This window comes from Vibrio sinus (genome assembly GCF_023634645.1).
In the GTDB taxonomy this organism is placed as follows: Bacteria; Pseudomonadota; Gammaproteobacteria; order Enterobacterales; family Vibrionaceae; genus Vibrio; species Vibrio sinus.
Map to the genome: position 1 here is coordinate 1 of NZ_JAMKMR010000002.1, position 230,686 is coordinate 230,686.

Below are 230,686 nucleotides of genomic sequence, written 5' to 3' on the forward strand. Positions count from 1 at the left end.
GCTGTAACTTGAATCTTTTTCAGTTGCGATGCTCATGTGCGACTGCACACTGCGCTTCTCACTGAAAAATCTTCGGCGCTACAGAAACAAATTCCTAATCAAAGCAGTTTGAATGTAAGACTTTGATGAAAAAATTTGTGGAGAGATGGCTGAGTGGTTGAAAGCACCGGTCTTGAAAACCGGCATACGTTAATAGCGTATCTAGGGTTCAAATCCCTATCTCTCCGCCACTATTAGAAAAAGCCGCTGTGTTTACAGCGGCTTTTTTGCATTTTCCTTATCTACTTTTTCTAGGTGCAAAGCACTTTATCGTTGCCGATTAATATCTCCGCCTGGCTAGATTTCCATTGCCCGTTCAAAAGACACCACTTGCTTAAGCGGCGATACTCACCACCTCTTTAATGAGGGCGGCTAACTCATCCCATCTTTTTTGGTTAATTAGATCACTCGGTACCATCCAGCTGCCACCACAGGCAACAACGGAGTCTGCGGCAAGATATTGCTTCACATTAGAGGGGGCAATGCCACCTGTTGGCATAAACTTAACTGGATAGACAGAGATGAGTGCTTTTAGCATAGCAATCCCACCTGAGGCCTCTGCAGGGAAAAACTTGAGGGTTTTTAGGCCCATTTCCATTGCTTGCTCAACTAAGCTTGGGTTATTCACACCGGGAACGATCTTTATATTATGTTGCTGGCAGTATTTAACGGTTGTGGGGTTAAAACCTGGGCTGACGATGAAATCAGCTCCCGCATTAACCGCTGCATCGACTTGTTTGGCGTTGAGTACCGTTCCCGCGCCAATCAGCATATCAGGGTATGCCTTTCTCATATTGGCAATGGCTTGTGCTGCTTGTTTAGTTCGGAAAGTTATTTCAGCGCACGGCAATCCATTTTCAATGAGAAGTTGTGCAAGTTTTACCGCGTTCGCTGCATCTTCGATTGCAATCACAGGGACAACTTTAATCTGCTGTAATTGCTGTTCTAGGCTGTTCATATTTATTCCTAAAGTCTCAGTCGCAATATTGCGTAGGATGAGGCATGTCTAGTTGCAATATTATGGCTATTGCTTCTATTTCATATCAAGGGGTATTTAGGTACTTTTCCCGTATCTGGCTAGGTCAGATAGTTGTAAGGGCGGGATAATAAAGCGTAAGGGAGGGCAAAATAGGTGAGAGAATCAATAGACAGAAAAAAAAACTCATGCCCAGTTAGCTGTGGGCATGAGAGTTCATACGATGATTAGAGGCGGGTTAGCCACGAGAGGCGGCTTTATCTCTTAGCTGCTGCTTCTCTTGCTCAGACAAGAAAGCAATCTCTAGACCATTGATTTGCGCCTGCTTGATTTGTTCTTGGCTTAGTCCAGCTTGAATTGCGGCGACTTGGTATTCATGCGGCAGCTCAATGCCTTCTACCGCAGGGTCGTCCGTGTTAAGGCTTGCTAGGATGCCATGGTTTAGGAACTGCTTAATTGGGTGGTTAGCAATATCAGCAACAGTACTGGTTTGGAAGTTAGAGGTAATGCAAGACTCGATACCAATACGGTTTTCTGCTAGGTAGTCCATCAACTTAGGATCATGAATCGCATTGGTACCATGGCCGATTCGAGTGGCTCCTAACTCTTGCATTGCAAACCAGATGCTTTCCGGACCGTCCGCTTCACCGGCGTGTATGGTGATGTTTAGACCAGAATCACGTACCTGTTTGAAATGCTGGGTAAATAAATTACCTGGTTGGCCAAGTTCATCGCCAGCCAGATCAACAGCGGCAATATGGTCTTTTTGCGACAAAATAGCGTCGAGTTCAATTTGGCAAGCTTCTTGGCCAAAGGTGCGGCTCATAATACCAATCAGATTCGCTTTCACGCCGAAGTCTTTTACACCAGCTTGAACACCATCGATCACTGCTTCAACTACGCCTTGTACTGGAAGCTTGTGCTTCATCGCCATGTAGTAAGGAGAAAACCTTAACTCTGCGTAATCAATTTGTGCATTTAGCGCGTCTTCTACGTTTTCATAGGCGACACGTCGGCATGCATCCAGATCACCTAATACCGCAACGCCCCAGTCTAGCTTAGACAGAAAGGCGACTAATGATGGCTCGGTTTCAACGATCTGAACATGTGGGGTTAGACCTGCAACATCATAGGCTGGAAGAGGGACAGAAAACTTCTGGCCTAATTCAATAATCGTTTGCGTACGAATGTTGCCATCAAGGTGGCGGTGGATATCAGTAAGAGGGAGTGATTTGGTTATCATAGTCAGTTTCCGGTTTCCCATTTTGAGATAGTATAAGAACCTATAACAAGACTGTCAGTAACGAATCTGGTTTGAGCGTGGTTAATTGCTGCACCTGGATAGATAGTAACCAATTCTGTTGACTCGCGGATAAGCTTTACCGCCTTGCTAGGATAAAGGCGGTAACGTTTATTAGTAGAGCTCTTTTAATTTACGAGTGAGGGTGTTGCGTCCCCAACCAAGTACCTTCGCGGCGTCTTGTTTATGGCCATTGGTGTGATTTAGGGCTGCTTCTAACAGGATTCGTTCAAACTCTGGTAGTGCATAAGACAGAAGGTCCGTTTCGCCTGAAGTTAATGCGTGTGTTGCCCAACTGGATAATTGGTCTTGCCAACTCATTTCCGCAGATAAAGAGTGCGAGTGTTTATCTTCAAGCAGTTCAGCAGGAAGGTCTCGAGGCAATATTTCGCTGCCGCTGGCCATCACGGTGAGCCAGCGGCATATGTTCTCTAACTGCCTCACGTTGCCGGGCCAATCAAGTCGGTTAAGGATTTCTACTGTAGTGGGATGTAGCGTTTTGATATCCACTCCCAGCTCATCTGCGGCGGAGGCCAAAAAGTGCAGGGTTAACTTTTCAATATCTTGTTTTCTTTCACGCAGCGCAGGTATTTGAACTCGAATGACATTCAAACGATGGAACAGATCTTCACGAAAATCACCTTGCTGAACCAGCTTTTCCAAGTCTTGGTGGGTGGCGGCAACGATTCTGACGTCGACCTTAATTGCTGAGTGGCCGCCGACACGGTAAAACTGACCATCAGATAACACTCTTAGCAAGCGAGTTTGAATATCTAATGGCATATCACCGATCTCATCTAGGAAAAGGGTACCACCGTTGGCTTGCTCAAAGCGGCCCTGGCGTATGCTATTGGCGCCGGTAAATGCCCCTTTCTCGTGACCAAATAATTCTGACTCAATCAAATCCTTGGGAATGGCGGCCATGTTTAAAGCAATAAAGGGCTGATTCGCTCTCGGACTATGGCGATGCAGAGCTTGGGCAACCAGTTCTTTACCAGTACCTGATTCTCCGTTAATCAATACGGAGATGGAAGAGCGTGACAATCGGCCAATAGCACGAAACACCTCTTGCATTGCCGGGGCTTCACCAATGATTTCTGGTGTATCTTGCGGAATATTATCATCAATGGATTGTCCGCGACGCTGTTCAAAACTATGGGATATCGCCCGCTCCACCAGTGCCAGTGTTTCGTCCACATCAAAAGGTTTAGGCAAATATTCGAATGCCCCTTTTTGATAGGCGTTGACTGCGGCATCGAGATCTGAGTGGGCTGTCATGATGATGACGGGCAGCTCTGGAGAGCGTTGCTGGATTTGTTTGAGTAGCTCGATGCCATCAATGCCTGGCATGCGAATGTCCGACACTAGGACATCTGGAGACTCTCGCTCTAAGGCGAGCAAGACACTTTCAGCGTCAGAAAATGTTTCGCATTTTATGTTGGCTGAGGAGAGGGTTTTTTCCATTACCCATCGGATAGAACTGTCGTCATCCACAACCCATACATATCCTTTACTCATAACTTTGGTTCCTTAGTGCTAACCTGTTAGACATGACTTAAATTGGCAGGTAAATGGTGAAGGTTGTCCTTCCCGGCCAACTTTCCACATCGATCTTACCTTTGTGTTGGTCAATCAAGTTTTGTGATATTGACAGCCCTAGGCCAGTGCCCCCTTCTCTACCGCTGACCATGGGGTAGAACAGGGTGTCTTGCAAATCAGTTGGTATACCAGGGCCGTTATCGATGATTTCTATTCTGGCGGCTAATTTATGTCGATGACCGTGAATATTCGCTTGATGCACTGTTCTGGTGCGTATGGTGATTTTGCCGTGCGACTGGGTCGAGAGAATTTGCCCGGCATTACTGATGATGTTAAGCAGCGCTTGCTCAATCTGATCCGTATCCATAACAATATCCGGTAGGCTCGGGTCGTAATCACGTTCAATCACCACTTTATTGCCCAACTCGAGCTCTATCAATTGACGTATTTTTTCTAGTATCAGGTGCAGGTTTTCTTGTTTTCGCACCCCTGGACGCTGCGGGCCCAATAAACGATCCACTAACCCTCGCAGTCGGTCGGCTTGTTCGATGATAATTTGCGTGTATTCAGTCAGGCTTTGATCTGGCAGCATGCGTTGCAATAACTGTGCTGCACCGCGTAATCCGCCAAGTGGATTTTTAATCTCATGAGCAAGGCCTCTTACCAGCAATTTGGCGGCTTGTTGTTGGGCATGTTGATTGAGCTCTTGGCTTAGGCGACGTTGCTGGCCAATCTTTCTCATTTCAACTAGCAACAGAACCTGCTTATTCCAACTCATAGGACTGACGGTGACTTCTAACATCAAAGGCTTACCATCGACAACAAAAGTGACGTCACTGTCCGTGATACTTTGCCCGCTTTGTAAGGGTTGAGATAGTAGGGCCAAATCCATCGAGGCATGTTGAATCAAGTTAGATAAAGGTTGATCCACAATTCGTTTGGCACTTTGCGCAAACAGCTGTTCAGCGGCCGGGTTGGCGTAGCGCACTTCTAAAGATTCATTGAGCAGCAGCATGGCGGTGACGACGTTATTTAGAATCGTACCATGTATATCGTCTTTCACTTGCTCGCCCTCTGATTGATTCAAAATGATCCATTGCACCAATTTGGTGCTTTAGTGTTTGCCAGTATGACGCATTTGCCTAGATAACCCAATGTGTTTTGCGGGTTTTAGCCGATGATGGCTCAGTTTTATCAGCAAAACGAATGATGCACCGTTATGGTTAGAATTAATGCAAAATCCTTGCCCATTTAGTGGGTAAAAATGATCTTAACCTTAATAAATTCAAATTGTTATGGATAAATGAGCTGAATGAGTGCAATTAAAAAGCCCACCGTACTTGGCGGGCTTGTTTATCGGCTGGTAGAGTGGCAAATTAAACCGAGTAATATAGCTCGAACTCTACTGGGTGAGTCGTCATATTGACGCGCTCAACATCTTGATTTTTTAGCTCAATGTAGGAGTCGATGAAGTCATCTGAGAATACGCCACCAGCGGTTAAGAATTCACGATCAGCATCCAATGACTCTAATGCTTCTTTTAGGGAATACGCGACCGTTGGGATTTCTGCAGCTTCTTCCGCAGGTAGATCGTATAGGTCTTTATCCATGGCATCACCTGGGTGAAGTTTGTTCTTAATGCCATCAAGGCCCGCCATCAGCATAGCAGCAAAGCATAGATATGGGTTTGCCGATGGGTCACCAAAGCGCACTTCGATGCGGCGTGCTTTAGGGCTTGGAACGACAGGAATACGAATAGACGCCGAGCGGTTACGCGCGGAGTAAGCCAACATAACAGGAGCTTCAAAGCCAGGAACTAGACGCTTATAGGAGTTAGTCGCTGCGTTGGCAAACGCGTTGATAGCGCGAGCGTGCTTGATGATACCACCGATGTAGAATAGCGCCGTTTCAGATAGGCCGCCGTACTTATCACCTGAGAACAAGTTAACACCGTCTTTCGCTAATGATTGGTGTACGTGCATACCGCTACCGTTATCGCCCACAAGCGGTTTAGGCATGAAGGTGGCTGTCTTACCAAATGCGTGAGCAACATTGTGCACTACATACTTATAGATTTGCAGTTCATCTGCTTTGTTGGTCAAGGTGTTAAAGCGAGTGGCAATCTCGTTTTGGCCAGCGGTCGCGACTTCGTGGTGGTGCGCTTCAACGACAAGCCCCATTTCTTCCATAATCAAGCACATTGCGGAGCGGATATCTTGCGAAGAATCCACAGGAGCAACTGGGAAATAACCGCCTTTCACACCAGGGCGGTGGCCCTTGTTCCCTTCTTCAAAGTCCGCGCCTGAGTTCCATGTTGCCTCAACATCGTCAACTTTGTAGAAAGAGCCGGACATGTCAGTGGAAAACTTCACATCATCAAATAGGAAGAATTCAGGCTCAGGACCTATCAATACAGAGTCGGCTACGCCTGTTGAACGCATGTAATCTTCGGCACGTTTAGCGATAGAGCGAGGGTCGCGGTCATAGCCTTGCATGGTCGATGGCTCTAGGATGTCGCAGCGTACGTTGAGAGTGGCATCTTCGGTAAATGGGTCCAGTACAGCGGTAGAGGCATCAGGCATCATCACCATGTCTGATTCGTTGATGCCTTTCCAGCCAGCAACAGAAGAACCATCGAACATCTTACCTTCTTCGAAGAAGTCTGCATCGATTTGATGAGCAGGAATGGAGATATGCTGCTCTTTACCTTTTGTATCTGTGAATCGTAGATCTACAAACTTAACTTCGTTCTCTTGGATAAGCGATAGAACATTTTCTACTGACATCTTGGATAACCTCCAGTGTTGTTAAAGCGGTTTAAGCTAGAATAAAGAAATCTAGCATTGATTAATGGTTGAATGAGTTAATCGATGCTGGTTCCAACGTTAGCTAAAACTGTGCCAAAAAATATAACTATAATATTCAATGGGTTATGATGTTCGCATTCACTTGGTGCGAAAAAATGCACCAATATGGCTCTATCTTTGAACCAAAGTGGTGCAACGAAAAATTTAATTGCACCAAGGTGAATAGCAGAGAGTATAATATTCAGCCTTTCTTTCGATTTGATGTCAATATACTTGGCAGCATATAGAGACTTGGTTTGAATTCTGTAGACTCGGACCGATAGACGATGCAATGTAGAGTGTGAGTTCACATATTTCTGGGTTTTTCGTCAAAATCTGGTACATTATGGCCGTTTTTTTAATCAAGAAGTCATCTTGCACTGATAATCAGTAGTAAAGACTACTTCTTCTATAAAGTGAATCGAAATCCATGGCCACTCCACAGATTGATAAGTTAAGAAATATCGCGATCATTGCTCACGTTGACCACGGTAAAACTACCTTGGTTGATAAGCTGCTACAGCAGTCAGGCACTCTAGAGTCACGCGGTGAAGCTGAAGAGCGAGTCATGGACTCGAACGACATCGAAAAAGAACGCGGCATTACTATTTTGGCGAAAAACACCGCCATCAATTGGAATGATTATCGCATTAACATCGTAGATACTCCGGGACACGCGGACTTCGGCGGTGAGGTTGAGCGCATCATGTCCATGGTGGACTCGGTACTATTGATCGTGGATGCGGTTGACGGCCCGATGCCACAAACCCGTTTTGTTACTCAGAAAGCCTTTGCTCACGGACTAAAACCTATTGTTGTTATCAATAAGATTGACCGCCCTGGCGCTCGCCCTGATTGGGTAATGGACCAAGTGTTCGATTTGTTTGATAACCTAGGTGCTTCTGATGACCAACTTGACTTCCAAGTTGTGTACGCTTCTGCACTGAATGGTTGGGCAAGCCTTGAAGAAGGTGAAGTGGGCGAAGATATGGAGCCATTGTTCCAAGCCGTTGTCGATACTGTTGAGCCACCAAAAGTTGATGTTGAAGGCTCACTGCAAATGCAAGTTTCTCAGCTAGATTACAGCTCTTACGTCGGTGTTATCGGTGTTGCTCGTGTAACTCGCGGTACCGTTGCTCCAAACCAGCAAGTCACGATTGTGAGTGCGGACGGTAGCAAGCGTAATGGTAAAGTTGGCACCGTATTGGGTTATTTAGGCCTTGAGCGTCATGAAGTTCAGCAGGCGAATGCGGGTGATATCGTTGCGATCACAGGTCTAGGTGAGCTAAAAATCTCTGACACTATTTGTGACCAAAATAATGTAGAGGCGATGACGCCACTGTCTGTCGATGAGCCTACCGTAACCATGACGTTCCAAGTCAACACTTCTCCGTTTGCAGGTAAAGAAGGTAAGTACGTTACGTCACGTAATATCCTTGAGCGTCTGGAAAAAGAGCTGGTGCACAACGTAGCACTTCGTGTTGAGCAAACTGACGATCCAGATAAATTCCGTGTATCGGGCCGTGGTGAGCTTCACCTTTCTATCCTGATTGAAAATATGCGTCGTGAAGGCTTCGAGCTAGCGGTATCGCGTCCAGAGGTCATCATCAAAGAAGAAGATGGTCAGCTAATGGAACCATACGAAACCGTGACCATTGATGTAGTCGAAGAGCATCAGGGCGGTATCATGGAAAACATCGGCCTACGTAAAGGTGAACTAACGGATATGGCACCAGACGGTAAAGGCCGCGTTCGTATGGACTTTATGATGCCTTCACGTGGATTGATTGGTTTCCAAACTGAGTTTATGACGCTAACCTCTGGTTCTGGCCTGCTTTATCATACGTTTGATCACTATGGGCCACACAAAGGCGGCGAGATCGGCCAGCGTATCAATGGTGTATTGATATCAAATGCAACCGGTAAAGCGCTGACTTACGCCTTGTTTAACCTGCAAGAGCGCGGCCGTTTGTTTACTGAGCACGCTGATGAAGTGTATGAAGGGCAAGTTATTGGTATTCATAACCGCTCGAACGATTTAACGGTCAACTGTTTGAAAGGCAAACAGCTTACTAACGTACGTGCATCAGGTACAGATGATGCTCAAGTACTCACGCCTGCAATCAAGTACACCTTGGAGCAAGCGCTTGAGTTTATCGATGACGATGAATTGGTAGAAGTAACGCCTGAAAACATCCGTATTCGTAAGAAACATCTTACAGAAAACGATCGTAAACGCGCAGGTCGCTCAGCAAAATAACCCCATTTTGTGGATAAGCTTAGCCCCTAGACTAGCAATAGTTTAGGGGCTTTTTAGTAAGGTCAAAATGCTCTAGCCTTTTGAAGCAGAGCTTGCTTTGACTTGTAAGTTATTTGCGGTCTGCTCAACGGGGCAATTATGCACATCAAAGCGATCAATACTCTGCCCAGCACCGACTAAAATGACTCGAACTAGTGGATCGGCCATTAGTTCTTGTAAATATTCAGGGTCGTCGGGTGTATGGAATAAAAATATCGGGATGTTGGAAAATTGCTCTTGAATGCGGGTGGTGTACTTGGGGTTGTCAGGGTTTACCCTGTGTGTTGCTCGGCTGGCGACAACCGTAATATCGGAAAAGTAATAGGCGATTTTGTACAAGTTGACCAAATATTCAGATAGTGGATTGCTGGCAGGTAGCAAATCTAACGCAAGGATGGTTTTAAAGCCCGCCTGAGTGTAAACGCTGAGCATCAATGGGTTCGATCCCTCGATATAAAGTTTGTCCTTGATGCCGGGGATTTTGTCGGCAATGACTTGCAGGCGTTTGATGGAATCTTGCGTTTGTTCATCACTGATTCGGCCAAGGTTTTTGTAATCTAACCACCAGTAATATTGGTTACCGAAATGGGATAAAAGCTGCTCTAAGGTTAGCGCGTTGGGATCTTTTATTGAGCCATCTGGGTTGCGTATGATGTCATTGTGAGTGACATAAAAAGTTTCACTGCCAGGGTCATAAAAGAAATCCACTTCTGCTCCGGTCGCCCCAGCGTCAAACGCTCGTTGAAAGCTGGCAATGGTATTTTCTTCACTACGTGTGGGGTACAACCCCCTTGCAGACCAAATCTTGTGGCATTCATTGTAAGCGTTGGTGTGCGCCATGGTATCAAGTTGCTTCTCCACATAGCGATTCAATCCGTATATCGATACGGCTACAACGACGACAATGCCGAGGATAAGTTTCTTCATTCCATGACCTTTTTATTAGCGATATCCAAACAAGCTGTGAAGAAATATATCGAGAAAAAGTAAACCGCTGCTTATTTTTGCTAAGAAACAAGAGTGCAATCAAAATTGCAAGCTAAGTAATTGAGTTTGGCTCACATTCAAGGCACGCTGTGCAAGTGAACATGGCAAGTTGGCGTATCGCAATCACGCTCAGGTTTTTATTGTGGCAAAACTTGGTATCAATATTGGATAGCTGATATTCATGTATACCCAAATTATTTCAAGATGCAGGATTCAGAGCGATGTGAGGGGCCCAATTTAAGGAAAAGGTCTGCCGGAATGGTCATCCATTTCAAAGACCTTTGACGCGAAAGTGGGCCTCTCACACCGCTCCCAAAGGGCGAGTAGATAAGGCTTCACTGCGTCGTTAGGGAGGTTCAACGTAGAATGACTATGTCTCACCTCCCTGCCTAGCATTGAAGCCTTATCTCTATCGCTGAAACTCGCATCTCGAAGTAATTTGGGTATAGATATAAATTTGACATTTTAATTCAAGGGACTGAAATGAACACATTTAAAAAGAGGCTTGGCGTACTTTACCCAGTCTTCATGGCCGCACTGGTGATTTTAATCATCTTTAGCTTTTCTCGATTGAGCTTGGCGATCTGGATGTATGATCGACTGCCAAGCTTAGACGATTGGCTGACGGTGCTGGCTCGTGGGATACGAATCGATATCTCCTCAATCAGCTATTTGCTCATCCTGCCTGCACTTTTGACCACGCTATTGTCGTTTAACAATATCGTGGGAAAAATTTGGAACTGGTTACTTAGGGTTTGGATTGTGGCAGGGCTGTGGCTGGTGGTGTATATGGAAGTCGCAACTCCGCCGTTTATTTTGCAATATGATCTCAGGCCAAATCGCAATTTTATTGAGTATCTTATTTATCCAAAGGAAGTGTTTAGCATGCTTTGGACAGGCTACAAGTTGGAGCTGTTTATTTCACTTGTCGCCACAGTCCTCACCATCTACCTAGGTTGGCGCTGGACACGTTCATGGGTAAGCCATATGCATTATCAGAAATGGTACTGGCGGCCTATTTTAGCGGTGTTGGTGGTGGCACTTGGCGTGATGGGCGCGCGTTCAACGCTTGGCCATCGGCCACTTAATCCTGCTTTAGTGGCTTTTTCCAGCGATCCTATGGTCAACGATCTCATTCTTAACTCTTCCTATTCAATGATATTTGCCGCCAAGCAGATGAAAGCCGAGAAAAGTGCTTTTGATGTGTATCCGGTCATGCCAGCAGAGGAAGTGATTGAAGTAGTCAGAAACTCAATGAATGTGGCAGAGAAGAATTTTCCGTCCAGTGATTTGCCTACTTTGACCTATCATCAATCGCCAGTCAAAAATCACGGCAAGAATATTGTGATTATCCTGATGGAGAGCCATGGTGCTCGCTATGTCAAAAGTCTTGGTGGCATTGATACCTCACCTAACTTAGACCGGCTAATGGAAGATGGTTGGGCATTTACCAACATGTATTCAACCGGTACGCGTTCGGTACGCGGTATTGAGGCGGTGATCACCGGCTTTACGCCAACGCCTTCTCGCGCTGTGGTCAAGCTTGGCAAAAGCCAAACCGACTTTTTTACTATCGCCGATTTATTACGAAGTGAAGGTTATGTGACTCAGTTTATTTATGGCGGTGAAAGTCATTTCGACAATATGAAGAGCTTCTTTTTGGGCAACGGCTTTACCGACATAAAAGACCTACCTACGTTTGACTCGCCGAAATTTGTTGGCTCGTGGGGAGCGTCCGATGAAGATTTGTATGACAAAGCCGATCAAGAATTCACCAAACTCAATCAGATGGGTAAGCCCTTTTTTAGCTTAGTCTTTACTTCTTCTAATCACACGCCTTACGAATACCCTGAAGGCACCATTGAGCATTACAATTCACCGAAAAACACCTTAGAAAACGCGGTGAAATACGCTGACTATGCGGTGGGCAAGTTTATCGATAAGGCGAAAAAGTCCTCTTATTGGGACAACACGATATTCTTGGTGATTGCCGACCATGACTCGCGAGCAACTGGCTCCTTGCCCGTGCCGGTGGGCCATTTCCATATTCCGGCGGTTATTTTGGGCGAATCGGTTTCCCCACAGAAAGATGATAGGCTGGTGAGCCAAATTGATGTCGCGCCCACACTGCTGTCTCTTGCAGGTATTAGCGGTTATACGCCTATGATTGGCCACGATCTGACCAAGCCCGTGCCATTGGATAAGCAGCGCGCACTGATGCAACGAGATCGCAATTTTGGTTGGTTAAATGCCAACAATGAGTTGGTGGTGATTCGGCCAGAAAAAGGGCCAGCCACTTACCTTTACGACCCAAGTAGTGATTCGCTACAAGAGGAGAGTGTTGACCCTGACATAGTTAGCCAAGCCAAGGCCCATGCTTTATGGGGCTCTTTGGCGTATGAACAAGATTATCACCGCGCGCTGGATAACTATCAATCTCAGCCTTAAGCTCACAAGCGATAAAAGGAAGATAGAAAACTAAACCCTTCTATCTTCCTTTTTTGTTTTCGGTGGTCTGGGTATAAACTTAGCAAAAAGCATGCACAGGGATCTTCGATTGAAACTAGAGCAACTTGCCATTGAACTAAAAGGTTTTCTCCGCCACCTTATTCGTCGAATTCATCACGATAGAGTGAATGTCAGTGCTGGCTACCTAGCCTACATTTCCTTACTGTCTATTGTCCCTTTGTTAACGGTCTTGTTGTCAGTGCTGTCTTCTATTGCCGCGTTTTCCAACGTTGGTGAAGTCATTCAAGATTTTATCATTACTAACTTTGTCCCAACCGCTGGTGAGGTAGTGCGCCAAGCTTTGTCTGAGTTTGTTGCCAATACGGGCAAGATGACGGCGGTAGGAAGTGGCATTTTATTTTTGGCCGCGATTGCTCTTATTGCCAACATCGATAAGAACTTAAACTTTATCTGGCGAGTAAAGAACAAACGTCGCGCTGTGTATTCGTTTTCTATGTATTGGATGGTACTCACGCTTGGCCCGATATTAGCGGGTACGAGTATCGCCATGTCCTCCTACGTGGTGTCACTGAAAATTTTGGACTATGACACGATAAGCGGGGTGTATAACCTAATTCTCAAGTGGCTTCCTTTTTTGCTGTCATTTTTTGCGTTTGTTGGATTGTATATACTAGTGCCAAACATCAAGGTGCGAATGTCGCATGCTATGACAGGCGCGCTAACCGCGGCGATTTTGTTTGAGCTGAGTAAGAAGTTGTTTGCATTGTATATTACTCATTTTCCTTCCTATCAGCTGATATACGGGGCGTTGGCTGCGATTCCTATCTTATTTATCTGGGTATATTTGAGCTGGTTGATTGTGTTGATCGGTGCAGAAGTGACGGCAACCTTGGGCGAACATCAAAGCTGGAGCTTAAAGGCTAACATGATAGACTCAGCGTCAAGCCTAGAAAACCGGTTGGAAGGAAAATCAATTGATAGCCCTGATTCAAAGAGTGAGTGAAGCTGCGGTCAGAGTAGACGGAGAAATCATTGGCGAGATAGACAAAGGTCTACTTGTGCTACTCGGAGTAGAAAAAGATGATAATCAAGCCAAAGCAAAGCGTTTAATGGAGCGTGTCTCTACTTATCGTGTCTTCGAAGATGACGACGGCAAAATGAATTTAAACGTCAAGCAGGTGGAGGGTAAGCTTTTAGTGGTCTCTCAATTCACCTTACCAGCTGATACCAAAAAAGGCACACGGGCCGGGTTTTCTCGCGGAGCGAATCCAGAGTTGGCAGAGCGATTATACGACGACTTTTGCGCGCAATGTGAAACCGTGATTGAGACTCAGCGCGGCCAGTTCTCTGCGGACATGAAAGTGTCTTTAGTCAATGACGGTCCAGTGACGTTTTGGTTACAAGTATAATCACAATAGTAGCAAGCATCTTTTCGAAGACTTTTGCGCCGTTGGACTACAGAATTTGAGAAAGAGTGATGTTTAAACTTATTACGCCAAAAACCGACAATCAGTTGAACAAGTATTATCACTTTCGCTGGCAAATGCTGCGTGAGCCATGGCAAATGCCGTTAGGCTCAGAGCGAGATGAGTACGATATGATGAGTCATCATCGCATGATAGTGGATGGCCGTGGTAAACCCATTGCGATTGGTCGTCTGTATATTACTCCCGACCACGAAGGGCAAATCCGTTTTATGGCGGTCAAGAATGGTCGGCAAGGCAAGGGGATGGGCTCGTTAGTGCTGGTAGCGCTGGAGTCGCTCGCGCGTCAGGAAGGGGCAAAGCGCTTGGTATGTAACGCGCGAGAAGACGCCATACAGTTTTATCAAAAAAACGGCTTTGAAGCTCGTGGTGAGGTTAATGACCAGAGAGGCCCTGTTCGCCATCAACAAATGGTGAAACATTTGGACCCGATGGCGGATGTGTTGAGAAAGCCTGAATGGTGCAGCGAGCTGCAGCAGCGCTGGGAAAAGCAAATACCGATCAGTGATAAAATGGGCATCAAAATCAATCAATACAATGGTTATCAGTTTGAATGCTCGGCTCAGCTTAACCCTAATTTGAACCCTCACAATACCATGTTTGCTGGCTCGGCCTTTACCTTAGCCACCTTAACGGGCTGGGGCATGACTTGGCTGCTGATGAAAGAAAGAAATCTCTCAGGCGATATTGTCTTGGCCGACAGTCAAATCCGTTATCGGTTGCCTGTTGAACACTCTCCCGTTGCGTCGACCTCGTTAGATGGCATTAGCGGTGATTTAGATAGACTCGCTTCCAGACGTAAAGCCCGGGTGGTGATTCACGTGACTATTTTTAGTGGCGATACCCCAGCGGTTGATTTTGTTGGCACGTATATGATTTTGCCCAACGATAACCCGGTTTAACCTGGCCAAATTAGAGCTACATCCAGTAGCTCTAAGATTTTCCTTTGCTTTTACACGTCTTTGTCGATTCGATATCACCTGTCACAAGATTCAGTTGATTGTCCTCGCACTTTTGCACGATAGAAAGGTTTGCTTTTGCTCGATTTGGCGCGGTTAAATCAATATCTACATCCAGTTTGCCTTGAATACCCGGTCCGGTGATGTCTTTGCTGGTGAGAGTGATTCGGCCTCGATCCGATTTGGCGACTACATTATCAATTTCCAATGGCAATACCAAGCTGCGCGTTTGTCCATCGACTTGATGGTGCTGAGAGAGCGTGGCATGGCGCAGGTTAGCCGTTGCATCGCCCGAAAAAGAATAGTTAAACAAGGATTGGCTTTTGGCCATGCCATGCAAGTTTGCTGCGAGCTCCAAGGTGCCATCTAGCTCAAACGGCAAACTTGGCCACTGTTCGTGTTGGCCAATCGGTACGCCATCAGCGTTGACACTGAGCGCCCATGGTTCTGCGCTAGAGCCAATATCCCAATTGCCCGTGGCCGAGATATAACCATTTTTGAGTGGAATCAGCAGCCGGTCTAACGACCAATTACCTTGTTTAGCATGAGTTTGAACAATGGCCTGTGAAGCGATGAGATCGCCATAACTGGCACTACTGGCACTGGCTTGAAATTGTCCATCCCATAGCCCCCAGCGGCCATCTTTCACTAACTCCATATTGGTTCCTTCAAAGCTAAGGCCTGAAAGTTGCCAAAATGGTCGGTCGGTGAGTTGTATAAATTGGCTGTTTTCCACATCCATTTGCTGGATGACCAGTTTATCGAGAGGCGGAATAGCAGAGCTTAGCCAAGACAAATCGGTACTGGCATCGGTTGACCATTTAATGCCACTGGCATGCAGCAGAGAAAAGTTGGCGGAATTGGGCGTGAAATCAGCGCTTGCCTTGATGCGGCCTTGCTCGAAATCGGTATCGAATTCTGCCAAGTTAATTTTATTCGGTGAGAAGTAAAATTGAGCGCTCGGCTGAACAAATTGCAGGTTTTTATAATCGATGCTGTCTGCATTAAAGGAGAGGTAGCCTTTGGGCTGTTGCCAAAGTGAGCGGTCAGTGAGTAAGTCTTCGGCGGACGCATCAAGATTGTTAAACGTCCAGTCGCCATATTGGATAACACTGTTGAGAATATCTAGGCTATTGATGTGATGGATGTGCGCCGCCAATTGGCGTAGCACTTGTTTCAGCTTGTCAGTTTCTTCATCTTGGCTGAGGTTGAGTTTGCTGATGGTTAAATTAACCAGTGACCAACCTTGGGCGTATTGCTCGGCTTGGCCAGATACGGATGCGCCATGCCAAGTAAATGAAGCGCCATAGATGGTGCTATCTTTGGCATTGTAATCCGCATTGACTAATACCTTATCGAGTGCTTGGCCTTGGTAATAGATTTGGTCGGCAGAGAGTTGTATTTTGCCATAAGGTAGCACAGAGCCTGGGTGCCAAACTGGCTTATCAATTTGCAAGTCCAGATCCCGAGCGACAAACTCTTTGGCTGAAAAGTCTAAGTTGTGGAAGGCAATCTGATACAAAAAGAAGTGTTTGCTAAACGAGAATTCTGGCATGGTGCCTTGCAAGCTTAGTCCATCCACCAACACGCTATCTAACACAATTTTGCCGTTATGGATAAGATCGGGGTTGAGCCAAACGGTGACTTTAGGGATATAGGCTTTGCCTTTGCTTAATTTGGTTGTGACACCCGAAAGTTCGAATTTCCATGGTGATTGGTAAACCACTGTTTGTGCGGTCACATTTTGGCTAACCGTGTAGTAGAGGAAGGTGTTGACGATGGGGGTAGCGAGCTTGGTGTACAGTAAGCCATAGAGGATAGCTACAAGCAACAAAAGTAGACATACCAACGCAATAACGATTTTAGCTAACTTTCCCATTCAACCCGATACCAAACTGTTCTTCGAATGGTTATAGCTTGAAACAAATCGACCCGACTGGCAATAAAAAGCCCCTAAATTTAGGGGCTTGGATCTTAGTAATCAGATTTGTTGAAAACTTAACCTAACTGAGGCCCTGCGGCGACGAGAGATTGGCCTTCTTCGTTATCTGTGTATTGAGCGAAGTTATTAATAAAGCGTGAGGCAAGATCTTGCGCTTTTTCATTCCATTGCTCAGCATCGGCGTAGGTATCGCGTGGGTCTAGAATGGCTGGGTCCACGCCATGTAAGTCCGTTGGTACTTGCAAATTAAAGATAGGGATATCTTTGGTTGGTGCATGATCGATTGAGCCATCTAAGATGGCATCAATGATACCGCGAGTATCTTTGATGGAAATACGTTTGCCCGTACCGTTCCAACCTGTGTTGACTAGGTAAGCTTCTGCGCCAGCCGCTTCCATTCTTTTCACCAGAACTTCTGCGTATTGCGTTGGGTGCAGTGACAAAAACGCAGCGCCAAACGCGGCCGAGAAAGTTGGAGTTGGTTCGGTAATGCCACGCTCAGTACCCGCTAACTTGGCGGTAAAGCCAGATAGGAAGTGGTACTTAGTTTGCTCAGGGGTCAATTTAGAGACAGGTGGCAGCACACCAAATGCATCTGCGGTTAAGAAAATAACTTTTTTCGCATGACCAGCTTTAGACACCGGCTTGACGATGTTATCGATGTGATACAGCGGGTAAGAAACGCGAGTGTTCTCGGTTTTCGAACCATCATCGAAGTCAATCTTGCCATCCTCTGCCACGGTGACATTTTCTAGCAGCGCATCGCGGCGAATCGCATTGTAAATATCCGGCTCAGCTTCTTTAGATAGGCGAATGGTTTTGGCGTAGCAGCCGCCTTCAAAGTTGAAGATGCCGTCATCGTCCCAGCCGTGCTCATCGTCACCAATCAATTCACGTTTTGGATCGGTGGATAATGTGGTTTTACCTGTGCCAGATAGGCCAAAGAAAATAGCCACATCGCCTTTTTCTCCAATATTGGCCGAGCAGTGCATGGAAGCGATGCCTTTCAGTGGTAGCAGGTAGTTCATCACAGAGAACATACCTTTTTTCATTTCGCCGCCATACCAAGTGCCACCAATAATTTGCGTGCGCTCAGTCAAGTTAAAGGCGATGAAGTTTTCTGAATTCAGACCTTGGGCTTGCCAGTTAGGGTTAGTGGTTTTCGCACCGTTCATCACCACAAAGTCAGGCTCAAAAGTGGCTAATTCTTGCTCAGTTGGACGGATAAACATGTTCTTAACAAAGTGAGCTTGCCATGCCACCTCAGTAATGATTCGCACACTTAGGCGAGAATCTGGGTTAGCGCCACAGTAGCCATCGATAACAAACAAACGTTTATTCGACAGTTGAGTGGTGACCAGCGACTTTAAATCATTCCATACATCAGGGGAGATGGGTTTGTTATCATTTTTACCCTGATCGGACCACCATAGGGTGTCGCGAGTGGTGTCATCTTTTACGATGTACTTATCTTTTGGCGAGCGGCCAGTAAAGATGCCCGTATCAACGGAAACAGCACCTAACTCAGTTACGATGCCTCTCTCGTAACCTTGTAAGTCAGAGCGAGTTTCTTCGGCAAACAGCTGTTCATAGCTTGGATTTCGAAGAACCTCAGTCACGCCGACTATTCCGTGTCTCGTTAAATCAATGGTTGCAGCCTGCGTATGTTCCATAACGGTCATAGGTGCTCCTTTCTATGGATATATTGTAGGGTTTGATAAGATTCTTATTATATTTTTTCACTATGCTATCAACGAGACAGATGGAAAACAGCGAGCCAGTTCATACATGGCGCTTGATTTCTGCAGTGCCCGTCTTGCACTGGAGCCCTTAGTGTATCCCTTAGATGGCGCTTGGCGCTAGCATAAAACAACTTATTTATAAAGAAAAATTAACAAGTCATTTTCTTACACATAATGCCAGCTGATACCCGGCATTGATCACAAAAAGGCCAGATGTTCACTGACCTTTTGATAACTTAATTACAAGTTTTGTTTTTGATGAGAATTAATGCAGCGTATTCTTGCCACTGGAGGCGTTGGCGAATAGATCAGCCACGTCGGCTGGGGTAAAGGTGTAGCTGGTTCCGCAATAATCACAGTGCAGGGAAATTTCGCCTTCGCTGGCCAAAATATCATCGACTTCTGCTTTATCAATGGTCAGAATGGCAGATGCACTGCGCTCTCTGGAGCAGCCACATTTAAACTCCACAGCTTGCGGTTCGAACAACTGAACCTTTTCTTGATTATACAGGCGGTAGAGTAGCTCATTGGCTTCTAACGTGAATAGCTCAGTGTCTTTGATGGTTTCGGTGAGCTTTTCAAGGTGGTCGAAATCATTTTCTGAGCCAGAGCCGTCGGGCATCACTTGCAGGAGCATTCCAGCGGCATGAGAGACACCTTCAGATTCGCCAGTGCGAATCCATAAACGCGTCTTAAGCTGCTCTGAGCGCTCAAAATAGGCTTCAATAATTTGCGCCAAGTTATCGCCTTCCAAACCAACCACACCTTGATAACGTTCGCCTTGCTTAGGTTCGATAGTAATGACTAAGTGACCTTTGCCTAGCATATCATGCAAGCTGGCGTCTGCGGCGATATCGCCTTCCCAACGAGCGATTCCTCGCACTTGTTGTTCGTTGTTGCCGTTAATCACCACTAAAGAGACAGGCCCGTCGCCTTGCAGCTGAAGGGTAATCGAACCTTCGAACTTTATTGTAGCGGTGAGAAGGGTAGTGGCGACTAGCAGCTCACCGAGTAACGTTTCTAACGGTGCTGGATAGTCTTTGTTCGACAACATTTTCTGATACGCTTCATCTAGTTGTACCAGCTCGCCACGTACGGACAAATCTTCAAAAAGGTAGCGATTTAACACATTGTTTACCATTGGAATGACTCCAGCTTATTGATGTTTAAATTTGATGATGTCTCGACGCTGTTTTTTGTCGGGACGTTTTTCTGGGCTCGGATTGTGCGCATTGAGTTTGCGTTGCAGTGCGTTATCTTCGCGCTTTCTTAAGCTTTCTTCAGTTTCGCTGTACAAAGTTTGCGCTATAGGCGCACCACGCCGCTGATCAGAAATTTGTTCGATTACGATCACTTTTTCGTCATGTCCTTGGCGTAGGGTGATCACCGCACCCAGTTCAACTATCTTACTAGGCTTACTGCGTTGGCCATTGTAGTGAACTTTGCCGCCGTCGACCATGCTGCGGGCGATGGAGCGTGTTTTGTAGAACCGTGCGGCCCACAGCCATTTGTCAAGACGAACTGACTCCGAGTGTGTTTTCATAGACGCAAACTTACTTTCTTATTAGAGAATGTTGTTAATAACCAGTTGTAACAATGGTGTTTGGGTACGCAATTTTCAAGGTGGGATACAAATATTCACCCAAGTTTGATGCATAAGGGTTGCGCTATGCTATATTTGAGCGCTATTGCCAGAAGTTAGGCGCAAATTAACCACTTTTTAGAATATTGTTAAGGGACATTAGTGAGGCGCATTGATTTAAATTTACTATCTAAGCCAGACTTTTGGTTGAACTATTTTAATGAAAACAGTTTTGAATTGCAGCAAAAGCTAAGCGTAATTATCACCGCTTGGCTGCTGGTGGTTTCTGCTTGGACCTTGGGCGATCTGGTCTGGATGGTTGGTGGCAATACATCACAAGTGGCCCAGTGGACGCCACCCATGGTGGACAGAAATGCCGCGGCGCACAAGTCGCTGGATGTGAGCAAACTTGAGCAGAGTCACCTGTTTGGCGTGTATAAGAAAAAAGACACGCCTGTGGTCGCTCAAGTGGTACAAAACGCACCCAAAACCACACTGAACTTGATTTTGGTCGGCACAGTTGCAAGCTCTGAGCCAAATCAAGGCGTGGCCGTGATTGCTAATCAAGGCCAACAAGCGACATACGGCATTAATGATGTGATTAAAGGCACGCGTGCAAAATTGAAAGCGGTGCTTATCGATCGCGTTATCATTGATAACAATGGCCGTGACGAAACCTTGATGCTGCAAGGAGTGAAATATTCTCGTCTTTCAGAAGTCAGCGCTAAACCTATTTTTCCTGTCGAGGACAGCAATATGCCCGCAGTGAAAAGGCAGGCATTGATAGCAAAAATTCTCGAGCAGCCAAGAACGCTTCTTCAGTACGTCAGATTTTCTCCAGTGAAAAGAGATGGTCAGTCGGTTGGATTTCGGATTTCACCGGGAGCCAGTCCGGAACTCTTTACCTCTTTAGGACTCAAAAGTGGCGATATCGCGACGGAGATAAATGGATTGGATCTCACAGATCCGGCGAATCTAGACAAGGTTTTTCAAGGAATTGTTCAAGATCATAAGCTAAACATAACGATAGAACGAGACGGGCAGCAACGTGATGTCAATATTAATATGTAAGCCTGTGCGGTTTCACGCAGGTAGAGGAGTTGAAAGTGAAGCATTGGCTTAACAAGGGTACGTGGCTGTTGATACTCAGCTTATTGGGCATGCCAACGATGGCATTGGCTAATGAGTTTAGTGTTAACTTCAAAGGAACTGATATTCAAGAGTTCATCGATACCGTTGGGCGTAATTTAGGTAAAACCATGATCATCGACCCGTCCGTGCGCGGTAAAATCGATGTCAGAAGCTATGACCCATTAAATGAAAAACAATATTATAGTCTATTCCTCAATGTGTTAGAGACGTATGGCTTTGCTGCCGTCAAAATGCCTGATGGCGTAATTAAAGTCATTCGTGCCAAGGACGCTAAAACCGCGCCAGTACCGGTGCTTTCGGGCAGTGATAAGGCCAAATACAGTGATGAAGTTATCACTCGCGTAGTGGCGGTGCACAATGTCTCGGTGCGTGAACTTTCACCCATCTTGCGTCAGCTGATCAATAACGCAGGCTCTGGCAACGTGGTCCATTATGATCCATCCAACATCATTCTGATCACTGGCCGCGCCGATACGGTTAACAAGCTGGTCGAAATTGTGCGCAAAATCGATCAGGTCGGGGATAAAAACGTGCAAGTGGTGGAGCTGAAAAACGCCAATGCCTCCGATGTGGTCCGCACTATAGATTCGCTGCTTAAATCCAATAATCCACAAAATACCCCAACCAATATGCAGCCAAAACTGGTGGCCGATGACAGAACCAACTCGATTCTGATCTCAGGCAGCCCAGAAGTGCGTGCCCGTTTGATTACTTTAATACACCAACTCGACATCAACATGGTGTCGAAAGGCAAAAGCCAAGTGGTGTACCTAAAATACGCCAAAGCCGAAGATGTCGCCAAAGTGCTGCAAGGGGTGGCGAAAACCTTAGAAGCGGAGAAAGCGGCCAAAGGCACAGGCAAGTCCTCGGCGGCCGATGTGTCTATTGAACCATCCAAATCGGTTAACGCACTAGTGATTACCGCGCCGCCCGATATCATGAAATCGCTGAAAAGCATCATTAAACAGCTCGATATTCGCCGTGCTCAGGTGTTGATTGAAGCGCTGATTGTGGAAATGAGTGAAGCGCAAGGGATTAAACTTGGCGTGCAATGGGGCTCGCTAGAAAGTGGCTCTGTGATCCAATATAGCAATACTGGTGTGCCTATTGGTAATGTAATGACTGGTTTGGAGGATGCTAAAGATCAGACGTCAACGGAGTACTACACCAATAGTGCTGGTAACCAAGAGCCTTATACTGTTACGTCATCAGGGTCTTACGACAATTTATCCAAGGCATTAAGCGGGGTAAATGGTGCGGCAGTCAGTTTGATTATGGGAGATTGGACGGCCTTAATCAGTGCTATTTCTACTGACTCGAATGCCAATATTCTTTCCTCGCCAAGCATTATGGTGCTGGACAACAGTGAAGCTGACTTTATTGTTGGTGAAGAAGTGCCTGTGGTGACTGGCTCAACAGCGGGTTCCAATAACTCCAACCCATTCCAAACCGTAAGTCGTAAAGAAGTCGGTATTAAGCTTAAAGTGACACCGCAAATTAACGAAGGTAACGCGGTAAAACTGACCATTCAGCAAGAAGTGTCCAATGTGCTGCCTGCTGATGGTGCGGTGGATGTACGTTTTGCCAAACGTGAGCTTAACACCACGGTGATGGTTAACGATGGCCAAATGCTGGTATTAGGCGGTTTGATTGATGAGCGTGCAGTAGAGAGTAAATCCAAGGTGCCAATTTTGGGTGATATCCCAATTATTGGCGCGCTGTTTAGATCCACTTCAACCAGCACGGAAAAGAAAAACCTAATGGTGTTTATTAAACCAACCATTATCCGCACGGGCGTGGCCGCAGATGGCGTGACTGAGCGTAAATACAACTACATTCGCGCCGAGCAGCTGTACAAAGCCGATGAAGGTTTGGATTTGGTTAAAGATTCCAATATTCCGGTATTGCCTAAATTTGGTAATGATGCTCATTACCCACCCGAACTACAAAATATAATCAAACAAGTGGATAAAACAGGTAAGAAATAATGGATGAAGCATCCAATATTACCGTGCAGCGGCGGCTGCCATTTAGTTTCGCTAATCGATTCAAAATGGTGTTCGCCCAAGCTGAACAAGAGCAAGCCATTTTGTATTTTGTGGCGCCGATTTCAATCCCGGCCTTGGTGGAAGTCAAACGCGTGATGCAGACCGAGTTTTGTTTGCAAGAGCTTAATGCCGAAGCGTTTGATAGTAAGCTGACCCAAGTCTACCAGCGCGACTCTTCCGAAGCGCGCCAATTGATGGAAGACATAGGTGCCGATAGTGATGATTTTTTCTCGTTGGCAGAAGAGCTGCCGCAAGATGAAGACTTACTCGAAGCCGAAGATGACGCGCCGATCATCAAGCTGATTAACGCCATGCTGGGTGAGGCCATTAAAGAGGGCGCGTCAGATATTCATATCGAAACGTTCGAGAAATCTTTGTCGATTCGATTCCGCATCGATGGCGTGCTACGCGACGTGCTAGCGCCAAGTCGCAAGTTGGCTCCTTTGTTGGTATCGCGGGTGAAAGTCATGGCGAAACTTGATATCGCTGAGAAACGCGTGCCACAAGATGGCCGCATTTCGCTGCGTATCGGTGGACGTGCGGTGGATGTGCGTGTATCCACCATGCCATCGTCGCACGGCGAGCGCGTGGTGATGCGTCTACTGGATAAAAATGCCACTCGCTTGGATTTGCACAGTCTTGGTATGACGGCCAATAACCATGATAACTTCCGCAAGCTTATCCAACGCCCGCACGGCATTATTTTGGTCACCGGTCCTACGGGTTCAGGTAAATCAACCACCTTATATGCGGGTCTAACGGAAATTAACAGCAATGAGCGCAATATCCTCACTGTGGAAGACCCCATTGAGTTTGATATCGATGGTATCGGCCAGACTCAGGTAAATCCTAAAGTGGACATGACCTTTGCCCGCGGCTTACGTGCCATATTACGTCAGGACCCTGATGTGGTGATGGTTGGGGAAATTCGTGACTTAGAAACCGCGCAAATTGCAGTGCAGGCTTCATTAACCGGTCACTTGGTGATGTCAACCTTGCACACCAATACGGCTGTCGGCGCTATCACGCGTTTGCGCGATATGGGCATTGAACCTTTTTTGATTTCGTCATCCTTGCTAGGCGTGTTAGCGCAGAGACTGGTACGAACCTTATGCCAAGAGTGCATGCAGCCATTTGAAGCGGACAAAGAGCAGAAAAAACTGTTCGAGCTGGAAGAAAGTGAGCCGCTGACTTTGTATCGCGCTGTCGGTTGTGAGAAGTGCAATCAAAAAGGTTATCGCGGCCGAACCGGTATCCACGAATTGCTTTTGGTGGACAGTAAAGTTCAAGAGCTTATTCACAGCGAAGCAGGTGAACAAGAGATTGAACAAACCGTTCGCACTATGACGCCAAGCATCCGCTCGGATGGCTTAGAGAAAGTAAAACGAGGTATTACTTCTTTAGAAGAAGTGATGCGTGTGACTAAGGAATCCTAATGGCGGCATTCGAGTACAAAGCGCTAGATGCCAATGGCAAGCGCAAGAAAGGGGTGATCGAAGGGGACAATGCTAGGCAGGTTCGTACTCGCCTTAAAGAGCAAGGCTTGGTGCCTGTCGAAGTGTCTGAAACTCGCGCGTCAAAATCGCCAAGTGGCGCTTCATCATCGTCAAGCCTTAGCTTTAAGCGCGGCATTGGCACCACAGACTTAGCCTTGTTAACTAGGCAGCTATCCACCTTAGTGCAATCTGGTATGCCATTAGAGGAGTGTTTAAAAGCCGTATCAGAGCAATCTGAGAAGCCACGCATTCGCAGCATGCTGATGGCGGTGCGCTCCAAAGTCACCGAAGGCTACACGCTGGCGGACAGCATGGCCGATTACCCACACATTTTCGATGAGCTGTTTCGCTCTATGGTGGCGGCGGGCGAGAAATCCGGTCACCTTGATGCGGTACTTGAGCGACTGGCCGATTATGCGGAAAGTCGCCAGAAGCTGCGCTCAACCATACAGCAAGCGCTCATCTATCCAGTGGTATTGGTGGTGTTTGCTGTCGGTATTGTGGCCTTTTTGTTAGCGAACGTTGTGCCGAAAATCGTTGATCCCATTATACAAATGGGGCAAGCTCTGCCTGAATCTACCCAGTTTTTATTAGCGGCGAGTAAATTTGTTCAGCATTGGGGTATTCACCTCTTCATTGCCATTCTGGTGGTGATTTACCTGATCAAATGGCTACTGAGTAAGCCCAGTATTCGTTTGAAATGGGATAAAAAAGTGGTGTCGATGCCTTTAGTCGGAAAAATATCCAAGGGCCTGAATACCTCGCGCTTTGCTCGAACTTTGTCCATTTGTACCTCCAGTGCGATTCCCATTTTAGATGGCATGCATGTCGCGATGGATGTGATGTCAAACCAATACATTAAACAGCAAGTCGGTATCGCGATGGAAAGCGTGCGTGAAGGGGCCAGCTTAAGAAAGTCGTTAGATCAAACTAAGCTGTTCCCACCAATGATGCTACACATGATTGCCAGTGGTGAACAAAGTGGTGAGCTTGAGAGTATGCTGACTCGCGCGGCGGACAACCAAGACTCTAACTTTGAATCCACGGTCAATATTGCGCTAGGGATTTTTACCCCAGCGTTGATTGCTCTGATGGCAGGAATGGTGCTGTTTATTGTTATGGCAACCTTAATGCCAATGCTCGAAATGAATAATTTGATGGGTCGATAGTCTAGCGACTCGTTGGTCAAAATATCGGAGAACGTATGAAAATAAGAAAAAATAAACAATCAGGCTTTACCTTACTCGAGCTGATGGTTGTGATTGTTATATTAGGTTTGTTGGCGAGTGTGGTTGTACCGAACTTACTGGGCAACAAGGAAAAAGCGGATCAGCAAAAAGCGGTTACCGACGTGGTGGCATTAGAAAATGCGCTGGATATGTATAAGCTCGACAATGGCGTGTATCCAACCACAGATCAAGGCCTAGAAGCCTTGGTGAAAAAGCCAAGTAGCGATCCTGAACCGCGTAACTACCGTGATGGCGGTTATATCAAGCGTCTACCAGATGACCCATGGGGCCGTCCTTATCATTACCAAAACCCAGGTGAACATGGCGCTGTTGACGTGTTCTCTCTAGGCGCAGATGGTCAAGAAGGTGGCACTGGCGCTAACTCCGATATCGGTAACTGGAATATTCAGAAGTTCCAATAACTTGAGAGGGTGGCGCAAGCCACCCCAATTTCACTATGCAGTCACACCGTGGTTTCACCCTCATCGAAGTTCTTTTGGTTGTTTTGCTAGTAGCAATTACGGCGGTTGCAGTGATTTCTACCTTGCCGACCAATAAAAAGGACTTTGCCAAAAAATCGGCGCAACTTTTGTATCAGCGCTTACAGCTTCTTAATGAAGAAGCTATTTTGAATGGCCAGGACTATGGCATCAGAGTCAATGAGACCAAATCTCGTTACACCATTATGACGCTCGGCGAAAAAGGCTGGCAAGTGAAGAAGCTGGAAAATATGTCAGCGCAAACGCAGCTACCCAGTGACTTGTCATTGCACTTTGAGCTAGGCGGTGGTGTCTGGAAAGATAACGATCGGCTATTTAAGCCCGGAAGCTTGTTTGATGACAGCAAGTTTGATGACTCAGATGATAAGGAAAAAAAACAAGAGCCGCCGCAAATATTCATTCTTTCTAGTGGTGAAGTGACGCCTTTTTCACTCACCCTGTATCCGGCCAACTCTTCCATTTCGGAAAATGGTTGGACGGTATTAACCAAAGCCAATGGTCAAATTCTTCTCCGCCAGCCGGGAGAGACCGATGAGAAATAAAACCCGCGGCATGACGCTGTTAGAGGTGTTAGTCGCGCTGGCTATCTTTGCCACTGCGGCGATTGCCATCATTAGAATGGTGACACAACACATCAATACGTTAAGTTACCTGCAAGAAAAAACCTTCGCTTCAATGGTGGTGGACAATCAGATGGCGCTACAAATGCTGAAGCCAAAAAGTTTGGCAGAGCGTTCAGGGACAGAAAAAATGGCCGGGCACACTTGGTATTGGAAAGTGACCCCCATTGCCACCACGGACAATTTGTTGAAAGCGTTCGACGTGAGCGTCGCAACCAGTAAAACCTCCAGTCCGATAGTGACGGTAAGAAGTTATGTCCCGAACAATACCACGCAATAAAGCCAGTCGAGGCTTCACGCTCATTGAGGTGCTAGTGGCCATCGCCATTTTTGCCAGCCTCAGCATTGCCGCTTATCAAGTTGTTAACCAGGTACAAAGAAGTAATGCAGTGTCACTTAGCCAAGTTGATCGGCTGAAAGCATTGCAACGTGCCTTGGTGTTTATGGATAACGACTTTCGACAAATTGCCCAGCGGCATTTTCGTACCAATGGCAGCGACCCTAGCTCGGAATACATTATGTATCAAGATTACCTGCTAGATTCCGACGGCAAGGGGGTGATGTTCACCCATTATGGCTTTTTTAATCCGATGCAACAATTTCCGCGTGGCGAAGTGACCAAGGTGGGCTATCGCGTTAAAAACAAGGTGCTGCAAAGGGTGTGGTGGCGCTATCCCGATACTCCTGCGGGAGACAAAGGCGAAGTGACGCCTTTGCTAACCGGAGTCGATGCCTTTTCGCTGCGCTTTTACAATGGTTCGGAGTGGAGCGATGAATGGGAAGAGGCAAACAAATTGCCAAAGGCGATTGAAGTGGATCTGACCTTGCAAGATTTTGGCAAGCTCAAACGTATCTATCTTGTTGCCAGTAACGATAACGATTCGTCTAGCTCAAGCGATAGTGGGGGTAACAATGATACCTAAACCATCGTTGGCCACAAAAAACCGTATGCGACGACGCCGACAGCGCGGTGTGGCACTGATTATTATATTAATGCTGGTGGCCATCATGGCAGCGATTGCGGCGTCCATGTCAGAGCGATTATTTACGCAATTCAAACGCTCGGGTAACCAGATCAACCATCAGCAGGCCTATTGGTATGCTATCGGTGTTGAGGCATTGGCCGAAAAAGCGATAGAAGAAAGTTATAAGCAGTCTGAAAATGATAGCAATAAAACCGTTAATCTATCTCAGCCGTGGGCCTACGGTGGTAAGGAGATGAGCTTGGATTTAGATTACGGTAAAATGAAAGGTAAGATCGTCGACAAACAAGCCTGCTTTAATATTAATGCTTTGTCAGGGGTTGCGCCGACCTCCAATTCTCCCAATGGACCTTATCTGGTTCGCTTTTTCCAAAACCTATTAGAAAGTGTCGGAGTGGAGAGTTACAAGGCGGAAGTGATCGCCAATTCGACTTGGTCGTATGTCAGTGCAAATCAAGCGGTGCGTGCGATGACAGGAATTTCTGACAGTCATTACGAATCACTTAAACCATCGTATTTACCACCAAATGGTATGATGGCCGACAGCAGTGAGCTGCGTGCGGTCAATGAAATGACGGGCAAGATTATGCTCGAGATACAGCCGTTTATCTGCGCCTTGCCGACCACGGAGTGGAAAATGAATGTGAATACTCTCAAGCCGAATCAAGCGAACTTGTTGGCGGCTTTGTTTTACCCTAATTTAAGTGTATCTAATGCCAAACAAATTATTGCTGATCGTCCAGAGAAGGGTTGGGAGACAGTGAGTGCCTTTATGTCTTCTTCATCGGTGTTGACCGGGCTTAGCGATACGGCGCGTTCGGATGCGGAAAAGTACCTCACCGTGGACAGTGCCTACTTTGGGTTGGATGCACAAATTTTCGTTGGAGATTCGAGAGTAAGAATTCGAAGCTTATTGTTTAGTAAAGATAGAAAAACTGCGACGGTGATACGCCGCCGCTTTGGAGGAATCAGTGAGCGAGTGCTTGATCGTTCGTCTGAGTAGTCAAACAACGTCGGCGATACCTTGGTTGGTATGGTCGAACACTCAACAGCAAGTTGTTGAGTCTGGTGAATTGGCCACCTGGGAAAACATATCAGAAATACAACAAATCGCCGATCAGCGTCAGGTCGTTATCTTGCTTGCGGCGAACGATGTGATTTTGTCGGAAGTGGAGATTCCCGCCGGTGCGTCTCGTCAATTGGACGGTTTAATACCCTACTTGTTAGAAGATGATGTTGCGCAGGATGTCGATGAGCTGCATTTTTCTGTGCTGGATAAAAAAGGCCAGCAAGCGGTCGTGTGTGGTGTCAATCGCGCTTGGCTCGATGATGTGCTTGAGCAGCTGCGACGCATGGGCGTTGAAGTAAAACGTGTTCTGCCTGAAATACTGGCTTTGCCATCTAGCGATGAATTGACAGGGGCGTACTTTCAAGGGCAATGGCTAGTTAAAAAAGGCGATTATCTCGGTTTGGCCGTCGATCCTGATTGGTTGGAAGTGCTGAAAGACTCTGACTGGGTAAAAGAAGACGACAGATACCTTTCTCTTACTGCCTACTCTTCATTGCCAGACATGGACTATGCCTCAGAGCAAGAATGGTGTGAGCAAGAGAATGACTCGATTTGGAATTTGTTGGCAAGTCAGGCCAGTCAAAGCTCTATTACCTTGCTCACCGGAGCATTCAAGCCAAAATCGGCGTTATTAAGGCATTGGAAGGTTTGGCAGAAATCCGCTATTTCAGCGGCGGTGCTGATTGTTATCGTCACCGGGTACAACTTATTAAAGGTCAACGAATACGAAAATCAAGCCGCAGCGTATCGCGCGGAAAGTGAACGTATTTTTCATCAGATTTTCCCTAATAAGCGTCGTATACCGACCATGAGTTATTTGAAGCGCCTGATGGAAGATGAAGTTCAGCGCCTATCAGGAGCCGATAACCAAGCGTCTATGTTGGCTTGGTTAAATAAACTGCCAGAAACCGTAGAGTCTGTGCCCGGTATGGAGCTGCAAAGTATCAAATACGATTCCTCACGGGGTGAGCTGAGAATTGAAGCCAGCAGCAAAGATTTCCAAAGCTTTGAAAAAGCGCGTATCGAGCTGCAAAAGCAGTTTAAAGTGCAGGAAGGCCAGCTAGGTCGTGATGGCGATGTGGTTAGCGGTACGTTCTTACTCACCAAAAAGGGAGGCTAACGTAAAATGGAAAAGTTATTAGAGCCAGCTAAAGCTTGGTGGAGCTCCATTTCTCAGCGAGAGCAGCGCTTGGTGATCGTCTGCTCGGTGGTGTTTGCGGTCTACCTTATCTACAGCGCCATTTTGCAGCCTTTGTCTGATGCTTCGCAAACGGCTCATATGCGCATTAGCAGTGACCGCGAGTTGCTGACTTGGGTAAAAGAGAAAGCCGATCAAATCACCGAACTTAGGGCACAAAGTGGGGTGGCGACCTCGAGTCAGACCCTAAACCAAATCATCTCGTCTTCTACACGTCGTTTTAATATCGAGCTTATTCGGGTACAACCGAATGGCGATATGTTGCAGGTATGGACTCAACCATTGCCATTTAAGCAGTTTGTTAGCTGGTTAGATTATTTGTCAGAAAAACAAGGGGTCAACGTGGCATTTATGGATGTGGCTAAGACAGATACTCCTGGTGTGATACAAATCAATCGACTGCAGTTTAAGCGAGGTTAATTTGGAGCGTTTTAAATCGATTCTTAGCAGTAAAACGGTGTGGATTGCCTTGTTGGTATTGGTGTTCATCATTAGCTTGATCGCCCATGTGCCTGCGTCATTGGTGGTGAAATATCTGCCCTTACCCCCACAGCTCTCCGTATCAGGTGTCAGTGGCACGGTGTGGACAGGCAGCGCGTCCAATGTGCGCTGGCAGCGCACGCCTTTAGGGGAAGTCGATTGGCAGATTCACTTGGCTCCTTTATTTCTGGCCAACCTCGAAGCGCAAGTGCGCTTTGGACGCGGCAGTGACTTAGGTCTAAGAGGAAAAGGGACCATGGGCTATCGTTTCAGCGGCCCTTATGCGAAAAATGTCATTGCCTCCATGCCAGCTGAAAAAGTGCTACGGTACGTGAATCCAAACCTACCGGTCACTTTAGGCGGACAAATGGAGCTGTCATTAAGGCATGTCGATTTTGCGGATACGCAAACGGAAAAAGATATCGGCACCTTGGCGTGGAATGACAGTTATCTTGGCTCGCCCATTGGTAGCTTAAAGCTTGGCCCTGTCATGGCGGATCTGCAATTTAGCAAAGGTCAGTGGTCGTTAACTGGCAAGCAAAACAATGCTCAAATGAGCAGTGAGTTTTCTGGGCAGTTTAGCGAGCGCAGTGGATATGACGTGCAGGGTTGGTTTAAACCAGGAGCAGAGTTTCCTACTGATTTGGTCAAACAATTGCAGTGGTTGGGGAGACCTGATAATCAGGGTCGTTTCCATTTCAATCAAGCCGGAAGAATCTAGTTTACTGATAAGCTCAATATAATTTTACTCGATAATAAGGGGCTAACCCAATGGGTTAGTCCTTTACTTTTAATCCTTTACTTTTAGTACTTGATCCCAAGGTAAGCCTTCATCACCAATCACTATAAAGTTCGGGTTTTCAAAACTCTCCCTCTCATTGTAAGAAAGAGGCTCAAGCTGAGTGCTGAGTATCCGGCCGCCAGCTTCTTCGACAATGCACTGCGTAGCGGCGGTATCCCACTCGCCTGTCGGGCCTATACGCAAGTAACAATCCACCGCGCCTTCTGCCACTAGACACGCTTTGAGTGCGGCTGAGCCAAGTGGTACCAAGTCATAATCCCATGAAGTGCTCATTCGGCTGGTAATGCGATTAATGTCTTGTCGGCGACTAATGGCAATAGAAATCGAAGAAGTGCTTTCTTCATGTGTTAACGTGTTGATGCGGATGCTGTTATCTATATCTGGGATCTTCCAGGCCCCTTTTCCTTTATGAGCGTAGTATGTCACGCCAGACACAGGCCCATAGACCACGCCCATGATTGGGTGGTTGTTTTCCACTAACGCGATGATGGTGGCAAAATCACCACTACGGGCAATAAACTCTTGGGTGCCGTCTAGTGGGTCAACTAGCCAGTATCTATCCCATTGGCAGCGCTCTTCATAGCCGATATCGGCTGCTTCTTCGGACAATATTGGAATATCTGGTGTCAGCTCGGCAAGTTGTTTACTGATCAGCTTATGCGCGGCAATATCGGCGCTGGTCACGGGCGTTTGGTCGCTTTTGGTGTAGGCTTGGTACTGTTTATTTTCGTAAATGTCGAGAATCAGTTGGCCAGCCGAGCGCGCGATTTCGATAATCGAAGGCAAGAGATGGGACAAATCCGATGTGGCAGGCATATGGGCTCCTAACGCCTAAATTTATGATAATTTAAGATGCTTAAGCGTAAGCATTAATGCGGTGATCGAGCGTGCTTCACAAAAATCGAGATGTGATAATAATTCTTCTGCTTGTGATAAAGGCCAGCGTACGACGTCTAACGGCTCAGGCTCATCACCTTCTAATGTCTCTGAGTATAGATCCTGTGCGACAAAAAGAGTCATTTTACTGGAAAAATATGATGGGGCGACCACGACCTCTTTGAGAGCCATGAGTCTCTTGGCGCCAAAACCAATCTCTTCTTTTAGTTCACGATTGGCGGCCTGCTCTGCCGTTTCACCTAAATCAACCAAGCCTTTTGGAAATCCCAACTCATAATCTTCTGTTCCTGCGGCATACTCTCTGATCAACAACAATTCACCTTTATCAGTGACAGGCACCATCATGACACCGCTGCGACCGCTGGGTTTGAGCCGTTCGTAGGTTCTTTCAACACCGTTGCTGAAGCGTAAATCGAGAGACTCAATAGTAAACAATCTTGATTGGGCGACAGACTTTTTGCATAAAATTACAGGTGGAGTTCGTTTACTCACAGTACTCTCTCCTTAGCTGAATCAGTGAGTATAACTATATGAGAAAACGGGTGTGATTGAAAAGCAATAGATGGGGTGTTTATTGCCTTGAAGATAAAATTAAAGCCAGAGTGTGTTTGCTCTGGCTTCGATTGTTCACCGATTAAGTGTCGCTGCAGTTGCTACAACGGCCTCAATAAAAGGTTAGTAGTAAGAGTGCTCACCACGGTCGTGTTCGGTTGCATCGCGCACGGCAGACAGTTCACCTTCAAACATGTCAAGTAGCTGCTTTTCAATGCCTTCTTTTAAGGTCACATCTACCATTGAACAGCCATTACAACCGCCACCAAATGCGACGATGGCCACGCCATCTTCGGTGACTTCAACGACATTGACATGGCCTCCATGGCTGGCAAGTTGAGGGTTGACTTGAGTTTGAATCACGTATTCAACACGCTCGATCAATGGTGCGTCATCAGCCACCTTGCGCATTTTTGCGTTTGGTGCTTTTAAGGTAAGTTGAGAGCCCATTTTGTCGCTGACGTAGTCAATCTCGGCATCTTCTAAGAATGGTAAGCTTAGTTCGTCAACATACGCAGAAAAACCAGCAAACTTTAGCTCAGTATCAGAGCCTTCAACCGCTTCGACTGGGCAGTAAGATACGCCACATTCTGCACTTTGAGTTCCCGGATTAACCACAAACACACGAATATTAGTGCCTTCAGGTTGTTGCTCTAAAAGGTTCACAAAATGGCTTTGCGCAGCTTCAGTAATGGTAATAGAATCGGACACAATGAATACCTGACTAATTTTGTAAGTTATTAGCGCCTATTCTACTCTTGTCGTGCGAGAGATCTAGTTTTTTAGTCCGTTTGGTCTGATGTTCGGCAAATACAGTATACATCTACCTGCCTTACATTCTGTTTTATAAGTAGTTTCACTAATTGGTTTACGGTCTCACCTGTTGTGACGACATCATCCACGATGGCAATGTGCTTTCCTTTTGGAGGGTGATTAAGGCGAAAAGCCTGCTGAACGTTGCGCTTTCTTTGTGTCTTACTGAGCCTTTGTTGTTTGGAGGTGGGTTTAACCCGGGTAAACAATTTTCTCTCTAGTGGCACGTCAAGCAAGGAGCTTAACTGTCTCGCCAATAACTCACTTTGATTGAACCCTCTAACTAATTGCCTTCGCCAGTGCAGCGGCACGTAAGTGATGGTGTCTGGTCGATGGTCAATTCTCGTTGCGAGTAGTTGAGCGAGGCTGGATGCGTGCCAAAACTGTTTGCCATGTTTTAGTTTGTGTAGGTATACCGACAGTGGAGGCCGATATTCACTCAAGCAGTACAGTTGATGCCAAAGCGGAGGGTTGGAAAGGCATGTGCCACAATGCGCCATTGGGGTTTGGGTCGTTAGCCCGCAGCGAGCACATTGACAGCGCTCAACTAGCCTTTGATAGCAAATCTGGCACCAGCAAGTTTGGGTTAGATTGGGTATATTCAGTCGGCATAAGCTGCACTGTGTAGGAAGAGTGAGGTGCATGCATTCTCGTAGCCATTGATATAACATAGCGCAAATTTGAAGACACTGAATGTATTTCGTCAGTATGACGAATTCAAGTTCAGGTAGGGGATGGAAATAGTGGTAGAGAGTGTGAGCGCGCAATCAAGTTTGCATTGGCAATCTATGGGCGAAGGTAAAGATATTGTTTTGCTACATGGCTGGGGCATGAATGGTGCAGTGTGGCAACAAACCGCAGATCAGCTCAGTCAGTCGTTTCGTGTACATGTGGTCGATTTGCCAGGTTATGGACACAGTCAAGCCCTTACTGCTTTAGATTTGGATTCTATTAGCAAGTTGCTGCTTAATCAAGCACCAGCCAAAGCCATTTGGCTCGGTTGGTCATTAGGTGGTCTTATTGCCTCTCATGTTGCGATTCATCATGCGTCGCGAGTAGAAAAGCTGATTACCGTTGCAAGCTCACCTAAGTTTTCTGCGCAGAAGCCATGGCGAGGTATCGCGCCTAAGGTGTTGCAAGATTTCACTCAGCAATTGCTGGACAATTTCTCTGTCACTGTTGAGCGGTTTATGGCACTGCAAGCCATGGGTAGCCCAACTGCTAAATTGGACTTAAAGCAGCTTAAGAAAGCGGTGCTTTCGCGTCCAGAGCCTGATGAAAAAGTGTTGTTGTCGGGCTTAGGTTTACTTGCTGATGTGGATCAAAGAGAGCAACTAAAAAGCCTAACCGTACCAATGCTCAGGCTATATGGCCGCTTGGATGGACTGGTTCCGGTTAAAGTGGCTCATGATATGGATGAGTTACTGCCGAGCACCCAACAGCATATTTTTAGTCAATCCTCCCATGCACCATTTATGACTGAACTAGAAGAGTTCTGTGAGTGTGTGCAGCGCTTTGCGTTGTAGAAAGGGGGGGGCAACTTACAAAACCACTCGCCAAACAATGACTCAAGCTTTTCTCAATATTGCCGATAAAGGCTTAACCTGATGGTGATTTAGCGCAAATGCACTATTGGGCTGTGGGCGATGCTGAGGAGGTTTCAGTTATGATCGTATCACCAGCGAACGTTGGTGTGCCACTTATCGCCCCATCAGTAAACGTGCAGACGGAACAGGTTGCGCATGACAATAAGTCACGTGAACCAATAGTGCCGACGGTTGAATTGGTCAAGACCAATGCTGAAAGAAAAGTCAAAGGTGATGATAAGCAGCGAAATCGCCCATCATGGGACCCTTCAGAGCATCCAAGTTATGAAATGGAGAATCCCCCAGATGAAGATGCGAGCGCTGAAGATGAAGAGAGTCGAGATCATCTCGAAAAACTGTTCAGCTTGCTGTCGCTTGAGACATATAGTCAGCATCAAGGGAAGGGCTATACGATGCGATTTAGGCTGCCAAAGCGCGTGATTGATGCAGCGATAACAGAAGGGCGAATGGCTTGTCGGCGCACGGTGATCAAATATCACTACGGGCAAGCGGTTGTACCTAACACACCTTCTGACGTAATAGCAGTGTTATAACGCTTGCGTTGTAATCATTGCACCAGCCAATACCCACTTACCTAGGTAAGTGGGTATTTCTTTTTACATTAGCTATTTTTTGCTTTAGCAAACGCTTGTGCAAAGGCACCACCCATTGCGCTGTTTTGTGGCGCGTCGGCTTTTTTGCGCTGATGGTTAGATGAGCGTTGGTTTGATGCACGCGGCGCATTGCCTTGTCCTGGCTGATCGTCTAGTCGCATGGATAGGCCAATACGCTTACGTTTGATATCCACTTCCATGACTTTGACTTTGACGATATCACCAGCCTTAACCACTTCTCGTGGATCGGAGACAAACTTGTTGGTCAGGGCGGAAATATGCACCAGCCCGTCTTGGTGGACGCCAATATCAACAAATGCGCCAAAATTGGCCACATTGGAGACCACACCTTCTAGCACCATGCCAGGTTCTAGGTCGGAGATTTCATTGACTCCATCAGCAAAGGTTGCGGTCTGAAATTCTGGACGTGGATCTCGGCCGGGTTTATCCAACTCTTTGATGATGTCTCTGACGGTCGGTAAACCGAAGTTCTCATCGATATAATCAGAAGGGTGCAGCTTTTGTAGAAAATCACTATTGCCAACGAGCTCTTTGACGGCTTTGTGATTTTTCTCAGCGATATTTTTCACTAAGGAATAGGCCTCAGGGTGAACCGCTGAGCTGTCTAATGGGTTTTTGGCATTTAATATGCGCAGAAATCCCGCACATTGCTCGAAGGCTTTTGGCCCAAGGCGTGCGACTTTTTTTAAAGTGGTGCGTGACTCGAAGCGGCCATTCTCATTTCGATAATCGACGATATTATTAGCGATAGTGCTGCTAAGCCCTGCCACTCTTGCCAGTAGAGCGGGAGAGGCGGTATTCACATCCACACCAACAGCGTTAACGCAGTCTTCTACTACGGCATCAAGTTGCTTCGATAGCAAAGACTGACTGACATCATGTTGATATTGGCCGACACCGATGGATCTCGGGTCGATTTTGACAAGCTCTGCTAGTGGATCTTGTAGTCGCCTTGCAATGGACACAGCGCCGCGCAGAGACACGTCCATGTTGGGGAATTCTTTAGCGGCTAGCTCAGACGCTGAGTAGACAGACGCCCCCGCTTCGCTGACCATGATCTTCTGCACGTTTAACTTGCCGCGCTTAATGATCTCTGCCACAAAAGCGTCGGTTTCCCGTGACGCCGTACCATTGCCAATTGCAACGAGATCAACCTGGTATTTTTTGATCAGCCCTTCAACGACATGCGCCGATTTCTCGTATTGGTTTTGCGGTGGATGCGGATAAATGGTTTCTGTGGTCAGTACCTTTCCTGTGGCATCGACGACGGCGATCTTTGAGCCAGTTCTTAAGCCAGGATCTAAGCCAAGTGTTGCGCGCGGTCCAGCAGGCGCTGCCATCAATAAATCTTTCAAGTTGGTGGCAAAGACGTTAATTGCTTCAATTTCGGCGCGCTCTTTCAGTGTGCTCATGAGTTCAGTTTCCATGTGCATGGAGAGTTTGACTTTCCATGCCCAGCTAACCACTTGCTTGCGCCAAGGATCGGCAGGTGCTTGGCTTAAATGAATGCCATAGTGCTGATAAATGAGGCTTTCACAAAATGATTCTTTCGCGGCGGCTGGTTGGTCTGGATCCGCATTCATGGATAAAGTGAGCACACCTTCATTACGGCCACGCAGCATAGCAAGTGCGCGGTGGGAAGGCACTTTGCTTAATGGCTCGTCATGTTCGAAATAATCTTTGAACTTCTCTCCGCTTGATTGCTGACCGTCTACCACCCGCGAAGAGAGCAACGCGTTTTTATTCAGGTGTTGGCGCAGTTTGCCAAGTAGCTCGGCATCTTCAGCGATACGTTCCATAATGATGGCCCGAGCGCCATCCAGCGCTTGTTTGCTATCTTGAATTCCTTTATCTGCATTGAGATAGTTTGGCGCTTCGTGTTCCGGTTCGGTTTGCGGTTGTAACCACAAGGTATCGGCTAATGGCTCTAAGCCCGCTTCAATGGCGATTTGCCCTTTGGTTCTTCTTTTCGGTTTGAACGGCAGATACAAGTCTTCTAGGCGAGTTTTGGTATCGGCCTTAGCCAGTTGCTGTGCCAGTTCATCAGTGAGTTTTCCTTGCTCGCTTATCGACTTTAGGATGGTTTCCCTACGGTCATTTAACTCACGCAAGTAAGTCAGGCGGCTGTCCAAAGTACGTAATTGGGTATCATCCAATCCCCCAGTCACCTCTTTACGATAGCGTGCAATAAATGGCACCGTATTTCCGTCGTCAATTAAGGTGACGGCGGCTGAAACTTGGTCTAGACGAACTTGGAGTTCGTTGGCAATTAATTGGCAGATTGCTTGGCTCATCCGGTGAATCTCTTTAGATATTTATGTTTGAATATACCCAAATTACTTCGAGATGCGAGTTTCAGCGAGATAGATAAGGCTTCAATGCTAGGCAGAGATGTGAGGCATAGTCATTCTACGCCGAATATCTCTAACGACGCAGTGAGGCCTTATCTGCTCGCCCTGAATCCTGCATCTTGAAGTAGTTTGGGTATAAAGTTGGGGTGACATAGCGATTTTGCAATTGTTTGATGCTTGAAATGTCAATGTTGCGATGAAAATCGCCACTATATAGCAAGAATTCCTCGCAAAAGGTTAACAAACTGGATATTCGATATGTTAGTTTGAATGCAGGTAAAGCCGTAATGTAATTAATATGGAAGTGACGAATGAAGAAAAAGGTGCTTTTGTTTATTGCTCTTATTTCCAGTATGAGCGCTAGTATGAGTTACGCGCTTGAACAGTACTCGGTAAGAAACCCCGCATACTCTCTAGATGATAAATTAGTTCTTGGCCAAGAAGAGCAGGTGTATTTTTCTTCGGTAAAAGGTCTGGAGAAGGTGCCGTTTATCGCCAAAATTGACACGGGCGCCGATTCAACCTCAATCAATGCGACAGATATTGAAATTCGAACCCACAATCGCAAACTTAGCCATTTAAAAGATGGGGTGCTTCTAGCGGCCATTGTCAATGTCTCTAAACGCCATACTGAATTGTGGTTGGAGAAGAAAAGTAACCAGACGTTGGTGGCGTTTAATCTGGTCAATCCTTATAGCGGTAAAACGTTTCGTGTGGAAAGGCCGCTCATTAAAGTCTCTCAGATAAAAAGCCGTAGTAGCAATGAGCCAATATTACGTCCGCTGGTGAGTATGCCAATTAGCATTGCGGGAAAAACGTTTGATACCGTAGTGAATCTCACCGACAGAAGCCACTTTTCTGCTCAGGTATTGATTGGCAGAACACTGCTAAAGCACAAGGCTTGGGTATTTGGCGGATATAGATATTTACAAGAGCAGCCAAACGCTATTCTTGCTGGCCGAAAAGAACGTATTTCGATTGGTGATGTGATGCTTAATGCTGAAGTGTCAATGAAATACAACTTTAGCCGCTTAACAGCAGATAAGATTCAAGTTAGCCCAAACCATAAGCAGGTTACTTTTGAATTAGCTGGCAAGAACCATTCCCGCCAATCTTTCAGTTTACCTGTTGCTCGCATGCTTAAAGTCAGTGGTGATATGAAGCCATTGGTCTATCTTCCTGTGGAGCTTAACAGTACGCACAGGCAATATTGGCTGGCTTATCTCACGCACTCTGGCAAAGGTAAAAGTAAGATGAGGATAGGCCGTGATGTTATCAGTCAGCATTTGATGATCGAAGCGGATAAAGAGTACTTGTTTAAACACCCGTTGACTATCTATAGCCAGAGGAAACCCCATGACCAAGAGTTACTTATCTCACCACAAGAAAGGCTGCAGCTCGACGGCAACATGGTGCAGACCACAGTTTCAACCAGAATAAGCACACCCATTCTGCGTGTGAGCTCGCTCTCCGTTTCGGATAACAAGCAGACAGCTGATTACATCATGGCTGTGGACGGTGACAAGGTTATCGAGCGTGAAGGGAAAGTGAAGCGCTGGGTGAAAATTGGCCGCTCTCGTTATCCAGTGGTGCAAGGCAAGGTGACGATTTTAGGTCATCAAAGACCGATAGAATTTGCGTTGAAGGAGCTGGGTAGTGATGAGAAGACGCCTTACCTAACTCTAGGGCGAAAACTAGGGAAAACCGAGTTACTTATCAACCCTAGGGTGGATTACTTGCTCACTGAACATCCTTTATTTCGCGCCGGGCATATTGAAAAGGTTCAAGTGGAAGGCATGACCTTTTCTGCCAAGCTGGACACTGGTGCCGATGTTAGCTCAATCAGCGCCGAAAATATTAAGTTGTACAAGGAAGACGCTAAGCAGATGGTCAGATTTTTATATCGTGATAAGCAAGGCAATAAAAAGGAAATATCTTTGCCAGTGGTGAAAATGATGCATATCAAAGCGAAAAAAGGTGAAAAAGCCAATGCTCGGCCTGTGGTACGGCTGCCAGTGCAATTGGGTAAGCTTAAGGAAACCATCGAGGTCAATTTGCAAGATCGCTCTCGGTTTGATTACAGCATGATATTAGGGCAAAACTTTCTTAAGTATGGCGTGTTAGTGGGTAGTGATAAAAACTATTTACTTGGCAAATAAAGTGTATAGATAGCGACTAGGAGATGTATTGAAAACCAAACTGATCACACGTGAAGGGTACAATAAACTTAAAAAAGAGCATGATTATTTGTGGCACGAGCGGCGTCCAGAGGTGACCAAGATTGTCACCTGGGCTGCCGGTCTTGGCGATCGCTCTGAGAACGCCGATTATACCTTCAATAAACGATTATTAAGGCAGATTGACAGACGGGTGCGGTTTTTGCGCAAGCTGTTGCCAGAGGTGACCATTGTTGATTACTCTCCCCAGCAAGAAGGCAAGGTGTTTTTTGGCGCGTGGGTAGAAATTGAAAACGATGCGGGTGAGGTGAAAAAATTTCGCATCGTTGGGCCTGAAGAAATCTACGGTGACGATGTGAAAGACTACATTTCTATCGATTCGCCTATGGCGCGAGCCTTGCTCAAAAAACAAGTTGATGATGAGTTTATTGTTAAAACCCCTGATGGTGACAAAGAGTGGTTTGTGAATAGCATCGAATATGAAAAGCTAGTGCAGAGCAAGTAAATCGGATTTGTTTTTGTGAACGCTTGCATTGCGGTAAGCAACAGTGGTGGCACTTGAAGTCATTGAAGAAATAACGTTTTTAGTCAAGTAATGGGCGAGAGCAAATTGCAACCTGGTTTGCTATTAGATACAAAGAAATATACGTTAACAATTCTTTGTCGCTCTGTTAGCAAAAAGGATGTTACATTTTTCCTGGCTCGTTATTAGCTAAGTCGAGCTTGATTGAAGTGGGTAGGGTCAAAAGATGCAAGAAAACTACAAAATTTTAGTGGTCGATGATGACGCACGATTACGTTCTTTACTAGAGCGTTATTTAACTGAACAAGGTTTTCAGGTGCGTGGCGTGGCCAATAGTGAACAGATGGATCGATTGCTAACCCGTGAAAATTTTCATTTGATGGTTCTCGATCTGATGCTGCCTGGTGAAGATGGCTTGTCCATTTGTCGCCGTCTGCGTAACGCAAACAACATGCTGCCAATTTTGATGTTGACAGCAAAAGGTGATGAGGTAGATCGTATCGTTGGCCTTGAAGTGGGTGCAGACGATTATTTGCCAAAACCGTTTAATCCAAGAGAACTGCTGGCTCGAATCAAGGCCGTTCTACGTCGTCAAATAATCGAAGCGCCGGGAGCGCCGAGTACCGAGGAATCGGTGGTTGAGTTTGGCGATTTTCGTTTAAACTTGGGCACGCGCGAAATGTTTCGTGGTGAAGAGCCTATGCCGATCACATCCGGTGAGTTTGCCGTCCTTAAAACACTGGTCACCAACGCCAGAGAGCCTATGTCTCGTGACAAGCTGATGAACATGGCGCGTGGTCGTGAGTACTCGGCAATGGAGCGCTCCATTGACGTGCAAATTTCTCGATTACGGCGCATGCTGGAGGTTGACCCAAGCAAGCCTCGTTATATCCAGACGGTTTGGGGGCTGGGCTACGTATTCGTTCCTGACGGAAAAGACGTATAATTCGCTCTGTCTAAAAGCACTGACCACTAAGTCGGTGCTTTTTTCATTTTTACCTATTTAATCTTGGATCAACCCAATGCGTATCCGCAGCTCTTTCACTCAATCAATCATTATCTTTTTCACTCTATTGATCGCAAGCCAAGTTTATTCTTATTACGCGGTATTCAACTATGCGTTGATGCCCAGCTTGCAGCAATTCAATAAAATTCTTGGTCACGAAATTAGCTTGATGCTCGAAGAAGCCAACCGTAAGGACTCGTTGAGTGTCAACGACCCCAATCGCCATCGAGTATTAGAACAACTTGGAGTGACCATCCACTCGAGCAAAAACCCTGTAGTTGAATCGGAGTACAATCAGGCGGTGCCAATTGAACTTATGAGTGAAGATATGAGTCACGAGCTTGGCGTGAAAACTGAAGTGCGTATGACAGTTGATAGTCACAGCTATGTGCTCTGGATGAAAATCGACTCTTTACCGAATTCTTTGCTGCGTATTCCGTTAACTGAGCTAAGAGAAGGTGACTTTGCACCGTTATTTCGCAATAGCTTATTTGTTGCAATTTTGATTGTCGCTGGCGGCTGGCTGTTTGTTCGTCTGCAAAACCGGCCTTTAACTGCACTAGAGAAGGCGGCGAAAGAGGTGGGGCGCGGGGAAATTCCGCCGCCACTGGATGAAAAAGGCCCGTCAGAAATTCGAGCGGTGACTCGCGCCTTTAACCAGATGTCGCAGGGCATACAAGCGCTAGAAGAAGACAGAGCGTTGCTCATGGCGGGCATCAGTCATGATTTACGTACTCCACTAACTCGTATTCGATTAGCGACCGAGATGATGTCACCAGAAGAAAGCTATCTGGCAGACGGCATTATTAGTGACACAGAAGAATGTAACGAGATCATCAATCAATTTATGGACTACTTGAAGCCAGTCAACAAGCAGTCGTTTGAAGCGGTAGATTTAAACACCATCACTCAAGATGTTGCGAATGCGGAAAGTTCCAAAGAGGTCGACATTGATTTGCAATTGGGTGAGAACATGCTGGATGCATTTGGTAGCCCAATTGCGCTGAAAAGGTCTATCACAAACCTTGTGGTGAACGCGATACGATATGGTAACGGCTGGTTAAAAATTAGCACAGGCATGACCGCTGACAAGTCTCTGGTTTGGGTTTGCGTTGAAGATAACGGTCCTGGTATCGAGCAAGATCAGATTGCTAAACTCTTTGAACCTTTTACCCGTGGCGATACGGCGCGAGGCAGCGAAGGCACTGGGCTTGGCTTAGCCATTGTCAAAAGAATTGTAAGCCAGCACCACGGCTCTGTGGTGATCAGCAATCGTAGTGAAGGTGGCTTAAGAGCTCAAATCAGCTTTCCTACGGTTAAAGCGAAGTAGTTTGATCCGGAGAATGTTGTCTCTTCTCCAAATCAAGTTTAGAGACGTTAAACTTTTTTCAATGGCTGCTCGTGCCATTATATAAAAACACACATCTTAGAATTGCATCTTGACCCCTTAAATTGACGATTTTAAGGGGTTTTAATTTGTTGAATTCGTTAGAGTTATTTTGTTGGTAAACAAGGAGGCTTCGGTGCTAGGCTACTGAAAACTGAGGAGTTGCCATGAACCAAGTTGACGCTATATTTGACCAGCAAGATTTTTCCACACAAGACTTACAAGGCGCATCGTTCTTGCGTTGCCAGTTTATCAATTGCAGCTTTGAGCGCGCGGATTTACGCGATGCCTGCTTTGACGATTGCCGTTTTATCGAAGCTACAGACGTAATTGGTTGCAGTTTTCGCAATGCAAAACTAAAAGACGCTCGCTTTAGCAACTGTATGCTGGCGATGTGCCAATTTAATCGAGCGGAATGCTTTGGTATCGAGCTGCGCCAGTGCGACTTAAAAGGCGCAGATTTTCAGCTGGCCAATTTTGCCAACTACATTACCGCGAAGTCCTATTTTTGCTCGGCTTTCATTACCGGGTGCAACCTTAGCTACTGCAACTTAGAAAATGTGTTATTAGAAAAGTGCGATCTGTTTGAAAATCGTTGGCGAGGTGCCAATTTATCTGGCGCCAGTTTGAATGGCTCCGATTTATCACGTGGTGAGTTTGCTGCTGAGCAGTGGGGAAGCTTTAGCTTAGAGCATGCAGACTTAACCCATGTGGAGCTTGAAGGTTTGGATATCCGCCGAGTTTCTCTTTATGGGGTTAAAATTTGTGATTGGCAGCAAGCCCAGCTGCTAGAGCCATTTGGGCTGGTGGTGCTCTAAACAAGCTTCGTACAGCTAGGCGTTGGAGTACAGGTCTTTGTTTCCCAGCCAACGCTCAATAATGGCAGCTGAGTTGCTGGGGTATTGCCGATGCAAATGATTGGCGATGCGCTGTACTTCGGCAACCAAATGCTGATCGCGGATCAGGTCGGCGATTTTAAACTCAGCCATGCCCGTTTGTTTGGTGCCCAACACTTCTCCTGGTCCGCGTATTTCTAAATCCCGTTGTGCAATCACAAAACCGTCATTGCTTTCTCTTAACACGCCGAGCCTTTTTTGCGCGGTTTTTGATAAAGGAGAGTGGTACAAAAGCACACAGTGGCTGGCGACGCTGCCACGACCAACTCGCCCCCTTAGCTGGTGCAATTGCGCCAGCCCGAGGCGCTCTGGGTTTTCGATGATCATCAAGCTTGCATTGGGCACATCTACTCCCACTTCAATTACCGTCGTGGCCACCAACAGGCTTAGTTCGTTACGTTTGAATGCGTCCATGACTGCTTGCTTTTCGGCGGGTTTCATTCTGCCATGAACTAAGCCAATCTTAAGCTCTGGAAGTCTAGTGGAAAGCTCTTCTGCCGTGTCAGCAGCGGCTTGTGCTTCAAGTACTTCAGATTCATCGATGAGTGTGCATACCCAGTACGCCTGTTTATTTTCATTCAAGCAGGCATGTTTGACTCTTTCGATAATATCGCCGCGCTTGGTATCAGGTATGGCAACGGTTTGTATGGGTGAGCGGCCGGGCGGCAGCTCATCGATGATCGATGTTTCCAAGTCAGCATAAGCGGTCATCGCAAGAGTTCTAGGGATGGGCGTGGCTGTCATGATAAGTTGATGTGGATAGTGCCCTTGTTTGGCCCCTTTCTCTCTAAGTTCCAAGCGCTGATGTACCCCAAAGCGGTGTTGCTCATCGATAATAACCAAGGCTAAATTGTTAAAGTGCACATTTTCTTGAAAAAGGGCGTGAGTACCGACGACCATTTTCGCCGTACCTAGAGCAATGGCTTCGAGCTGATCCTGTTTTTCTTTTTTCTTCTGCTTGCCTGCTACCCATGCTACTTCTATCTCTAGTGGTTTAAGCCAATGTGCAAAGTTAAGTGCGTGCTGCTCGGCGAGAATTTCGGTGGGTGCCATCAGCGCCACCTGATAGCCTTGCTCAATCGCTGTCAATGCTGCGAGTGCCGCTACTAATGTTTTACCTGAGCCGACGTCGCCTTGTACCAGTCTCATCATTGGAAAAGGTTTCGCTAAATCCTGTTCAACTTCATTGACAACACGATTCTGTGCATTGGTTGGCGAAAAAGGTAGTTGGGCAAGTAACTGATTTTTTAGTTTGTTTGATGGTGGCAGCTCTATGGCAGAGTCCTGCTGCCCTTTACTTCTTACCGCCAACATAGATAAGTTCTGTGCGATTAACTCTTCTAAAATGAGACGGATCTGCGCTGGGTGTTTTCCGAGTTCGAATGCATCGAGATCGATACTAGGGTCGGGGCGGTGAATAATACGTAACGCATCGGACAGTGTTAGCTGGTTGGGATAAAGACCTTCAGGAAATAGCTCTTGTACCGCAGATTTATCAAGCAAATCCAGTGCCTGATCGGTCAGTGAGCGTAAGGTGAGCTGACGAAGACCATCGGTGGTTGGATAGACAGGAGTGAGGTTTTGCTCGAGTTGCAGCTTTTGTTTCGGTTGATAAAACTTGTAGTCGGGGTGAACAATTTCAAGGCCATTCATACCGCGCTTTACCTCACCATATGCATGGATCTGCCGGTCTGGAGAAAAATTATTCTTCATCGCCGCGGTAAAGTTAAAAAAACGCAGAGTTATAGTACCGTTGCCGTCACTGATTTTAACGGTGAGCATTTTTTTTCGGCCGAATATGGTATCGCTACTCATTACTTTGCCTTGCACCGATGCCCATAGCCCAGGGTGAAGTTTGGCTATGGGGTAAATACGGGTGCGATCTTCGTACCTGGAAGGTAGGTGGAACAGTAGGTCTTGCACATTATGCAGTTCTAGCCGAGCCAGCTTTTCAGCAATTTTAGCCCCAACGCCAGATAATGATGATAATGGAATGGCAGAAAGTAGCTGACTCATGGCTGGACTCAAAATGTAAAACACAGCAAATAGTTAATCACTAGGCTGTGTATTTGTACAGGAAATTTGTCCTGACTCTGCTACTTGCTTTGCATTTTTTGCCACCATTCGCTGTCAGCTACGACTTGGCCATGTTCATCAAGTGGCGGATAAGGGAGGCTTTTGCTTTTGGCGACTCTTGCGAGTACCGGGTGCCCACGCTCGAATAGAATACGATGAATGGTTTCTTTGCCAAGGGCACTTGTTTGTCTTTGATACATGCCCTTGGCTTGGCGCTGTCTTTGCGCTTCAAACAAAATAATAGCGCTGGCGACAGAGACATTGAGCGATTGCACCATGCCTGCCATGGGTATAATGATGTCTTGGTCGGCAAGCTCTATGGCGTTTGCAGAGGTGCCGAATTTTTCACCGCCGAGGATAATGGCGGTTGGCTGAGTGTAGTCTATCTCACGAAAATCTACCGCTGTATCAGACAAGTGGGTCACCAGTATCTGCATGCCCTCAGACTTAAGCTTGGTAACAGCGGCCTGGATGCTATCGTGAGTGTCCACTTCAACCCAATTTCTTGCTCCGGCAGAGGTATGGCCAAGCATTCGCATCTTATCTGTTGGCCACACGGCATGAACCTTGTGCAGCCCTGCAGCGTCGGCGGTTCGAACGACTGCAGACACATTGTTTGGTTTATGCACTTCTTCCAAACAAAGGGTGAGATCTGGCTGGCGGGCGGCAAGTACTTGTTGTATTCGTTGGTATCTTTCTAAATTCATGACTTAGTAAATTTTGGGCTACCGAATGGTAGCCCGTTGAGGTTAGTTTTTTCGGCGACGCACACGTAATGCATGTGGCATGACGCGAATTTTTTTCATAATTCCAGCCAAGTGCACCCGATCTTTGGTCGTGATCAACACCGTGATGGTATACAGTCGGCCATCTTTTTCTTCGGTCGAGATGCCATGAATGTTAGAGCCGGTGTTGGCAATAACATTGGTCAGCTCTGCCAACGCACCTTGGTGATTCTGCATGTCGACTTTGAGTTCTGAAATAAACTCTTGCTCGTAATCATCAGACCACTCGACGGCCATGTACTTGTCTGGCTCTTTCTGATAACCACGAACGTTTGGACAAGTTTCACGGTGCACCACAAGGCCACGTCCAGGAGAAACGTGAGCGATGATATGATCATCTGGAATCGGGTGGCAGCAATTAGCGAAGGTAAGCAAGATGCCTTCCGCGCCGCGAATAGGCAGTTTCTTCTTCGGTTTACCATCATTGCTTGATACGTCAGTCAGTTCGTCACTATCACCCAATAAGCGGCGTGCAATGACGATACTCATCAGCTCGCCCAAACCTATGGACGCAAGCAAATCTTCTTCGCTGTCGACTTTCAAATCTGCCAATACGTTTTGTACGTTTCCTTCATCAATGTCAGATAAAGACAGCTCGCCAAGCGCATGATTGAGAAGACGCCGTCCTAACGTGACAGATTCTTCCCGGCGCATGGTTTTCAGTACTTGACGAATTTTTGTACGTGCTCGAGAAGTCACCACATAGTTTAGCCATGCCGCGTTTGGCCTCGCCCCTGGCGCACTGATAATTTCGATGGTTTGACCGTTTTTCAGTGCTTTACTGAGTGGGTAAGGATTTCTATCGACACGAGCACCAACGCAGGTGTTGCCGACATCGGTGTGAACGGCGTAGGCAAAGTCAACCGCTGTTGCACCAACGGGTAGCTCGACAATGCGGCCTTTAGGGGTGAATACGTAGATCTCGTCAGGGAATAAATCTGATTTAACGTGTTCAATGAACTCAAATGAGTTGCCGGCACTTTGTTGTAGCTCAAGCAGGCTTTGCATCCAGCGCTGGGCTTTAACTTGCGCGGTTGTGCCTGTGCTATCACCGTTGCCTTTGTAAGACCAATGCGCCGCTACCCCTTTATCCGCCATTTGATCCATGTCTTCGGTTCTGATTTGAACCTCAACAGGCACCCCGTGTGGGCCGACCATTGACGTATGCAAAGACTGATAGCCGTTTGCCTTGGGGACAGCGATGTAATCTTTCATTCGCCCAGGGCGCGGTTTATACAGGCTGTGCACTTGACCAAGGACGCGGTAGCATGTGTCGATATCTTCAACCACTACACGAAATGCGTAAATATCCATAATGGTATGAAAACGCTGCTCTTTGGTTTTCATCTTGTTATAGATGGAATAGAGGTTTTTCTCTCGACCGACGACTCGAGCTTTCAAGCCTACATCTTTCAGGCGACCTTCTATTTCGCTGTGGATGCGCTGAATCATTTCTTTACGGTTGCCGCGAGCGGCGCGAACCACTTCTTTCAGCACTCGATAACGATTCGGATATAGTGCTTCAAAGCCCAGCTCTTCAAGCTCTACTTTGATGTTGTGGATACCAAGGCGGTGCGCAAGGGGTGAATAAATTTCCAACGTTTCACGCGCGATGCGACGTTTTTTATCTGGTCTGAGTACACCCAGCGTACGCATATTATGAGTACGGTCTGCCAGCTTGATTAAAATAACGCGGATGTCTTGCACCATGGCAAGCACCATCTTGCGAAAGTTCTCTGCTTGGGCTTCTTTTCGATCGCGAAACTTAAGCTTATCAAGTTTAGATACGCCATCGACCAGCTCAGCGACGGTATTGCCAAATTTGACGACCAACTCTTCTTTGGTGACGTCACAATCTTCAATCACATCATGCAATAATGCAGCTTGAAGTGTTTCGATATCTAGACGCATTTCTGCGAGGATGCGAGCGACAGCGACAGGGTGAATGATATAAGGTTCGCCGCTGGTGCGGGTTTGCCCTTCATGGGCGTCTCTTGCTACCACATAAGATTGACGCAGAGCCTCAATTTGAGGCTCTGCTAAGTATTCTTGGGCAACGTCTTTGAGACTATCAAATAGATACAAATTACATACCCGGGAGGTTATCGAACTTGAAATTAACGGTTGTGTACGATGCTACTTACCGCGGCTAGTTCAGCAGCTTCTTGCTCTTGCTGCTCTTGACGCTCACGCGCATCAAGGACTTCTTTAGTAATTAAACCTTCTTCGATTTCGCGCAATGCGATAACCGTTGCTTTATCATTCTCTTCAGGCACCAGGGAATCTTTACCACCAGTTTGCATTTGACGAGCGCGGCGTGCCGCAATGAGAACAAGGTCGAAACGGTTGCCAATTTTTTCAACAGCGTCTTGTACAGTTACGCGTGCCATGAGAACTCCAAATTGTTTACTTAATTTTTAAATGACGAGAAAGTATACAGTCTTACTCACATATATTCTATACCCAAAGTGCCAGAAGATGTAGCTAGCTTGGATATGGTGATGGTTTAATCAGACAGTAACGCTTTGAGCATACCGTTATATTTAGCAGCTTGTTTATCTTGCTTCAATCTTTCTGAGCGGATTATGGCCTTAAAGTCCATTAAAGCCGCATCAAAATCATCGTTCACGATAACATAGTCGTATTCGTCATAGTGCGAAATTTCTGCTTTGGCTTCTGCCATGCGTTTTGCGATGACGGCTTCACTATCTTGCCCACGAGCGTTGAGTCTGCGCTCTAACTCCCCATTGGATGGTGGTAGTATAAAGACGCTGCGCGACAAGGGCATTTTCTCGCGTATCTGACGAGCGCCTTGCCAATCAATATCTAGAAAAACATCGATCCCTTTTTCCAAGTTTTCTTCAATCCAAACACGAGATGTGCCGTAGTAATTGCCAAAAACTTCGGCGTATTCAAGGAACTCATCTTTTTCAATTAGCGCTTCAAACTTTTCTTTAGGCACAAAATGATAATGGACACCATCTTGTTCACCAGGTCGCATGCCACGTGTAGTATGAGATACAGACACTTTCATTGCATAAGTTGGGTTCGTCTCTAGCATGGCAGAAATCAGGCTCGATTTACCTGCGCCGCTAGGGGCTGAAACAATATATAGAGTACCTTTGCCCATAAGTTTGGTTCCACGCTCGTTGGGGTTATGTTTTTGAGATTGATGGCTCAGTATTAAAGATAGCACCGACCTTGATTTGAGTGTTAAATCAGGTCAGGAAAATGGAGGCGAAGGGTAGCATATAGCCTGTGGTCGCCTCAAGTGAAAAGCTGAGTTAATGCATCGAAGTATTCCAGTATTTAGTCACTGTTACGTACTTGCTGGTATCTAAGATAGCTGAACTATAGAGACTGTATTTTCTATAGTTAGAAGTTTAGGACCGTTTAGAAGTGATGATGGGTTGGTCGATTTTTAAACAAATAATATCAAAACCACGCAGTTTATAGTATAGTAACCGCCGATTTAGGTTATTGTATTTAATAGAGTATGAAAATATTTGTAATTAGTTTAATTGATAGCACGGAGCGTCGCGACTCAATATGTAAACAATTTGTGGATAAAGGAGCTGAGTTCACTTTTTTCGATGCTGTAGATGGGCGAGCAGATTCACATCATCCACTTTTTGACAAGTACAATTATTTGAAAAGGCTATGGTTTACTTCAGGGAAGATGCCATCAAAAGGTGAAGTGGGGTGCTATGCTAGCCATTATTTACTGTGGAAAAAGTGTATCGAGCTGAACGAGCCAATTATTATCTTGGAAGATGATATTTCACTCTGCCAGTCATTTTCGACATCTATTGATAAAGTGGAGAAGTTTACTTCAAAGTACGGCTTTCTCCGACTAGAGGCAGAAGCGATGCCCAAGAGGGGGGAGTCACACATTGTCGAGTCAGGCCTCGACTACGATATTCGTTTTATTTCCGATAATACTCGTGGTGCTATTGCTTATTCGATCTCTCCTATCGCCGCCCGTAAGTTGGTGCAAAAATCTCAATCGTGGAGTGTGCCAGTGGATACCTACATGGGAGCTTATTATAAGCACGGTGTTCCTTCCTATCTTCTATCCCCTTCATTGGCCTATCACCCAGGAAGCTTTAGCACAATTGTGCAAGCAGGGCCGGAAATTAAAACGCCGTTGTACAGAAAGCCGACTCGGGAAATCTACACCATCTACAAGCGTTTGGTTCATCGAGTGGCAACGAAAAGATACATTAAAGAAAATATAGTTTAACGGTAGAATCTTTAAGTGAATCTGACGCACAGGGAAACCTGAGAATATGAGAATGCAGTTAATGCCAAAAAAGCTCCACCTTGTAGGATTAGGAGCTTGCGGTGACATTTGATTTATACCAAGCTTTGTAAAAACATTATTCGATATTCTGTATCTGCTCACGCATCTGCTCTATCAAAACTTTGAGCTCAACGCCAGAGGCGGTCACATCGGTGCTGATGGATTTGGATGCCAGTGTGTTGGACTCGCGGTTAAACTCTTGCATCATGAAATCTAATCGGCGGCCTACCGAGCCACCTTTTTGCAAAATGTTGGTGGTTTCTTTTACGTGAGAATCCAGGCGGTCGAGCTCTTCTGCCACGTCAGATTTTTGCGCTAGGATGATGAGTTCTTGCTCCACTCTCGAGCTGTCTAGTTCAATTTTTGCTTCTTCAAACTTGCTGATTAGGCGCTCACGCTGCCAACTGATGATTTCTGGCATTCTCGCGCGCACTTTGACTACTTCTGAGCTGATGGCTTCTAGGCGCTGTTCAATAAGCGACTTCATGTTGTCACCTTCCCGGCCCCGAGCTTCAATGAACTCGCTGAGCGCTTCATCAAAAGCAGCTAAAAGATCTTGCTTGACTGCGTCCATGTCTTGCTCGGGCGTTTCCATGACGCCAGGCCACTGCATGACTTGAAATGGATTAATACGACTTTCTTCACCAGTCAGCTGCATGATTTGGTTTGCAGCATAAACCACTTGTTTAGCCATGGAGTCGTTAATCGTTAACTCTCCTTGAGCGGCTGGATTGGCTTCGAAACGTAAATTGCATTCAACTTTGCCGCGAGCAAGGCGTTTTCTAAAACGATCGCGAAGTACAGGCTCTAGGCTTCGCAGTTGTTCAGGCATCCGGAAATAGGTTTCTAGGTAGCGCTGATTTACTGAGCGAATTTCCCATACGGCGGAACCCCAGTCATTCTTGACTTCTTTACGTGCGTAGGCCGTCATGCTGTAGATCATTGAGTTGTCCTTGCTTGCGGAATATAAAATGATGAGCGCTATAGTAGCATACATCTGGTCAGAGTTTATCTCTAGATTGGTAGTCTAGGCACTTAGCTGGAATTCCTATATAATGCTGCCCCAATTCTGTTGATCAACCCAATGGTCGGCAATGTCCACAAAAGCATAAGGAAAGTCTCTATGCGCCCAAATGATCGCGCTGCGGACCAGGTTCGCCCTATTAAGATTACTCGCAATTACACAGCCTATGCTGAAGGCTCGGTATTGGTTGAGTTTGGTAATACTAAGGTTCTATGCAACGCCACGGTGGAAGAAAATGTCCCTCGTTGGTTAAAAGGTCAGGGTAAAGGTTGGGTGACCGCAGAGTATGGCATGTTGCCTCGCGCGACTCACTCACGCACTCGTCGTGAAGCGGCAAGTGGTAAACAAGGTGGCCGCACGATGGAAATTCAACGTTTGATCGCCAGAAGCCTACGCGCCGTGGTGGATTTGCAGGCGATGGGTGAAATAATGATCACAGTTGATTGTGACGTCATTCAAGCCGATGGCGGTACTCGTACAGCGGCTATTTCAGGCGCCAGCGTGGCAATGGCAGATGCATTCGATTACCTTGTAGACAAAGGTAAGTTAAAGAACAACCCAATGAAGAGTCATGTTGCCGCGGTATCGGTAGGTATCCTTGGTGCGGATATTTTATGTGATTTAGAATACGTGGAAGACTCTTCTGCTGATACGGACATGAATGTTGTCATGACAGAAGATGGCAAGATGATCGAAATTCAAGGCACAGCAGAAGGCGAACCTTTTAGTCAGGAAGAGCTGCTGTCGTTATTAGAATCGGCCAAGGTCGGCATTGCGAATATTGTTGAAGCGCAAAAGCTGGCAAGGGCCAGCAAGTAAATTGGTTAGATAGCTCCGATATTCGGGGCTATTTTTTTATTTGGCGAGTAGAGCGAGTATAGAGAGAGGAACATGAAAGCATATCAACGTGAATTTATTGAGTTTGCACTTGAAAAAGAAGTTTTAAAGTTTGGTGAGTTTACTTTAAAGTCTGGCCGTAAGAGCCCTTACTTCTTCAATGCTGGATTGTTTAATACCGGTAAAGATCTTGCTCGTCTTGGGCGCTTCTACGCAGCGGCACTCATGGAATCTGGTATTAAGTACGATGTGTTATTTGGTCCAGCATATAAGGGGATACCTATTGCTACCACAACAGCCGTCGCACTAGCGGATCAGCATAATATTGATACACCGTACTGTTTTAATCGTAAAGAAGCGAAAGATCATGGAGAAGGTGGCAACTTGGTTGGGAGCCCGCTTGAAGGTCGTATCATGTTGGTTGATGATGTGATCACCGCGGGTACGGCGATCCGTGAGTCGATGGAAATTATCAAAGCTTGCAATGCGGGTTTAGCTGGCGTGTTAGTTGCTATTGATCGTCAAGAGAAAGGCAAAGGTGAGTTGTCTGCCATTCAGGAAGTCGAACGAGACTTTAGTTGCCCCGTGGTTTCCATTGTTAGCTTAGGTGATTTGATTACGTATTTGGAAGAGCAAGGGGATAACCAGCAGCAGCTTGAAGCGGTAAAAGCGTACCGTCAGCAATACGGTGTGTAGCCATTCAAGTTAAGTCAGGTTAAGTCAGGTTAAGAAAACGCCCAACACTTCCTCAATTGAATAAAGCTAAATTGAGGGAGTGTTACGTTTGAACCGTTGATATTAAACGTCTTCGTCGTCTAATTGGTCACCGCGGTGAGAGTTGTCATAGATTTCACGACCATCACGCCGCGTTTTGAGTAACGCTAAGTTCCACATGTAGTTTTCTGGATGGGGAGTAACCAATCGCTCAATCGCATCGTTCATAGCCCTGGCATCGAGCTCTTCATCACCAGTAGGAAAGCCTTCTAGAGCCGGTAATATATGTACTTCGTATTTGCTGGTTTTGTCATTATAGGTGGGCAGTACTGGCACGACTTTCGCCTTTGACAGCCTAGCCATTTTACCAAAGCCTTTAAGGGTGGCTTTTTCAGTACCAAAGAATGGCACGAACACGGAATTTTGTGGGCCAAAGTCTTCGTCTGGAAGCCAATAACCAATATAACCATCTTTAATCGAGCGGACAAAAGGTTTGACGCCAGCGTCCCGAGCAAAGATACGCCCACCATATTGCATTCGCTGCACCTGCATCAGCCAGTCTCCAATTGGGTCACGCTGCGGTTTCATGATGGTGGTGACTTTATATCCTTTAGCCGCTAGCATCACGGCGGGGTAGTCAACCGCCCAAGCATGGGGTGCTAAAATGATCACATTTTCACCTGCGTCGAGTAGCGGCAGCAAGTTTTCTTCGCCTATCATCACCCCACGTTGTTGGTTGTGTTTTGTTGAACGCACTAAAAACTCAGAGTAGCCCAGCATGTATTGAGCCGCTTTGACGAACGTCTTTTCTAAAATTTCTTGACGCTCTTGTTTGGTTTTGTCAGGAAAGCAATACTTTAGATTGGTTCTGGCACGTCTTACCACTCGGCCATTTTTTTTCAGGATCAGTTTAGATAGTTGCCCTGCCATGGCGTCACGCAACCTAGCGGGCATAAAGGCCAAAAGTGCGGCAAAAAATATTCCAACCCAAGTCCCCCAATATTTAGGATGTAAAAAGCTCCACTGGAAAGTAGGGTTGTGTAAGTGTTTGTCTACACTGTTTTTATCCGTGCTCATTAGCAGCAATACCTATTGATAAATTCTTATAGATGGTCGGTGACCGTTACAGATAGCGAGAGTTTGTTTTCGACTTATCTGGTAGCGACTTATATCGCTTATGTAACCAAAGCCACTGCTCGGGTGCGCGGAGTATAATCTCTTCAACAAATTTGTTCATGTAGGCTGCTGCCGCTGTTGGGTCTTTTTTCGGGTAATCGGGCTCGATATTCTTGTTGGCAATGAGTTCGTATTTGCCTTCACTATTTCGAAAACCTGATCCGGGCACAATGGTACATTTGCTTGTGTACGCAAGAATGCTTGTTCCGGTTGTGGTACAGGTTTCGTCAACCGAAAAAAATGGTACAAACACCGACCTATGGTGTCCATAGTCCTGATCAGGCAGATAAAAGAACAGTTCACCTTGCTTTAACACCTTAATCATTCTCTTCATATCGGTGCGATAAATCAGCTTATTGTTATTTCTTGACCGACCGCGATACTGGATAAACTCATAGGCTGGGTTGCTATGTGGGCGATATGCACCATAGCCTGGCATGCCCAATACAGCCAAAGAGCGAGCGGTGATCTCGAGGTTTAAGGCATGAACGGCGCAAAAGAGTATCCCTTTGTTTTCGCTTCTTAAGCGGCGCAGCTCAGCGGTGTCTTTCTCAATAACGCGCCGCTTGAAGCGCCAAGTGGGCCAAAACCAAGCGATGCCTGTCTCAATGAGCGCCATGCCAGTATTTTTGAGATTCTCTTGGACAAATTGATCCACTTCTCCAGCGGTTTTCTCGGGAAAGGAAAGTTCGACATTTCTTTTAGCGATCGCCACTCTTTTTTTGCCGAGGATATTCACCAGACCGCCAATTGAGCGACCTAAACGAAGTAACATAGAGTAGGGCAGAATATTGACTAACGCGGCCAACAACCCAAATCCAAACCACACACCCCAATATTTAGGATGCAGCAGAGAAAGGGAAAAGGCAGGTTTTCCCACGTAATTGTCATTCATAATAATTACAGTATTTGAGCGCTAAGGAGAGCCCAATATTCTTTAAAATTTTCAGTTGGTTGATACTTAAAATCAGAGCGAACAAAGCGATTCAAACTGCCCTCAACTTGGCCAAGCAATTGGGCCGCTAAGATAGATTCATCGACAGGAAATGCTTTGCCTTCTCTAATCTTCCGCTCACGTAGGATTTGTCGCAGAGAAGTTTCTATACGCTCATAGAGTTGGTTAATTCTATCGCGTAATCGCTCATTTTCAAACATCAAAGCGTGTCCGGATAAAATGCGTGTAAGGCCAGGGTTACGTTCTGAAAAAGCCAAGATGAGTTGAAGAACCAGTTGCAGTCGATTTAAGGTGTCTTTTTCTTCATCTAAAATCAAGTTGATACGTGACATGAGAGATTCTTCGATAAATTCGATCAGGCCTTCGAACATGCGCGCTTTGCTGGGGAAGTGGCGATACAGTGCGGCCTCAGATACTCCGACTTGCTTGGCAAGCTTTGCTGTTGTTATGCGAGATGCGCCCTCGTTTGATTCGAGCATCTCCGCTAACGCTTGAAGAATTTCTTCGCGACGATTCGACTTTCTGGTCCCAACCATTAATGTACCTTTTATAACCCCAATCTGTTGAAATACTTGTGTGAACGTAGTGCTAGCTAAAGCTTAATCCCTGTTTGGATAGTTCGGTAGCACTGAATTGTTAATGCTAGACGTAGATGCAAAGTCGATCGCTAGCTATTTGAGACGCTTAACCTTTCGTGGACGTTAAGCATGATGGAATGAGCCAGTACTTTTTTGGAGCTTAAAGGCAAGCACTTTTCTCCATTTTTCCAATACAAGGTGATGGCATTATCATTGCTGTTAAAGCCCTGACCTTCGATGGAAACATCGTTTGCACAAATCATATCTAGGTTTTTCTTTGCTAATTTATTTTTTGCGTATTTCGCGACATCTTGAGTTTCAGCGGCAAAGCCCACGGTAAATGGCCTGTTAGCCGTTAAAGCGGCGACAGAGGCAATGATGTCTGGGTTTTTTGTCATGGCGATGGAGATGTCATCGTTATCGTCGGTTTTTTTGATTTTATTTTCTGCGATAGAAACGGGACGATAATCAGCAACCGCCGCGCAGCCAATAAAGACATCATGCTTATCGGCAACATTCATTACCTGAGTATGCATTTCTTGGGCACTGCTGACTTCCACTCGTTGAACTGAGTGAGGGGATTGCAAATTCACTGGGCCACTAATTAAGGTGACCGACGCACCAAGTTGAGCCGCGGCTTCTGCTAAGGCGAAGCCCATCTTTCCCGAACTATGATTTGAGATATAACGTACCGGATCGATGGCTTCACGGGTTGGGCCTGCGGTGATAAGCACGGATTTGCCTGACAATGGTTTTGGCTGGAAATATGCCTCGCACTGTTCGACAAGCTGCATTGGTTCAAGCATGCGGCCTGGACCTATGTCTCCACACGCTTGCTCACCGGACGCAGGCCCCCAAATCAGCATACCTCGCCGAGCCAAGGTATCGACATTTTCTTGAGTAGCGATGTTTTTGTACATTTGTTGGTTCATGGCAGGAGAAAGCGCGATGGGTGAATCAGTCGCCAGAACGAGCGTGGTTAATAGGTCATTTCCCATCCCTGCGGCAATACGAGCTATTAGATCAGCGGTAGCAGGAGCGAGCAACACTAGATCAGCCCATTTAGCGAGCTCTATATGCCCCATTGACGCTTCAGCAGCAGGGTCTAATAGGCTATCAGAGACGGGACGACCAGATACAGCTTGCATGGTCAGTGGTGTGATGAACTCTTTTGCCGCTTCGGTCATCACCACTTGTACTTTTGCGCCTCGTTCCATTAAGCGGCGAGTCAGATCTGCGCATTTATAAGCTGCGATACCGCCACTGATACCTAAGAGGATTTTCTTTCCTGCTAATGTTTGCATGTTCATTTTATCCTTCAATCTTATGCTCGCTAAGATAGCAGATACGCCTTGTGCTGCCTAGGGTCTTCAGGTGTTTTGCTGCTGAAATGTTACTTAGCTTTTACGCTAAGATCCGCACAGATTACCATTTGTTATCGACAAGGCTTTTACTCTTTTTAGTCTAGCTGTTCGTGAATATGCATTTCTCGTAAGTCAGTAGATTTTTAGGCACTTATTATATGCCGAATCAAGTCAATCAAGAATTTCGCTATGAATTGGATGAGGTATAAATTAGGGAAAATATGAGCTTGAAACGTCTTCCAAAGGGCAGTTTGCCAAGAGAAAAGCTTTTGAATCAAGGGGCGCATTCGCTGAGTGATGCAGAGCTTTTGGCTATTTTTCTTCGAACAGGGACAGGTGCGATGAATGTATTGGAACTGTCCGATCACTTACTGCGTGAGTTTGGCTCCCTCGCCGCCTTATTGTCAGCGAGCGAGCAAGAATTTTGCGCTCATCATGGTTTGGGTCAGGCTAAGTATGTACAGGTGCTCGCCATTTTGGAAATGTCAAAACGATATCTGGCAGAATCTATGCAAAAAGGGAATGCTTTAACCAGTCCGGAGCAGACGAAGCAGTACCTATCTGTACTATTGAGAAAAAACTCTCGTGAGTCGTTTCACGTTTTGTTCTTAGACAATCAACATCGTGTGATTAGTGATGAAGTTTTATTTCAAGGCACGTTGGACAGTGCGGCAATTTACCCAAGAGAAGTGGTAAAACGATCGCTAGAGCAAAATGCCGCGGCGGTGATCTTTGCTCATAATCACCCTTCAGGTATTGCTGAGCCTAGTGATGCGGATAAACGAATTACCCGACGACTCATTGATGCGCTTAGCTTGGTCGAGATTCGAGTACTTGACCATTTTGTGGTTGGGGACCCTGATGTGGTTTCTTTTGCTGAGCGTGGATTGATTTAACGCACATTTTATCTTGTTAGTTGAGCAAAATCTGATATTATCGGCCGACAAAATTTGAACCTAAATCAGCTCTGCTTAAAAAAGATCACGAAAACCTGTAAAAAGGATCTGTTCGGGTCTTGAGCAATGCATGTCAAGTTAGTATAATGCGCGACCTTTGATAGCCTTGTATGGACTTTCCATAACGGTTTTTAACCTCAAGCTTCTTTTTATTATGAGAGGGAGGTTCGGCCACCAAGGTTGATATCGAGCTGAAACGATTTGGAGAAGACATTCATGTCCCGAGTATGCCAAGTAACTGGTAAGCGTCCAGTAACGGGTAACAACCGTTCACACGCACGAAATGCTACTAAGCGTCGTTTTCTGCCGAACCTACAAACTCATCGTTTCTGGGTAGAGAGCGAAAAACGTTTTGTTAAACTACGTCTAACTGCTAAAGGCATGCGTATCATCGACAAGAAAGGCATCGATGCTGTTCTTGCTGATATCCGTGCACGCGGCGAAAACGTTTAAGAGGAATTAAGCAATGGCTAAAGGCATTCGTGAGAAAATCCGTCTAGTATCTTCTGCTGGTACTGGTCACTTCTACACAACTGACAAGAACAAGCGCAACATGCCAGGCAAGTTCGAGATCAAGAAATACGATCCAGTTGTACGTAAGCACGTTATGTACAAAGAAGCAAAAATCAAGTAATTCTGATTCGCTTCTGTTCAATAATGTGAAAACCCAACTTCTAAAGTTGGGTTTTTTATTGCCTAAAATTCGTAGCGAATGTGCTAACCTCAACGATTAGATGCTTTGCTAAATGCTATGGTTACGGATAACCGCTATGAAATATAATCGTCGCCGCTGGAACAACATCTTAATCTTTTCCATCATTGCGTTTATTCTATTGTTGAATTTACCCACTATCATCAAAAGCTACTTGATTGACGATGAGCAGCCGAATCAAAGTTATTTGCTTAATCCAAATAAAACGCTGCAGTCTATCCAGTACATCAGTTGGACATTAGAAAAGAACCAAGATCAGTGGTTGTTAAGCCCTAAAGCTTCCATTAGCGAAGGTGAGCTATTAGCACGCTGGAAGGGACTGTTGGGAACGGATGTTGATGAGCAAACCTTTACTACCTTGCAACCTAAATTAGGCTCTCCAGAGAGTATTGAAGTCTGGTATGTGGATCAGGAAGAGCCGCAAAGGATCACGTTTTACAAAACCTCGCAGTTTTTGCTATTGAAGAATTGGCAAAACCGGTGGATAGCGATAACCGTTAATCCTAGTTACCTATTACTATAATGGCCTAGGCTATATACTGTTCCTCTTTCATCAAGCTGTAGATATTCATTTCATTATGCCTGAATTACCTGAAGTGGAAGTTAGCCGGATGGGCATCACGCCCTATCTTGTTGGCTATGTTATTCAATCTATTACTTTTCGTACGCCTAAACTTCGCTGGGATATTCCAGACGAGCTGAAACGGCTACAAGGACAGAAAATCATTGGCGTATCACGCCGAGCTAAATATCTGCTGATAGAAACGGACATCGGAAGTGCGATGGTTCATTTAGGCATGTCTGGCTCATTGAGAGTACTTGACTCTAACCACCCAGTGGCGAAACACGATCATGTTGATGTGCTGCTCGATAATGGTAAGGTACTGCGCTATAACGATCCTAGGCGCTTTGGAGCATGGCTATGGTGTGAGAAAGGGGATGAGCACGAGTTGCTGGCGAATATAGGTCCAGAGCCTCTCACAGGCGTATTCAACCCAGACTATATGTTGCAGAAAGCGATAGGAAAGCGCGTAGCGATTAAACAATTTATTATGGATAACAAAATTGTGGTTGGTGTTGGGAATATCTATGCCAACGAGTCCCTCTTTTCAGCCGGTATATCACCTCTTCGTCCGGCAGGAAAACTGAACTACACCGAATGGGTTCGCTTGGTCTCGGAGATAAAGCAAGTACTGAAGACCGCGATTGAGCAAGGTGGCACGACGCTGAAGGACTTTGCTCAAGCCGATGGAAAGCCAGGGTATTTCGCTCAAGAATTGAAAATATATGGCAAGGCCAAGCAACCGTGCCCTCAATGTGGCGAGATAATACAAGAGCAGAAAATTGGCCAAAGAAATACCTTCTTCTGCTCCAATTGCCAAATTTAGCCTAGACTTTTGCTTTCTCTTTTAGGGCGGTGGCGATCACTTCCGGCACAAAACCATCCACATCGCCGCCGTGGATGGCGACTTCGCGTACAATGGTGGAGGAAAGGAAAGCATGCTCTTCGGCAGGCGTGAGGAATACACTTTCTAATCCTGGCATCAACCTGCGATACATATTGGTTAAGCCAAACTCATACTCAAAGTCGACCGTAGTACGTAGGCCGCGAATGAGGACATTGGCTTTTTCATCTCGCGCAAAGTCAACCAATAGACCTGAGAAGCCTTTTGACGAGACGTTGTCTAGGTGATCAGTCACTCGTTGGGCAAACTTGACCCGCTCTTCAAGCGTGAACATGGTGTTTTTGCTGGGACTTGCCGCGACAGCGATGATTACCTCATCGAACATTTCCGCGCTACGCTCAATCAGATCTAGGTGCCCATTGGTAAGTGGGTCAAATGTGCCTGGATAAATCACCCTGGAGATTCTTTTTTTGCTCACATTCTAGTACTCGATAAGGTTATCTCCTTCAATAGTATCAAAAAGCTTCGAATTTACCTATCTAACTGGGTATGATTAGCGCATATTCTCCACCAAGCGTGTTTAGGTAGGCAAAGTGAAAAAGTTATTGGTAATCCGGAACGATAAAATTGGCGACTTTATGCTGGCGTGGCCAAGCTTCGCCATGCTCAAGCAGTCTTTACCTGATTGGCAAGTCACAGCTCTCGTGCCTAATTACACCGCTGATTTAGCTAAGCTATGTCCTTGGATAGATGAAGTCATAGTGGACTGCGGGAAAGAATCGGAAAAAAAAGCACAAAAAGCACTAGTTGAACAACTAAAGTCCAAACAGTTTGATGCGTCAATCAACTTATTCTCGACCACTTATAATGCCAAATTGGTTTGGAAAGCGAACATTCCCTATCGCCTTGCCCCTGCAACGAAAATCGCGCAGATTTTTTACAATAAAAGAGTTAAGCAAAAGCGCTCTCAGTCTGCAAAGCCCGAGTTTGAATATAACCTTGATTTGGTTCGTTCATTCTTGACCGATATCGGCCAAGTTACAATCGAACCTCATGCGCCGTATTTGTCGTTTTCTTCTCAACAATTGCAAGCACAAAGAAGTAAGCTTGCTGCCAATTTAGGCCTGAATGAGCTTAAACCTTGGTGCTTTGTTCATGCGGGTAGCGGAGGATCAGCTAATAATTTATCTTTGCACCAATATTGCCAGCTGATTTCGGGGCTCGAAGGGGAGCACGAAGTGGTATTGACGGCCGGTCCTGGCGAAGAAGAAAAGGCGGTGGAACTGAGAGCATTGCTGGCTGAATCTGGCAAGAAAGCCAAGGTATACAGTAAAAATGATGGCTTAGTAGATTTTGCCACATCCATTGCTTGCGCCAACCTGTTTATTGCAGGCTCCACTGGGCCGCTCCATATCGCAGCCGCAGCGGATGTTCCTACTGTTGGTTTCTTCCCTTCTAAACGCTCTGCAACCCCTCTTAGATGGAAGCCGATTAACTCTGAGGGTCGACATATTGCTTTTTGTCCTCCTAAAGCGGAAGATAAGCAAAGCCAGGAAGATATGTCGCGAGTGGATTTATCGTTGGCCATTAAAACTATTAATGACTATAACTTCGGCAGTAATGGATTTCCAACTTAGCAATATGCTCTTTTAGTGAGAACTTTTTCTCAGCACGTTGGTAGGCCTTACTAGAGACAGTTTTAGCTAACGCCGGTCTTTCATAAAACTTAGCAATTGAATCTGCAATCTCTTTGGGCTCCAGTGGGTTACAAAGAAGCGCTGCATCTGAAAGAACCTCGGGCAGAGCTCCAGTATTTGCTGCAACGATAGGCTTTTGTGCGGACATGGCTTCAATGGCAGTCAAGCCAAAGGCTTCATTGTAATAGGGTAAGCAAACAGAGTCTGCCGCAGATAGGACATTTAGTACATCCTTACGATAGCCAGTGAAGTGTACTACATTTTGTAGCCCAAGTTCTTCGACACGTTTTTTTAGTCTACTAACGAATTCCTCTTCAGAACCTAGATCTTTAGTTAGTCCGCCAATGATTAAAAGCTCAACATCTGACCTTTGCTTGCGCATAACAGCGATAGCTTCGAGTAGTTCCATTTGCCCTTTACCTTGACATATTCTGCCTAAGCAACCGACAACGTAGCTGGTTTTATTAATTCCTAACTCATCACGAACTTTTTCTGGGTTGTGTGATGCCAATTCTTGTGGATTGGGTATGTACGTGCCGAGCCAAAGTTTTTCTATTTTTTCCGGCACAATTGGCAAGGCTTTGAGGTTGCGTTGATAGGTTTCGTTACTGATAGAAAGAACTTGGTCGACATGGGAGTATGACCAACGATGAAAAAGGCTCTTTTTGGGGCGTTTTGCTCCCATGTGCTCGGTGAAATATATTTTAAAACTTTTGAGGCTATCGAGAATGGCCGCGATTAATATATCTCCTGATTTATGGCAGTGAATGATTTCGACATTCTTCTCTTTTAGCCATATTAGTAGCGATGGAATTTTTGTCAGAAGGAGTGACTTTTTGCTAGAGACGGAGAACGTTTCGAGGCCACTTTCTTCCATTGCCCCTTCGACCCAAGAGTCTGATAAGCATAGACCGTACACCTTATAACCTAACGATAAGAACTCTTTTCCAACCTTAGCAGGGTAAGCTTCTAAACCTCCGGCGCCCTTAGATAGGCATATATGCAATATTGATGGTTGTTTGCTCACGATAAGTTCCATTTTTGTGATTAGTAACAACAGCATAATAGAGCCAATTTTTCATGTATGCCAATAGATTGACTCAAAGCTTATAGCTAGTTATCGTTTTTCACTATTTCTTACCCATAGATCTGCATATTTTACAAACGTGGAGTGTGCCGATAATAGTGAAAGAAGAAATCCTTGCTTGCCATCTAGAAAGCCTACCTTTAACACATACATTTTTAAAAAGCAGCCTAGGGCATGAAGAATGCCTTGGCTAATACTGCTGGATTTACCGCGTTCTTCACCTTGTTCAGCCCAGGCTTTTGCGTAGCCTGCTGATTTAACTAAGTAGTGATGGACGTCATTGTATGTGTAATGGATTGCGTCACCAGTTAGGCTCTCAATCTGCATTGACGAAGACACTTCAACTTTTTCATGTACAAGGGAGTCATTGTACTGAGTGAGCTTGGTGGGGTAGAGGCGAATTACTTTATCAGGGTACCAGCCACAATGACGAATATAGCGGCCAAAAACCCAACTTAAGCGAGGAAACTGATAGACCGTATTTAGTTTGTTGCTGGCTACCGCAAATAGTATACTCTGTTTGAGTTCTGGCGTGACTCGTTCATCGGCATCAAGCCAAAGAATATAATCAGATTGAACGTAAGTTTGTGCTAAACGGCGTTGTGGCCCAAATCCGGGCCAATTTTCGTTAACGTAAAATTTGTCGGTATAGTTACGCGCAATTTCTTCGGTCTCGTCAGTACTTCCTGAGTCAAGAATAACGATTTCATCTACCCAGCCTTTGACCGTATCCAAACAGGCTTTTAAGTGTAGTGCTTCGTTTTTTGCAATGATGGCGACGGCTAAAGTAGGTTTAGTCACTCGGTATCCTTAAGCATGTGTGAAGAGGGAGTCAAACTAATGATGCATTGTATAGCAGCCTGAAACTACTTCAAATCAAAGTCATCAACTACTTTGTTGAACATGTCGATTACTTGTTTAGATTCGATTAGATTCATGGCAGTCTTATCTTTTACCCGAGTTCGCCAACTCACTTCCGATGGCGATTTTCCTGTCTCTGCTTTTAAGGCTTCTTCGTATACAGAAACTACATAATCAAGGTACCTATATGGCCCTGTACGCTCTGGGTTGTGGTGGGCATATAATCCTATCACAGGTGTATTCATTGCATTGGCTATGTGGACAGGTCCTGTGTCTGGTGCCACCAGAATATCAGCTGCATCGAGTAGTGCTAGTATTTCTGAGAGGCTGCTTTTTCCAACTAAATTGATGACTGGGAAAGAAATTAGGTCTTCTATTTCCTTGGATAAACTAACCTCTATTTGAGCAGGACTACCAGCCAAAACGATATTCCAGCCCAATTTGTGCACATGTGTGAGAAGGTCTGCATAACCTTTTGCATGCCAGTTTTTATATGCTTTACTAGCCGCAGGCACTACGACAAGGTTTCGCTTCGCTTTATATGTATGTTTTAACGCCCAATTTTTGTTTTCGTTTGAATATGTGATGGACCAGTTTGGCGTGATATCTTTGACGCCTAGAGTTTCAGCAAAAGCAAGTAAACCGTCAAGCACATGCATTTTCTGGGGAGAGGGGACCTTTATATTGGTAAATAGATGCTGAAAGTCTTGGCTACGTGCAGAGTCAAAACCTAGTTTGTATTTTGCTTTAATACCGATAGCTGCGATACTCGCTCGAAATGCATATTGCATATGTAAAAGTGCATCAAACCGTTCGTCGTCTAGCTGCTTCCAGAGCTTCGTATATCCTTTCCAACCTTCTTTTTTATCGAAAACAATGACTCGAACACCGCTTATATTTTCTAACAATCTGGCCTCAAGCTTTCCGGTAACCCATGTGATCATAGTGTCGGGCCACTGCTTTTGAATACATTGCACCGCTGCAACGGTATTGCAGACATCACCGATGGCTGATAAGCGAAGAACACAAATCGATTTTGGAGGAGAGGTAAACAGAGCCATTTTCCCAGATATTCTTATGATTGAGTTTGGATTATGAAGTTTGTTGGGATAGATGTAAAATGCCTTTTTCTTTGGCGAATGATTGTAGCTCTTAGACGATGAAAGAACTTTCTACCCCGAAACAAATGATTTGGTATGACGAATCTTTATTAGCTGAAGACCCTGTTCTTAGCTTTGACCCTGATTTTTGGCGTTCTGCGAATAAAGTAATAGGAAGTGCAAAGGGAAGAGGGGTGACATGGTTTGTAAAAACTACGAATGGTGAAGCAGCGCTTCGTCACTATCGTCGTGGCGGGTTGTTTGGGAAACTTATCAAAGATACTTATTGGTTTTCTGGGTGGAAGAAAACACGTAGCTATCAGGAGTTTCTATTGCTTAACCATTTGAACAAAGCTGGTGTCAATGTTCCTAGGCCAGTAGCTGCTAGAGCAACAAGAAGTCTACTTGGTTATCGTGCCGATATATTGAGTGAAAAAGTTCCTAACGCTCGAGATTTGGTTGCCATTTTAAAAGAAACGGCTCTGCCACCTGAAACATATAATAAAATTGGCCAAGAAATTCGTAAGATGCATGATGCTCAAGTCAATCACACTGATCTTAATATCCATAACATTCTGATTGATGATCGTGAGAAAGTTTGGATTATCGATTTTGACAAATGCTATTCGCAAAACGCTGAACAATGGAAGCGCAGTAATTTAGATAGGCTAAAGCGCTCGTTTGCCAAAGAGTTAAACAAGCGCAGTGTGCATTGGTGTGAAGATGACTGGCAGGCTTTGTTAACAGGCTACAGACGTTCGTAATATATCTTGGATTTTATCCAGTTTCTCAGCCCTTTGTGAAAAAATCGTATTAGGTAGCCACTGTACCATTTTAGCTTAAAGCTTAATGGCGTAGTTGAGCCTATTTTAAATTCCTTCTCGTACAGCCACTTCCAGCGCATAAATGTGTAGTAGTAGTAAGGGAAGTCACAGTAGCCTAATTGCAATCGTTCTGGAACCTGCAAGCCGATTTGCTTGCCATCAGTAATGATGATGTTATTTAGTAAATGGTTGTAAGACTCTTCAACATTCTCTGCATTTCCTAATTCATCGGTAACAACCAGCTTTTTTTTCTTATTTATAAAGCTAACCCACAACTCTTGCTCAACATGTGTTAGGCGCTTTGGAAAGTTTCTGTGCTGGATTTTTCCTTTATATTGAGGGTTGTATATATAGTCAGGGAAGAGTGGAATATCCCATAAGTTAACTAAATCTTCTGTCTCGCCAAAATGGAAAAAGTCTGAAAAAAAGTAAGGGATCTTGCGCCCTTTCTCTACCTCTTTGGCAAAAAAATTGGTCGATACAATTCGATTGTTAAATAAAGAATATTGTTTGTTTCGTTCTGGAAAGGCTGTAAAAAAATCGACAAATGCTCTACTAGTGATGTAGTTGTCGGTTCGCATTTTTACAGCATACTTGGTTGTAACGGATTTTAAACCTTGTGCTGTTGACAATACTTGGCGATTAACATTGGTTGTCCTTGCGTTCCCTTTTTTGTCATAGGCCATGATTGTCGGGCCAGGGTCTCTATTTTCAAGTAAAGCATCAACATGTAAGTGGTCAACCTTCTGATTTTCCCATGTAGAAAGAATAATGAAGCTACCAGGAAATAAGTTGCGTATATTTTTAATGGATAGCTCAGTAACGTCTTCAACTACAGGGCCTTGGAGTACGAAGGTAATATCGTTATTTTTCATTTCATTTCGCTGCGTGAGATTTTGAAGAGAAAAGACGGAGTAGGCGGCTTTCTAGCTCTCGGTACTGGCGGTAAATTCGTTTTATATCTAGTGGCTTCCCTGTTAAGCCAGCAAGGTACTTCCAGTCTTCTAAATCGTATTCTAGGGAAATATTACCGCGTTTATAAAAACGCTCAGTAACGTCGAGCCCCAGCATACTCGGTTCGCAAACAATGAGATTGTTTGCAATAAACTTGCGCCAAAAGTCTTTTCCGAGCCCCGCATCGTCATTAGATTTGCTGTTGATGTGCAGTTCCTTATCCGTTAATCGAGAAAGCCAATGTAAGAATAGGAATTGTTCGGTAGCAGGGTGTCGAGACTTGTATCCTGGCTTTTTATGGAAATGTAGCTCTGGAATTGGCTGTTGAGGCCAAATCTTCAGTAAATCGGCAGTTTCTCCAAAATCGAATAAGTCACTCTTATGAAAGTATACTGGTAGTCCAGCATGGGATGAAATAAAAAACGCACTACTAGTAATGACTCTATTGTTCAAATAGCAAAATGAACCATCGCGTTTTGTAGCACTATATTGCTCGTACAGATCAACAAACTGGCGGCTGGCGATAAGGTTATCAGTGCGTACCTTTGCTGCATATTTAGTGGTGACTGCCAATAAGCCTTGGTGCGAACTCAATAACTGGCGATTGTTGTTCAGTGTCTGTTTTTCACCATCATTGAAGACATCGTTGGAACCCGGATCATCTAACAGCAAGGTATGGTCAACATTTAACTGGGAGGTATCTTGTCCTTTCCAAGTTGACAATATAATTGTTGATTTAGGGAACAACTGGCGTATTGAGGCGATACTTTTTTGTGTAATTCCTTCACCTTGCTCCCTGCCTTTGAATGAGCTAACTGGTCCCTGGATGACAAAAGAGATGTCATTATCATCGATCTTCATCTGTGCTCTACTTTTTCAAGAAATCGTCGTACTCGCTTGGGACACCACAAAAAATGACGTCATCATTTTCAATCAGGTGGTAGTGAATATCTAAACCCTGCTGGATGAGAAAGTTATACAGCGGAGCGATATAAAGCTCGCCTTTTTCCCACTCACTGCTTGGTTTTGCTAGATAATCTGCGTACGCATCTTGGTAGTGTTGGGCTGAAGCAAAATGGTATAAGCCCGTACTACATAAGTTCGAAATTGGTCTTTTCTCCGCAGTTTGAATCACCTTGGTTGACATGCTTGACTTAGGTTTAGCAAAAGACCAGTTATCGCCCCCGCCTTTAAATACTTCTAGGTATCCAGCTCCGTGCTTGGCGACGTCAGGAAAGCGAAAGTTGGGCCGAAACGTATCAATATTGAAGACTGTAATGTCACCTTGATGATTGACCCCCTGATTTGCTAAGTAGTCTAAACCTAGCGCAACAGTCTCCGCTTGACCGCGAGTTTCATTCTCTAGCGGTGCAATGTGGTACTCGCTGATACCCAGTTTCATGGCTTGCTTGGCTACAAACTCAGGAGTATCAAAATCTTTTCTAACAATAAATAGAAATGGCTTGCTTTTGAAGTAATGCTCGAAGCTTCCCACAGAGTGTTCAAATAGGGTTTTACCATGCGCTTCAAGCATGTATTTTGGTTGGGTGTAGCCAGCTTTAAAAAAGCGAGAGCTTAAGCCTGCCATAGGGATAATAATCATTGTGCTAACCTTTGTAATATGCGGTGCAGTCTAAATGCATTTGCAAATAGGGCATCTTGTCTCGCCGGGCAGTCTGCGTGCAGTGGTAACATTGAAAGGAACAACTGTATTTGCATGGCATACAAGTGTCGGCTTTCTAATCCAAAATGTTTCTCAATTAACTCAATAAATGCTTGTTGAGTGTCTTTATGATCATTGTCTTCATCGATTGTGAGGCGAATGTTATGCCCATTAACGTCAACATCGCAATAGCCGGCGATTATCCAGTCATAAAGACCTAAAATAGAATGACTGAGTTTCGCAATGTCGTATCGAATATCGCCATATAAGGTAGGCTTGCCATCTGGGAGCATACCACGAGGGTCTATGGTTTTTATTTTGCTGGCTCTAAAATCATATAAAATATTGCTAAAACAGAAATCACCGTGCAGTACGCTCAGTTTACTTTCACCATTAGGTAAGTGATTTTCACTATCTCTTAATATACGTTCTAGGCTGATAGCTTGATGCCCATTGAATGACCACTGTTCTGTTAAGCGAATACCTTTGCTTTTACAGTATTCACTTATACGCTGCTTTGTTTTTACGCCAAACAATATATCGAGGGTATTAGCAGTTTGTACTTCTTGTGGCCGCTCTTTAAAGCAATCGGAGAGAAACTCAATACAGCTGGTCAATATTTGTTGCCAACTGTGGCTAGGTAGCTTGGAGAAAACATACAATTCGTTGAGAGCTGTAAGATGTAAGTACTCAAGTCGGTACGATATCTTCCCACCTTGGCTCTCTGTGCCTAAGTATTGTGGGATATAGCCCCTAAGAGAGAAAGGCAACCGTTCAAACCAGTTTGCTTCCGCCGCGATTTTTTTATCTTTTACACTCGACTTTTCAATGAATTTAGCGTTGATACTCAGCTCATTGAAAGCTCTTTGCGTTGTAAAATCAGCTTTCGAATGGTAATACGTATTGACATGGCCGAAGTCTAACCAACCTTCAGACTCTATTGGGGTTAACCCTATGCTTTGGTTGTATTTGTTTAAGCCTTCAATGAATTGCCACTCACTTTGAGTAATGCTCTTTATCAGCTCTCTAGGCTGACTAAATTTAAAATAACCATCGATAATTCGGTTCGACTCTGTCGCTCTCATCGGCGTATCGTCATTCAACCATTGATCGCTGTCATTGGTCAATATTGCCCAATTATAGCTGTCGCTACTTGAGGAGACGCTGACGATGTCATCTCCAGTAGGTAGTCGTTGGTATAGGGTATCGCCATAAAGGACATGTAAAGGTTTATTTAAAGCGTGTCCACTTAAATTGATCGCTGCTACTAAGGAAGCACCTAGACTTAATCCGTCTGGAGTTTGAATTACTTTGATTTTGTTTTCATCTAGCCAAGCTTGATCAAGTGGGCTCACTTGATAGGACTCTGGAATGGATAGGTAAACTTGCACGCCGGAAGGTGCTAGACATGTTTGGTGCTTAAAAAGTCGGCGGTTTCCAAGCGGCAAAAAGCTGGGTGGAAGTTTACCAAACTCTGATTCGAGTTCTTGCCCAACATAAGCTGCAGACATGATCAGGAACATGTTTTTTCCTTATCAATTAACCGGTTAATTTCGTCGAGTGTTAAATCAACAAATTCTGATGGCCGAATTGCACGGTCGTCAATGTAAAAGCCTTCATGCCCACACCAAGGCTTACCGACGAGTATTTCATCATATGGAACCGAGTGTTTATCAAGCCACTCAGTGATTATAGGTAGAGTATGAATATTAATCTTACCGACATTACCTTGATAGGTACGCATATTTCTCGCTGTTGCTATAACAATCTCAAAGCCTTGCTGTTTGTAGCTCCGTAGTTGCTCTATAACGTCTAGTCTTGGCAATACGGTTTTGTAATCCGAGGTGTTTGCTTGGGTAATAGTGCCGTCAAGGTCAACGATTAGTCTTTTCATATTAATGGAGTTGTAATTGATTGATTGTTGCTTCGATAGCTCCTGCACTATTCTTAACAACCGCTATAGCTTGTTTGCTACCTTCCGCCATGATATTGGAATTGTTTAGCAGATAGCAAATTTTGTTACATAGCTCTTCATCGTCATGAATAACACTGCAGGCGTTAACTGCAACTAGGGAGTTGGTGATATCTTTGAAATTATAATAACTTGGTCCCGTTATACACGGCTTTCCAAGCGCAGCCGGCTCTAATAAATTATGTCCACCTACTTTTTTCCCGATTAAGCTGCCGCCCATAAAACATATGTCCGCTGCACCTAGTAACACAAGCATCTCTCCCATGGTATTGCCGATATATACGTTTGTTGAGGATGTGATTGGTTGCTGACTCGTACGATTGACAACTTCAAATTTGTCTCGAGCTAAACTTTCTACAGCTTGGAAGCGTTCAGGGTGTCTAGGGACGAGTATCAGTAATGCGTCGGGGAAAACCTCTAGTGCCCTTTTGTGTGCCGATAACACTATTTCATCCTCTCCCTTGTGAGTGCTCGCTGCAATCCAGACTGGCCGAGTAGAGCCGATCCGTTTTCTTAGTACCAGTCCATTTTGTATGATTTGTTTCGAGATATTGATATCAAATTTTATTGAGCCAGTGACAGCAAGCTTTTTTTGAGGGACTCCTAGACGACTAAAATTATCGGCATCTTTTTGATGTTGGCAGAGGATTTTGGAGATATTTCGGCTGACTTGACGAAATATGGGTAAGACTTTCTTATATCCACGGTAAGATTTATCTGATAGTCGCGCGTTAAGGACCGTTATTGGAATTTTCGCTTTGCAGACAGTGTGAAGTGTGTTTGGCCAAAGCTCTGTTTCGACTATCAATAGCTGACTTGGCTTGTGGCAGCGAATAAACTTTTTAACCGCAAAAGAAAAGTCAATTGGCATATAGCGATGTTCTACAAGTCCTTTTAACTTATCTGCCTGCGCAGCTCCGGTAGGGGTTGTGGTAGTGAGTAAAATCGGGACTTTAGGGTACTTGTTTTTCAAGGTCTTTATCAATGGGCTTACGGCAATGGTCTCACCAACCGATACGGCGTGGATCCAAATAGGTTGCTTTGTCGTAGTAAGAGCCGGTGATATTCCAAAATGCTCTTTCCAGCGAGCTCCTATATTCGGCTTATTTGCTGTTTTGCGAAATAAGCCATATAGAAAAAATGGGGCTATGAATGAAAGTAAGACCGTATAGAAAAAACGTATGATCATTTCTTCTTTACGAGTTCGTTCGGGTTGGCATGTATCCATTTGCCACGGGGTTTGTCAATATACTGAAAGTATTCGTTTGTAAATGTGCCTTGGATGCAAACAAATTTACGATCTCGTGAATTTACGTCACCTCTGTCAATAAGAAGGTCATGTAACACGGTTGGCCCGGTAGAGTGATAAACACCCATTGATGGCTCGTAGTTGTTAACGTTATAAACAACCTGTTCGATGGCTTTTTCAAGGTCCTGATTGCCTGGCGCTGAGGCGATAAAATAATTGGTAAAGCGAGTATTCTTGTCTATTTTGATGAATAAAGAGTCATGGTCGTTGCCAAGAAGTTTGTCTAGGCTCCAAACTACTGTGGCATCAATATCCATATAGATGCCGCCCTCTTGATTGAGGACAACTAGGCGCCACAAATCTGCTTGGGCTGCCCCATTGGTTAACATTGAATAAGCTTCATAAACCTCTTGAGATGCATTGCTTTTGAGGTATTCGCCCCGAGCCTCGGTGCTGACATAACGATAGTCGCAACCTAAAGTAAGGAGCCTATTTAATAGATAGTTAAGATAAACGGGTAACGATACTCTGTTTGTAAAGTTAGTTTGCCAAATGGTGCGAGGAATACGGCGGGAGTTACGTAATCTTACTTTCGCTGGAGAAAAGGCAGGGATCGTAAAGCGCTTTTTGGGGAACAACCAATGAAATGGGTAAGACAATACTTTACCGACATTACCCGTTAGTCGTATCAAACGATTCGCGATTAGGATTGGAAAATTATTCATTCGTTCAGTGCTCGTTTACTTACTTGCTCACGTGGGCAAGCTTTATCTGACAAAGCTTGTAATATACTTTGTAAAATCTGATCGCTTGTCGGCACTTTGCCGTCAGCATTCATGGTAACGTAGTGTTTCTCGTAAAGGGGAGTATATCTAAAAGGAACCTTAGAGTAAAAAAAACCAACGGTTGGAGTGTGTGTGGCGATTGCTATATTTCGTATGCTTGTATCAGGAGACACTACCAATTTAGCTTTTGCAATATACTCAGTTAGCTCATTTAATGGTAAGCACGGCTGAACCTTTACTTTATTGTCATTAACTAATTCTTGTAAAAATTCGCCTTTTTCATGGTCACATTTACCTTCTAGAAAAACATGCCTGTACTGAGGTAGCGTTTCCACCCCCATTTTCATCAATTGAAGCATTGTATCTTTAGGCAGTAATTTTCTACGCTGAGAGGCGCCATTAAAATAAAGTATATAGGGAGAGTTATAATCGCATAGCTCTCGGTTGTCTGGCAGACCGAATTGTAATGGATAACTTGGGAAATGACCGAACACTTTCAGCATATCCAACATGCATTCAACTTCGGGTTGAAAATCCGAGCGAAATACAGCTAGATTATAAAGTGTTCCACATAAATAACGCTTATAAGGAAACCCAACTTTCAGTTTTGCTTTGGTAAGCGCTGTCATCCAGTAAGAGCGATTGGTTCCTGCCAGGTCAAAAATAATGTCTTGTTCTTCAAGCTGTCGAAAATCAGCAAGCTTTGCAAAGAGACTCATTTTTTTTGAATCTTCTCGGCCGGCCATGACGACAGCGTTATCGGCGAGATCAGAAGGCATGCCATATTGATAATTGGACACGCCCACTAAGGTAATTTGTGCATTTGGAAAAAATTTTCTGGCTTCAATTAAGAAAGGTCTTGTAATGACTTGGTCACCTAGCGCAGCATGCCTAATGATAGCAATATTTTTTATTTCGCTAGGCTGAAATTGATTGTTTATATAGTGTCGAGCTTTTTTTGATGCATATGCACCTTTTTCAAACCAAAGATAGCGCATTGTCTATTCCGTTAAACTTAATGAAACTGCGTCGCCCCAAGTTATAACACTATGTTTTTCTTTCAAAACAATTCACAGCGTCAATAACTTTTGCTGGTGGAAGCTTATTTAAGCAATTAAGGTGCCCTAGTGGACACTCTCTTTTAAAACAAGGGCGACATTCTTCGCTAGTATGCACAATTTGTAGTTTATGTGTAAGTGGTGGCGTATAGTTTGGTGAGCTTGAACCATATATAGCCACAACATTGCAGCCGACTGCCGCCGATATATGCATCAGACCGGAGTCATTACTTACTACTGTTTTACAAACAGAAAGTAAATCCAGCGCTTCAGTTAATTTGGTTCTGCCAGCTAAGTTTACACAGAAAGGTTTTAACGATTCAGGCAGAGCATCACGAATGAGCTGTCCCACTCCGCGATCATTTTCGGAGCCAAATATCCAAACCTGTTTACCATCTTCTAATAGCTTTTGAGCAACTTGTGCATAGTGTTTGTCAGGCCATCGTTTGGCTGGGCCGAACTCAGCCCCTGGGCATATTCCAACTGCTTCCTTATTTAAAGAAAGTCCTAGATTGGTGAGCGTGCGCTGTTTGTTTTCTTCGTCGACAACTAAGTTGGGTTTTGCGCATTGTTCAAGCTTCACTTTTTCCCGCATACTTTCTGTCGGGTATGCCAAGGCAACGTATCGCTCGACCATGTATTGAAAGATGCGCTTGTCTTTTCTTAAATCATTCAGCAAGCCATACCTAAACTCTCCTTTCCAACCAGTACGTTTGGGGATGCGAGCAAAGAAAGGAATAAGAGCAGACTTCGCTGAATTAGGTAAAATATAGGCATGAGTGAACTTATATCTCTTTAGCTGTTTGCCAATATTGAGCCGCTTACCAACATTAAACTCTCCGTGAGTAAGAGGCATTTCAAGACTCTCATCCACCTCGGGCATCCTATCTAATATAGGTTTTGCCCATTTTGGCGCTAGCACGGTAATGCTAGCTTTCGGATGCAACTTTTTTAACTCAGAATATAAGCTTTGCGACATTACCATATCGCCAACCCATGAGGGAGCAATAACTAAAATATTCATAATTGATCTTAATTTTGGAGCTTAGGTAGTATTTTGTTGTTACAGCCATACTTCTCTACTCTAGTAATAGCTAGAGCGATTGATAGAATAAACCCATAGAATGAGCTAATGACGTTGGCAGAAAGAGGGACTTCGGTAATCCCGAAAATAATCCAGCCCATTACGAAGATCACACCAATATAGGAGGCCATACTCTTGGTTTTGTTATATTGTGAGAAAAAAATCATCGCAGGTATAAACAGCATGCCTATAAAGCCAATTACTCCAAGTATACCGTTGCTAGCTAGCATCTCGAAATATTGATTGTGGGCATGCCCTCGTTGAACTGTAGTCACCCATTTACCGACTTGACCCTCATCATATAATTGTTTATTGAGCTTGTCTCTTTGAGAATAGGTTAGCCCGAATAAAGGGCTGCGTTTGAAAGCCTCTATGGAAGCTTTCCAAAGCTCTAATCTTCCTCCGGTGGAAGCTGCCGCGTTTAGATTTCCCTGAGAAATATCTTTTAGTTCAGAAACAGTGAACTGGTATCGTTTTTGTAAATCAGGGGATGTATATACAAGGCTAATAGTAATTGCTAAAAATAGTAGCGCTACCCCTATAGTTCTCAAAGCATTGAGTTCTCTTGCTCTCAGCAAGGCTATTGTAAGTAGGAGGAGTGGTATTGCAAAGATAGCTCCTCTTGTTAGAGTTAACGTGCAAGCTATACATGATGCTAAAAATGCCAATACTAGCAACTTTCTATAGTTTTTATCTTTAGATAAGCACAATGCTAGAAAAGCTAGCGAGCAGGATAGATATCCAAAATTAATACTAAATAAAAAACCATTAACTCTCTCTTCTCCGAGAAAATAGAATTGATAAAGAGCTATAGCTAATGCACCCATTGAACCAACAATAACTCCAACTCTTAAAAAATCCATAATCTTATCGATAGATTTTCGATTGAGTATGTTTATCATCATAAAGTAAATGGGTATACATAGTATAATTCTACTTCCACCTTTTAGGTACCTTAAGTTTCCTAAATCTAGGATAGTATTAGGGATGTTGACTAGGAAATATATAGATAGAACACATAAACAAAGATAGTCAAATTTATTTAATGGAGCTAGAGCCTTTCGATAACTAAATAGAAAATAGAAGGAGAAAAGTATAGTTAGAACGATCACGCCAACACTAAAGTTTTTCGTGATCAAAAGTAAACTGGGAACTAAAAAAATAGCTATTGAAACTAGTTTTACTGGAAGTGGCTCACGTTTTATACCCATGTAATGATGTCCAATTAATAAGGTTAACAATAATATGAAGTGGCTAATATTCTAGTTAGAAAAGGGTTAATACGTTAAGGTTTCTTCCCAATAAATTGAAGATTTCACAACCTTAGCTGGATTTCCTGCGGCAATAGAATTAATAGGTACGCTTTTAGTTACAGTTGAATTGATTCCTATGATTGAATTATCACCTATAGTTACCCCCTTTAGAATGGTCGTATTGTCTGCTAACCAAACATGGTTACCGATATTTATATCTTTTGCATAGTTAATCCTTTTTGAGTTCTCCAGGATATCATGCCCATCGCTAGTCATTATTTTGACGTTTCTAGAAAACATCGTTGACTTTCCGATGGTTAATTTAGTAGAGTTTTCTCTACATGATAAGTAACAATGCTCTCCTATGACGCAACCCTCACCTATTATTAAGGTGCAGTTGTTACCGATGAGTTCTATACTAACCCTTTTTAGGTTTGCGCCCTTTGCGATTACAAGAAGATTATCCTTTCCTGCAATGTATATATTACAATACCGGATTCTTGTGCTCGGGTGTATGTTGAGCTTATTTTGAGGCTGAATTTTTATTTTATTTCTTATTTTATTTATAATTGAAAATCCTGACATGCTTGAGTCTACACCCCACTATTGTTATTGTATTTTTTATATAGATAATTACCGCGAACTTTTCGCCAAAGGCCAAAGGTAGTGGTTTTGGGAAAAATTCCAATACGCCTTATTTGCAGGAGATCTTTGTGTAGTAAAAGTGGACCAGAGTTTGTCGCTACAGCAAATTTGTATCCTGCTTGGAGAACTATAGATTTGGTCTCTTCACAGAGGCTGCCATATGGATAAGCAAATGATGTAAGAGGCTTTTCAATAATTGTCTCAAGGTTGTACTTATTTATAAAAATTTCCTTCTTTTGTTCTTCAACACTTAACGTGTTTAAATGCGGGTGTGAGATAGTATGTCCACCTATTTCTACTAAGCCAGAGTTTGATAATTCCTTTAGCTCTTCATGGGTCATTAATGGTACTTTTCTTTCTCTACTTTCTGGTACGTCAACATCCCACTTATTGTATTGCTCGCCACTTACCGCATAAATGACAGCCTTAAAACTATACTTCTTGAGTAATGGGAAAAGGAGTTCGTAATTATCCTTATACCCATCATCTACAGTTATAATGATGTATTTTTTACCATACTCTAGTCGGTCGATGAGGCGCTTATTTGAGAAGTCGTCAAATGTAAGAGTCTCAAAATTCATTTTTTTTAATAACTTCAAATGTTTTTCAAGCATGTCTACATGCAAGTAAGTTCCGTGCACTCCTTTTTCGTTATCATTTTTTATAAAACGGTGATACATAATTATAGGTATCTCACGTTTAAGTTTCTCTATATATATCGTTTGGTATATGTCTTCAATGTGATCAGCAACAGTTTTTAGGTTGTAGCTTTGAGCGATTTTTTCTGTCACAGCATCTGAGCAATAACTTGATTTGAGGGCCTTCTCTACTTCATCCTTTATTAACTGGAAATCAATGTCCAAATCTCTAGGGCCAATATCACCGAAGTTACTTGCCATGGCCTCTAAAACGTTGTGTTCTGTGACTGCCCCAATTACTCTCGATTCTCCTACTGCAAGCGTCGGTCTACCACAAAGTATTGATTCCATTGCGACGCGGCCAGCGCCAATCACTAAGTCTGACTGCTCCATGATAGCTGGAATTTCTTTAGAGTAACCAATGAACTCAACTTTAGGTTGAAAGCGATTAAAACGCTTTTCTATCGCTGAACCGGTAACAACTCGAATTTGGTATTTGTCAACATCTAGGCATTCTTTGAGTAGTCTATAGCAAAGCTCACCTTTTGGTCCTGTTAGTCGTCCGATAATACAGATTACAGGTTTACTATTTTTTGGAGCTTGACTACGAGTGAATCTACAGGTATCAATCCCGTTACGACTGATCGTAAGAAGCTTTTCCGGAATACCGAGTTCGGTAATAAGTTGTTCCTTGATGGCCTCACATACTGGGAGTGCTTTGTCCCCCATAGCATGAAAGCGTTTGCTAGATGAGTGTACTGGCTGACGCCCGTGAACGGTCGTAACCATAGGAGTGCGAGTAAGCTTACAAGCTAAATGACAACTCCAGCTGGAAGCTCTGGAATGGGCATGGACGATTTGTATTTTATACTTTTTTATTATATAAACGAGAAATCCAACATGCCAAAGTCTGCGAGGGATACTGCGCTTATTAAACTTAAGCCTATAAAAAGGCCCTTTATGAGGTTTAGTTAGTGTATCTGATACATAGTGTACATTATGACCACGATCAGATAACTCATTTCCTAATGTAGTCGCGTATACTTCAGCACCAGTGATTTCGAGCTGGGAAAGCGCCATCAAGATGTTCATTTGCTTACTCTGGCTGTTAAATAGAAATTATTGTTAAAGGGCTAGTATATTATTTGTTTATAATTTTCATGTATTCAGCGACACCCTGGGAGACCGTTCTAAATATATGATTGCATCCAGCTGCACGAAGTTTTGACAAGTCTGCTTGTGTAAACTCTTGATAAGCACCTTTTAATTGTTCTGGAAACGGAATCGTTTCAATATCACCTCTGCCAAAATGTTTAATGATTGCCATGGCAACTTCCTTAAATGATTCAGCGACTCCCGTACCAAGATTGAAAATACCTGAAACGTCATTTTCCAAAAACCAAAGATTGACAGCAGTAACATCACTAACGTAAACGAAGTCACGTTTAAAGTTTTCGCTACCTTTAAATAGCTTTGGGTTTTCGCCGGCATTCATCTGATTATGTAAGTGAAAAGCAACGGACGCCATTGACCCCTTGTGCTCTTCTCTAGGACCGTAAACATTGAAATAGCGAAAACCAGTTATTTGCGAAAGCTTCTCATTTCTTTGTTCAGCATCGCTCCATATACGGCGAACGTAATTGTCGAAAAGCTGCTTTGAATAGCCGTAGACATTTAGTGCACCTTCATATTGCTTTTCTTCTATAAAGGTTTTGGTTTCACCGTAAGTCGCGGCTGATGAGGCATAAAGAAAAGGAATTTCTCGATCTAGGCAGTAGTGCAAAAGTTCTTTTGAATACTCATAATTGTTGAGCATCATATATTTTCCATCCCACTCGGTAGTGGCTGAACACGCACCTTGGTGAAAGATGGCATCAATAGGGCCCAAATCATCTCCAGCCATAACTTGGGAGAGAAAGTCGTCGCGATCCATATAATCAGCTATGTCTAAGTCCACGATGTTGTGAAATTTTCTGCCATTTTGCAAATTATCTACAACAAGAATATCACTGATACCTTTTTCATTAAGTGCCTTAACTATGTTACTGCCAATCATGCCTGCGCCGCCAGTTACAATTATCATGCTATGCCTCTGTACTATTCACACTTTAGCGATTATACCATTTCTTGCGTTTTAAAATATAGGCAATTATTGTGTGCAGTAAGCCCCCCGTTTCCCTAGACACTTAATGGTTATATAATTCAACCAACTATGAGGTGTTGTTATGAGAGGGAAACGCTACATAGAAGAATTCAAAACCCAAGCCGCAGAGCAAATCACTAAGCACACTTATACACTGAACTTAACCGCTGAGCGCCTGGGAGTGAGCTAGAAGTCGCTTTGTAACTGGGCTAAAAGGTATGACAAGCTAGCAGAGCAGCGGTAGCAAGAGGATGATCAAAACGCTGAGATTAAGCAGTTGAAAGTCTGAGTTAAAGCGACTGACTATGGACGGGATGCTGCGGTGAACACTTGAATCTACAGTCGTGTACATTGGTAGGCGAGTCAAAGAGAAGTACACGTTCATAAGTGAGTGACTTCAGTGATACCCTTTAATGTTGATGTGCTAACCCATTGAAATACAATGGAGTTGGTTCTATGCTTGGCAGTGAAAGCCACCGATTTTCTGCGCTACAGAAGACCAATACTTGTTCTGAAAAATTAAGCAGTTTTGGCTCGAGAGTGGATGTGTTTATGGTTACCGAAATATCACTATCGAGCTTCGAAGTGATGGTGAGCCTTGCGGGAAGAAGCGAGTTTATCGTTTGATGCAGCAAGCCAATATAAGGCAGTTCCAGGCTAAAAACGTCACCCAGGGTTTGGTCGAGGGAAGCCCCATATCGTTGCTCCATACGTCCTAAACAGAGGGTTTAATATTGATAAGCCAGACCTAGTTTGGGTAACTGATTTCATCTACATCCGCACACATGACGGATGACTGCATTTGACCGTTGCCATCGACGCTCTGTTGATGGTGACTTGGCTCCGAAGGCCCAAAGTCAAGGTTCTGATCCACTCCGATAGTTATAATATCTCTACTTGGTTTCATGATGGCAATTATTCATCAATGGTTCATTCTTAAAACATGGCACCAACAATGTACTGGGCTTCCTAACCCTAATTCCGATCGACCACCTGTGTGTCATTCCTTGGCTCTGTCGGTTGTCTGGGCTCATTGCTTGGTACGGTGTGACCTCGCTAGTATTTGTGACTCAAGAAGGGGCTGGTGATTATCTCATTACTGTCATGTCCAAGTATTTGGTTCGGTACTCCTACGCGTCACTACCGGCTATAACACGGTTTGCGTACTCTAAAAAACTCCAACCAAGGCAAGTAACGACGATCCAGTCTGATGCGGCGAATATTGAATTGATTTACGAAGTCGACGAGCAATGGTCGTTTGTCGGAAATAAAAAGAATCAACGCTGGTTATGTTACGCATGGAAAGCAAGGTTTAAACGCATTGTCGCCCATGCATTCGGAAAGCGGAACCGCCAAGCTTTCAAGCGCCTCCAAAGCTTGCTGGCTCCCTTTACTATCAACTCTGTACGGATAACTTCAGTGTTTATTCGTCAAACTTACCACGCGAAAAATACATGGTGGGCAAACGCTACACACAAAGACGATATGTTAGGCGCTGAAAATGCGGCGCATGCTGCTTTTAGGAAACTATACACTTAGAAGTGCGTTCAGGGTGTTTGATATACCTCTAACGACAGGCAAAGCTTCCTGAAAGAGCACAATATGAAAATCTACAAGACTCGTGACGAAGGACGTTTAGAAACACTCAATTGCATGGAGTGTTTCTACTACCATGAAAGAAAATATGGTATTAATGGAGACCACGGCAAGCAAGTATGAAAGACAGTGTTTTAATAGGCTTGAGAGATCATAGAGCAGACGTCATACAGATTAGCTGGTACGTACGCTCGGTTGATAAGGCTTAGCTCGGCGAATATATGGTAACATGCAAACAGGTCTATATACAAAGTACAATTAGCTCCCTAAACTAAGAGATTTCTATTAACTTTGATGACTGTAGAAGGCTTACATTATACTGTTACATGTGGTTGGCTTTCTGAGAGCATGAAAAATGGAGGAAGTGTGATTCGTGTCCTAGATGTACTACTAGCTTTGTTAGCTTTACTTTGTCTATGGCCTGTATTTTTGATTATTTATATTTTAGGTTTATTAGATACGGGAGCGCCAATTTTTCGTCAGGAGAGAGTAGGGAAAAACTTGACACCATTTACTTTAGTGAAGTTTAGGACCATGCCTAAGTCAACGAAGTCAGTAGCGACTCATTTGGTCGAGGCTCATTCAGTTACTAAAGTTGGCCGCGTTTTACGAAAAACTAAATTGGATGAATTACCTCAATTGATTAATGTCATAAAAGGAGACATGAGTTTAGTAGGTCCCCGCCCAAATTTGTTTAATCAAGAAGAGTTAATTAAAGAGAGAAAAGCTAAGGGGATTTATAGTGTGCCGCCAGGTATTACTGGGTTGGCTCAAATTCAAAAGATAGATATGTCCAGACCTAAGCTACTTACTCAAGTTGACAAGGAGATGGTCGATAACTTAACAATAATGACCTACTTTAAAATTATATGGCATACTATTTGCGGTAAGGGCTCGGGAGATACAGTGAAATGAGGTTCTTATTTTGAAGGTTGCGAATATGTGCTTGAATGAGTATTTAAGATGGTAAAACTAAATTTTATTTGGAACCTCTCAAGGTTGAAGAAGCGAATCTTGGGTTTAGTAATTGATACTATTTTTATTGTTGTATCTTTTTATGGTGCATATTGGGTGCGCATAGGGACTATCACTAACTTTTCAAATCCATATAATCATTATATAGTAGTGATAACTCTATTTATAACTTTGGTCGTTTTTTCTAAACTTGGTTTATATAGGGCAATCTTAAGGTATCTCACCTTCCACGCACTTGCTGTGATAAGCTTAGGCACTGTTGTTTCTGCATTTTCTATTTCCGTTCTAGCATTCTATTTTGATTCTTCTTTACCTCGTTCAGTACCTATAATTTATGGTTCTTTTTTATGTATATTGTGTGGAGGTTCTCGCCTGACTGTTAGGGCGCTAGTATCGGAAGCCAACAGTAAATCTCGTAGACGAGTACTGATATATGGAGTAGGGGCTGCTGGTCGCCAACTGGCCTTGGCATTAAAAAACTCTGATTCACATAAAGTGATAGGATTTATAGATGATGATAAAACCCTTGAAAATAACGTAGTAATGGGGCTGCTTGTTAGTCCGGTTGAACTGGTATCAAAATTAACTGAGAAATACAAAGTAGAGCAAATATTATTGGCTGTCCCTAGCGCTAATCGTTCGAGGAGAAGGCAAATATTAGACTCTTTAGTACACTTGCCTGTAGAGGTGCTTACAATTCCTGACATGAAAGATATTGTATCAGGTAAAGCTAAAATAGATGAATTTCAAGATGTTGAAATTGCAGATCTTCTGGGACGAGACTGTGTAGAGCCTGAGCAATGTCTAATGCAGAAAAATATAAAAGGCAAAGTTGTAATGGTTACTGGTGCAGGTGGCTCGATTGGAGCTGAATTATGTCGACAAATAATAAAATCACAACCCAGAACATTGATACTTTTTGAGTTGTCAGAGTTTGCTCTCTATAAGGTTGATAGAGAGTTATCTTCTAAATTGGCATCAGATCCGAGCTTAGCTGTTGAACTAGTACCATTGCTGGGTTCTGTGCAAGGTTTTCAACGACTTTCTACAACAATGAAAAGCTTCAAGGTGCAAACAGTGTACCATGCAGCTGCATATAAACATGTTCCTCTTGTTGAGTTTAATGTTGTCGAAGGTGTTCGAAATAATGTTTTTGGCACATACAGTGCGGCTAAAGCAGCTTTAGAAGCACAAGTAGAATCATTTGTTCTTATTTCTACAGACAAAGCAGTAAGGCCAACAAATGTTATGGGGACAACAAAGCGTGTTGCTGAGCTTGGGCTCCAAGCACTGGCATCTGGAAAACATTCTGTGCAAAATAGTACTCGCTTTTCTATGGTACGCTTTGGCAATGTATTGGGTTCTTCCGGCTCAGTCATTCCTCTATTTAAACAACAGATAGAAAATGGTGGTCCTATCACGGTTACTCACCCTGATATCATTCGTTATTTCATGACGATCACTGAAGCGGCTCAATTAGTTATTCAGGCAGGTGCTATGGCTAAAGGAGGAGATGTGTTTGTATTGGATATGGGTGAACCAGTTAAAATAACTGACTTGGCTGTAAATCTTGTTCAACTGTCTGGCTTAGAGGTAAAAAACGAAGAGAACCCCTATGGAGATATTGAAATAAAATATTCTGGTTTACGGCCAGGAGAGAAACTGTACGAAGAATTATTGATTGGTAAGAATGTTTCGATTACAGATCACCCTCGAATTATGACTGCAAAAGAAAGGTTTTTGCCTTTTGAAGAGTTTGAAGAGTTACTAGAAAAACTAGATAAGGCATGCTGTTGCTACGATCAAGATCTAATTCGTGACCTATTACTTAGCGCACCAACAGACTTCGCTCCTAGTGATAAAATCGGTGATTTAGTATGGAATCAGCTTCAAGGTTCGTCACCGATAAAAAATAAGGTTATTCACTAATCATATTGTAAGGTTGATTGATTTTTAGAACAAGCAGCCTCACAAAATCTGCTTCAAAACCCGATCAGCCTTAACCCGAGTCACCTTGCGAATCAACTTCTGCACCTCAGATGGATAATTTTCCACCTTCTCTAGCTGCTTATAAGTACAGATAAGCTGAGTATGCTGCAAAATGTTCTCGGCTTCTTTTTCAAACTGTTCGGTTAAATGATTGTTGTGATCCTGGATAAACAATGCGTTTTCCAGATCTAACTTCCAAGCTCTAGGATTTAAGTTATTACCTGTTATGAGCATATAGTGTTTATCTACCCAAGTTCCCTTCAAGTGAAAGCTGTTTTCCTCGTGTTTCCAAAGGTGAATCGACAGCTGCCTACTAGCAATCTTATCCTCATTGGCTTTCGCAAACTGTCTTAGATTCATCTCATACATGTATGGCAGGCCACCAATAGTTTTAAAACTCTCGGTCGGTGGGATGTAAAAATCATTTGCCGTTTTATCGCCTACCACGATATCGACTTTAACGCCACGCTTTAAGGCTTTCTTGACTTCTTTAGCAACGCTACGCGGGAAGTTGAAGTAAGGTGTGCAGATGAAAATCTCTTCTTTTGCTTGGCTGATTAGGTGATTGATACCTTGATTGAGTTTGTTGCGTTTTTTGCCAACTCCGATCATAGGCGTCACGGCAACCTGATTGCTAGCTACTCTTTGATGAGAAAACTGATATGCAGATTTAGAAAGGGTTGCCCTAAACTGACGAATATCATTTTTGATTTCTTTCGTCTTTGGCTTGTGTGGACAGTTGAGGTTGTTGACTGCAGGATGACTTATCATCACTTGATTAATGAAGTTCACCATGCTGTCTGCGAGCTCTGGGTGATGAATGATATGGTAGCGATCAAAACGATATTTATCTTTAAAATTCAGATAGATGTTGTTTAAGCTTGCACCTGTATATATCACATTATCATCGATGATTGAGCCTTTTAGGTGAAGGACACCAAATACTTCTCGGCCGCGAACAGGAATGCCATAAACTGGCACCTGATGTTCATATTTTTCCGCAAACTCCTTGTACATGCAGGCGTTGGTCTTCTTGGCTTCAACGCCAATTAGGCCGCGCTGCGCACGGTGCCAGTCAACGCAGGCTGAGATATCAAGCTGTGGATTTTTCTGTTTCGCTAGGTAAAGTTCAGATAAAATCTCTCGTCCAGCTTCATCATCTTCTAAGTATAGTGCTACGAGGTAAATTCGTTTGCTTGCTTCTCGGATCGACTTGATCAAACGTTCTCTATAATCTTTGGCGGCATAGAGTGTTTCAAAATTCTCAGGATCGACAGCAAGAGTAGGAAGCTGAGCGAATAAATTCCTATTGGTCATCATGTGGGAAGGTTTACCTCGAAAAATGTGTATTGGCACCTAGATAGTCTAAAGACCTTGGGCAGCAAGCCAAGAATCATATCAAAGTTAACTAGATAAGTAATCGAAACACACTAAGATTCTGACACTTTATCTATATATTGCATTGGGATGAGAGCTTTGCCGCAGTTAATATATCGATGAAATAGCTGACCTAAAGGAGTGGGAAGCTGGTGTGCTTCAAGCGCTTGAAACCCGTGATCAGAGTAAAATGACTCAAGGTGAGGATAGGCAAAGCAGTAATCTTTATCCGTTAGTTCATTGTACTGGCAGGCGTTCATCAATTGATGAGCGTAGCCGGAGCGTCGATGTTCGGGCACCACTAGCATGCCAGTCAGCAAGCGATATGGGTCGATGGAACGTAGCCGAACTAAAGAGACAATCTCGTTATTTAAATAGCCCACGACAATCGTTTCATTCCTCTTGGCTTTCGCTGATGGATAGTATGCTTTGTATAATTTAGTGATTATGGGAAGTTTTATAGGATCTAATACTTCGACTCTTAGAGTACTCATTCTCAGCTACAGGCATTTTGATGTAGAATGTGTGCAGTTTAGATGACAGATGAGCGACCATGCAAATTCACTCAAATGCCGACCTTCGGCCCTATCATACTTTTTCAGTTGCGCAGCTCAGCCGATTCCTTATTGAAGTTAATGGCATTGAAGAGCTTAAAGAGGCCTATAGCAGGCAAGATTGGGCGGACTTGCCCAAACTGCTACTAGGCAAGGGCAGTAACGTACTATTTGTTGAACCCTTTGAAGGTGTTGCGATAGTCAATCAACTGCAAGGTATTGAACTCAAAGAAACGGAATCAGCGTGGCAGTTACATATTGCTGCTGGAGAAGATTGGCCGTCATTGGTTAAGTGGAGTGTTGAGCGTCAATTACCTGGTTTAGAGAACCTAGCCATGATTCCTGGTTGTGTAGGTAGTGCTCCTATTCAAAATATTGGTGCCTACGGCGTTGAGTTTTGTGATGTGTGTGAGTATGTCGATTATCTCTGTTTAGACAGTTTCGAGGTCAAAAGATTAACCAAGGATGAGTGCCAATTTGGTTACCGAGACTCAATATTTAAACATGACTTATATCAAAAAGCGGTGATTGTTGCGGTTGGCATTCGTCTAGCAAAAGATTGGAGCGCGGAAACAAGCTATGGACCGTTGCGAGAGCTCGACGACGGCCAAATTACAGCGAATGATGTGTATCAACGGGTTTGTGAAGTTCGCTCAAGTAAATTACCTGATCCAAACCAAGTAGGTAATGCTGGCAGCTTTTTTAAAAACCCTGTCGTTTCGGCGTTGAAATTTGAGCAACTAGAGCAAATTTTTCCCAATATCGTAGCTTATCCAGTATCTGATGGAATGAAATTAGCCGCTGGGTGGCTTATCGATCAATGTGGATTGAAAGGCTTTGCGATAGGTGGGGCACAAGTGCATGAGAAGCAGGCTCTGGTTATCATCAATAAACATGAGGCTAGCTCAGAGGATATAGTCAATCTTGCGGCCGCAGTAAGGCAGACTGTGCTCGATAAGTTTGATGTAGAGCTAGAGCATGAGGTCAGGTTCATTGCCCATAACGGTGAAACCACACTCAAGACCATTTTGGAAAAATCACAATGAGAAATCAACCACACGCCATCAAGCTAGCACTGCTTGGCACGCTTTCTAAAGGTGGCTTTCATTCTGGTGAAGAACTTGGAGCGTCATTGGGAGTGTCTCGCGCGGCAATTAGCAAGCATATCAAAGGTATCCAAGAGTGGGGCGTTGATGTGCATCGCGTGCAAGGCAAAGGTTACCAACTCGCTCAGCCTATGCAGCTGTTGGACGAAAACACTCTAAAGCACACAATTGATACGAAGTTTGCGCTTGTTCCTGTGATTGAATCAACCAATCAATACATATTGGATAACAGTAGTGAACTGGAATCAGGTTTTGTCTGTTTGGCTGAGTATCAGTCCAAGGGGCGAGGCCGGCGTGGACGGCAATGGATTTCACCTTTTGGTTCTAATTTATATTTATCCATGTATTGGCAATTAGATGCCGGTATGGCAGCGGCTATGGGGTTAAGCTTGGTTGTGGGTGTTGCTCTCGCTGAATCGCTGGAGCAATTAGGCGTGCCAGGCGTGAAGCTAAAATGGCCAAATGATTTGTATCATGACGACAAAAAGCTTGCCGGGATATTGGTTGAAATGTCAGGGCAAGCAGGCGCTGCGGCAAATCTTGTTATAGGGGTTGGATTGAACCTGTCGATGGCTGAGACAGTAGATGGTATTTCACAACCCTGGACTAGCTTAAGCAACATCACTGCTAAACCTGTCGATAGAAACCAGCTCGCTGCTTTACTGGTTAAAACACTAAATACAACGCTCCAAGACTATGAATCTTTTGGCATGGGTGAATTCGTGGCGCGTTGGAATCGCTTAGATAATTACCTAGGCAGAAAAGTGAAGTTGCTGATTGGCAACAAATCAGTCGAGGGCGTTGCGCGAGGTATCGATAAGCAAGGGGCAGTGCTGCTAGAAACTGAGCAAGGCACGCAAAGCTTTATTGGCGGCGAAATTTCACTGCGAAACAACGAATGACTTATCGCTATCGCCTTATTTAGCTAGGATCACGAGTCCTTTTGTTCACTAGTCTCAAGCGGAGCGGCGAAAGGAATGACGATGGCCGTGTCACGGGTGTCGTCCGCGTCGCCGATCAGTACTCCTTGGAAGCGACAAATTTGCTGAGACAGCTCTCTCATTAACACCACGTTGGTATGCGTGGGGTTTTTGCATCGGCTTACCACCAGATCAATGTGACTTTGCTGAGCTCTTAGTCTGCTTTGCATAGAAAGTGAAGCAGAGAGAATCATTTCTTCACACATCTCTTTTTTAAACGAATTGAATGCCTTTGGATCTTGTTTTGCAAGCTCCATCATCTCATCAAATGAAGGCAGGACTTGGCTATTGCTTGAAACGCCCATACTAACTCCTTCCTACTGAGTCATCTTGCCATCCCTCACATCGTAGAACTTAATATTAAATCTATCAATTAAAGGAATACTTCTGACTTTATAAAAAGTCTGGGGAAAGGAGAACGTAAAAATGTAGCGATAGGAGGTTATTCTCAAATGTGAGAATGTTATTATGAGGCTTGTTTTATATTGTAGGTGCAGCGCCGTTGCCCCTGAATGATGTGCTCACTGCGAGTGATAAGGGTTTCACTACCTAGAAGTTTTTGGAAAATGTTAAGCTCTGATTGGCACAATCTAGGGCATCGATTTGCCGCATGGCATATCGGGCAGTGATTTTCTATCAATTGAAAGCCTTGCTCGGTCACATTAAGCTCAGCCATATAGCCTTCTTGTTCACGAAGTTGCACAAGTTTATCGAGTTTATCTTCCAATGAATGGCTCGACTCTAGCGCTTGTTTGTATTGAATAAACGTCTGGAGCTCTCTTTCTTCAACAACTTTTTGTAGGCCATCATGACCAAACACTTGTTCAATGGCGTCAATCATTTGAATCGTGAGCTCACCATGTTTATCGCTGAACTGAGCGTGACCTTTTGCGGTTAAAGACCAATGCCGAGTTGGACGGCCCACTTTAGCTTTGATATCGTGGAACTCTAAAATTCCTTCATTTTCTAAGCCTTGTAGGTGTTGTCTAGCCCCCATGGTGGTCATGCCTAGCGCTTCAGATAATTGCTTCGCTGTTACGGCACCGTTGGTTTTAATGGTTTGTAGAATACGGTCAACTGCTTTCATTTCTGCCAATTCATCACTGTCCAGCTTTGAAGCTTGGTCTATCTTACTGAAACACGCATCTCGAGGTTTCTTGAATGTAAATATTATGTCGGATACCACATATAAAGCAAAGCCCTAACGCCTATATTGCCACTGTTTTCCTCTCCTCTACGCAGCCAAATGATAAAATCGCTTCGTTGGCATAATTTTCGTTATACAAATCACAAATTTTTTTCAACGTCCCCTTGGGATCGACAAAAACATCCCCCACATATGTTTCACAAGCCGCTGTATCGAGGTTGTCTTGGTACGAAAGCATTTAATTAAACTACATGGAAATTTTCAGGAGAGACGACAGATGAACATTCGTCCATTACATGATCGTGTTATTGTTGAGCGCCAAGAAGTTGAGTCTAAATCAGCAGGTGGCATCGTTTTGACTGGTTCTGCTGCAGAAAAGTCAACTCGCGGTACTGTTCTAGCTGTGGGTAACGGCCGCATCCTAGAAAACGGTGAAGTTCAATCATTGGATGTAAAAGTTGGCGATACAGTGATTTTCTCTGAAGGTTACGCGACTAAAACAGAAAAAATCGACGGCAAAGAAGTTCTAATCATGTCTGAAAACGACATTATGGCGATCGTTGAGTAATTTTTTGCTCTGATTCTAAAACGATATATTAAAACCGAATTAAGAAAGGAAATAAAAGATGGCTGCTAAAGACGTACTATTTGGTAACGACGCACGAGTTAAAATGCTGGAAGGTGTTAACGTTCTAGCTGACGCAGTAAAAGTAACACTTGGCCCTAAAGGTCGTAACGTAGTACTAGACAAATCATTTGGCGCACCAACTATCACTAAAGATGGTGTTTCTGTTGCACGTGAAATCGAACTTGAAGACAAGTTCCAAAACATGGGTGCACAGATGGTTAAAGAAGTTGCGTCTCAAGCGAACGATGCAGCTGGTGACGGTACAACTACAGCAACAGTACTAGCGCAGTCTATTGTAAATGAAGGCCTAAAAGCGGTTGCTGCAGGCATGAACCCAATGGATCTTAAGCGCGGTATCGATAAAGCGGTTGCTGCTGCTGTTGAAGAGCTAAAAGGCCTTTCTGTTGATTGTGCTGACTCTAAAGCTATCGCTCAAGTTGGTACTATCTCTGCAAACTCTGATGAGAGCGTAGGTAACATCATTGCAGAAGCTATGGAAAAAGTAGGTCGTGATGGTGTTATCACTGTTGAAGAAGGTCAAGCACTACAAGACGAGCTAGACGTTGTTGAAGGTATGCAGTTCGACCGCGGTTACCTATCTCCTTACTTCATCAACAACCAAGACGCTGGTTCTGTTGATCTAGAAAACCCATTCATCCTTCTTATCGACAAGAAAGTATCAAACATCCGTGAGCTACTTCCAACTCTAGAAGCTGTTGCAAAAGCCTCTCGCCCACTACTTATCATCGCTGAAGATGTTGAAGGTGAAGCACTAGCAACTCTAGTTGTGAACAACATGCGCGGTATCGTGAAGGTTGCAGCTGTTAAAGCGCCTGGTTTCGGCGATCGTCGTAAAGCTATGCTACAAGACATCGCGGTTCTAACGGCTGGTACAGTTATCTCTGAAGAAATCGGTCTTGAGCTTGAAAAAGTAACCCTAGAAGATCTAGGTCAAGCTAAGCGCGTTAACATCACTAAAGAAAACACAACTATCATCGATGGCATCGGTGAAGAAGCGGCTATCCAAGGTCGTGTTTCTCAAATCCGTCAACAAGCTGAAGAAGCGACTTCAGACTACGACAAAGAGAAACTACAAGAGCGTGTTGCGAAACTTGCTGGCGGCGTTGCAGTAATCAAAGTTGGCGCTGCAACTGAAGTTGAAATGAAAGAGAAGAAAGATCGCGTAGAAGACGCACTTCACGCAACTCGCGCTGCAGTTGAAGAAGGTGTGGTTGCTGGTGGTGGTGTTGCACTTATCCGCGCAGCTTCTAAGCTAACTTCTCTTGAAGGTGACAACGAAGAGCAAAACGTTGGTATCCGTGTTGCACTACGTGCAATGGAAGCGCCAATTCGTCAAATCACTAGCAATGCTGGTGACGAAGAGTCTGTGGTTGCTAACAACGTTCGCGGCGGTGAAGGTAGCTATGGCTACAACGCTGCAACTGGTGAATACGGCGACATGATCGCAATGGGTATCCTAGATCCAACTAAAGTAACTCGTTCTGCACTTCAGTTCGCAGCTTCTATCGCAGGTCTTATGATCACAACAGAAGCCATGGTTACTGACCTACCACAAAAAGATGCACCTGCAATGCCTGATATGGGTGGCATGGGCGGAATGGGTGGCATGGGCGGAATGATGTAGTGCGACAAGCGTCGTACTGACCGTTCTCTAGCAAATGCGCTAGAGTGAGTGGAAATGTTTTGAACATAACCACTCAAGCTGTTCTTGCGAGGATTTGATAACAGCGCTCTTACCCATAGAGTTCCTCGCTCACTACCTATACCTACCGCGGGAAACCGCGTACTAAAAGAGAGGTGCCAACGCCGTTGGTCCTCTCTATTCTAATTGGATGCGAAAGCATTTCCATTCCTAATAGACATGGCTTCTTAATTGAGGACAGGCGGATATCGCTCGTTTTTAGACAAGAAGAATGTTTCTTACGGTCAGCACGACCAAAGCTTGTATTTGTATTGTTTTACGATTCACCAGCAGTGTGAACTGATAAAACCGACTTTGTAGCGAGTTGTAGCCTAGGGATAGTGCGAGTTTGGTAACGAACTGGTGCGAAGCTTCCTGACAATGTACCCCCTGAAAAGGTGCAATTTCTGTGTAAGCAGAATTGTGGATTCCGATAAAGATGATCGGATGAGGGGCTAGGCTTGGTTATAGGGTTAACATACGTGAACTGTTGATAAACAACGTCAGCCGCACTGAGCGAAATATCTTTGATACGCTCTAACCAAAAGGTACGTGGACAGGTTCTTCCTTTTACATCTGGGAAGACGCTACTGATGTGCCACCGTTGAATAGACAGAACCTAACTAACTAGTTGTACAAATACAGGAACTTGGTAAGCCCAATCATCCGCCATATGGCAGGCAACCCGTGAGGGAAGCTGTTGGATGAGTGGGTAAAGGAACGATGGAAAAAGCGAATGCTCAACTGTAATGGTTGGGATAGAGGTTCAGAATTTGCCTTAACTCGAAAGAGTGCAGACTTCCATTAGGTCTTTAATCGTAATACGGCTTGTAAAGCCAAACAGGATGACTAACGAAGCACGCTTCGTTAGTCATAACGGTCTCCCTAAGGGTGAAGATACTTTCCCCTTAGGGGAATTATATCTTTATTTCCTTGGGGCGACATTTTACCTTGAGGAAAGCAAGATGAGTACGACTTCATGTCTACCTGCATTCTCACACTCGAACGATAGCTGGCATACCATCGATTGGAAGCAGTGCAGTCAAAGAGTGAAGAAGCTACAAGTGCGAATTGCGAAAGCAACGCAAAACAAAAACTGGCGACAAGTCAAGAAACTACAACGAATGCTTGTGCGCTCTTTCTTTGCCAGAGCACTAGCGGTTCGAAAAGTAACAGAGAACCGCGGAAAGAAAACACCGGGTGTCGACAAGGAAACTTGGAATACACCAACTTTAAAATGGCAGGCAATAGGCACATTGACAAGGAAAGGCTACAAGCCCAAACCTTTGCGTAGAGTGTTTATTCCCAAAGCTAATGGCAAAACGCGTCCGCTTGGGATGACTATGAGAGATAGAGCTATGCAAGCCTTATATTTGCTTGCTCTGGAACCTGTGTCGGAGACCACAGCAGACCGTAATAGCTATGGCTTTCGCCCCCACCGTTCTAGCGCTGATGCTATCGAACAATGTTTCGTTAACCTCAGTCGAAAGAGCAGCGCCCAGTGGGTGTTAGAGGGGGACATTAAAGGGTGTTTTGATTTCATTAGTCACGAATGGTTAATAGCTAACATCCCTATGGATAAAGTGATCCTAACCAAGTGGCTGAAAGCTGGATTTGTGGAATCAGGAGCTTGGAATCCTACAGAAGCAGGTACACCACAAGGCGGTATTATTTCGCCTGTGCTTGCTAATATGGCTTTGGATGGACTGGAACCAGTGCTGGAATCCCATTTTGGGAAGAAGAACACGAAAGCCAGTTATAAAACCAAGGTCAACTATGTGCGTTATGCCGATGACTTCATCATTACTGGTATCTCGAAAGAGTTATTAGTCGACGAAGTACTACCATTGGTGGAAGCCTTTATGGCGGAGCGAGGGCTGTCTCTTTCCAAAGAGAAGACACTCATTACACACATTGAAAAGGGTTTCGATTTTCTGGGACAGAATGTACGGAAATATAACGGTAAGATGTTAATCAAACCGTCGAAGAAAAACATAAAAACATTCTTGGACAACATACGAGATTATCTTAATAGCCACAAAACGGCTCCAGCTTCGGCCGTAATTGCCAAGCTGAACCCGATGATTCTAGGATGGTGCAACTACCATCGTTGGGTATGTGCTAGTGAGACATTCAAGTATGTGGATTACCGGATCTGGAAAATGCTCTGGCGTTGGTGCCGACGCATCCATGCCAATCGCCGTAAACGCTGGATTAAAGAGAAATACTTTAAATCAGTGGGAGATAGGAATTGGGTATTCAGTGCACCAAAGCGAAAGGGAGAAGATGGATACCACCGTCTGCTTTACGCAGCCAGGGTGAAAATCGACAGGCACGTGAAGATTTGAGCATTAGCGAATTGTTACCTGCCTGAAGATGAGCAATATTTTGAGCGTCTGAAGATGCAAAGGCTGAAAAAGTCTTTGTCGGGTAACATGAAGCTTTGGAGGATTGTTGAAAGGCAAGGCTACAAATGTGCGGTCTGTGAACAACCGTTTTATTCTGAGGATGAATGGGATATACACCATATCGTCCGAAGAGTTGATGGAGGTTCCGACCAAAGTTCCAATCTGATGATGTTACATATCAATTGCCACAATATGATTCATTCAAATGGTTGCGTATAGAGTTGTAACCATTTACTATGTGAATGTTAACTCTATCCCATTAGGGAGATTTTAAGAAGGAGGGCGTACTTTTGGCCGAATTTTTGAATATCCCCGATTTGCGTCTGTGCTGGTGCGCTCAGGTATCGGTTAGAAGGGGATAAAGTTAGGAGCTAGCGGGAAGAGATACCCATATACATATCTTACTAAGGATGGTATATGGCCTCTGCTGACAGGCACCACTGACAGTCAGACTGTAATGGACGAAGAGTAGACCGATAGAAACCTGAATTGGGTATAGACAAGCCCTTCTCAGTAGAACTGCAAATCTCAGACTCCGCTCCATCTAATTTGTAAGGTTGCTGGTTCTTATGTAAATAAGAGCTTATAAAGGCTTGAGCCGTATGCGGGGAAACTCGCACGTACGGTTCTTAGGGGAGGGATAAACAGTAATGTTTGTTCCTTACCCGCCATCATCCCCTTATCACTCTTTCAGTGAATAAAAACGGAGGCTTGTTAGTCTCCGTTTTTTTATCTGTTAAACCGATAGAAACCAATGCTATCTTGATGAGACGATAGCAAGTCAGGTGAGTTATGCATATACAGAATCTCCACTATTCAAAGGCCACTTCCGTACTCAAAATCAAGGAATGGAAACTCGATCCTAACCAGCATTGGGCGATCTTTACCGCACAGAGTCATAGCGCTTCTTTACTGTGCCAAATCTTAACTGGGCAGATTCAGCCAAATTCTGGACAGGTGGTAGGGCTGCCTAGCTCTGTGGCTTGTGTTTCTTTGTCTATGCAACAGGAATTGTTGGATGAAGAGTTGGCCAAAGAAGACACAGATTTTTTAGACCGCATTGATTATGGCACGCCTGTTGAAACTCTGATTGAAAATTCGGCCGGGAATAAAGAAGATGTCGATAAGTTGATCTCGTTGACCGATCTGGACCACCTCAGGCATTCAGGCTTTAGAAAACTGTCTACGGGGGAAACGCGCCGGCTTATGCTAGCCATGGCACTGGCGAAAAAGCCCACACTGCTTATTCTCGATGAACCATATTCTGGGATGGACACGGCCCACCGCCAGCAGCTCACTGAACTACTGGATAAACTCTCGAGCGACATTCAGCTTATTGTGGTGAGTTCTCGAGAAGATGAGTTGCCGCAATGTATTAGCCATATTGCCTTGTTTGATCATCAATCAATGACAGAGTGTTTGACTAAAGAACAATGGGCAGCACACCCGCTGAAGAGTCAGATTAAAGCGCTGTCTGAGCAAAAGGCTCAAGTCATGCTGGACTTAATTGAGTCCCAACCAGCAATAAGTGATAGTCATGATGTGTTGCTTGAGATGAATGAGGTTGAAGTCAGTTATGTTGATAAGCACATATTCGGTGGCTTAAATTGGCAGATTAAGGCCGGTGAACATTGGCAAATTAAAGGCCCGAATGGTTGTGGAAAGAGCACGTTACTTGGCTTAATCACGGGCGATCATCCGCAAAGTTACAGTAATGATATTACTGTCTTGGGTATGAAGCGGGGCGGCGGTGAGAGTATCTGGGATATCAAACGCCAGATAGGCATCGTTTCCTCTGCACTGCATTTGCAATACCGCGTTAGCTGTAATGCTCTGGATGTTTTGCTATCGGGGTTGTTTGATTCGATTGGCCTGTACGATCAGCCCAGTAAACACCAACTCCAGCTGGCCTACCAATGGTTAGATGTACTAGAAATGAAGGCACTGGAAAAAATCAGTTTTCGTTCATTAGACTATGGCCAACAAAGGTTATTGTTAATTGGTCGAGCACTGATCAAGCAGCCAGCGCTACTGATTTTAGATGAGCCTTATCAAGGCTTAGATTATCTCAGCAGAAAGTTGGTGTATTGCGTGCTAGATAAGATTGCCAAGGCGAATTTGAGTCAGATATTGTATGTGACTCATTATGAAGACGAAGCACTTTCAGCTATTCACAATTTTGTCGAGTTCGAAGCAGGTCAAGCGGGTTATGTGCCAATGGTTAAGCGAAGAAATGGTTAAACGACAAACTCGCTGATAGAAAAAGAGCCGCTGCTGGCGGCTCTAAAGTTTGTCATCCAATAGGTTACATTGGAGTCAGTACGATTTCTACACGGCGGTTTTCTGCGCGGCCTTTAGAAGTACTGTTGCTGGCAATTGGGTTTGCTTCTCCCATGCCTTTTTCATTCAGGCGAGCATATTTAGTGCCATGAGAAAGGAAGTAGCCGCCAACGGCATTGGCACGTTTGTCTGACAACAATTTGTTGTAGCTGGCCGAGCCCGTATTGTCGGTGTAACCAAGAATATTGATGCGCGTTTTGTCGTATTCTTTAACAACCAATACCACGCTGCTTAGCACCTTGTCTGCGCCTGGTTTAAGCGTGCTGCTGTTGGTTGCAAAAGTGATAGCGTTTGGCATGTTTAAGGTGATGTTGTTGCCGCTTCTGGTCACGCTAACACCAGAGCCTTGCAGTTGCTGTCTCAATTTGGCTTCTTGTACATCCATATAGTAGCCGATGCCACCACCAACTGCTGCGCCACCAAGAGCACCTATCAGTGCCCCTTTACCTTTGTCGTTACTGGTCGCAGCACCAAGCACCGCGCCGCCAATGGCACCGATTGCAGATCCCTTCGCGACAGAGGAAGTTTGCTGCTCGCCTGTATACGGGTTGATAGTGGTACAACCGGATAGAACGATGGCACCTGCTATCGACAATGAGGCCAGCTTTTTACTAAATTTCATAAGATTATATTCTCGCAGTTCGCTTAATCCGTACCCGTTGATAGGCAGGGTGTTATAAAAAATCTGCGCAGGATTATAGCGTATTTGATGAACAGTGTTCAAAAGAGGGGAGTGTAAAGTGTTTGTCAAAGATGTCAGCATTGGAGCGCTGATTGGCTCCAATGCTGCAGTTTTCGCCTTCTGTTGGAAATAACAGAATATCGTGTTGATTATAAAATAAGTTTTCTGATTTCTGGGTCTTTTCTGTCTAGGTAGTGTGTAGATTTGATGCGTCGGATGGTTCGGCAATGACCTCGTATTAACAAGGTTTCTGTTGTGGCCATACTGCCGCTGCGAGTGATGCCCTCTAGCAAATCACCTTTGGTAATGCCAGTGGCAGAAAAGATGACATTATCGCTGCGAGCCATATCTTCCAATCGCAGTATGGTGTTAGCTTCAACGCCCATTTCTTGGCAGCGCTTAACCTCTTCTGCGCCAAACTTGCGATTTTCTTCACTATCGCCTTTGACCAGATGGCGCGGCAGTAAGCGTGCTTGCATGTCGCCATTGAGTGCTCGAATTACCGCAGCAGACACTACCCCTTCAGGCGCTCCGCCCACACAATACATCACATCGACCTCACTGTCGGGCATACAGGTTAAAATGGAAGCCGCGACATCGCCATCTGGCACTGCGAAGACTTTTACGCCCAAGGAGTGCATTTGGGCAATCACCTTATCATGACGTGGTTTTGCCAGCGTGATAACCACCAGATCTTGCATTGGCTTACCTAGCGCCTTAGCGATGTTTTGTAGATTGTCTTGGATAGGTTTGTTTAAGTCGATGCAACCTTTGGCCCCAGGCCCCACGACAAGCTTTTCCATGTACATATCGGGGGCTTTCAAGAAGCTGCCGTGTTCGCCCGCGGCCAGTACGGATAAAGCATTAGATTGCCCCATTGCTGTCATTCTCGTCCCTTCAATTGGGTCGACCGCAATATCGACACTATCGCCACCTAAACCGAGCTTTTCGCCGATATATAGCATGGGAGCCTCGTCTATTTCTCCTTCGCCAATAACAATTTCGCCGTTGATTTCGGCTTGGTTGAGTAAATTGCGCATGGCTTCTACCGCTGCGCCATCGGCGGCATTTTTGTCACCTCGTCCGAGCCATTTGTACCCAGCAAGTGCAGCGCCTTCGGTTACTCGTGAAAACGCCATCGCCAAATCACGTTTCATGCAAACTCCAAATCAATCTATGGGAAATATTGTTGGCGCGATAGTAGCACAAAGCAAATCAGGGGTTGAGATTCATTGTTATTGGTTAATGGCAATGCTTTGTGCAGTTTAAGTGTTTTTTTTGCGCGAATAGTGGAAAAATCGAAGATAGATGGTGTTTCTGTGGCACTAGCTGAGTAGAATGGAAAAATAGGAAATAATCTCGACCGATTAATATACAAGGTAGGCAAAGATGTCTTTTGAAGTACTTGAACAACTAGAAGCAAAAATTCAAACTGCAGTCGATACCATCGCACTGTTACAGATGGAAGTCGAAGAGCTTAAAGGGCAAAAAGAACAATTGGCAAATGAAGCCTACGAACTAAAAGAAAGTCGTGAGGAGCTTGAGCGCAGAGCTGAGCAAATGCAACAAGAACACAGTGCTTGGCAAGAGCGTATTCGTAGCCTTTTGGGTAAAATGGAAGAAGTTGAGTAATTTACTCACTTTGGATAGCGCAATAAAAAACGCCAACATGATTGGCGTTTTTTCATCTTAGCCTGCAATTTCCTATTATGCCTGAGGTCTAACACCCAGTGTGTGGCATAAGGCGTAAGTCATTTCAGCGCGATTTAGAGTGTAGAAGTGGAAATCTTTTACCCCTTCACGGCTGAGAACCCGAACCATGTCGATGGCTTGGCTAGCGCCGACAAGCTGCCTAGTCGTTGGGTCGTCCTCTAGCCCCTCAAATTGCTTCGCCATCCATCCAGGTACCTTCACGTTGTTTTGAGCCGCAAACCTTGAAGCCTGCTGAAAGTTAGACACAGGTAGAATGCCAGGGACAATCTCCACTTCGATCCCTGCCGCGACGCAGCGGTCACGAAATCTTAAATAGCTTTCTACATCAAAGAAAAATTGCGTGATAGCTCTATTGGCACCTGCTTCGACTTTACGTTTTAAATTCAATAAGTCGGACTGAGCACTTTTTGCTTCTGGGTGAACTTCAGGAAAAGCCGCAACCGAGATATCGAAATCATGCTGATTTTTTAATAGCTTGACCAGATCAGAGGCGTACATTTCAGGTTTGCCGCTTCCTGGTGGAATGTCGCCGCGCAGAGCCACTATATTCTTGATACCGTTTTGCCAGTAGTCATCTGCAATTTGTACCAGCTCTTCTCTAGTAGCATCAATGCAAGTGAGATGAGGTGCCGCCACAAGCCCTGTTTGATCTTTGATTTCTTTGATGATGGAGTGGGTGCGATCGCGTTCACCAGAATTAGCGCCATAGGTAACTGAAACAAACTTAGGCTGAAGTGTTTTCAGGCGATGCACTGAGCTCCACAGTGTTTGTTCCATTTTTTCAGAGCTGGGAGGAAAGAACTCAAATGAGACATTGATATTGTCAGAAAGCTCGGCGATGTTTTGGTTTAAAGCATCAATATGGCTAGCGTGTGTGTATCCCATGTTATTCTCCCCGCGGCCTATCTCACCACTAATTTAAACTTTATTTACGTTTAGACGTCTATATGTCCATAGGATGGATTGAATACGATTTGCTGTCAATACAACGAACATGAAATTTATTCATGTTGATACCCAAGTATCTTCAAGATGATCTGACTTCATTTATCAGCATAAAGGAGTTCAGTTGTAATTGTTGTGAAAAGCGGCTGGGAAAGGGTTATTGGGATGGGCATGGCCAGTATTTATCTGGCCATGCTGGAGTGAGAAGCGGTGACTAAATAAGACTAGCCAGACGGTTAAGGTCGGATTGAATGGCACCTGCAGTCACATCTCGTCCGGCGCCAGGGCCTCGAATGACCAGAGGGTTATCTTTGTACCACTTGCTTTCAATGGCGAAGATATTGTCACAAGGCAGCAGGTTTGCCAGTGCATGTTCTTTGTACAATGCTTCTACGCCAACAGTGGCGCTGCCGTCTTTGTCTAATCGGGCAACGTAACGCAATACTTTGCCTTGTTGTTGGGCTTTCTCTAGCCGCTCTTGCAAAATCTCGCTGAGCAACTGGCCTTTGTCTAAGAATTCATCCAAGGTCAAGGATTGCAGCTCTTCTGGTACTAGCGACTCTACTTTGACTTGTTCTGGCTCCAATGTGAGGCCAGCTTCTCGCGCCAAAATGACCAGCTTACGCATTACGTCTGAGCCATCGAGATCGGCTCTCGGATCTGGCTCGGTAAGTCCTTGCTGCCATGCTAGATCAACTAATTCCGCAAAAGGGACTGAGCCATCAAATTGCTGAAATAACCAAGACAGTGTGCCAGAGAATATACCGGACAAGGCTGTTATATCGTCGCCACTTTCAGTGAGATCTCGCACCGTGTAGTTGATGGGTAAGCCAGCGCCTACCGTTGCGTTGTATAACCAATGGCGGTTAATTTTGGCAAATGCACATTGAACCTGTTGGTAGTAATCCCCGGAAGCCGAGCCTGCCACTTTATTTGCCGAGATAAGGTGCATACCTTGCTTGGCAATATCAAGATATCGGTTGGCAAGCTCTGCACTGGCGGTTACATCGAGCACCACTGCATCATCATAGCCTTGGATGGCACCCAATCTCTTTATCCATTCTTTTCCTTCATAAGCTGTTGCTTCGTCGTCAAATTTGTCTATTACCGACTTGGCGTCAATGCCAGACTCATCAAACCAATAGGTTTGGCTGCTGACGACGGCAACAAGCTCAAAGTTCATGCCTTGCCTTCTTTCTAACTCTTCTTTCTGGCTTTCAAACAAAGACAACCAGCTAGCGCCAATATTGCCTTTTCCGCACAGGGCAATCGCTACCCGTTTCTGTGCTTGGAATAGGCGACTATGAATAGCTTGAATAAGTGGTGTGGTATCTGTCTTTCTTAACACGGCTACTAGGCTCAAAGCAGACGGAGTTTCGGTGATGAATTCCACCGGAGCATCTTTTAGCTGTTGATAGAAGGAGTAGCAATGGTTCGGGTTTTTGGTGACTCCGGCCCCCACTGCGGCCACTAATGAATAGCCTTCTTTGAGCTTAATTTCGCCGTCAATAGCAGAGTCTTGTATATAGTTTAGGGCACCATTGGCAATTTCAGTGGTGTAGGCCAGTTTTAAGCAATGCTTATCCGGTTGAGATTCAAAGGTAAGAGGCTCAAGCTGTGCTTGCTTTAATCCATTCAGTACATTTTGCTGCAAGCGCTCAAAGTCATGACCAGAGCCGAAATCAATATGGATCAGTAATACGTCATCAAGAGAGGTGACAATCTTGGCGCCGCGTCCAGAGGCCAGTACTCGTTCGATGTGTGTCGAGCCTGATTCTGGCTCGTAGCTGCAGCGTAGATGCAGGTCCATACAACTTTGTGCGACGGGCTGAAGTGTTCGGCTATGTAAAACAGGTGCTGCGAGCCGTGCCAATTCACTGGTTTCATCAAGCCTAAGTAGAGGCAGTAGGCAAGTGTCTGCAACGACTCTGGGATCGGCACTATAAACACCAGCCACATCGCTCCATATGGTGACTCGGTCGACTTCGGCGAGCGCGCCAATCACGGTTGCTGAATAGTCCGAGCCATTTCGGCCAAGTAATACGGTTTGTCCGGACTCATCCTGCGCCATAAATCCAGTGATAACGATACGCTGGGTGGTGTTTTGGGCCAGTAACTCTTTGAGTAATGGATAGGAGGTGCCGCGATTGACTTCAGGCTGGGTGCCAGCTTCGGCACGTAAAAATGCGCGAGAGTCCTGTGCTGTCGCTGGCAAATCATGTTGGCAGAGCAAGGTGGCGAGTAAGCGAGAAGACCAGAGTTCGCCGTGTCCTAGCACAATGGCTTTCTTGCTTTCTAATAGAGGAGACTGGAGCTCACTCAAGGTGCTGAATTCATCGTCAAGTTGAGCAATCAGCTGCTGTTTGGCCTCTCCATCGATTAGCTGCTCTACCAGCTCAGTTTGAAATTGGCGAATAGATTGCAGTGTTTCGTGTGCGATTCGGCCATCTTTGTCGAGGGCATTTAAAAATTCAATCAGTCGGTTAGTGGTTTTTCCGGCAGCCGAGACGACGACAAGGTCATTGTCGCCTGAGTACTGGCCAAGTATTTTGACTACTCTTTGGTAGCATTCAGCATTGGCTAGACTGCTACCACCAAATTTATGCAGTTGACGAGACAGAGTCATTTAAGGCATCTCCTGTTATTTTGCCAATTCGCTTGCTTTGTTGAGTGCTTGATCTAAATCTTGTATCAAGTCTTGTGCATCTTCTAGTCCAACGGATAGGCGTAAAAGCTGGTGGGAAACCCCTGCTTCTTTTAGCGCTTCTTCACCCATCGCTCGATGTGTCATTGTTGCCGGGTGGCAGATCAGGCTTTCAACCCCACCGAGTGACTCTGCTAATGAGAATAATTGAAGCTCGCTGACAAAGTGTTTAAGTTGCTCATAGTTGCCATTGAATTCAAAACTAAGCATAGAGCCAAAGCCAGATTGCTGCTTTTTCGCAATCTCGTGGCCCGGGTGCTCGGGAAGGCTTGGATGATATAAGGTGCCTATCAATGGTTGAGATTGAAGGTACTGCAGTATGGTGTGTGAGCTTTCCTCATGAACTCGCATCCTAGCTTGCAGAGTACGAATGCCACGCAGTGTCATATAGCTGTCAAAGGGTGTCCCGGTTGCACCAATACAGTTTCCCCACCATGCGAGTTCTTCTGCGTGCTGCTCAGACTTAGTTATGACGACACCACCAATAACATCGGAGTGACCATTAATAAACTTTGTTGTGGAGTGAATAACAAAATCTGCGCCAAGCTCTAGAGGCTTTTGGTATACAGGTGTCAAAAAGGTGTTATCTACCGCAACGAGGGCACCGACTTGCTTGGCCTGCTCGCACAATTGCGCAATATCAATGACGCGAACAAGAGGATTAGATGGCGTTTCAATGAGGACAAGTTTTGGTTTGAGAGCCATGGCTGAGGCAAGTGCTTGTGGGTCGGATTGATCGACAAACTGTACTTTGAAATCACCTTTTTGCGCTCGGGTGTTAAACAATCGATATGTGCCACCATAGCAGTCGTGAGGGGCAATAATGAGGTCACTCGGTGAAAGGAATGTGGATACCCATAAATTGAGCGCAGAGGTACCACAATTGGTGACGACGGCTCCCTTACCAGACTCAAGCTTATACAGGGCTTTTTCTAGTAAGCCGCGATTTGGGTTCCCAGAGCGAGTGTAGTCGTATTGGGGGACATCACCAAATGCAGGAAAGCCATAATTCGTGGAAAGGTAAATGGGGGGAACCACCGCATGGTGCTGTGAATCAGACTCGATACCTGTACGTACCGCGATAGTGGCTGGTTTACGGGCGCTCATAATCAGTTTCCTTTCTCGATGATCATTTAGACAGTTTCTGGGCTTTTGTTGCACACTTTACTTGTCAAAATATGAGACGTCAACACTTCTAGACGTCTATATGTCTTTGCTTATGGCCTTAAATGTAGCTAAAATCCACAATAAAATTGACGTTACAACGAACATGAAAGGTGCGCAATGGCAGATTGGAATGGTGAATACATAAGCCCATACGCTGAACACGGAAAAAAAAGCGAACAAGTAAAAAAGATAACGGTCTCTATTCCGTTGAAAGTGTTGAAGGTTTTGACTGATGAGCGTACCAGACGCCAAATTAGCAATCTACGCCATGCGACAAATAGTGAATTGTTGTGTGAGGCATTTTTACATGCTTACACAGGCCAGCCGTTACCGACTGATGAAGATTTGCGTAAAGATCGCCCAGATGATATCCCAACAGAAGCCAAAGCGATAATGACGGAAATGGGGATTGAGTTTGAGTCTTATGATGAAGAGTAAGATTTGTTAGCTTCTTAACGACTTTTTACAAAATAAAACTAAGCCAATGAAAAAACGCTGAACTGAGTGTCAGCGTTTTTTTGTTTGGAACTAACTTTCCATATACCCCTTTGGCATGTCTATGCGAGCCACACCTGAATCAATCGCCGCTTTTGCCACGGCTTTGGCGACACGGGGTAGAAGTCGATAGTCCATGGGTTTAGGAATAAAATAGTCTTTGCCAAATGTTAGCGCTTTTACTCCAGCGGCTTTGAGTATGTCTTGTGGTACTTTTTCTTTGGCCAGCTGCCTTATTGCTTCCACCGCAGCAAGCTTCATTTCATCGTTTATCTCACTGGCTCGAACGTCTAAAGCCCCACGGAAAATAAAGGGGAAACAGAGTACGTTATTGACTTGGTTTGGATAATCACTTCGCCCTGTACCCATGACGAGATCTTGCCTTGTTTGGTGAGCAAGCTCAGGTTTAATTTCTGGATCGGGGTTGGAGCAGGCGAACACAATCGGTTTGTCAGCCATTAATTGTAGCGCTTCGGCTGAGAGTAAGTTGGGACCTGAGACACCGAGAAAGACGTCAGCACCTTCAATCACCTCTTCCAAGGTTCGTTTATCCGTATTGTTAGCAAATAGCTGTTTGTATTCGTTTAAATTGTCACGACGAGTATGAATGACGCCTTTGCGGTCTAACATGTATATTTTTTCCCGCATCGCACCGCATTTAATCAATAACTCCATGCATGCAATCGCCGCTGCGCCTGCACCTAAACAAACAATGGTCGAATTTTGCAATTGTTTGCCTTGCAGCTCGATGGCATTCAACATGCCTGCCGCGGTCACAATAGCAGTGCCATGTTGATCGTCATGGAAAACGGGCACATCACAACGTTCAATAAGACGCCTCTCGATTTCGAAACAATCTGGTGCTTTGATGTCTTCAAGGTTAATCCCACCGAAGGTATCGGATATATTGGCTACCGTATCTACAAATTCGTCAATCGTTCGGTGTTTCACCTCGATATCTATTGAGTCGATACCAGCAAAGCGTTTGAACAGTAAGGATTTCCCTTCCATAACTGGCTTAGAGGCCATAGGACCTAGGTTTCCCAGCCCTAGAATTGCGGTGCCATTTGATACCACCGCTACCAAATTGCCCTTTGCTGTGTACTTATAAACATTGTCCGTGTTTTGCGCAATTTCACGCACTGGCTCTGCAACACCTGGGCTATAGGCAAGGGACAGATCTTCGACGGTTTCTGCTGGAGTAGTGAGGGTAATTTCAATTTTCCCTGGGGTAGGGTTGGCATGGTAATCCAGCGCTTTTTTTCGTAGTTTGGACTCTGGAGCGCTTTTCTTGGTTGGTTTTTCTTCAGACATTGGCGTTACTTTTTATTGTAGTGAATGGGGCGCCGATTTTTCTGGCGCGAGGTGTCCTAATAGAGAGTGTAACCGACAAACGCTATTTCGAAAGTAAGGAGAATATGAGTTTGTTACTCAGTGATCTAAATAGCATTTTATGCCCCATCACTTTATAAGCACACCCAATAGGTGAGTATGGAACGCTATAAGGAGGATGAGCTATTTAATGTTCTGGCATTGGAGCTGATTGTGTTTGCGAAAAGTACTCGGGCTTACGCCAAACTTCTTTTTAAACCCTCGACTTAAACTGACTTCTGAACCAAAGCCTAACATGATAGCGATATCACGCACTCGGTCTGTTGTATGAATTAAGCGCTGAGCGGCTTCGTTCAGTCTGAGGTTTCGAACATAACTCGCCACGCTGTCGCCGGTTTCTCGTTTGAACATACGCTGCAGTTGCCATCGGGACCAGCCGCTGAAATTGGCAATGTCTTCCAGCGTTAGAGGGGTATGCAGGTTTTGGTGAATATACAGCAAAACCTGTTGGATTCGATTGCAAGCTACATTGGGAATTAGCGCTTCGGCGTCTAACGATTGTGGCTTTTTTGAGACACTGGCCATGATGCTTACGACGCATTTTTAGCGGTATGATTGCGGCTACTTTCTGGAATGGGTTTGGCAGTAATCAGATAGGCGACCAACAGGATGATGAAAGAAAGCAATAGGCTGATTAACACCGGAATCTGCGCCGAAATACTTGCGGTAAACGCTAACAGAGAAGCAAATCCATAGCCCAAGGTATGAAACATAGAAATATAACCGGAAACAACGCCAGGAGAGCCACTAGATGTCGAGGTTGCTTTGGCCGTGTATGCGGGCACTAATAATGCAGAGCCACAAGAACACAGGATAATTGCAGCGCCAAATAACCAAATATTGCCAAACAGATACAATATGTAGCCGACAACTAAACAAATGGCTCCCAACCTGTACATGGATGACATATCCAACCTTTTCTTTTTGATCAGTGTGACTTGGCTTAAAAACGTTGCTAGGGCACCAAATGACAATAGTATCCCGATAGTGTTACTTACTTTTTCTATCGGCCAAGCCGTAATTGCAGTGATCATCGGAGTAAAGCTGTATTGGATTAACGCAACGGTGACACAAAGGCTAAAGGCGGTAAACAAGAAGGGCAGAATCGATTTAGGTGGTAGCCAGCCTAGGTGGTTTGCTTTGTTGCTCGCAACGGAGTGTTGAGATTGAGGCTTAGGTAAAAAGAGTACCGCAATCAATGCGAGCGTTGGAAAAATGGCCATAATGGCAATTGGCGCAAACGGGCTCATTTTCAGTAAACCGATAGCCAAAAGCGGGCCAATCAATCGCCCTGAGCTTAAGCCGACACTCACCCCGGCAATGGCTTTAACGCGCTTTTGTTCGCGCTCTTCTGCATCGAGGTCTTTACTGCCTGATGATTGAGCGAGAAGTATCGCCCAATGTTGCGCGGCTGGTACCATCCCGGATACTGTCAGCCCATATATGATCCTAGCAATAACGAGACCTGTTAATAGAATCAGGGTATGTTGCGTATGCGTGGCGCTCAGTTTTGTGAATAAGAAAATGAGAAAAAAGCTGACCGCCATCCCTATCAGCGCTTGAGAGACGACGATCTTGGGTCCGTGCTTATCACTAAATCTACCCCAGAATGGCGCGGATGGTAGGAATAAAAAGCTCCCTATCGCAATCACGATTGACCAAGTGGGTAATTGAAATGCTGAGATATTGACTAGGTAGGGTAAAGAGACGAGCAATCCGTTCTGGCCAACACCCATAAGCGATGCGACGAAACTGATAACAAATGACTTTAATTGAATAGAATCTCGAGATTTTTTCAAAATTACCGCCTCACTGTACAATCGCGACACATACTAACAAACAATAATGATTATGAAAACCATTATCATTTATGATTCTGTATGCTACATTACTGAGCTATTTAAAACATCAAGTGAAGCAACGCATATAAATCATGTTTGTCTTATGTAATGCATCTTTTCAGGTCGATGGTGAGCAAATTTTGCATCCGACGACTTTAGAGTTTCAAGTGGGAAGAATAACCACACTGCTTGGCCACAACGGCAGTGGCAAATCTACTTTGCTGAAGTTATTGAGTCGAGAATATGAGCCGAGTAATGGCGAAGTATCAATGGACTTGCAAAATATCCGTCATTTATCCAACAAAGAATTTGCCAAGTTTGTCGCCTATTTACCCCAGCAGCCAATCATCCCAGAAGGTGTGACGGTTCGTGAGCTAGTTTTATTTGGTCGCTATCCATGGAAAGGCATGTTTGGTCGCTACAAAACTGAGGACTTTGAGTTAGTTGATCGCTCCATAGAGCAAGTCGGTCTTTCTCATATGAGTGGACATTTCGTGTCAACGTTGTCGGGAGGAGAGCGACAAAGAGCTTGGGTTGCTATGTTACTTGCCCAGCAGAGCCAGTGCATACTGCTTGATGAACCCACCTCAGCATTAGATATTGCTCACCAATATGAGCTATTACAGCTCATAAAAGATTTAAATAGTGAGAGCGGACTGACGGTTATCATGGTGTTGCATGATATCAATATGGCCTCAAAGTTTAGCGACCACTTGATTGCGCTTCATTCGGGAAAAGTTATTGCTCAAGGTAAACCCAAAGCGTTGATGAATCCGACCACACTCGAACATATTTATGGCATTAAACTATCTATGTTTAATCATCCTAATGCTGATATTCCTGTCAGCTACGTACCTTAATGCATTTTACGAGGATTTGTTGTGCATAAGATAATCGTCGCTCTTATCTGTCTATTTTCTTTTTCCTCCACTTTTGCCAACGAGATAGAAACGACTACGTTGACTTCTCCGCCCAAAAGAGTGGTTGTATTGGATTGGGCGTTAGCGGAAACCCTAGTCAGTATTGGCGTTAAGCCCGTGGGTGTCGCAGATGCAAAAGGGTACCGGCAGTGGGTTGAAATCCCGAAGTTACCTCAAAGCGTCGTTGATGTAGGCTCGAGGACAGAACCAAACTTAGAGCTGATTGCTCAACTTAAGCCTGATCTTATCATCGCAAGTAATCATCTATCACTTGTCTACCAACAGCTGAGTAAGATTGCACCGACGAAGATCTATACCATTTATGACAATAATAAAAGCCCTTACCTCAATGCTAAGCGGATCACTTTGGCACTCGGAAAGTTATTCCATAGAAGCAAACAGGCCAATTCTGTTGTCAGTGAGACAGAGCAAGTGCTTAAGGATGATAAACGTGTAATTCAGGAGAAGGGTAAAAATAACAAGCCTGTGTTGTTTGTGAGATTTATCAACGACAATACGGTTCGAATTCATGGCAAGGGTGCGCTGATTAACTCCGTTGCGTCTGCCATGGGGTTAACCAATGTCTGGACCAAACCGACTAACTTGTGGGGCTTTACCACAGTTGGTGTACCTGTTTTAGCGCAATACCAAGATGCCAATATTGTTATTCTCGGTCCATTGAGTTCCCAACAAAAGACGTTTTTGCAGCACTCGGCGCTATGGAATGCCATGAAGTTTGTGAAACAAGACTCGGTCTACACGTTACCGGCGATATGGACATTTGGTGGATTAATTGATGTACAGCGCTTTAGTCAAAATATAACCAAGGCATTCACGCATTTATGATTTCTTCTGCTCAAGCGTACCCCAAGAAAACGTCAAATAATGTGGCTAAATATGCTTTTTGTGCTTTGCTGGCCGCTGCTGTCTTTTGGCTTATCGAACAGACGGTTCCCTACGGTAAGGGAATAGCGTTAGTTTGGGATACGATATTTCACTTTAATGCCTCTAACTACCAAGAAATCGTGGTTTACTTTACCTATTTGCCACGATTGGCTATCGCCTTACTGGTTGGGTTTGCTTTGGCGCTATCCGGCGCGGTGATGCAATTGGTTCTGCGTAACCCTATTGCTTCACCGACAACATTAGGTGTGGCAGCGGGAGCGGAATTTGGTATGGCCGTTGCCATGTTGTGGATGTCGGCAGGAGCGGTGTACGTCCAGTTTATGTTTGCCTTTGCTGGTGGAGCGGTTGCAACCTTAGTGGTCTTTCTCTTGTCGGCAAAAAGTGGTTACTCGCCGATTAACATGATATTGGCGGGCATGGTCACCAGTTTATTTTTAGGCGCTTTAAATACCATGTTACTGATTACCTTTGATCAGAAACTGTCAGGTTTATTTGTCTGGGGCTCGGGCAGCTTAAATCAAACAGACTGGAGTGGTGTGCAAGCGTTGTTGCCTACCTGTATTGTTCTTAGCATGCTACTTATCCTTATGTCTAGAGTGATGTCGACCTTAAAGCTAGGTGATGGTATCGCGTCAGGTGTCGGGGTGAACACCAAAATCATAAGAGTGGCAACCTTGACTATAGCCATTTTGCTCACCTCGGTCGTGGTCAGTAAGGTCGGTATCATTGGGTTTATTGGTATAGTAGCGCCAAATTTAGTACGTATGTCGGGGGTTAGGCATACTAATAAGTTGCTTTTCTATAGTGGGATAGTAGGTGCAATATTATTATTGATTGCCGATTTACTGGTGCAATCTATTGCGGGTATTTGGCCTGATATGATCCCAACCGGTGCGATGACTGCGATGATTGGCGCTCCGTTTTTGCTGTTTATTTTGAAAAGAAGGCAACTGTTACCAGAAATTAAAGTTAAACCTAGTATAAGCCTGCTACCCCCTCGGCGTTCATTTGTTAATGTTGTATTGGTGCTACTGGCTATTTTGGTTGTGTCTTTGCTCTTGGCATTAATGCTAGGAAAGGGACAATCTGGCTGGGACTGGATGACTTCCGATGCCATTCTCAACCTTAGGTGGCCGAGGGTTGTGGGTTCCATGCTTGCTGGGATTGGCTTGGCTATTGCTGGTGCGATTATTCAAAGAATCATTGCAAACCCTATGGCAAGCCCAGAGATACTAGGCATTAGCTCAGGCGCTGCTTTGTCATTGGTATTAGGCTCTTTGATGGGAATAACGATAAATAGGCACGAGCAGCTGTTAAGTGGCACATTAGGCGCTGTGGCCGTGACGGCGTTTATATTGTTAATATCTAGAAAAAATCGCTTTTCTCCGCTACAAATGCTGCTCACTGGGGTGGCACTGAGTGCCGGGCTTGATGCTTTGCTACGCATTGTGCTCGCGTCGGGGCAAGAAAAAAACCAATCACTTCTTACTTGGATGTCGGGTTCAACGTACCTTATCACGCCATCAGAGGTCACTTTGTTAGCTGGTACCGTGGCTTTGCTAGGGCTTATCGCTGTTAGCCTCCATCGAACTTTGGATGTGTTTAGTTTAGGTTATTGGTCAGCGGGCAGTTTAGGCGTCAATGGTCAGAGGTTTTCGATGCTTCTGCTGTTGATCGTAGCGCTATTAACCACGGTGTGCACCATTGTTATTGGTCCTTTGAGTTTTGTTGGATTGCTTGCACCACATTTGGCGCGTAGTTTGGGGCAATATAAAGCTAGAGATCAACTGATAACCGCGGCGATGATAGGCGCCATTGTGATGGTTGTGGCGGATTGGTTAGGTCGCACGCTCTGGTATCCGTGGCAATTCCCAGCAGGCTTACTTGCTTCACTGGTAGGGGGCGCTTACTTCTTATATCGTTTGTCAGTGAATCGATAAGCTTATAGGCGAATAAGCCATGCCAGACGGCATGGCTTTTGTGTAGTTAGTATTTAACTTGATAGTTCAAAGTGAAGGTACGTCCTCGACCTTTATAGTCATAAGCGGCGGCAGAGTATTGGCTTGAATATAGGATCTGCGCTCGTTGTCCCCAAACCGTAGTGTATTCTTTGTTGAATAGGTTCTGGATACCAAACCCAAGACTTCCCACTGGCAACTGGTATCCTCCTAACAAGTCGAATGTGGTGTAACCATTGAGTTCATTACCATTATCATCTTTATAGTCATACATGGTTTGGCTTTGAAGTTTTAGCATTAGATCTTTGTTGTACCAGCTCACCCAAGAGCTACTGTTTGAGGCACTGGCGGTGTCTGCACTCATATTTACCCAAGAACCATTCGATTTTTCTTTGGATACTACATAATTCCCCGAAACACCGACTTGTACGTTATCGAGCAGCCAATAAGAGAGCTTAGACTCCAGCCCATAAATCTGGATCGGGTCTTCAACAGAGACAATGTTGAGGGTATTTTTGTCGTATTTTACCGACTTATCTGAGTAAGAATAATAGAGCGATGATTGGAAGCTGGTGCTGTCGGTATCGGTTCGATAGCCAACTTCGTAACTGTTGGTTTTAATGCCAGATAACTTTGAACTGTTCACATTAATACTGCTATCAAGATCCCAATGGTTGCCATTGAGCGTGTAATTACCTTGGCCGTAGTATTTTGCGGGATCGGGGAGATCGAAGCCTTGTGAGAAATTGGCCCACACTTGAGAAGAAGGTGTGAGCTTGTAAATGGTACCAATATTGAACAGCCCTATCCAATAATCGGTGTTACCACCTGGCACGGCATCTGCGGAAGTACCGTTTCCTTCTGCAATTTGTTTTTGTGTGGCGTACGAAACGAAGTCATCGATTTTATTGTACATGTATTGGAAGCGGTAGCCGCCTTGTACTAACCACTTGTCCGTGATCTTGTATTCGGTCTGAAGAAACGCGGCGATAGAGCTCACATCTACTCCAGGGTATCGACCCACATTGGCGTAGGTTTTATTGATCATGTTGCCAGAGTTATCTGCAATCGTTGGGTCAAATAGATCTGAGTTACTGGTAAATTGATCTAAATACGAATCCAGCCCATAAACGAAATTCCATTTATTGATGGTTTTCGACAAAACCCCTTTTAATGCGTAAACATTGGTAATTTGTTGCGAAGCGGCTTGATAGTAAGGGGAGAAAGTTTGATTTTCTCGTCGGAACGAGGCTTGGCCGATGAACTGCTGTCCTCCCCAAACAAATGGGTCGCTGTAGACCGCGTTGAGCATGATGCGCTCAGTACCTTGCTGCCTATCCGATTCAAAGCCATCTCGCACATCGACGAAATTGCCATTGACGATATATAGGCCATAGGGTGAGTCTTGCTGGCTATCGTAATACTGTGCTAAGAAATCTACATTTCTCGAATCATCGAGATTGAATGTGAAATGTGATTGCAGATCTATGGTCTGATTAAATTGGTTTGAGCCTTGGGTGATATCAGGAGTAACGATGGTGCCATCGGCATCGTAGAAGCCTTGTGTCTTTGTGTATACCACGGAGGTGCGGTTCAATACTTTGTCATTACCCCCGGAAATGGACTGAGCAACTTTATAGTCAAAATCATTACTGGCATTGAACCCCGATGTGGTGCTGGCGTAACTTTCCAGTTGTAATTTGGGGCTGTCTGCTTTTTTGGTGATAATGTTGATAACGCCACCCGTGGCCCCTGCGCCATAAATGGATGTGGCGCCAGATAACACCTCAATCCCCTGAATATTGAAAGGATCGATGGAATCTAGTTGGCGGCTAATCGGCCGTGAAGATTGCATTGATACGCCGTCGATCATGACTAACATGCTTCGCCCACGCAAGTTCTGGCCATAATTGGAGCGGCCACCTGTGGCGACATCTAAGCCAGGTATCGAGGCCGATAGTATATCGGCCAGGCTTTTGCCTGCTCGGTATTGCTGGGTAATTTGCTCATTGTCAATATACAGAACCGAGGCAGGGATATCACTGATCGCGCGAGGGGTCATGCTGGACACGACAACCATAGTATCTTGTGGTGAGTTGTTTTCTTGGGCGAAAACACTTGTGCTGCTGAAAGTGACAATTGACGAAATGGCCATTGCCAGTAATGAAAGGGAATGATTCTTCCCATGACTGCGTATCATCTGCTTTACTCTTAAATATCTTGGAAATGTTAGTCTTAATAGTTTTGATAATAATTATTATTCAGTTGCTATATGTCCTTAAATTTTGCTCCTTTTATAACTATTAAACGTTTGAATGAGCCCTTTCTTACCAATGGGGAAGGGCTGAATTAACTTACCTTGATGCAGAGGTCGCCGAGCGGTATGCGGCTAAATGGCATCAACGATGATGCCGCATTAGGCGACCACGAGTTGGTTGATATCTTGATGAGAGACCCAGTCAATCATGCCTTCTCCAGCACCTATGTCATAGATGTCTTGCTTCGCCAGTGCATTGATGATTTTTGCGCTGCGCCAAGCCATCAAGCTTAATTGAGGCTCAGCGATACCATGACTGTGCATACCTGCATTGACAGCAAAAATCTTGTTGGTTTGATTGTGCTCCCACTGGAGTTCGAAATTGGATGAAAGTTGGTATCGCCCTTGTGTGTCGAGCTCAAGTTGAGGAATGATGTTTTTTAGACAAGTCGGTGATGGGGCATCGAACCCTGTTGCGAGTATTACGATATCCGCTTGATGGAATTCACACTGACCGCTTAATGCATTGGTGGCTTTGACTGAAAACGTATTATGTATTTGAGTAAGGTCATCCATGGTGCGGTGTGGTAGTAGGCGTACCCACTTATTTTCTTTTAATACGTCGAAGCGGTGATACAGCTCGCGATAAATCTCTAGTAAGCATGCTTGGGTGATGCCGTCTGATGTAAGCTTTTGCGCGGCGACCTCAATACTTTTTACTTTGGGGTTTAAATTGATGAAGGATTCTACATAGTCAGGGGTGAAGAATTCGTTGGTAAACGCGGCTTCATCTAGGGGTTGATAGTTTGGCCGTCTTGATAACCAGTCCAATGAGGCCACCTTTCCCCATTTTTCACGCATGACATTGAGGAATATATCCGCACCACTTTGACCGCCGCCGATAATCATGACTCGTTTGTTGGAAAAATCCCTCTCGTGCAAGCCAATTTCAGCCGCGTGGAATACTTTATTGCCGATATGTTTTTTGGCGCACTCAGGGATCGCGGGGACTTTTCCGGTTCCGATGCATAAGTTTTTGGCTTTGAATTCGCCTTGTGTTGTTTGTAAAGAAAAGAGGTTATCTTCAAAAGTAATTTCTTCTACTTTACAAGAAAACTTTACATTGGTGAGCTGTTTGGCAGCCCAAGACAAATAGTCTGAGAATTCATGGCGGCTGATGCAATTTAGTTCAGCGGATAAAAAGCGATAAAACTTTTTGTTTTTTACCAGATAGTTTAAAAATGAGTACTTGTTGTTAGGATCGACACCTGTGCACAAATCTTTTAAAAACATGGTTTGCATATTGGTGTTATCAAGCAGCAAACCAGGGTGCCAAGAAAAACAATCACGGCTTTCAAAAAATGTGCTGGTGAGCTGGTTTTGTGGCTCGAGCAGTGCTGCAATACTTAAGTTAAACGGTCCAACTCCAACTCCAGCAAAATCTAAGACATGTTGTGAGTGTATACTTTTCATTTTTGCGTTCCTTTAGTTTGCAGCAAGTTCAGTGTTTGAGTGGTCGGCTTTTGCCAATTGGGGCTGTGCAATATGTAATGGGTTTTCTATCAGGTGGTCGAGATCAGGTAGCATTCTTGAGCTGCTGTTGTCGGTGCTATGGCTGAACTTGGCTAAATTTAACCCGATACGTAAGATCTTGTGTTTGAATAGGTCTAAACGTTGAAAGCGCTCTGATAACTCTGGATGCTGTCCCATATAGTGTTTGATTCTGTCGCCAAGAATTCGGTAAAACGCTATTTCCGGTAGACCTAGCTGTTCTACTAGTGGTGATATAAACCTCAGCACCGTGACAAAATGGCCGGTTTGCAAATCGTGAATGATCAACTCTTCTGGCAGTCTAACCGTTGCGGCTTTCACTCTTTCGGGCAAAGTGTTTAGCTCGCAGAGATCTCGTTCAACTAACCGCATATCCCCTTGAAAATCTTTCAATAAAATTCTCTGTGGTATGGAATCTTGAAGAATTAAGGTGACATTTTGACCATGTGCGATGAGTGATACCCCATACTTACAAAGCAGGTGGTAGTAGGGGATGACAACAGCATCAAATAACCGCTCGAGCCAAGCTGTTATATCCAGTCCAGAGTCTTGCACATATTGGCCGATGAGTGGCTTGCCGCTCGCATCTGACTCCATGAGTGCAGCCATCAGTATGGCTTGCTCTTGGCTTTGCAGTTTTGTCTGCATGGACTCGCGCCATATTACGCCCAACAACTCATGGTATCGATAAGGTGCACCGTCGAGTTCATGATAGTCGACTTGACATAAGTGGGCTGAAGCGGGCTCTTGCAGTACTTCAGCTCTAGCTGCCACAAGTACGTCGTCATTTTCAAAAGTGGTATTAATCCAGTGGGAAGCTTCTGGTCCTGCCAAAATGTATCGCTCTGGGATCCCTCGATAACATGAAGTGTTCATGATGGTAAGTGGCAGCTTGATGTCGTAGCTTTCAGGGCGGGTGATATTTGAGAGAGTACGTATAGAGAGTTGTGGTAAGAAATAATCTCCCAATGGCCCACAATAAATGAGCTGGTTTTCTGCTATTTCTCTCGCGAACAGCAGCGAGATCTTTTTCTGCCATTGCCAAGGGTGTACAGGCAGTATGGTATAGGTGCTTGTAGATTCTCCCAGATTGGATAGCGCGTTCTCGATAGAGGTAAACTCTTCCTGGCTCAATGCGGACAACACGAGCTCGTTCCAGCTTAAGTCCGCTTGGACAGCCTTATTGATTTGCTTGTTGCTTACTGCTAGCCAATGCAACTGAAAAGGCGTGTTTGACTCGGGGGCGTATTGTTGGATGTCATCGATCCCCCAGCCTCGTCTGCCTTTATTGAAAACAAACTTTGGGTGTCCATCGAAATAACTTTGCTGCAACAAGCAGTCCATATTGGCAAGAGAAGACACGCTGATGCTTTGCTTTCGTTTGGCAAGAATATCATCTGAAACAAGCGTAGCGTTTAAGTCCTCAAAGTGCTCAGCCAGCGCGGTATGCGTCATGTTGAGCTGCTTTTGCGCATCTAACATAAACTGCGTGGCGTGAATATTGGTTTGTTGTAAGCTTTGCAACCTATTGATGGAACTCGGGTCAATCACGACTTGACCCCATATGTTCTTTTTGCCTTGGAAACGGTATACGACATCATTCTCGAAAGTGAGTTGATAACCTTGAGATGTCTCATCCAATACGAAGGCTTGTTCATATGCAAGTTCACTAATTAGCTTGGCGACAAGCTTTCTATTGGCTGACTGCCAATTGGTATTGATTGATAGTTGATCCATCACCATTGCTCCGTAAAAAATGCGTGGCGCTCTAGAGAGACAAAAGCAGAGCGTTTGTGCGGGAAGTTAAATTCAAAATGCTTCTTGTAGCCGACCTCTTCGATACGCGTAAAAAGTCGGACGTTGTCGTATCTAGGCTCTAAGACAATTTTTTCCGTACGCATATCGTCCAAAAACAGGTAATGACTAATGGCTTTCATCCAGCTTTGGAAATACTTTGCTCCTCTGAAATTCTCTTCTCCTACAAGTAAGTGAATGCCTCTGTCATAGGGTTTTGCATCATAATAGGCACTTAACCTATCCTCTGCTGTCCAGTACGCTTCAACATAGCCAAAAGGCTGGCCATCAAATTCCCCAATCAGTGGTAATGTATGGCTGTCGTTCATGCGCTCATCAATAAAGTCTGCCAGCTTTTCTTCGCTCCAAGCTTGCTCCCAAAACTCGGCTACCCTTGGGTTATTCATCCATTGAGTAAACTTTTGTAAGTCTCTTTGCTTGTCAATCAGCCGAAACGACACGTCATGGTTACAATTGCAATCGAACCTTTTGTATACCACCGCTTCTGGCTTAGGTGGGCGCAGAGGGTGTAGCCGGTACGATGGATTACTTTGCACTAGCACTAGCGGGTATTGAGAGGAGCTTGTATGCTGATGCCAGTGATCGCTGAGTTGATAGAAAGCCGATTTGTATAGCTTGTTCTCCCCATCCAGTGGTAGCTTGGACTGGACAAACCTGGCGACCGATGAGTCATCAAGCTCGAATTGCAGGTATTGAATTGAACTTTCGGTGTCAAAACACTCGCTCACAACGTTGAATAGAAGGTTTAGAGCCTCTTTATCGGTGTTTCTTTGCGCATTTTCAGAAGACTTGACAATAACCTTGTGCTGCTCGCCTATCGCGAAGATTTCAAAGTTATGCATAACTTTCCTCCACGGCATTCAATATTGGGTTGTTCAAGTCGAAATAGATGACGGCCGGATCGGGAATCGAGTTCTCATTGAAATTTTGAATGTAACAAAAGAAATTACCTTTGCAGCACAGAGCGCTACTGTCCAAGACATAGTCTAAGCATTTCGAATCACAAACTCCTTGTTGACGCAGTTTTTCTAGCTGTGTGCGCAGGATGACCATGAACTGGGATTCTTCCATACCTAAGTCAGCTGCGACCGAGCCAATAACGCTAAAGGTGGAGTTGATAATCAAGTAATAGGCAAAGTAGCGTTTGACTTTATCCAGATCCCAGTAGTTTTCAGTATGCTGTTTCGCTTCTCTAAACATGTCTGTATAACGCTCAAACGCTAAGTCTGTGTAGCCAGTACCTTGACAGTCTCGATAGTAGCTACCGACAGGAAAGCCTTCCTCCATGCGCAAAATGATATTTTGCTGATGGGCAAGCAGAACAATGCCGTGGTCAGCTTGCAATTTGAATAAAGGCAGCACGACATGGCGACAATAGGCGTTAAACCACTTTTGAGCGGCATCTATGGGCGAGATGTGGTTTATTTGGGCGTAATGGCGAATTCTAGATGCTAATAGGCTAGGGCCTGAGTATGGGTTTTGCTGTGTCAGCGTTGCTAAAACAACGGCTTCTTCTTCTGGGGAATGGACAAGAGGATTTTCTCTAAATACGACTAAAGTTTCATCGATAACCTGGCCTTGTTGGTTTATTATGCCAACATATGCAGGCTCTTGTATAACATTGAAGTCGCCGTCTTTTTTTTCAGTACTCAGTATCTGCTTGCTCGTAAACAGCTCATTGAGCTGAATACCACGTTGGACCTCTTTTAAGGATAGATTGCGAACAGAGTTAGTTAATTTTACGCTGAGAGAAAACTTCAGCATATAAGGGCTGCTGGGGCAGTATAAAGCGCGAGTTGATGAGGTGGGATACCAGCTTTCGCCTAGTTCTCCTAGCTCTTGTATCTGGCCACTTTTTAAATAGCTTTTAATGTCATCCATTTCACAGATAACTCGCCATTGCCAAGGATGCATTGGAGCAAGAATATGGTCATGCTGGTTGGCAAGTGGCGTATTCTGAACGGATTCACGTAGCTTGGAGTCACTCTCTAACAGCTCAGTGATGCGTTTATCTATCGACATATTATTTGATGAGCCTGTAGCAGCAATGTCCTTGTGAATGGCTATCCAATACAGCTGAAAGCGCCCGCCCAGCTCGGGCGTATATCGTTTAGCATCTTGTGGGGAAAACTGCTCACGGCTTTTCGGTGCGGGATGAAATGAGTGTCCGACCAATAGCCCTTGCTCTGCTTGCTTAAAATTGAGCTTACTGTTGAACAACTTCTGACCATATGGGCTCTCGCTCGCCGCAATCATAGTATTTTGATGGCTTTCTAATACTCTTGAACTGAAGATGTGTTTATGACTCTCACTTAAAAAGCCAACTAACGATGGTTCATCAAGAACCTTCTCAAGCAAAGTAGCAAAACTGATCGATTTTTTAATAGAACCGCTAATTAGACTAGGGGTAGCGTATTTATGTAACCCAACACTGGATAGATGAGTTAGAGGGATGCGAATTTCATCTCCCCCAGTCAGTGGAATGCAGTAATAATACTTATTTTCTAAATTTTCTAACTTGATGCTGTCACACTCGCGCGCTAAAGCATTTAGAAAACAAGCTGTTGCAACGTCATATTTCACAGTTTGATCTAAGCGGTTCATTTTCCATTTTCTCACTCGACTTAATGATAATCGAGATGATAATTATTATCATTACCAATATCAAGATGTTTATATCGTATAATATAATGATTTTTAATTGATCGAACTTTGGTTGGCAGATTCTTTTTTGGTCGTTAAGCCATATCAACGTGTTCTAGCGAAATCGCTCTGAATCCTGCATTTTGTGGTGAGGCATTTGAGTTACTGGATTTAGTTGCTTGAGGTGATTCTTGACTGCTTGCAGGCTCTTGGGCAGTCGTTACATAATTTTCGGCCGTGGCATTTATATACTAAACAGCAGCTTGTCCTGACTAAGCTGAGTGACTTTGATTGCTCGTCATATTTAAGGCTGTGGATCAGCCTAATGGGCAAGTTGCAGGCGTTTAACCATAGTCGAGCCTGCTTGAACAAATATTTTTTAGGCAGTTCAGGGGCAAGCTGGCTGAGCTTAATCAGGCAACCGAGTATTGCGTCGGCAAATAGGTGCGCGGTAAATCCTGGGCGAATACGCACCCAAGCATTCATTTCACTGCGGTAATAATCAAAAAGTTGGCAAAGCTCTTTGCTTGCTTGGACAATCAGCTCTTCACGGTTTCCTTTTGCATAGCTATGGGATTGAAACTGATAGCCACTGACAAATCTTTCTTGAACATGTTGAACAATAGACGTTAAGTTCGGTAATCCTTGGCAAGCATAGATGGATATAAACGCAATATAGACAGGTTGCCAGCAAAGTAGTGTCCAAGTTCGAGTAAGCCAGTAGGCACTGCCTGCTTCAGGGTGGCTTTGTTTCAAGCTCTCGTACAGTTGGCGTATGGTTTCTGCGCTTGGGCGTTCGATGTAAATGATTTGACTATTGTCACTGCTATCTGACAGCGGTTTGAGCTGACCTGCTAGATATGGGGTTATTTGTTTAGAGTGCTCAAAGAGGCGTTGAAAGAACGGTTGGCCACCCATGTTACTATCGGTATCTTTATCGGCATGTTTCACTGTTGAGACAGATTAAATAACTTTGCACGTTATTGCAAATAGTTATCATTACTGTTTTTTGTGAGAAATCTGAAGGCAGTAAGGCAGGAGACTTGGCTACGGTGCTACCAGTTATCAGTAACCAGAAACTAAAAAGGGCGCTGACGCGCCCTTTCAAAATCTTTGCAGAGTAAAAATTACTTCTTGCTAGATAGTGCACCGAAACGCTTGTTGAAGCGATCAACACGACCACCAGTGTCAACGATACGTTGCTTACCAGTGTAGAATGGGTGGCACTTGTCACATACGTCTAGGTGGATAGAATCTTTACCTAGAGTAGAGTTGAACTCAAAAGAGTTGCCGCAAGAACAAGTTGCTTTTACTGCTTTGTATTCTGGGTGGATACCAGTTTTCATGGGATAACCTCAATTTAGGCCGTGTCGCTATCCGATTCTAAGCCGGACACCACACGCAGTTAGTAATATGTGTCAGTATCATGAGTGTGAGAAGGCTCACAGCTCAATCACTAAGGCGCAGTATGGTAATGAATTCGTGGCTGAGAATCAACCAATTTAGCTGAATTTTTCTGCATTAGAGCGGTGTATTCTATACTCTTTGCTGTGAATGCTCGCCAAGATCTTTTAGACTGAACCCCTACTTTTGTCTCGCTCAATAGCCAATATGTTACCAACTATCGCTCGTGTTGCTTTGCCTGTCCCACTCGATAAATATTTTGATTACACAATAAGCAATGAAGGCATTCCCGTCGTGGGTGGACGTGTGGTTGTGCCATTTGGTCGACAATTTTTAGTTGGTATTGTCATTGAGCTGACGGATAACACCGAGGTAGAGCAGCAATATTTAAAAGCCATTTCGCAAGTGCTAGACCAGTCTCCGGTATGGCCGAAAAAGTTATATGAACTCTTGAGCTGGTGTAGCCAGTATTATCTTCATCCATTAGGCGATACCTTCAATAATGCTTTGCCTGGCGCGCTGAGAAAAAAGCGTGCAGCACAACTTGCTACGCTCAAACAGTGGCGTTTGACAGAGCTCGGGCGAGAACAATTGATGCTGCCTTTTGGCCGAGCTGTGAAGCAAGCAAAGGTCATGAAGATGTTGGAATCTGGCCCCATAGAACATCAGACTTTCGTCGATGCTGAAATCGGCGCCAGTGTATTAAAAGCCTTGCAAGATAAAGGCTGGATAGTGTCTCAAGACATCAAATCCAATGCTAAGCCGTGGCCACAGTCGGTTGAATCGGATCAAGAAAAGCCGGTGCTAAATCAAGAGCAAGCTATTGCAATTGCAACGGTCAATAGCGCTCAGGGCTTTGGCTGCTATCTATTGGATGGCGTTACAGGCTCTGGTAAAACAGAAGTTTATCTCAATCTGATTACACCTGTGTTGAACAAGGGCCAGCAAGCACTAGTCCTAGTGCCGGAAATTGGCTTAACGCCACAAACGATTCAACGCTTTGCAAGTCGGTTTAATGTCCCAATAGCGGTAATACATTCTGGGCTGAATGAATCTGAAAGACTCAATGCTTGGATAGCGGCCCGCGACAAGTCGGCAGGAATTGTTATTGGTACGCGCTCGGCGATATTTACCCCATTTCATCACTTGGGCATTGTTATCGTCGATGAGGAGCATGATGGTTCGTACAAGCAACAAGATACGTTGCGCTATCACGCTAGAGATGTCGCTATTATGCGAGCTCATAAGGAAAATATTCCCATTGTGCTTGGCTCGGCAACCCCAGCGCTAGAAACATTGCAAAATGCGTTATCTGGTAAATATCATCATCTGCAACTGACCCACAGAGCGGGCAATGTCTCCTCGACAAGCAATCAAGTCTTAGATATCAAAGGACTCTACCTTGAAAGTGGATTATCTGCTCCTTTGATTGCAGAGATGAGGCGGCATTTGGAAAAGGGCAATCAAGTGCTGCTTTTTCTTAACCGGCGCGGCTTTTCTCCGGCGTTGATGTGTCATGAGTGTGGCTGGCTGGCAGAATGTTCACGTTGCGATCGCTATTACACTTATTATCAAAACAGTCGTGAAATGTGTTGCCACCATTGTGGATCTCGCAAACCTGTCGTTCATCAATGCCAAAGCTGTGGCTCTTCTCACGTGGTCACCGTGGGGGTAGGAACCGAACAACTTGAATCTCAGCTGTCCTTATTGTTTCCAGAATATAAAGCCATACGTATTGATAGAGACAGCACGCGTAAAAAAGGTCAATTGGAATCGGCGCTAGAGTCGATACACAAAGGGGAGCAGCAAATTCTCATCGGTACGCAAATGCTGGCCAAAGGCCATCATTTTCCTAATGTCACTCTAGTGGCGTTACTCGATGTTGATGGTGCATTATACAGCAGCGATTTTCGGGCCTCGGAGCGTTTTGCTCAGTTGTATACTCAAGTGGCTGGTAGGGCTGGCAGAGCGAGTAAACCTGGCGAAGTCTTGTTACAAACCCACCATCCCGAGCATACTTTGCTGCAAGGCTTACTCCATGGCCATTATGGGCAGTTTGCTACCAATGTACTGAATGAGCGGAAAATGGCCATGCTACCCCCGTTTGCGCAGTTATCATTGATTCGCTCAGAAGCCAACAACAGCGAGCTTGCTGAACGTTTTCTGCGTCAGGTCCGATTGACCATAGAGTCTCATCCGTTGTTTGACAATACTTGTCAGGTTCTCGGGCCCACCCCATCTCCCATCACTAAACGGGCAGGCAAGTCACGTTGGCAAATGATGTTGCAAACCGCTGAACGAGGCTTAATGCAGAAAATACTGCAAAGTGCCAAACCAGTTATCCAAACCTTACCAGAGTCAAAGAAAGTCCGTTGGAGCATTGATAGAGATCCGCAGGACTTGAGTTAGTAAGGTCATCTAGACAAGTCACTTCAAGCCTCACCTACTTGCTTTGAATTCAGCATCTTGAAGTACTGTGGGTATAACCTTTTTATCTTGATACTTGGCAAAGTAATATCTCGATAAATGTAAAATGTTTATAAATTGTTAATCTTTGGTTTTATTCTCTTTTTGTTGTAATTAGGTGCATATCGTTATTATTCGAAATAGTGTGATGTGAATCTCGAAAAAAATGTAATAATTGATATTTTTGTCGTAACATTCTGCTTGGAAAAGAATAGAATAGGGTCTGATAAATGAGCTTAACGATAAAATAAAAATAGCTCACAAACGTTTGGTTATGGCTATATATGAGTGCGAAGCTTCGCATTCATCGATTATATGAGGGCTACAAGTATGGCGACAATGAAGGATGTTGCTCAGCTCGCAGGTGTTTCCACAGCGACCGTATCAAGGGCGCTGATGAACCCCGAGAAAGTATCCACGTCAACAAGAAAGCGCGTAGAAGACGCCGTGTTAGAATCTGGTTATTCCCCTAACTCTTTAGCGCGAAATTTACGTCGTAATGAATCTAAAACAATTGTCGCAATTGTTCCTGATATATGTGATCCCTATTATTCAGATATTATTCGCGGTATTGAAGAGGCGGCAGTAGAGCATGGCTACACGGTGTTATTGGGTGACAGCTGTCAACAAAAGCGCCGAGAAACGACCGCTATGTCTAACCTGTCTTTTGCCAAGCAAGCGGATGGTATCTTATTGCTTGGTGCAGATAATCCATTTGATGTCAGCAAAGCGGAGCAAAAAAATCTCCCGCCTTTGGTGATGGCTTGTGAATTCGCACCAGAGTTAGAATTGCCGACGGTGCATATCGATAACTTAACCGCCGCGTTTGAAGCCGTCAATTATCTCACCCAAATGGGCCACAAGCGCATCGCCCAGATCTCAGGCCCTGAGGCTGCGGCCATTTTTAAGTTCCGCTCGCAAGGCTACCAACAAGCTCTACGACGAGCAGGTATCACGATGCGGCCAAACTATACCGTGTACTCTGACTATGCGTTTGAAGCGGGCGCAGTGGCTGCTCGCAAACTGTTGTCTTTGGCAGAACCACCTACCGCCATATTCTGTCACTGTGACATTATGGCCATTGGGGCCATTCAAGAGGTGAAAAGGTTAGGGCTGCGTGTACCACAAGACCTGTCCATTGTCGGTTTTGACGATATCCAATTCTCTCAGTATTGCGATCCTCCTTTAACCACCATTGCTCAGCCAAGATACGAAATTGGCCGTCAAGCCATGTTAATGATTTTAGAGCTGCTTAGAGGAAAAGATGTCAGAGCGGGCTCACGTCTGCTAGAGACACGGCTGGTGGTAAGAAACAGTGTCGCACCTCCGCGTGTTTGCTGATTTTGGTGTCTATTTAGCGCATGAGCGGTCACTCGCTGTCAGTTTATGGGGTGGTAAATTATTGTCTATTTAAACAATAATTGTTCTGTAAACACCTCATAAACTGTTTTACCATGTGTACAAAGAATGAAAGATGTAAATTTTAAGACGTTGTGGCAAGCAAAGATTATGTAAGGCGCGGAAGCGGACAAAGCAAGAAAAAAGGCAAGAAAGCCGCACCTCGTCGCAAACCGTGGCGAAGTGGGATTATTGCTGTTGTGTTAGTCGGTGGGTTTGGTTATGGGTTGTATAAACTGAATCAAGACCCAGAGCCGCCGAAACAAACCGTCGAGCAAAATACTCATGTCACCCCTAGCGTCACTAAGCCAGTAGAAAACCTGCCCCCACCGCCGCAAGAAAAGTGGCATTATGTCGACACTTTGCCCAACCGGGAAATAGAGGTCAAAGCCAAGCCGTTAGTTGAATCTAAGATCCCATACGTAATGCAATGTGGTGCTTACAAAACCAAGCATCAGGCGGAGTCGCGCAAAGTGCAAATAGCGTTTCAGGGGCTAACCAGCAAGATAGTGAAAAAAGAAGGCAGCTCTTGGTATCGTGTTGTGTTGGGCCCGTATAAAACCAAGCGTGACGCGGAAAAAGATAAGCATATGCTTCAGCGAGTTAAAATTCAGCCTTGTGCTATTTGGAAAGAAACTCAGCAGTAACATTCAGCAGGCAGCGATTCATTTTCTGAGGCGCTTTCTTTACATTCCTATCCCTTGATTTTGTTTATTGTGACCCTCATATAGCTTCTAACATTGACTTATTTTCAAATAAAGAGGCCATACTCGTGACTACCATTGTATCTGTACGTCGAAATAATAAAGTTGTCATCGCGGGTGATGGACAAGTTTCCCTAGGCAATACCGTTATGAAAGGCAATGCGCGTAAAGTACGCCGCTTGTATAGCGACAAAGTCATTGCTGGGTTTGCTGGAGGCACGGCCGATGCGTTTACCCTTTTCGAACGCTTGGAAAGCAAGCTGCAAATGCACCAGGGCCACTTAACTAAAGCCGCGGTTGAGCTTGCGAAAGATTGGCGAAGTGATCGAGCTCTGCGTAGACTTGAAGCAATGTTAGTGGTCGCAGATGAAAGTGCATCCTTCATCATTACTGGTAATGGTGACGTTGTGCAGCCTGAAAATGATCTGATTGCGATTGGATCTGGCGGTAACTTCGCTCAAGCGGCCGCCACTGCGCTACTTGATAACACAGAATTGAGCGCACGTGAGATCGCAGAGAAGTCACTCAAAATAGCGGGTGATATCTGTGTGTTTACTAATCATCATCATACGGTAGAAGAACTAGAAATACCTGCAGAGTAACTAAGCAATAACCCGTGTTATTGATGAGCGCATTAATAAGAATTTAAGGAATTACCTATGTCTGAAATGACCCCTCGTGAAATTGTTCATGAATTGAATCGCCACATTATTGGCCAAGATAACGCGAAACGCTCGGTAGCCATTGCTTTACGTAATCGCTGGAGAAGAATGCAGCTTGAAGAAAGCTTGCGAGTGGAAGTGACGCCAAAAAACATTCTGATGATTGGTCCAACAGGGGTAGGTAAAACCGAAATCGCTCGTCGATTAGCCAAGCTTGCTAATGCCCCTTTCATTAAGGTTGAAGCGACGAAATTTACCGAAGTAGGTTACGTTGGTAAAGAAGTCGAAACCATCATCCGTGATTTGACGGATGTGGCGGTCAAAATGACCCATCAGCAAGCCATGGAGAAGGTCAAGTTCCGAGCTGAAGAACAGGCCGAAGAGAGAATATTAGACGCATTGCTGCCTCCAGCTCGTGATGGTTGGGGTGAAGATGAGAAAAAAGAAGAAAGCACCAATACACGCCAAGTATTTCGCAAGAAGCTGCGTGAAGGTAAATTAGACGACAAGGAAATTGAAGTCGATATTGCCACACCACAAATGGGTGTAGAAATCATGGCGCCTCCAGGTATGGAAGAGATGACCAATCAGCTTCAAGGCATGTTCCAAAACCTTGCTGGTGACACTAAGAAAAAGCGCAAGCTGAAAATCAAAGATGCGTTTAAAGCGCTGACTGAAGAAGAAGCGGCGAAATTAGTTAACCAAGAAGAGCTGAAAGAAAATGCGATTTACAACGTCGAAAATAACGGCATTGTATTTATCGATGAAATCGACAAAATTTGTAAGCGTGGTGAGTCTTCAGGTCCAGACGTATCTCGTGAAGGGGTACAAAGAGACTTGCTGCCTCTTATTGAAGGTAGCACAGTATCGACCAAACACGGTATGGTGAAAACTGACCATATCCTGTTTGTGGCATCAGGTGCATTCCAAGTAGCAACGCCTTCAGATTTGATACCTGAGTTGCAAGGCCGTCTGCCCATTCGTGTTGAACTTGAAGCGCTGTCTAGTGATGATTTCAAGCGAATTTTGACTGAGCCTAAAGCGTCACTGACTGAGCAATACGTTGCTTTAATGAAAACGGAAGATGTAGACATTGAGTTTAGTGATGATGGCATTAGCCAAATTGCCGAAGCTGCTTGGCAAGTCAATGAGTCAACAGAAAACATCGGTGCTCGCCGTCTGCATACTGTGATGGAGCGTCTAATGGATGAAATTTCATTTGAAGCGACCGATAAAGCAGGCAGTAAGCTGGTGATTGATGCAAACTATGTAAAACAAAAACTTGGCGAATTTGTTGAAGATGAAGATTTAAGCCGCTTTATTCTTTAATGTTCAAAATGATACACAAGGCCCACTTTAGGTGGGCTTTTTGCGTATTGTGCCACTATACAAAATGAAGATGTTGGAAATATGACACGGTTAAATTGGAAACCAAGTGCGACCAAGGCTGCTTTGCAAAAGCGTGCGAAAGTCATTACACAAATCAGGCAGTTTTTTCAGCAAAGAGATGTGCTAGAGGTAGATACGCCTGCGATGAGTCACGCCACTGTGACTGATATTCACCTACATACCTTTTCCACCGAGTTTGTTGGTCCTGGTTATGCGGATGGTCGTAAGCTGTATCTAATGACCAGCCCTGAATTTCACATGAAGCGCTTGCTTGCCGCAGGTAGCGGTTGTATCTATCAGATCTGTAAATCTTTTCGCAATGAAGAAAATGGTCGCTTCCACAACCCAGAATTTACCATGCTAGAGTGGTATCGAGTGGGGTTTGATCATCACGATTTGATGGATGAAATGGATGAGCTGTTCCAATTGGTGCTTGGCTGCCATCAAGCGCACAGGATGACTTATCAGCAAGCTTTCTTAAACATACTTAATGTGTGTCCATTGGAAGCCCCTTTAGAGCAGTTAAAGCAAGTGGCTCGCGCTCTTGGTTTGGATGATATTGCAAACACTGAAGATGACCGAGATACACTCTTGCAATTGCTGTTTTCAGTTGGGATAGAGCCAAAAATTGGCCAGCAGGATCCTGTGTTTGTCTATGATTTTCCTGCATCACAAGCCGCGCTTGCGAAAATTAACCAACAAGATCCACGTGTTGCCGATCGATTTGAGGCTTATTTTAAAGGGATTGAGTTAGCCAATGGTTTCCATGAGTTAGATAACCCTGTCGAGCAGCGCAGACGGTTTGAGTCCGACAATCACACGCGGCGAAATATGGGATTAGCGCCACAGCCAATCGATGAACATCTTTTAGCCGCATTAGAACAAGGTTTGCCACAATGTGCCGGGGTTGCGGTTGGCGTAGACCGATTAATCATGCTGGCAACAGATGCGCAGCACATCGATGAAGTCACGGCTTTTCCTTTTCCTAGGGCTTAATATACAGAGCATACACTCAAGTATGCTCGTACTGGCCCCATTTTGAACCTACGCTTCCCCGACAGTGCTTTTTGACATATGTAATGAATTAAAGTTTTATAGAAAGTGATTTTTATAACTGCAAGATATAAAGAAAAAAGTTGCTGTTTTTATCTGACTAAAAGAAAGACTTGGTGTTTTTTCGATTTTAAATTGAAATATTCTCCATCAATTCCTTTCGGTTATTTTATATGTCGAAAACATCATTCATTAAAGTGAGATTTGAAGGTTACTATTTTCAATAGCAAACATATTAGCTATTGGAATAATTGTGTCTGATTTAACCCCTGCCATTATTGTTATTTTTATATTCTTAGCCACTATCGCAGGGCTGATTAAGTTTCAACGCTACCCTGGTCGGGTATTTGGCGTGGCGTTACTTACCTTATATATATTAAATATTGTTTCGACACATCAAGTTTTAAATAGTTTTGCCAATCAAGGGCTCCTGACACTGATACTGTTAATGATTTGCTCGTTAGCGCTGGAGAAAACGAGGTTATTAAGAGTGATTACCTCGTATGTGATTAAGAATAATTATCAGTCGACTTGGCTAAGGTTATTTGGCTTAACAGTTATATCTTCTGCCTTTTTAAATAACACGGCAGTAGTTTCTACTATGTTATCACCGATCAGAAATAATCGCTTTCATTCGTCGAGTCGACTATTAATTCCTTTGTCCTATGCGGCCATATTTGGTGGCACGTTAACCCTAGTGGGGACTTCAACTAACCTGATCGTCAACAGCATGTTATTAGGACGAGGTGGGCAGCCATTAGGCTTTTTTGAGTTTACGCCGATTGGTCTGTGTGTCGTTGTCGTTTGTGGTGCGGTGCTGTTCTTTGCGTCCAAGCTTTTGCCAGTAAAGGATAACGGGGCACCGAGAGGCTCCAAGTATTTTATTGACGCCAAAGTCTCAGCGACGTCGTCTTTAGTCGGAAAAAGCATTGAGTCAAATGGGCTGAGAAATCTGGAGTCATTATTTTTGGTTGAAATCCTGCGTAGAGGACGGCTCATTTCTCCCGTTTCACCCAATGAAGAGATCGAAGCCAACGATAGATTGATGTTTACTGGCGATATTAAGAAAGTCACGGTACTCAGTCAGTTTGATGGTCTAGATTTGTACGCACATAAAAATGGCCTGCCTATCAATAATCTTCGTGAGGTAGTGGTTAAACCGGAAAGTATTCTTATCGGCAAGAGCTTAAAGCAAGCGGGATTTCGGGCCTTGTTTGATGCGGCGGTCGTGGCAATGAGAAGGGATGGCGAGGTGATATCAGGCAAGCTGGGCGAGTTAACGCTTAATGCCGGTGATTACCTCGTTTTGGCGGTTGGGGCTGATTTTAAAGGTCGGCACAACATTGGTAAAAACTTCTATCTAATAAGTGGCTTAGAAGTCGATAAGGCATTAAATCCAATACAAGAAAAAATCGCCATAATCGGTTTCTTTCTAGCTATTGTTTTATCAGCATTCTCTGTATTACCCCTATTTAAAGGGATGTTGTTGCTTTTAGGTGCTTTATTGTTATCTGGAAGCCTAAACTCGAATGAAATAATGCAGCGCTTACCAAAACAGATTTGGTTAATTATTTCATCGGCATTGATATTGTCACATGCATTAATCAGTAGTGGTGCATTAGGCTATTTACGAGATGTTATTCAATCGAATAATCATATCCTTACTCCATTCTTTGGCTTGGTCATTATTTATTGTTTGACTTGGCTTCTGACGGAGCTTGTGACGAATAATGCCGCAGCCGCACTGATATTCCCGCTTGCCTTTGGAATGGCAACCGCCCTTTCTGTCAATGCTCATGCGTATATCTTGGCGGTAGCATTTGGCGCAAGTGCCAGTTTTATCAGCCCTTATGGATATCAAACCAATTTGATGGTGTTTAACGCGGGCAAATATCAACTGAGTGACTTTGTCAAAGTGGGTGTGCCAATCAGCATTGCTTATGGTGTCACAGTCATTAGCGCCATTTACTTTTTTGTCGGCTTATAGGAAACAACAGTAGGATAAATGATGAATATTGCTCCTAAAAAATTGACTCACTTAAAACAGCTTGAAGCTGAGTCCATTCATATTATGCGTGAGGTAGCCGCTGAGTTCGACAATCCAGTGATGCTGTATTCTGTCGGTAAGGACTCTTCCGTCATGCTACACCTAGCTAAAAAGGCCTTTGCTCCAGGAGTGCCTCCTTTTCCTTTGATGCATGTTGATACTACATGGAAGTTTAAAGAGATGATCGCGTTTCGTGATTACATGGCAGACAAACTGGGTATGAAGTTGATTGTTCATCAAAACCCAGAGGGGTTAGCGATGAATATCAGCCCATTTGTGCATGGAAGTTCAAGGCATACCGATATCATGAAAACGCAAGGACTAAAGCAAGCGCTGGACAAGTACGGGTTTGACGCTGCTTTTGGTGGTGCTCGCCGCGACGAAGAAAAATCTCGTGCGAAAGAAAGGGTGTACTCATTTCGTGACGAACATCATCGCTGGGACCCAAAAAACCAAAGGCCTGAGCTATGGAACGTGTACAACGGCAAAGTGCATCAAGGCGAGAGTATTCGAGTCTTCCCATTATCTAATTGGACTGAATTGGATATCTGGCAATACATTTACCTAGAAAACATTGAAATTCCCGAGCTGTATTTATCCAAACAGCGGCCTGTTGTTGAGCGTGATGGTATGTTGATCATGGTGGATGATGAACGTATGGAGCTTAAAGAGGGCGAAAAAATTGAACAGAAAATGGTGCGCTTTAGAACGCTAGGCTGCTATCCGTTAACGGGAGCCGTCGAGTCTCAAGCGACCACCTTGCCAGAAGTGATTCAAGAGATGCTGTTGACCACAACCTCGGAGCGTCAAGGGCGAGCCATTGACCACGATAGTGCAGGTTCGATGGAGAAGAAAAAACGCGAAGGGTATTTCTAGATTATGTCGGTTTATGTGAAAAAAAACCATGACGCGGTGAGTGAGGATATTGTTTGGCACAATGTGTCTGTAAGTCATCTCGAGCGCGCGGATGTCAATCAACAAAAGCCAGTGATACTTTGGTTTACTGGGCTCAGTGGCTCGGGAAAGTCGACGATTGCTAACGCGGTGGAAGCGCTTTTGTTTCAAAGAGGCAAACGAAGCTATTTGCTCGATGGCGATAATATTCGCCATGGATTGAATAAAGATCTTGGCTTTAGTGATCAAGACCGAGAAGAAAACATTCGCCGAATTGGTGAAGTAGCCAAATTGTTTGTTGATTCGGGAATAATTGTCTTGACCGCGTTTATTTCTCCTTTTATCTCAGATCGACTCAAGGTTAGGCAGCTCGTTGAGTCTGAACAGTTTTTAGAAGTCTTTATTGATACTCCGTTGTCCGTGTGTGAGCAGCGCGATCCTAAAGGGTTGTATAAAAAAGCCAGAGCAGGGGAGATTTCGCATTTCACTGGCATCGATTCAGAATATCAAGCGCCGCAGAATCCTGAGATCCATATTAAGACGCAAGATTTGACGATAGAAGCGTGTGCGACAGAAGTGGTTGAGCAGCTGCTTGAGCGTGGCCTCTTGAGTGGTAAGGGTTAACGGATGCATTACGATGTATTTAATGGCGATGCCGATGGCATTATTGCTTTGCTGCAGCTTAGGCTCGCTGAGCCCAAGCAGAGTAAGTTGATCACAGGTGTTAAACGAGACATCCAATTATTGCGGCGCGTTGAGAGTCAAACCGACGTGACGTCAGTGACGGTACTGGATGTGTCCATGGATAAAAACCTGATACCACTGCACGCAATTTTGCAGCGAAATATTCCAGTTTTCTATTGTGATCATCATAGAGCTAATGAAATACCGGAATCGGATAAACTAAGTGCCAAGATCAACACTGATGCTGAAGTGTGCACCAGTTTGCTTGTAAATGATCAATTGCAAGGTCGTTATTTCGATTGGGCGATGGTAGGTGCTTATGGAGACAATTTATTCTCAACCGCCAATAAGCTCGCCGCGAAGCAAGGGATTTCCGAACAACAGCGACTTTTTTTGCAACAGTTGGGGACACTCATCAACTATAACGGCTATGGCTCCTCAATCGACGACTTACATATCCCCCCTGCAGAGCTATTTGCCAAGCTGATAAATTATGCCTCCCCTTATGAGTTAAAAGACGACAAACAGTCGCCTTATTATCGATTAAAGCAGGCCTATGAAGCCGATCAGCAGCGGCTCGACAATATTTCTCCTCTATTTGAATCAACCCGGATTCGAGCTTTTGAACTTCCAGATGCCGCTTGGTCAAGACGCGTCAATGGAGTATTTAGCAATCAGTTAGCCAATCAGAGTCCAAGCCATGCTCATGCCGTGTTGGTCATCAACCCAAGCGGTCAGAGCTATACAGTCAGTGTTAGAGCGCCTTTGAATCATCGCGTGGGTGCCGATGATGTTTGTTGTCAGTTTGCAACAGGGGGCGGACGAAAAGCGGCCGCTGGCATTAATGCGCTGCCTGTAGAAGAAAAGACTGCGTTTTTACACGCACTGGAAAGTTATTATCACTAAGTTTAATGGCGTGCAGAAAGTCGTAACTATTTTTGCATGTCGCACAGAAGATACAAGGAACTCATATGTCACATTCATCAGAGTTAATTGCTAAAGATATCGAAGCTTATCTAAAGGTCCATGAGAATAAGGATTTGCTGCGCTTTCTTACATGCGGAAATGTTGATGACGGTAAATCAACATTGATTGGACGTTTATTGTACGACAGCAAACTGATATACGAAGATCAGATGGCTGCGATAGAAAAAGATTCGCAAAAGTTCAATACCACGGATGAAGAGTTTGATTTGGCTTTGCTGGTGGACGGCTTGCAATCCGAACGCGAGCAAGGCATTACCATTGATGTGGCGTATCGCTATTTTTCAACGGACAAACGTAAGTTTATTATCGCGGACACACCTGGGCATGAGCAGTATACACGTAACATGGTGACGGGCGCTTCCACGTGTGACTTGGCAATTGTGATGGTGGATGCTCGGCATGGTATCCAAACCCAGACGCGACGTCATAGTTTCATCTGTAGTTTGCTTGGCATCAAGCACATCATCGTAGCCATCAACAAGATGGACCTAATGGATTATGACCAATCGGTGTATCGTAAAATCAAAGCGGATTACCGAGACATGGCGAAGGGATTCAATATTGATGATATCCGCTTCGTCCCTATCTCTGCGCTTAAGGGCGACAATGTGGTGACGCCAAGCGATAAGATGGATTGGTACCCTGGTGCGACTTTAATGAAGTTGCTTGAAACGGTGAAGGTGAATCAGGACAGAGATCTTGAGCACATGAGATTCCCGGTGCAGTATGTCAATCGACCCAACCTCAACTTCAGAGGCTTTTCTGGCACCTTGGCATCTGGTGTGGTGAAAGTGGGTGACAATATTACTGCCTTGCCTTCGGGCAAACAGTCTAAAGTGAAAAGCATATTTACCTATGATGGTGAGTTAGATAGTGCTCATCCTGGACAGGCGATTACACTGACGCTGAGCGATGAAATTGACGTATCCCGCGGTGATATGCTGGTCCATACCGGCCGTGAGCCGAAGACCACTCAGCTCTTTAATGCACACACGGTGTGGATGGGTGAATCGGCGATGCGTACCCATCAAGAGTATATTTTCAAGTTTGCGTCAAAAAGTTGTCTTGGCCGTTACTCAGAAATCGTGCACAAGGTTGATGTCAATACGTTAGAGCAAAGTGACGAAGGCAGTGATAACTTAGCGCTTAATGAAATAGCATTAGCATCCGTACAGCTCACCGATGAAGTGCCTCTCGATAGCTATCAAGACTTGCCACAAACCGGAGCGTTTATTGTTATCGATCGAAATAGCAATGTAACGGTGGGTGCTGGCATGGTGACGGCGTTGCTAGATTGTGAAAACACGTCAGTGCGAGTATATTCCCAGCAGGAAAAAGATCTGAATAGCTACATTAGAAAGCATTTCCCTGAATGGGGCTGCAAGGAAGTGTAGCTGTAGAGCATAAGTAAAGGTACAAAGTTGAAAGTTATAGAGCTACGTGAATACAAATTAAAGCCCGGTAAAACTGAGCAATGGCTGTGCTGGATGGAAGAAGAAATTCTTCCACTGCAACGATCAAAAGGGATGAAGATCATTAGCACCTACATACATAAAGGGGACGATGGTGCCGATTATTTCATCTGGCTCAGAGAGTTTGATGATGAAGCATCTCGCCAGGCCATTAGTGCTGAGACTTATGATGAAGCCTGGATACGAGACTTCCGTCCCAAAGTCTTTCAGCATATCGAGCAAGATGCCGTGCGAGTGAGACTGTTGAATCCTGTTCAACTTTAAACAGGTAAATTTGTTCCTTTCAGCTCTGTTGTTGCTGTGTGCAAAGCAGAGCTGTTATCTTTGACATGTTATGATTCTTATCGCCTCGCTTCTTATCTCTATCCTCGCTATACTCCTAGTCTGAAAATTACCCCAAAATCTAGCTAGAGCAGAGAAAATGCAAGAATATATTGAATTCTTTCAACAAAATATGTTGCTATCCGTTGTTTGGATATTCATTTTTGTCACCCTTATCGTCACTATTTTTAAGTCATCGACAGCGGCGTTTAAAACGATCACTGCATCGCAGGCCACCTTTTTAATCAACAAGGAAAATGGCGTCGTGGTGGATATTCGCTCAAAAGATGAGTTCAAATCTGGCCATATTACGGATGCACTTCATATTCTGCCTTCAGAAATTAAAGAAGGGCAAGTTGCCAGCCTTGAAAAGCGTAAATCTGACCCAATCATCGTAGTATGCAAAACTGGTCAAACCGCTCGTGAAAGCGCGAATTTACTCGCCAAGTCAGGGTTTGAGAAGGTCAATGTACTGAAGAATGGCTTGATATCTTGGAACGAGGCAAATCTTCCTCTGGTCCGTGGTAAAAAGTAACTATTTCTATTGTCCAAATACAATTGATGGATAAAAATTAAGGATCCAAAAAATGGCTGAAGCAGCACCAGAACAAGAAGCGCAAAATTTCGCAATCCAACGCATCTTTTTAAAAGACGTCTCTTTTGAAGCGCCAAACTCTCCAGTAATGTTCCAAAAAGATTGGAACCCAGACGTTAAGCTAGATTTAGATACGCAAAGCCGTGAGTTGGGTGAAGGTGTGTATGAAGTCATCCTTCGTTTGACTGTTGTCGTGAAAAATGAAGAAGAAACGGCGTTTCTTTGTGAAGTGCAGCAAGGTGGTATTTTCACAGCCGAGCAAATGGAAGCAGGCCAGCTGGCTCACTGTCTAGGCGCGTTCTGCCCGAATATTCTGTTCCCTTATGCACGTGAAACTATCTCAAGCCTTGTGGTTAAAGGTACTTTCCCGCAGCTAAATCTCGCTCCAGTTAACTTTGATGCCTTGTTCATGAATTACCTTCAGCAACAAGCGCAAGAAGAAGGCAGTGATCAAGTCGGCGCTTAATCTTTTTTAAAGGTTAAAACTGCTATAGAAAATGCACTTGGCATCGAGCTAACTATCGGTGACAAGTGCATTTTTTTGTTTACAATGGAAAAATCAATTGACCCGATTAGGCAGAAGTATGACAAATACACCGCTCAATAATGCATATGGAAAAGATGTATCTATGGTTGTTCTAGGAGCTGGTTCTTATGGGACCGCTTTAGCGATTTCTCTCGCTCGAAATGGAGCGAATGTGGTGCTGTGGGGGCACAACCCGGAGCATATGCAGCGATTGGAGTCAGACAGAGCCAACCACGCTTTCCTGCCGAACGTTGAGTTTCCCAATAGCTTGATCATTGAAACTGACTTGAAAGTCGCGGTTCAGTCGAGCCGAGATGTACTTGTCGTCGTACCCAGTCATGTGTTTGCTGATGTATTAAAGAATATCGCCCCTTTTTTGCTGCCACAGTCACGTATTTGTTGGGCTACTAAAGGTCTGGAACCTGAAACAGGCCGTTTGTTAAAAGATGTGGCCAAGGACGTGCTGGGTGAAAAATACGCCTTAGCGGTTATTTCAGGGCCTACCTTTGCTAAAGAACTGGCCGTTGGTATGCCAACTGCCATATCGGTGTCTTCACCTGACTCTGAGTTTGTCGCCGATCTACAAGAAAAAATACATTGCAGCAAAACCTTTCGAGTTTATGCCAATGAAGATTTTGTCGGTGTTCAGCTTGGCGGTGCGGTGAAAAATGTGATTGCTATTGGTGCAGGCATTTCCGATGGTATTGGATTTGGTGCCAATGCTCGCACCGCTTTGATTACCCGTGGTTTGGCGGAAATGACACGCTTAGGTCTGGCGTTAGGTGCAGCGCCCGATACCTTTATGGGGATGGCTGGATTAGGCGATTTGGTTTTAACCTGTACCGATAACCAATCTCGCAATCGTCGCTTTGGTTTGGCTCTTGGTCAAGGTAAGGATGTCGATACAGCGCAAGAGGAAATAGGTCAGGTGGTTGAAGGATATCGCAATACCAAAGAGGTATGGCTGCTGGCGAATCGAGTCGGTGTCGAGATGCCAATAGTTGACCAAATCTATCAAGTATTGTATCTAAGTAAGAATGCCCGAGTGGCTGCACAGGATTTACTGGCGCGAGATAAAAAAGCAGAAAGTTAATACATAGGTTGCCAAGCGCATAATTGTCGATTTGCAACCTAATCATCTGGGACAGAGTTACATGAAACAATGTGAAAAACAGCAGGTATGGCAAGCCATCGTCCGTGAGGCGAGAGAGTTGTCGGAGCAAGAGCCAATGCTCGCGAGTTTTTATCACGCGACGATCATAAAACATGAAGGCCTAACTTGCGCGGTCAGCTATATTTTAGCCAATAAGCTCAATACTGCCTCGATGCCTGCGATGGCAATACGTGAAGTGATTGAAGAAGCCTTTAACTCTGATCCTGAGATTGCCTCGGCAATGGCTTGCGATATCTGCGCAACGGTAAATCGTGACCCGGCAGTTGCCATGTATTCCACACCAATCCTCTATCTCAAAGGCTACCATGCATTGCAAGGTTACCGTGTGGCTAATTGGTTATGGAAACAAGGACGCAAGGCGCTGGCGAGTTATTTGCAGAATCAAATCTCAGTTGCCTGTCAGGTTGATATCCATCCGGCAGCACAAATAGGTAAAGGCATCATGCTTGACCATGCGACGGGTATTGTTATTGGTGAAACCGCGGTGGTAGAAGATGATGTCTCTATCTTACAAGATGTCACATTAGGCGGCACGGGCAATGACTGTGGCGACAGACACCCGAAAGTACGTGAAGGCGTGATGATAGGGGCAGGGGCTAAAATATTAGGCAATATTGAAGTTGGTATGGGAGCGAAGATAGGATCCGGCTCCGTTGTATTGCAAGCGGTTCCTCCGCACACCACAGTGGCGGGTATTCCTGCCAAAGTCGTTGGTAAACCTAAGACCGATAAACCGTCATTGGATATGGACCAACAATTTAACGGTAAGTCGCAAATCTTCTCCGATGGTGGGGGTATCTAGAGCTAGCCTCTATTATTCGCGATTCGTATTAAAAACGAATATAAAAAAACCTGCTCCAGAAGTGTTTTGGAGCAGGTTGTTTTTAAGCATTAAGCGATAGCGTCAAGCTCAGTTAAGACTTCTTCCGCCCACTGTATCCAAGCTTGGCGAACTAAAAGATTACGACGCAGTGTCAATCTTTCTAAACGTTGCTGTTTGTCCAACGAACTAGGCGTTGAATAGTACGCTGCTTCGATTTCTTGATAGTGCGCGACGAGTTTGTATGATTCTTCTACTAAGTCAGCTAGCTGAGCTCGGTATGGGCCAGAAGCCTGTACGGAGCACGCCATCAGTTTTGCAGAAAATTCATCGCGAATCGTTGGGTGAGCAGTTGGTTGATCGAACCACTCTCCTAATGCACTACGACCCAAATCCGTAATAGAGTAGACTTTACGATCGGGCTTTCCCTCTTGAGGCTCAAGTACACAAGTAACCAAATTGTTCTGAGCCATTTTATTTAGCTCACGATAAACCTGCTGGTGACTGGCTTTCCAAAAATAACCAATACTGGCAGAAAATTCTTTAGTGATATCGTATCCGGTCGCATCGCGCGTACTTAAAACTGTTAAGATTACGTGTGGTAATGACATGTTTTCAATCCAAATGCTCAATAAACAAAAAAATCTTGTTTGAACAGCTGTCATGCTTCTATAGGCATTTATTCATCAGTAAGTTCAAACAAAACCAAACAAAAACTACGTTGGCAATGTCTCCTTACTTAAGCCGTATTATCACCTAGATCGATAGTGAAGTATCGAATACTACTGCGAAATGTTGATTTATTTATGCTCGCAGAGGAGCAGTAGTATATCTAAATAATAAGCATAAAGTAGAATAGATGGGCGCTTTGTCGTAAAAAACTGATAAAATAATCAATAAAGTGTTTTACTGGTGTTTTATTCTGGTTTTTTGCTTATTGACTGCGTGTTTTTAGTTGAAAATATCACAAAAGCTTTAGCCGATGTATTAATCTGAAAAATGAGTCTTGTGAAATAATTGGCTAACTGGTTGGTTAAATAGAATTTTCTATCTAACCAACTCAGTTTTTGTAGATTATCCTGTGTTTCTCATACCGGCAGCGATGCCCGCAATGGTGACCATTAAGGCTTCTTCGAGCTCCGCTGAAGGGTTCTCGCTTTGGCGAGTTCGGTATAGCAGCTCCGCTTGTAGCATGTTTAGTGGTTCAACATAGACGCCTCTTAAACGGATCGACTCAAGCCCCCATGGGTCGCTTTGCATTAAGTTTTCGTTGTTTTCGACATTCAACACTGTCTTGATGTCTTTCGCCAGCTGATCCCTGAGCCTATCACCCAGTGGTCGCAACGATGGCTCGACCAACCTTTGATCATAGTAGTGTGAGATATCGCTATTGCATTTGTAGTACACCATTTCTAGCATGCCTAGGCGAGTCGAGAAGAATGGCCATTGTCGGCACATATCTTCTAACAGAGTCTGGTTTCCTTGATCGACAGCGCACTGAATGGCCTCTCCAGCACCTAACCAAGCGGGTAATACCAACCGGTTTTGGCTCCAAGAGAATATCCAAGGGATGGCGCGAAGACTTTCTACACCGCCATTGGGGTTTCGTTTAGCAGGTCTTGAGCCGAGTGGCAATTTGCCTAGCTCTAATTCCGGTGTCGCTTGGCGGAAGTAAGGAACAAAGTCTGGCTCTCCACGCACTATGTCTCGGTAGGCTTGGCAAGAGACGTCAGACAACACGTCCATCAAGTCTCGCCATTCTTGTTTTGGCTCTGGAGGCGGCAATAGGTTTGCTTCCAATATCGCACTGGCGTATAAGTTGAAGCTATTGACCGCAACTTCAGGTAAGCCAAGCTTAAAGCGAATCATTTCGCCTTGCTCGGTCACACGTAGGCCATTTCTAAGACTTTTTGGCGGCTGAGACAGAAGAGCAGCATGTGCTGGAGCGCCACCTCGGCCGACGGTTCCTCCGCGGCCATGGAAAAGCGTTAACTTGATGTCTTCTTGTTCTCCTAGTTCAACCAAGGCTTCCATTGCTCGATATTGCGCCCATCCAGCAGCCATAACACCTGCATCTTTGGCCGAGTCAGAATAACCAATCATGACCATCTGATGGTTTTGGATAAAGCCGCGATACAAATCGATATCCATCAGCTGCTTCATCACAGACTCGGCGTTGTTGAGATCGTCTAGGGTTTCAAAAAGCGGGCAAACGTCCATGCGATAGGGGCAACCGACTTCTTGCAATATCAAATGAACCGCGAGCACATCGGATGCGGTACGTGCCATCGAAATAACATAGGCACCAAAGGCTTCTTTTGGCTGAGAAGCAATAATTCGGCAGGTGTCGAGCACTTCTTGTACTGGTTCGGAGGGCTGCCAATCTAATGGTAATAGTGGCCTTTTGGAGCTCAGCTCGTTGGTCAAAAAGGCGAGTTTGTCTTGTTCGCTCCACTGGTCATAGTCGCCGATACCAAGGTGGCGAGTCAGTTCAGAAATGACATCAGAGTGGCGAGTACTTTCTTGGCGAACATCCAAACGAACCAAGTGTACGCCAAAGGCTTTAATGCGGCGTAAGGTATCCAGTAAGGAACCATCGGCAATCACACCCATGCCACATTCGCGTAGCGATTGATAGCACGCATACAATGGTGCCCAAAGTTGGTCAATGTTTCTCAGTGGTGCCTTGACAGTGAGCTGTTGGCCATGGATTTTAGCAGAGAGAATCTCAATGGTTTCGGTTAATAGAGCACGAATTCCTTTTAGCACGGCTCTGTATGGTTCGTGTTCGTTCTCTCCAGCCAGCTCTCTGACTGCATCATTGCACTTGGTCATAGAGAGCTCACTAATAAGCTCATTGATGTCATTTAAATACAGATCGGCGGCTTTCCAGCGAGATAAGAGCAGAGCTTCACGAGTGATGGTATGGGTTACAAACGGGTTGCCATCACGATCGCCTGCCATCCATGAAGAGAAATGAACCGGACGAGCATCAATAGGTAGTCCTTCTCCAAGGTAATCATCAAGGCGTTCATCCAGATCACGGAGAAAATCAGGCACCGCCTGCCAAAGTGAATTTTCTACTACCGCAAATCCCCACTTGGCTTCATCGAGCGGTGTAGGGCGCTGTTTGCGAATCACATCTGAGTGCCAGCTTTGCGCAATGAGCTGCTCTAATCGACGTTCGGTTTTGTTGCGTTCTTTTTGCGAAAGATCGTTGAGTTCAAGTTTGGATAAGCACTCATTAATTTTGATCAACTTATTGATCATGGTGCGGCGGGTGATTTCAGTTGGATGAGCGGTGAGGACAATTTCGATGTCTAAGTCTTTAATCGCTTGTGCGGTATCCAATTTACTGATTTCTTCCTCTTTCAGCTTACTGAGTAAAGCGCTGATGGAGTTACTTTCAGATACCTGATCTTCACAATGCCGAGAGATGGTGTGGTACTGCTCGGCCATATTGGTAAGATTAAGAAATTGGTTAAATGCTCGTGCTACCGGGGTGAGTTGGTTGTCTGGAAGGCTTTTTATTTCTTCAATGAGACTGTCGTGGTCAGCTTGGCTGCCAGCTCGGGCAGATTTGGACAGTTTCCGGATGGTTTCTACTTTCTCTAAAATAGCATCGCCATGCGCTTCTTGGATTGTGTTACCAAGTAAACGCCCGAGCATACTGACGTTACTTTTAAGTGCAGAGTACTTCTCGTTCATTCTTGTCCTGCCTTTGTAAATTAATTACATCAAAATTCCCTCAATAGGGAAACAATCTAGCTAAATTTTACCCAAAGAGTCAAACAGTGAGCCGAGGCTGGTAAAGAAAAGCGCAAATATGCCCTGGTTTGGTGAGCCAATGCACAAAAATAAAAGTCTTTTGAAAATTTACTACACCTCGTCAGTGATGAAGCCTTATATCTCCAATACTCACGAGGTGAAAGGGAAGGTCTAGAAACAATACTTGTAAATCGCTTTAGACAAGATATCTAACGTTGGTTGTATAAATTTGAAATCTAAGAATTCGTCGGGTTGATGCGCTTGATCGATGGAACCTGGGCCAAGCACCAATGTTGGACAAAGTTGTTGTAAGAAAGGGGCTTCCGTACAGTAATTGACGGTTTCACATGGCGTTTCACAGATTGACTCCATTTCGCCAATAAATGGATGACTCTGCTCGCATTCGAACCCCGGAACAGGCTCATGCAACGGCTCGATACTAATTCTGCCAGGCCATTTTTGCTCAACCTCGTGCAAACAACGACGCAGCATGTTGTCTAATCCATCCATACTAATGCCTGGTAATGGACGGACATCGTAATGAAGCTCACAGCAACCACATATGCGATTTGCGCTGTCTCCCCCATGAATATGGCCGAGGTTAAGGGTAGGGGTTGGGATGGCAAATCCAGGGTGGTGATACTGTTTGATCAGATCATCCCGTAAATTTTTCAGGGCAAATAGGACCTCGTGCATGATCTCAATCGCATTGACGCCCAGCGCCGGATCAGAAGAGTGGCCAGATTTACCCGTCACCCTGATTGCGTTAGCCACATGGCCTTTATGAGCTCGGATTGGCACCAAACTGGTTGGTTCACCTATGATGCAGTAGTCCGGCTTGAATGGTGCACTGTGCGTAAAATCTCTCGCGCCCAGCATGGTCGTTTCTTCATCGCAGGTCGCTAAGATGTAAAGGGGTTTACTTTGTTTACTCCAATCAATGCCCTGAATGGCGTCTAGGATAAAGGCGAAATAGCCCTTCATATCGGCGGTACCAAGACCATAGAAACGCTGGTTATCTTCTGTTAGCGCATGTGGTTCGTAATTCCAGCGTCCTTGATCGAAAGGTACGGTATCACTGTGGCCTGCAAGTAACAATCCCCCTTTCCCACTGCCTTTTTTAGCAATCAGATTATATTTCCCTGGTTTGACTTGATTTACTTGCACATCAAAGCCAATATCACTCAACCAACCTTCTAGTTTTTCAATAACTTGCAAGTTTCCTTCATCCCAGGATGGGTCCGTTGAGCTAATTGATGAGGTGGAAATTAAGCCACGGTAGATTTCTTTAAAACTGGGTAATTGCATTTTATCTCCACTTCTACTGTTGACAGATTTTCATTTAGACGTTAAAAACATATTAAATCAAAATTAATGAATAAAAATACAATATATTTACTTATTAATTGAATTAATAATCATTGATTGTTGTGTTCAAAGACACTTAAAAACGGACAGTTTGAGATGCTAAAAACCGTAATTATAGGCGCAAGTGGTTATACGGGCTGTGAGCTTGCTTTTATGGTCCAAAAACACCCTGAGCTCACGCTAGCAGGTTTATATGTTTCAGCCAATAGCATAGATGCAGGAAAGCCGATCTCTGCTCTACATGGCAAGCTACTGGGTATGGTGGATATGCCATTGCAGCCTCTATTGAACCTGGAAGAAGTTGCCAGCAACGCCGACCTTGTATTCCTCGCAACGGCGCATGAAGTGAGCCATGATCTTGCGCCTGCTTTTCTAGCAAAAGGGTGTCAGGTTTTTGATCTATCGGGTGCTTTTCGTGTGAAAGCAGATCAGTTTTATCCTCAATATTATGGTTTTGAGCATCAAGGTGAGGATTGGCTAGATAAAGCGGCATATGGGTTGGCTGAGTGGAACAAGGCTGCTATCAAACAATCACAGCTCATTGCAGTGGCTGGCTGCTATCCAACGGCTGCGCAGCTGGCAATTAAGCCATTATTAGACAAAGGGTTGCTGGACACATCCCAATGGCCAGTGATTAACGCGACAAGTGGTGTTTCAGGCGCTGGAATTAAAGCAACCAATAACAACAGCTTTTGCCAAGTCAGCTTAAAGCCATATGGCGTTTTTTCTCACCGCCACCAACCAGAGATAGCTCATCACCTTGGTTGTGATGTCATCTTTACTCCACACCTTGGTAACTTTAAGCGTGGCATTTTGGCTACCACCACGATAAAGCTGAATCAAGGGGTAACGGATTCTCAGGTTGCCGCAGCGTTTCACTCTGCCTACGCTGATGAAGATTGTGTTCGTTTAACAGGCAGTATGATGCCAAGTATCCAAGACGTTGAAAATACGCCATTTTGCAATATTGGCTGGCAAGTCAGTGGGCAGCATATCATCGTGGTTTCCGCCATTGATAACCTGCTTAAAGGCGCATCAAGTCAGGCAATGCAATGTGTAAATATCCATTATGGTTTTTCTGAAATGACCGCCTTGATATAGACATTAAGGCAAGGAAATAGTGATGACTGACAACGAAAATAAACCGCTCGTGATTAAGTTAGGCGGAGCAGCTTTGTCCTGCCCGGAAACGTTAAGCCAAGTGTTTAATGCCATATCCCTTTATCAGCAGCAGAAAGAGCGACGAATTGTCATCGTGCACGGTGGTGGATATTTGGTGGATGAGCTGCTCAGTGAGTTACACATCGAAAGCGTTAAGAAAAAGGGGTTGCGCGTTACCCCTTACCAACACATCAATGTGGTGTCTGGCGCTTTAGCGGGCACAGCCAACAAGATCCTACAAGGTAGTGCCATCCAAGCGGGACTCAATGCGGTCGGACTGTGTTTGGCTGATGGAGGCTTGTGTCAAGTGTCAGAGCTGGATCCTGAACTTGGCGCAGTAGGTAAAGCGTCACCAGGAAGCTCAGCATTATTGCAAGCCATATTAGAGGCTGGTGCGTTGCCGATCATTAGCTCAATAGGCCTTACTGAGAACGGGCAACTTATGAATGTGAACGCCGACCAAGCAGCTGTCGCTGTAGCAGGAGCGCTCGATGCGCAACTTGTTTTGCTGTCGGACGTCAGTGGGGTGCTCGATGGTAAAGGTCATTTAATTAAATGCCTAGATGCCCAGCAAGCGCAGAACTTGATTGATGGCCAAGTGATTACCGATGGCATGATAGTCAAAGTGCAGGCGGCGCTCGAGGCGGCACATATTTTAGGGCGAGAGATTGAAGTAGCCAGCTGGCGTTATCCAGACAAACTCAGCAAATTACTATCGGGCGAGCGCATAGGTACACAGTTTTTGCCAAATGCGGAATAGATTGAATCATTAAACGAGTCGAATTGACGCTCTGACTGCCAGGTGTAGAGCAAAATATTGGAGAAACGAATGAGTAAGAAAAATATCAATAAAGTGGTCGTGGCGTATTCTGGCGGTCTGGATACCTCGGTGATTATTCCTTGGCTAAAAGAAAACTATGATTGTGAAGTGATTGCCTTTGTCGCCGATGTCGGCCAAGGAGAGGAAGAGCTAGAAGGGGTGGAGCAAAAGGCCAAAGCTTCAGGTGCGTCAGAATGTTATGTTGTTGATCTCAAAGAGAAGATGGTTGCGGATTATATCTACCCAACATTAAAAACCGGCGCTTGCTACGAAGGCAAATATCTACTCGGTACTTCTATGGCTCGTCCTATTATCGCCAAAGCTCAAGTGGAAGTAGCGCGCAATGTTGGCGCTGATGCTCTGTGTCATGGCTGCACGGGTAAAGGGAATGACCAAGTACGTTTTGAGGGAGCTTTTGCAGCCCTTGCCCCGGATCTTACCGTGATAGCTCCATGGAGAGAGTGGGACTTAGTCAGCCGTGAACAATGCTTGGATTATCTTGCGCAGCGTAATATTCCTTGCGTCGCTTCTCTGACCAAAATTTATTCCAGAGATGCCAATGCTTGGCATGTATCGACGGAAGGGGGCGTGCTGGAAGATACTTGGAATGCACCCAATGAAGATTGTTGGGTATGGACGACGGACCCAGAGCAGGCACCAAACGAAGCGGAATACGTGACTTTGAAAGTGGCCAACGGCGCTGTGACTGAAGTTGATGGTGAGAGCATGACGCCATACAACGCGCTTGTGTATCTCAACGAAAAAGGTGCCAAACACGGTATTGGGCGTATCGATATTGTAGAAAACCGTTTGGTGGGGATTAAATCTCGAGGTTGTTACGAAACCCCGGGCGGCACCATCATGATGGAAGCTCTACGAGCGGTGGAACAGCTGGTACTGGATAAAACCAGTTTCGAGTTTCGCGAAGAACTCGCATTGAAAGCTTCCCACCTTGTCTATGATGGTCGCTGGTTCACGCCGCTTTGTAAATCGGTTTTAGCAGCCTCTGAAGAGCTGGCCAAAGATGTCAATGGTGAAGTGGTGATCAAGCTATACAAAGGCCAAGCGAGCGTGACGCAGAAGCGTTCAAACAACAGCCTATACTCTGAAGAATTCGCCACATTTGGTGAAGATGAGGTCTACGATCAAAGTCATGCTGGTGGATTTATTCGTTTGTATTCTTTGGCGAGCAGAATCAGAGCACTCAACGACAAACACTAACATTATAGATATAACAACAATTCACCAATAAACGACGGTCAGGATCTAGCCTTGCTAGATCCGTTTTTATCACTGGGAGAGAGACAATGGCACTATGGGGCGGTAGATTTACCCAAGCAGCAGATACAAGGTTCAAAGAGTTTAATGATTCATTGCGCTTTGATTACCGATTGGCTGAGCAAGACATTGTTGGCTCAATTGCCTGGTCGAAAGCCTTGCTGTCGGTGAATGTATTAGATGAAAAAGAGCAGCAAAAGCTCGAACTTGCGTTAAATGAGCTGAAATTAGAAGTGATGGAAGACCCGAGTCAAATCTTGCATTCTGCCGCAGAAGATATTCACTCCTGGGTTGAGCAGCAGTTGATCAAAAAAGTGGGCGATCTAGGCAAGAAGCTACATACAGGTCGCTCTCGCAACGATCAGGTGGCGACAGACCTCAAATTGTGGTGTCGCCAGCAAGGGAATCAGCTACTTATTGCGTTAGATAAACTGCAATCTCAATTGGTGCATGTTGCCAGTCAGCATCAAGCCACAGTGTTGCCTGGGTATACCCATTTGCAAAGAGCGCAACCAGTGACATTTGCCCATTGGTGCTTAGCGTATGTTGAGATGTTCGAGCGTGATTATTCTCGTCTTTCTGATGCGATTAAACGTTTGGATACCTGCCCGCTAGGTAGCGGGGCCTTGGCTGGAACCGCGTATCCTATCGATAGGGAAAAACTGGCCCACCATTTAGGCTTTCGTCGCGCAACCAGAAATTCGCTAGATTCTGTGTCTGATCGCGATCATGTCATCGAGCTCATGTCGGTTGCGTCGATGTCTATGATTCATTTGTCACGGCTTGCTGAAGACATGATTTTTTATAATTCAGGCGAAGCGAACTTTATTGAGCTAGCCGATACGGTCACTTCGGGCTCTTCATTGATGCCACAGAAGAAAAACCCAGATGCGCTAGAGCTGATTCGGGGTAAAACGGGCCGCGTTTATGGTTCTTTGGCGAGCATGATGATGACGGTGAAAGCCTTGCCGCTCGCGTATAACAAAGACATGCAAGAAGACAAAGAAGGTCTATTTGACGCCCTCGATACTTGGAACGACTGTCTGGAGATGGCAGCACTGTGTTTTGATGGTATTAAAGTAAACCAAGAGCGAACATTAGAAGCAGCTCAGCAAGGTTATGCGAACGCCACTGAACTGGCAGACTATCTTGTAGCAAAGGGCATCCCGTTTAGAGAGGCGCACCATATTGTTGGTGTGGCGGTGGTGGATGCGATTGCGAAATCCTGTGCGTTGGAAGAGATGTCGCTGCTTGAACTAAAAGCGTTTTCTGATGTGATTGAACAAGATGTCTATGACATATTGACCATTGATTCCTGCCTTGAAAAACGCAGCGCGCTAGGCGGTGTTTCGGCCAAGCAAGTGTCTTTTGCGCTGGCACAGTTTAATAAACGCTTGTCTCAGCGCGATAATTTATCGGTAAAAGTGCGAGCGGCGCGGTTAACCGATATCGAAGCGCTGGAAGGTATGGTGGCGTATTGGGCGAGCTTAGGAGAAAACTTACCACGTTCAAGAAGTGAACTGATTCGTGATATTGGCTCTTTTGCCGTTTCTGAGCATCATGGGGAAGTGACTGGATGCGCGTCTTTATATGTGTACGATTCGGGTTTGGCAGAAATTCGCTCTTTGGGTATTGAAGCTGGCTGGCAAGGTCAGGGGCAAGGTAAGGCTATCGTGCAATACTTGGTCAATAAAGCCAGGCAGATGGCAATCAAGAAGGTCTTTGTACTGACAAGAACGCCTGAATTTTTTATGAAGCAGCACTTTATACCAACGTCCAAATCCTTATTGCCTGAGAAAGTGCTGAAAGATTGTGAGCAATGTCCTCGTCAGCATGCTTGTGATGAAGTGGCGCTGGAAGTGAATTTGGTCGAGCAGGTTATTGCCAAATGCAGCGTTGCATAATATGTTGATTTTTAATGCTTATTTAAAAACATTAAAAATAATTACAATTTTAGGGAACATTTAGAAAAGCGGTTGGTCTATTAAAATACCACTGCTTTTTCTTAGAAAGTTCTAAGAAAGCCCCAAACCAGTATTGGATTTGGGGCTTTTTTCTGTCTGATGTTTGGCAAGCTTAGCAACCAGGGCCACAGTCTAGGCAATGCTTGATCATTTCTGGACCAAGATGCAGTTTTGCGTTGACATCTCTTAGCGCTGTGCGTACCCCTTCTTCAATCACAGGATGATAGAAGGGCATGTCCAACATTTCTGTAATCGTCATCTTATTTTGATGTGCCCATGCTAGCAGGTGGGCTAAGTGTTCTGCATTTGGTCCCATCATTTCAGCGCCAAGAAAACGTCCAGTGCCTTGCTCGGCGTAGACATGCAGCACACCTTTGTTTCTTAACATAACGCGAGATCGCCCTTGGTTTTCGAACGAGACCTCGCCAGTTGCAAAGCAGTCGCATGCGCCTAAACGCTCAGTCAATTGGCGGTAGCTTTCACCAACCATGGCTATTTGCGGATCAGAAAATACCGCAGAAATGGTTGAACGTCTGAGCCCGGCACGAATATCTGGAAAACGGCCAGCGTTATCGCCAGCAATTTTACTTTGGTCGGCCGCTTCATGTAGCAATGGAATTTGGTTACTTGCATCGCCCGCTATAAATACACTCTCTACCGATGTTTGCATGGTATACGGATCCGCGATAGGCACGCCTTTCTCATCTAATTTAATGCTGGTGTTTTCTATCGTTAGTTTATCCGTGTTTGGTCGTCGACCTGTCGCGGCTAATACGTAGTCGACAACAAATACTTCTAACTTGCCTTGATGGTTGATAAATTGAATCTCAACCTGCTCGCCATTAGGGCCAGAAACTTGCTTCATGCTTTCTATTTGAACATTGGCGTCTAAATAGAACTCTTCTTGAAAGGTCTTGTTCGCATACTGCATGACTTCTGGGTCTGTTAATGGTCCTACTTGTCCGCCGAGACCAAACACTTTAACGTCAACCCCCAGGCGGTGAAGTGCTTGGCCCAACTCCAGGCCAATAACACCAGGTCCAAATACCGCAACTGATCTTGGCAAGTCATCCCATTCAAATACGTCATCATTAATAATGAGACGCTCGCCTAATTCATTCCAAGCTGCGGGATAGGCAGGTCTTGAGCCAGTTGCAATAACAATTCTCTTCGCCTTTACCTGAGTATGATCGCCAACCAGCAGTGTTGTGTTATCGACAAACTGAGCGAATCCTGCCAGCTTGTCTTTTGCTGGGATTTCATCGACGCTTTCGAGTACAAAACCAACAAATCGGTCTCGCTCACGTTTAACTCTGTCCATCACCTCACGGCCATTAATCTTGGTTTCACCTTGAGGGTGAACGCCAAAGGCGTGGGACTTCTCTATTTGGTGGGCACTTTCTGCTGCGGCAATAAGGAGCTTGGATGGCATACAGCCGACTCGAGCACAGGTAGTGCCATAGACGCTACCCTCAATCATCACGACACTATCAGTATGTGCTTTTGCTGCACGATAGGCTCCTAATCCTGCGGTTCCACCGCCAATCACTGCCACATCTACATTCACTTGTTTCATTTTGCCCTCACTGAGCTACTACCGGTTGATTAAGAGCCCCAGCAAAAGCTGGGGGAGTTAGGCTGTTAATTTGCCGTTTGTGATCAGCTGATCGCGGCTAGGTAAGTATCTAACTCTTCGCTGCCACCTATGTGCTTACCGCCGACAAAGACTTGAGGCACAGTTGTTCTACCTGAGATGGCTCTTAAGCTAACCGTTGTTGCGTCTTTGCCTAGCACGACTTCTTCATATTGTAGCCCTTGATCGATCAGTGCTTGTTTTGCCTTAGCGCAGAACGGGCAACCTGGCTTAGTAAATACCGTGATGGATTCTTGGACTCTATGCTCTGGAGCAATGAAATTAAGCATAGTATCAGCGTCAGACACTTTGAATGGGTCGCCTGGCTCATTCGGTTCAATAAACATTTTTGCTACCACGCCGTTTTTCACTAGCATGCTGTAGCGCCATGAACGTTGTCCAAATCCTAGTTCATTTTTATCAACCAGCATGTCCATGCCTGCGGTGAACTCGCCGTTACCATCAGGTATAAAGGTAATGTTGTCCGCTTCTTGGTCGTTTTTCCATGCATTCATTACGAAGGTATCATTGACCGAGATACAAACAGTCTCATCCACGCCATACTGTTTAAATACCGCATCGAGCTCGTTATAGCGCGGAAGGTGGCTAGACGAGCAGGTAGGTGTGAATGCTCCGGGTAAGCTAAATACAATTACAGTTTTGTCTTTGAAGATATCATCAGTAGTCAACTTGACCCATGAGTCTCCTTGGCGGATAGGGAATGTGACTTGAGGTACTGGTTGGCCTTCTTTATTGATTGGCATAATAAATTCCTGGTAAATGGTTTGTAAGATATCGTGCTAACAGTCGTTAGTTACTGTTCTGTATTTGTTATATATATTATGATTAAGTAACATTGATAGTTCTAATCGTTTGGTTTTATCAATTCAATAGATAATACCTATCGGAGGCTGGATGAATATTCGGGATTTTGAGTACTTGGTTGCGCTCGCGGAACATAAGCATTTTCGCAAAGCAGCTGAAGCGTGTTTTGTTAGTCAGCCCACATTAAGTGGCCAAATTCGAAAATTGGAAGATGAAATTGGCACACCGTTATTAGAGCGAAGTAGCCGTCGAGTATTGTTCACAGACTCAGGCCTTCAGCTTATCGAGCAAGCAAAAAAAATATTAAGGGAAGTGAAAGTCTTCAAAGAAATGGCTAACGAGCAAACCGGTGAGATGAGTGGGCCGATGAATATTGGCTTTATTCCCACTGTTGGGCCTTACATTTTGCCGAAAATCATTCCCGCGATTAAAGATGAGTTTAATGAGCTTGAGCTTTTCTTGCACGAGGCGCAAACCTCGCAACTTGTTCAGCAGTTAGAAGATGGCAAGCTTGACTGCTTAGTGTTGGCATCAGTAGAAGAAACGGAACCTTTTAAAGAAATAGAGATCTATGAAGAGCCGATGAGTATCGCAGTGCCTTGTGAGCATGAATGGGCAAAAAGGCCGGAAATCGATATGCATGAGCTCAATGGTAAAACCGTATTAGCGCTTGGTGATGGCCACTGCCTGCGAGATCAAGCGCTTGGCTTTTGTTTTGCCGCTGGAGCTAAAGACGATGAGCGCTTCAAAGCGACCAGTCTAGAGACGTTAAGAAATATGGTTGCAGCCGGGGCTGGCATCACCTTGCTACCTGAACTTTCTCTTCCTGCAGAAAAATTTAAAGATGGTGTATGCTACGTCAAGGCGGTAAACCCCGTCCCTACCCGCAGTATCGTGTTGGCCTATCGCCCTGGTTCACCGTTGAAAACTCGTTTCGAACAGCTCGCCAAATTTATTAAAGCCATACTGGACTAAGCATCTCCCGAGTGGTTGTGGCGTTAGTCACGAGTTGGTATTTGCTTCAACTTTACTTATACAGAAAAAAAAGAGAGCAGATCGGCTCTCTTTTTAACATTATTGATTCAATAACCAGAAAGATTTAGAAAATTTGCTCAGTAGCGGAGATGTTTTCTGAGCTACTGTCACTGGCGTATTTGGTTGGTTGAGTGCCTTTAACAAAGAACTCGAAACGCGTGGTGTAGTCGGTTTTATGAGTGAGCAGTCCTGTGGCTCGGTCAATTCGAACACGCACGATACCTGGAGGTAGCACCAACTCTTTTTCAGGATGATCTTTTAAAGCGATACGCATAAAGTCTATCCAAGCTGGCTCCGCGGTTTTTGCACCAGATTCAGCGCCAGATATCTGATCTTTACCTAAATTAGGGTTCCGTGTCGTTCTACCCAAATCGCGAGAGTGATTATCAAATCCAACCCATGCCGTTGCGACAATATCTGGACCAAAGCCGTTATACCAAGTGTCTTTTGAGTCGTTGGTAGTTCCGGTTTTACCTCCAATATCGCGGCGGTGAAGTACTTGAGCACGCCACCCAGTGCCATTCCAGCCCGTACCTTTGGACCAGTTGCCCCCACCCCAAATGTTGCTGTACAACATCTGTCTAACTAAAAACGCATTTTGTTTGGAAATAATACGTTTTGCGTAATGAGGTTTGGGTGCAACAGGTGTGGTTTGAGCGATCTCATCTTTATTGATCAAGGCGGTTGGTTGAATGGCTTGATCTATGGTTTGGCTATTAATTGCATCACTGGATGCGTTATTGCCTGCTGTGATGGTATTAAGCTGGTTGTCAGTGTCATTTGGTTTGACATCAACAGTTTGCGAGGTGCCATCTTCCGTAGTTGGCTTGGTCGCGTCTGGGACATCGGCTTCACACTCTTGTGATTGACACACAACGCTAGGGTTTGCTTGATATAGCAAATCGCCATATGGTCCGACTATCTTACTAATAAAGAATGGTTTAACAAAATAACCGCCATTAGCAAACACAGAGTAACCTTGAGCTAAGCGAACTGGTGTCAGGCTGCCAGCGCCAAGCGCGATGGTTTCAGAGTCCGGTAGCTGATCTAACTTGAAGCCAAATCGAGTTAGATAATGGCGAACGTTTTCAAGGCCAACCGCTCTTAGTACGCGAATTGCCATTACATTGATCGACTGAGCTAAACCAATGCGCAAGCGCGTTGGACCAAGATAAACTGGTGGTGAGTTTTGTGGACGCCATGCCGTGCCTTGGCTTTTATCCCACTTGTTTATTGGGGCGTCATTGATCAGAGTAGCGAGTGTCATGCCACTATTTAACGCATCGGAATAGATAAACGGTTTGATACTAGAACCCACCTGGCGAATGGATTGTGTGGCACGGTTAAACTTACTGTGCACATAGTTAAACCCACCGACCAGCGCTAAGATAGCCCCATTTTCAGGGTTCATCGCGACGAAGGCGGTATTGGCATTTGGAACCTGACTTAAGGCCCACATGGTCTCTGGGAAGTTATTCTGATCTTGTTTTGGTGTTGGCACTTGGCGAACCCAAACTTGCTGTCCTACCGCTAAAATATCATTGGCATTTTGTGGTGCAGGCCCTTGCTTGTCATCAGTAATGTATTTTCTTGCCCACTTCATGCCATCCCAAATGATGGTTTGTTGGCCGTGGCCTTTCACCCAGACTGTCGCACTTGTGTCATTAACTGTAGTGACGACTGCAGGATACAATTCACCGTAAGTTGGTGTCGATTTTAGCTCACTCTCGATTTCTTCTTGAGTAAATGGTGTTTGATTTGGCTGCCATAGTACTCGCTGTGGTCCACGATAACCATGTCTTTCCGTGTAGTTTAACAAGTTATCAATCGCGGCATTATTGGCTGCATCTTGTAGCTTCTCTGTTACCGTCGTGTAGATGTTTAAGCCAGATGTGTAGGCTTCTTCACCGTATCGAGCTACAGCCCATGCACGTGCCATTTCTGCGACATATGGTGCGTGAAGTTGAATTTCTGCTGGGTGGTAGCTGGCGACAACGGGCTCAGCTTTCGCTTGGTCAAATTGCTGCTTGGTGATGTAGTTTTCATCCAGCATGCGTTGAAGAACCGTATCACGTCGATCGGTTGCGCGTTTCACTGAGTAGATTGGATTCATCGTCGATGGGGCTTTTGGTAAGCCAGCCAGTACCGCGATTTGGCTTAAATCTAGGTCTTGTAGAGGTTTACCAAAATATACCTGAGCGGCAGCGCCGAAGCCATACGCTCGGTAACCAAGGAAAATCTTATTTATGTAAAGCTGAAGAATTTCGTTTTTCGTTAGCAGGTGCTCAATATGGACAGCTATGAAAATTTCTTTAATTTTCCTCATGATAGTTTTTTTATCTGAGAGGAAGAAATTTCTCGCTAATTGCTGAGTGATGGTACTGGCACCTTGTGTTGCGTGTCCTGTTATAGCGACCACAAAAGCGGCGCGAATGATGCCAATTGGATCAAATCCAGGGTGCTCATAAAAACGACTGTCTTCTGTCGCGATGAGCGCATTGATTAGGTTTTGTGGTATCTCATTAAAGGTAACGGGAATACGTCGTTTTTCACCATATTCGGCAATCAATTTCCCATTTTGACTAAATACTTGCATGGGGGTTTGCAAGCGAACATCTTTTAACGTGGCGACATCAGGAAGAGACGGCTTTACATACATATAGAGGGCAAAAATAGTGCCGACTCCAAGAACCGTGCAAACTAAGAAAAAAATAAACAATCGCTTAATGAACTTCACCGGAGAATCCCTGATTAGTTAAGGCTGCTGTACTGCAAGCCCTTATATTCTGAGCTAATAAATTTAGCTCAAAATCGAATGATAGTGTACGCATCATTCATTGTTATTATTCCTGAGCTAAGCGAACTTTGGAGCTCAGAGTAATGGGTAACTCTATGATTACTGGTTTGGACTTTAGCCCAAAAAGTGTCAAAGCTGTCGTCTTGAAGCAGGTTGGCCAAGGCGTCAAGCTTATTTGTCACAAAGAAATACCGATAGAATTTTACGTATTTTCTGATAACTTCTCGCAAGATTATCAGAAAACTGTAAAGAAACTCAAAGAACTGAGAAAGAGCTTGCCGTTTAATAGCAGCAAAGTGTCAGTTGCCATTGATGATACACAAGTAATATGCAAACAAATACAAATAGATAGTGCGCTACGAGGCAGCGAACGCTTCAATGCTATATTGCGGCTGATGTCGGAAGGGCTTTCATGTGCGATAGACGAGCTCAATATCGATTTTGTGGCAACTCGCACAACTGCCGACCATCTCACTTGTTATCTCGTTTACGCGGCGCAAAAGTCGTTTATCGAACAATATACGATGCTGTTAATGGAGTCGGGCTTTTATCCAATGTTGGTGGATAGTCAATCTCGCGCCCTGATGCGCTTGTGGCTATTGGCAAGCCGCTATTATAAGCGCACCAATTGGCTATTGGCCGACATATCATCTCATCGCATATCGATATGCATGTCAGCACCAGACGATGAGCTATTGAGCTTTTCAGCCACTATCGATCACCAAGGCTTGTCGTCGATATCAGACTATCTCACTCAAGCCATCGTTCAATTTAGGAATGATGTCGGTTTGGATGATCCAGTAGGATGTTGGCTAACTTGCGATAGGCCGATTAAACAGGCAGAAATCGAACTTGTCGTCCAGAAAAACAAATTGCAATGCCAGCTGATTTGCCCTTTCTCTCTGATAGCGCATGGTTTTGATGCCAATCGGCCACTGGGCCATCAGCACCACTCGTCGTTTGCGATTGCACTGGGTGCGTCGCTCAATGGGTTACATTGGTTAGGAGGGGACAGGTTTGCACAAGATAAACCTCTTGCCTTGGCGTGAGATTCGAATTCAAAAGACAAGACAGGCTGTTCTTGTCAGCCTTTCTATGTGTGTTGTGTTTTCAGCTGTATTGTTGCTGTTAGCTGAAAGACGGATACAACAGCAAATCGATGTGCAACGTGAGCGAAATGGTCGCCTAAACACACAAATTATGCATTATAGCCAGCAAATCACTTCCAGCAACGTCGTGACCAGTGAATTGCAAAGTTTGAATGCTGATGTGGTGACGATGGAGAAATTATTGAGGCAGCGCTATCAAGCAATGGTATTGATGAATGTGTTAGCTAACTTAGCGGTAAGAGGGGTATATATAGAAAAAATTATCGCTAACCACCACGAACTGCAAGTGTTTGGCAAAACGAATGATGCCAGAAACGTTTCCCATGCGATTGAAACCATGTTGCGTTCAACTTACGTCATCAATGCGCAATTACGCTCAATTAAGCAAAGTGTCGAGATGGACTCTCGCCATCTAAGCACCTTTTCTATCTCGTTTCATATGAATCTTGATGAGCAAGTGATCTCGTGAATGCAAAAGGTTAGGGAAAAACACGAAATTGCTATAGAAATGATTGCAAATGGCGGGATTTTCGCTAAATGTGCATTATTGTTAGGATTTTCGTTGATAACCTTGTGGCTAGGTTATTGGCTGTTTCTTTCCAGCAAAATCGACCAGCTGCAATCAAGTGTGTCTAATGAGCACAGACTTAAATCGGCCTTAGTGGCCAAAGGTCGACAGGTGATTGAACAGCACGAATTGTTGAATCAGTTGAAGTCACTGCGCCAGCGCAATGATGCGCTTGAGTCCCAACTCAGTAAGCGGCATGATTCAGCGCAATTTCTCAAAGATATGCACAATATTGCCAAGAGCACCAAGATCAATATTTCTCAACTGCAATGGAGGAGAATGAAGGTTCACACTCCCTTAATAATGTACCCATTTAGTATGAAAATTACTGGTAATTGGCGTTCTATTGGCCACTTTTTACATAAACTTGCTGAGTATCCAACACCGATTGTAGTGAAAGAGCTTATGTGGCATAGGGAGCATTTGGACAACGAATTACTCCAAGTGAATGTTGAAGCGAGGGTGCTTGTACACCAATAGCTGAGTTTAAAATTTCTTAAGGAGATAGGATGTCGCAGTGGAATGGCATGTGTTTATTTACAGCTCATCGTCTGCGTTTGCTTTTTGGGTTGTCTGTGACTTTGGCAGCTGTGAGTGCGTGTAAGGCTAACAGTGATTCGATTTCAGACTTTATCAATGCTACTGAAAACAAAATACATATCGCTAAAAATACACAAAGCGCGCCAGCTCTGGTTCGTCCTTATCTCAGCAAGTTTGACCTGAATAGCCCATCTCCTTTTTTAACGCCATCCTTTGTTCAGTCCCCTCCTTTATCCAAGGTTTGCCAGCAAAAGTCGCTATCGCCAAACAAGGTTCTTTTTTCTGGATATTCTTTGGCAGAGTTAAAGTATCGCGGTTTCGTCGAGCAAGCCAACGGAAAAATTGCGCTCATCCAAGCGCCAAGCGGTCAATTGCTCAGTGCTAGATTAGGTCAGTTAGTTGGGGTAAATCAGGCTGAAATTATCCATATCGAGGCTAATAGCATGGAAGTGGTCCAGCCAAGTGCAGATGACTGCTCTATACTTGATCGCACTCGATTATCTCGATGACAGTTAAAGATGCGAGTTGTCATGTTTTCTTCATGTATTCCACGTTTTACTCATTGCTTATTTATCGTTTTTGTTACTGTTGTTCTGTGGTTGGAGGCGTCAAGCAGTTATGCTGAGCCTATTTCTTTGCAGCAGTCAGCTCAGCGGCTAAAAGAGCTCAACCCATCAGATGATTTGTTGAGTCTCGATTTTCAAGACATTCCTATTCGAAATGCACTGCAATGGCTCGCTAGCAATAGTGGCATCAATATCGTTGTCTCAGACCAAGTGACAGGAAACTTGTCTATACGGCTTGAAAACGTTGAGTGGGCTCAAGCGCTTGATACTATTTTACATGCGAAACATTTAGTCAAACGTATCCAGGGTAACGTCATTGTGGTTACCACGCAGGAGGAAGACAAACAATATTTAGCTAGGCTAGCACAAAACGATAAACACACCCGAGTCTACCGCCTTCAATACGCGAATGTGGCAGATGTGGCAGGGCTAATCACAATGAAAAAAAGTGGTGAGTCTCAATCTCAGGCACTTCTATCAGATTCAGGCTCCTTTAGTGTGGATCACAATACCGCCACCTTGCTTGTGACTGATAGTGAGGAAAACCTTCAAGCCATCGATGCGCTGATTTCGACTCTGGATAAAGCAAAAAAGCAAGTGCAGATTGAAGCAAGAATTGTGTCAATTAAAGAAGGCAACTTGGATGAATTGGGCGTGAAGTGGAGCTATAATTCTATTGGCCAAATTGAAGGTGCGAATAACTTCGATGTGGATGCCTTAGCAAACAACGATATAGATAGCTTGTTTAATATCAATTTGCCAGCCACGACAACGGGCGCTGCGAGTTTGGCTTTTCAGGTGGCACAATTGGGCGCGGGTGCTTTATTGGATTTAGAACTTTCTGCCTTGCAAAGAGAGTCAAAAGCAGAAATAATCTCCACCCCTCGGCTAATTACTACCGAATTAAAACCTGCTTATATAGAGCAGGGCACGGAGATTCCTTATACGGAATCTTCGTCAAGTGGTGCAACTTCTGTATCATTTAAAAAAGCTGTATTGAGTTTGAAAGTCACACCTAAAATCATGCCGGACCATCGAGTTTTATTAGATATCGATGTAACGCAGGATCATCCTGGCGATGTTGTTAAAACGGGGACAGGAGAAGCTGTGGCGGTCAATACACAAAAAATTGGAACCCAAGTACTTGTTAATGATGGTGCAACTGTGGTGCTTGGGGGGATTCATCAGCATAGCGTAACAGAAACAACTGAAAAAGTGCCTTTTTTTGGGGACTTACCTTTGATCGGAGCTTTGTTTCGTCGTCATTATAAGCAAAAGACGAAGAGTGAGCTTATGATCTTTGTTACGCCCAAAGTGTTATACCCAAAGATGAATGTGACAAAAAAATAAAGTTGCATTAATGCCATCATATCTAGATAATTTCGGGTCTTATCACGAATTATCTGTGAGGAATAGGTGCCACAAGCGTCTTTAATGTTGGTTTAGACTAACTTTCTTGTGGCGATGTCATTGAATTAACGTTGTAAATTACTGCTTAACATGGCTGAGAAACGCAATATTTTCCTTGTTGGCCCAATGGGGGCTGGCAAAAGCACAATTGGTAGACACCTTGCTCAACAACTGCATATGGAGTTTGTCGACTCCGATTCAGTGATTGAAGAACGTACTGGCGCTGATATCGCCTGGGTCTTTGATGTTGAAGGTGAAGATGGGTTCCGTAAACGTGAAGAATCGGTCATCAACGATCTCACTGAGCAACAAGGTATTGTTCTAGCGACCGGTGGTGGTTCTATTAAGAGCCGAGACAATCGCAATCGTTTATCGGCGAGAGGTGTTGTTGTTTATCTAGAAACTACGATTGACAAACAACTGGCACGTACGAATCGAGACAAGAAACGTCCTCTACTACAAACTGACAACCCAAGAGAAGTTCTTGAAGACTTGGCGAGTGAACGTAATAGTTTGTATGAAGAAGTCGCCGATTATACCGTTCGCACTGACGATCAAAGTGCGAAAGTGGTAGCCAACCAAATAGTAAAAATGTTAGAAGAACGCTAACTGTCATTTTTATTTGGAGTGCAAGCCATGGATCGTATCACGGTCAGTTTAGGTGAGCGAAGCTACCCAATTTCTATTGGTGCCGGGTTATTTAATGACTCGGCCTACCTTTCCCCTTATCTATCTAGCAAACAAAAAGTTATTGTCATCAGTAATGAGACGGTGGCCCCCTTGTATGCAGATAAAGTCCTTGCACAACTGGCGCATCTCAATTGCTCCGCATCTTTGCTTGAGTTACCTGATGGTGAACAATACAAGTCGCTAGAGACTTTCAATACGGTCATGACATACATGCTTGAAGGCAACTATAGTAGAGACGTTGTCGTGATTGCTTTAGGTGGTGGCGTTATTGGAGATTTAGTTGGCTTCGCTGCTGCTTGTTACCAACGTGGTGTGGATTTTATCCAAATGCCGACTACTTTGCTCTCTCAGGTTGACTCTTCTGTCGGTGGAAAAACTGCTGTTAACCATCCGCTTGGCAAAAACATGATAGGGGCGTTTTATCAACCGAAAGCTGTAGTGATCGATATCAACTGCTTGGCGACACTGCCGGAACGAGAGTTTGCCGCAGGCATTGCTGAGGTGATCAAATACGGCATCATCTATGATGGCGACTTTTTTGTCTGGCTGGAAGATAACTTAGATAAGTTGTATGCCTTAGACGAAGAGGCTTTGACTTATGCCATTGGTCGTTGCTGTGAAATTAAAGCGGAAGTGGTGGCACAAGATGAAAAAGAGTCTGGAATTCGCGCCCTGCTCAACCTAGGTCACACTTTTGGACATGCTATCGAAGCAGAGCTTGGCTATGGCAAATGGCTGCATGGCGAAGCCGTGGCAGCAGGTACGGCAATGGCTGCAAAAACTGCGCAATATCAAGGTTTAATCTCGTCACAGCAAGTTGAACGGATTGTATCTATACTGACAAAGGCGAAATTGCCGGTTCACACTCCAGAAAGTATGTCTTTTGAAGATTTTATGCGACATATGATGCGAGATAAAAAAGTTTTGGCGGGTGAACTTAGGCTGATTTTACCGACAAGTATCGGTACGGCAGACGTAGTCAAAAACGTACCTGAATCCGTGATCAAAGACGCAATCGATTATTGTCGGGCACGGTAAGTTTACTTCTATCTATTCACTGGAAGGAGAAGCACCAAGGATGGCTGAATGAGTTTAGCGCATGAACTACGTGTGTTAGAGATTGAATCTCAAGTCGAACTGTTGGAACGTGTACAATTGCTGACCAATTTCGGTTCAAACTTGGTGACGATTAGGGGTGAACAAGGATCGGGTAAATCATGGATTGCTCACCGCTATTTGGAAGCGTGGTCTGAGGGGAAAAACCAAGCTTTACTGATGTGTCATCCTAGTCAGGATGATGAACAACACCGCTCGGTGCTCATTCCCCAGTTATTTTCTGAACCATTGTTTAATCCACAAGACAACTTGCCCGACAGCTTCACCTACTTACTAGAGGATGAAGCTTGCGACATCGTTATCGTTGTCGATGACGCACATCATCTGAGTGACGGGTTTATCGCAGAGCTTTGGTCACTGGTTCAACAAGCTCAATATTACTCAAATTGGACCCTCAATGTCCTTCTGTTTTCCGGCTCTAAGCACACCGAATCTGTTTTATCTCGCGTTAGCCAGCGCCATGAGCAAAAACCTATAGAAATTGAAATAGATACGTTAAATCAAGAAGAAGCTGATCGATTCTTTGAACAATTAGTGGTACGTTTTGTCGAAGATGACATGGAGCGACGAGTCAGAAATGCGTATCGTAAGGTTAAGTTGCTGCCCGGTGAAATTATGCGATTAGGAGAACAGAAAGTGACAAAGCGGATCATCATACGTTCGATGGTAGGATCGCCAAGTAAAATAGCCCTTTTAGTGGTTCTCATCGCCGTTATTATTGGCGGAGGCTATTGGTGGATGTTGGCTCAGCCCAACCCAGAGTCGAGCGCGCAAACCGCTCAAGAGCAAACCGCGATTCCAACCCTACCAAATACCGCCTCTAACGCTTCAACGACGGATGGCGCGAGTAAGACTGCATCGTCGAGCGCTTCAGCGACATCGACTCAAAACCCATTGGATAAAGCGGCTGTAGTTGATGATACTGCCTCTTTGCCACCTCAGGTTGTCGCAAAAGCGGCCAGTGTGGGTACCACTGACACAGATAAAAATCGTGTGGTTATCTCTTCAGCCATCGTCGATAAATTGATGCAAGATGAAGCATCGATACCAGCGACCAAAGCCAGCGACGCTAAGGCCGCTGCACCTGCTAACACAGCCAATGACGTGACCACTTCTACGCCAGCTGTGAGCCAGACATCCAGCGCCCCTTCTCAAGCACAAGCGTCGCCAACGCAGTCTGTCACTTTCTCGACTAAGCAATTGGAATCGTTTTCTCCAAGAAGTTATACCCTCCAACTCGCTGCGATGAATACGTTGCCAGAAGTGAAGCAGTTCATTGAAAAATATGACTTAAATAATAAGGTATTCGTTTATCCAACAGTCCGAAGTGGCAAAGATTGGTATATCGTCACTTACAACAACTACCCAACCATCCAGCTTGCGCGTGATGCGGTTGGCACCTTGCCGTCAGATTTACAAAGTGTCGGACCATGGGCCAAATCACTGAGCCAAGTACAAAGAGAAATCAATCGAGCGAATTAACGCTGAGCTTCATGCAAAAGTGTGCTACATTCCGCACCCTTATTGTCAAAATTGGTCACCAGACCTTAGGTAAATTGAGCGGGAAATGAAAAGAAGAGCCTTTCTTAAATGGGCGGGTGGGAAATATAGCCTCGTGGAAGATATTCAACGCCATCTGCCTCCTGCTCGAAAATTGGTTGAGCCTTTTGTTGGGGCAGGGTCTATCTTTCTCAACACCAATTATGATCAATACTTACTGGCAGATATTAACCCTGACTTGATTAACCTCTACAACTTGCTCAAAAAGCAGCCCAACACGTATATTTCAGAGGCTAAGCGGTGGTTTGTAGCGGATAATAACCGCAAAGAAGCGTATCTAAGCATCCGTAAACAGTTCAATCAATCAGATGATGTTATGTATCGCTCGTTGGCTTTCTTATACATGAATCGTTTTGGTTTCAATGGCTTGTGTCGTTATAACAAAAAAGGTGGCTTCAATGTCCCTTTTGGCTCCTACAAAAAGCCTTATTTTCCCGAAGCTGAGCTGGAGTTTTTTGCTGAAAAAGCGAAAAAGGCGACGTTTGTTTGTCAGAGTTATACCGAGACTTTTAAACGAGCGAGAAAGGGCGCTGTGGTGTATTGCGATCCTCCTTATGCGCCGCTTTCGACGACCGCTAATTTTACTTCCTATGCAGGTAATGGTTTCTCACTCGATGACCAAGCTGCATTGGCAGATGTGTCCGAAACTGCAGCAAAGAAACGTGGGATACCCGTGCTCATTTCTAACCATGACACCACGTTAACCAGGCGTTTATATCATGGAGCAACACTGAACGTGGTTAAGGTGAAACGGACAATCAGTCGCAACGGAAATGGCAGAAATAAAGTCGACGAGTTGTTGGCATTGTATTCATCAGATTGTAATTGATTCACCATGTATAGATTGAAATGATGGATAAACTCGCATTTCAATCTATGATATCTCAGCTGGCTTAGGTAGAATCAGGGCGTAAATCCATTTTGAATGAAGCGTCCAGATAACGTTTTACTGACGAGGCCAGACATGAAAGACTTTCTTATTGCTCCATCCATTTTATCCGCTGACTTTGCTCGTTTGGGTGAAGAAGTTGAAAACGTACTTGCCGCCGGAGCCGATGTCGTACACTTTGACGTTATGGATAACCACTATGTGCCGAACCTAACGTTTGGCGCACCAATTTGTAAAGCCCTTCGTGATTATGGCATCACCGCACCGATTGATGTGCACTTGATGGTCAAGCCCGTGGATCGCATTATTCCTGATTTTGCCAAAGCAGGTGCGTCTATGATTACCTTCCATGTTGAAGCGTCTGAGCATGTAGACAGAAGCTTGCAACTTATCAAAGATCATGGCTGTAAAGCAGGCGTTGTGTTAAATCCAGCAACACCACTTACTTGTCTGGATTACATCATGGATAAAGTGGATATGATCTTACTGATGTCAGTCAACCCAGGCTTTGGTGGCCAATCTTTCATTCCTCATACTCTCGATAAACTCAGAGCGGTGAAACAGCGAATTATTGAATCAGGGCGCGATATCCGCTTGGAAATTGATGGTGGTGTGAAAGTCGAGAATATTGCTGAAATTGCGGCAGCTGGCGCTGACATGTTTGTCGCAGGATCAGCGATTTTTGGTCAGCCTGACTACACGCAAGTCATTAATCAGATGCGTGCTGAGCTTGCTAAGATCAGCTAAGTTATTTTTCTTATGTGAATTTTGGATATAAAGATGTCGTTAAACACAATAAAGTTGATCGCATTTGATCTTGATGGAACCTTACTTGATAGCGTGCCAGATCTAGCAGAAGCCGCAGATAAAACGGTTCGGGCTTTAGGCTACCCATCGGTTAGTCTAGAGCAAGTCAAAAGTTATGTTGGTAATGGTGCCGATCTATTGATTGGTCGCGCACTCAGTCAAAATATACACGTCTCCTCAGACTTGGACTCGGCAACCTTAGCCAAAGCAAGGCAACTATTTGACGATTTTTACCAGCAAGGTGAACATCAACTCAGTCATCTGTACCCGCATGTAAAATCGGTGCTTGAACAGCTGCATCAGGCGGGTTTCACCTTGGCTTTAGTAACCAATAAACCTGCCAAATTTGTTCCGGAAATATTAGAAAAACATGGTTTGTCTGGGTATTTTACTGATGTCATCGGTGGTGACACCTTCATCAACAAAAAGCCTGATCCAGAGGCATTACACTGGTTATTGGCCAAGCATGGTTTAAGTGCTGGTGAAATGCTGATGATTGGAGATTCAAAGAACGACATTCTTGCCGCGCAAAACGCCGGTTGTCACTCTTTTGCACTGACCTATGGCTATAACCATGGAGAGCCTATCGCGAATTCAAACCCAGATTATGTCGCTGACAGCCTGTTGGAGTTACTCGATATCGTCTTGGTTGCCGCTTGATTTAATTTTAACTAGAAAAATACTGGTTAATGAGTACACTTGACTCGCTGCAATACGCAACTGACGCAGCCGAATTTGAATGTTTTTGAGAAGTCTAAGGAATTAAACTTATGAGCAAGCCCATTGTATTGAGTGGTGTTCAACCTTCAGGTGAACTAAGTATTGGTAATTACTTGGGTGCGCTTCGTCAGTGGCAACAAATGCAAGACGATTATGACTGCCAATACTGTGTGGTTGATCTTCACGCCATTACCGTGCGTCAAGATCCAAAAGCGTTACATGAGGCAACACTCGATGCTCTGTCTATCTGTCTTGCTGTGGGTGTTGACCCGAAAAAGAGCCCGCTATTTGTCCAATCTCATGTGCCTGAGCATGCTCAACTGGGCTGGCTTCTTAATTGCTATACCCAAATGGGTGAGCTGAGCCGTATGACTCAGTTCAAAGATAAATCAAGCCGCTATGCGAACGATGTTAATGCGGGTTTATTTGGTTATCCAGTCTTAATGGCGGCAGATATTTTGCTTTATGGTGCGCATCAAGTGCCTGTTGGTAATGATCAGAAACAGCACCTTGAGCTCGCTCGTGATATTGCGACTCGCTTTAACAATATTTATGGATCGGATCAGCCCATTTTTACTGTGCCTGAGCCTTATATTCCTAAAGTGAATGCCCGTGTGATGAGCCTGCAAGATGCGACTAAGAAAATGTCTAAGTCAGATGATAATCGCAAAAATGTTATCACTCTTCTTGAAGATCCGAAATCGATTGTGAAGAAGATTAACAAGGCTCAAACTGATACTGAAACGCCGCCACGTATTGCTTACGATATCGAAAATAAAGCGGGTATTGCTAACTTGATGGGCTTGTACTCAGCCGCAACAGGTAAGAGCTTTGAGGAAATTGAAGCTCAGTACCAAGGCGTTGAAATGTACGGTCCGTTTAAGAAAGATGTTGGTGAGGCACTGGTTGCTATGTTAGAGCCAGTGCAAGCAGAATATCGACGCATTCGTGAAGACCGTGCTTATCTCAATGAAGTCATGAAACAAGGGGCTGAAAAAGCATCCGCTCGTGCTTCTGTTACACTTGCTAAGGCTTATGAAGCAGTAGGCTTTGTGGCTCGCGGCTAGAAGAGATACCATAGACAATAGAAAAGCCCTTGGCGTTAGACGTCAAGGGCTTTGTTTTACGCGGTACTACTTATTCCAGTAGCTATAATAGTTTGTTGTTGTTTGGCTGTCGCAGCGTTGCTGGTTGTAATTTTGCGTTTGCCCGCCTTGGAAGTTAACCTGCACAACCATGCCTTTGTTTACGAACGGCTTTAGGGTCTTACAGGCGGTTCTGTAGCCAACTTCATTGGCTTCAGGCGTTAGCCAGACGCTACCTGGTGGCTTCTTGTACTTGACGTAAATGACGCCGTTGTTATAAACAGCAATATCAAAATTGCTCTCCTTGCTGTTTTGTATTTCTTGTTTTGCTTCTTGAATCGTTTGTTTAGATGCAGTGGTATGGATATTTTGTGGGTTTAGGGTTTGGCAACCTGATAAGGCAACCGCAGCGGTTGTTGCCAGCAATGCGTATTTTATCGATTTCATAAACGGATTATAAAATTAATTGCTTAAGAATGGAGTAGAGAAATATAGCATAACTTCGTCTGAAACCAGAGGGATCTACTGATTGAAAAGTATGTTTGCTATATTATTGATTCATTAAGCCAAATTGACTTGGTGACAACAAGGTTTACTTTCGCCTTTTACGCAACACTAAATAGGCAATGGCCAATACGATCAGGCCAGTGATACCCCAGAGTAAGATCTTATGATGATGGTAGAAGTGCAAAACGCTGTCGAGATGGGCAAAAATGTAGTTAACCAAAATACTGAATACGATAACCCATAGTGTTGATGCAATGGCGTTGCCAATGAAAAAGGCGCTTTTTGACATCTTTGCCATTCCGCAAGCTAAAGGCATAAACTGCTTTAGTCCTTCAACAAATCGGCTGATAACCAAAACCGTCGGGCCATACTTTTGAATTTTCTCATGCATCTTTTTCAGTTTGCTTTCTGATATATAGCCTTTTTTCGCCAACCAACTCTCGAAGTGATAACCCACAAAGTAGCCACAAGTGTTGCCTAAAAAGCAGCTTAGCCAACCAACGATAATGACTAAAGGAAAATTCATCACGCCTTGGGAGGCGAGGATAGAAGCGGTAATCAGCACAGATTGACCGGGGAGTGGGATACCCGTACCTTCGAAGAAAATGGAGACAATTAACGCTAGATAGCCGTAGTGCTCCAATAAGGGTCTCATTGAGTGGATTAGATCATGGATGTGTATCAATTTGTCACCTATTTAAATACGGAGGATTTGCTCTAACGAAGGACAGAAAAACTAGGCAATATTCAATGAGCCAAAAAGAGTGGCACAGTATAATCGAAATCAAACGATTTTCACTAGCGATATATCTTTGACCAGCTTTAGCCGTATTTACCCAGCTTTAACTAGAGGGATTACGGTATTGAATGGATCCTTAACTAGAAAATTTTCGCTTGCCTTTCTATTTTTGCACTGCACAATAGCTGCCACATTGGCGCTAACCTTATTCAATGCTAAATAGATCCGACGTTATGCTGGTAATTATCGATAATTATGACTCCTTTACTTACAACTTGTATCAATACTTCCGTGAATTAAATGTTGAAGTAACAGTCGTACGTAATGATGAAATCACGTTGGAAGAAATAGAAGGGTTGAAGCCTTCCCACCTGGTGATTTCTCCAGGGCCTTGTACGCCGGATGAAGCTGGAATATCGTTGCAAGCGATTGAGCATTTTGCTGGCCAACTGCCGATACTTGGGGTCTGTTTAGGCCATCAAGCGATTGCACAAGTATTTGGCGGAACCGTGAAAAAAGCTCGTCGAGTGATGCATGGAAAAACCTCACCAATACGACATAATGAAAAAGGACTATTTAAAAACCTTTCCAACCCTTTAACGGTGACCCGTTATCATTCATTGATCGTGTGTAAAGACTCATTAGCGGACTGCTTTGAGATCACGTCGTGGACCGAAATGGACGATGGAGAGATGGATGAAGTGATGGGCTATCATCATAAGACCCTGCCAATTCACGCGGTTCAGTTCCACCCAGAGTCGATAAAAACCCAACAAGGCCATCAGTTGCTGGAAAACTTCTTGCTATCACCTTGTTAAAATTGTGATCCAAGTCTGCTTTTTGCGATTGGTTGTTCAAATGCTTTCGAACAGCCAGTTTGCAAGAATATTCGTTATGCAATTCGGTAAAAATCACTTTACTCCCTATTTTCCTCCTTATTACTTGTCATTTAACCCATTATAAAAGAAGGTATTAACGGCCAGTAATTTGCTTGCATAATTAGTCATTACTTATGCCTATTATTGGTTGCCCAGCAAAGTGCTAAGAATATTTCACTATTGAAATGGTTAATTAAATGTAAATAGAATGCCACATTCTGCTAAATTCAAAACAATATATTCTTGCTACGCCAGATGAAGGTTTTATTAGCGTGTGGCACTGAGAGGAGTGAGCAATGACATTAGGAAACAAAGTAGAGCGTGGACTATTTGATGAAGTAATGGTGCCATGCTACAACCCAATGGAAATGATCCCAGTGAAAGGTGAAGGCGCAAGAGTCTGGGATCAGCAAGGCAACGAGTACATCGATTTTGCTGGTGGTATTGCAGTTAGCTGCCTTGGTCATTGTCACCCAGCCATGGTTTCTGCCGTTAATGAGCAATCTAAAAAGCTTTGGCATTTAAGTAATGTGATGACCAATGAGCCCGCGTTACGCCTTGCAAAAAAATTAACCGATGTCTGTTTTGCTGAAAAAGTGTTCTTTGCCAACTCTGGCGCAGAAGCCAATGAGGCGGCACTGAAATTAGCAAGACGTTGGGCAGCCGATACCCACGGTGAAGAGAAATCAGAAATCATCGCCTTTAAACAAGGCTTTCATGGTCGTACTTTCTTTACCGTTACAGTAGGCGGACAAGCAGCGTATTCTGATGGATTTGGTCCCAAGCCAGGTGACGTGACTCACTTGCCTTATAACGATGTTGAAGCGCTTAAAGCGCATATGTCGGACCGCACTTGTGCAGTGATGATGGAACCACTACAAGGTGAAGGCGGTATCGTGACGCCAACGGATGAGTTTGCCAAAACAGTTCGTGAGTTGTGTGACAAGCACAATGCATTGCTGATCTTTGATGAAGTTCAAACCGGTAATGGTCGTACAGGTGATTTCTACGCGTACCAAGGTCTTGGTGTTACGCCAGATATTTTGAGCACGGCGAAGTCATTAGGTGGTGGTTTCCCTATTGGTGCGATGCTGACGACGACTGAACTGGCCAAACACATGAAAATTGGTACTCATGGTTCCACCTACGGTGGTAACCCTCTGGCTTGTGCAGTAGCTGAAGCGGTTGTCGATATAGTTAGCCAACCTGAAACGTTGGCAGGCGTGAAGAAACGTGAAGCGCTGTTTAAAGCAGGTCTGAACGCAATCAATGAAAAATATCACATTTTCTCTGAAATTCGTGGCAAAGGACTATTGATTGGTGCAGCGTTGAATGAGAACTGGCAAGGGCGCGCTCGTGAAGTGCTCGTGGCGGCTGGAAAACACGGTTTGATGGTGCTAGTGGCGGGAGCAAACGTGGTACGTTTCACGCCATCTTTGGTGATTTCAGAGCAAGACATTGAAGAAGGTCTAGCGAAACTGGATAAAGCTATTGCTTCAATCGTGTAGTTTTCATACTTGCCTTAAAGGTTTTATGCCTTTAAGGCAATTTAGCGTCAGGAGGAAGTAACCATGCTGGTTGTTCGACCTATTACTATGGCCGATTACGATGCACTGCATACCTGTGCGGTAGAGTCGGGCCACGGATTCACATCTTTGCCTGTAAATGAAGAGCTACTGACCAACCGAATCAAGCATTCAGAATACAGTTTTACCAAGCCAGATGTCTCAGAGCCAGGAGATGAAGGCTACCTGATGGTTGGCTTTGATAGCGAAACAGGTGAAATTGCCGGGACCACCGGGATAGAAGCTTCCATTGGATGGGATGTCCCTTTTTATTCGTACCACATCAGTAAAGTGGTGCACTCATCACCCAAATTGGGTGTCAATAATGTGGTTAAATTGCTTACATTTGGCAATAACTACACTGGGTGCAGTGAGATATGCACCTTATTTTTACGCCCAGATTTTCGTCAAGGGCTTAATGGCCGCTTGATGTCAAAGTGCCGCTTCTTGATGATGGCAGAGCACCCTGAGCGTTTTTCAGACACCATCTTCGCTGAAATGCGTGGTGTCTCAGATGACGAAGGCAACTCTCCGTTTTGGCAATGGCTGCAAGAACATTTCTTTTCTATAGATTTTACTCTAGCGGACTACTTAACCGGAATAGGGAAGAAAGGTTTTATCGCAGACTTGATGCCGAAATTGCCGATATACATCAACCTGTTGAGCAAAGAAGCCCAAGCGGTGATCGGTCAAGTTCACGACAACACTAAACCTGCATTAAAGCTTCTTGAAAGAGAAGGTTTTACTTGTCGTAACTATGTCGACATTTTTGACGGTGGCCCGACAGTAGAGTGTGACCGAAGAAATATTGAATCTGTCAGACATTCGTTTAGAGCGTCAGTACAGATCTCAGAACATTCCAGCTCGCAAGATTATCTGATCTGTAATAGCTCGTTTGAAAATTTCCGAGCCACTACGGCGAAAGCTGCCTATGACCAAGAGTCAGAAAGTGTTTTACTTTCAGAAGAAGTGGCAAAAGCGCTACAGGTCGAGGAAGGCAGCAAAGTAAGAATGTTACCACTGTAATTATCAGTAGAGGTAGAGAACGATGACTCAATGGATTGCTGGTGAATGGCAACAAGGTGAGGGTGAATTGATCAGTTCAATCAGCCCTTACGACAATCAAGAAATTTGGCAAGGTAAAAGCGCAACTGAGCAGCAAGTATTAGACGCGGTGGCCGCAGCACGCCGCGCCTTTCTCTCTTGGAAGCACACCGATTTTGCTGAGCGTGAACGCATCGTGCTAGCGTTTGCAGAAAAAGTGAAAGAAAACAAAGAAGAAATTGCGAAAATTATCGCCAAAGAAACGGGTAAGCCTATTTGGGAAACGCGTACTGAAGCGGCGGCAATGGCAGGAAAAATTGCGATTTCTATTCGTGCTTACCATGACCGTACAGGCGAAGCAACGCGCGAAGCGGCGGGTAACCAAATCGTTCTGCGTCATCGACCATTAGGTGTGATGGCGGTGTTTGGGCCGTATAACTTCCCAGGCCACTTACCAAACGGACACATTGTTCCTGCTCTTCTTGCGGGTAACACTGTGGTGTTTAAACCGTCTGAGTTAACGCCGTGGATTGGTGAGTACGCTATGAAGCTGTGGCAAGAAGTTGGTTTGCCTGTAGGCGTGATCAACCTTGTTCAAGGTGCCAAAGAGACCGGTATTGCTTTAGCGGATGCAAAGGGCATCGATGGTGTGCTGTTTACTGGCAGCGCCAACACCGGACACATCCTTCACCGTCAATTTGCCGGACAACCAGGCAAAATGCTCGCGCTCGAAATGGGCGGCAACAACCCTATGGTGATTTCAGAGCAATTTGGTGAGCTAGATGCAACGGTTTACACCATTATTCAGTCTGCTTTCATTAGTGCTGGCCAGCGCTGTACCTGTGCAAGACGCCTCTATGTGCCAAAAGGGCAAAAAGGTGATCAGTTGCTTGAGCGACTGGTTGAGGCAACGGGCAATATTCGTGTGGATGAACCTTTTGCAGAGCCTGCACCTTTCATGGGGCCACAAATCTCCACTCAAGCGGCTCAGTTTATTCTTGATGCACAGAGTAAACTCCAGTCCTTAGGTGGTGAGAGCTTGTTAAAAGCAACACAAGGGGAAGCGGCCTTTGTTACTCCTGGTATTATCGATGTGACGGAAATTAAGCAATTGCCAGATGAAGAATACTTCGGTCCATTGCTGCAAGTTGTGCGTTACGACAGCTTAGAGCAAGCGGTCGAGCTGGCCAATGACACACGTTATGGTCTGTCCGCTGGTCTTGTCTCTACCGATGATAAGGAATGGGATTACTTTGTCGATCATATTCGTGCCGGTATTGTGAATCGCAATCGTCAGTTAACTGGAGCGAGCGGTGACGCACCATTTGGTGGTCCAGGGGCATCAGGTAACCTTCGTCCTAGTGCTTACTATGCGGCTGATTATTGTGCTTATCCTATGGCTTCAATGGAAGGGCAAGAAACCATATTGCCTGATGCTTTGAGCCCTGGATTAAAACTTTAAGGAGACACCATGACGCCTTCACTATTTTTTCAATCGATATGGAACGATTATATCGCGAGACTTTGTCCTTCTGCTCACCAAGTGCATGAGCTATTGCAAGAGGACACCGCGTTAATTAACGATCATATTGCGCTAAGAACTTTTAATCTTGATCCGATAGGTCTAGACGCCCTTGCACAGCCTTTTATTGATTTGGGCTACAAAGCGTGTGGCGATTATGTGTTTGAAAATAAAAACTTAATAGCAAAACATTACGAACACTCGGATCCGACTCAACCAAAAGTCTTTATTAGTGAACTTGAAGTGCAGAAATGCTCTGCTCAGTTACAAGCGATTGTCACAGGCCTTGTTAATCAAGTAAATGAAGAAATAGTGCAGGCGGGTGATTTCATCTATTCTGGCCGCCCTTGGCAGATCAGCTATCAAGATTACTTAACGCTGGCGAAAGAAAGTGAGTATGCGTCATGGCTTGCAGCGCACGGTTATGGGGCGAATCACTTCACTGTCAGTGTTAACCAGTTAAACCGATTTGCCGAAGTGCAAGAGGTGAATGATTATCTCAGTGAGTCAGGGTTTGTGATTAACCAATCTGGCGGAGAAGTAAAAGGCTCACCAGAAGTGTTGCTGGAACAATCTTCCACCATGGCGGATAAGGTTTCAGTCAGCTTTTCGGATGGCACGCATCAGATACCAGGTGGTTTTTATGAGTTTGCTAAGCGCTATCCAATGGACAATGGTGAACTATACCCTGGGTTTGTCGCAGCTTCAGCTGATAAGATCTTTGAAAGTACTAATATGTAGTCAGCACTGTCTGGCTACTCATAAATAAAACTAAGGCCACCTAACAAGGTGGCCTATTCGATTCTATCAAGTAATGTTGGCAACGAGTTAACGTGTGCCATACACCACGATAGTTTTGCCGTGAGCAGAAATAAGATTTTGCTCTTCCAGCATTTTCAGAATTCGACCTACGGTTTCGCGAGAACAACCCACGATTTGACCGATTTCCTGACGAGTGATCTTGATTTGCATACCGTCTGGGTGGGTCATTGCGTCTGGCTGTTTTGCAAGGTTAAGCAGGGTTTGTGCGATACGACCAGTTACGTCGAGGAAAGCTAAGTCACCAACTTTTTGGCTCGTTACTTTCAAACGACTCGCGATTTGAGAAGATAATCTCATTAAGATGTCTGGGTTGACTTGAATCAGCTGGCGGAACTTCTTAAACGAAATCTCGGCCACTTCACAAGGAGATTTAGCTCTTACCCATGCTGTGCGCTCTTGGTCCTCTTCAAATAGACCAAGTTCTCCAATGAAATCACCTTGATTCAGGTAAGACAGGATCATCTCCTTACCTTCTTCGTCTTTGATTAGTACTGCTACCGAACCTTTCACGATGTAATACAATGTCTCGGCCTTCTCGCCCGCATGAATGAGCGTGCTTTTTGAAGGGTACTTATGAATATGACAATGTGAAAGAAACCATTCTAACGTTGGATCAGTTTGGGGTTTGCCTAGAACCATAATATTTCACTTCCTCTGCAGGGGACGCTTGCTGCTTTCCATATTTTAGCTAAGTCCAAATGGGCCTATTAGGATAAGAACTCTTTCCTTATGCTACAAGCTATCTTGTGTTTCGCCTTCAAATAGTATCCTTTTTTGAGCTGGATTTCTTGACTTTAATTCGGTAGAGCGGCCCATTTTGGCGATAAAAGTGTGCAAAGGATCACGGTATGAAAACTAAACATGATCTGCGTTTAATTTTTAACCAATTTTACCCGTCTCTATGAGTTGCTGCAGTATCGGTCTGACAATTAACTCCATAGCGAAACTCATCTTGCCACCAGGCACGACAAGGGTATTGTGACGAGACATGAAAGAGCCATCAATCATAGCGAGCAAGTATGGAAAGTCGACATTCTTAATGCCACGTAAACGAATGACGACAAAACTTTCGTCCAGACTCGGAATGCCTTTGGCATTGAGTGGATTAGACGTATCGACAGTCGGTACGCGTTGGAAATTGATATGCGTGCGTGAAAACTGTGGGGTAATAAAGTTAAGGTAGTCATCCATGGAGCGCACAATCGAATCCATGACGGCCTCTCTTGAGTGTCCTCTATCACGTGTGTCACGGACAAACTTTTGTATCCACTCGAGGTTAACGATAGGCACCATGCCGATGAGAAGGTCAACATGCTGGGCGACGTTCACATCACCATCGACCACCCCACCATGCAGCCCTTCGTAAAAGAGTACATCACAATTTTCGGGTAACTCCTGCCACGGAGTAAAAGTACCAGGCATCTGGTTATATGGTACCGCTTCGTCAAAGGTATGTAGATAACGGCGAACTTTTCCTATGCCTTCATTGCCAAACTTCTTAAAAAACTCTTCCAACCCGGGAAAATCATTCGCTTGAGGACCGAAATAGCTGACATGGCGGCCCTGTTCTCGGGCTTTTCTTATTTCCACATCCATTTCTGGACGGGTAAATTTATGAAAGCTGTCTCCTTCAACCCAAGCTGGTTTCACTTTCATCATATTAAACATTTTTCTGAATGCTTCAGAGGTGGTGGTAGTACCTGCCCCAGAAGAACCAGTAACGGCAATGATCGGATGTTTTGCTGACATGACGGACCTTGTCTAGTATCGAACGAACCTGTATAGCCATTGACTATAGCAGGAAGTGGATAATCGGTGAAACTTCACGTTGGTTTGTATGAATCCCAATAGCTCAAGATGTTCTAGGCTGAATATCTACGGTTTCGTGTAATTCAGAATAGACGATAACGGCTTGATTTAACTTTAATTGTAACTTCACTTGGTCAACTTTATCGGCGAGCGCAATTTCTTGTTCACCATAATCCGTGCCCTCACGTAATACAAATTCGGTAATTAAATTGGTGAGTGTTTCAGGATCAATATCTTGCCAGGGTATAATCACGTAATCCTCTTTTCGTTGTAGATAAAGTTTACTAAAAATGGCGCTTTCAGGCAGGTGTGGTTTAATGCTTAAGATGCGGTATAAGCGGAAGCTGAGTCTGAGAAAGCGATATATAGCCGCTCTCCCCCTAGTTGACGACAGTATCTTAACGTGAGTGGCTCCCCCGAATTGGATTGCAGGGGAAGGTCGTTAATGCATTCGACCAGATCAGATTGCTGTTGTTTTTCAAGCTGAAGTTCAAACTGCAAGGATTCTCTGTACAGCGTGTCTGGTACATGTTGTTTGTACTTCCGGCGTAGATCGCGAAAGCTATGAAGTAATGATTCTGAACGGCCCAAGCATTCTTCGACCTTGTGCCAATCTTGTTCTTGAAAAGTCACCTGTTGTTCATCAAGCCATTTTAGTAGCAGTAACAAGTTAACATTGCCTCGAAATTGATTTTGCAACTCAAGGCAAGCTTCTTTTACTTTCCGCACACCGTAGTAGCGTAAGCTAAATTGCCATAACCGCTCTAGCGTCAAAGAGATGTGTGCTGGTGTTTGACTCATTCTTGATTGAATTCCTGTTCCATTTTCTCGAGGCTTTCTTGTTGCGACATCCATTCTAGTTCAACATCTTCTAACTGAGATTTACAGTTCGCCTGAAGCTCAAGTACTTGGGTAAGTTTAGCTTTATTTTCCGCTTCATACAGGGAAGTGTCCGATAATTGTTGTTCAGCATCGTTTAGTGCATCGTTCAATCTATCTATTTCACTTTCTAGTTTTGTCAGCGTTTTGCGAATAGGCGCGGTCTGTTTGCGGAATTCAGCCTCTTTACGTTTTTGCTCTTTTCTAGAAGCGGCACTGTTGGCTGTTTGCTTGTCATTCGCTTCTGAACGGCTGTCTTTCTTAATTTGTTTCTGCTGTTCCGTCAACCACTTGTAGTACCCCGCTAAATCTTCATTGAATGGCATAACTTGCTGGTCGTGAACCAGATAAAGGTCGTCAGTGGTCGCACGAAGTAGAAAGCGATCGTGGCTGACTATCACCATGGCACCTTCGAACGTTTGTAAAGCCATGGTTAGGGCTTGGCGCATGTCGAGGTCTAAATGGTTGGTCGGCTCATCGAGAAGCAGTAAGTTGGGCTTTTGCCACACAATCAGAGCCAGTACCAAACGTGCCTTCTCTCCTCCTGAAAACGGCGCAACTTTTTCTAGCGCTTTATCACCAACAAAGCCAAAGCTGCCTAGGTAGTCTCGAAGCTGTTGTTCAGTATGGTTTGGCGCAATCTGCATCATATGTTGCAGTGGCGATTCTTCTGGGTGAAGCGTTTCCAACTGATGCTGAGCAAAGTAACCAATTTTAACCCCTTGAGAGTAGTGAAATTCACCGCCTTGAGCTTGAAGTTCTCCAGAAAGCAATTTGATTAAGGTTGATTTACCCGCGCCGTTTCGGCCGAGTAAACCAATACGACTGCCCGGAACCAAATTTAACTGGATTTTGTTTAGGATAAGCTTATCACCGTAACCCGCCGATACCTCTTCCATACGAAGAATTGGATTTGGCAGCGCAGAAGGTTCTCTGAAGTTAAAGCTAAATGGGTTGTCATATTGCGCAGGCAAGACTTTTTCCATTTTTTCTAGCGCCTTGATTCGACTTTGTGCTTGGCGCGCTTTGGAGGCTTTGTAGCGGAAGCGATCGATATAGCTTTGCATGTGCGCCATTTGTTTTTGCTGCTTTTGGTACATGGCTTGCTGAAGCACTAATTTTTGCGCTCTTTGATCTTCAAAAGAAGAATAGTTGCCGGTGTATTCGTTCAGTTGCTGGTTTTCGATATGAATAATTCTATTCACAATCGGGTCAAGAAAGTCCCTGTCGTGGGAAATAAGGACCAACGTGCCTGGGTAGTTTTGTAGCCATTTTTCAAGCCACATTACTGCATCCAAGTCTAAGTGGTTGGTGGGTTCGTCAAGTAGTAACAAGTCTGAACGGCAAAGTAGAGCTTGAGCAAGGTTGAGTCTCATTCGCCAACCACCCGAGAAGTCAGTCAGGTTCCAACTCATTTGCTCTTGGCTAAATCCGAGGCCGTTTAATAGCTCTGATGCTCGTGCATTGATTGTGTAACCACCAATGGTTTCAATCTTGCCATGCAGTTCAGCGGCTAAGGTGCCGTTATTTGCATGCTCTGCTTGCGCCAATTCATTTTCTAGGTTGCGATATTCTCGATCACCGTCGATGACGTATTCAATAGCACTGCGCTCTAGAGCAGGTGTCTCCTGAGCTACCCAAGCAAGCTCCCAATGGGTAGGCTGGCTAAACGAACCTGCATCAATGGTGAGTTCGTCTTTTAGTAGAGCAAATAATGTGGATTTACCACAGCCATTTTTTCCTACTAGCCCTACTTTGTTGCCAGGTTGAATAGTGGCTGAAGCATTATCGAGTAAAGCCTTTCCACCGCGCAGAAGTTGAATATCAGAAAAGGTAATCATAAGAGTAAATGGGATCTTGTTACTGTTGTCTCGGGGGAATAGTAGGTGGATTGATGATAAATGTCGATCATTATGCAATTTGAGGTATGATTCTCATAGTCACTGAATAAATAAGGAAAGCGAAGCGGCGAATGGCGAACTCCACGATAAAGACTTCATCCTCTCCACGAGTATTGGTGATTTACGCTCACCCTGAACCCAAGAATTCTATCGCCAACCAAACTATGATTAAGGGAATACAAGGGCTAGAACATGTGACCATTCATGATCTTTATGCACGGTATCCTGACTTTTTTATAGATGTGAACGCTGAACACCAGCGGTTGCTTGAGCATGACGTGATTGTATTCCAGCATCCACTCTATATGTACTCTTGCCCAGCCTTGCTAAAAGAATGGTTTGATCGAGTATTAAACAAAGGTTTTGCTTTTGGCGAGCGCAGTGCGCTAGAAGGTAAAGTGTGGCGAAGTATTATCACCACCGGCGGTAATCAAGATGCCTTCGGCTCAAAAGGGTATAACCGCTATCCGTTAGAAGAAATTTTGCAACCTTTCGAGCTGATGGCAGCATTATGCAAAATGGAGTGGCTAGAGCCGTTAGTGTTGTATTGGTCTCGTAATGTCAGTGACACAGAAAGATCTCGCCATGCCGAAGATTATCGCGCTTGGCTCGTTAACTTAAAATTGCCGCAAGGAGGCTGACATGGTCATCGCTCATGACATATTAGAAAGTTGTGCGATATTTCTTGCTGCAACAGTTGTCACAGTACCGATTGCTCAGCGGCTAGGTTTAGGCTCGGTTTTAGGCTATTTGCTCGCAGGTGTTGCTATTGGTCCGTGGGGATTCGGACTGATTGATGACGTGGAGGCGATCCTGCATTTCGCTGAGTTTGGTGTTGTACTCCTGCTATTTTTGATTGGTTTGGAGCTCAACCCACGCAAACTATGGCAACTTCGGGGGCCTATTCTGGGGCTTGGCGGCGCTCAGGTGGTCATTACGACTGCCATCTTGTCGAGTATTGCCAACCTCGCGGGCATCAACTGGCAAACCAGTCTGGTGATTGGCATGGGGCTGGCGTTATCGTCTACGGCTATTGCATTAAAGGTCATGGAAGAGCAGGAGTTGGCTGGTACCAAAACAGGTCATGCGGGCTTTGCGGTGTTGCTGTTTCAAGACATTGCTGTGATCCCTATGTTGGCACTACTGCCAATTCTTGCGGGCAATACAGCGGGGGACTGGTACCACGCAGCGTGGATTTTAGGCGGCGTGACAGGGCTGTTTGTTTGTGGCCACTTTTTGTTAAGACCCTTGTTCCGCTATGTCGTTATGACCGGAGTGCGCGAGCTGTTCACCATGACGGCATTGCTTTTGGTGGTCGGTATTGCCGTAATCATGAAACATTTAGGCATATCAATGGCACTCGGGACCTTTCTAGCGGGTGTGCTGTTGGCCGATAGTGAGTATCGTCACGAACTAGAAATTGCCATTGACCCGTTTAAAGGTTTATTACTGGGCCTCTTTTTCATTTCGATAGGCATGGCTGTTAATCTCGGTTTATTTTTGCTGTCACCGTTTAAAGTTCTGGCTGCTGTGATTGGCCTTGTGATGGTCAAAGCCATCATCATTTACCTACTTGGTCGTATTACAGGGATACACTCTAAGTCTCGTAGCCGTGTGGCGGCCATTTTAAGCCAAGGTGGTGAGTTCGCCTTCGTTATCTTTACCGCAGCTAGTGCGGAAGGTTTATTGAATGCCGAGCAGTCTTCGTTCTTATTGTTGGTTGTCAGTATTTCCATGGTCACCACTCCGCTGCTGCTTATGGCGCAAAGTAAGTGGTTTGAAAAAAGGCTCAATGCCTCCGATGAAGGGCTTTCTGAACATAAAGTCGTCGATAATGAGCCTAAGGTGATCATTGCTGGATTCGGCCGTTTTGGACAGATTGTTGGCCGTTTAATGTACGCCAATAAAGTTAAAGTAACCGTATTGGAAAGTGATGCCAGTCAGATAAGTTTGCTTAGAAAGTTTGGTTATGAAGTGTTTTACGGAGATGCTACTCACGTTGAGCTGTTGAGATCTGCAGGAGCGGCACACGCTGAAGCCATTGTGGTGTGTACTGACAATCCAGATGAAATCATAAAAATTGTCGAAATTTGCCAGAAGTATTTCCCGAGGCTGAAAGTCTTAGCGCGAGCTCGTAGCCGGGTAGAAGCCTACCAATTACTAAGTCACGGTGTGGAAACCTTTTCAAGGGAAACCTTTTTGGGTGCGCTCGATTTGGGGCGACAAACCCTTATTGAACTTGGCATGCACCCTTATCAAGCCAAACGAGCCGAAGCCCACTTCAGGCGTTTAGACAATAATATGCTGCAAGAGTTATTGCCTCAGCATACCGATGATAAACAGCTGGTCCACCGAGCGATGGAAGCACGTAAGGAACTTGAAGAAATTTTTGATAGAGAAATGGACAATGATAAACAGTCCAGACATTATTGGGAGACCGAGTGAGTCGGTGATTTTGATGATAGAGGTACCAGTCTTTTGAGTAACAAGAAACGATTTATTGCAGGCGCTAGTTGCAACAAATGCCACAGCATGGACACGTTAAGATGGTGGATAGAAAATAATATCGAACACGTTGAATGTGTCGAGTGCGGTTTTTCTGAGCAACGAAAACCTCAATCAATAGAAGAGAATACCCCCAAAAATGGGGATATGATTGGGATTTTTAAGCCAGAATAAATTGAGATTTCCTTTTTGATCCCCATAATACTCAATTATTCTTTTACGTTTGAGGGTTGCCCTCATGCATAACGCTGCTTTGGAGCAATTATGAAAATTGAAAATAATGTTGTTGTGAGCCTGGCTTACAAACTGACCCTAGAAGACGGAGTGGTGGTAGACCAGTCTACGGCAGAAGCGCCATTAGATTATCTACACGGCCACAACAATTTGATCGTTGGGCTAGAGAAAGAGCTAGAAGGCAAAACTGCAGGCGATAAATTCACAGCAACAGTGGCTCCAGAAGAAGCGTATGGCGAACATAATGAAGCGTTGGTTCAACGTGTTCCTGCTAACGTTTTCCAAGGTGTTGATGAAATCGAAGTGGGTATGCGCTTTCTAGCTGATACCGATCAAGGTCAAATCCCGGTGGAAATCACCGAAGTGGATGGTGATGAAGTTGTGGTAGATGGTAACCACATGCTTGCAGGCCAAACGTTAACCTTTGAGGTTGAGGTGATTGCAGTTCGTGCGGCTACGCAAGACGAAATTGACCACGGTCATATTCATCAAGCAGGTGGTTGCGGCGGTGAGGAAACTGAAGGCTGCTGCGATACCGACGGTGAAGAAAAATCTGAAGGCTGTTGTGGCGGTCATTAAGACGTCGGCTACATCATGTTAAAAAAAGCGCTATCGGTTAATTCAGGTAGCGCTTTTTTGTTCACCAAGTGACAAGCAAAGGGGTAAGCATGAGCAATCCTATCTCAATCGCGATTCATGGTGGGGCTGGTACCATACTCAAAGAACAAATGTCTGATGAACTAAAGCGATCTATTCTTGCTGACTTGCAGAAATCGGTAAGAGCAGGACACGAAGTGCTGGTGAAAGGTGGCGATGCACTCGATGCTGTTGTGGCGGCGGTCAATGTTCTGGAGGACTCGCCCAACTTTAATGCGGGTAAAGGCTCGGTAATGACATCTAAAGAAATTGTCGAAATGGACGCTTCTGTGATGCATGGCGCAGCGATGAACGCCGGAGCGATAGCGGGTGTTCGTCATATTAAAAATCCCATTTCGTTAGCAAAAGATGTCATGCAAAAAAGCGATCATGTCTTGCTGATTGGTGAAGGGGTGGAAGAGTTTGCCTTTCAGCTGGGTTATGAATTCACCGAGCAAGATTACTTTTTCACCGAAAGGCGATATGAACAGCTGCAGTCTATGAAGAGCAAGGGGGAGTGTGCCTTATCTGAATCACGTTATCCCGATGATAAAAAATTTGGCACGGTGGGCGCGGTTGCGCTTGATAGCAAAGGCAATTTAGCCGCCGGTACTAGCACAGGTGGCATTACCAACAAACAATATGGTCGGGTGGGCGATTCTGCCATCATTGGCGCCGGTACGGTTGCAGAAAATGGTAATGTCGCGGTGTCGACGACGGGCATGGGAGAGCTGTTTATTCGAAAAATGGTCGCGGGCGATGTGGCGGCGCGCATGCGATATCTAAATGAAGATATCTCGGTAGCTTGCGATACCATTATTCAAGGCGAGTTAAAAGACATTGGCGGTGAAGGTGGGCTTATCGCCATAAATGCGCATGGCCAAGTTCACTTTTCCATGAATAGCAGTGGGATGTACCGGGCATCGATTGATATTCACGGCCAAGAGCAGATAAAAATTTATGCGGATGAATAAGTCTGTTTCAGCCAGTCCAACCCATTAGCAAAGTTAATTATTCATTTACTCAATGAGTTAGCAAGTGATTTTATTTGCATGGCTAAAAAACGACTGCACAAAAATGGATTCAGTGCTAGAATCCATTTTTAACTAGCAATCAGACTTGGAAAGATGGGAAATAACGTAGTCGTTCTAGGCACCCAGTGGGGTGACGAAGGGAAAGGTAAAATCGTAGACCTTTTAACTGAAGATGCAAAATACGTGGTTCGTTATCAAGGCGGTCACAACGCAGGTCATACTCTAGTCATTGACGGTGAAAAAACCGTTCTTCATTTGATTCCATCCGGTATTCTTCGTGATAACGTAAAATGCGTTATCGGTAATGGTGTTGTACTGTCTCCAGAAGCACTACTTAAAGAAATGAAGCCTCTAGAAGAGCGTGGCATTCCAGTTCGCGAACGTCTTTTCATCTCTGAAGCTTGTCCTCTTATTTTGCCTTACCACATTGCGTTAGATCAGGCTCGTGAGCTTGCTCGTGGTAAAAAAGCAATTGGTACTACTGGTCGTGGTATCGGTCCTGCGTACGAAGACAAAGTGTCCCGTCGTGGTTTACGTGTTGGCGATCTGTTTAACAAAGAAGCCTTTGCTGCCAAGCTAAAAGAAGTGATGGAATACCATAACTTCCAGTTGGTAAACTTCTACAAAGCTGAACCTGTGAGCTACCAAGAAGTGCTTGAGCAAGTGATGGGGTATGCCGATCTTCTGACTTCTATGGTTATCGATGTTACTGATGAGCTGGATGCGGCGCGCAAACGTGGTGATAAGATCATGTTTGAAGGTGCGCAAGGTACATTGCTTGATATCGACCATGGTACTTATCCATACGTGACTTCTTCTAACACGACTGCTGGTGGTGTGGCTGCAGGCTCGGGTTTTGGCCCTCGTTACCTAGGTTACATCCTTGGTATCGCTAAAGCTTACTGTACTCGCGTAGGCGCAGGTCCATTCCCAACTGAGCTATACGACGGTCAAGACAAGCAAGATCCAGTCGGTAAGCACCTAGGTGAAGTAGGCCATGAATTTGGTGCGACCACGGGTCGTTTGCGTCGTACTGGTTGGTTTGATGCTGTTGCTATGCGTCGCGCTATTCAAATTAACTCGGTGACAGGTTTCTGCCTGACTAAACTTGATGTGTTGGATGGTTTAGAAGAGCTAAAAATCTGTACGGGCTATCAAATGAAAGATGGCTCTGTACTAGAAGTGTCTCCAATGGCGGCAGAAGCGTTCGAAGAAGCAACGCCTATTTATGAAACTATGCCAGGTTGGAGCGAGAACACTTTTGGTGCTAAGTCAATTGACGATCTTCCACAAGCCGCTCTCAACTACATCAAACGTATTGAAGAGTTAACGGGTGTACCTGTTGATATCATCTCAACGGGCCCTGATCGTAACGAAACCATTATTAAAGTGCATCCGTTTAACGCTTAAACGGATGTCGCGATTTAATTTGAGCCGACCTCAACAAGGTCGGCTTTTTTGTACCTGCAATACTGATTGATAAACAAAGCTAAAGACTTTGCTCTTCACGCCGATAGCATTATCAAGCCCATATAAATTCAGGTGAGAGTCTATACTTTAAAAGATAAGTATGGGGGCTATTGAACCAATTGAAGAGCGCAAACATGAAGCTACGAACAGTAGCAGCTTCAATCATGGCCGTATGTTGTTCATTTTCGTACGCGGCAGATGAAGGACCGGGAGAGCCGGTTCCAATTTATACTGAAGCTGAGCTAATAAATCTGATTAACGAAAATAAGCACTTGGAACGTGTCAAAGCTGATAAATGTCAGTTGGTTGAAGATATCGTCGCGCGCGCTACTCGGATCAATTTGCCTGCTTACGAATTTTTATACGGTGATATGCTGTCTTGGGGTGTGTGTGTGGACCAAGATGTCGAACTCGGTATTTATTATATTGAAAGTGCGGCGCAGCAAGGATTGCCTGCGGCTCTAGAGCAACTGGGTCGCTACTACTCGAGTGGCACACTCGTTCAACAGGATAAAGAGCGCGCGATCCCTTATCTAAGAGAGGCCGCTTCTCTAGGTAATATTCCAGCCAGAATCCACTTGGCAGAGCTGTTGTTGCGCGACTATGGTAGTCCGCTTGACTATGAAGATGCTTATCGCTGGCTGTACAACTCAATAACGGCTGATCAAAGAATTCATAAACGGATTGCTCTTCTAAGGCAAGGACTAGAAACGCGTATGCCACAAAACATTATTGTTCGTGCTAAGCGCAGGGACACCTACTGGTAGTGCCTGAATACTCGCTAATTTGACCGCGTACCTGTAGCTATTGCAAAGACTCAGATATACTAAGCGAGTAATTATAAAATTTGCTAGGTATGCAATGTCTAACACTTCCCATACGGATCCCTTTGTCGATCGTGAGTCGGAGAACTATCAAAATCCCATCCCCAGTCGAGAGTTTATTCTAGACTTTCTTACCAAAGCCGACGTGCCAATGAATCGAAATGATCTTTTTGAAGCGCTTGAGCTGTCTGGAGAAGAGCAATATGAAGGTCTTCGCCGTCGATTGCGTGCGATGGAGCGAGATGGCCAACTGGTGTTCACGCGTAGGCAGTGCTATGCCGTGCCGGACAAACTAGAGATGATCAAAGGCCATGTTATTGGTCACAAAGACGGCTATGGTTGGGTCAGGCCAGAAGGGAAAACCAACAAAGAAGATGACATTTTGCTGCCTCATCACCAAATGCGCAGTGTGCTACATGGCGATTTAGTCATGGTGCAGCCTGCGGGCACGGATAAAAGAGGCCGAAAAGAAGGCCGGCTGATCCGCGTTTTGGAAGAGCATAACACGCAAATTGTGGGTCGTTTCTTTTTGGAAGGTGGCTATGCTTATGTCGCTCCTGATGATTCACGTATTAGCCAAGATATCTTAATCGGCAACGATGATAAAAGCTCTGCGAGAATGGGTAACGTTGTTGTTGTAGAGATCACTCAGCGCGCGAGTCGTACTCGAAACCTAATGGGCAAAATTGTCGAAGTTCTGGGTGAAAATATGGCGCCGGGAATGGAAACAGAAATTGCCATTCGTACTCATCAAATTCCGAATACTTGGCCAGAAGAAGTCGACGCGCAAATTGAAAATTTGGCTGAGCATGTGCCAGAAAAAGCCAAAATTGGTCGAGTAGACTTACGCGAACTGCCCCTTGTCACTATCGATGGTGAAGATGCGCGTGACTTTGATGACGCGGTTTACTGTCAGCCAAAGAAAAGCGGCGGCTGGCGCTTGTGGGTAGCGATTGCCGATGTAAGTTATTATGTTCGCCCTAACACCGCGCTAGATAAAGAAGCGATTAACCGTGGAAACTCGGTTTACTTCCCATCACAAGTCGTGCCGATGCTACCAGAAGTGCTATCGAATGGCTTATGTTCACTTAACCCGAATGTCGACCGTCTCTGTATGGTGTGTGAGATGACTATCTCTGCGGCAGGTAGGTTGTCGGGTTATAAGCACTATGAAGCCGTGATGAACTCACACGCTAGGCTTACTTACAACAAAGTGGGTGCCATTTTGGATGGCGACGAAGATCTACGCCAACGTTATGAAAAATTGGTACCCGATCTTGAAGAGTTGCACAAACTCTACAAAGTCCTCAAGGCAGGTCGAGATAAACGCGGCGCGATTGAGTTCGAAACGGTTGAAACTAAGTTTATTTTTAATGCAGAGCGCAAGATCGATCGCATTGAACCTGTGGTTCGTAACGATGCGCACAAGATCATTGAAGAATGCATGATCTTGGCCAATATTGCATCGGCATCCTTGGTGGAAAAAGCGAAAGAGCCTGCGCTCTATCGAGTGCATGAATCTCCAGGTGAACTTCGCTTGCAAGGTTTCCGAGATTTTCTCGGTGAACTTGGGTTGAACCTAGCTGGCGGTTTGCAACCTTCACCAACCGATTACGCACATTTGATGACACAAATTGGTGAGCGTGCAGACAAAGAGCTGATTCAAACTATGTTGCTACGCTCGTTGAAGCAGGCCGTGTATAACGCTGATAATGCGGGCCACTTTGGCTTGGCTTTAAAACGCTATGCCCACTTTACGTCGCCTATCAGACGTTATCCTGATTTGCTTCTTCATCGCGCGATTAAGTACCTCATTGCTAAGCAAGAAGGGCGAAACTTAGACTGCTGGACACCGACGGGTGGGTACCATTACTCCTTTGATGATATGGATGTGTTTGGTGAGCAATGCTCGACGACAGAACGCAGAGCCGATGATGCAACGCGAGAAGTGTCAGACTGGCTCAAATGCGAATATATGCAAGATCACGTTGGGGAAGAGCTTGAAGGCGTCATCGCAAACGTCACTGGTTTTGGCTTTTTTGTTCGTCTATCGGAATTGCATATTGATGGTCTGGTACACATTTCTTCGCTTGCCAATGACTACTACCAATTTGATCCTGTCGGCCAGCGTTTAATCGGCGAGAGTTTTGGCCACATTTACCGTTTGGGTGATGCCGTCAAAGTCAAAGTGCGTTCGGTCAATCTTGAAGATAGACAAATTGACTTTGAATTAATCGAAACTAGTCGTAAACTGCGCGGCAAAGGCAAGACGGCGAAAAAACGTGCGTCCGAAGCCAGAAAAAATGCCAAAATGCGTGCAGAGTCGGGGAGGCAGCGTTCGCGTGGTAAAGCTAAGCCACTGATTGAACCTACTAAGAAAGTGGGCTCGGAGGATGAACAAGAGAAAAAGCCGACACGCAGCAAAAGCAAAGCTGAAAAAGCACGCAAGAAGAAGTCACGAGTGAAAGCCAATAAAAACCGTGGCAAAAGAAAATAATTAGGTAAATCAATGAGCAACGAATTTATTTATGGCATTCATGCTGTAAAGTCGCTTTTAGAGCGTGAACCAGAACGTTTTATTGAAACTTTTGTGCTTAAAGGCCGCCAAGATGATCGCTTAATGCCGATCTTAAACGAGCTACAAAGCATTGGCGTCACCGTTCAGCAAATGGGGCGAAAAGCGCTAGACGATAAAGCCAAAGGCGCTAATCACCAAGGTCTGATCGCTAAAGTGAAACCCGCTAAGCCGTTAAATGAGAATGATCTTGATTCGATTTTAGCGAAGCATGAGTCACCGTTGCTATTGGTGTTGGATGGTGTGACCGATCCACACAATCTCGGCGCTTGTTTAAGAAATGCTGATGCAGCAGGTGTTGCTGCCATCATAGTACCAAAAGATAAATCAGCCCCACTTAACGCGACGGTGAGCAAAGTGGCATGCGGCGCAGCAGAAAGCGTACCACTTGTACGCGTGACTAACCTAGCGCGCACCATGCGTGCATTGCAAGAGCAAGGCGTATGGTTTGTCGGTACAGCAGGGGAAGCAAAACACGATATTTACCAATCAAAGCTCACAGGCCCACTGGCGATTGTTATGGGCGCAGAAGGCGATGGTATGCGCCGTTTAACTCGCGAAACCTGTGATGACTTAATTAAGATCCCAATGGCGGGCAGTGTATCTAGCCTAAACGTTTCAGTCGCCTCAGGTATTTGCCTGTTTGAAGCGGTGCGTCAGCGCAGCGCTAGCTAATCTATTCCATGAGGAGTTGCTTGGCTCTGACTCCTCATTTTTTCCTGCCAATTGCCATTATTCTTTTCCGTTTATTTTTCAATCAACCCTTGCATGTAAACCACTGACATGTATAATACCGCGCACTGGCTCAGCCAGTTGTGAACCAATGAGCAGCGAGGAGCTGGATTATCTATTTGATTTTTCAGGTAATGTAGACTCAGCTTATGTTCGCAGTTAATACAATTATCTCTGATATAGAGTTAATCGAAAATTAGCTGACAATGTGCCCAATTAGGGTGCTACGGTTTCACATAAATCAATCGGCATTCTCTCGCCTATGCGAGTATGAGTGGCGATATTGTTTGTGTAATTTAATTTAATTGGAGCTCTGTCTCATGCAGAACCAACGTATTCGTATCCGCCTAAAAGCTTTTGATTACAAACTAATCGATGCTTCTACTGCGGAGATCGTCGAAACAGCTAAGCGCACAGGCGCACAGGTTCGTGGTCCAATCCCACTACCTACACGTAAAGAGCGTTTCACAGTTCTTATCTCTCCACACGTAAACAAAAAAGCACGTGACCAGTACGAAATCCGTACTCACAAGCGTCTAATCGACATCGTGGAGCCAACAGACAAAACTGTTGATGCTCTAATGCGTTTAGATCTTGCCGCGGGCGTTGATGTGCAAATTAGCCTAGGTTAAGGGAGATTAGAAGAATGATTGGTCTAGTCGGACGTAAAGTGGGTATGACCCGCGTATTTACCGAAGAAGGCGTTTCTATCCCAGTAACTGTTGTTGAGGTTGAAGCGAACCGTGTTACTCAAGTTAAATCTCTTGAGAACGATGGTTATGCAGCAATCCAGGTAACTGCTGGTGCTAAGAAAGCTAGCCGTGTAACTAAACCAGAAGCTGGTCACTTTGCGAAAGCAGGTGTAGAAGCTGGTCGCGGTCTTTGGGAATTCCGTTTAGAAAACGGTGAAGAGTTTGAAGTTGGTGCAGAGCTAACTGTTGAACTATTCAACGAAACTAAAAAAGTAGACGTTACTGGTACATCTAAGGGTAAAGGTTTCCAAGGCGCTGTTAAGCGTTGGAACTTCCGCACTCAAGATATGACTCACGGTAACTCATTGTCTCACCGTGCTCCTGGTTCTATCGGTCAATGTCAGACTCCAGGTCGCGTGTTTAAAGGCAAGAAAATGGCAGGTCACATGGGTGCTGAGCGTGTAACGACTCAAAACCTAGAGATCGTACGTGTTGACGCTGAGCGCAACCTGCTTCTTATTAAAGGTGCAGTCCCAGGCTCAACAGGTGGCAACGTGATCGTTAAACCAGCTGTTAAAGCATAACGTCTCAGGAGTAAGTAATGGAACTAATGGTTAAAGGTGCTGATGCACTAACTGTTTCCGAAACTACTTTCGGACGTGAGTTTAACGAAGCTCTTGTACACCAAGTAGTTGTTGCGTACGCAGCAGGTGCTCGTCAAGGTACACGTGCTCAAAAAACACGTTCAGAAGTTTCTGGCGGTGGCGCTAAGCCATGGCGTCAAAAAGGTACTGGCCGTGCACGTGCTGGTACAATCCGTAGCCCAATCTGGCGTACAGGTGGTGTTACTTTTGCTGCGAAACCACAAGATCACAGCCAAAAAGTAAACAAGAAAATGTACCGTGGTGCTATGAAAAGCATTCTTTCTGAGCTAGTTCGTCAAGAGCGTCTAGTTGTTGTTGATAACTTCTCAGTAGAAGCACCAAAAACTAAAGAGCTAGTAGCTAAGCTTAAAGAACTTGAGCTTAACGATGTACTCATCGTTACTGGTGAAGTAGACGAGAATCTATTCTTAGCTGCTCGTAACCTATACAAAGTTGACGCTCGTGACGCTGCTGGTATCGACCCAGTAAGCCTAATCGCGTTTGACAAGGTTCTAATAACTGCTGAAGCAGTTAAGCAAGTTGAGGAGATGCTGGCATGATCAATGAAGAGCGTCTACTAAAAGTTCTACGTGCTCCACTTATCTCTGAAAAAGCAACAATGACTGCTGAAAAAGCAAACACTGTTGTTTTCAAAGTAGCAATCGATGCGACTAAAAAAGAGATCAAAGCAGCTGTAGAAAAGCTATTTGAAGTTGAAGTTAAGTCTGTAAATACTCTTATCACTAAGGGTAAGACCAAGCGTCAAGGTATGCGTCAAGGCCGTCGTTCAGACGTTAAGAAAGCCTACGTTATCTTGAAAGAAGGTCAAGATCTTGACTTCGTTGGCGGTGCTGAGTAACAGGAGTAGTTAGAAATGGCTATTGTTAAATGTAAGCCGACTTCCCCTGGTCGTCGTCACGTTGTTAAAGTTGTTAACGCTGACCTACACAAGGGCAAGCCATACGCACCTCTTCTAGAGAAAAACTCTAAGAACGGTGGTCGTAACAACAACGGTCGTATTACAGTACGTCACATCGGCGGTGGTCATAAACACCACTACCGTGTAATTGACTTCAAACGTACTAAAGACGGTATTCCAGCGAAAGTTGAGCGTCTAGAATACGATCCAAACCGTAGCGCAAATATCGCTCTAGTTCTGTACGCAGACGGTGAGCGTCGTTACATCATTGCACCTAAAGGTGTTCAAGCAGGTGATCAGATCCAATCTGGTGTAGATGCGCCAATCAAAGCAGGTAACACTCTGCCGATGCGCAACATCCCAGTTGGTTCAACTGTACACTGTGTTGAACTTAAGCCTGGTAAAGGTGCTCAGCTAGCTCGTTCTGCTGGTGCATACGTTCAAATCGTAGCTCGTGAAGGTTCATATGTAACTATCCGTCTACGTTCTGGCGAAATGCGTAAAGTCCTATCTGAAGGCCGTGCAACAATCGGTGAAGTAGGTAACGCAGAGCACATGCTACGTGAACTAGGTAAAGCTGGTGCTAACCGCTGGCGCGGTGTTCGTCCAACCGTTCGTGGTGTTGTGATGAACCCAGTAGACCACCCACACGGTGGTGGTGAAGGCCGTACTTCTGGTGGTCGTCACCCAGTTTCTCCTTGGGGTATGCCAACTAAAGGCTTCAAGACCCGTAAGAACAAACGCACTGACAAGTACATCGTACGTCGTCGTAACAAATAATCTATAAAGAGGAATCGCCATGCCACGTTCTCTCAAGAAAGGTCCATTTATTGACCTACACTTGCTGAAGAAGGTAGAGAAAGCGGTGGAAAGCGGAGACAAAAAGCCTATTAAGACTTGGTCCCGTCGCTCAATGATCATTCCATCAATGATTGGTTTGACCATCGCTGTCCATAATGGTCGTCAGCACGTACCAGTTTTCGTAACCGACGAAATGATCGGTCACAAACTGGGTGAATTTGCACCAACTCGTACTTATCGCGGTCACGCTGCAGATAAGAAAGCGAAGAAGCGTTAAGGAGTAGATAATGGAAGCTTTAGCTAAACATAACTTTGCTCGCATTTCGCCTCAGAAAGCTCGCTTAGTTGCAGACCAAATTCGCGGTAAATCTGTTGACCAAGCTCTAGAAATTCTAACTTTCAGCAACAAAAAAGCTGCTGATCTAGTTAAGAAAGTTCTTGAGTCAGCAATCGCAAACGCGGAACACAACGAAGGTGCAGATATCGACGATCTTAATGTCGCTAAAATCTTCGTAGATGAGGGCCCTATCATGAAGCGTATTATGCCTCGTGCTAAAGGCCGTGCGGATCGTATCTTGAAGCGTTCAAGCCACATCACTGTTGTTGTAGCAGATCGCTAAGAGACTAGGAGAGTAAGCAATGGGTCAGAAAGTACATCCAAATGGTATTCGTCTTGGCATCGTTAAGCCTTGGAATGCTACATGGTTTGCTAACACCAAAGATTTCGCTGACAACCTAGACGGCGACTTCAAGGTACGTCAGTTCCTAACTAAGGAACTTTCGAAAGCGTCTCTATCACGCATCGTTATCGAGCGTCCTGCTAAGAGCATTCGTGTGACTATTCACACAGCTCGTCCAGGTGTCGTTATCGGTAAGAAAGGTGAAGACGTAGAAAAGCTACGCACAGCAGTAGCAAAAATTGCAGGTGTACCAGCGCAAATTAACATCGCTGAAGTACGTAAGCCTGAGCTGGACGCACAACTTGTTGGCGACAGCATCGCGTCTCAACTAGAGCGTCGTGTTATGTTCCGTCGTGCTATGAAGCGCGCAGTACAAAACGCAATGCGTCTAGGCGCTAAAGGTATCAAAGTAGAAGTAAGTGGCCGTCTAGGCGGCGCTGAAATCGCACGTTCTGAGTGGTATCGTGAAGGTCGTGTGCCTCTACATACTCTACGTGCAGACATTGATTATGCAACTTCTTCGGCTCACACTCAATACGGTGTGATCGGCATTAAAGTTTGGATCTTCAAAGGTGAGATCCTAGGCGGTATGCCAGCTGCTAACGCAGTAGAGCCAAAAGGCGACAAGCCTAAGAAGCAGCGTAAAGGCCGTAAGTAAGGAGTCGACAGATGCTACAACCTAAACGTACTAAGTTCCGTAAGGTTCAAACAGGTCGTAACCGTGGTCTTGCTAAAGGTACTGACGTAAGCTTCGGCACATTTGGTCTTAAAGCGGTTGGCCGTGGTCGTCTAACTGCTCGTCAGATCGAAGCGGCTCGTCGTGCGATGACTCGTCACGTTAAGCGTCAAGGTAAAATCTGGATCCGTGTGTTCCCAGACAAGCCTATCACAGAGAAACCACTAGAAGTTCGTCAAGGTAAGGGTAAAGGTAACGTTGAGTACTGGGTAGCCCAAATCCAACCTGGTAAGGTGATGTACGAAATGGACGGTGTACCTGAAGAATTGGCACGTGAAGCGTTCCGCCTAGCGGCACGTAAACTGCCTTTCAAGACTACATTTGTAACTAAGCAGGTGATGTGATGAAAGCACAAGATCTACGCGAAAAAAGCGTTGAAGAGCTTAATGCTGAGTTAATTGAGTTGCTACGTGAACAGTTCAACTTGCGCATGCAAGCTGCAACTGGTCAGCTTCAGCAAACTCATACTCTGAAAGCTGTACGCCGTAATATCGCACGTGTGAAAACTGTTTTGACTGAGAAGGCAGACGCATAATGAGCGAAGTAAAACGTACTCAACAAGGTCGTGTTGTTAGCGACAAGATGGACAAGTCTATCGTAGTTGCTATCGAGCGCATGGTTAAGCACCCAATTTACGGTAAATTCGTAAAGCGCACGACTAAAGTACACGCACATGACGAGAGCAACGAGTGTGGCCTAGGCGACACAGTTGAAATCGCAGAGTGTCGTCCTCTGTCTAAGACTAAGTCTTGGACATTGGTAAAAGTCCTAGAAAAAGCGAAAATCTAACGCAATTTTTTCTATGATGATAAAGCGGCTCCAAATTTTTTTTGGGGCCGTTTATTTTTTGGCTACCCAATTGAATGAAAGGGTGGTACAATTCGCGTCCCTTTAAAGAGGCAGCCCGACCCGAGAGGGTCTAGTTTTTAATATTTAGCGGAGCACTAACAATGATCCAAATGCAAAGTACACTCGACGCTGCGGATAACTCCGGCGCTCGTAGAGTAATGTGTATTAAGGTTCTGGGTGGCTCTCACCGCCGTTATGCACATATCGGAGACATCATTAAAGTTACTGTTAAGGAAGCAATTCCTCGCGGTAAAGTTAAGAAAGGTGATGTTCTAAAGGCGGTTGTAGTGCGCACCCGTAAAGGCGTACGTCGTCCAGACGGTTCAGTCATTCGCTTCGACCGTAATGCTTGCGTATTGTTGAATGACAATACTGAGCAACCAGTCGGTACACGTATCTTTGGTCCAGTGACTCGTGAACTTCGTAACGCGAAATTCATGAAGATTGTTTCACTGGCTCCAGAAGTTCTGTAAGAGGCACGAAAAATGGCAGCTAAGATCCGTCGTAATGACGAAGTAATCGTTCTTGCCGGTAAAGACAAAGGCAAGAAAGGTAAAGTAACTAAGGTTCTAGCAACCGGTAAAGTTATCGTTGAAGGTATCAACCTTGTTAAGAAACATCAGAAGCCTCAACCGGCTCTGAACCAACAAGGTGGCATCGTTGAACAAGAAGCAGCAATTGATGTTTCTAACGTTGCAATCTACAACGCAGCTACTGGTAAAGCAGACCGCATCGGTTTCCGTGTTGAAGACGGCAAAAAAGTTCGTTTCTTCAAGTCTAACGGCGAAACCGTTTCTAACTAATAGAAGTAATTTGGAGTTCTACTATGGCGAAACTGCATGATTACTACAAGTCGTCTGTAGTCGCTGAGCTTGCCAAAGAGTTCAGCTACACAAGCGTCATGCAAGTCCCTAGGATTGAGAAAATCACCCTAAACATGGGCGTTGGTGAAGCTATCAACGATAAGAAACTGCTAGAAAACGCAGCATCTGATATGGCATTGATCTCTGGTCAAAAGCCACTTATCACTAAAGCGCGTAAATCTGTTGCAGGTTTCAAAATTCGTGAAGGCTACCCAATTGGTTGTAAAGTAACCTTACGTGGCGAACGTATGTGGGAGTTCCTAGAGCGTTTAATCTCTATTGCTCTTCCACGTGTACGTGATTTCCGTGGTGTTAGCGCTAAGTCTTTTGACGGACGCGGTAACTACAGCATGGGCGTTCGCGAGCAAATCATCTTCCCGGAGATCGACTACGATAAAGTCGATCGTGTACGCGGTCTTGATATCACTATCACGACAACTGCTGCGTCCGATGAGGAAGGCCGTGCTCTGCTGGCTGCCTTTAACTTCCCATTCCGTAAGTAAGGTGAAGGGTTACTGTTATGGCTAAACAATCAATGAAAGCACGTGACGTAAAACGTGCAAAGCTAGTTGCTAAATTCGCTGAAAAGCGTTCGGCACTAAAAGCTATCATCAGCGATGTAAACGCATCTGAAGAAGACCGTTGGAACGCAGTTCTTAAGCTGCAATCTCTTCCACGTGATTCAAGTGCATCACGTCAGCGCAACCGTTGTAACCAAACTGGTCGTCCACACGGTTACCTACGTAAGTTCGGTCTGAGCCGTATCAAAGTTCGTGAAGCTTGCATGAAAGGCGAGATTCCTGGACTTCGTAAGGCTAGCTGGTAATTGCCACTTAATCATTTGGAGTAAATCATATGAGCATGCAAGATCCGATTTCGGATATGCTGACCCGTATTCGTAACGGTCAGGCAGCAAACAAAGTTGCTGTTAAAATGCCTTCTTCAAAGCTTAAAGTTGCAATTGCTGCACTACTAAAAGCTGAAGGTTACATCGTTGATTTCGCTGTTGAAGGCGAAAGCAAACCTGAGCTAGAAGTCACTCTTAAGTACTTCCAAGCTAAACCAGTAATTGAGCAAATCAAACGTGTTTCACGTCCTGGCCTGCGCGTCTACAAGAACAAAGACTCGCTACCAAACGTGATGGGCGGATTAGGTATTGCTGTAGTATCCACTTCCAAGGGTCTAATGTCAGACCGTGCTGCGCGTAAAGCAGGTCTTGGTGGTGAAATCATCTGCTACGTAGCGTAATAGGAGTAGAATATGTCTCGTGTTGCTAAAGCACCTGTCGCTATTCCAGCTGGCGTAGAGGTGAAACTAAACGGCCAAGAAGTCACAGTTAAAGGCGCTAAAGGCGAATTAACTCGCGTTCTAAACAACGCTGTTGTGATTGCACAGGAAGAAAACAACCTTACTTTCGGTCCTAAAGAAGGTGTTGCTAACGCTTGGGCTCAAGCAGGTACTGCTCGTGCACTAGTAAACAACATGGTTGTTGGTGTTACTGAAGGCTTCACTAAGAAATTAGTGCTTAAAGGTGTTGGTTACCGCGCTGCTATGAAAGGCAAAGCTGTTGGTCTAACACTAGGTTTCTCTCACCCAGTAGAGCACGCTCTACCAGAGGGAATCAAAGCTGAATGCCCAAGCCAAACTGAAATTGTGCTAACTGGTTGTGACAAGCAATTAGTTGGTCAAGTTGCGGCTGACATTCGTTCTTACCGTGAGCCTGAGCCGTATAAAGGTAAAGGTATCCGTTACGCCGATGAAATCGTGCGTACTAAAGAAGCTAAGAAGAAGTAAGGTAACACTATGGATAAGAAAGCATCTCGCATCCGTCGTGCTACACGCGCACGTCGTAAGATTGCAGAACTTGGTGCAACTCGCCTAGTCGTACACCGTACTCCTCGTCACGTGTACGCGCAGGTTATTGCATCAAATGGCTCTGAGGTTATCGCATCCGCTTCTACTGTAGAAAAGGCGATCCGTGAGCAAGTGAAGAACACTGGTAACATCGATGCAGCTAAAGCAGTAGGTAAAGCTATCGCTGAGCGCGCTCTTGAAAAAGGCGTTTCTACTGTTGCATTTGATCGTTCTGGTTTCCAATACCACGGTCGAGTAGCGGCGCTAGCAGATACTGCTCGCGAAGCTGGTCTGAAATTCTAAGGTAGGGTTGATCGATGGCTAAAGAACAACAACAAGCGAGTGATTTGCAAGAAAAGCTAATCGCTGTTAACCGTGTTTCTAAGACGGTTAAAGGTGGTCGAATCATGAGCTTCACTGCACTAACAGTAGTTGGTGACGGTAATGGTCGTGTAGGTTTCGGTTACGGTAAAGCCCGTGAAGTACCTGCTGCGATCCAAAAAGCAATGGAAAAAGCGCGTCGTAACATGACTACGATCGCTTTAAACGAAGGCACTCTTCACCACCCGGTGAAAGGTCGCCACTCGGGCTCTAAAGTTTACATGCAGCCTGCTGCAGAAGGTACTGGTGTAATCGCAGGTGGTGCGATGCGTGCAGTACTAGAAGTAGCTGGTGTACATAACGTACTATCTAAAGCATACGGTTCTACGAACCCTATCAACATCGTTCGTGCAACGATCGATGCACTAGGTAGCATGAAGTCGCCAGAAATGGTTGCTGCTAAACGTGGTCTAACTGTTGAATCTATTTCGGAGTAAGCACCATGGCAACTATTAAAGTTACTCAAACTAAAAGCTCAATTGGCCGCCTACCTAAGCACCGTGCGTGCTTGAAAGGTCTAGGCCTTCGTAAAATCAACCATACAGTTGAACTTGAAGATACTCCGTGCATTCGTGGAATGATCAACAAGGTTAACTACATGGTTAAAGTTGAGGAGTAATCAGAATGCGTTTGAATACTCTATCACCGGCTGCGGGCTCTAAACCTTCTAAGAAGCGTGTAGGTCGTGGTATCGGTTCTGGCCTTGGTAAAACAGGTGGCCGCGGTCACAAAGGTCAAAAGTCACGTTCAGGCGGAAGCGTTCGTCCAGGTTTTGAAGGCGGTCAAATGCCTCTAAAACAACGTCTACCAAAATTCGGTTTCACTTCTCGTAAGAGCCTAGTGACTGCTGAAGTTCGTCTAGCTGAGCTAGCGAAAGTAACTGGTGATGTAGTGGACTTGAACAGCTTGAAAGCAGCTAACGTTATCACTAAGAATATCGAATTCGTTAAGATCGTTCTTTCTGGTGAAATCAACAAAGCTGTGACTGTAAAAGGTCTGCGCGTAACTAAAGGCGCTAAAGCTGCAATCGAAACTGCAGGCGGTAAAATCGAGGGTTAAACTCGAGGAACGAGGTACAGATGGCTAAGAAACCAGGAAAAGATTTTCGTAGTGCTCAGGGCGGCTTGAGTGAACTGAAATCGCGCTTATTATTCGTAATTGGTGCGCTTATAGTATTCCGAGCAGGCTCTTTTGTGCCGATCCCTGGTATTGACGCAGCTGTACTTGCCAATTTGTTCGAGCAGCAAAAAGGCACCATCGTTGAAATGTTTAATATGTTCTCCGGTGGTGCACTAGAGCGTGCATCTATTTTAGCGTTGGGCATTATGCCGTATATCTCGGCATCGATTGTTGTCCAACTGCTAACGGTAGTTCACCCAGCGTTAGCTGAGCTCAAAAAAGAGGGCGAAGCAGGGCGTCGTAAGATTACCCAATATACGCGTTATGGCACGCTTGTACTTGCAATATTCCAAGCAATTGGTATCGCAACAGGTTTACCGCACATGGTCCACAATCTGGTTGTTATCAACCAAACCATGTTCACCCTGATTGCAACCGTAAGCTTAGTAACCGGCACCATGTTCTTGATGTGGTTAGGTGAACAGATTACAGAGCGAGGAATTGGTAACGGTATTTCGATACTGATTTTTGCAGGTATTGTTGCAGGATTGCCGAATGCAATCGGACAGACAATTGAGCAAGCGCGTCAAGGTGAATTGAACGTACTTCTTCTATTGTTGATTGCGGTATTGGCTTTTGCAGTCATTTACTTTGTTGTTTTCATGGAGCGTGGTCAGCGTCGTATCGTCGTCAACTACGCGAAGCGTCAACAAGGTCGTAAAGTATTTGCTGCACAAAGTACTCACTTGCCATTAAAAATAAATATGGCTGGTGTAATACCTGCAATTTTTGCATCGAGCATTATTTTGTTCCCAGGAACAATAGCGCAGTGGTTTGGCCAAAATGGTAAAAGCCCAATGTTTGGCTGGTTAACTGATGTGTCTTTGGCACTAAGTCCAGGCCAACCGCTTTATGTAATGCTTTATGCTGCGGCAATAATTTTCTTCTGTTTCTTCTACACGGCGTTAGTATTTAACCCGCGTGAAACAGCAGATAATTTGAAGAAGTCTGGTGCATTCGTACCCGGCATCCGCCCAGGTGAGCAGACAGCGAAATATATTGATAAAGTAATGACTAGACTAACTCTTGCGGGTGCTCTATATATTACCTTTATCTGTCTGATTCCACAGTTCATGATGATCGCATGGAACGTACGTTTCTATTTTGGCGGTACATCACTACTTATCGTAGTGGTAGTAATCATGGATTTTATGGCACAGGTACAGACTCATCTGATGTCACAACAGTATGATTCTGTGTTGAAGAAAGCGAATCTGAAAGGTTACGGTCGTTAATTCGGCTGTCAATTCAGATTTCATTTACGGAGTTTAGCAATGAAAGTTCGTGCTTCCGTTAAAAAAATCTGCCGTAACTGTAAAATCATTAAGCGTAACGGTGTCGTTCGCGTGATTTGCAGTGAGCCAAAGCACAAGCAGCGCCAAGGCTAATAAGCAGAAATTTTTACTTGAAATATAAGGTAGTGTCGCGTATATTCCTCGGCCTACCTTTTGCGTGCAAAAGAAGTAGTATGCCGTAGCGTATCCTCGACGGGCTTTGCTACGGATAATTTCTTATTTAAGTACTAGGAGTGAATAGTGGCCCGTATAGCAGGCATTAACATTCCTGATCAAAAACATGCCGTAATCGCACTTACTGCAATCTACGGTATCGGTAAAACTCGCTCTCAAGCTATCCTAGCTGAAGTGGGTATTGCTGAAAATGTTAAGATCAGTGAACTAACTGAAGAGCAGATTGATCAACTGCGTGATGGTGTAGCTAAGTACACTGTAGAAGGTGATCTACGTCGTGAAGTATCAATGAACATCAAGCGTCTAATGGACCTTGGTTGTTTCCGTGGTCTTCGTCATCGTCGCAGTCTACCACTACGTGGACAGCGTACTAAAACCAACGCTCGCACCCGTAAGGGTCCGCGTAAGCCGATCAAGAAATAATCGGGAAGGTAGAGTACAATGGCTAAACAACCAACACGCGCTCGCAAGCGCGTACGCAAGCAAGTTGCTGATGGCGTTGCGCACATTCATGCATCTTTCAATAACACAATCGTAACTATCACAGACCGTCAAGGTAATGCTCTTGCATGGGCGACTGCTGGTGGTTCTGGTTTCCGTGGTTCTCGTAAGTCTACTCCGTTCGCTGCACAGGTTGCTGCTGAGCGTTGTGCTGAAATGGCTAAAGAATATGGCCTAAAGAACCTAGAGGTTATGGTTAAGGGTCCAGGTCCAGGTCGCGAATCTACTGTTCGTGCACTGAACGCTGCTGGTTTCCGTATCACTAACATTGTTGATGCGACTCCTATCCCTCATAACGGTTGTCGTCCACCTAAGAAACGTCGCGTATAACGTTTCTAGGAATATTGGAGAAAGATCATGGCAAGATATTTGGGTCCTAAGCTGAAGCTTAGTCGTCGCGAAGGCACTGACTTATTTCTTAAGTCCGGTGTTCGTGCGATCGATACCAAGTGTAAAATTGATAACGCACCAGGTGTACACGGCGCTCGTCGCGGTCGTCTATCTGAGTATGGCGTTCAGCTTCGTGAGAAGCAAAAAGTTCGTCGTATCTACGGCGTTCTAGAAAAACAATTCCGTAACTACTACAAAGAAGCTGCACGCCTTAAAGGCAACACAGGTGAAAACTTGCTGCAACTTCTTGAAGGTCGTCTAGATAACGTAGTTTACCGCATAGGTTTTGGTGCAACACGCGCTGAAGCACGTCAATTAGTTAGCCATAAGGCTATACTGGTAAACGGTAAAGTTGTAAACGTTCCTTCTTTCAAAGTTACGGCTAACGACGTTGTATCTATTCGTGAGAAAGCTAAAAAGCAATCTCGCATTAAAGCGGCTCTAGAAGTTGCTGAACAACGCGAAAAACCAACTTGGATTGAAGTAGATGCCGGTCAAATGGAAGGTACATTCAAGCGTATGCCTGAGCGTTCAGACCTATCAGCCGACATCAACGAACAATTGATCGTCGAGCTTTACTCTAAGTAAGGTTTAAACTAAAGAGAGGACACAATGCAGGGTTCTGTAACAGAATTTCTTAAGCCACGTCTGGTTGATATCGAACAAATCAACACGACACACGCAAAAGTAACTCTTGAGCCGTTAGAGCGTGGTTTCGGCCATACTCTTGGTAATGCACTTCGCCGCATTCTTCTATCTTCTATGCCGGGTTGTGCGGTTACTGAAGTAGAGATTGATGGCGTACTACACGAATACAGCACAAAAGAAGGCGTTCAAGAAGATATTCTTGAAATTCTTCTAAACCTTAAAGGTTTGGCTGTTCGCGTTGCCGAAGGCAAAGATGAAGTGTTTATTACGCTGAACAAATCAGGCTCAGGCCCTGTTGTTGCAGGTGACATCACCCATGATGGTGATGTGGAGATCGCTAACCCAGAACACGTTATTTGTCACCTAACGGATGACAACGCTGAAATCGCAATGCGTATTAAAGTTGAACGTGGTCGTGGTTATGTTCCAGCTTCAGCTCGTATCCATACTGAAGAAGATGAGCGTCCAATTGGTCGTTTGCTTGTTGATGCTACTTACAGCCCAGTAGACAAAATTGCCTACTCGGTAGAAGCAGCACGTGTAGAGCAACGTACTGACTTAGACAAGCTTGTTATCGATATGGAAACAAACGGCACTTTGGAACCTGAGGAAGCCATCCGTCGCGCAGCTACAATCCTAGCTGAACAATTGGATGCATTCGTAGATCTACGTGATGTACGAGTTCCTGAGGAGAAAGAAGAGAAGCCAGAATTCGATCCTATCCTATTGCGTCCTGTAGACGATCTTGAACTAACAGTTCGCTCTGCTAACTGTTTGAAAGCAGAAGCGATTCACTACATCGGTGATCTCGTACAGCGCACTGAGGTTGAGCTATTGAAGACTCCAAACCTTGGTAAGAAATCTCTAACTGAGATTAAAGACGTACTTGCATCACGTGGCTTGTCTCTAGGTATGCGCCTAGAAAATTGGCCACCAGCGTCTATCGCTGAAGATTAATCGATACTAGTTAGAAGGATTAGGTCATGCGCCATCGTAAGAGTGGTCGTCAACTCAACCGCAACAGCAGTCATCGCAAAGCGATGTTCAGCAACATGGCTAGCTCGCTAGTACGTCATGAAGTTATCAAGACTACTTTGCCAAAAGCGAAAGAGCTACGTCGCGTAGTTGAGCCTTTGATTACACTAGCTAAGACAGACAGCGTTGCTAACCGTCGTCTAGCATTTGCACGTACTCGTGACAACGAAGTCGTTGCAAAACTATTTAACGAACTAGGTCCACGTTTCGCTAGCCGCCAAGGTGGTTACACTCGTATCCTAAAAGCTGGCTTCCGTGCTGGTGACAAAGCTCCAATGGCTTACATTGAGCTTGTAGATCGCCCAGAAGTAGCTGAAGAAGCTGCAGCTGAGTAATCAGTAGTTCGTATGAACTAAAAGCCGAGCGTCATGCTCGGCTTTTTGCGTTTTAGCTATTAGTAAAACAGCAATTTTCTAGCTAATTCATATCAAAACTTAACCTTAAGCCAATAAAAAACGCCGCATAAAGCGACGTTTTCTCAAATCAATATTTGTATATCGAGGCTTATAGGATATCTAGAAGCTCAACTTCAAATACTAGTGCTGCAAACGGAGGGATTGAAGCACCTGCACCGCGCTCACCGTATGCTAGATCGTGCGGAATGTATAGTTTCCACTTTGAACCAACAGGCATAAGCTGAAGCGCTTCAACCCAACCTTTGATTACGCCAGTTACCGGGAACTCAGCTGGTTGACCACGAGATACTGAGCTGTCGAATACCGTGCCGTCAGTAAGCTCACCGTGATAGTGTACGCGTACTTGTTTGTCTGACGTTGGGATCTCGCCATTGCCTTCAGTCAGGATTTCATACTGTAGTCCAGACTCTAGGACGGTTACTTCAGAGCGAAGCGCATTGTCTTTCAAGAATGCTTCACCGTCAGCCGCCGCTGCTTTAGCTTGCTCTTGGCGAGCAGCTTCTGCGCGAGTTTGGATTTCTTGTAGAGCGTTGTTGATTTCGTCAACTTCGATTGCTGGCGCTTCACCAGTGAGTGCAGTTGCGATACCAGCAGCGATAGCATCAACGCTAAGTCCCTCAAGACCACTACCCGCTAATTGTTGGCCCATCTGAAGACCGATACCGTAGCTTGCTTTTTGCTCTACAGTTTCAAATTTTACGTCTGACATTTAAGTTTCTCTTAGATTGTCGAAATGAAGAGGAGAGGATACCAGTTCCTAAGCATAGATGAAACGGTAACTCGATCAAGCTGAGAGAATAGTATTTTGATGTGATGCTATTCATATTACTTAGGAAAAAGTGTTAGATTTTGCTAACTCCTTACTTATAAGGTTGAATTTACCTATACTCCGTCGATGTCTGTTTCTATACTGTGCAAGCAAGATTTAGGAGATGGGTGTTAATGAACCGTAGGAAAAAGCAGCCAAAACAGGTTGATTATTTAGATCTAATAAAGACCAAATGGGCTGACGTAGAGTGGCAGTTACTGCCGCAAAAGGCCAAAGCGCTCTGGTCAACACTGCCTAAGCTTCATCGGCGCCTCTTGAGTGTCCTGATTCCTGTTGTGCTTGTGCTTATCATGCTACCGACACCGAAATCTGAACAATCAGAGATAGCACCTAACTTAAATCAGCGTGTACCGATCAAAATAAACCCTGTGGGATTGAGCGAGCAAATGGCATCACAGCCTGCTACGAATTCCTCACCAGCAGGTAATTCCTCAACTACTATCAATACCTCATCCGATACCTCAGCCAAATCAACAAGCCCTGCAGAGACTCAACCAAGCTGGAAAGATTACGTAGTAAAAGCGGGTGATACCTTGGCAAAAATCTTTCGTAATAATGGCATCTCAATGTCAGATCTTAATGATCTCATTCGAGTCGAAGGTACGAGTAAGCCACTCAGTCATATACAGAAAGGGCAGCTTATTCGTTATAAATTGGACTCTGATGGCCAGCTGGATATGTTGCAATTGGAGAAGGCTTCAGGCTCAGTGATGTTTTTCCGTTTGTCTTCTGGCGGTTTTGCAAAAAAGTAGTCTAGAATAGATTCGCTCGCTGGCTTATAGCGTTTATGTATTAAAAATAAAATATTAGAATTTCCAGTCATAATTGGTTCAGGACATAATCAGCTGATGATTTAATGTTCGGTATCCAGCATGACAGATAAGCAGTCCGTTGTTCCTTTTCCTAGTTCTGCGCAGCACTCACAGGCTACAAGTCGCTGGCGTAAACCCCATATCTCACCCGGAGAAGTGGCTTTGGTTGGCGCTGGGCCTGGCGATCCTGATCTGTTGACCATGAAAGCGTATGCTTTGTTGCAGCAGGCGGACGTGGTGCTTTATGACTATTTGGTGTCTGAAGAGATCATATCCTTGGTAGACAGTAAAGCGGTTTTGGTATGTGTGGGTAAGAAAGCGGGTCATCATAGTGTCCCGCAAGATAAAACCAACCAATTGATTATCGATTTCGCTAACAAGGGTAACAGAGTGGTCAGGATCAAAGGGGGTGACCCATTCATCTTTGGCCGTGGTGGAGAAGAAGCGGAAGTGTTAGTGGATGCAGGGATTAAGTTCCAAATTGTCCCCGGCATCACGGCGGCGGCGGGGGCGACAGCGTACGCTGGTATCCCGCTCACGCATCGAGATTATGCGCAATCCGCTATGTTTATTACCGGCCATCTTAAGTCTGAGGTTGATTCGATGGATTGGTCGACATTAGCTCGTAGTAACCAGACTTTGGTCATCTACATGGGATTACTAAAGTCAAAACATATTCAGAGTAAGCTGATTGCACATGGCAGAGATTCATCCACCCCAATTGCTATTGTGCAAAGAGGTACCCAACGTTGTCAGAAAGTATTTAAAGGGTGTTTAGCAGAGCTAGCTTCTCTTGCTGAGCGGGCCGAATCTCCTTCATTGATCATTGTCGGCGAAGTGGTTGCACTATCGGATAAGCTAAGCTGGTTTAGCTATGAGGCATCTACCTCACCGAACCGTCACTATGGTTAATGATGGTTTAGCCCCATAAGCGTGTGTCTAAACGGTTTCATCTACGCTGCTATCGGTGTCGGTAACTAACATAAATTTCTGACTCAGCACGGCGACCAGCTGGTCGTAGTACTTCATACTAGGCTTATTGCCTAACAGTTTACAAAGCTCATTACCTGTCGGGCTAAAGCGATAGTACAGCAGTCGTACCCCTTTACTCATTGGCTGTAGCGATAGGTTTTTACCCTGGTAATTCAGCGGTAATGCGGGATCGGCTTCAATCACTCCAGATTCTAGTTCTGAACCATGTAACAGGCCTAATTCGATTAAGACCAGCAAACTTGAATAGGGCAGCTTAAAGTTGCCAATATTGATATTGACTGTGGTTGTTCGTTTGCCGAAGCTGAAAATACTGCCCTGAGCTTTGTAGCCAATTAATAGCTTTTGGCTGCCATCGCCACCAAAACTACAGGCTAGCGAAGCCGCGCGTTGAAGAATTTGCGCTTCTTTAGAGGACATGTCTTGCAGTACTTTTAACGCTTTCATTGAGGTGGAGCCAGGGTTGGTTACTTCTCGCTTTAGTACTTGGGCCCACAGGCGTTGCATGGAGCTGTTATGAATCTCCTGTGCCATATCAAAAAAACGCAGTAGCCAATCTGTATCCGGTTCGCCAGCCGTTTCGTCTTTACAAAAACCGTGAGTGAATTTAAGTATTTGTTCTAGATTCCTTTGCCGCAGCTCTTTGCGTCTTTCCTCTCGGTCGGTTGCTCTTTCCAATGCACTTGATTCGGGCTTATCTTGTCGTAACTGAGCATCTAAGCCATAACTGCCTGCAATGTTCAGTACGCGACTGGCACTGTCTTTGATGTAACTCGCCTTTTGTTGCTTGGATTTGGCAGCGTCATTGTCAATGGTAACGGGTTTGGTTTTGTCTTCCATAACTGATTTCACCGAGTTAAGCTGCTTTTTCGGAGAAGAAGCGTTAGATAAGTAACTTGGGTATACGATATTGTCGATACTGTAGAACAATAGCTGAAGTTGTTGATTTAACAAGTTTAGGAGCGTTTGTGCCACTTGGAATGTGAGACTAACACAAGATTATCCTGAGTTGACTGGGATCTAAAACTAAGCCACCGACCATAACTGTCAGTGGCGAGGGCTAATTTAAAATGTTTCAGTCTCCAAGGTTATTTTTAACCAGCTTGATGACTTGTTCTATTTGTGTTTGATCTAGGGCTCCTTGATGTTCGAATAGCACTTTTCCTTCTTTATTCACCACCACAATAGCAGAGGATTCTTGCTTTAGATCCCAAGCCTTAGCCACAACACCATACTCATCGACGACAATAGATGACCAAGGATACTCTTTCTTGCTGTCTTCGGCAGAAGACTTCACCATAGACCCTGTGCCCCACATGGCATCGTCTTGATTGACTATGGTTGTAGTTTGGTATTTGTCTTCTGGGAATTTGGAAGCGGTAATGGCCTTCATCAGTGGCTGGTTCATTTTCTTGGCACTGCTTCTTCCGGCGATTGCCTGAATGACACGCACTTTGCCGGGTAATGCGCTGGTGCTCCATGGTTGATAGGACTCGTCGCCATTTTTAAGCATGATTTCGCCATAATCTTTAACGGTAACACTGGGAAGAGGTTGACCAACGGTTAGGTCTTTTGCCACGGCAAATAATGGAAGGCAGGCCAATGCAGTAATGATCGGTTTCAGCAGATTGAACTTCATAGAAAACTCCTAGTTCTAGAAAAGGGCAGTGTAAATCGAAACCGTCAGTATACGGATAAGCTTACGTTAAAAACATGACCACAAAATCAAATGTTATAAATATGTAACGCAAAATGTCGATGTCTTGCTACTGTTTTAGCAAAGGGTATAATTATCGGCGTATTCGTTACCGATGATATTGTTAACAAATTGTGTGAGATGGATTTGTGGTGCCTAAAGGAGATAGGGACGTATGTATCAAGAGTTTCCAGTTTACCGTCCTCAACAAGTCGCAAGATATGTCAAAAGGCTATTTAAAGGCAGGTTTCTTATCTGTGGTATTGGCGAGTTCCAATTTGATCACGGAAAGGTATTAGTCCCCGAGCTTGCGAACGAAATTAAGCTCAACGCGTTTAGAGAAATCAACAAACAAATTGAAGCATTGCCCGTATAGTGGTTGCCAGTAGATGCACATTGCAATGTGCATCTACCAGCTTTGCAAACGGGTGAGTTAATTTTGTGGTGGAAAGCAGACTCCTGTGCCGCCTAGGCCGCAGTATCCATTGGGGTTCTTGGCTAAATATTGCTGGTGATAGTCTTCGGCATAAAAGTACTGGTTGAGCGGTTCGATTTCAGTGGTAATTTCTGCGTTTTGACCGAGTAAAGATTGGTACTGCGTTTTAGATAATTGGGCGACATTAAGCTGCTCGGATTGGGTGGTGTAGATAACCGAGCGGTACTGTGTGCCTAAATCGTTGCCTTGTCTCATGCCTTGGGTGGGATTGTGGTTTTCCCAAAATGTTTTGAGTAGTTCGGTCAAAGAAATCGCATTTGTGTTGAAGATCACTCGCACTACTTCTGTATGCCCAGTTTTTCCTGTGCAGACTTCCTCATAGGTCGGGTTGGGCGTGTAACCTCCCGCATATCCTACCGATGTGGAGACAACACCTTCAATATTCCAAAACAGTCTCTCAGCGCCCCAAAAACAGCCCATACCAACAATGATTTCCTGCTCGTTTTCAGCAGGATCTGCGGTGAGGCTAGTGTTATTGACGTAATGGCTATCAGCAACTTGCATTGCTTGTGAGCGACCTGGCAGAGCGCTTTCTGCAGATATCATGGTTTGTTTATCTAACATAATGAACCTAAGCTTTTCTTTTTACTATTTTAATATGCATTTCTCTTTACGCTGACACACACTAATTTCAACGTATTGAGAGAACCTATTGGTAATAGACCGGATTATTAACCTTTTTCATACAGATAGCCGGCGAGAATCAAGTTATGATTAAATAAGTCTCGTTTTGTTATCCAACTGATTCTAATTAAGTCATGAAGAGAAACTCATTACCAGTATTAATTGCCGCGTTAACCCTTCCTAGCAAAGCACTGGCTAATGATGTGGACTTGACTATCGAAGGTTTAACTGGAGAGTTACAGAAAAATGCCAACGCTTATCTCGATGCGATTCCTAAGTCCGACTACAGTGTGACATTGCGCTTTCAATCGCGGCTAGAAAAAAGCTTAAATGAGGCGCTCAACGCTGTGGGCTATTATCATGCGAAGTTTCAGTTTTCGGTACAAGATGATGGCAAAAAACTGCTTGTCAATATTACGCCAGGAAAGCCAGTTATACTCAAAAAGGTCGATGTTTCGATTACTGGGGAGGCGAAAAACGATCCTGACTTTCAAAAGCTATTAAGACAAAGTGGTTTGAAAGTGGGGGAGGTGCTCAATCATGGTCAGTATGAATCTTTAAAATCGGCTATTAGAAACTTAGCGCTACAAAAAGGTTATTTTAAAGGTCAGTTTACTGAAAGTCGCTTAGACGTTGCGCCGTCGCTCAATGAGGCGTTTATTATCATCCACTACGACAGTGGTATTCGTTTTCAGTTTGGTAAGACGACAATAACGGGAAGCCAAATAAATCTTGATCGTGTTTCCTCTCTTCAGCCCTACAAGCAAGGTCAACCATACTTAGCATCAGACATCACTCAATTTAATCAAAATCTATCCAGTACAGATTGGTTCTCATCGGTGCTGGTGACGCCAGATCTGACTCAACTCGATTCTAGTCGAGAATTGCCAATGAAGGTGGAATTAGCTCCGGAGATCAGAAATAAACTAGAAACGGGCTTAGGCTATTCCACAGATGTAGGCGTGCGAGGTACGTTAAAATGGAAAAAACCATGGCTTAGCTCAGACGGCAACAGTTTTAATAGCAGTTTCTCTTTATCAAACCCAGAGCAGCAAATTACGCTGGGGTATCGGATTCCGATGACGGATGTGCTGCGAAATTATTTTTTGATTCAGTATGGCCTAAAGAAAGTCGACAACTTAGACACCAATAGTATTGAATCCAACTTGTCATTTGAGCGGCATTGGTTATTAGATGACGGCTGGCATCGAACGGCGCGAATACGCTATTTAATCGAGAATTATGATCAGGGTACACAAAGCGCCGTGGGCCATTTTGTTTTGCCTGGTTTTTCTTTTACTCGAACACGCATTCGTGGTGGTGCCATGCCTACTTGGGGAGATGGTGAAAACTTTACTATTGAGTACGGCGATCCTGAGTTTTTCTCCGAAACGCGCGTGTTGCGCATGAGAGGCAGCTCTTCTTGGATACGCAGTTTTGGTGCGAATCAACGTGGCTTATTTCGTATCGATCTCGGAGCTAACTTTACTCAAGATTTCGATAAGCTCTCACCATCGCTTCGTTTTTTCGCAGGTGGTGATAACAGTGTACGTGGTTACCAATATGACTCCATTTCTCCTACTGATTCAACGGGTGCTTTGACCGGGGGAAAATACCTCGCGACTTCATCGTTGGAATACCAACATCGACTATATGGCAATTGGTGGGGCGCGGTTTTTTATGATGTCGGCGATGCCTTTAACAACAACCCCGACTTTAAACGAGGTACTGGGTTTGGCCTACGATGGGCCTCGCCAGTCGGGCCTATCCGGTTAGATTTTGCATGGGGATTAGATGCAACTCCAGGACAGAAGTTTCGTATTCACTTCTCTCTGGGGCCTGAGTTATGAAGTTGATCATCCATTCCACAAAATGGCTTTCGTATATTCTGGCGGCGTTAGTAGCCTTAATGTTGGCGGTGACTGTGGGGCTGTTGTACACGCCTGTGGGGTTAAAGCTGATCGTTTGGGGCGCAGAAAAAACCATTCCTCAGTTGACTATCGGCGCTTCATCTGGCGCTATTTTCCCACGTTTTACTCTCTATGATGTCAGCTATAAAGACACAACTCTTGGGGTAAACTCTGAAATAAGCAGTGTATCACTGGGGCTAAACCCAGTTTGTCTGATGCAACCAGCGGTATGCATTCAAGGCTTGTCGGTGGATGGGGCGAATATTTCACTGAGCCAAAATAGTGCAGCTCCAACCAAGCCAGAGAAACAGAATGCTTCCAGTGCAACTTCTATTTCGTTGCCTATCTCTGTTTCATTGAATCAATTGGCGTTGGCCAACGTTAATCTTAATTTGTATGGAGACAAGGTATCGATAGGCAAGTTTTCCTCTCAGGCTAGTTGGCACGGTAATCAGCTTAGTATTGGTAGAACTCAAATATCGGATGTCAGTCTAACCATGGCACCTTCGCCACCTTCGACCAATAACCAAAGCGCAACCAATAAAGAGAAAGTAAGTAAGATTTCCTTGCCAGCCATTAGGTTACCGGTGAACGTAAAGGTCAATAGCCTATCCGTAAACAATTTTACCTTGCAGCAACCGCAACCACTTGTCATCAATCACTTTCTATTCGAAGGGCGTGCACAAGGGCAGGATATTGATATCAAATCGATGCAAGTCACCAGTCCAATTATTGATGCCAGTTTGCAAGGCAAGATAAGGCTCCAAGGGGAATATCCTTTGGCAGCAAGGCTTACCGCTAAGCTGAAAGAAACCGAATTCGCAGGTCAAAAAGTACAGCTATCCCTTGCTGGCAGTGTCGATAACCTTGAACTGTCTAGCCAATGGTCCAGCCTTATTGAAGGCCAACTCTCTGGCTCTCTACATCCCTTGGTATCCAATGTTCCATTTGACTTGAAACTAAGCAATGCTTCCGCTCAGTGGCCGCTTCGTGGAAAAAGCGATTATCGGGCATATGTAAAACAGCTGGATGTCAAAGGCAGTCTCGATAAATATCACTTTGATTTAAATGGTATGGTTGATGGAGGACAAATACCTAAAAGCTCAATTGACACAACAGGCAGCGGCTCCTTACAAGGGCTAAACTTTCAAACGACTCGCATCACCACGCTAGGTGGTAACCTTGATGGGAAGGTGAGCTTAGATTGGCATTCTCTATTTACTTGGCAAGCCGATCTAAACCTAGCCAATATTCAACCAGCAAAACAATGGCCAGATTATCAAGGTACATTGAATGGCAATATCAATACGCAAGGCGGCTTAACTTCACAAGGCGGCTGGCAGATGAATTTCCCTAACATCGATGTGCAGGGTTCGGTGCGAGCACAACCATTTCGTCTGCTCGGCTCAGCATCGGCATCCGATCATCAGGGTAATGGCAACTATGCTATCGAAACACCGAATCTAGTGCTATCTCATGGGCCAAATTCTATTACCGCCCAAGGAGACCTTGGCGATCATTGGAATATGCATTTAGCGATTAAGGTGCCTAAGTTGTCGCAAACACTGTCAGGTGCAAAAGGTCAAATTGAAGGTACCGTGCGTGTTTCTGAAGCGTTAGCCAAGCCCAAAATATCTCTAAACCTCACCGCTAACAACATTGCTTGGCAAGACATGTTGAGCCTAAAGCAGGCAAGCCTTGTTGGTGATGTTTCACCACTTTCCAATTATCAAGGTAAGGTGGTACTACACAGTCAAAAGTTGGATTATCAAAATACTCTGATTCAAAGCATAGCTGCGACTTTGTCTGGCTCTTTAAGAGAACAAACATTGCAGCTGAATGTCGGCAGCAAGAGAGTATCGACAAATCTTACTTTAACGGGTGGTTTTAAGTCTTCGCCATCGCCAGTTTGGCATGGAAGACTCAATGACATGTCTCTGCGTTCGAGGTTTGGTACTTGGCTACTCAATAAGCCCACCAATATTTCGTATTTGTTTAAGCAACAGCAAGTTGAGCTCAGCCCACACTGTTGGGTCAATGGTGATTCTTCGCTCTGCCTAGACTCGGATGCTGTTATTGGGAAAGCAGGCCAAGCCGCCGTGTCTATTCATGATTTAAGTTTGCATCAGGTCGCTGGCTTTTTACCTGAAGGGGTGGACTTTAAAGGGGTTGCGAATGCAAAGGCTTCAATAAAGTGGGCACCAAATCAACCGCCACAGCTGTCGCTGAACTTGTCTATGCCTAATGGCTCCGTAATAAGACAGTCACCCAAACGTGCAAGCATTGATTGGAGCTCGATTACTCTTGGACTTAACCTCAAGGATAATCAGCTGAAATCTAATTGGGACGTGCAGGTGAAGAACAATGGTACGCTCTCGGGCCATTTGAATATTCCTGATGTTCGTAAAAAGAATAAGCGCATTGATGGCAAGTTAAAGGTTACCAAACTGAACTTGGACTTTTTGGCACCTTTGCTGGGTACTTACAGCAAGTTAGGTGCCGATGTCGAGTCCGATTTATCCATCAGAGGTGACTTAAAACGCCCGCAAGTGTATGGCCAAACACGGTTAGATAATATTTTGGTCAAAGGCGATATTTCGCCTGTAGATGTCGATTCGGGCAAGGTAGAGATTGAGTTTTCAGGGCAAAAGTCGTCTTTAAAGGGTGTGATTCGTACCCCTGAAGGTGAAATACAGGTTTCTGGTGGAGCGCAATGGCGAGGGTTGAAGGACTGGAAGGCCAATGCTCATGTCTTTGCAAACGGGTTGCTGGTGAATGTGCCCCCTATGGCTAAGTTAAAAGTGGTGCCCGATCTCAAGATTGATGTGACACCAAAACTGGCCAATATCACGGGCAATATATCGCTACCGTCGGGAGAGATTGTCATTGAGAAATTACCGCCCAATGCGATTAAGGTGTCCAAGGATCAAGTGATACTCAACTCAAACTTACAACCTGAAAGCAAAATGCAAGCGATTCCGTTTAAGTTGCAATCTGACGTTAAGATCAGCATTGGCAATGATGTGTCGATATCCGCCTTTGGATTAAAAGGAAAGCTGCAAGGTGAGTTGCATGTGACACAAAATGAAAAAGGTCCATTTGTGGTCGGGGAAGTCAATATCCTGGATGGTACCTATCAATCGTTTGGACAGGATTTACAGATCCAATCAGGTAAAGTATTGATGAATGGCCCTATTGATAAGCCCTATATCGATATTACCGCCATCCGAAACCCGGCTAACACCCAAGATCAAGTTACGGCAGGGATTAAAGTGACCGGGCCTGCCGATGATCCAGTGGTATCGATATTCTCCGATCCCGCATTGCCTCAGGCCCAAGCTTTGTCTTATTTGTTGAGAGGGCAAAATCTCGATACCCAAGGCGGTAACAGTGCGATGACCACGACGCTAATTGGTTTGAGCCTTGCCCAAAGCGGTAAATTAGTTGGCCAAATCGGCCAAGCCTTTGGCGTACAAGATTTGCAATTAGATACCTCAGGGGCGGGTGACACGTCGCAGGTGAACGTGAGTGGATACGTATTGCCACATCTGCAAGTTAAGTATGGCGTAGGCATTTTTAATCAGGTTGGGGAGTTCACAGTGCGCTATGAATTGCTGTCTAATCTATATCTAGAGGCCGTATCGGGACTCGATAGTGCGGTCAATGTGCTTTATCAATTTGAATTTAACTAAGGGTCAAAATGCACCATTTGGTTTTTACATATGGAACTTTAAGACTAGGTCAAAACAACCACCACTATATGTCGGCGGGTAAATACCAAGGTGAATTTACCACACCGCCTTGTTATACCTTGTTTGACCTAGGGCGTTATCCTGCTTTGGTTAATGGTGGTAGTGACGCTATTGTTGGCGAGGTCTATTTGGTTGATGAAAATCAGCTAGCGCATCTTGATAAATTAGAAGGTGTGCCAGATGAATATCGGCGAGAGAAAATAGCGACGAGCTTTGGCACTGCCTGGGTTTATCTCTATCAAGACAGAAGTAAGCTCGATAAAGTGATCCCCTCAGGAGATTGGTGCAAACGATAAAAAAGCCGCTATGGTCAACGTTGACCATAGCGGCTGTGATGTTTTCGAACCGAAGTTATCGAATGTTCGGGCGCTTATTTTTGCGCTCTTTCGTAAGACGTTAGGATTTCTTGACGCGCTGCTTCAACGTCTGCCCAACCATCCACTTTTACCCACTTGCCACTTTCTAGCTCTTTGTAACGCTCGAAGAAGTGAGTGATTTGCGCTTTTAGCAATTCAGGGATATCACCCACATCTTGGATGTGGTCGTATTCTTTAGAAAGCTTAGAGTGCGGAACTGCAACCACTTTTGCATCTTCACCTGACTCGTCAGTCATTTTTAATACGCCAACAGGGCGGCAGCGGATCACAGAACCCGGCATAAGTGGGTGCGGTGTTGGAACCAACACATCAACTGGGTCGCCATCAAGAGAAAGCGTGTTGTTAACGTATCCATAGTTACATGGATAGAACATAGGAGCCGACATGAAACGGTCGACAAATACCGCACCAGAGTCTTTGTCTACTTCGTATTTGATAGGGTCAGCGTTTGCTGGAATTTCAATTACAACGTAGATGTCATCAGGTAATGATTTACCCGCTGGTACATGATTTAAGCTCATACAAGTTTCCTCTTTGAAATGTATGCCGCGAAGGCTTTGTTAATGCTTAGAGTCAAAACAGTGCAATAAAATAATTGTTTTTGACTGGAATGTATACCCAAACCCAACTCAGCTCGAACTTCGTACTTTTCATACCATAGTGAAAGCCGGAAATGAAAATATAAGTCGATTTAGCTTGCGCACAAGTTTGAGATAAATTGTGAATGCTTGAATTTTAGCCCTAACGTGATTCAGATCAATAGAAATTCTCTATTTCATTTCACTATTCTTGGTACAAAGGGGATATCGTAAGAGTAAAGAACCGAGACTGAGCCCGGTTCTTTTTCAGTTAGGTGAGGAAGATTGGCCTATTCGTCTCGATATTTTTCTAAAAATGCTTCGACTTGGCGCACCATATTTTTTGAACCAACAAAGAATGGCACACGTTGGTGCAGTTCAGTCGGTTTAATATCGAGAATTCGATTTACGCCATCAGAGGCGACCCCGCCTGCTTGTTCAATGATGAACGCCATTGGGTTGCACTCATAAAGCAGACGCAATTTACCATTGGGGTAACTCTGTGTACTAGGATAGAGATAAATACCGCCTTTTAATAAGTTACGATGAAAGTCTGATACTAACGAGCCGATGTAACGCGAGGTGTAAGGGCGGTTATCTTCTGGGACATTCTCCTGGCAGTGCTTGATGTACTTTTTCACGCCCGCAGGGAATTTGATGTAGTTGCCCTCGTTGATGGAGTAAATAACGCCATCTTCTGGCACCATTAGGTTTTCATGCGAAAGGCAGAAGGTACCGATAGAAGGGTCATAGGTAAAACCGTTTACGCCATTGCCAGTGGTGTATACCAGCATGGTTGATGAGCCGTAAATGACATATCCCGCCGCCACTTGTTTGTTGCCAGGTTGCAAGAAATCTTCTTGAGTGGCTGGCGAGCCAATAGGGGAAACGCGGTGGTAGATGGAAAAGATGGTGCCGACTGAGACGTTAACATCAATATTTGATGAGCCATCGAGAGGGTCCATAAGCACCACGTATTTGGCATTTTTGCTCAGCTCTTTGTTGAAGGCTACAGCTTCGTCTTCTTCTTCGCTGGCAACGCCACACACTTGATCACGTGCTTCAAGCGCAGCTTTAAATTTTTCGTTCGCGTAAACGTCCAGTTTTTGTTGCTGCTCTCCTTGCACATTATCCGTACCGACGGCGCCGATAATATCCACAAGGCCTGCTTTATTGATTTCGCGGTTAACAATTTTTGCAGCGCGTCGAATGGAAGATAAAAGGGAAGACAAATCGCCGCTGGCGTGCGGGAAGTCGGCCTGCTTTTCTACGATAAACTCACCAAGGGTGCGCAACTCTGACATGTAGGGTCCTTAAGTTTCTCTGTATGGAATGCTATCTGTTTTATCATGTGGCAGTTAGTCTACGTATTGGATCTTATTAATGGTAACGAACTAACTGACGTAGATCTCATTTTGTTTCTCTTTGAGCAGAAATAATCGTTCTTCCTCGCTTTTGCAAGTGAAATTGAGATAATGAAACAAACAACGATTTTGGCAGGGAAGGGCATTTATCAATGCATATTCATATCTTGGGTATATGTGGTACGTTCATGGGTGGAGCGGCCGTGTTGGCTCGCCAACTAGGACACAAGGTGACAGGTAGCGATACTAACGTATACCCGCCAATGAGCACTTTGCTCGAGTCTCAAGGTATCGAAATCATCCAAGGTTTTGACCCTAGCCAATTAAGCCCAGAGCCTGATCTTGTCGTGATTGGTAATGCGTTGAGTCGTGGTAACCCTTGTGTTGAACATGTCTTGAATTCCACCATGCGTTATACCTCTGGGCCACAATGGTTGCAGGAGTTCTTATTAAAAGATCGTTGGGTGCTTGCCATCGCGGGCACGCATGGTAAAACCACAACTTCTAGCATGCTGGCTTGGATTTTAGAGTATTGTGGCTATAAACCTGGTTTTTTGGTGGGTGGTGTACTGGGTAACTTTGGCCTTTCGGCCCGTTTAGGAGAAAGCATGTTCTTCGTTGTCGAAGCGGATGAATACGACAGTGCTTTTTTTGACAAGCGTTCTAAGTTTGTTCACTATCACCCGCGCACTTTGGTGATCAATAACCTTGAGTTCGATCATGCAGATATTTTTGATGATCTGGAAGCGATAAAGCGACAGTTTCATCATCTGGTTAGAACCGTGCCAAGTAATGGTTTGATCCTTTCTCCATCGGGCGATGCCGCGGTAGAAGATGTGCTTGAGCGAGGCTGTTGGACGGACACAGAAACGGCAGGCAACAGCGAAGGCTGGAGCACAGAGAATATCCATAAAGACGGTTCTCGATTTAAGGTGTTCTATCGAGGGGATTGGGTCGGAGAAGTGGAGTGGGAGTTAGTGGGCCAGCACAATGTTGCCAATGCATTGATGGCCATTGGAGCCGCTAGACATGTTGGTGTGACGCCAGATTTAGCGTGTGAAGCGTTAGCGAAGTTCATTAATACCAAGCGCAGATTAGAACTGCTCGGTGAATATAACGGCATATCACTGTATGATGATTTCGCTCATCACCCAACGGCTATCGAGCTTACCCTGGCTGGCTTAAGGAACAAAGTCGGTGAGAGTAAAATTATTGCTGTGCTTGAACCGCGCTCAGCAACCATGAAACGGGGTGTACACAAAGCAGTGTTGGCCAGCTCGCTCGAAAAAGCAGACACTGTGTATCTGTATCAGCCAGACAATATTGACTGGTCGATGGAGGATATCGCTACTCGATGTCAGCAAAGTGCATTCGTTAGTGGGCAAATTGATGAGTTAGTCGCTAAAATTAGCAGTGAAGCCCAACCGGGCGATCATATTTTAGTAATGAGCAATGGCGGTTTTGGTGGTATCCACGAAAAATTAAAAGCGTCACTTTAGAAAGAATTGAATGACAAACCAACGACAAAATACGATTACATTAGCATTTACGGGGGCCTCAGGGGCCCCTTATGGATTGCGCTTATTGCAGTCTCTACTTGCGGCAAACTATAAGGTCTACCTTCTTATTTCTTCTGCTGCAAGAGTGGTATTAGCCACAGAGCACGACTTAAAACTCCCCAGCGGGCCGGATGCGGCAAAAAAAGCGCTAGTAAAATTGCTCGCGTGCGATCCGGAAAAATTAGAAGTTTGTGGCAAAGATGACTGGTTTTCTCCAGTTGCTTCAGGATCAGCAGCGCCAAATAAAATGGTGATTTGCCCATGCTCGGTTGGCAGTGTGGCCTCCATTGCTCATGGCATTTCTGATAACCTGATTGAGCGCGCTGCCGACGTGGTACTAAAAGAGCGCGGCCAACTCATGTTGGTGGTTAGAGAAACGCCATTTTCTACATTGCATTTAGAAAATATGCACAAGCTCTCGCAAATGGGAGCAACGATTATGCCTGCATCGCCAGGCTTTTATCACAATCCTGAATCCATCGATGATCTTGTTGATTTTATGGTGGCACGAATACTTGATCATCTAGGTATTGAACAAGAGTTGGTACCTAGGTGGGGATATGATCAACGCGATTCATGATGCATATAGCGAAAAGCAATTATAACCACTACAATCCGTACAACTCATCGGGGAGCTGGCGTTAGGCTGGCTGAGATCGAGCCCTGCTCGGGACCCGCACATTATTACCTGAACCGGATAATGCTGGCGTAGGGATTGAGTTAGGAAGTCTCGTATTAGGGTTCTCTTTCTTATCTCACTTACGCAGCAAATATGGAGCGTAAGCAGTGATGAAATTTTTTAAATCCACGTCGTTGGTAATGTCAGCTGTTCTGGCATTGTTTTCCTTTTCTTCTTTTGCCCAAGACAATAACGGCAAAACATTAACCGTATATACCTATGACTCATTCGCCGCCGATTGGGGGCCTGGGCCTGCGATTAAAAAAGCGTTCGAAAAGAAATATCACTGCACGCTGAAATTCGTTGCCTTGGATGATGGGGTCTCGATATTGAATCGTTTGAGATTGGAAGGAAAAAACAGCAAGGCAGATGTGGTACTCGGTTTGGATAACAACCTCATCACTGAAGCGCAAAAGACGGGTTTATTTGCGCCAAGTCAGGTTAACTTATCATCACTGACCGTCCCAGGCGGTTGGAAAAACAGCACATTTATCCCTTACGATTACGGCTACTTCGCCTTTGTTTACAATAAAGATAAGCTGAAAAATCCACCGAAAAGTCTAAAAGATCTGGTTGAGAATAAAAACGGAATCAAGATCATCTATGAAGATCCGCGTACTTCTACACCAGGCTTAGGTTTATTACTTTGGATGAAGTCAGTGTATGGCGACCAAGCGGCGCAAGCATGGAAAGAACTGGCGAAAAAGACCGTCACTGTAACCAAAGGTTGGTCGGAAGCGTATTCGATGTTTTTAAAGGGGGAGGCAGACATGGTGTTGTCTTATACCACTTCTCCTGCTTACCACCTTATCGAAGAAAAAACAGATAAATACGCAGCGGCGAGCTTCGCTGAAGGTGAATATTTACAAGTTGAAGTCGCGGCAAAAGTAAAAAGCAGTAAGCATCCGAAACTGGCCGAAGATTTTATGCAATTTATGCTGAGTAAGTCATTTCAATCAGTGATCCCAACAGGTAACTGGATGTACCCAGTGACGGATGTAAAACTGCCGAAGGGATTTGACACGCTTGTTGTGCCTACCCACACGCTAAGCTTTTCTCCACAAGAAGTGTCTAAACACAGCCGCGCTTGGATTCGTGAATGGCAAAATGCGCTGGCCAACTAATCATGTCTATGATGTTAATCACTAAGGTGGGATGCTGAGTTGAATTCAATCCCTAAAGTTGGCATCTGGGTCGCGATACTTATCGCGGCCTTTGTGATTTCTGCGTTAGCGGCATTGATCTTTCATGCGCCGTCGCTGGATTTGAATTCCGTGTTGGGTGATGCCTATTACCGGCATGTCACGTATTTCAGTTTCTATCAAGCGTCACTCTCGACGCTGCTCAGCGTGGGCTTGGCCATTCCCGTCTCTCATGCGTTATTTCGCAGACAATTCAAAGGCAAAAGGTTGCTGCTGAAGCTGTTTGCGACCACGTTAGTATTACCCGTGCTGGTGGGCGTATTCGGCGTGTTAGCCATTTATGGAAACAGTGGCCTGCTTGCCTCCGTATTGGCGCATTTTGATGAGAAGCTGCCATTTTCGGTCTACGGTTTAACTGGCATTTTGCTGGCGCATGTGTTTTTTAATTTGCCCTACGCCAGCCGATTGTTATTGCAAGCGTTAGAAACGGTACCCGAAGAACAACACAAGTTGTGCGCCCATCTGGGGATGAGCCACTGGCATAAGTTTAAGTGGGTGGAATGGCCGCGAATGCGTCAGCAATTACCTCATGTGATTGGATTGGTATTCATGTTGTGCTTTACCAGTTTCGCAACCGTCATGGCATTGGGGGGCGGACCGAAAGCAACGACAATTGAGCTGGCAATTTATCAAGCGATTAAGTTTGAGTTTGATTTGCAAACGGGGGCACTGCTGGCTATCTGGCAAATTCTACTGTGTGGCATTTTGTCACTGTCGATTCAGCGCTTAGCAAAACCCGTATCGGTGAGTACTGGCTCATCGGCTGCCAAGGTTATTGTCGTCAAGGACAGCATGTTGTCGAAATTGTGGGACTGGTGTTGGATTGCATTAGTGTGTCTGTTTGTACTTCCTCCCCTTGTGATGGTGGTGATAAGTGGGCTTAACGTTGACATCGGCAAAGTCTTAAGCGACTCCAACTTCTGGTTATCTCTATTGTCTTCTCTAAAGGTGGCTATTTTGGCCGCTGCGATAGCATTAGCCGCCGGTATGGCAATACTCACCACGAGCAGAGCTTGGCGACTGCGCCAGCAACATGTGAGAGCGGATCAAATAGAGCTGATCGGCACCATTATCCTGGTGACTCCTGGGTTGGTCACCAGTACTGGGCTGTTTCTTTTGATTCGCTCATTTGCTGATGCATTCAGTTATGCATTGACGGTGGTGGTATTGGTGAACGCGTTGATGGCGCTCCCTTACGTGATTAAAACGCTCTCTCAACCTATGTTGCACATTGCTCAGCAATATAAACTGCTGTGCCCAAGCCTAGGCATGAAAGGTTGGAATCGGTTTAAGTTAGTAGAGTGGCGAGCATTGAGAAAGCCACTTGCACACGCCTTTGCGATCAGTTTTATGTTCTCTATCGGTGATCTTAGCGCGATTGCCTTATTTGGTAGTCAAGATTTTAGAACCTTACCTTTGTATTTATTCCAATTGCTGGGTAGCTATCAAATGAATGCGGCTGCCGTTGTTTCGCTTACGTTGTTAATTTTAAGTCTAGGTTGTTTTAGCCTGGTAGAGCTTCTTTTTAAGGCAAACTCGAGAACTCCATATGCTGACTCTTAGTAATGTTCATTACGACTACAATAAAGCGCCTTTTTTATTTGATCTGAACGTCAAACAGGGTGAGATACTTGCTTTAATGGGACCTAGTGGTGCGGGAAAATCTACCTTGCTCGCTTTGGTGGCTGGGTTTATTGAGCCCAGCCAAGGAAGCATCGTTGCTGATGGCATGTCCGTGCTAGGAAAAGAACCTCATGCCAGACCGTTTGCCATGCTGTTTCAAGAGCACAACTTATTTGCCCATTTAACGGTAAGAGAAAATATAGGCTTGGGCCTGCACCCTGGGCTAAAACTGTCTAAGTCTCAAGTTGTACAAGTCGAGCAGGCCGCAGAGCAAGTCGGAGTGGCAACTATGCTGGATAGATTGCCCGAGCAGCTTTCAGGAGGGCAAAAACAGCGTGTGGCGTTAGCTCGTTGTTTCATTCAGCCTCATTCTATCTGGTTGCTTGACGAGCCGTTTTCTGCGCTAGATCCGATTTTACGTGAAGAGATGTTGTCTTTGGTAAAGGCGCTAGCGACACAGCGTAATATCACCGTAATCATGGTGACTCATCACTTGAGTGATGCAAAGGCCATCGCGACGAATTTTGCATTTGTGTCTGATGGTAAAGTGGCAGTAGCAGCGGATATTTCCGAGTTGTCTAGTGAGCATCCCAATCAACAACTAGGTAAATTTGTGATGGCGGGTGAGCAGAAATAAAGGCTAGTATCCCGATGGGGGCACTAGCCTTAGTTAATCACTCTTCATTGAGTGATTTTAAAGTCTGAAAGATTTCTCGAGACGCTTTGGGCGGCTTTCCAGATTTCTTTTCTTTGTTGGCTTGTCGGGCAAGCTGTCGTAAACGCTGACGGTCTACCGATGGAAAGAGCTCTACGGCATCAGCAATGGCGCTATCGCCTTCTTCGATAATTCGGTCACGAAGCTTCTCAAGCTTGTGCAGCTCTGCGGTTGCTTGCGAATGTTTATTGCGAACTTTATCGAGTGCTGCTTGAATCGGCTCGGGATCTTCGTTACGCATCAACTTACCAATGTATTGTAATTGGCGCCTTTTGGCTTCATTCTTAAAGCGCTGCGCGTCGCGAATAGCATCAGCAAGATCTTCACTTAGCGGGAATTTTTCTAACACAGCAGGCTTGAGTTCAACCAATTGTTCCCCAAGTTTTTGCAGCTCTTCCATGTCATTTTTCATTTCAGTCTTACTGACCCAAATGATCTCTTCCTCAGGTTCCCAAGGCGCTTTTTGGTTTTTGCGGGCCATCTTTACTGCCTATATCACTATCTCAAACTATAATTATGACTATTTTAACAAGAATCGTGGGGAGAAAGCGAAATTCTTGTTATTCTAACCGCTACTCAAAGCTAACAGTCAGATTCGAAATGGACGTAAAACAGCAAGTCGCTCAGCAACAAGCCGAGTTAGAAGCCGCGGTCGCGAAAGCATTAGATATGGCCTCTGCCAGTTGCGATGGTGCAGAAGTCGCCATTACTAAATCAACTGGGTTAAGTGTTTCAACCCGAATGTGTGAAGTTGAAAATGTCGAGTTCAATAGCGATGGTGCACTCGGTATTACCGTGTATCGCGATCAAAAAAAGGGCAGTGCGTCCACGTCAGATTTAAGCGAAGAAGCCATTAAGCAGACCGTAGCAGCGGCTTTAGATATTGCTCAATACACCAGCGAGGACCCTTGCTCGGGTCCGGCTCCCAAAGAATTAATGGTCAAAGAAGTGTTAGATCTGGATCTTTTCCACCCTGACACCCCCGACCCTGATACGGCTGCACAAATTGCCATCGCAGCGGAAGAAAAAGCGTTAGCGTATAGCGACAAAATCAAACAAAGTGATGGGGCGACCTACGATAGTCACTATGGTGTCAAAGTATATGGCAACAGCCATGGGTTGCTAGCCAGTTATGCATCAAGCCGCCACAGCACCAGTTGTTGTGTGATTGGCCAAGGTGAAAATGGCGAAATGGAACGTGATTACAGTTATACCGTTTCTCGTCATCGTGATGATTTATGGTCGCCAGAAACAGTTGGCCTAAAAGCGGCGGAAAGAACCGTAAAACGCTTAGACGCCAAAAAGCTGAGCACAGGCCAGTATCCCATAATGTTTGGTTCGGACGTCGCGACAGGTTTGATTGGTCATCTTATGATGGCTATCAGTGGTGGCAATCTGTATCGAAAATCTTCTTTCTTGCTCGACCATTTGGGCAAGCAAGTGCTTCCTGATTGGTTTTACATTGATGAGAGGCCGCATTTAGCAAGAGGGTTGGCGTCGACGCCTTTTGACAATGAAGGCGTGATCACCAAAGATCTCGATATTATCACTGACGGTGTACTCTCAACCTATCTTCTCACCAGCTATGCCGCGCGCAAAATGAATATGACGCCAACGGGCCATGCTGGAGGCATTCATAACTGGTTTGTTAAATCGACCGGACAGAGCTTTGAGCAACTTGTTAAAGAGCTAAGTACAGGATTACTCGTCACTGAGGTGATGGGTCAGGGCGTGAATATTGTGACTGGTGATTATTCTCGTGGCGCTGCGGGATTCTGGGTGGAAAATGGTGAAATTCAATATCCTGTCTCAGGCATTACTATTGCGGGTAATTTGAAAGATATGTTCCAGCAGATTGTTGCGGTTGGCAGCGACATTGAAACCCGCTCGCAAATTCAAACGGGCTCGATTTTATTAGAGTCGATGAAAGTAGCGGGTGAATAACAAGCAATTTGTATGCTTGCTATAGAGATAGAAAATGGCCAATCAGTTGATTGGCCATTTTTTTAACCTGTTTTGATTAGTACGCTCTAATCGAGCTTTTGCTGCTCTTCAAGGTTTGCTTTGTTGATCATGGGCGTGATGCTCGAACCTTGAACCAGGATAGAGAACACCACCACCGAGTAGGTCATAACGAGAATAATTTCTTTTACATCAATCGCCTTCTCTTCAATCACCCATATACCGGATGGAATGGACAATGCCATGGCTAGCGCTAGGCCACCTCTGAGCCCTCCCCAAGTGAGGATATTGATGGACCATGAGTTGTATTGGCGATACCGTTTGAAGCCAAGGTAAGAGAAAAACACACTTAAGTAGCGAGCGCCCAATACTAATGGCACAGAAATGGCCATCAGAATCCAATCTTCCTTATGGAACTCGAACAGCAGCATCGACATACCAATAAGTAGAAATAACACGCCGTTGAGAAATTCATCCACAAGTTCCCAGAAGTGATCTAAGTGTTGATCGCTTTCCTTAGAAAAGCCGATGTATCGAGTCCAATTACCTATCATAATGCCAGATACCACCATGGCTAGCGGGCCAGACACGTGTAGCACTTCAGCAAACGCATAACCTGCGGTAGGCACAGCGATGGTTAACAACAGTTCCATTGAATGATCATCGGTTGCTGAAATCAGGTAATGGAAGATAACGCCCAGCACTAATCCATAACTGATCCCACCAATCGCTTCTTGTAAGAATAACCCCGTTACGCTGCCTATAGTCGGCGACTCTGAGCCAAATGCGACGGTGAAAATGGTCACGAAAATGACTAAGCCAAAACCATCGTTAAACAAGGACTCGCCTTCTATTTGCGTCGAGATTCTTTCTGGTGCTTTGAGCTTTTTTACAATGGCAAGTACAGCGATAGGATCGGTCGGTGAGATGAGCGCACCAAATAATAAGCAATAAATTAAATCAAAATTAATACCGAGTAGTTGGCATAAGGCGTATAGGACGAAGCCAATAAAAAAGGTAGAAAACAATGTTGCGCCAAGGGCAAGGACAGTGATTTCCCACTTTTGATCTTTTAAGTGGGGCAGCTTAATACCAAGCCCGCCAGCAAACAGCAAGAAGCCAAGAATGCCTTTTAATAAGAAGTCTTCAAAATTGATTCGAGAAATCACATCGGTGGCGATGCTGGTTAAGTGAAACCAATCATTTTGTCCTGCAATGAGAATCAACAAAGACAGAGTCATTGAGCCTGCGGTGATCGCAATAGTGGTTTGCATCTTACCTATTTTGCTGTTGATAAAGGCAATGAACATCGCGGCTGCAGATAAAAAACAAAGCGTGTAATACACAGACATGTTGCTGAACTCAGTAGGACAAAAATGTGAAGCGGATTTTCTAAGTATGTTAATAAAATAGCAAACAATTTTACCGAACACCTACTCACTATTTGACTTAATTCAAATAGGCTATGGGCAGCTCAAGTATCTTTTGAGCATATTGTAACGTTTCATGAACATCACTCGTTTCAATCACACTTTGCAAGTAAGATTTAAATTTTTGGACGTCTAGACTCCTATCTAAACTGTGGTAGGATGGAGAAAAGTGATAACAATTGAGGCTGTATTGTGGGAAGCGGCGTAACACAACAAAATGAAGTAAGACGACAGATAACTGCTCGACTCAATCAAGGTATTTTACTCATCGATGGTGGTATGGGAACCATGATTCAGGGGCATAAGCTTGATGAGCAAGGCTACCGCGGTGAGCGGTTTGCCAATTGGCATTGTGATTTGAAAGGAAACAATGATCTTTTAGTTCTTACTCAGCCTCAGATCATCAAGGATATCCATTCGGCCTATTTAGAAGCAGGCGCTGATATCTTAGAGACCAATACCTTCAATGCCACTCCCATTGCGATGGCCGACTACGAAATGGAAAGCCTCAGTGAAGAGATTAACTACGCCGCGGCGAAATTAGCCAGAGAGGTGGCAGACGAGTGGACCGCCAAAACACCAGATAAACCTAGGTATGTGGCTGGGGTACTAGGTCCAACTAACCGTACTTGCTCTATCTCTCCTGATGTCAATGATCCGGGTTTTCGTAATGTCAGTTTTGACGAGCTGGTCGAAGCTTATTCTGAATCTACGCGAGCATTAATTAAAGGTGGTGCGGATCTGATATTGATTGAAACCATCTTTGATACGCTAAACGCCAAAGCCTGCGCGTTTGCGGTAGAAAGTGTGTTCGAGCAGATGTCATTAAAGCTCCCAGTTATGATTTCAGGCACCATTACCGATGCATCGGGCAGGACTTTATCAGGGCAAACCACGGAAGCATTCTACAATGCGCTGCGACACGTAAACCCCATTTCTTTTGGTTTGAACTGCGCTTTGGGGCCAGATGAGTTACGCCCGTATGTTGAAGAGCTGTCACGCATTTCTGAAACTTATGTTTCGGCGCACCCCAATGCGGGGTTACCAAACGCTTTTGGTGAGTACGACTTATCGCCAGACGACATGGCCATCCATGTCAAAGAGTGGGCGCAAAGCGGCTTTTTAAACATTATCGGCGGGTGTTGCGGCACAACACCAGAGCATATTCGTAAAATGGCGGAGGCGGTGGCAAGCGTTGCCCCGCGAGCGCTTCCTGATATTCCTACCGCTTGCCGTTTATCAGGCCTTGAGCCACTGACAATCGAAAAAGAAACCTTGTTTGTCAACGTGGGTGAACGAACCAACGTGACAGGCTCAGCGCGCTTTAAAAGGCTTATTAAGGAAGAGCTGTATGATGAAGCACTAGAGGTGGCCAGGCAGCAAGTGGAAAATGGCGCGCAAATTATCGACATCAACATGGATGAAGGGATGTTAGATGCCGAAGCGTGCATGGTGAAATTTCTTAACTTATGTGCCTCAGAGCCAGAAATTTCCAAAGTGCCGATTATGGTCGATTCCTCCAAGTGGGAAGTGATTGAAGCGGGACTGAAATGTATTCAAGGCAAGGGAATTGTTAACTCCATTTCGTTAAAAGAAGGCAAAGAAAAATTTGTCGAACAGGCCAAGCTGATACGACGTTATGGTGCGGCCGTCATCGTCATGGCATTTGATGAAGTAGGCCAAGCGGAAACGCGTGAGCGAAAATTGGAAATCTGTACCAACGCTTATCGGGTGCTGGTCGACGAAGTCGGTTTTCCTCCGGAAGATATTATCTTTGACCCCAATATTTTCGCAGTGGCGACAGGAATAGACGAACATAACAATTATGCGGTGGACTTTATCAATGCGGTCGCAGATATCAAACGAGATCTCCCCTATGCGATGATTTCTGGTGGCGTATCGAATGTGTCGTTTTCTTTTCGTGGCAATAATTATGTGCGTGAAGCGATACATGCTGTTTTTCTTTACCATTGCTTTAAAAATGGTATGGATATGGGCATTGTTAACGCCGGTCAATTAGAAATTTACGATAATGTACCCGAGAAACTGCGTGAAGCCGTTGAAGATGTGGTCCTTAATCGCCGAGATGATGCGACTGAAAGGCTGCTTGATATTGCTGGAGAATATGCCGGAAAAGGCGGTAATAAAGAAGACGACGCGAGCGCGTTAGAGTGGCGCACATGGTCGGTTGAAAAACGCTTGGAGCATGCTTTGGTGAAAGGCATCACTGAGTTTATTGTTGATGATACTGAAGAAGCTCGTCTTAATGCGAATAAACCGCTAGAAGTCATTGAAGGCCCGCTCATGGATGGCATGAATGTGGTGGGTGATCTATTCGGCGAAGGCAAGATGTTTCTTCCCCAGGTGGTAAAATCGGCTCGCGTTATGAAGCAAGCGGTCGCGCATTTAGAGCCTTATATCAATGCGGAAAAGCAGGCTGGTCAATCCAATGGCAAAATCTTGCTAGCTACCGTGAAAGGCGATGTACATGATATCGGTAAAAACATCGTAGGGGTGGTTTTGCAATGCAACAACTACGACATTATTGATCTCGGTGTCATGGTGCCATGTGAAAAAATTCTTAAAGTGGCGAAAGAAGAAAATGTCGACATTATTGGTCTATCAGGTTTGATTACCCCCTCATTGGATGAAATGGTCCACGTTGCTAAAGAGATGGAACGACAAGGTTTTGATTTACCACTTTTGATTGGTGGCGCAACCACATCAAAAGCGCATACTGCGGTGAAGATAGAACACAACTACCATCAGCCTGTGGTTTACGTCAATAATGCCTCACGAGCGGTTGGTGTATGTACGTCGCTTTTGTCCGATGAACTGCGCCCTAACTTCATCGAAAAGCTCAATATCGATTACGAGCGAGTCAGAGATCAACACAATCGAAAAACACCGAGAACTAAGCCAGTGACGCTTGAGCGGGCTAGGGAAAATAGCGTAGCGATAGATTGGCAACGCTATACGCCACCTCAGCCTAAAAAAGCAGGTGTGCATGTTTTCGAGGATTTTGACGTTGCAGAATTAAGAAAATATATCGATTGGACGCCATTTTTTATGACTTGGTCTTTGATGGGTAAATATCCCGCCATTTTGCAGCATGAAGAAGTTGGTGAAGAGGCGCAAAAGCTGTTTAATGATGCCAATGCATTATTGGATCGAATTGAGCAAGAAAAATTGCTTAAAGCCAGTGGTATGTGTGCATTGTTTCCCGCCTCTAGCATCGGGGATGACATCGAAGTGTACAGTGATGAGTCTCGTACGGAAGTGGTGAAAGTTTTGCATCACCTTCGCCAACAGACAGAAAAGCCAAAAGGCTACAACTATTGCCTTGCTGATTATGTTGCTCCTAAATCGAGTGGTAAACTCGACTGGATAGGGGCCTTTGCGGTCACGGGTGGTATTGGTGAGCGAGAACTGGCGGATGAATACAAGGCCAAAGGTGACGACTACAACGCGATTATGATTCAAGCGGTGGCAGATCGTCTTGCCGAAGCGTTCGCCGAGTATCTGCATGAACGCGTTCGTAAGGACATCTGGGGTTACGCTGAGCAAGAAAACTTAACCAACGAAGAGCTAATTCGTGAGCGCTATCAAGGTATTCGCCCCGCACCTGGATACCCAGCGTGTCCAGAGCATACGGAAAAAGAGACGCTTTGGCAGCTATTAAATGTGGAACAAACCATCGGTATGTCACTGACCTCTAGCTATGCCATGTGGCCAGGTGCTTCGGTATCTGGTTGGTATTTCTCTCACCCAGATTCACGTTATTTTGCCGTTGCGCAAATCCAACATGATCAATTAGAGAGCTATGCCGATCGGAAAGGTTGGGATAAACAAACGGCTGAAAAGTGGTTGGCACCAAACTTAGATTAACTTGCTTCTCATGTTAGGGCGTGTTGTATGAGGCCAGCGAACGCTGGCCTGTTTGTTTTTAGTAACCTTATCGCAATGCTATGCGCTAGTTTTTTTCATCAGTTTCGCCGCTAAGGCAAGAAATACCAGTGATAGGACCAAGTAGACGGGCAGTAAGCTAAATGAATGGACGTAATCTTGGGTAGAAAATACTGGCGTTCCAGCGATTTTCTTACCATGCCAGCCTAAGTCTAGCGCGTAACCCACTAATGGTTCAGTGATTGCGCCAAGAATAGCATCACCCGTATTGACCATGGCGACCACCGTGCCTGCCAAAAGCAGGGAATTAAGATCTTTTGCCATCGCAAAACCAATCATAAATGCCCCGGTACCAAAGCCGAACAAGAACATTAAAACGCATAATAAAGCATGACTTAACTGGTGAGAGTATAAGATTGCCATGACACTGAGCAAGGTGATGATGCCACCGACAAACATCCATAAGGTGCGTTTGCCTGTATAGTCAGACAACAGACCAAACACTGGCCCGCCAACACCTAAACCGATGAACACCAGAGAAGTCAACGAGGCCGCTTGTGATGTGGTGATATGGTAGGTAGTGGTGAGAAACGGGTTACCCCAAAGGCCAGCAAATACGGCTAACGGGGCGAATGCCAGTCCGCTATACAGGGTTAACATCCAATTCGCCGGACTTTTTAGCACGCCTAAGCTATCTTTCCAACCAATCTTGTCTTTGCGTACAGCTTGGCTGTCCTGAGACTTTTTATCGCGAACGAACACTAAGAAAGCCAGTGATAGTACGACCCCAAGAACAGCAACCAGATCCAGTGAACGTCGCCATCCTTCGTCAGAGACGACATGCGCAAGTGGTACTTGACCAAACACCGCGCCAACCATCACAGCAGTCGGTACTAAGCCACTGAGAAACGCAAAACGCTTGGCACTAAACCAGGTCGAAGCGACTTTTAGGTAAGTCACTGTGGCGAAAGCAACGCCTGCTCCCATCATCGCTCGGCCTATTTCCGCCCACACCAAGTGCGTCGCGTGGGCAAATGTCCAAGCGCCAGCGGCACTGACTAATAATGCAATACCACCAATAAAGCGTGCGCCGAAACGGTCCAGAGATGGGCCGGAAATGATTTGAATGACCAAGTAACTATAAAAGAAAGTCGCGGCTAAATTGCCAAGTCCAGCACCATTGATATCAAAAGCTTTCATTAACTCGCCTGTCATGACGGAAGGAGAGACTTGCAAAACATATTTGTAAAAGAGGAAGCAGGAGCAAAGAACGATGGCTAGCCAGGCCAAATGTTGGCGGCTGGGCTTTTCTTGATGCTGATCTGTTGACGAAGTATTAGCGTTCATGAAGTTGTGTCCGATTTTAGGTATAAAAAAAGCCTCGGACCCGAAGGTGCGAGGCTTAGTTTTGAGAATATGCTACTCACTCAAGCCCGCACCGCCTGATAATAATCTCGATAATAATTTGCTGAATGTGAGTCATCGAGATGTTCATCATGATAGTAAGCTGGCCTGTAAAATAATTGACTATAAAAGTGAGTAAATTCAAATTAACAATGCGATTTTTCACTGTCAACTAGTTAATATGGCTACTCTGCTTAAAAACAAACTAACGTTCTGATCTAAAAGGTGAAATAAATTATACTCAGCCCTGCTCGGTAAATCTTTCTCATCAAAGAGAGCAATATATTCAGTCAGGTTTGGCATGCCTAACTGATAAACAGATACCATAAATTCAGTTTACGTTGTGCTGTTACTGATGCTCAGAGAGCTGAAATATCTATTGTTCAAATAATTCTAAATGTAACTTTTCAATGGCGTCAGTAGATTCAGATTCATGGACTAAAAAACACATATTATGTGGGCTGGCCCCGTAGCAAATCATTTTTA

Annotated in this window: 218 protein-coding genes, 1 tRNA gene, 3 pseudogenes and 1 riboswitch (1 of these 223 cut by a window edge); of the genes and pseudogenes, 138 read left to right on the forward strand and 84 right to left on the reverse strand. The window is 44.9% G+C overall.

What is annotated here, in order from left to right; genetic code table 11:
- Positions 1 to 139: 139 nt before the first annotated feature.
- Positions 140 to 230, forward strand: a tRNA-Ser gene (locus M9194_RS02465).
- A gap of 143 nt (positions 231 to 373) precedes the next feature.
- Here M9194_RS02465 and M9194_RS02470 read toward each other — a convergent pair.
- From M9194_RS02470 to glnA, 5 genes are all read right to left on the reverse strand, one after another.
- The gene (locus M9194_RS02470; protein WP_250610793.1) at positions 374 to 997 is read right to left on the reverse strand and encodes a bifunctional 4-hydroxy-2-oxoglutarate aldolase/2-dehydro-3-deoxy-phosphogluconate aldolase; all 624 of its coding nucleotides are present in this window, start codon (positions 995 to 997) and stop codon (positions 374 to 376) included.
- Positions 998 to 1,253: 256 nt separating this feature from the next.
- Positions 1,254 to 2,258: an adenosine deaminase gene (add, locus tag M9194_RS02475; protein ID WP_250610795.1), complete on the reverse strand. Its 1,005-nt coding sequence runs from the start codon at positions 2,256 to 2,258 to the stop codon at positions 1,254 to 1,256.
- Between the two features lie 171 nt (positions 2,259 to 2,429).
- Positions 2,430 to 3,833: a nitrogen regulation protein NR(I) gene (gene glnG / locus M9194_RS02480; RefSeq protein WP_250610797.1), complete on the reverse strand. Its 1,404-nt coding sequence runs from the start codon at positions 3,831 to 3,833 to the stop codon at positions 2,430 to 2,432.
- A gap of 37 nt (positions 3,834 to 3,870) precedes the next feature.
- Positions 3,871 to 4,941 carry a nitrogen regulation protein NR(II) gene (glnL, locus tag M9194_RS02485; protein WP_284676486.1) on the reverse strand — a complete coding sequence of 357 codons (1,071 nt, stop codon included), beginning with the start codon at positions 4,939 to 4,941 and terminating at the stop codon, positions 3,871 to 3,873.
- 289 nt (positions 4,942 to 5,230) lie between these two features.
- Entirely contained in the window at positions 5,231 to 6,640 is a 1,410-nt protein-coding gene (gene glnA, locus M9194_RS02490) for a glutamate--ammonia ligase (protein ID WP_250610798.1), read from the reverse strand.
- 490 nt (positions 6,641 to 7,130) lie between these two features.
- On the opposite strand from glnA, the gene typA reads away from it, so the two are divergent.
- Entirely contained in the window at positions 7,131 to 8,960 is a 1,830-nt protein-coding gene (gene typA / locus M9194_RS02495; RefSeq protein ID WP_250610799.1) for a translational GTPase TypA, read from the forward strand.
- Between the two features lie 72 nt (positions 8,961 to 9,032).
- Here the strand turns inward: typA and M9194_RS02500 are convergent, their stop codons facing one another.
- Positions 9,033 to 9,926, reverse strand: a complete 894-nt coding sequence (locus M9194_RS02500) for a PI-PLC domain-containing protein (protein ID WP_250610800.1) — start codon at positions 9,924 to 9,926, stop codon at positions 9,033 to 9,035.
- Positions 9,927 to 10,469: 543 nt separating this feature from the next.
- On the opposite strand from M9194_RS02500, the gene M9194_RS02505 reads away from it, so the two are divergent.
- From M9194_RS02505 to M9194_RS02520, 4 genes are all read left to right on the forward strand, one after another.
- On the forward strand, positions 10,470 to 12,434 hold the full coding sequence (locus tag M9194_RS02505) for an LTA synthase family protein (protein ID WP_250610801.1): 1,965 nt from the start codon (positions 10,470 to 10,472) through the stop codon (positions 12,432 to 12,434).
- Positions 12,435 to 12,525: 91 nt separating this feature from the next.
- The gene (locus M9194_RS02510) at positions 12,526 to 13,458 is read left to right on the forward strand and encodes a virulence factor BrkB family protein (RefSeq protein WP_250610802.1); all 933 of its coding nucleotides are present in this window, start codon (positions 12,526 to 12,528) and stop codon (positions 13,456 to 13,458) included.
- Positions 13,430 to 13,864, forward strand: coding sequence for a D-aminoacyl-tRNA deacylase (gene dtd, locus M9194_RS02515; RefSeq protein WP_250610803.1), 435 nt, complete (start codon positions 13,430 to 13,432; stop codon positions 13,862 to 13,864). The genes M9194_RS02510 and dtd overlap by 29 nt, the downstream gene beginning before the upstream one ends.
- 68 nt (positions 13,865 to 13,932) lie before the next feature.
- Positions 13,933 to 14,841, forward strand: a complete 909-nt coding sequence (locus tag M9194_RS02520; RefSeq protein WP_250610804.1) for a bifunctional GNAT family N-acetyltransferase/hotdog fold thioesterase — start codon at positions 13,933 to 13,935, stop codon at positions 14,839 to 14,841.
- Between the two features lie 31 nt (positions 14,842 to 14,872).
- Here the strand turns inward: M9194_RS02520 and M9194_RS02525 are convergent, their stop codons facing one another.
- The 4 genes from M9194_RS02525 to hslR form a co-directional block, all read right to left on the reverse strand.
- Entirely contained in the window at positions 14,873 to 16,777 is a 1,905-nt protein-coding gene (locus M9194_RS02525) for an AsmA family protein (RefSeq protein ID WP_250610805.1), read from the reverse strand.
- A 119-nt stretch (positions 16,778 to 16,896) separates the two neighbouring features.
- Positions 16,897 to 18,522: a phosphoenolpyruvate carboxykinase (ATP) gene (gene pckA / locus M9194_RS02530; protein WP_250610806.1), complete on the reverse strand. Its 1,626-nt coding sequence runs from the start codon at positions 18,520 to 18,522 to the stop codon at positions 16,897 to 16,899.
- 325 nt (positions 18,523 to 18,847) lie between these two features.
- Entirely contained in the window at positions 18,848 to 19,723 is an 876-nt protein-coding gene (gene hslO / locus M9194_RS02535) for an Hsp33 family molecular chaperone HslO (protein ID WP_250610807.1), read from the reverse strand.
- A gap of 15 nt (positions 19,724 to 19,738) precedes the next feature.
- Entirely contained in the window at positions 19,739 to 20,125 is a 387-nt protein-coding gene (gene hslR, locus M9194_RS02540; protein ID WP_250610808.1) for a ribosome-associated heat shock protein Hsp15, read from the reverse strand.
- A gap of 201 nt (positions 20,126 to 20,326) precedes the next feature.
- On the opposite strand from hslR, the gene gspC reads away from it, so the two are divergent.
- From gspC to M9194_RS02600, 12 genes are read left to right on the forward strand one after another with little or no spacing between them, the layout of a single operon-like run.
- A complete protein-coding gene (gene gspC / locus M9194_RS02545; protein WP_250610809.1) occupies positions 20,327 to 21,235 on the forward strand; it encodes a type II secretion system protein GspC in 909 nt (302 codons plus the stop codon).
- A 35-nt stretch (positions 21,236 to 21,270) separates the two neighbouring features.
- Positions 21,271 to 23,304, forward strand: coding sequence for a type II secretion system secretin GspD (gene gspD, locus M9194_RS02550; protein ID WP_250610810.1), 2,034 nt, complete (start codon positions 21,271 to 21,273; stop codon positions 23,302 to 23,304).
- A complete protein-coding gene (gene gspE / locus M9194_RS02555; RefSeq protein WP_250610811.1) occupies positions 23,304 to 24,800 on the forward strand; it encodes a type II secretion system ATPase GspE in 1,497 nt (498 codons plus the stop codon). The genes gspD and gspE overlap by 1 nt, the downstream gene beginning before the upstream one ends.
- Positions 24,800 to 26,029, forward strand: a complete 1,230-nt coding sequence (gspF, locus tag M9194_RS02560; protein WP_250610812.1) for a type II secretion system inner membrane protein GspF — start codon at positions 24,800 to 24,802, stop codon at positions 26,027 to 26,029. Before gspE ends, gspF begins: the two co-directional genes overlap by 1 nt.
- Positions 26,030 to 26,064: 35 nt before the next feature.
- Positions 26,065 to 26,511: a type II secretion system major pseudopilin GspG gene (gene gspG / locus M9194_RS02565; protein WP_250610813.1), complete on the forward strand. Its 447-nt coding sequence runs from the start codon at positions 26,065 to 26,067 to the stop codon at positions 26,509 to 26,511.
- Positions 26,512 to 26,546: 35 nt separating this feature from the next.
- Positions 26,547 to 27,131: a type II secretion system minor pseudopilin GspH gene (gene gspH, locus M9194_RS02570; RefSeq protein ID WP_250610814.1), complete on the forward strand. Its 585-nt coding sequence runs from the start codon at positions 26,547 to 26,549 to the stop codon at positions 27,129 to 27,131.
- On the forward strand, positions 27,121 to 27,489 hold the full coding sequence (gene gspI / locus M9194_RS02575) for a type II secretion system minor pseudopilin GspI (RefSeq protein WP_250610815.1): 369 nt from the start codon (positions 27,121 to 27,123) through the stop codon (positions 27,487 to 27,489). Before gspH ends, gspI begins: the two co-directional genes overlap by 11 nt.
- Positions 27,464 to 28,132: a type II secretion system minor pseudopilin GspJ gene (gene gspJ / locus M9194_RS02580; protein WP_250610816.1), complete on the forward strand. Its 669-nt coding sequence runs from the start codon at positions 27,464 to 27,466 to the stop codon at positions 28,130 to 28,132. The genes gspI and gspJ overlap by 26 nt, the downstream gene beginning before the upstream one ends.
- Entirely contained in the window at positions 28,122 to 29,195 is a 1,074-nt protein-coding gene (gspK, locus tag M9194_RS02585) for a type II secretion system minor pseudopilin GspK (protein ID WP_250610817.1), read from the forward strand. Before gspJ ends, gspK begins: the two co-directional genes overlap by 11 nt.
- Entirely contained in the window at positions 29,164 to 30,381 is a 1,218-nt protein-coding gene (gene gspL / locus M9194_RS02590; protein WP_250610818.1) for a type II secretion system protein GspL, read from the forward strand. Before gspK ends, gspL begins: the two co-directional genes overlap by 32 nt.
- A gap of 6 nt (positions 30,382 to 30,387) precedes the next feature.
- Positions 30,388 to 30,879, forward strand: a complete 492-nt coding sequence (locus tag M9194_RS02595; protein WP_250610820.1) for a type II secretion system protein M — start codon at positions 30,388 to 30,390, stop codon at positions 30,877 to 30,879.
- A 1-nt stretch (position 30,880) separates the two neighbouring features.
- A complete protein-coding gene (locus M9194_RS02600; protein ID WP_250610822.1) occupies positions 30,881 to 31,660 on the forward strand; it encodes a type II secretion system protein N in 780 nt (259 codons plus the stop codon).
- A 69-nt stretch (positions 31,661 to 31,729) separates the two neighbouring features.
- Here M9194_RS02600 and cysQ read toward each other — a convergent pair whose 3' ends face one another.
- The 4 genes from cysQ to M9194_RS02620 all read right to left on the reverse strand — a co-directional run bounded on the left by cysQ (position 31,730) and on the right by M9194_RS02620 (position 34,647).
- A complete protein-coding gene (gene cysQ / locus M9194_RS02605) occupies positions 31,730 to 32,557 on the reverse strand; it encodes a 3'(2'),5'-bisphosphate nucleotidase CysQ (RefSeq protein ID WP_250610823.1) in 828 nt (275 codons plus the stop codon).
- Positions 32,558 to 32,578: 21 nt separating this feature from the next.
- Positions 32,579 to 33,130, reverse strand: a complete 552-nt coding sequence (gene nudE / locus M9194_RS02610) for an ADP compounds hydrolase NudE (protein WP_250610824.1) — start codon at positions 33,128 to 33,130, stop codon at positions 32,579 to 32,581.
- 183 nt (positions 33,131 to 33,313) lie between these two features.
- Positions 33,314 to 33,901: a Fe-S biogenesis protein NfuA gene (nfuA, locus tag M9194_RS02615; RefSeq protein ID WP_250610825.1), complete on the reverse strand. Its 588-nt coding sequence runs from the start codon at positions 33,899 to 33,901 to the stop codon at positions 33,314 to 33,316.
- A gap of 71 nt (positions 33,902 to 33,972) precedes the next feature.
- Positions 33,973 to 34,647 (reverse strand): phosphoribosyltransferase family protein, encoded by a 675-nt coding sequence (locus M9194_RS02620; RefSeq protein ID WP_250610826.1) that lies wholly within the window; start codon positions 34,645 to 34,647, stop codon positions 33,973 to 33,975.
- 90 nt (positions 34,648 to 34,737) lie between these two features.
- Here M9194_RS02620 and bioH point away from each other — a divergent pair, with 90 nt between their 5' ends.
- Complete coding sequence (gene bioH, locus M9194_RS02625; RefSeq protein WP_250610827.1) at positions 34,738 to 35,529, forward strand: pimeloyl-ACP methyl ester esterase BioH; 792 nt, start codon at positions 34,738 to 34,740, stop codon at positions 35,527 to 35,529.
- A gap of 140 nt (positions 35,530 to 35,669) precedes the next feature.
- On the forward strand, positions 35,670 to 36,143 hold the full coding sequence (locus M9194_RS02630; protein ID WP_250610828.1) for an ATP-dependent Lon protease: 474 nt from the start codon (positions 35,670 to 35,672) through the stop codon (positions 36,141 to 36,143).
- A 68-nt stretch (positions 36,144 to 36,211) separates the two neighbouring features.
- Here M9194_RS02630 and M9194_RS02635 read toward each other — a convergent pair whose 3' ends face one another.
- Positions 36,212 to 38,518 (reverse strand): Tex family protein, encoded by a 2,307-nt coding sequence (locus M9194_RS02635; RefSeq protein ID WP_250610829.1) that lies wholly within the window; start codon positions 38,516 to 38,518, stop codon positions 36,212 to 36,214.
- A gap of 368 nt (positions 38,519 to 38,886) precedes the next feature.
- Here M9194_RS02635 and M9194_RS02640 point away from each other — a divergent pair, with 368 nt between their 5' ends.
- The 5 genes from M9194_RS02640 (at position 38,887) to M9194_RS02660 (ending at position 44,486) form a co-directional block, all read left to right on the forward strand.
- The gene (locus M9194_RS02640; RefSeq protein WP_250610830.1) at positions 38,887 to 40,734 is read left to right on the forward strand and encodes a putative ATP-dependent zinc protease; all 1,848 of its coding nucleotides are present in this window, start codon (positions 38,887 to 38,889) and stop codon (positions 40,732 to 40,734) included.
- A 28-nt stretch (positions 40,735 to 40,762) separates the two neighbouring features.
- Positions 40,763 to 41,257: a transcription elongation factor GreB gene (greB, locus tag M9194_RS02645; protein ID WP_250610831.1), complete on the forward strand. Its 495-nt coding sequence runs from the start codon at positions 40,763 to 40,765 to the stop codon at positions 41,255 to 41,257.
- Positions 41,258 to 41,501: 244 nt separating this feature from the next.
- Positions 41,502 to 42,221: an osmolarity response regulator transcription factor OmpR gene (gene ompR / locus M9194_RS02650; protein WP_250610832.1), complete on the forward strand. Its 720-nt coding sequence runs from the start codon at positions 41,502 to 41,504 to the stop codon at positions 42,219 to 42,221.
- Positions 42,222 to 42,297: 76 nt separating this feature from the next.
- Positions 42,298 to 43,611, forward strand: coding sequence for a two-component system sensor histidine kinase EnvZ (gene envZ / locus M9194_RS02655; RefSeq protein WP_250610834.1), 1,314 nt, complete (start codon positions 42,298 to 42,300; stop codon positions 43,609 to 43,611).
- Between the two features lie 224 nt (positions 43,612 to 43,835).
- Positions 43,836 to 44,486 (forward strand): Qnr family pentapeptide repeat protein, encoded by a 651-nt coding sequence (locus M9194_RS02660; protein ID WP_250610835.1) that lies wholly within the window; start codon positions 43,836 to 43,838, stop codon positions 44,484 to 44,486.
- A 15-nt stretch (positions 44,487 to 44,501) separates the two neighbouring features.
- On the opposite strand, the gene recG is transcribed toward M9194_RS02660, so the two are convergent.
- The 5 genes from recG to gmk form a co-directional block, all read right to left on the reverse strand.
- On the reverse strand, positions 44,502 to 46,580 hold the full coding sequence (gene recG, locus M9194_RS02665; protein WP_250610836.1) for an ATP-dependent DNA helicase RecG: 2,079 nt from the start codon (positions 46,578 to 46,580) through the stop codon (positions 44,502 to 44,504).
- An 80-nt stretch (positions 46,581 to 46,660) separates the two neighbouring features.
- Positions 46,661 to 47,347 (reverse strand): tRNA (guanosine(18)-2'-O)-methyltransferase TrmH, encoded by a 687-nt coding sequence (gene trmH / locus M9194_RS02670; RefSeq protein WP_250610837.1) that lies wholly within the window; start codon positions 47,345 to 47,347, stop codon positions 46,661 to 46,663.
- A gap of 42 nt (positions 47,348 to 47,389) precedes the next feature.
- On the reverse strand, positions 47,390 to 49,510 hold the full coding sequence (gene spoT, locus M9194_RS02675; RefSeq protein ID WP_250610838.1) for a bifunctional GTP diphosphokinase/guanosine-3',5'-bis pyrophosphate 3'-pyrophosphohydrolase: 2,121 nt from the start codon (positions 49,508 to 49,510) through the stop codon (positions 47,390 to 47,392).
- A gap of 32 nt (positions 49,511 to 49,542) precedes the next feature.
- Positions 49,543 to 49,815: a DNA-directed RNA polymerase subunit omega gene (gene rpoZ, locus M9194_RS02680; RefSeq protein WP_250610839.1), complete on the reverse strand. Its 273-nt coding sequence runs from the start codon at positions 49,813 to 49,815 to the stop codon at positions 49,543 to 49,545.
- Positions 49,816 to 49,931: 116 nt separating this feature from the next.
- Entirely contained in the window at positions 49,932 to 50,555 is a 624-nt protein-coding gene (gene gmk / locus M9194_RS02685; protein WP_250610841.1) for a guanylate kinase, read from the reverse strand.
- A 366-nt stretch (positions 50,556 to 50,921) separates the two neighbouring features.
- Between gmk and M9194_RS02690 the strand changes: the two genes are divergently transcribed.
- On the forward strand, positions 50,922 to 51,668 hold the full coding sequence (locus tag M9194_RS02690; RefSeq protein ID WP_250610843.1) for a glycosyltransferase family 25 protein: 747 nt from the start codon (positions 50,922 to 50,924) through the stop codon (positions 51,666 to 51,668).
- Positions 51,669 to 51,804: 136 nt separating this feature from the next.
- On the opposite strand, the gene M9194_RS02695 is transcribed toward M9194_RS02690, so the two are convergent.
- On the reverse strand, positions 51,805 to 52,671 hold the full coding sequence (locus M9194_RS02695) for a YicC/YloC family endoribonuclease (protein WP_250610844.1): 867 nt from the start codon (positions 52,669 to 52,671) through the stop codon (positions 51,805 to 51,807).
- Positions 52,672 to 52,851: 180 nt separating this feature from the next.
- On the opposite strand from M9194_RS02695, the gene rph reads away from it, so the two are divergent.
- Together rph and pyrE are read left to right on the forward strand one after the other, a co-directional pair.
- On the forward strand, positions 52,852 to 53,571 hold the full coding sequence (rph, locus tag M9194_RS02700) for a ribonuclease PH (protein WP_250610845.1): 720 nt from the start codon (positions 52,852 to 52,854) through the stop codon (positions 53,569 to 53,571).
- A gap of 72 nt (positions 53,572 to 53,643) precedes the next feature.
- On the forward strand, positions 53,644 to 54,285 hold the full coding sequence (pyrE, locus tag M9194_RS02705; protein ID WP_250610846.1) for an orotate phosphoribosyltransferase: 642 nt from the start codon (positions 53,644 to 53,646) through the stop codon (positions 54,283 to 54,285).
- Between the two features lie 102 nt (positions 54,286 to 54,387).
- On the opposite strand, the gene lpxM is transcribed toward pyrE, so the two are convergent.
- From lpxM to coaBC, 4 genes are all read right to left on the reverse strand, one after another.
- The gene (lpxM, locus tag M9194_RS02710) at positions 54,388 to 55,380 is read right to left on the reverse strand and encodes a lauroyl-Kdo(2)-lipid IV(A) myristoyltransferase (RefSeq protein WP_250610847.1); all 993 of its coding nucleotides are present in this window, start codon (positions 55,378 to 55,380) and stop codon (positions 54,388 to 54,390) included.
- Positions 55,381 to 55,426: 46 nt separating this feature from the next.
- The gene (gene lpxL, locus M9194_RS02715; RefSeq protein ID WP_250610848.1) at positions 55,427 to 56,374 is read right to left on the reverse strand and encodes an LpxL/LpxP family Kdo(2)-lipid IV(A) lauroyl/palmitoleoyl acyltransferase; all 948 of its coding nucleotides are present in this window, start codon (positions 56,372 to 56,374) and stop codon (positions 55,427 to 55,429) included.
- A gap of 5 nt (positions 56,375 to 56,379) precedes the next feature.
- Entirely contained in the window at positions 56,380 to 56,970 is a 591-nt protein-coding gene (gene slmA, locus M9194_RS02720; protein WP_250610850.1) for a nucleoid occlusion factor SlmA, read from the reverse strand.
- Positions 56,971 to 57,101: 131 nt separating this feature from the next.
- Positions 57,102 to 58,316: a bifunctional phosphopantothenoylcysteine decarboxylase/phosphopantothenate--cysteine ligase CoaBC gene (gene coaBC, locus M9194_RS02725; protein ID WP_250610852.1), complete on the reverse strand. Its 1,215-nt coding sequence runs from the start codon at positions 58,314 to 58,316 to the stop codon at positions 57,102 to 57,104.
- Positions 58,317 to 58,597: 281 nt separating this feature from the next.
- Between coaBC and radC the strand changes: the two genes are divergently transcribed.
- The 5 genes from radC (at position 58,598) to mutM (ending at position 61,432) form a co-directional block, all read left to right on the forward strand.
- A complete protein-coding gene (gene radC / locus M9194_RS02730; protein WP_250610853.1) occupies positions 58,598 to 59,272 on the forward strand; it encodes a RadC family protein in 675 nt (224 codons plus the stop codon).
- A gap of 276 nt (positions 59,273 to 59,548) precedes the next feature.
- Positions 59,549 to 59,785 carry a 50S ribosomal protein L28 gene (gene rpmB / locus M9194_RS02735; protein ID WP_021704597.1) on the forward strand — a complete coding sequence of 79 codons (237 nt, stop codon included), beginning with the start codon at positions 59,549 to 59,551 and terminating at the stop codon, positions 59,783 to 59,785.
- A gap of 13 nt (positions 59,786 to 59,798) precedes the next feature.
- Complete coding sequence (gene rpmG / locus M9194_RS02740; protein ID WP_237363291.1) at positions 59,799 to 59,966, forward strand: 50S ribosomal protein L33; 168 nt, start codon at positions 59,799 to 59,801, stop codon at positions 59,964 to 59,966.
- A gap of 136 nt (positions 59,967 to 60,102) precedes the next feature.
- A complete protein-coding gene (locus M9194_RS02745; protein ID WP_250610854.1) occupies positions 60,103 to 60,567 on the forward strand; it encodes a hypothetical protein in 465 nt (154 codons plus the stop codon).
- A 55-nt stretch (positions 60,568 to 60,622) separates the two neighbouring features.
- The gene (gene mutM, locus M9194_RS02750) at positions 60,623 to 61,432 is read left to right on the forward strand and encodes a bifunctional DNA-formamidopyrimidine glycosylase/DNA-(apurinic or apyrimidinic site) lyase (protein ID WP_250610855.1); all 810 of its coding nucleotides are present in this window, start codon (positions 60,623 to 60,625) and stop codon (positions 61,430 to 61,432) included.
- 1 nt (position 61,433) lies between these two features.
- On the opposite strand, the gene coaD is transcribed toward mutM, so the two are convergent.
- Entirely contained in the window at positions 61,434 to 61,928 is a 495-nt protein-coding gene (gene coaD, locus M9194_RS02755; RefSeq protein ID WP_250610856.1) for a pantetheine-phosphate adenylyltransferase, read from the reverse strand.
- Between the two features lie 115 nt (positions 61,929 to 62,043).
- Here coaD and M9194_RS02760 point away from each other — a divergent pair, with 115 nt between their 5' ends.
- A complete protein-coding gene (locus tag M9194_RS02760; RefSeq protein WP_250610857.1) occupies positions 62,044 to 63,087 on the forward strand; it encodes a glycosyltransferase family 9 protein in 1,044 nt (347 codons plus the stop codon).
- Here the strand turns inward: M9194_RS02760 and M9194_RS02765 are convergent.
- From M9194_RS02765 to M9194_RS02775, 3 genes are all read right to left on the reverse strand, one after another.
- Positions 63,047 to 64,174 carry a glycosyltransferase family 4 protein gene (locus M9194_RS02765; RefSeq protein WP_250610858.1) on the reverse strand — a complete coding sequence of 376 codons (1,128 nt, stop codon included), beginning with the start codon at positions 64,172 to 64,174 and terminating at the stop codon, positions 63,047 to 63,049. The genes M9194_RS02760 and M9194_RS02765 overlap by 41 nt on opposite strands.
- Positions 64,175 to 64,264: 90 nt before the next feature.
- Positions 64,265 to 65,035, reverse strand: a complete 771-nt coding sequence (locus tag M9194_RS02770; protein WP_250610859.1) for a glycosyltransferase family 2 protein — start codon at positions 65,033 to 65,035, stop codon at positions 64,265 to 64,267.
- A 65-nt stretch (positions 65,036 to 65,100) separates the two neighbouring features.
- Positions 65,101 to 66,156 (reverse strand): glycosyltransferase family 9 protein, encoded by a 1,056-nt coding sequence (locus M9194_RS02775; RefSeq protein WP_250610860.1) that lies wholly within the window; start codon positions 66,154 to 66,156, stop codon positions 65,101 to 65,103.
- 98 nt (positions 66,157 to 66,254) lie between these two features.
- Here M9194_RS02775 and M9194_RS02780 point away from each other — a divergent pair, with 98 nt between their 5' ends.
- A complete protein-coding gene (locus M9194_RS02780; protein ID WP_250610861.1) occupies positions 66,255 to 66,959 on the forward strand; it encodes a 3-deoxy-D-manno-octulosonic acid kinase in 705 nt (234 codons plus the stop codon).
- Here M9194_RS02780 and M9194_RS02785 read toward each other — a convergent pair.
- The 13 genes from M9194_RS02785 to rfaD all read right to left on the reverse strand — a co-directional run bounded on the left by M9194_RS02785 (position 66,944) and on the right by rfaD (position 80,403).
- Complete coding sequence (locus tag M9194_RS02785; protein ID WP_250610862.1) at positions 66,944 to 67,894, reverse strand: WavE lipopolysaccharide synthesis family protein; 951 nt, start codon at positions 67,892 to 67,894, stop codon at positions 66,944 to 66,946. The two genes, M9194_RS02780 and M9194_RS02785, sit on opposite strands and share 16 nt — an antisense overlap.
- Before the next feature lies 1 nt (position 67,895).
- A complete protein-coding gene (locus tag M9194_RS02790; RefSeq protein WP_250610863.1) occupies positions 67,896 to 68,834 on the reverse strand; it encodes a WavE lipopolysaccharide synthesis family protein in 939 nt (312 codons plus the stop codon).
- 7 nt (positions 68,835 to 68,841) lie between these two features.
- On the reverse strand, positions 68,842 to 69,576 hold the full coding sequence (locus tag M9194_RS02795) for a glycosyltransferase family 2 protein (protein WP_250610865.1): 735 nt from the start codon (positions 69,574 to 69,576) through the stop codon (positions 68,842 to 68,844).
- On the reverse strand, positions 69,573 to 71,159 hold the full coding sequence (locus tag M9194_RS02800; protein WP_250610867.1) for a capsular biosynthesis protein: 1,587 nt from the start codon (positions 71,157 to 71,159) through the stop codon (positions 69,573 to 69,575). Before M9194_RS02800 ends, M9194_RS02795 begins: the two co-directional genes overlap by 4 nt.
- Positions 71,150 to 71,530 (reverse strand): HAD hydrolase family protein, encoded by a 381-nt coding sequence (locus M9194_RS02805; RefSeq protein WP_250610868.1) that lies wholly within the window; start codon positions 71,528 to 71,530, stop codon positions 71,150 to 71,152. Before M9194_RS02805 ends, M9194_RS02800 begins: the two co-directional genes overlap by 10 nt.
- Before the next feature lies 1 nt (position 71,531).
- Positions 71,532 to 72,797: a lipid IV(A) 3-deoxy-D-manno-octulosonic acid transferase gene (waaA, locus tag M9194_RS02810; protein WP_250610869.1), complete on the reverse strand. Its 1,266-nt coding sequence runs from the start codon at positions 72,795 to 72,797 to the stop codon at positions 71,532 to 71,534.
- Complete coding sequence (locus tag M9194_RS02815; protein WP_250610870.1) at positions 72,794 to 73,582, reverse strand: glycosyltransferase family 32 protein; 789 nt, start codon at positions 73,580 to 73,582, stop codon at positions 72,794 to 72,796. Before M9194_RS02815 ends, waaA begins: the two co-directional genes overlap by 4 nt.
- On the reverse strand, positions 73,579 to 74,640 hold the full coding sequence (locus M9194_RS02820) for a glycosyltransferase family 9 protein (protein ID WP_250610871.1): 1,062 nt from the start codon (positions 74,638 to 74,640) through the stop codon (positions 73,579 to 73,581). Before M9194_RS02820 ends, M9194_RS02815 begins: the two co-directional genes overlap by 4 nt.
- A gap of 49 nt (positions 74,641 to 74,689) precedes the next feature.
- Complete coding sequence (gene waaF / locus M9194_RS02825) at positions 74,690 to 75,724, reverse strand: lipopolysaccharide heptosyltransferase II (RefSeq protein ID WP_250610872.1); 1,035 nt, start codon at positions 75,722 to 75,724, stop codon at positions 74,690 to 74,692.
- An 8-nt stretch (positions 75,725 to 75,732) separates the two neighbouring features.
- Positions 75,733 to 76,995, reverse strand: coding sequence for an O-antigen ligase family protein (locus tag M9194_RS02830; RefSeq protein WP_250610873.1), 1,263 nt, complete (start codon positions 76,993 to 76,995; stop codon positions 75,733 to 75,735).
- Positions 76,996 to 77,061: 66 nt separating this feature from the next.
- A complete protein-coding gene (locus M9194_RS02835) occupies positions 77,062 to 77,622 on the reverse strand; it encodes an acyltransferase (RefSeq protein WP_250610874.1) in 561 nt (186 codons plus the stop codon).
- 8 nt (positions 77,623 to 77,630) lie between these two features.
- Positions 77,631 to 79,412, reverse strand: coding sequence for a bifunctional glycosyltransferase family 4 protein/polysaccharide deacetylase (locus tag M9194_RS02840; RefSeq protein WP_250610875.1), 1,782 nt, complete (start codon positions 79,410 to 79,412; stop codon positions 77,631 to 77,633).
- Positions 79,413 to 79,461: 49 nt separating this feature from the next.
- Positions 79,462 to 80,403, reverse strand: coding sequence for an ADP-glyceromanno-heptose 6-epimerase (gene rfaD / locus M9194_RS02845; protein WP_250610876.1), 942 nt, complete (start codon positions 80,401 to 80,403; stop codon positions 79,462 to 79,464).
- A 575-nt stretch (positions 80,404 to 80,978) separates the two neighbouring features.
- On the opposite strand from rfaD, the pseudogene M9194_RS21810 reads away from it, so the two are divergent.
- From M9194_RS21810 to M9194_RS02870, 4 genes and pseudogenes are all read left to right on the forward strand, one after another.
- Positions 80,979 to 81,364: pseudogene (locus M9194_RS21810) on the forward strand (IS3 family transposase); the annotation flags it as partial.
- Between the two features lie 269 nt (positions 81,365 to 81,633).
- Positions 81,634 to 81,944, forward strand: a pseudogene (locus tag M9194_RS02860) (IS1 family transposase); the annotation flags it as partial.
- Positions 81,945 to 82,407: 463 nt separating this feature from the next.
- On the forward strand, positions 82,408 to 82,974 hold the full coding sequence (locus M9194_RS02865) for a sugar transferase (RefSeq protein WP_250611122.1): 567 nt from the start codon (positions 82,408 to 82,410) through the stop codon (positions 82,972 to 82,974).
- 48 nt (positions 82,975 to 83,022) lie between these two features.
- Positions 83,023 to 84,963 (forward strand): polysaccharide biosynthesis protein, encoded by a 1,941-nt coding sequence (locus tag M9194_RS02870; RefSeq protein ID WP_250610879.1) that lies wholly within the window; start codon positions 83,023 to 83,025, stop codon positions 84,961 to 84,963.
- Between the two features lie 39 nt (positions 84,964 to 85,002).
- Here M9194_RS02870 and pssA read toward each other — a convergent pair whose 3' ends face one another.
- Both pssA and M9194_RS02880 read right to left on the reverse strand, forming a co-directional pair.
- Complete coding sequence (pssA, locus tag M9194_RS02875; RefSeq protein WP_250610881.1) at positions 85,003 to 86,343, reverse strand: CDP-diacylglycerol--serine O-phosphatidyltransferase; 1,341 nt, start codon at positions 86,341 to 86,343, stop codon at positions 85,003 to 85,005.
- A 110-nt stretch (positions 86,344 to 86,453) separates the two neighbouring features.
- Entirely contained in the window at positions 86,454 to 86,894 is a 441-nt protein-coding gene (locus M9194_RS02880) for a GNAT family N-acetyltransferase (protein WP_250610882.1), read from the reverse strand.
- Positions 86,895 to 86,953: 59 nt separating this feature from the next.
- Here M9194_RS02880 and murB point away from each other — a divergent pair, with 59 nt between their 5' ends.
- Positions 86,954 to 88,000, forward strand: coding sequence for a UDP-N-acetylmuramate dehydrogenase (murB, locus tag M9194_RS02885; RefSeq protein ID WP_250610883.1), 1,047 nt, complete (start codon positions 86,954 to 86,956; stop codon positions 87,998 to 88,000).
- Positions 87,997 to 88,962, forward strand: coding sequence for a bifunctional biotin--[acetyl-CoA-carboxylase] ligase/biotin operon repressor BirA (birA, locus tag M9194_RS02890; RefSeq protein ID WP_250610884.1), 966 nt, complete (start codon positions 87,997 to 87,999; stop codon positions 88,960 to 88,962). Before murB ends, birA begins: the two co-directional genes overlap by 4 nt.
- 29 nt (positions 88,963 to 88,991) lie before the next feature.
- Here birA and M9194_RS02895 read toward each other — a convergent pair whose 3' ends face one another.
- A complete protein-coding gene (locus M9194_RS02895; RefSeq protein WP_250610885.1) occupies positions 88,992 to 89,345 on the reverse strand; it encodes a DUF3135 domain-containing protein in 354 nt (117 codons plus the stop codon).
- A gap of 161 nt (positions 89,346 to 89,506) precedes the next feature.
- Positions 89,507 to 90,127, reverse strand: coding sequence for a helix-turn-helix transcriptional regulator (locus M9194_RS02900; RefSeq protein ID WP_250610886.1), 621 nt, complete (start codon positions 90,125 to 90,127; stop codon positions 89,507 to 89,509).
- 337 nt (positions 90,128 to 90,464) lie between these two features.
- Here M9194_RS02900 and M9194_RS02905 point away from each other — a divergent pair, with 337 nt between their 5' ends.
- The 4 genes and pseudogenes from M9194_RS02905 to M9194_RS02920 all read left to right on the forward strand — a co-directional run bounded on the left by M9194_RS02905 (position 90,465) and on the right by M9194_RS02920 (position 97,166).
- A complete protein-coding gene (locus M9194_RS02905) occupies positions 90,465 to 90,755 on the forward strand; it encodes a co-chaperone GroES (RefSeq protein ID WP_250610891.1) in 291 nt (96 codons plus the stop codon).
- A gap of 58 nt (positions 90,756 to 90,813) precedes the next feature.
- The gene (groL, locus tag M9194_RS02910; RefSeq protein ID WP_250610892.1) at positions 90,814 to 92,460 is read left to right on the forward strand and encodes a chaperonin GroEL; all 1,647 of its coding nucleotides are present in this window, start codon (positions 90,814 to 90,816) and stop codon (positions 92,458 to 92,460) included.
- Positions 92,461 to 93,482: 1,022 nt separating this feature from the next.
- A pseudogene (gene ltrA, locus M9194_RS02915) lies at positions 93,483 to 95,144 on the forward strand (group II intron reverse transcriptase/maturase).
- Positions 95,145 to 95,717: 573 nt separating this feature from the next.
- Positions 95,718 to 97,166: an ATP-binding cassette domain-containing protein gene (locus M9194_RS02920; protein ID WP_250610894.1), complete on the forward strand. Its 1,449-nt coding sequence runs from the start codon at positions 95,718 to 95,720 to the stop codon at positions 97,164 to 97,166.
- Between the two features lie 64 nt (positions 97,167 to 97,230).
- On the opposite strand, the gene M9194_RS02925 is transcribed toward M9194_RS02920, so the two are convergent.
- Together M9194_RS02925 and glpX are read right to left on the reverse strand one after the other, a co-directional pair.
- Positions 97,231 to 97,887, reverse strand: a complete 657-nt coding sequence (locus tag M9194_RS02925) for a YiaD family glycine zipper/OmpA-like lipoprotein (protein WP_250610896.1) — start codon at positions 97,885 to 97,887, stop codon at positions 97,231 to 97,233.
- 209 nt (positions 97,888 to 98,096) lie between these two features.
- On the reverse strand, positions 98,097 to 99,104 hold the full coding sequence (gene glpX, locus M9194_RS02930) for a class II fructose-bisphosphatase (RefSeq protein ID WP_250610898.1): 1,008 nt from the start codon (positions 99,102 to 99,104) through the stop codon (positions 98,097 to 98,099).
- Positions 99,105 to 99,336: 232 nt separating this feature from the next.
- Here glpX and zapB point away from each other — a divergent pair, with 232 nt between their 5' ends.
- Complete coding sequence (gene zapB, locus M9194_RS02935) at positions 99,337 to 99,579, forward strand: cell division protein ZapB (protein ID WP_250610899.1); 243 nt, start codon at positions 99,337 to 99,339, stop codon at positions 99,577 to 99,579.
- Between the two features lie 75 nt (positions 99,580 to 99,654).
- On the opposite strand, the gene metF is transcribed toward zapB, so the two are convergent.
- From metF to M9194_RS02950, 3 genes are all read right to left on the reverse strand, one after another.
- On the reverse strand, positions 99,655 to 100,545 hold the full coding sequence (gene metF, locus M9194_RS02940; RefSeq protein WP_250610900.1) for a methylenetetrahydrofolate reductase: 891 nt from the start codon (positions 100,543 to 100,545) through the stop codon (positions 99,655 to 99,657).
- 274 nt (positions 100,546 to 100,819) lie between these two features.
- Entirely contained in the window at positions 100,820 to 103,231 is a 2,412-nt protein-coding gene (locus M9194_RS02945; RefSeq protein WP_250610901.1) for a bifunctional aspartate kinase/homoserine dehydrogenase II, read from the reverse strand.
- A 15-nt stretch (positions 103,232 to 103,246) separates the two neighbouring features.
- On the reverse strand, positions 103,247 to 104,416 hold the full coding sequence (locus M9194_RS02950) for an O-succinylhomoserine (thiol)-lyase (protein WP_250610902.1): 1,170 nt from the start codon (positions 104,414 to 104,416) through the stop codon (positions 103,247 to 103,249).
- A 177-nt stretch (positions 104,417 to 104,593) separates the two neighbouring features.
- Here M9194_RS02950 and metJ point away from each other — a divergent pair, with 177 nt between their 5' ends.
- The gene (gene metJ, locus M9194_RS02955) at positions 104,594 to 104,914 is read left to right on the forward strand and encodes a met regulon transcriptional regulator MetJ (protein WP_250610903.1); all 321 of its coding nucleotides are present in this window, start codon (positions 104,594 to 104,596) and stop codon (positions 104,912 to 104,914) included.
- A 90-nt stretch (positions 104,915 to 105,004) separates the two neighbouring features.
- Here metJ and M9194_RS02960 read toward each other — a convergent pair whose 3' ends face one another.
- From M9194_RS02960 to M9194_RS02970, 3 genes are all read right to left on the reverse strand, one after another.
- Complete coding sequence (locus M9194_RS02960; RefSeq protein ID WP_250610905.1) at positions 105,005 to 106,285, reverse strand: malic enzyme-like NAD(P)-binding protein; 1,281 nt, start codon at positions 106,283 to 106,285, stop codon at positions 105,005 to 105,007.
- A 201-nt stretch (positions 106,286 to 106,486) separates the two neighbouring features.
- Complete coding sequence (locus M9194_RS02965) at positions 106,487 to 106,888, reverse strand: helix-turn-helix domain-containing protein (RefSeq protein ID WP_250610907.1); 402 nt, start codon at positions 106,886 to 106,888, stop codon at positions 106,487 to 106,489.
- Positions 106,889 to 106,893: 5 nt separating this feature from the next.
- Positions 106,894 to 108,162, reverse strand: coding sequence for an MFS transporter (locus M9194_RS02970; RefSeq protein WP_284676488.1), 1,269 nt, complete (start codon positions 108,160 to 108,162; stop codon positions 106,894 to 106,896).
- 134 nt (positions 108,163 to 108,296) lie between these two features.
- Between M9194_RS02970 and M9194_RS02975 the strand changes: the two genes are divergently transcribed.
- From M9194_RS02975 to fhuB, 3 genes are read left to right on the forward strand one after another with little or no spacing between them, the layout of a single operon-like run.
- Positions 108,297 to 109,064: an ABC transporter ATP-binding protein gene (locus M9194_RS02975; RefSeq protein ID WP_250610909.1), complete on the forward strand. Its 768-nt coding sequence runs from the start codon at positions 108,297 to 108,299 to the stop codon at positions 109,062 to 109,064.
- Positions 109,065 to 109,085: 21 nt separating this feature from the next.
- Positions 109,086 to 109,970 (forward strand): iron-siderophore ABC transporter substrate-binding protein, encoded by an 885-nt coding sequence (locus tag M9194_RS02980; RefSeq protein WP_250610911.1) that lies wholly within the window; start codon positions 109,086 to 109,088, stop codon positions 109,968 to 109,970.
- Positions 109,967 to 111,970: a Fe(3+)-hydroxamate ABC transporter permease FhuB gene (gene fhuB / locus M9194_RS02985; RefSeq protein WP_250610913.1), complete on the forward strand. Its 2,004-nt coding sequence runs from the start codon at positions 109,967 to 109,969 to the stop codon at positions 111,968 to 111,970. Before M9194_RS02980 ends, fhuB begins: the two co-directional genes overlap by 4 nt.
- A 46-nt stretch (positions 111,971 to 112,016) precedes the next feature.
- On the opposite strand, the gene M9194_RS02990 is transcribed toward fhuB, so the two are convergent.
- From M9194_RS02990 to rpmE, 7 genes are all read right to left on the reverse strand, one after another.
- The gene (locus M9194_RS02990) at positions 112,017 to 114,188 is read right to left on the reverse strand and encodes a TonB-dependent receptor (RefSeq protein ID WP_284676489.1); all 2,172 of its coding nucleotides are present in this window, start codon (positions 114,186 to 114,188) and stop codon (positions 112,017 to 112,019) included.
- Positions 114,189 to 114,404: 216 nt separating this feature from the next.
- Positions 114,405 to 115,718 (reverse strand): lysine N(6)-hydroxylase/L-ornithine N(5)-oxygenase family protein, encoded by a 1,314-nt coding sequence (locus M9194_RS02995; RefSeq protein ID WP_250610915.1) that lies wholly within the window; start codon positions 115,716 to 115,718, stop codon positions 114,405 to 114,407.
- 12 nt (positions 115,719 to 115,730) lie between these two features.
- Complete coding sequence (locus M9194_RS03000; protein WP_250610917.1) at positions 115,731 to 117,533, reverse strand: IucA/IucC family protein; 1,803 nt, start codon at positions 117,531 to 117,533, stop codon at positions 115,731 to 115,733.
- The gene (locus M9194_RS03005; RefSeq protein ID WP_250610919.1) at positions 117,533 to 118,453 is read right to left on the reverse strand and encodes a GNAT family N-acetyltransferase; all 921 of its coding nucleotides are present in this window, start codon (positions 118,451 to 118,453) and stop codon (positions 117,533 to 117,535) included. The genes M9194_RS03000 and M9194_RS03005 overlap by 1 nt, the downstream gene beginning before the upstream one ends.
- Positions 118,446 to 120,215 carry an IucA/IucC family protein gene (locus M9194_RS03010; RefSeq protein ID WP_250610920.1) on the reverse strand — a complete coding sequence of 590 codons (1,770 nt, stop codon included), beginning with the start codon at positions 120,213 to 120,215 and terminating at the stop codon, positions 118,446 to 118,448. The genes M9194_RS03005 and M9194_RS03010 overlap by 8 nt, the downstream gene beginning before the upstream one ends.
- 210 nt (positions 120,216 to 120,425) lie before the next feature.
- Entirely contained in the window at positions 120,426 to 121,172 is a 747-nt protein-coding gene (locus tag M9194_RS03015; RefSeq protein WP_250611128.1) for a siderophore ferric iron reductase, read from the reverse strand.
- 209 nt (positions 121,173 to 121,381) lie between these two features.
- Positions 121,382 to 121,600, reverse strand: coding sequence for a 50S ribosomal protein L31 (rpmE, locus tag M9194_RS03020; RefSeq protein WP_109319701.1), 219 nt, complete (start codon positions 121,598 to 121,600; stop codon positions 121,382 to 121,384).
- 265 nt (positions 121,601 to 121,865) lie between these two features.
- Between rpmE and priA the strand changes: the two genes are divergently transcribed.
- The 16 genes from priA to cysE all read left to right on the forward strand — a co-directional run bounded on the left by priA (position 121,866) and on the right by cysE (position 138,832).
- On the forward strand, positions 121,866 to 124,067 hold the full coding sequence (gene priA, locus M9194_RS03025; RefSeq protein ID WP_250610921.1) for a primosomal protein N': 2,202 nt from the start codon (positions 121,866 to 121,868) through the stop codon (positions 124,065 to 124,067).
- Between the two features lie 387 nt (positions 124,068 to 124,454).
- A complete protein-coding gene (gene cytR, locus M9194_RS03030; RefSeq protein WP_250610922.1) occupies positions 124,455 to 125,465 on the forward strand; it encodes a DNA-binding transcriptional regulator CytR in 1,011 nt (336 codons plus the stop codon).
- A gap of 152 nt (positions 125,466 to 125,617) precedes the next feature.
- Positions 125,618 to 126,169 carry an SPOR domain-containing protein gene (locus M9194_RS03035; protein WP_250610923.1) on the forward strand — a complete coding sequence of 184 codons (552 nt, stop codon included), beginning with the start codon at positions 125,618 to 125,620 and terminating at the stop codon, positions 126,167 to 126,169.
- A gap of 125 nt (positions 126,170 to 126,294) precedes the next feature.
- Positions 126,295 to 126,828 carry an ATP-dependent protease subunit HslV gene (gene hslV, locus M9194_RS03040; protein ID WP_250610924.1) on the forward strand — a complete coding sequence of 178 codons (534 nt, stop codon included), beginning with the start codon at positions 126,295 to 126,297 and terminating at the stop codon, positions 126,826 to 126,828.
- 57 nt (positions 126,829 to 126,885) lie between these two features.
- Positions 126,886 to 128,217, forward strand: a complete 1,332-nt coding sequence (gene hslU, locus M9194_RS03045; RefSeq protein ID WP_250610926.1) for an ATP-dependent protease ATPase subunit HslU — start codon at positions 126,886 to 126,888, stop codon at positions 128,215 to 128,217.
- 81 nt (positions 128,218 to 128,298) lie between these two features.
- Positions 128,299 to 129,273 (forward strand): elongation factor P--(R)-beta-lysine ligase, encoded by a 975-nt coding sequence (epmA, locus tag M9194_RS03050; protein WP_250610927.1) that lies wholly within the window; start codon positions 128,299 to 128,301, stop codon positions 129,271 to 129,273.
- A gap of 310 nt (positions 129,274 to 129,583) precedes the next feature.
- Entirely contained in the window at positions 129,584 to 131,317 is a 1,734-nt protein-coding gene (locus M9194_RS03055; RefSeq protein ID WP_431769390.1) for an SLC13 family permease, read from the forward strand.
- 27 nt (positions 131,318 to 131,344) lie between these two features.
- A complete protein-coding gene (cysD, locus tag M9194_RS03060; RefSeq protein ID WP_250611132.1) occupies positions 131,345 to 132,253 on the forward strand; it encodes a sulfate adenylyltransferase subunit CysD in 909 nt (302 codons plus the stop codon).
- A complete protein-coding gene (gene cysC, locus M9194_RS03065; protein ID WP_431769391.1) occupies positions 132,254 to 132,895 on the forward strand; it encodes an adenylyl-sulfate kinase in 642 nt (213 codons plus the stop codon).
- Between the two features lie 3 nt (positions 132,896 to 132,898).
- Complete coding sequence (locus tag M9194_RS03070; protein WP_250610929.1) at positions 132,899 to 133,861, forward strand: DHH family phosphoesterase; 963 nt, start codon at positions 132,899 to 132,901, stop codon at positions 133,859 to 133,861.
- Between the two features lie 65 nt (positions 133,862 to 133,926).
- Positions 133,927 to 135,336: a sulfate adenylyltransferase subunit CysN gene (gene cysN, locus M9194_RS03075; RefSeq protein WP_250610930.1), complete on the forward strand. Its 1,410-nt coding sequence runs from the start codon at positions 133,927 to 133,929 to the stop codon at positions 135,334 to 135,336.
- Between the two features lie 27 nt (positions 135,337 to 135,363).
- Entirely contained in the window at positions 135,364 to 135,678 is a 315-nt protein-coding gene (locus M9194_RS03080) for an NIPSNAP family protein (RefSeq protein ID WP_250610931.1), read from the forward strand.
- A 157-nt stretch (positions 135,679 to 135,835) separates the two neighbouring features.
- The gene (locus M9194_RS03085; RefSeq protein WP_250610933.1) at positions 135,836 to 136,270 is read left to right on the forward strand and encodes a rhodanese-like domain-containing protein; all 435 of its coding nucleotides are present in this window, start codon (positions 135,836 to 135,838) and stop codon (positions 136,268 to 136,270) included.
- A gap of 52 nt (positions 136,271 to 136,322) precedes the next feature.
- On the forward strand, positions 136,323 to 136,796 hold the full coding sequence (secB, locus tag M9194_RS03090; RefSeq protein WP_250610935.1) for a protein-export chaperone SecB: 474 nt from the start codon (positions 136,323 to 136,325) through the stop codon (positions 136,794 to 136,796).
- Between the two features lie 118 nt (positions 136,797 to 136,914).
- The gene (gene gpsA / locus M9194_RS03095) at positions 136,915 to 137,949 is read left to right on the forward strand and encodes an NAD(P)H-dependent glycerol-3-phosphate dehydrogenase (RefSeq protein ID WP_250610936.1); all 1,035 of its coding nucleotides are present in this window, start codon (positions 136,915 to 136,917) and stop codon (positions 137,947 to 137,949) included.
- Between the two features lie 61 nt (positions 137,950 to 138,010).
- Entirely contained in the window at positions 138,011 to 138,832 is an 822-nt protein-coding gene (gene cysE, locus M9194_RS03100; protein WP_250610937.1) for a serine O-acetyltransferase, read from the forward strand.
- 89 nt (positions 138,833 to 138,921) lie between these two features.
- On the opposite strand, the gene M9194_RS03105 is transcribed toward cysE, so the two are convergent.
- The 3 genes from M9194_RS03105 to argE form a co-directional block, all read right to left on the reverse strand.
- Positions 138,922 to 139,461: a PadR family transcriptional regulator gene (locus M9194_RS03105; protein WP_250610938.1), complete on the reverse strand. Its 540-nt coding sequence runs from the start codon at positions 139,459 to 139,461 to the stop codon at positions 138,922 to 138,924.
- Positions 139,462 to 139,924: 463 nt separating this feature from the next.
- Positions 139,925 to 142,558, reverse strand: a complete 2,634-nt coding sequence (gene ppc, locus M9194_RS03110) for a phosphoenolpyruvate carboxylase (RefSeq protein WP_250610939.1) — start codon at positions 142,556 to 142,558, stop codon at positions 139,925 to 139,927.
- A 231-nt stretch (positions 142,559 to 142,789) separates the two neighbouring features.
- Positions 142,790 to 143,926, reverse strand: a complete 1,137-nt coding sequence (argE, locus tag M9194_RS03115; protein WP_250610941.1) for an acetylornithine deacetylase — start codon at positions 143,924 to 143,926, stop codon at positions 142,790 to 142,792.
- A gap of 156 nt (positions 143,927 to 144,082) precedes the next feature.
- Here argE and argC point away from each other — a divergent pair, with 156 nt between their 5' ends.
- The 4 genes from argC to argH all read left to right on the forward strand — a co-directional run bounded on the left by argC (position 144,083) and on the right by argH (position 149,149).
- The gene (gene argC / locus M9194_RS03120; protein WP_250610942.1) at positions 144,083 to 145,087 is read left to right on the forward strand and encodes an N-acetyl-gamma-glutamyl-phosphate reductase; all 1,005 of its coding nucleotides are present in this window, start codon (positions 144,083 to 144,085) and stop codon (positions 145,085 to 145,087) included.
- Between the two features lie 22 nt (positions 145,088 to 145,109).
- On the forward strand, positions 145,110 to 145,907 hold the full coding sequence (gene argB, locus M9194_RS03125; RefSeq protein WP_250610943.1) for an acetylglutamate kinase: 798 nt from the start codon (positions 145,110 to 145,112) through the stop codon (positions 145,905 to 145,907).
- A gap of 69 nt (positions 145,908 to 145,976) precedes the next feature.
- Positions 145,977 to 147,188, forward strand: coding sequence for an argininosuccinate synthase (locus tag M9194_RS03130; RefSeq protein ID WP_250610944.1), 1,212 nt, complete (start codon positions 145,977 to 145,979; stop codon positions 147,186 to 147,188).
- 86 nt (positions 147,189 to 147,274) lie between these two features.
- The gene (gene argH, locus M9194_RS03135; protein ID WP_250610945.1) at positions 147,275 to 149,149 is read left to right on the forward strand and encodes an argininosuccinate lyase; all 1,875 of its coding nucleotides are present in this window, start codon (positions 147,275 to 147,277) and stop codon (positions 149,147 to 149,149) included.
- A 172-nt stretch (positions 149,150 to 149,321) separates the two neighbouring features.
- Here the strand turns inward: argH and M9194_RS03140 are convergent, their stop codons facing one another.
- On the reverse strand, positions 149,322 to 150,785 hold the full coding sequence (locus M9194_RS03140; protein WP_250610946.1) for a dihydrolipoyl dehydrogenase: 1,464 nt from the start codon (positions 150,783 to 150,785) through the stop codon (positions 149,322 to 149,324).
- A gap of 83 nt (positions 150,786 to 150,868) precedes the next feature.
- Positions 150,869 to 151,606, reverse strand: coding sequence for a glutathione peroxidase (locus tag M9194_RS03145; RefSeq protein ID WP_250610948.1), 738 nt, complete (start codon positions 151,604 to 151,606; stop codon positions 150,869 to 150,871).
- A gap of 151 nt (positions 151,607 to 151,757) precedes the next feature.
- Here M9194_RS03145 and oxyR point away from each other — a divergent pair, with 151 nt between their 5' ends.
- Positions 151,758 to 152,642, forward strand: coding sequence for a DNA-binding transcriptional regulator OxyR (gene oxyR / locus M9194_RS03150; RefSeq protein ID WP_250610950.1), 885 nt, complete (start codon positions 151,758 to 151,760; stop codon positions 152,640 to 152,642).
- 124 nt (positions 152,643 to 152,766) lie between these two features.
- Here the strand turns inward: oxyR and M9194_RS03155 are convergent, their stop codons facing one another.
- Positions 152,767 to 155,439, reverse strand: a complete 2,673-nt coding sequence (locus M9194_RS03155; protein ID WP_250610952.1) for a penicillin-binding protein 1A — start codon at positions 155,437 to 155,439, stop codon at positions 152,767 to 152,769.
- A 143-nt stretch (positions 155,440 to 155,582) separates the two neighbouring features.
- On the opposite strand from M9194_RS03155, the gene pilM reads away from it, so the two are divergent.
- The 12 genes from pilM to trpS all read left to right on the forward strand — a co-directional run bounded on the left by pilM (position 155,583) and on the right by trpS (position 166,541).
- A complete protein-coding gene (gene pilM, locus M9194_RS03160; RefSeq protein ID WP_250610953.1) occupies positions 155,583 to 156,548 on the forward strand; it encodes a pilus assembly protein PilM in 966 nt (321 codons plus the stop codon).
- Complete coding sequence (locus tag M9194_RS03165) at positions 156,517 to 157,077, forward strand: PilN domain-containing protein (protein ID WP_250610954.1); 561 nt, start codon at positions 156,517 to 156,519, stop codon at positions 157,075 to 157,077. The genes pilM and M9194_RS03165 overlap by 32 nt, the downstream gene beginning before the upstream one ends.
- Positions 157,078 to 157,656, forward strand: a complete 579-nt coding sequence (locus M9194_RS03170) for a type IV pilus inner membrane component PilO (RefSeq protein WP_250610955.1) — start codon at positions 157,078 to 157,080, stop codon at positions 157,654 to 157,656.
- Positions 157,657 to 157,685: 29 nt separating this feature from the next.
- Complete coding sequence (locus tag M9194_RS03175; protein ID WP_250610956.1) at positions 157,686 to 158,225, forward strand: pilus assembly protein PilP; 540 nt, start codon at positions 157,686 to 157,688, stop codon at positions 158,223 to 158,225.
- A 21-nt stretch (positions 158,226 to 158,246) separates the two neighbouring features.
- Complete coding sequence (locus M9194_RS03180; protein ID WP_250610958.1) at positions 158,247 to 159,632, forward strand: type IV pilus secretin PilQ; 1,386 nt, start codon at positions 158,247 to 158,249, stop codon at positions 159,630 to 159,632.
- 150 nt (positions 159,633 to 159,782) lie between these two features.
- Positions 159,783 to 160,301 carry a shikimate kinase AroK gene (gene aroK / locus M9194_RS03185; RefSeq protein WP_250610959.1) on the forward strand — a complete coding sequence of 173 codons (519 nt, stop codon included), beginning with the start codon at positions 159,783 to 159,785 and terminating at the stop codon, positions 160,299 to 160,301.
- A gap of 27 nt (positions 160,302 to 160,328) precedes the next feature.
- The gene (aroB, locus tag M9194_RS03190; protein WP_250610960.1) at positions 160,329 to 161,420 is read left to right on the forward strand and encodes a 3-dehydroquinate synthase; all 1,092 of its coding nucleotides are present in this window, start codon (positions 160,329 to 160,331) and stop codon (positions 161,418 to 161,420) included.
- Positions 161,421 to 161,468: 48 nt separating this feature from the next.
- The gene (locus M9194_RS03195; RefSeq protein ID WP_250610961.1) at positions 161,469 to 162,980 is read left to right on the forward strand and encodes an SPOR domain-containing protein; all 1,512 of its coding nucleotides are present in this window, start codon (positions 161,469 to 161,471) and stop codon (positions 162,978 to 162,980) included.
- An 85-nt stretch (positions 162,981 to 163,065) separates the two neighbouring features.
- Positions 163,066 to 163,887 (forward strand): Dam family site-specific DNA-(adenine-N6)-methyltransferase, encoded by an 822-nt coding sequence (locus M9194_RS03200; RefSeq protein ID WP_250610962.1) that lies wholly within the window; start codon positions 163,066 to 163,068, stop codon positions 163,885 to 163,887.
- 135 nt (positions 163,888 to 164,022) lie between these two features.
- Positions 164,023 to 164,694: a ribulose-phosphate 3-epimerase gene (rpe, locus tag M9194_RS03205; RefSeq protein WP_250610963.1), complete on the forward strand. Its 672-nt coding sequence runs from the start codon at positions 164,023 to 164,025 to the stop codon at positions 164,692 to 164,694.
- Positions 164,695 to 164,727: 33 nt separating this feature from the next.
- Positions 164,728 to 165,414, forward strand: a complete 687-nt coding sequence (locus tag M9194_RS03210; protein ID WP_250610965.1) for a phosphoglycolate phosphatase — start codon at positions 164,728 to 164,730, stop codon at positions 165,412 to 165,414.
- A 110-nt stretch (positions 165,415 to 165,524) separates the two neighbouring features.
- Positions 165,525 to 166,541: a tryptophan--tRNA ligase gene (gene trpS / locus M9194_RS03215; protein WP_250610967.1), complete on the forward strand. Its 1,017-nt coding sequence runs from the start codon at positions 165,525 to 165,527 to the stop codon at positions 166,539 to 166,541.
- Positions 166,542 to 166,607: 66 nt separating this feature from the next.
- Here the strand turns inward: trpS and M9194_RS03220 are convergent, their stop codons facing one another.
- The gene (locus M9194_RS03220) at positions 166,608 to 167,006 is read right to left on the reverse strand and encodes a hypothetical protein (RefSeq protein ID WP_250610968.1); all 399 of its coding nucleotides are present in this window, start codon (positions 167,004 to 167,006) and stop codon (positions 166,608 to 166,610) included.
- 145 nt (positions 167,007 to 167,151) lie between these two features.
- Entirely contained in the window at positions 167,152 to 167,721 is a 570-nt protein-coding gene (locus tag M9194_RS03225; protein ID WP_250610969.1) for a DedA family protein, read from the reverse strand.
- Positions 167,722 to 168,038: 317 nt separating this feature from the next.
- Here M9194_RS03225 and M9194_RS03230 point away from each other — a divergent pair, with 317 nt between their 5' ends.
- The 5 genes from M9194_RS03230 (at position 168,039) to M9194_RS03250 (ending at position 173,555) form a co-directional block, all read left to right on the forward strand.
- Entirely contained in the window at positions 168,039 to 168,623 is a 585-nt protein-coding gene (locus tag M9194_RS03230) for an aminodeoxychorismate/anthranilate synthase component II (RefSeq protein WP_250610970.1), read from the forward strand.
- A 356-nt stretch (positions 168,624 to 168,979) separates the two neighbouring features.
- Positions 168,980 to 170,191, forward strand: coding sequence for an aspartate aminotransferase family protein (locus tag M9194_RS03235; RefSeq protein WP_250610971.1), 1,212 nt, complete (start codon positions 168,980 to 168,982; stop codon positions 170,189 to 170,191).
- A gap of 63 nt (positions 170,192 to 170,254) precedes the next feature.
- Positions 170,255 to 171,274 carry an arginine N-succinyltransferase gene (gene astA, locus M9194_RS03240; protein WP_250610972.1) on the forward strand — a complete coding sequence of 340 codons (1,020 nt, stop codon included), beginning with the start codon at positions 170,255 to 170,257 and terminating at the stop codon, positions 171,272 to 171,274.
- A gap of 22 nt (positions 171,275 to 171,296) precedes the next feature.
- Positions 171,297 to 172,754: a succinylglutamate-semialdehyde dehydrogenase gene (astD, locus tag M9194_RS03245; RefSeq protein WP_250610973.1), complete on the forward strand. Its 1,458-nt coding sequence runs from the start codon at positions 171,297 to 171,299 to the stop codon at positions 172,752 to 172,754.
- Between the two features lie 9 nt (positions 172,755 to 172,763).
- Positions 172,764 to 173,555, forward strand: a complete 792-nt coding sequence (locus tag M9194_RS03250) for a DUF1338 domain-containing protein (protein ID WP_250610974.1) — start codon at positions 172,764 to 172,766, stop codon at positions 173,553 to 173,555.
- 87 nt (positions 173,556 to 173,642) lie between these two features.
- Here M9194_RS03250 and crp read toward each other — a convergent pair whose 3' ends face one another.
- From crp to M9194_RS03275, 5 genes are all read right to left on the reverse strand, one after another.
- Positions 173,643 to 174,275: a cAMP-activated global transcriptional regulator CRP gene (gene crp, locus M9194_RS03255; protein WP_237363177.1), complete on the reverse strand. Its 633-nt coding sequence runs from the start codon at positions 174,273 to 174,275 to the stop codon at positions 173,643 to 173,645.
- 240 nt (positions 174,276 to 174,515) lie between these two features.
- Positions 174,516 to 175,385 carry a phosphoribulokinase gene (locus M9194_RS03260; protein ID WP_250610975.1) on the reverse strand — a complete coding sequence of 290 codons (870 nt, stop codon included), beginning with the start codon at positions 175,383 to 175,385 and terminating at the stop codon, positions 174,516 to 174,518.
- Positions 175,386 to 175,488: 103 nt separating this feature from the next.
- Positions 175,489 to 175,698 (reverse strand): YheU family protein, encoded by a 210-nt coding sequence (locus tag M9194_RS03265; protein ID WP_250610976.1) that lies wholly within the window; start codon positions 175,696 to 175,698, stop codon positions 175,489 to 175,491.
- Between the two features lie 68 nt (positions 175,699 to 175,766).
- Positions 175,767 to 176,246, reverse strand: a complete 480-nt coding sequence (locus M9194_RS03270; RefSeq protein WP_250610977.1) for a TIGR02444 family protein — start codon at positions 176,244 to 176,246, stop codon at positions 175,767 to 175,769.
- Entirely contained in the window at positions 176,243 to 178,165 is a 1,923-nt protein-coding gene (locus M9194_RS03275) for an ABC transporter ATP-binding protein (RefSeq protein WP_250610979.1), read from the reverse strand. Before M9194_RS03275 ends, M9194_RS03270 begins: the two co-directional genes overlap by 4 nt.
- Before the next feature lie 131 nt (positions 178,166 to 178,296).
- Here M9194_RS03275 and kefG point away from each other — a divergent pair, with 131 nt between their 5' ends.
- The 37 genes from kefG (at position 178,297) to rplQ (ending at position 202,211) form a co-directional block, all read left to right on the forward strand.
- Complete coding sequence (gene kefG, locus M9194_RS03280; protein WP_250610981.1) at positions 178,297 to 178,866, forward strand: glutathione-regulated potassium-efflux system ancillary protein KefG; 570 nt, start codon at positions 178,297 to 178,299, stop codon at positions 178,864 to 178,866.
- Between the two features lies 1 nt (position 178,867).
- Entirely contained in the window at positions 178,868 to 180,670 is a 1,803-nt protein-coding gene (gene kefB / locus M9194_RS03285) for a glutathione-regulated potassium-efflux system protein KefB (RefSeq protein WP_250610983.1), read from the forward strand.
- Positions 180,671 to 180,703: 33 nt separating this feature from the next.
- Positions 180,704 to 180,904: a YheV family putative zinc ribbon protein gene (locus M9194_RS03290; RefSeq protein WP_250610984.1), complete on the forward strand. Its 201-nt coding sequence runs from the start codon at positions 180,704 to 180,706 to the stop codon at positions 180,902 to 180,904.
- Between the two features lie 90 nt (positions 180,905 to 180,994).
- A complete protein-coding gene (gene slyD / locus M9194_RS03295) occupies positions 180,995 to 181,543 on the forward strand; it encodes a peptidylprolyl isomerase (RefSeq protein ID WP_250610985.1) in 549 nt (182 codons plus the stop codon).
- 89 nt (positions 181,544 to 181,632) lie between these two features.
- Entirely contained in the window at positions 181,633 to 182,574 is a 942-nt protein-coding gene (locus M9194_RS03300; RefSeq protein ID WP_250610986.1) for an isoaspartyl peptidase/L-asparaginase family protein, read from the forward strand.
- A gap of 153 nt (positions 182,575 to 182,727) precedes the next feature.
- Positions 182,728 to 184,044: an adenylosuccinate synthase gene (locus M9194_RS03305; RefSeq protein ID WP_250610987.1), complete on the forward strand. Its 1,317-nt coding sequence runs from the start codon at positions 182,728 to 182,730 to the stop codon at positions 184,042 to 184,044.
- Between the two features lie 194 nt (positions 184,045 to 184,238).
- Positions 184,239 to 184,871 (forward strand): flagellar protein MotX, encoded by a 633-nt coding sequence (motX, locus tag M9194_RS03310; protein WP_250610988.1) that lies wholly within the window; start codon positions 184,239 to 184,241, stop codon positions 184,869 to 184,871.
- A 94-nt stretch (positions 184,872 to 184,965) separates the two neighbouring features.
- Positions 184,966 to 187,425 (forward strand): ribonuclease R, encoded by a 2,460-nt coding sequence (gene rnr, locus M9194_RS03315; protein ID WP_250610989.1) that lies wholly within the window; start codon positions 184,966 to 184,968, stop codon positions 187,423 to 187,425.
- 12 nt (positions 187,426 to 187,437) lie between these two features.
- Positions 187,438 to 188,178 (forward strand): 23S rRNA (guanosine(2251)-2'-O)-methyltransferase RlmB, encoded by a 741-nt coding sequence (rlmB, locus tag M9194_RS03320; RefSeq protein WP_250610990.1) that lies wholly within the window; start codon positions 187,438 to 187,440, stop codon positions 188,176 to 188,178.
- A gap of 377 nt (positions 188,179 to 188,555) precedes the next feature.
- The gene (gene rpsJ, locus M9194_RS03325) at positions 188,556 to 188,867 is read left to right on the forward strand and encodes a 30S ribosomal protein S10 (RefSeq protein WP_004410492.1); all 312 of its coding nucleotides are present in this window, start codon (positions 188,556 to 188,558) and stop codon (positions 188,865 to 188,867) included.
- Positions 188,868 to 188,881: 14 nt separating this feature from the next.
- A complete protein-coding gene (gene rplC, locus M9194_RS03330) occupies positions 188,882 to 189,511 on the forward strand; it encodes a 50S ribosomal protein L3 (RefSeq protein ID WP_237363163.1) in 630 nt (209 codons plus the stop codon).
- Positions 189,512 to 189,528: 17 nt separating this feature from the next.
- Positions 189,529 to 190,131, forward strand: a complete 603-nt coding sequence (gene rplD / locus M9194_RS03335) for a 50S ribosomal protein L4 (RefSeq protein WP_237363162.1) — start codon at positions 189,529 to 189,531, stop codon at positions 190,129 to 190,131.
- Positions 190,128 to 190,430, forward strand: coding sequence for a 50S ribosomal protein L23 (gene rplW, locus M9194_RS03340; RefSeq protein WP_250610991.1), 303 nt, complete (start codon positions 190,128 to 190,130; stop codon positions 190,428 to 190,430). Before rplD ends, rplW begins: the two co-directional genes overlap by 4 nt.
- A 15-nt stretch (positions 190,431 to 190,445) precedes the next feature.
- Positions 190,446 to 191,270, forward strand: coding sequence for a 50S ribosomal protein L2 (gene rplB, locus M9194_RS03345; protein ID WP_237363160.1), 825 nt, complete (start codon positions 190,446 to 190,448; stop codon positions 191,268 to 191,270).
- A 19-nt stretch (positions 191,271 to 191,289) separates the two neighbouring features.
- The gene (gene rpsS / locus M9194_RS03350; RefSeq protein WP_010318762.1) at positions 191,290 to 191,568 is read left to right on the forward strand and encodes a 30S ribosomal protein S19; all 279 of its coding nucleotides are present in this window, start codon (positions 191,290 to 191,292) and stop codon (positions 191,566 to 191,568) included.
- Positions 191,569 to 191,578: 10 nt separating this feature from the next.
- Positions 191,579 to 191,911 carry a 50S ribosomal protein L22 gene (gene rplV, locus M9194_RS03355; protein WP_250610992.1) on the forward strand — a complete coding sequence of 111 codons (333 nt, stop codon included), beginning with the start codon at positions 191,579 to 191,581 and terminating at the stop codon, positions 191,909 to 191,911.
- A 19-nt stretch (positions 191,912 to 191,930) separates the two neighbouring features.
- Positions 191,931 to 192,629: a 30S ribosomal protein S3 gene (gene rpsC / locus M9194_RS03360; RefSeq protein ID WP_250610993.1), complete on the forward strand. Its 699-nt coding sequence runs from the start codon at positions 191,931 to 191,933 to the stop codon at positions 192,627 to 192,629.
- Positions 192,630 to 192,640: 11 nt separating this feature from the next.
- Positions 192,641 to 193,051 (forward strand): 50S ribosomal protein L16, encoded by a 411-nt coding sequence (gene rplP, locus M9194_RS03365; RefSeq protein WP_006075723.1) that lies wholly within the window; start codon positions 192,641 to 192,643, stop codon positions 193,049 to 193,051.
- Complete coding sequence (rpmC, locus tag M9194_RS03370) at positions 193,051 to 193,242, forward strand: 50S ribosomal protein L29 (RefSeq protein ID WP_250610994.1); 192 nt, start codon at positions 193,051 to 193,053, stop codon at positions 193,240 to 193,242. The genes rplP and rpmC overlap by 1 nt, the downstream gene beginning before the upstream one ends.
- Positions 193,242 to 193,496 (forward strand): 30S ribosomal protein S17, encoded by a 255-nt coding sequence (gene rpsQ, locus M9194_RS03375; protein ID WP_250610995.1) that lies wholly within the window; start codon positions 193,242 to 193,244, stop codon positions 193,494 to 193,496. The genes rpmC and rpsQ overlap by 1 nt, the downstream gene beginning before the upstream one ends.
- A gap of 161 nt (positions 193,497 to 193,657) precedes the next feature.
- Entirely contained in the window at positions 193,658 to 194,029 is a 372-nt protein-coding gene (rplN, locus tag M9194_RS03380) for a 50S ribosomal protein L14 (RefSeq protein ID WP_017026385.1), read from the forward strand.
- Positions 194,030 to 194,041: 12 nt separating this feature from the next.
- Complete coding sequence (rplX, locus tag M9194_RS03385) at positions 194,042 to 194,359, forward strand: 50S ribosomal protein L24 (RefSeq protein WP_250610996.1); 318 nt, start codon at positions 194,042 to 194,044, stop codon at positions 194,357 to 194,359.
- A gap of 23 nt (positions 194,360 to 194,382) precedes the next feature.
- Positions 194,383 to 194,922, forward strand: coding sequence for a 50S ribosomal protein L5 (rplE, locus tag M9194_RS03390; protein WP_250610998.1), 540 nt, complete (start codon positions 194,383 to 194,385; stop codon positions 194,920 to 194,922).
- A 17-nt stretch (positions 194,923 to 194,939) separates the two neighbouring features.
- Positions 194,940 to 195,245 (forward strand): 30S ribosomal protein S14, encoded by a 306-nt coding sequence (gene rpsN, locus M9194_RS03395; RefSeq protein ID WP_250611000.1) that lies wholly within the window; start codon positions 194,940 to 194,942, stop codon positions 195,243 to 195,245.
- A 29-nt stretch (positions 195,246 to 195,274) separates the two neighbouring features.
- Positions 195,275 to 195,667, forward strand: a complete 393-nt coding sequence (rpsH, locus tag M9194_RS03400; protein ID WP_250611001.1) for a 30S ribosomal protein S8 — start codon at positions 195,275 to 195,277, stop codon at positions 195,665 to 195,667.
- Positions 195,668 to 195,679: 12 nt separating this feature from the next.
- The gene (rplF, locus tag M9194_RS03405; protein WP_237363152.1) at positions 195,680 to 196,213 is read left to right on the forward strand and encodes a 50S ribosomal protein L6; all 534 of its coding nucleotides are present in this window, start codon (positions 195,680 to 195,682) and stop codon (positions 196,211 to 196,213) included.
- Between the two features lie 9 nt (positions 196,214 to 196,222).
- Positions 196,223 to 196,576: a 50S ribosomal protein L18 gene (gene rplR / locus M9194_RS03410; protein ID WP_237363151.1), complete on the forward strand. Its 354-nt coding sequence runs from the start codon at positions 196,223 to 196,225 to the stop codon at positions 196,574 to 196,576.
- 14 nt (positions 196,577 to 196,590) lie between these two features.
- A complete protein-coding gene (rpsE, locus tag M9194_RS03415; protein WP_042478682.1) occupies positions 196,591 to 197,091 on the forward strand; it encodes a 30S ribosomal protein S5 in 501 nt (166 codons plus the stop codon).
- 5 nt (positions 197,092 to 197,096) lie between these two features.
- Positions 197,097 to 197,273: a 50S ribosomal protein L30 gene (rpmD, locus tag M9194_RS03420; protein WP_250611002.1), complete on the forward strand. Its 177-nt coding sequence runs from the start codon at positions 197,097 to 197,099 to the stop codon at positions 197,271 to 197,273.
- 5 nt (positions 197,274 to 197,278) lie between these two features.
- Positions 197,279 to 197,713 carry a 50S ribosomal protein L15 gene (gene rplO, locus M9194_RS03425; RefSeq protein WP_250611003.1) on the forward strand — a complete coding sequence of 145 codons (435 nt, stop codon included), beginning with the start codon at positions 197,279 to 197,281 and terminating at the stop codon, positions 197,711 to 197,713.
- 20 nt (positions 197,714 to 197,733) lie between these two features.
- A complete protein-coding gene (secY, locus tag M9194_RS03430) occupies positions 197,734 to 199,068 on the forward strand; it encodes a preprotein translocase subunit SecY (protein ID WP_250611004.1) in 1,335 nt (444 codons plus the stop codon).
- Positions 199,069 to 199,107: 39 nt separating this feature from the next.
- Entirely contained in the window at positions 199,108 to 199,221 is a 114-nt protein-coding gene (rpmJ, locus tag M9194_RS03435) for a 50S ribosomal protein L36 (protein WP_039969906.1), read from the forward strand.
- A 147-nt stretch (positions 199,222 to 199,368) separates the two neighbouring features.
- Positions 199,369 to 199,725: a 30S ribosomal protein S13 gene (rpsM, locus tag M9194_RS03440; RefSeq protein ID WP_250611005.1), complete on the forward strand. Its 357-nt coding sequence runs from the start codon at positions 199,369 to 199,371 to the stop codon at positions 199,723 to 199,725.
- A gap of 18 nt (positions 199,726 to 199,743) precedes the next feature.
- Complete coding sequence (rpsK, locus tag M9194_RS03445) at positions 199,744 to 200,133, forward strand: 30S ribosomal protein S11 (protein WP_001118870.1); 390 nt, start codon at positions 199,744 to 199,746, stop codon at positions 200,131 to 200,133.
- A gap of 27 nt (positions 200,134 to 200,160) precedes the next feature.
- Positions 200,161 to 200,781 carry a 30S ribosomal protein S4 gene (gene rpsD / locus M9194_RS03450; protein WP_250611006.1) on the forward strand — a complete coding sequence of 207 codons (621 nt, stop codon included), beginning with the start codon at positions 200,161 to 200,163 and terminating at the stop codon, positions 200,779 to 200,781.
- A gap of 24 nt (positions 200,782 to 200,805) precedes the next feature.
- Entirely contained in the window at positions 200,806 to 201,798 is a 993-nt protein-coding gene (locus M9194_RS03455) for a DNA-directed RNA polymerase subunit alpha (protein ID WP_237363145.1), read from the forward strand.
- 26 nt (positions 201,799 to 201,824) lie between these two features.
- Positions 201,825 to 202,211 carry a 50S ribosomal protein L17 gene (rplQ, locus tag M9194_RS03460; RefSeq protein WP_237363144.1) on the forward strand — a complete coding sequence of 129 codons (387 nt, stop codon included), beginning with the start codon at positions 201,825 to 201,827 and terminating at the stop codon, positions 202,209 to 202,211.
- 169 nt (positions 202,212 to 202,380) lie between these two features.
- Here rplQ and bamJ read toward each other — a convergent pair whose 3' ends face one another.
- Complete coding sequence (gene bamJ, locus M9194_RS03465) at positions 202,381 to 203,001, reverse strand: BamJ family beta-barrel-assembly machinery protein (RefSeq protein WP_250611008.1); 621 nt, start codon at positions 202,999 to 203,001, stop codon at positions 202,381 to 202,383.
- Positions 203,002 to 203,234: 233 nt separating this feature from the next.
- On the opposite strand from bamJ, the gene M9194_RS03470 reads away from it, so the two are divergent.
- On the forward strand, positions 203,235 to 203,873 hold the full coding sequence (locus M9194_RS03470; protein WP_250611010.1) for an OapA family protein: 639 nt from the start codon (positions 203,235 to 203,237) through the stop codon (positions 203,871 to 203,873).
- 120 nt (positions 203,874 to 203,993) lie between these two features.
- Complete coding sequence (gene cobA, locus M9194_RS03475) at positions 203,994 to 204,845, forward strand: uroporphyrinogen-III C-methyltransferase (protein ID WP_250611012.1); 852 nt, start codon at positions 203,994 to 203,996, stop codon at positions 204,843 to 204,845.
- A gap of 27 nt (positions 204,846 to 204,872) precedes the next feature.
- Here cobA and M9194_RS03480 read toward each other — a convergent pair whose 3' ends face one another.
- On the reverse strand, positions 204,873 to 205,763 hold the full coding sequence (locus M9194_RS03480) for a TIGR03899 family protein (protein ID WP_250611134.1): 891 nt from the start codon (positions 205,761 to 205,763) through the stop codon (positions 204,873 to 204,875).
- Positions 205,764 to 205,998: 235 nt separating this feature from the next.
- The gene (locus tag M9194_RS03485; protein WP_250611013.1) at positions 205,999 to 206,562 is read right to left on the reverse strand and encodes a YtfJ family protein; all 564 of its coding nucleotides are present in this window, start codon (positions 206,560 to 206,562) and stop codon (positions 205,999 to 206,001) included.
- A gap of 232 nt (positions 206,563 to 206,794) precedes the next feature.
- Between M9194_RS03485 and M9194_RS03490 the strand changes: the two genes are divergently transcribed.
- Positions 206,795 to 206,995 (forward strand): DUF1107 family protein, encoded by a 201-nt coding sequence (locus M9194_RS03490; RefSeq protein ID WP_250611014.1) that lies wholly within the window; start codon positions 206,795 to 206,797, stop codon positions 206,993 to 206,995.
- Positions 206,996 to 207,052: 57 nt separating this feature from the next.
- Here the strand turns inward: M9194_RS03490 and msrA are convergent, their stop codons facing one another.
- Complete coding sequence (gene msrA, locus M9194_RS03495) at positions 207,053 to 207,679, reverse strand: peptide-methionine (S)-S-oxide reductase MsrA (RefSeq protein WP_250611015.1); 627 nt, start codon at positions 207,677 to 207,679, stop codon at positions 207,053 to 207,055.
- Positions 207,680 to 207,873: 194 nt separating this feature from the next.
- On the opposite strand from msrA, the gene tamA reads away from it, so the two are divergent.
- From tamA to M9194_RS03510, 3 genes are read left to right on the forward strand one after another with little or no spacing between them, the layout of a single operon-like run.
- Positions 207,874 to 209,589 (forward strand): autotransporter assembly complex protein TamA, encoded by a 1,716-nt coding sequence (gene tamA / locus M9194_RS03500; RefSeq protein ID WP_250611016.1) that lies wholly within the window; start codon positions 207,874 to 207,876, stop codon positions 209,587 to 209,589.
- Complete coding sequence (gene tamB / locus M9194_RS03505) at positions 209,586 to 213,341, forward strand: autotransporter assembly complex protein TamB (RefSeq protein WP_250611017.1); 3,756 nt, start codon at positions 209,586 to 209,588, stop codon at positions 213,339 to 213,341. Before tamA ends, tamB begins: the two co-directional genes overlap by 4 nt.
- Before the next feature lie 8 nt (positions 213,342 to 213,349).
- On the forward strand, positions 213,350 to 213,697 hold the full coding sequence (locus tag M9194_RS03510; protein ID WP_250611018.1) for a gamma-glutamylcyclotransferase family protein: 348 nt from the start codon (positions 213,350 to 213,352) through the stop codon (positions 213,695 to 213,697).
- 74 nt (positions 213,698 to 213,771) lie between these two features.
- On the opposite strand, the gene ppa is transcribed toward M9194_RS03510, so the two are convergent.
- Entirely contained in the window at positions 213,772 to 214,299 is a 528-nt protein-coding gene (ppa, locus tag M9194_RS03515) for an inorganic diphosphatase (RefSeq protein WP_250611020.1), read from the reverse strand.
- A gap of 347 nt (positions 214,300 to 214,646) precedes the next feature.
- On the reverse strand, positions 214,647 to 215,660 hold the full coding sequence (gene fbp / locus M9194_RS03520) for a class 1 fructose-bisphosphatase (protein ID WP_250611022.1): 1,014 nt from the start codon (positions 215,658 to 215,660) through the stop codon (positions 214,647 to 214,649).
- 212 nt (positions 215,661 to 215,872) lie between these two features.
- Here fbp and mpl point away from each other — a divergent pair, with 212 nt between their 5' ends.
- From mpl to thiQ, 5 genes are all read left to right on the forward strand, one after another.
- The gene (gene mpl / locus M9194_RS03525; protein ID WP_250611023.1) at positions 215,873 to 217,219 is read left to right on the forward strand and encodes a UDP-N-acetylmuramate:L-alanyl-gamma-D-glutamyl-meso-diaminopimelate ligase; all 1,347 of its coding nucleotides are present in this window, start codon (positions 215,873 to 215,875) and stop codon (positions 217,217 to 217,219) included.
- 10 nt (positions 217,220 to 217,229) lie between these two features.
- A complete protein-coding gene (locus M9194_RS03530; RefSeq protein ID WP_250611024.1) occupies positions 217,230 to 217,859 on the forward strand; it encodes a flavin prenyltransferase UbiX in 630 nt (209 codons plus the stop codon).
- 38 nt (positions 217,860 to 217,897) lie between these two features.
- Positions 217,898 to 218,011: riboswitch (TPP riboswitch) on the forward strand.
- 87 nt (positions 218,012 to 218,098) lie between these two features.
- On the forward strand, positions 218,099 to 219,082 hold the full coding sequence (gene thiB / locus M9194_RS03535) for a thiamine ABC transporter substrate binding subunit (RefSeq protein WP_250611136.1): 984 nt from the start codon (positions 218,099 to 218,101) through the stop codon (positions 219,080 to 219,082).
- A gap of 39 nt (positions 219,083 to 219,121) precedes the next feature.
- Positions 219,122 to 220,723 carry a thiamine/thiamine pyrophosphate ABC transporter permease ThiP gene (gene thiP / locus M9194_RS03540; RefSeq protein WP_250611025.1) on the forward strand — a complete coding sequence of 534 codons (1,602 nt, stop codon included), beginning with the start codon at positions 219,122 to 219,124 and terminating at the stop codon, positions 220,721 to 220,723.
- Positions 220,710 to 221,420 carry a thiamine ABC transporter ATP-binding protein gene (gene thiQ, locus M9194_RS03545; RefSeq protein ID WP_250611026.1) on the forward strand — a complete coding sequence of 237 codons (711 nt, stop codon included), beginning with the start codon at positions 220,710 to 220,712 and terminating at the stop codon, positions 221,418 to 221,420. Before thiP ends, thiQ begins: the two co-directional genes overlap by 14 nt.
- 37 nt (positions 221,421 to 221,457) lie before the next feature.
- Here thiQ and yjgA read toward each other — a convergent pair whose 3' ends face one another.
- Positions 221,458 to 221,979: a ribosome biogenesis factor YjgA gene (yjgA, locus tag M9194_RS03550; RefSeq protein WP_250611027.1), complete on the reverse strand. Its 522-nt coding sequence runs from the start codon at positions 221,977 to 221,979 to the stop codon at positions 221,458 to 221,460.
- A 119-nt stretch (positions 221,980 to 222,098) separates the two neighbouring features.
- Here yjgA and pmbA point away from each other — a divergent pair, with 119 nt between their 5' ends.
- Positions 222,099 to 223,442, forward strand: coding sequence for a metalloprotease PmbA (gene pmbA, locus M9194_RS03555; protein ID WP_250611029.1), 1,344 nt, complete (start codon positions 222,099 to 222,101; stop codon positions 223,440 to 223,442).
- Positions 223,443 to 223,528: 86 nt separating this feature from the next.
- Here pmbA and M9194_RS03560 read toward each other — a convergent pair whose 3' ends face one another.
- A complete protein-coding gene (locus M9194_RS03560; RefSeq protein ID WP_250611030.1) occupies positions 223,529 to 224,812 on the reverse strand; it encodes a cation:proton antiporter in 1,284 nt (427 codons plus the stop codon).
- 270 nt (positions 224,813 to 225,082) lie between these two features.
- On the opposite strand from M9194_RS03560, the gene metH reads away from it, so the two are divergent.
- A complete protein-coding gene (gene metH / locus M9194_RS03565) occupies positions 225,083 to 228,778 on the forward strand; it encodes a methionine synthase (protein ID WP_250611031.1) in 3,696 nt (1,231 codons plus the stop codon).
- 78 nt (positions 228,779 to 228,856) lie between these two features.
- Here metH and M9194_RS03570 read toward each other — a convergent pair whose 3' ends face one another.
- Complete coding sequence (locus M9194_RS03570) at positions 228,857 to 230,143, reverse strand: MFS transporter (protein WP_250611032.1); 1,287 nt, start codon at positions 230,141 to 230,143, stop codon at positions 228,857 to 228,859.
- A 433-nt stretch (positions 230,144 to 230,576) separates the two neighbouring features.
- Positions 230,577 to 230,686, reverse strand: the 3' end of a protein-coding gene (gene lysC / locus M9194_RS03575; protein WP_250611033.1) for a lysine-sensitive aspartokinase 3. The gene runs 1,243 nt beyond the window's last position; the window shows 110 of its 1,353 coding nt (coding positions 1,244-1,353); its start codon lies off the right edge, out of view; the stop codon is at positions 230,577 to 230,579.

Coding starts and splice junctions, on each gene's coding strand:
- M9194_RS02470 (WP_250610793.1), bottom strand. CDS start 997: ATGAACAGCCTAGAACAGCAATTACAGCAGATTAAAGTTGTCCCTGTG.
- add (WP_250610795.1), bottom strand. CDS start 2,258: ATGATAACCAAATCACTCCCTCTTACTGATATCCACCGCCACCTTGAT.
- glnG (WP_250610797.1), bottom strand. CDS start 3,833: ATGAGTAAAGGATATGTATGGGTTGTGGATGACGACAGTTCTATCCGA.
- glnA (WP_250610798.1), bottom strand. CDS start 6,640: ATGTCAGTAGAAAATGTTCTATCGCTTATCCAAGAGAACGAAGTTAAG.
- typA (WP_250610799.1), top strand. CDS start 7,131: ATGGCCACTCCACAGATTGATAAGTTAAGAAATATCGCGATCATTGCT.
- M9194_RS02500 (WP_250610800.1), bottom strand. CDS start 9,926: ATGAAGAAACTTATCCTCGGCATTGTCGTCGTTGTAGCCGTATCGATA.
- M9194_RS02505 (WP_250610801.1), top strand. CDS start 10,470: ATGAACACATTTAAAAAGAGGCTTGGCGTACTTTACCCAGTCTTCATG.
- M9194_RS02510 (WP_250610802.1), top strand. CDS start 12,526: ATGCACAGGGATCTTCGATTGAAACTAGAGCAACTTGCCATTGAACTA.
- M9194_RS02520 (WP_250610804.1), top strand. CDS start 13,933: ATGTTTAAACTTATTACGCCAAAAACCGACAATCAGTTGAACAAGTAT.
- M9194_RS02525 (WP_250610805.1), bottom strand. CDS start 16,777: ATGGGAAAGTTAGCTAAAATCGTTATTGCGTTGGTATGTCTACTTTTG.
- pckA (WP_250610806.1), bottom strand. CDS start 18,522: ATGACCGTTATGGAACATACGCAGGCTGCAACCATTGATTTAACGAGA.
- hslO (WP_250610807.1), bottom strand. CDS start 19,723: ATGGTAAACAATGTGTTAAATCGCTACCTTTTTGAAGATTTGTCCGTA.
- hslR (WP_250610808.1), bottom strand. CDS start 20,125: ATGAAAACACACTCGGAGTCAGTTCGTCTTGACAAATGGCTGTGGGCC.
- gspE (WP_250610811.1), top strand. CDS start 23,304: ATGGATGAAGCATCCAATATTACCGTGCAGCGGCGGCTGCCATTTAGT.
- gspF (WP_250610812.1), top strand. CDS start 24,800: ATGGCGGCATTCGAGTACAAAGCGCTAGATGCCAATGGCAAGCGCAAG.
- gspG (WP_250610813.1), top strand. CDS start 26,065: ATGAAAATAAGAAAAAATAAACAATCAGGCTTTACCTTACTCGAGCTG.
- gspH (WP_250610814.1), top strand. CDS start 26,547: ATGCAGTCACACCGTGGTTTCACCCTCATCGAAGTTCTTTTGGTTGTT.
- gspI (WP_250610815.1), top strand. CDS start 27,121: ATGAGAAATAAAACCCGCGGCATGACGCTGTTAGAGGTGTTAGTCGCG.
- gspJ (WP_250610816.1), top strand. CDS start 27,464: ATGTCCCGAACAATACCACGCAATAAAGCCAGTCGAGGCTTCACGCTC.
- gspK (WP_250610817.1), top strand. CDS start 28,122: ATGATACCTAAACCATCGTTGGCCACAAAAAACCGTATGCGACGACGC.
- M9194_RS02595 (WP_250610820.1), top strand. CDS start 30,388: ATGGAAAAGTTATTAGAGCCAGCTAAAGCTTGGTGGAGCTCCATTTCT.
- cysQ (WP_250610823.1), bottom strand. CDS start 32,557: ATGCCTGCCACATCGGATTTGTCCCATCTCTTGCCTTCGATTATCGAA.
- M9194_RS02620 (WP_250610826.1), bottom strand. CDS start 34,647: ATGCACCTCACTCTTCCTACACAGTGCAGCTTATGCCGACTGAATATA.
- bioH (WP_250610827.1), top strand. CDS start 34,738: ATGGAAATAGTGGTAGAGAGTGTGAGCGCGCAATCAAGTTTGCATTGG.
- M9194_RS02630 (WP_250610828.1), top strand. CDS start 35,670: ATGATCGTATCACCAGCGAACGTTGGTGTGCCACTTATCGCCCCATCA.
- M9194_RS02635 (WP_250610829.1), bottom strand. CDS start 38,518: ATGAGCCAAGCAATCTGCCAATTAATTGCCAACGAACTCCAAGTTCGT.
- M9194_RS02640 (WP_250610830.1), top strand. CDS start 38,887: ATGAAGAAAAAGGTGCTTTTGTTTATTGCTCTTATTTCCAGTATGAGC.
- ompR (WP_250610832.1), top strand. CDS start 41,502: ATGCAAGAAAACTACAAAATTTTAGTGGTCGATGATGACGCACGATTA.
- envZ (WP_250610834.1), top strand. CDS start 42,298: ATGCGTATCCGCAGCTCTTTCACTCAATCAATCATTATCTTTTTCACT.
- M9194_RS02660 (WP_250610835.1), top strand. CDS start 43,836: ATGAACCAAGTTGACGCTATATTTGACCAGCAAGATTTTTCCACACAA.
- recG (WP_250610836.1), bottom strand. CDS start 46,580: ATGAGTCAGCTACTTTCTGCCATTCCATTATCATCATTATCTGGCGTT.
- trmH (WP_250610837.1), bottom strand. CDS start 47,347: ATGAATTTAGAAAGATACCAACGAATACAACAAGTACTTGCCGCCCGC.
- rpoZ (WP_250610839.1), bottom strand. CDS start 49,815: ATGGCACGCGTAACTGTACAAGACGCTGTTGAAAAAATTGGCAACCGT.
- gmk (WP_250610841.1), bottom strand. CDS start 50,555: ATGGGCAAAGGTACTCTATATATTGTTTCAGCCCCTAGCGGCGCAGGT.
- M9194_RS02690 (WP_250610843.1), top strand. CDS start 50,922: ATGAAAATATTTGTAATTAGTTTAATTGATAGCACGGAGCGTCGCGAC.
- M9194_RS02695 (WP_250610844.1), bottom strand. CDS start 52,671: ATGATCTACAGCATGACGGCCTACGCACGTAAAGAAGTCAAGAATGAC.
- rph (WP_250610845.1), top strand. CDS start 52,852: ATGCGCCCAAATGATCGCGCTGCGGACCAGGTTCGCCCTATTAAGATT.
- pyrE (WP_250610846.1), top strand. CDS start 53,644: ATGAAAGCATATCAACGTGAATTTATTGAGTTTGCACTTGAAAAAGAA.
- lpxM (WP_250610847.1), bottom strand. CDS start 55,380: ATGAGCACGGATAAAAACAGTGTAGACAAACACTTACACAACCCTACT.
- lpxL (WP_250610848.1), bottom strand. CDS start 56,374: ATGAATGACAATTACGTGGGAAAACCTGCCTTTTCCCTTTCTCTGCTG.
- slmA (WP_250610850.1), bottom strand. CDS start 56,970: ATGGTTGGGACCAGAAAGTCGAATCGTCGCGAAGAAATTCTTCAAGCG.
- coaBC (WP_250610852.1), bottom strand. CDS start 58,316: ATGCAAACATTAGCAGGAAAGAAAATCCTCTTAGGTATCAGTGGCGGT.
- radC (WP_250610853.1), top strand. CDS start 58,598: ATGAGCTTGAAACGTCTTCCAAAGGGCAGTTTGCCAAGAGAAAAGCTT.
- rpmB (WP_021704597.1), top strand. CDS start 59,549: ATGTCCCGAGTATGCCAAGTAACTGGTAAGCGTCCAGTAACGGGTAAC.
- rpmG (WP_237363291.1), top strand. CDS start 59,799: ATGGCTAAAGGCATTCGTGAGAAAATCCGTCTAGTATCTTCTGCTGGT.
- M9194_RS02745 (WP_250610854.1), top strand. CDS start 60,103: ATGAAATATAATCGTCGCCGCTGGAACAACATCTTAATCTTTTCCATC.
- mutM (WP_250610855.1), top strand. CDS start 60,623: ATGCCTGAATTACCTGAAGTGGAAGTTAGCCGGATGGGCATCACGCCC.
- M9194_RS02775 (WP_250610860.1), bottom strand. CDS start 66,156: ATGGCTCTGTTTACCTCTCCTCCAAAATCGATTTGTGTTCTTCGCTTA.
- M9194_RS02780 (WP_250610861.1), top strand. CDS start 66,255: ATGAAAGAACTTTCTACCCCGAAACAAATGATTTGGTATGACGAATCT.
- M9194_RS02785 (WP_250610862.1), bottom strand. CDS start 67,894: ATGAAAAATAACGATATTACCTTCGTACTCCAAGGCCCTGTAGTTGAA.
- M9194_RS02790 (WP_250610863.1), bottom strand. CDS start 68,834: ATGAAGATCGATGATAATGACATCTCTTTTGTCATCCAGGGACCAGTT.
- M9194_RS02795 (WP_250610865.1), bottom strand. CDS start 69,576: ATGATTATTATCCCTATGGCAGGCTTAAGCTCTCGCTTTTTTAAAGCT.
- M9194_RS02800 (WP_250610867.1), bottom strand. CDS start 71,159: ATGTTCCTGATCATGTCTGCAGCTTATGTTGGGCAAGAACTCGAATCA.
- M9194_RS02805 (WP_250610868.1), bottom strand. CDS start 71,530: ATGAAAAGACTAATCGTTGACCTTGACGGCACTATTACCCAAGCAAAC.
- waaA (WP_250610869.1), bottom strand. CDS start 72,797: ATGATCATACGTTTTTTCTATACGGTCTTACTTTCATTCATAGCCCCA.
- M9194_RS02815 (WP_250610870.1), bottom strand. CDS start 73,582: ATGAATAATTTTCCAATCCTAATCGCGAATCGTTTGATACGACTAACG.
- M9194_RS02820 (WP_250610871.1), bottom strand. CDS start 74,640: ATGCGCTATCTTTGGTTTGAAAAAGGTGCATATGCATCAAAAAAAGCT.
- waaF (WP_250610872.1), bottom strand. CDS start 75,724: ATGAATATTTTAGTTATTGCTCCCTCATGGGTTGGCGATATGGTAATG.
- M9194_RS02830 (WP_250610873.1), bottom strand. CDS start 76,995: ATGGGTATAAAACGTGAGCCACTTCCAGTAAAACTAGTTTCAATAGCT.
- M9194_RS02835 (WP_250610874.1), bottom strand. CDS start 77,622: ATGTCAGGATTTTCAATTATAAATAAAATAAGAAATAAAATAAAAATT.
- M9194_RS02840 (WP_250610875.1), bottom strand. CDS start 79,412: ATGAACATCTTGATGGCGCTTTCCCAGCTCGAAATCACTGGTGCTGAA.
- rfaD (WP_250610876.1), bottom strand. CDS start 80,403: ATGATAATTGTAACTGGCGGCGCAGGCATGATTGGCAGTAACATAGTT.
- M9194_RS02865 (WP_250611122.1), top strand. CDS start 82,408: ATGAAAAATGGAGGAAGTGTGATTCGTGTCCTAGATGTACTACTAGCT.
- M9194_RS02870 (WP_250610879.1), top strand. CDS start 83,023: ATGGTAAAACTAAATTTTATTTGGAACCTCTCAAGGTTGAAGAAGCGA.
- pssA (WP_250610881.1), bottom strand. CDS start 86,343: ATGATGACCAATAGGAATTTATTCGCTCAGCTTCCTACTCTTGCTGTC.
- M9194_RS02880 (WP_250610882.1), bottom strand. CDS start 86,894: ATGAGTACTCTAAGAGTCGAAGTATTAGATCCTATAAAACTTCCCATA.
- murB (WP_250610883.1), top strand. CDS start 86,954: ATGCAAATTCACTCAAATGCCGACCTTCGGCCCTATCATACTTTTTCA.
- birA (WP_250610884.1), top strand. CDS start 87,997: ATGAGAAATCAACCACACGCCATCAAGCTAGCACTGCTTGGCACGCTT.
- M9194_RS02895 (WP_250610885.1), bottom strand. CDS start 89,345: ATGGGCGTTTCAAGCAATAGCCAAGTCCTGCCTTCATTTGATGAGATG.
- M9194_RS02900 (WP_250610886.1), bottom strand. CDS start 90,127: ATGAAAGCAGTTGACCGTATTCTACAAACCATTAAAACCAACGGTGCC.
- M9194_RS02905 (WP_250610891.1), top strand. CDS start 90,465: ATGAACATTCGTCCATTACATGATCGTGTTATTGTTGAGCGCCAAGAA.
- groL (WP_250610892.1), top strand. CDS start 90,814: ATGGCTGCTAAAGACGTACTATTTGGTAACGACGCACGAGTTAAAATG.
- M9194_RS02920 (WP_250610894.1), top strand. CDS start 95,718: ATGCATATACAGAATCTCCACTATTCAAAGGCCACTTCCGTACTCAAA.
- M9194_RS02925 (WP_250610896.1), bottom strand. CDS start 97,887: ATGAAATTTAGTAAAAAGCTGGCCTCATTGTCGATAGCAGGTGCCATC.
- glpX (WP_250610898.1), bottom strand. CDS start 99,104: ATGAAACGTGATTTGGCGATGGCGTTTTCACGAGTAACCGAAGGCGCT.
- zapB (WP_250610899.1), top strand. CDS start 99,337: ATGTCTTTTGAAGTACTTGAACAACTAGAAGCAAAAATTCAAACTGCA.
- metF (WP_250610900.1), bottom strand. CDS start 100,545: ATGGGATACACACACGCTAGCCATATTGATGCTTTAAACCAAAACATC.
- M9194_RS02945 (WP_250610901.1), bottom strand. CDS start 103,231: ATGACTCTGTCTCGTCAACTGCATAAATTTGGTGGTAGCAGTCTAGCC.
- M9194_RS02950 (WP_250610902.1), bottom strand. CDS start 104,416: ATGAGCGCCCGTAAACCAGCCACTATCGCGGTACGTACAGGTATCGAG.
- metJ (WP_250610903.1), top strand. CDS start 104,594: ATGGCAGATTGGAATGGTGAATACATAAGCCCATACGCTGAACACGGA.
- M9194_RS02960 (WP_250610905.1), bottom strand. CDS start 106,285: ATGTCTGAAGAAAAACCAACCAAGAAAAGCGCTCCAGAGTCCAAACTA.
- M9194_RS02965 (WP_250610907.1), bottom strand. CDS start 106,888: ATGGCCAGTGTCTCAAAAAAGCCACAATCGTTAGACGCCGAAGCGCTA.
- M9194_RS02975 (WP_250610909.1), top strand. CDS start 108,297: ATGTTTGTCTTATGTAATGCATCTTTTCAGGTCGATGGTGAGCAAATT.
- fhuB (WP_250610913.1), top strand. CDS start 109,967: ATGATTTCTTCTGCTCAAGCGTACCCCAAGAAAACGTCAAATAATGTG.
- M9194_RS02990 (WP_284676489.1), bottom strand. CDS start 114,188: ATGATACGCAGTCATGGGAAGAATCATTCCCTTTCATTACTGGCAATG.
- M9194_RS02995 (WP_250610915.1), bottom strand. CDS start 115,718: ATGAAAAGTATACACTCACAACATGTCTTAGATTTTGCTGGAGTTGGA.
- M9194_RS03000 (WP_250610917.1), bottom strand. CDS start 117,533: ATGGATCAACTATCAATCAATACCAATTGGCAGTCAGCCAATAGAAAG.
- M9194_RS03005 (WP_250610919.1), bottom strand. CDS start 118,453: ATGCATAACTTTGAAATCTTCGCGATAGGCGAGCAGCACAAGGTTATT.
- M9194_RS03010 (WP_250610920.1), bottom strand. CDS start 120,215: ATGAACCGCTTAGATCAAACTGTGAAATATGACGTTGCAACAGCTTGT.
- M9194_RS03015 (WP_250611128.1), bottom strand. CDS start 121,172: ATGGGTGGCCAACCGTTCTTTCAACGCCTCTTTGAGCACTCTAAACAA.
- rpmE (WP_109319701.1), bottom strand. CDS start 121,600: ATGAAAACTGGTATCCACCCAGAATACAAAGCAGTAAAAGCAACTTGT.
- priA (WP_250610921.1), top strand. CDS start 121,866: ATGTTACCAACTATCGCTCGTGTTGCTTTGCCTGTCCCACTCGATAAA.
- cytR (WP_250610922.1), top strand. CDS start 124,455: ATGGCGACAATGAAGGATGTTGCTCAGCTCGCAGGTGTTTCCACAGCG.
- hslU (WP_250610926.1), top strand. CDS start 126,886: ATGTCTGAAATGACCCCTCGTGAAATTGTTCATGAATTGAATCGCCAC.
- epmA (WP_250610927.1), top strand. CDS start 128,299: ATGACACGGTTAAATTGGAAACCAAGTGCGACCAAGGCTGCTTTGCAA.
- M9194_RS03070 (WP_250610929.1), top strand. CDS start 132,899: ATGCATTACGATGTATTTAATGGCGATGCCGATGGCATTATTGCTTTG.
- cysN (WP_250610930.1), top strand. CDS start 133,927: ATGTCACATTCATCAGAGTTAATTGCTAAAGATATCGAAGCTTATCTA.
- M9194_RS03085 (WP_250610933.1), top strand. CDS start 135,836: ATGCAAGAATATATTGAATTCTTTCAACAAAATATGTTGCTATCCGTT.
- secB (WP_250610935.1), top strand. CDS start 136,323: ATGGCTGAAGCAGCACCAGAACAAGAAGCGCAAAATTTCGCAATCCAA.
- gpsA (WP_250610936.1), top strand. CDS start 136,915: ATGACAAATACACCGCTCAATAATGCATATGGAAAAGATGTATCTATG.
- cysE (WP_250610937.1), top strand. CDS start 138,011: ATGAAACAATGTGAAAAACAGCAGGTATGGCAAGCCATCGTCCGTGAG.
- M9194_RS03105 (WP_250610938.1), bottom strand. CDS start 139,461: ATGTCATTACCACACGTAATCTTAACAGTTTTAAGTACGCGCGATGCG.
- ppc (WP_250610939.1), bottom strand. CDS start 142,558: ATGAACGAGAAGTACTCTGCACTTAAAAGTAACGTCAGTATGCTCGGG.
- argE (WP_250610941.1), bottom strand. CDS start 143,926: ATGCAATTACCCAGTTTTAAAGAAATCTACCGTGGCTTAATTTCCACC.
- argC (WP_250610942.1), top strand. CDS start 144,083: ATGCTAAAAACCGTAATTATAGGCGCAAGTGGTTATACGGGCTGTGAG.
- argB (WP_250610943.1), top strand. CDS start 145,110: ATGACTGACAACGAAAATAAACCGCTCGTGATTAAGTTAGGCGGAGCA.
- M9194_RS03130 (WP_250610944.1), top strand. CDS start 145,977: ATGAGTAAGAAAAATATCAATAAAGTGGTCGTGGCGTATTCTGGCGGT.
- argH (WP_250610945.1), top strand. CDS start 147,275: ATGGCACTATGGGGCGGTAGATTTACCCAAGCAGCAGATACAAGGTTC.
- M9194_RS03140 (WP_250610946.1), bottom strand. CDS start 150,785: ATGAAACAAGTGAATGTAGATGTGGCAGTGATTGGCGGTGGAACCGCA.
- M9194_RS03145 (WP_250610948.1), bottom strand. CDS start 151,606: ATGCCAATCAATAAAGAAGGCCAACCAGTACCTCAAGTCACATTCCCT.
- oxyR (WP_250610950.1), top strand. CDS start 151,758: ATGAATATTCGGGATTTTGAGTACTTGGTTGCGCTCGCGGAACATAAG.
- pilM (WP_250610953.1), top strand. CDS start 155,583: ATGGGTAACTCTATGATTACTGGTTTGGACTTTAGCCCAAAAAGTGTC.
- M9194_RS03170 (WP_250610955.1), top strand. CDS start 157,078: ATGCAAAAGGTTAGGGAAAAACACGAAATTGCTATAGAAATGATTGCA.
- M9194_RS03175 (WP_250610956.1), top strand. CDS start 157,686: ATGTCGCAGTGGAATGGCATGTGTTTATTTACAGCTCATCGTCTGCGT.
- M9194_RS03180 (WP_250610958.1), top strand. CDS start 158,247: ATGTTTTCTTCATGTATTCCACGTTTTACTCATTGCTTATTTATCGTT.
- aroK (WP_250610959.1), top strand. CDS start 159,783: ATGGCTGAGAAACGCAATATTTTCCTTGTTGGCCCAATGGGGGCTGGC.
- aroB (WP_250610960.1), top strand. CDS start 160,329: ATGGATCGTATCACGGTCAGTTTAGGTGAGCGAAGCTACCCAATTTCT.
- M9194_RS03195 (WP_250610961.1), top strand. CDS start 161,469: ATGAGTTTAGCGCATGAACTACGTGTGTTAGAGATTGAATCTCAAGTC.
- M9194_RS03200 (WP_250610962.1), top strand. CDS start 163,066: ATGAAAAGAAGAGCCTTTCTTAAATGGGCGGGTGGGAAATATAGCCTC.
- rpe (WP_250610963.1), top strand. CDS start 164,023: ATGAAAGACTTTCTTATTGCTCCATCCATTTTATCCGCTGACTTTGCT.
- M9194_RS03210 (WP_250610965.1), top strand. CDS start 164,728: ATGTCGTTAAACACAATAAAGTTGATCGCATTTGATCTTGATGGAACC.
- trpS (WP_250610967.1), top strand. CDS start 165,525: ATGAGCAAGCCCATTGTATTGAGTGGTGTTCAACCTTCAGGTGAACTA.
- M9194_RS03220 (WP_250610968.1), bottom strand. CDS start 167,006: ATGAAATCGATAAAATACGCATTGCTGGCAACAACCGCTGCGGTTGCC.
- M9194_RS03225 (WP_250610969.1), bottom strand. CDS start 167,721: ATGAGACCCTTATTGGAGCACTACGGCTATCTAGCGTTAATTGTCTCC.
- M9194_RS03230 (WP_250610970.1), top strand. CDS start 168,039: ATGCTGGTAATTATCGATAATTATGACTCCTTTACTTACAACTTGTAT.
- M9194_RS03235 (WP_250610971.1), top strand. CDS start 168,980: ATGACATTAGGAAACAAAGTAGAGCGTGGACTATTTGATGAAGTAATG.
- astA (WP_250610972.1), top strand. CDS start 170,255: ATGCTGGTTGTTCGACCTATTACTATGGCCGATTACGATGCACTGCAT.
- astD (WP_250610973.1), top strand. CDS start 171,297: ATGACTCAATGGATTGCTGGTGAATGGCAACAAGGTGAGGGTGAATTG.
- M9194_RS03250 (WP_250610974.1), top strand. CDS start 172,764: ATGACGCCTTCACTATTTTTTCAATCGATATGGAACGATTATATCGCG.
- crp (WP_237363177.1), bottom strand. CDS start 174,275: ATGGTTCTAGGCAAACCCCAAACTGATCCAACGTTAGAATGGTTTCTT.
- M9194_RS03260 (WP_250610975.1), bottom strand. CDS start 175,385: ATGTCAGCAAAACATCCGATCATTGCCGTTACTGGTTCTTCTGGGGCA.
- M9194_RS03270 (WP_250610977.1), bottom strand. CDS start 176,246: ATGAGTCAAACACCAGCACACATCTCTTTGACGCTAGAGCGGTTATGG.
- M9194_RS03275 (WP_250610979.1), bottom strand. CDS start 178,165: ATGATTACCTTTTCTGATATTCAACTTCTGCGCGGTGGAAAGGCTTTA.
- kefG (WP_250610981.1), top strand. CDS start 178,297: ATGGCGAACTCCACGATAAAGACTTCATCCTCTCCACGAGTATTGGTG.
- kefB (WP_250610983.1), top strand. CDS start 178,868: ATGGTCATCGCTCATGACATATTAGAAAGTTGTGCGATATTTCTTGCT.
- slyD (WP_250610985.1), top strand. CDS start 180,995: ATGAAAATTGAAAATAATGTTGTTGTGAGCCTGGCTTACAAACTGACC.
- M9194_RS03300 (WP_250610986.1), top strand. CDS start 181,633: ATGAGCAATCCTATCTCAATCGCGATTCATGGTGGGGCTGGTACCATA.
- M9194_RS03305 (WP_250610987.1), top strand. CDS start 182,728: ATGGGAAATAACGTAGTCGTTCTAGGCACCCAGTGGGGTGACGAAGGG.
- motX (WP_250610988.1), top strand. CDS start 184,239: ATGAAGCTACGAACAGTAGCAGCTTCAATCATGGCCGTATGTTGTTCA.
- rnr (WP_250610989.1), top strand. CDS start 184,966: ATGTCTAACACTTCCCATACGGATCCCTTTGTCGATCGTGAGTCGGAG.
- rlmB (WP_250610990.1), top strand. CDS start 187,438: ATGAGCAACGAATTTATTTATGGCATTCATGCTGTAAAGTCGCTTTTA.
- rpsJ (WP_004410492.1), top strand. CDS start 188,556: ATGCAGAACCAACGTATTCGTATCCGCCTAAAAGCTTTTGATTACAAA.
- rplC (WP_237363163.1), top strand. CDS start 188,882: ATGATTGGTCTAGTCGGACGTAAAGTGGGTATGACCCGCGTATTTACC.
- rplD (WP_237363162.1), top strand. CDS start 189,529: ATGGAACTAATGGTTAAAGGTGCTGATGCACTAACTGTTTCCGAAACT.
- rplW (WP_250610991.1), top strand. CDS start 190,128: ATGATCAATGAAGAGCGTCTACTAAAAGTTCTACGTGCTCCACTTATC.
- rplB (WP_237363160.1), top strand. CDS start 190,446: ATGGCTATTGTTAAATGTAAGCCGACTTCCCCTGGTCGTCGTCACGTT.
- rpsS (WP_010318762.1), top strand. CDS start 191,290: ATGCCACGTTCTCTCAAGAAAGGTCCATTTATTGACCTACACTTGCTG.
- rplV (WP_250610992.1), top strand. CDS start 191,579: ATGGAAGCTTTAGCTAAACATAACTTTGCTCGCATTTCGCCTCAGAAA.
- rpsC (WP_250610993.1), top strand. CDS start 191,931: ATGGGTCAGAAAGTACATCCAAATGGTATTCGTCTTGGCATCGTTAAG.
- rplP (WP_006075723.1), top strand. CDS start 192,641: ATGCTACAACCTAAACGTACTAAGTTCCGTAAGGTTCAAACAGGTCGT.
- rpmC (WP_250610994.1), top strand. CDS start 193,051: ATGAAAGCACAAGATCTACGCGAAAAAAGCGTTGAAGAGCTTAATGCT.
- rpsQ (WP_250610995.1), top strand. CDS start 193,242: ATGAGCGAAGTAAAACGTACTCAACAAGGTCGTGTTGTTAGCGACAAG.
- rplN (WP_017026385.1), top strand. CDS start 193,658: ATGATCCAAATGCAAAGTACACTCGACGCTGCGGATAACTCCGGCGCT.
- rplX (WP_250610996.1), top strand. CDS start 194,042: ATGGCAGCTAAGATCCGTCGTAATGACGAAGTAATCGTTCTTGCCGGT.
- rplE (WP_250610998.1), top strand. CDS start 194,383: ATGGCGAAACTGCATGATTACTACAAGTCGTCTGTAGTCGCTGAGCTT.
- rpsN (WP_250611000.1), top strand. CDS start 194,940: ATGGCTAAACAATCAATGAAAGCACGTGACGTAAAACGTGCAAAGCTA.
- rpsH (WP_250611001.1), top strand. CDS start 195,275: ATGAGCATGCAAGATCCGATTTCGGATATGCTGACCCGTATTCGTAAC.
- rplF (WP_237363152.1), top strand. CDS start 195,680: ATGTCTCGTGTTGCTAAAGCACCTGTCGCTATTCCAGCTGGCGTAGAG.
- rplR (WP_237363151.1), top strand. CDS start 196,223: ATGGATAAGAAAGCATCTCGCATCCGTCGTGCTACACGCGCACGTCGT.
- rpsE (WP_042478682.1), top strand. CDS start 196,591: ATGGCTAAAGAACAACAACAAGCGAGTGATTTGCAAGAAAAGCTAATC.
- rpmD (WP_250611002.1), top strand. CDS start 197,097: ATGGCAACTATTAAAGTTACTCAAACTAAAAGCTCAATTGGCCGCCTA.
- rplO (WP_250611003.1), top strand. CDS start 197,279: ATGCGTTTGAATACTCTATCACCGGCTGCGGGCTCTAAACCTTCTAAG.
- secY (WP_250611004.1), top strand. CDS start 197,734: ATGGCTAAGAAACCAGGAAAAGATTTTCGTAGTGCTCAGGGCGGCTTG.
- rpmJ (WP_039969906.1), top strand. CDS start 199,108: ATGAAAGTTCGTGCTTCCGTTAAAAAAATCTGCCGTAACTGTAAAATC.
- rpsK (WP_001118870.1), top strand. CDS start 199,744: ATGGCTAAACAACCAACACGCGCTCGCAAGCGCGTACGCAAGCAAGTT.
- rpsD (WP_250611006.1), top strand. CDS start 200,161: ATGGCAAGATATTTGGGTCCTAAGCTGAAGCTTAGTCGTCGCGAAGGC.
- M9194_RS03455 (WP_237363145.1), top strand. CDS start 200,806: ATGCAGGGTTCTGTAACAGAATTTCTTAAGCCACGTCTGGTTGATATC.
- rplQ (WP_237363144.1), top strand. CDS start 201,825: ATGCGCCATCGTAAGAGTGGTCGTCAACTCAACCGCAACAGCAGTCAT.
- bamJ (WP_250611008.1), bottom strand. CDS start 203,001: ATGTCAGACGTAAAATTTGAAACTGTAGAGCAAAAAGCAAGCTACGGT.
- M9194_RS03470 (WP_250611010.1), top strand. CDS start 203,235: ATGAACCGTAGGAAAAAGCAGCCAAAACAGGTTGATTATTTAGATCTA.
- cobA (WP_250611012.1), top strand. CDS start 203,994: ATGACAGATAAGCAGTCCGTTGTTCCTTTTCCTAGTTCTGCGCAGCAC.
- M9194_RS03480 (WP_250611134.1), bottom strand. CDS start 205,763: ATGGAAGACAAAACCAAACCCGTTACCATTGACAATGACGCTGCCAAA.
- M9194_RS03485 (WP_250611013.1), bottom strand. CDS start 206,562: ATGAAGTTCAATCTGCTGAAACCGATCATTACTGCATTGGCCTGCCTT.
- M9194_RS03490 (WP_250611014.1), top strand. CDS start 206,795: ATGTATCAAGAGTTTCCAGTTTACCGTCCTCAACAAGTCGCAAGATAT.
- msrA (WP_250611015.1), bottom strand. CDS start 207,679: ATGTTAGATAAACAAACCATGATATCTGCAGAAAGCGCTCTGCCAGGT.
- tamA (WP_250611016.1), top strand. CDS start 207,874: ATGAAGAGAAACTCATTACCAGTATTAATTGCCGCGTTAACCCTTCCT.
- tamB (WP_250611017.1), top strand. CDS start 209,586: ATGAAGTTGATCATCCATTCCACAAAATGGCTTTCGTATATTCTGGCG.
- M9194_RS03510 (WP_250611018.1), top strand. CDS start 213,350: ATGCACCATTTGGTTTTTACATATGGAACTTTAAGACTAGGTCAAAAC.
- ppa (WP_250611020.1), bottom strand. CDS start 214,299: ATGAGCTTAAATCATGTACCAGCGGGTAAATCATTACCTGATGACATC.
- fbp (WP_250611022.1), bottom strand. CDS start 215,660: ATGTCAGAGTTGCGCACCCTTGGTGAGTTTATCGTAGAAAAGCAGGCC.
- mpl (WP_250611023.1), top strand. CDS start 215,873: ATGCATATTCATATCTTGGGTATATGTGGTACGTTCATGGGTGGAGCG.
- M9194_RS03530 (WP_250611024.1), top strand. CDS start 217,230: ATGACAAACCAACGACAAAATACGATTACATTAGCATTTACGGGGGCC.
- thiB (WP_250611136.1), top strand. CDS start 218,099: ATGTCAGCTGTTCTGGCATTGTTTTCCTTTTCTTCTTTTGCCCAAGAC.
- thiQ (WP_250611026.1), top strand. CDS start 220,710: ATGCTGACTCTTAGTAATGTTCATTACGACTACAATAAAGCGCCTTTT.
- yjgA (WP_250611027.1), bottom strand. CDS start 221,979: ATGGCCCGCAAAAACCAAAAAGCGCCTTGGGAACCTGAGGAAGAGATC.
- pmbA (WP_250611029.1), top strand. CDS start 222,099: ATGGACGTAAAACAGCAAGTCGCTCAGCAACAAGCCGAGTTAGAAGCC.
- M9194_RS03560 (WP_250611030.1), bottom strand. CDS start 224,812: ATGTCTGTGTATTACACGCTTTGTTTTTTATCTGCAGCCGCGATGTTC.
- M9194_RS03570 (WP_250611032.1), bottom strand. CDS start 230,143: ATGAACGCTAATACTTCGTCAACAGATCAGCATCAAGAAAAGCCCAGC.